Annotated in this window: 183 protein-coding genes, 1 tRNA gene and 2 pseudogenes (1 of these 186 cut by a window edge); 81 read left to right on the forward strand and 105 right to left on the reverse strand. The window is 68.8% G+C overall.

Annotated elements, in window-relative coordinates; translation table 11 throughout:
- From HJG44_RS24065 to HJG44_RS18530, 7 genes are all read right to left on the reverse strand, one after another.
- On the reverse strand, positions 1–115 hold the 5' portion of the coding sequence (locus HJG44_RS24065) for a methyl-accepting chemotaxis protein (protein WP_171219797.1). It extends 1,223 nt beyond the left edge of the window; the window shows 115 of its 1,338 coding nt (coding positions 1–115); it begins with the start codon at positions 113–115; its stop codon lies beyond the left edge, outside the window.
- A gap of 93 nt (positions 116–208) precedes the next feature.
- The gene (locus HJG44_RS18505; protein WP_171219798.1) at positions 209–1,222 is read right to left on the reverse strand and encodes an FAD:protein FMN transferase; all 1,014 of its coding nucleotides are present in this window, start codon (positions 1,220–1,222) and stop codon (positions 209–211) included.
- Complete coding sequence (locus HJG44_RS18510; protein WP_171219799.1) at positions 1,222–2,031, reverse strand: DUF4198 domain-containing protein; 810 nt, start codon at positions 2,029–2,031, stop codon at positions 1,222–1,224. Before HJG44_RS18510 ends, HJG44_RS18505 begins: the two co-directional genes overlap by 1 nt.
- 16 nt (positions 2,032–2,047) lie before the next feature.
- The gene (locus tag HJG44_RS18515) at positions 2,048–2,557 is read right to left on the reverse strand and encodes a DUF2271 domain-containing protein (RefSeq protein ID WP_171219800.1); all 510 of its coding nucleotides are present in this window, start codon (positions 2,555–2,557) and stop codon (positions 2,048–2,050) included.
- Between the two features lie 11 nt (positions 2,558–2,568).
- Entirely contained in the window at positions 2,569–3,195 is a 627-nt protein-coding gene (locus HJG44_RS18520; RefSeq protein ID WP_171219801.1) for a PepSY-associated TM helix domain-containing protein, read from the reverse strand.
- Between the two features lie 6 nt (positions 3,196–3,201).
- Entirely contained in the window at positions 3,202–3,885 is a 684-nt protein-coding gene (locus HJG44_RS18525; protein WP_171219802.1) for a Fe2+-dependent dioxygenase, read from the reverse strand.
- A gap of 57 nt (positions 3,886–3,942) precedes the next feature.
- The gene (locus tag HJG44_RS18530; RefSeq protein WP_171219803.1) at positions 3,943–6,174 is read right to left on the reverse strand and encodes a TonB-dependent receptor; all 2,232 of its coding nucleotides are present in this window, start codon (positions 6,172–6,174) and stop codon (positions 3,943–3,945) included.
- Positions 6,175–6,471: 297 nt separating this feature from the next.
- Between HJG44_RS18530 and HJG44_RS18535 the strand changes: the two genes are divergently transcribed.
- From HJG44_RS18535 to HJG44_RS18550, 4 genes are read left to right on the forward strand one after another with little or no spacing between them, the layout of a single operon-like run.
- Positions 6,472–7,395: a tetratricopeptide repeat protein gene (locus HJG44_RS18535; protein ID WP_171219804.1), complete on the forward strand. Its 924-nt coding sequence runs from the start codon at positions 6,472–6,474 to the stop codon at positions 7,393–7,395.
- Positions 7,396–7,421: 26 nt separating this feature from the next.
- Positions 7,422–8,501: a tonB-system energizer ExbB gene (exbB, locus tag HJG44_RS18540; RefSeq protein ID WP_171219805.1), complete on the forward strand. Its 1,080-nt coding sequence runs from the start codon at positions 7,422–7,424 to the stop codon at positions 8,499–8,501.
- 4 nt (positions 8,502–8,505) lie between these two features.
- Complete coding sequence (exbD, locus tag HJG44_RS18545; protein WP_171219806.1) at positions 8,506–8,952, forward strand: TonB system transport protein ExbD; 447 nt, start codon at positions 8,506–8,508, stop codon at positions 8,950–8,952.
- Positions 8,949–9,836: a TonB family protein gene (locus HJG44_RS18550; protein WP_171219807.1), complete on the forward strand. Its 888-nt coding sequence runs from the start codon at positions 8,949–8,951 to the stop codon at positions 9,834–9,836. Before exbD ends, HJG44_RS18550 begins: the two co-directional genes overlap by 4 nt.
- A gap of 21 nt (positions 9,837–9,857) precedes the next feature.
- Here HJG44_RS18550 and leuC read toward each other — a convergent pair whose 3' ends face one another.
- Entirely contained in the window at positions 9,858–11,273 is a 1,416-nt protein-coding gene (gene leuC / locus HJG44_RS18555; RefSeq protein ID WP_171219808.1) for a 3-isopropylmalate dehydratase large subunit, read from the reverse strand.
- A gap of 302 nt (positions 11,274–11,575) precedes the next feature.
- Entirely contained in the window at positions 11,576–11,980 is a 405-nt protein-coding gene (gene rplS, locus HJG44_RS18560) for a 50S ribosomal protein L19 (protein ID WP_171219809.1), read from the reverse strand.
- A gap of 264 nt (positions 11,981–12,244) precedes the next feature.
- On the opposite strand from rplS, the gene HJG44_RS18565 reads away from it, so the two are divergent.
- From HJG44_RS18565 to HJG44_RS18595, 7 genes are all read left to right on the forward strand, one after another.
- Positions 12,245–13,837: an ABC transporter substrate-binding protein gene (locus HJG44_RS18565; RefSeq protein ID WP_171219810.1), complete on the forward strand. Its 1,593-nt coding sequence runs from the start codon at positions 12,245–12,247 to the stop codon at positions 13,835–13,837.
- A 193-nt stretch (positions 13,838–14,030) separates the two neighbouring features.
- A complete protein-coding gene (locus HJG44_RS18570) occupies positions 14,031–15,008 on the forward strand; it encodes an ABC transporter permease (RefSeq protein WP_171219811.1) in 978 nt (325 codons plus the stop codon).
- Entirely contained in the window at positions 15,008–15,961 is a 954-nt protein-coding gene (locus tag HJG44_RS18575; RefSeq protein WP_171219812.1) for an ABC transporter permease, read from the forward strand. Before HJG44_RS18570 ends, HJG44_RS18575 begins: the two co-directional genes overlap by 1 nt.
- A gap of 47 nt (positions 15,962–16,008) precedes the next feature.
- Complete coding sequence (locus HJG44_RS18580) at positions 16,009–16,245, forward strand: hypothetical protein (protein WP_171219813.1); 237 nt, start codon at positions 16,009–16,011, stop codon at positions 16,243–16,245.
- A gap of 2 nt (positions 16,246–16,247) precedes the next feature.
- On the forward strand, positions 16,248–16,658 hold the full coding sequence (locus HJG44_RS18585; protein ID WP_246736349.1) for a PIN domain-containing protein: 411 nt from the start codon (positions 16,248–16,250) through the stop codon (positions 16,656–16,658).
- Positions 16,655–17,647, forward strand: a complete 993-nt coding sequence (locus HJG44_RS18590) for an oligopeptide/dipeptide ABC transporter ATP-binding protein (protein ID WP_171219814.1) — start codon at positions 16,655–16,657, stop codon at positions 17,645–17,647. The genes HJG44_RS18585 and HJG44_RS18590 overlap by 4 nt, the downstream gene beginning before the upstream one ends.
- On the forward strand, positions 17,644–18,681 hold the full coding sequence (locus HJG44_RS18595) for an ABC transporter ATP-binding protein (protein WP_171219815.1): 1,038 nt from the start codon (positions 17,644–17,646) through the stop codon (positions 18,679–18,681). Before HJG44_RS18590 ends, HJG44_RS18595 begins: the two co-directional genes overlap by 4 nt.
- A gap of 139 nt (positions 18,682–18,820) precedes the next feature.
- Here HJG44_RS18595 and HJG44_RS18600 read toward each other — a convergent pair.
- Positions 18,821–18,897 (reverse strand) — tRNA-Arg (locus HJG44_RS18600).
- A 54-nt stretch (positions 18,898–18,951) separates the two neighbouring features.
- Here HJG44_RS18600 and HJG44_RS18605 point away from each other — a divergent pair.
- Complete coding sequence (locus tag HJG44_RS18605; protein WP_171219816.1) at positions 18,952–19,746, forward strand: thermonuclease family protein; 795 nt, start codon at positions 18,952–18,954, stop codon at positions 19,744–19,746.
- Complete coding sequence (locus tag HJG44_RS18610) at positions 19,743–20,300, forward strand: GNAT family N-acetyltransferase (protein ID WP_171219817.1); 558 nt, start codon at positions 19,743–19,745, stop codon at positions 20,298–20,300. The genes HJG44_RS18605 and HJG44_RS18610 overlap by 4 nt, the downstream gene beginning before the upstream one ends.
- Positions 20,301–20,344: 44 nt before the next feature.
- Here HJG44_RS18610 and HJG44_RS18615 read toward each other — a convergent pair whose 3' ends face one another.
- A complete protein-coding gene (locus HJG44_RS18615; RefSeq protein ID WP_171219818.1) occupies positions 20,345–20,917 on the reverse strand; it encodes a CarD family transcriptional regulator in 573 nt (190 codons plus the stop codon).
- Positions 20,918–21,313: 396 nt separating this feature from the next.
- On the opposite strand from HJG44_RS18615, the gene HJG44_RS18620 reads away from it, so the two are divergent.
- The 3 genes from HJG44_RS18620 to HJG44_RS18630 all read left to right on the forward strand — a co-directional run bounded on the left by HJG44_RS18620 (position 21,314) and on the right by HJG44_RS18630 (position 24,363).
- Positions 21,314–22,540, forward strand: coding sequence for an acyl-CoA dehydrogenase (locus tag HJG44_RS18620; RefSeq protein ID WP_171219819.1), 1,227 nt, complete (start codon positions 21,314–21,316; stop codon positions 22,538–22,540).
- A 126-nt stretch (positions 22,541–22,666) separates the two neighbouring features.
- Positions 22,667–23,173, forward strand: a complete 507-nt coding sequence (locus tag HJG44_RS18625) for an endonuclease domain-containing protein (protein WP_171219997.1) — start codon at positions 22,667–22,669, stop codon at positions 23,171–23,173.
- A 2-nt stretch (positions 23,174–23,175) separates the two neighbouring features.
- Positions 23,176–24,363: a CaiB/BaiF CoA transferase family protein gene (locus HJG44_RS18630; protein WP_171219820.1), complete on the forward strand. Its 1,188-nt coding sequence runs from the start codon at positions 23,176–23,178 to the stop codon at positions 24,361–24,363.
- Between the two features lie 6 nt (positions 24,364–24,369).
- Here HJG44_RS18630 and HJG44_RS18635 read toward each other — a convergent pair whose 3' ends face one another.
- The 4 genes from HJG44_RS18635 to HJG44_RS18650 are packed head-to-tail and all read right to left on the reverse strand — an operon-like array spanning position 24,370 to position 26,717.
- The gene (locus tag HJG44_RS18635) at positions 24,370–24,573 is read right to left on the reverse strand and encodes a Trm112 family protein (RefSeq protein WP_171219821.1); all 204 of its coding nucleotides are present in this window, start codon (positions 24,571–24,573) and stop codon (positions 24,370–24,372) included.
- 9 nt (positions 24,574–24,582) lie between these two features.
- A complete protein-coding gene (locus HJG44_RS18640; RefSeq protein WP_171219822.1) occupies positions 24,583–25,245 on the reverse strand; it encodes an LON peptidase substrate-binding domain-containing protein in 663 nt (220 codons plus the stop codon).
- 17 nt (positions 25,246–25,262) lie between these two features.
- On the reverse strand, positions 25,263–26,156 hold the full coding sequence (trxA, locus tag HJG44_RS18645; RefSeq protein WP_171219823.1) for a thioredoxin: 894 nt from the start codon (positions 26,154–26,156) through the stop codon (positions 25,263–25,265).
- 15 nt (positions 26,157–26,171) lie between these two features.
- On the reverse strand, positions 26,172–26,717 hold the full coding sequence (locus HJG44_RS18650; protein ID WP_171219824.1) for a prolyl-tRNA synthetase associated domain-containing protein: 546 nt from the start codon (positions 26,715–26,717) through the stop codon (positions 26,172–26,174).
- A 125-nt stretch (positions 26,718–26,842) separates the two neighbouring features.
- Between HJG44_RS18650 and HJG44_RS18655 the strand changes: the two genes are divergently transcribed.
- Positions 26,843–27,217 carry a hypothetical protein gene (locus HJG44_RS18655; protein WP_171219825.1) on the forward strand — a complete coding sequence of 125 codons (375 nt, stop codon included), beginning with the start codon at positions 26,843–26,845 and terminating at the stop codon, positions 27,215–27,217.
- A 7-nt stretch (positions 27,218–27,224) separates the two neighbouring features.
- On the opposite strand, the gene HJG44_RS18660 is transcribed toward HJG44_RS18655, so the two are convergent.
- The 4 genes from HJG44_RS18660 to HJG44_RS18675 all read right to left on the reverse strand — a co-directional run bounded on the left by HJG44_RS18660 (position 27,225) and on the right by HJG44_RS18675 (position 30,142).
- A complete protein-coding gene (locus HJG44_RS18660; RefSeq protein ID WP_246736350.1) occupies positions 27,225–27,479 on the reverse strand; it encodes a hypothetical protein in 255 nt (84 codons plus the stop codon).
- Positions 27,480–27,804: 325 nt separating this feature from the next.
- Entirely contained in the window at positions 27,805–28,764 is a 960-nt protein-coding gene (locus tag HJG44_RS18665; RefSeq protein WP_171219826.1) for a Tim44 domain-containing protein, read from the reverse strand.
- A 109-nt stretch (positions 28,765–28,873) separates the two neighbouring features.
- Positions 28,874–29,143 (reverse strand): DUF3072 domain-containing protein, encoded by a 270-nt coding sequence (locus HJG44_RS23845; protein WP_171219827.1) that lies wholly within the window; start codon positions 29,141–29,143, stop codon positions 28,874–28,876.
- Between the two features lie 111 nt (positions 29,144–29,254).
- Entirely contained in the window at positions 29,255–30,142 is an 888-nt protein-coding gene (locus tag HJG44_RS18675; RefSeq protein WP_171219828.1) for a branched-chain amino acid aminotransferase, read from the reverse strand.
- Positions 30,143–30,249: 107 nt separating this feature from the next.
- Between HJG44_RS18675 and HJG44_RS18680 the strand changes: the two genes are divergently transcribed.
- Genes HJG44_RS18680 through HJG44_RS18690 form a run of 3 tightly spaced genes read left to right on the forward strand, consistent with a single transcriptional unit; the run spans position 30,250 to position 32,851 of the window.
- Positions 30,250–30,762, forward strand: coding sequence for a MarR family winged helix-turn-helix transcriptional regulator (locus HJG44_RS18680; RefSeq protein WP_171219829.1), 513 nt, complete (start codon positions 30,250–30,252; stop codon positions 30,760–30,762).
- Positions 30,759–31,472, forward strand: coding sequence for a response regulator (locus HJG44_RS18685; RefSeq protein ID WP_171219830.1), 714 nt, complete (start codon positions 30,759–30,761; stop codon positions 31,470–31,472). Before HJG44_RS18680 ends, HJG44_RS18685 begins: the two co-directional genes overlap by 4 nt.
- Positions 31,473–31,477: 5 nt before the next feature.
- Positions 31,478–32,851 (forward strand): ATP-binding protein, encoded by a 1,374-nt coding sequence (locus tag HJG44_RS18690; protein WP_171219831.1) that lies wholly within the window; start codon positions 31,478–31,480, stop codon positions 32,849–32,851.
- A 6-nt stretch (positions 32,852–32,857) separates the two neighbouring features.
- On the opposite strand, the gene HJG44_RS18695 is transcribed toward HJG44_RS18690, so the two are convergent.
- The 4 genes from HJG44_RS18695 to HJG44_RS18710 all read right to left on the reverse strand — a co-directional run bounded on the left by HJG44_RS18695 (position 32,858) and on the right by HJG44_RS18710 (position 35,472).
- The gene (locus HJG44_RS18695) at positions 32,858–33,214 is read right to left on the reverse strand and encodes a tRNA-binding protein (protein WP_171219832.1); all 357 of its coding nucleotides are present in this window, start codon (positions 33,212–33,214) and stop codon (positions 32,858–32,860) included.
- A 6-nt stretch (positions 33,215–33,220) separates the two neighbouring features.
- The gene (locus HJG44_RS18700) at positions 33,221–34,012 is read right to left on the reverse strand and encodes a TetR/AcrR family transcriptional regulator (protein WP_246736351.1); all 792 of its coding nucleotides are present in this window, start codon (positions 34,010–34,012) and stop codon (positions 33,221–33,223) included.
- A gap of 65 nt (positions 34,013–34,077) precedes the next feature.
- Positions 34,078–34,917: a pyrroline-5-carboxylate reductase gene (gene proC / locus HJG44_RS18705; RefSeq protein WP_171219833.1), complete on the reverse strand. Its 840-nt coding sequence runs from the start codon at positions 34,915–34,917 to the stop codon at positions 34,078–34,080.
- A gap of 54 nt (positions 34,918–34,971) precedes the next feature.
- A complete protein-coding gene (locus tag HJG44_RS18710; protein WP_171219834.1) occupies positions 34,972–35,472 on the reverse strand; it encodes a type III secretion system chaperone family protein in 501 nt (166 codons plus the stop codon).
- Between the two features lie 187 nt (positions 35,473–35,659).
- Here HJG44_RS18710 and HJG44_RS18715 point away from each other — a divergent pair, with 187 nt between their 5' ends.
- Complete coding sequence (locus tag HJG44_RS18715; protein WP_171219835.1) at positions 35,660–36,757, forward strand: DUF2336 domain-containing protein; 1,098 nt, start codon at positions 35,660–35,662, stop codon at positions 36,755–36,757.
- Here the strand turns inward: HJG44_RS18715 and trmB are convergent.
- The 15 genes from trmB to trpS all read right to left on the reverse strand — a co-directional run bounded on the left by trmB (position 36,738) and on the right by trpS (position 49,508).
- Complete coding sequence (gene trmB / locus HJG44_RS18720; RefSeq protein ID WP_171219836.1) at positions 36,738–37,433, reverse strand: tRNA (guanine(46)-N(7))-methyltransferase TrmB; 696 nt, start codon at positions 37,431–37,433, stop codon at positions 36,738–36,740. The two genes, HJG44_RS18715 and trmB, sit on opposite strands and share 20 nt — an antisense overlap.
- Positions 37,434–37,446: 13 nt before the next feature.
- Positions 37,447–38,643: a methionine adenosyltransferase gene (gene metK / locus HJG44_RS18725; RefSeq protein WP_171219837.1), complete on the reverse strand. Its 1,197-nt coding sequence runs from the start codon at positions 38,641–38,643 to the stop codon at positions 37,447–37,449.
- 154 nt (positions 38,644–38,797) lie between these two features.
- On the reverse strand, positions 38,798–39,208 hold the full coding sequence (locus tag HJG44_RS18730; RefSeq protein WP_171219999.1) for a helix-turn-helix domain-containing protein: 411 nt from the start codon (positions 39,206–39,208) through the stop codon (positions 38,798–38,800).
- A 58-nt stretch (positions 39,209–39,266) separates the two neighbouring features.
- Positions 39,267–40,856 carry an apolipoprotein N-acyltransferase gene (gene lnt / locus HJG44_RS18735; protein ID WP_171219838.1) on the reverse strand — a complete coding sequence of 530 codons (1,590 nt, stop codon included), beginning with the start codon at positions 40,854–40,856 and terminating at the stop codon, positions 39,267–39,269.
- A complete protein-coding gene (locus HJG44_RS18740; RefSeq protein ID WP_171219839.1) occupies positions 40,856–41,851 on the reverse strand; it encodes a hemolysin family protein in 996 nt (331 codons plus the stop codon). The genes lnt and HJG44_RS18740 overlap by 1 nt, the downstream gene beginning before the upstream one ends.
- Entirely contained in the window at positions 41,848–42,348 is a 501-nt protein-coding gene (ybeY, locus tag HJG44_RS18745; RefSeq protein ID WP_171219840.1) for an rRNA maturation RNase YbeY, read from the reverse strand. Before ybeY ends, HJG44_RS18740 begins: the two co-directional genes overlap by 4 nt.
- On the reverse strand, positions 42,345–43,370 hold the full coding sequence (locus tag HJG44_RS18750) for a PhoH family protein (protein ID WP_171220000.1): 1,026 nt from the start codon (positions 43,368–43,370) through the stop codon (positions 42,345–42,347). Before HJG44_RS18750 ends, ybeY begins: the two co-directional genes overlap by 4 nt.
- A gap of 77 nt (positions 43,371–43,447) precedes the next feature.
- Positions 43,448–44,824 (reverse strand): tRNA (N6-isopentenyl adenosine(37)-C2)-methylthiotransferase MiaB, encoded by a 1,377-nt coding sequence (gene miaB / locus HJG44_RS18755; RefSeq protein WP_171219841.1) that lies wholly within the window; start codon positions 44,822–44,824, stop codon positions 43,448–43,450.
- An 81-nt stretch (positions 44,825–44,905) separates the two neighbouring features.
- Positions 44,906–45,172, reverse strand: a complete 267-nt coding sequence (locus HJG44_RS18760) for a hypothetical protein (protein ID WP_171219842.1) — start codon at positions 45,170–45,172, stop codon at positions 44,906–44,908.
- A 23-nt stretch (positions 45,173–45,195) separates the two neighbouring features.
- Positions 45,196–46,035, reverse strand: a complete 840-nt coding sequence (gene olsA / locus HJG44_RS18765; RefSeq protein ID WP_171219843.1) for a lyso-ornithine lipid O-acyltransferase — start codon at positions 46,033–46,035, stop codon at positions 45,196–45,198.
- Entirely contained in the window at positions 46,032–46,547 is a 516-nt protein-coding gene (locus HJG44_RS24070) for a GNAT family N-acetyltransferase (RefSeq protein WP_171219844.1), read from the reverse strand. Before HJG44_RS24070 ends, olsA begins: the two co-directional genes overlap by 4 nt.
- Positions 46,544–47,227, reverse strand: coding sequence for a tRNA (adenosine(37)-N6)-threonylcarbamoyltransferase complex dimerization subunit type 1 TsaB (gene tsaB / locus HJG44_RS18775; RefSeq protein ID WP_171219845.1), 684 nt, complete (start codon positions 47,225–47,227; stop codon positions 46,544–46,546). Before tsaB ends, HJG44_RS24070 begins: the two co-directional genes overlap by 4 nt.
- Positions 47,228–47,236: 9 nt before the next feature.
- The gene (locus HJG44_RS18780) at positions 47,237–47,803 is read right to left on the reverse strand and encodes a NifU family protein (RefSeq protein ID WP_171219846.1); all 567 of its coding nucleotides are present in this window, start codon (positions 47,801–47,803) and stop codon (positions 47,237–47,239) included.
- A gap of 89 nt (positions 47,804–47,892) precedes the next feature.
- Complete coding sequence (locus HJG44_RS18785; protein WP_171219847.1) at positions 47,893–48,396, reverse strand: universal stress protein; 504 nt, start codon at positions 48,394–48,396, stop codon at positions 47,893–47,895.
- 74 nt (positions 48,397–48,470) lie between these two features.
- Positions 48,471–49,508, reverse strand: a complete 1,038-nt coding sequence (gene trpS / locus HJG44_RS18790) for a tryptophan--tRNA ligase (protein WP_171219848.1) — start codon at positions 49,506–49,508, stop codon at positions 48,471–48,473.
- Positions 49,509–49,654: 146 nt separating this feature from the next.
- On the opposite strand from trpS, the gene HJG44_RS18795 reads away from it, so the two are divergent.
- Positions 49,655–50,632: an MBL fold metallo-hydrolase gene (locus tag HJG44_RS18795; RefSeq protein WP_171219849.1), complete on the forward strand. Its 978-nt coding sequence runs from the start codon at positions 49,655–49,657 to the stop codon at positions 50,630–50,632.
- A gap of 6 nt (positions 50,633–50,638) precedes the next feature.
- On the opposite strand, the gene fabI is transcribed toward HJG44_RS18795, so the two are convergent.
- The 3 genes from fabI to fabA form a co-directional block, all read right to left on the reverse strand.
- Entirely contained in the window at positions 50,639–51,463 is an 825-nt protein-coding gene (gene fabI / locus HJG44_RS18800) for an enoyl-ACP reductase FabI (RefSeq protein ID WP_171219850.1), read from the reverse strand.
- Positions 51,464–51,528: 65 nt separating this feature from the next.
- Positions 51,529–52,752, reverse strand: a complete 1,224-nt coding sequence (fabB, locus tag HJG44_RS18805; RefSeq protein ID WP_171219851.1) for a beta-ketoacyl-ACP synthase I — start codon at positions 52,750–52,752, stop codon at positions 51,529–51,531.
- 69 nt (positions 52,753–52,821) lie between these two features.
- Positions 52,822–53,376, reverse strand: coding sequence for a 3-hydroxyacyl-[acyl-carrier-protein] dehydratase FabA (fabA, locus tag HJG44_RS18810; protein ID WP_171219852.1), 555 nt, complete (start codon positions 53,374–53,376; stop codon positions 52,822–52,824).
- A 151-nt stretch (positions 53,377–53,527) separates the two neighbouring features.
- Here fabA and irrA point away from each other — a divergent pair, with 151 nt between their 5' ends.
- The 8 genes from irrA (at position 53,528) to HJG44_RS18850 (ending at position 60,275) form a co-directional block, all read left to right on the forward strand.
- Positions 53,528–54,013 (forward strand): iron response transcriptional regulator IrrA, encoded by a 486-nt coding sequence (irrA, locus tag HJG44_RS18815; protein ID WP_171219853.1) that lies wholly within the window; start codon positions 53,528–53,530, stop codon positions 54,011–54,013.
- A 1,334-nt stretch (positions 54,014–55,347) separates the two neighbouring features.
- Positions 55,348–56,676, forward strand: coding sequence for a homoserine dehydrogenase (locus HJG44_RS18820; RefSeq protein ID WP_171219854.1), 1,329 nt, complete (start codon positions 55,348–55,350; stop codon positions 56,674–56,676).
- A gap of 22 nt (positions 56,677–56,698) precedes the next feature.
- Entirely contained in the window at positions 56,699–57,025 is a 327-nt protein-coding gene (locus tag HJG44_RS18825) for an antibiotic biosynthesis monooxygenase (protein WP_171219855.1), read from the forward strand.
- A gap of 23 nt (positions 57,026–57,048) precedes the next feature.
- Positions 57,049–58,047 carry a class II fructose-bisphosphatase gene (gene glpX / locus HJG44_RS18830; protein ID WP_171219856.1) on the forward strand — a complete coding sequence of 333 codons (999 nt, stop codon included), beginning with the start codon at positions 57,049–57,051 and terminating at the stop codon, positions 58,045–58,047.
- A 64-nt stretch (positions 58,048–58,111) separates the two neighbouring features.
- The gene (locus HJG44_RS18835; RefSeq protein WP_171219857.1) at positions 58,112–58,318 is read left to right on the forward strand and encodes a YegP family protein; all 207 of its coding nucleotides are present in this window, start codon (positions 58,112–58,114) and stop codon (positions 58,316–58,318) included.
- 13 nt (positions 58,319–58,331) lie between these two features.
- The gene (locus HJG44_RS18840; RefSeq protein WP_171219858.1) at positions 58,332–59,327 is read left to right on the forward strand and encodes a right-handed parallel beta-helix repeat-containing protein; all 996 of its coding nucleotides are present in this window, start codon (positions 58,332–58,334) and stop codon (positions 59,325–59,327) included.
- Positions 59,328–59,343: 16 nt separating this feature from the next.
- Complete coding sequence (locus HJG44_RS18845) at positions 59,344–59,826, forward strand: carboxymuconolactone decarboxylase family protein (protein WP_346767204.1); 483 nt, start codon at positions 59,344–59,346, stop codon at positions 59,824–59,826.
- Positions 59,826–60,275 carry a GNAT family N-acetyltransferase gene (locus HJG44_RS18850; RefSeq protein WP_171219860.1) on the forward strand — a complete coding sequence of 150 codons (450 nt, stop codon included), beginning with the start codon at positions 59,826–59,828 and terminating at the stop codon, positions 60,273–60,275. The genes HJG44_RS18845 and HJG44_RS18850 overlap by 1 nt, the downstream gene beginning before the upstream one ends.
- 3 nt (positions 60,276–60,278) lie before the next feature.
- On the opposite strand, the gene HJG44_RS18855 is transcribed toward HJG44_RS18850, so the two are convergent.
- On the reverse strand, positions 60,279–61,499 hold the full coding sequence (locus HJG44_RS18855; RefSeq protein WP_171220001.1) for an LL-diaminopimelate aminotransferase: 1,221 nt from the start codon (positions 61,497–61,499) through the stop codon (positions 60,279–60,281).
- 95 nt (positions 61,500–61,594) lie between these two features.
- Positions 61,595–61,915, reverse strand: a complete 321-nt coding sequence (locus HJG44_RS18860; RefSeq protein ID WP_171219861.1) for a hypothetical protein — start codon at positions 61,913–61,915, stop codon at positions 61,595–61,597.
- A gap of 131 nt (positions 61,916–62,046) precedes the next feature.
- Here HJG44_RS18860 and HJG44_RS18865 point away from each other — a divergent pair, with 131 nt between their 5' ends.
- Together HJG44_RS18865 and HJG44_RS18870 are read left to right on the forward strand one after the other, a co-directional pair.
- Complete coding sequence (locus tag HJG44_RS18865) at positions 62,047–63,855, forward strand: PHA/PHB synthase family protein (protein WP_430395077.1); 1,809 nt, start codon at positions 62,047–62,049, stop codon at positions 63,853–63,855.
- Between the two features lie 93 nt (positions 63,856–63,948).
- Complete coding sequence (locus HJG44_RS18870; protein ID WP_171219862.1) at positions 63,949–65,202, forward strand: MFS transporter; 1,254 nt, start codon at positions 63,949–63,951, stop codon at positions 65,200–65,202.
- A gap of 2 nt (positions 65,203–65,204) precedes the next feature.
- On the opposite strand, the gene HJG44_RS18875 is transcribed toward HJG44_RS18870, so the two are convergent.
- Complete coding sequence (locus tag HJG44_RS18875; protein ID WP_171219863.1) at positions 65,205–66,371, reverse strand: acetyl-CoA acetyltransferase; 1,167 nt, start codon at positions 66,369–66,371, stop codon at positions 65,205–65,207.
- 57 nt (positions 66,372–66,428) lie between these two features.
- Entirely contained in the window at positions 66,429–67,337 is a 909-nt protein-coding gene (locus HJG44_RS18880) for a DMT family transporter (protein ID WP_171219864.1), read from the reverse strand.
- A 170-nt stretch (positions 67,338–67,507) separates the two neighbouring features.
- Here HJG44_RS18880 and HJG44_RS18885 point away from each other — a divergent pair, with 170 nt between their 5' ends.
- Positions 67,508–69,043: a D-alanyl-D-alanine carboxypeptidase family protein gene (locus HJG44_RS18885; protein ID WP_171219865.1), complete on the forward strand. Its 1,536-nt coding sequence runs from the start codon at positions 67,508–67,510 to the stop codon at positions 69,041–69,043.
- Positions 69,044–69,083: 40 nt separating this feature from the next.
- On the forward strand, positions 69,084–70,238 hold the full coding sequence (locus HJG44_RS18890; protein WP_171219866.1) for a CobW family GTP-binding protein: 1,155 nt from the start codon (positions 69,084–69,086) through the stop codon (positions 70,236–70,238).
- Positions 70,239–70,260: 22 nt separating this feature from the next.
- Here HJG44_RS18890 and lpdA read toward each other — a convergent pair whose 3' ends face one another.
- From lpdA to mdh, 8 genes are all read right to left on the reverse strand, one after another.
- Positions 70,261–71,664 carry a dihydrolipoyl dehydrogenase gene (gene lpdA, locus HJG44_RS18895; RefSeq protein WP_171219867.1) on the reverse strand — a complete coding sequence of 468 codons (1,404 nt, stop codon included), beginning with the start codon at positions 71,662–71,664 and terminating at the stop codon, positions 70,261–70,263.
- A 17-nt stretch (positions 71,665–71,681) separates the two neighbouring features.
- On the reverse strand, positions 71,682–71,951 hold the full coding sequence (locus HJG44_RS18900) for a DUF2442 domain-containing protein (RefSeq protein WP_346767205.1): 270 nt from the start codon (positions 71,949–71,951) through the stop codon (positions 71,682–71,684).
- A 41-nt stretch (positions 71,952–71,992) separates the two neighbouring features.
- Positions 71,993–72,247: a DUF4160 domain-containing protein gene (locus HJG44_RS24475; protein WP_171219869.1), complete on the reverse strand. Its 255-nt coding sequence runs from the start codon at positions 72,245–72,247 to the stop codon at positions 71,993–71,995.
- A gap of 236 nt (positions 72,248–72,483) precedes the next feature.
- Positions 72,484–73,743, reverse strand: coding sequence for a 2-oxoglutarate dehydrogenase complex dihydrolipoyllysine-residue succinyltransferase (gene odhB, locus HJG44_RS18910; RefSeq protein WP_171219870.1), 1,260 nt, complete (start codon positions 73,741–73,743; stop codon positions 72,484–72,486).
- Positions 73,744–73,954: 211 nt separating this feature from the next.
- Positions 73,955–76,894 carry a 2-oxoglutarate dehydrogenase E1 component gene (locus HJG44_RS18915; RefSeq protein ID WP_171219871.1) on the reverse strand — a complete coding sequence of 980 codons (2,940 nt, stop codon included), beginning with the start codon at positions 76,892–76,894 and terminating at the stop codon, positions 73,955–73,957.
- Between the two features lie 168 nt (positions 76,895–77,062).
- Positions 77,063–77,947: a succinate--CoA ligase subunit alpha gene (gene sucD, locus HJG44_RS18920; RefSeq protein WP_171219872.1), complete on the reverse strand. Its 885-nt coding sequence runs from the start codon at positions 77,945–77,947 to the stop codon at positions 77,063–77,065.
- 11 nt (positions 77,948–77,958) lie between these two features.
- On the reverse strand, positions 77,959–79,158 hold the full coding sequence (sucC, locus tag HJG44_RS18925; protein ID WP_171219873.1) for an ADP-forming succinate--CoA ligase subunit beta: 1,200 nt from the start codon (positions 79,156–79,158) through the stop codon (positions 77,959–77,961).
- Between the two features lie 125 nt (positions 79,159–79,283).
- The gene (mdh, locus tag HJG44_RS18930) at positions 79,284–80,249 is read right to left on the reverse strand and encodes a malate dehydrogenase (RefSeq protein ID WP_171219874.1); all 966 of its coding nucleotides are present in this window, start codon (positions 80,247–80,249) and stop codon (positions 79,284–79,286) included.
- Positions 80,250–80,566: 317 nt separating this feature from the next.
- On the opposite strand from mdh, the gene HJG44_RS18935 reads away from it, so the two are divergent.
- Positions 80,567–80,836: a hypothetical protein gene (locus tag HJG44_RS18935; RefSeq protein ID WP_171219875.1), complete on the forward strand. Its 270-nt coding sequence runs from the start codon at positions 80,567–80,569 to the stop codon at positions 80,834–80,836.
- Positions 80,837–80,883: 47 nt separating this feature from the next.
- Here HJG44_RS18935 and zapE read toward each other — a convergent pair whose 3' ends face one another.
- Complete coding sequence (zapE, locus tag HJG44_RS18940) at positions 80,884–82,068, reverse strand: cell division protein ZapE (protein WP_171219876.1); 1,185 nt, start codon at positions 82,066–82,068, stop codon at positions 80,884–80,886.
- 181 nt (positions 82,069–82,249) lie between these two features.
- Here zapE and HJG44_RS18945 point away from each other — a divergent pair, with 181 nt between their 5' ends.
- On the forward strand, positions 82,250–82,516 hold the full coding sequence (locus HJG44_RS18945; protein ID WP_171219877.1) for a hypothetical protein: 267 nt from the start codon (positions 82,250–82,252) through the stop codon (positions 82,514–82,516).
- Positions 82,517–82,561: 45 nt separating this feature from the next.
- Here HJG44_RS18945 and HJG44_RS24290 read toward each other — a convergent pair whose 3' ends face one another.
- From HJG44_RS24290 to HJG44_RS18980, 7 genes are all read right to left on the reverse strand, one after another.
- Positions 82,562–82,903: an AprI/Inh family metalloprotease inhibitor gene (locus HJG44_RS24290; protein ID WP_346767206.1), complete on the reverse strand. Its 342-nt coding sequence runs from the start codon at positions 82,901–82,903 to the stop codon at positions 82,562–82,564.
- Positions 82,904–83,252: 349 nt separating this feature from the next.
- A complete protein-coding gene (locus HJG44_RS18955; RefSeq protein ID WP_171219879.1) occupies positions 83,253–84,035 on the reverse strand; it encodes a succinate dehydrogenase iron-sulfur subunit in 783 nt (260 codons plus the stop codon).
- A complete protein-coding gene (locus tag HJG44_RS18960; protein ID WP_171219880.1) occupies positions 84,035–84,334 on the reverse strand; it encodes a virulence factor in 300 nt (99 codons plus the stop codon). The genes HJG44_RS18955 and HJG44_RS18960 overlap by 1 nt, the downstream gene beginning before the upstream one ends.
- A gap of 57 nt (positions 84,335–84,391) precedes the next feature.
- A complete protein-coding gene (gene sdhA / locus HJG44_RS18965; RefSeq protein WP_171219881.1) occupies positions 84,392–86,239 on the reverse strand; it encodes a succinate dehydrogenase flavoprotein subunit in 1,848 nt (615 codons plus the stop codon).
- 120 nt (positions 86,240–86,359) lie between these two features.
- Positions 86,360–86,779, reverse strand: coding sequence for a succinate dehydrogenase, hydrophobic membrane anchor protein (sdhD, locus tag HJG44_RS18970; protein ID WP_171219882.1), 420 nt, complete (start codon positions 86,777–86,779; stop codon positions 86,360–86,362).
- Positions 86,780–86,790: 11 nt separating this feature from the next.
- A complete protein-coding gene (sdhC, locus tag HJG44_RS18975) occupies positions 86,791–87,201 on the reverse strand; it encodes a succinate dehydrogenase, cytochrome b556 subunit (protein WP_171219883.1) in 411 nt (136 codons plus the stop codon).
- Between the two features lie 133 nt (positions 87,202–87,334).
- Positions 87,335–88,615, reverse strand: a complete 1,281-nt coding sequence (locus HJG44_RS18980) for an SLC13 family permease (protein WP_171219884.1) — start codon at positions 88,613–88,615, stop codon at positions 87,335–87,337.
- 101 nt (positions 88,616–88,716) lie between these two features.
- On the opposite strand from HJG44_RS18980, the gene HJG44_RS18985 reads away from it, so the two are divergent.
- The 11 genes from HJG44_RS18985 to HJG44_RS19035 all read left to right on the forward strand — a co-directional run bounded on the left by HJG44_RS18985 (position 88,717) and on the right by HJG44_RS19035 (position 100,533).
- A complete protein-coding gene (locus tag HJG44_RS18985; RefSeq protein WP_171219885.1) occupies positions 88,717–89,616 on the forward strand; it encodes a LysR family transcriptional regulator in 900 nt (299 codons plus the stop codon).
- Positions 89,617–89,767: 151 nt separating this feature from the next.
- Complete coding sequence (locus HJG44_RS18990; protein ID WP_281411543.1) at positions 89,768–91,156, forward strand: pilus assembly protein TadG-related protein; 1,389 nt, start codon at positions 89,768–89,770, stop codon at positions 91,154–91,156.
- Positions 91,157–91,268: 112 nt separating this feature from the next.
- Positions 91,269–91,769 carry a PTS sugar transporter subunit IIA gene (locus HJG44_RS18995; RefSeq protein ID WP_210261219.1) on the forward strand — a complete coding sequence of 167 codons (501 nt, stop codon included), beginning with the start codon at positions 91,269–91,271 and terminating at the stop codon, positions 91,767–91,769.
- 123 nt (positions 91,770–91,892) lie between these two features.
- Positions 91,893–94,844 (forward strand): monovalent cation/H+ antiporter subunit A, encoded by a 2,952-nt coding sequence (locus HJG44_RS19000; RefSeq protein WP_171219887.1) that lies wholly within the window; start codon positions 91,893–91,895, stop codon positions 94,842–94,844.
- Complete coding sequence (locus HJG44_RS19005; RefSeq protein ID WP_171219888.1) at positions 94,844–95,188, forward strand: Na+/H+ antiporter subunit C; 345 nt, start codon at positions 94,844–94,846, stop codon at positions 95,186–95,188. The genes HJG44_RS19000 and HJG44_RS19005 overlap by 1 nt, the downstream gene beginning before the upstream one ends.
- Complete coding sequence (locus HJG44_RS19010; RefSeq protein WP_171219889.1) at positions 95,188–96,795, forward strand: monovalent cation/H+ antiporter subunit D; 1,608 nt, start codon at positions 95,188–95,190, stop codon at positions 96,793–96,795. Before HJG44_RS19005 ends, HJG44_RS19010 begins: the two co-directional genes overlap by 1 nt.
- Positions 96,792–97,280: a Na+/H+ antiporter subunit E gene (locus tag HJG44_RS19015; protein ID WP_171219890.1), complete on the forward strand. Its 489-nt coding sequence runs from the start codon at positions 96,792–96,794 to the stop codon at positions 97,278–97,280. Before HJG44_RS19010 ends, HJG44_RS19015 begins: the two co-directional genes overlap by 4 nt.
- Positions 97,277–97,558, forward strand: a complete 282-nt coding sequence (locus tag HJG44_RS19020; protein ID WP_171219891.1) for a K+/H+ antiporter subunit F — start codon at positions 97,277–97,279, stop codon at positions 97,556–97,558. Before HJG44_RS19015 ends, HJG44_RS19020 begins: the two co-directional genes overlap by 4 nt.
- Positions 97,555–97,980: a monovalent cation/H(+) antiporter subunit G gene (mnhG, locus tag HJG44_RS19025; protein ID WP_171219892.1), complete on the forward strand. Its 426-nt coding sequence runs from the start codon at positions 97,555–97,557 to the stop codon at positions 97,978–97,980. The genes HJG44_RS19020 and mnhG overlap by 4 nt, the downstream gene beginning before the upstream one ends.
- A 253-nt stretch (positions 97,981–98,233) precedes the next feature.
- On the forward strand, positions 98,234–99,334 hold the full coding sequence (gene mtnA / locus HJG44_RS19030; protein ID WP_171219893.1) for an S-methyl-5-thioribose-1-phosphate isomerase: 1,101 nt from the start codon (positions 98,234–98,236) through the stop codon (positions 99,332–99,334).
- Positions 99,331–100,533: an adenylate/guanylate cyclase domain-containing protein gene (locus HJG44_RS19035; protein WP_171219894.1), complete on the forward strand. Its 1,203-nt coding sequence runs from the start codon at positions 99,331–99,333 to the stop codon at positions 100,531–100,533. Before mtnA ends, HJG44_RS19035 begins: the two co-directional genes overlap by 4 nt.
- Here the strand turns inward: HJG44_RS19035 and HJG44_RS19040 are convergent.
- The 5 genes from HJG44_RS19040 to HJG44_RS19060 all read right to left on the reverse strand — a co-directional run bounded on the left by HJG44_RS19040 (position 100,429) and on the right by HJG44_RS19060 (position 105,251).
- Positions 100,429–101,571 carry a MaoC family dehydratase gene (locus HJG44_RS19040; protein ID WP_171219895.1) on the reverse strand — a complete coding sequence of 381 codons (1,143 nt, stop codon included), beginning with the start codon at positions 101,569–101,571 and terminating at the stop codon, positions 100,429–100,431. The genes HJG44_RS19035 and HJG44_RS19040 overlap by 105 nt on opposite strands.
- Before the next feature lie 11 nt (positions 101,572–101,582).
- Positions 101,583–102,680, reverse strand: a complete 1,098-nt coding sequence (gene ychF / locus HJG44_RS19045; RefSeq protein ID WP_171219896.1) for a redox-regulated ATPase YchF — start codon at positions 102,678–102,680, stop codon at positions 101,583–101,585.
- A 243-nt stretch (positions 102,681–102,923) separates the two neighbouring features.
- Positions 102,924–103,505 carry an aminoacyl-tRNA hydrolase gene (pth, locus tag HJG44_RS19050; RefSeq protein WP_171219897.1) on the reverse strand — a complete coding sequence of 194 codons (582 nt, stop codon included), beginning with the start codon at positions 103,503–103,505 and terminating at the stop codon, positions 102,924–102,926.
- A gap of 59 nt (positions 103,506–103,564) precedes the next feature.
- A complete protein-coding gene (locus HJG44_RS19055) occupies positions 103,565–104,179 on the reverse strand; it encodes a 50S ribosomal protein L25/general stress protein Ctc (protein WP_171219898.1) in 615 nt (204 codons plus the stop codon).
- A 217-nt stretch (positions 104,180–104,396) separates the two neighbouring features.
- Entirely contained in the window at positions 104,397–105,251 is an 855-nt protein-coding gene (locus tag HJG44_RS19060; RefSeq protein ID WP_171219899.1) for an outer membrane protein, read from the reverse strand.
- Positions 105,252–105,503: 252 nt separating this feature from the next.
- Here HJG44_RS19060 and HJG44_RS19065 point away from each other — a divergent pair, with 252 nt between their 5' ends.
- Together HJG44_RS19065 and HJG44_RS19070 are read left to right on the forward strand one after the other, a co-directional pair.
- Positions 105,504–105,644 carry a hypothetical protein gene (locus HJG44_RS19065; RefSeq protein ID WP_171219900.1) on the forward strand — a complete coding sequence of 47 codons (141 nt, stop codon included), beginning with the start codon at positions 105,504–105,506 and terminating at the stop codon, positions 105,642–105,644.
- Between the two features lie 48 nt (positions 105,645–105,692).
- Positions 105,693–106,157 (forward strand): YidH family protein, encoded by a 465-nt coding sequence (locus HJG44_RS19070; RefSeq protein WP_171219901.1) that lies wholly within the window; start codon positions 105,693–105,695, stop codon positions 106,155–106,157.
- Here the strand turns inward: HJG44_RS19070 and glmM are convergent, their stop codons facing one another.
- On the reverse strand, positions 106,158–107,495 hold the full coding sequence (glmM, locus tag HJG44_RS19075; RefSeq protein WP_171219902.1) for a phosphoglucosamine mutase: 1,338 nt from the start codon (positions 107,493–107,495) through the stop codon (positions 106,158–106,160).
- Between the two features lie 176 nt (positions 107,496–107,671).
- Here glmM and HJG44_RS19080 point away from each other — a divergent pair, with 176 nt between their 5' ends.
- Together HJG44_RS19080 and HJG44_RS19085 are read left to right on the forward strand one after the other, a co-directional pair.
- Positions 107,672–108,460: a 3-hydroxybutyrate dehydrogenase gene (locus HJG44_RS19080; protein WP_171220004.1), complete on the forward strand. Its 789-nt coding sequence runs from the start codon at positions 107,672–107,674 to the stop codon at positions 108,458–108,460.
- Positions 108,457–109,518, forward strand: coding sequence for a patatin-like phospholipase family protein (locus HJG44_RS19085; RefSeq protein ID WP_171219903.1), 1,062 nt, complete (start codon positions 108,457–108,459; stop codon positions 109,516–109,518). The genes HJG44_RS19080 and HJG44_RS19085 overlap by 4 nt, the downstream gene beginning before the upstream one ends.
- On the opposite strand, the gene HJG44_RS19090 is transcribed toward HJG44_RS19085, so the two are convergent.
- The gene (locus HJG44_RS19090; protein WP_171219904.1) at positions 109,509–109,727 is read right to left on the reverse strand and encodes a hypothetical protein; all 219 of its coding nucleotides are present in this window, start codon (positions 109,725–109,727) and stop codon (positions 109,509–109,511) included. The two genes, HJG44_RS19085 and HJG44_RS19090, sit on opposite strands and share 10 nt — an antisense overlap.
- Before the next feature lie 198 nt (positions 109,728–109,925).
- Here HJG44_RS19090 and HJG44_RS19095 point away from each other — a divergent pair, with 198 nt between their 5' ends.
- Positions 109,926–110,651 (forward strand): extensin family protein, encoded by a 726-nt coding sequence (locus tag HJG44_RS19095; RefSeq protein ID WP_171219905.1) that lies wholly within the window; start codon positions 109,926–109,928, stop codon positions 110,649–110,651.
- 185 nt (positions 110,652–110,836) lie between these two features.
- Here HJG44_RS19095 and HJG44_RS19100 read toward each other — a convergent pair whose 3' ends face one another.
- The 13 genes from HJG44_RS19100 to HJG44_RS19160 form a co-directional block, all read right to left on the reverse strand.
- On the reverse strand, positions 110,837–112,261 hold the full coding sequence (locus HJG44_RS19100) for an MFS transporter (RefSeq protein WP_171219906.1): 1,425 nt from the start codon (positions 112,259–112,261) through the stop codon (positions 110,837–110,839).
- Entirely contained in the window at positions 112,262–112,675 is a 414-nt protein-coding gene (locus tag HJG44_RS19105) for a type II toxin-antitoxin system VapC family toxin (RefSeq protein ID WP_171219907.1), read from the reverse strand. It lies immediately after the preceding gene.
- A 4-nt stretch (positions 112,676–112,679) separates the two neighbouring features.
- Positions 112,680–113,093, reverse strand: a complete 414-nt coding sequence (locus HJG44_RS19110; RefSeq protein ID WP_171219908.1) for a DUF7662 domain-containing protein — start codon at positions 113,091–113,093, stop codon at positions 112,680–112,682.
- 70 nt (positions 113,094–113,163) lie between these two features.
- Positions 113,164–113,976 (reverse strand): SDR family oxidoreductase, encoded by an 813-nt coding sequence (locus HJG44_RS19115; protein ID WP_171219909.1) that lies wholly within the window; start codon positions 113,974–113,976, stop codon positions 113,164–113,166.
- Between the two features lie 2 nt (positions 113,977–113,978).
- Complete coding sequence (glgB, locus tag HJG44_RS19120; protein WP_171219910.1) at positions 113,979–116,255, reverse strand: 1,4-alpha-glucan branching protein GlgB; 2,277 nt, start codon at positions 116,253–116,255, stop codon at positions 113,979–113,981.
- Entirely contained in the window at positions 116,255–119,506 is a 3,252-nt protein-coding gene (gene treS / locus HJG44_RS19125) for a maltose alpha-D-glucosyltransferase (RefSeq protein ID WP_171219911.1), read from the reverse strand. Before treS ends, glgB begins: the two co-directional genes overlap by 1 nt.
- Before the next feature lie 68 nt (positions 119,507–119,574).
- Positions 119,575–122,967 carry a maltotransferase domain-containing protein gene (locus HJG44_RS19130; protein ID WP_171220005.1) on the reverse strand — a complete coding sequence of 1,131 codons (3,393 nt, stop codon included), beginning with the start codon at positions 122,965–122,967 and terminating at the stop codon, positions 119,575–119,577.
- Positions 122,968–122,999: 32 nt separating this feature from the next.
- The gene (locus HJG44_RS19135; protein ID WP_171219912.1) at positions 123,000–127,868 is read right to left on the reverse strand and encodes a malto-oligosyltrehalose synthase; all 4,869 of its coding nucleotides are present in this window, start codon (positions 127,866–127,868) and stop codon (positions 123,000–123,002) included.
- Positions 127,858–129,684 (reverse strand): malto-oligosyltrehalose trehalohydrolase, encoded by a 1,827-nt coding sequence (gene treZ, locus HJG44_RS19140; RefSeq protein ID WP_171219913.1) that lies wholly within the window; start codon positions 129,682–129,684, stop codon positions 127,858–127,860. Before treZ ends, HJG44_RS19135 begins: the two co-directional genes overlap by 11 nt.
- A gap of 4 nt (positions 129,685–129,688) precedes the next feature.
- On the reverse strand, positions 129,689–131,791 hold the full coding sequence (glgX, locus tag HJG44_RS19145) for a glycogen debranching protein GlgX (protein ID WP_346767207.1): 2,103 nt from the start codon (positions 131,789–131,791) through the stop codon (positions 129,689–129,691).
- A 40-nt stretch (positions 131,792–131,831) separates the two neighbouring features.
- Complete coding sequence (locus tag HJG44_RS19150; RefSeq protein WP_246736353.1) at positions 131,832–133,424, reverse strand: alpha,alpha-trehalose-phosphate synthase (UDP-forming); 1,593 nt, start codon at positions 133,422–133,424, stop codon at positions 131,832–131,834.
- Between the two features lie 69 nt (positions 133,425–133,493).
- A complete protein-coding gene (otsB, locus tag HJG44_RS19155; RefSeq protein WP_171219914.1) occupies positions 133,494–134,258 on the reverse strand; it encodes a trehalose-phosphatase in 765 nt (254 codons plus the stop codon).
- Positions 134,259–134,268: 10 nt separating this feature from the next.
- A complete protein-coding gene (locus HJG44_RS19160; protein ID WP_171219915.1) occupies positions 134,269–134,613 on the reverse strand; it encodes a DUF2934 domain-containing protein in 345 nt (114 codons plus the stop codon).
- A 145-nt stretch (positions 134,614–134,758) separates the two neighbouring features.
- Between HJG44_RS19160 and HJG44_RS19165 the strand changes: the two genes are divergently transcribed.
- From HJG44_RS19165 to ptsN, 3 genes are read left to right on the forward strand one after another with little or no spacing between them, the layout of a single operon-like run.
- Entirely contained in the window at positions 134,759–135,574 is an 816-nt protein-coding gene (locus HJG44_RS19165) for a TrmH family RNA methyltransferase (RefSeq protein ID WP_171219916.1), read from the forward strand.
- 60 nt (positions 135,575–135,634) lie between these two features.
- Positions 135,635–136,255, forward strand: a complete 621-nt coding sequence (gene hpf / locus HJG44_RS19170) for a ribosome hibernation-promoting factor, HPF/YfiA family (RefSeq protein ID WP_171219917.1) — start codon at positions 135,635–135,637, stop codon at positions 136,253–136,255.
- Between the two features lie 40 nt (positions 136,256–136,295).
- Positions 136,296–136,760 carry a PTS IIA-like nitrogen regulatory protein PtsN gene (gene ptsN, locus HJG44_RS19175; protein ID WP_171219918.1) on the forward strand — a complete coding sequence of 155 codons (465 nt, stop codon included), beginning with the start codon at positions 136,296–136,298 and terminating at the stop codon, positions 136,758–136,760.
- Between the two features lie 10 nt (positions 136,761–136,770).
- Here ptsN and HJG44_RS19180 read toward each other — a convergent pair whose 3' ends face one another.
- A complete protein-coding gene (locus HJG44_RS19180) occupies positions 136,771–138,012 on the reverse strand; it encodes an MFS transporter (protein WP_171219919.1) in 1,242 nt (413 codons plus the stop codon).
- A gap of 163 nt (positions 138,013–138,175) precedes the next feature.
- Here HJG44_RS19180 and HJG44_RS19185 point away from each other — a divergent pair, with 163 nt between their 5' ends.
- From HJG44_RS19185 to HJG44_RS19210, 6 genes are all read left to right on the forward strand, one after another.
- Positions 138,176–139,258: a TRAP transporter substrate-binding protein gene (locus tag HJG44_RS19185; RefSeq protein WP_171219920.1), complete on the forward strand. Its 1,083-nt coding sequence runs from the start codon at positions 138,176–138,178 to the stop codon at positions 139,256–139,258.
- A 43-nt stretch (positions 139,259–139,301) separates the two neighbouring features.
- A complete protein-coding gene (locus HJG44_RS19190) occupies positions 139,302–140,081 on the forward strand; it encodes a phosphatase PAP2 family protein (protein WP_346767219.1) in 780 nt (259 codons plus the stop codon).
- Between the two features lie 80 nt (positions 140,082–140,161).
- A complete protein-coding gene (locus HJG44_RS19195; RefSeq protein WP_171219921.1) occupies positions 140,162–140,587 on the forward strand; it encodes an OsmC family protein in 426 nt (141 codons plus the stop codon).
- Positions 140,588–140,664: 77 nt separating this feature from the next.
- Positions 140,665–141,462 (forward strand): inositol monophosphatase family protein, encoded by a 798-nt coding sequence (locus HJG44_RS19200; protein ID WP_171219922.1) that lies wholly within the window; start codon positions 140,665–140,667, stop codon positions 141,460–141,462.
- Positions 141,463–141,508: 46 nt separating this feature from the next.
- On the forward strand, positions 141,509–142,420 hold the full coding sequence (locus tag HJG44_RS19205; protein ID WP_171219923.1) for a flagellar motor protein MotA: 912 nt from the start codon (positions 141,509–141,511) through the stop codon (positions 142,418–142,420).
- Positions 142,420–143,439 carry a peptidoglycan -binding protein gene (locus HJG44_RS19210; protein ID WP_171219924.1) on the forward strand — a complete coding sequence of 340 codons (1,020 nt, stop codon included), beginning with the start codon at positions 142,420–142,422 and terminating at the stop codon, positions 143,437–143,439. Before HJG44_RS19205 ends, HJG44_RS19210 begins: the two co-directional genes overlap by 1 nt.
- Before the next feature lie 3 nt (positions 143,440–143,442).
- Here the strand turns inward: HJG44_RS19210 and HJG44_RS19215 are convergent, their stop codons facing one another.
- Entirely contained in the window at positions 143,443–144,855 is a 1,413-nt protein-coding gene (locus HJG44_RS19215; protein ID WP_171219925.1) for a sodium:proton antiporter, read from the reverse strand.
- Between the two features lie 131 nt (positions 144,856–144,986).
- On the opposite strand from HJG44_RS19215, the gene HJG44_RS19220 reads away from it, so the two are divergent.
- The 10 genes from HJG44_RS19220 to HJG44_RS19265 all read left to right on the forward strand — a co-directional run bounded on the left by HJG44_RS19220 (position 144,987) and on the right by HJG44_RS19265 (position 153,879).
- Complete coding sequence (locus HJG44_RS19220) at positions 144,987–145,733, forward strand: SDR family NAD(P)-dependent oxidoreductase (protein ID WP_171219926.1); 747 nt, start codon at positions 144,987–144,989, stop codon at positions 145,731–145,733.
- A 5-nt stretch (positions 145,734–145,738) separates the two neighbouring features.
- Positions 145,739–146,011, forward strand: a complete 273-nt coding sequence (locus HJG44_RS19225; RefSeq protein WP_171219927.1) for a hypothetical protein — start codon at positions 145,739–145,741, stop codon at positions 146,009–146,011.
- Between the two features lie 78 nt (positions 146,012–146,089).
- The gene (locus tag HJG44_RS19230) at positions 146,090–147,091 is read left to right on the forward strand and encodes a BMP family protein (RefSeq protein ID WP_171219928.1); all 1,002 of its coding nucleotides are present in this window, start codon (positions 146,090–146,092) and stop codon (positions 147,089–147,091) included.
- A complete protein-coding gene (locus HJG44_RS19235) occupies positions 147,088–148,629 on the forward strand; it encodes an ATP-binding cassette domain-containing protein (protein WP_171219929.1) in 1,542 nt (513 codons plus the stop codon). The genes HJG44_RS19230 and HJG44_RS19235 overlap by 4 nt, the downstream gene beginning before the upstream one ends.
- Entirely contained in the window at positions 148,626–149,684 is a 1,059-nt protein-coding gene (locus HJG44_RS19240) for an ABC transporter permease (RefSeq protein ID WP_171219930.1), read from the forward strand. Before HJG44_RS19235 ends, HJG44_RS19240 begins: the two co-directional genes overlap by 4 nt.
- On the forward strand, positions 149,681–150,625 hold the full coding sequence (locus tag HJG44_RS19245; protein WP_171219931.1) for an ABC transporter permease subunit: 945 nt from the start codon (positions 149,681–149,683) through the stop codon (positions 150,623–150,625). Before HJG44_RS19240 ends, HJG44_RS19245 begins: the two co-directional genes overlap by 4 nt.
- 100 nt (positions 150,626–150,725) lie before the next feature.
- Positions 150,726–150,920, forward strand: coding sequence for a type II toxin-antitoxin system prevent-host-death family antitoxin (locus tag HJG44_RS19250; protein ID WP_346767208.1), 195 nt, complete (start codon positions 150,726–150,728; stop codon positions 150,918–150,920).
- Entirely contained in the window at positions 150,917–151,363 is a 447-nt protein-coding gene (locus HJG44_RS19255) for a PIN domain-containing protein (protein WP_171219932.1), read from the forward strand. The genes HJG44_RS19250 and HJG44_RS19255 overlap by 4 nt, the downstream gene beginning before the upstream one ends.
- Complete coding sequence (locus tag HJG44_RS19260; RefSeq protein WP_171219933.1) at positions 151,360–152,640, forward strand: amidohydrolase family protein; 1,281 nt, start codon at positions 151,360–151,362, stop codon at positions 152,638–152,640. Before HJG44_RS19255 ends, HJG44_RS19260 begins: the two co-directional genes overlap by 4 nt.
- A 228-nt stretch (positions 152,641–152,868) precedes the next feature.
- The gene (locus HJG44_RS19265; protein ID WP_171219934.1) at positions 152,869–153,879 is read left to right on the forward strand and encodes a hypothetical protein; all 1,011 of its coding nucleotides are present in this window, start codon (positions 152,869–152,871) and stop codon (positions 153,877–153,879) included.
- Positions 153,880–153,889: 10 nt separating this feature from the next.
- Here the strand turns inward: HJG44_RS19265 and HJG44_RS19270 are convergent, their stop codons facing one another.
- Together HJG44_RS19270 and HJG44_RS19275 are read right to left on the reverse strand one after the other, a co-directional pair.
- The gene (locus HJG44_RS19270; RefSeq protein WP_246736354.1) at positions 153,890–154,504 is read right to left on the reverse strand and encodes a cysteine hydrolase family protein; all 615 of its coding nucleotides are present in this window, start codon (positions 154,502–154,504) and stop codon (positions 153,890–153,892) included.
- Positions 154,505–154,535: 31 nt separating this feature from the next.
- Positions 154,536–156,584, reverse strand: coding sequence for an NAD(+) synthase (locus HJG44_RS19275; protein ID WP_171219936.1), 2,049 nt, complete (start codon positions 156,582–156,584; stop codon positions 154,536–154,538).
- 125 nt (positions 156,585–156,709) lie between these two features.
- Here HJG44_RS19275 and HJG44_RS19280 point away from each other — a divergent pair, with 125 nt between their 5' ends.
- From HJG44_RS19280 to HJG44_RS19290, 3 genes are read left to right on the forward strand one after another with little or no spacing between them, the layout of a single operon-like run.
- Positions 156,710–156,982: a BrnT family toxin gene (locus HJG44_RS19280; RefSeq protein ID WP_171219937.1), complete on the forward strand. Its 273-nt coding sequence runs from the start codon at positions 156,710–156,712 to the stop codon at positions 156,980–156,982.
- Positions 156,942–157,253, forward strand: coding sequence for a BrnA antitoxin family protein (locus HJG44_RS19285; protein ID WP_171219938.1), 312 nt, complete (start codon positions 156,942–156,944; stop codon positions 157,251–157,253). Before HJG44_RS19280 ends, HJG44_RS19285 begins: the two co-directional genes overlap by 41 nt.
- 1 nt (position 157,254) lies before the next feature.
- Positions 157,255–157,761, forward strand: coding sequence for a cupin domain-containing protein (locus tag HJG44_RS19290; protein ID WP_171219939.1), 507 nt, complete (start codon positions 157,255–157,257; stop codon positions 157,759–157,761).
- A 79-nt stretch (positions 157,762–157,840) separates the two neighbouring features.
- Here HJG44_RS19290 and HJG44_RS23855 read toward each other — a convergent pair.
- The 3 genes and pseudogenes from HJG44_RS23855 to HJG44_RS19300 form a co-directional block, all read right to left on the reverse strand.
- A pseudogene (locus HJG44_RS23855) lies at positions 157,841–158,062 on the reverse strand (IS3 family transposase); the annotation flags it as partial.
- 263 nt (positions 158,063–158,325) lie between these two features.
- The gene (locus HJG44_RS19295; RefSeq protein ID WP_171219940.1) at positions 158,326–159,897 is read right to left on the reverse strand and encodes a putative bifunctional diguanylate cyclase/phosphodiesterase; all 1,572 of its coding nucleotides are present in this window, start codon (positions 159,895–159,897) and stop codon (positions 158,326–158,328) included.
- A gap of 205 nt (positions 159,898–160,102) precedes the next feature.
- Entirely contained in the window at positions 160,103–161,296 is a 1,194-nt protein-coding gene (locus HJG44_RS19300; RefSeq protein WP_171219941.1) for an O-succinylhomoserine sulfhydrylase, read from the reverse strand.
- A gap of 231 nt (positions 161,297–161,527) precedes the next feature.
- Between HJG44_RS19300 and HJG44_RS19305 the strand changes: the two genes are divergently transcribed.
- Both HJG44_RS19305 and HJG44_RS19310 read left to right on the forward strand, forming a co-directional pair.
- Positions 161,528–161,749, forward strand: a complete 222-nt coding sequence (locus HJG44_RS19305) for a hypothetical protein (protein ID WP_171219942.1) — start codon at positions 161,528–161,530, stop codon at positions 161,747–161,749.
- A 125-nt stretch (positions 161,750–161,874) separates the two neighbouring features.
- On the forward strand, positions 161,875–162,561 hold the full coding sequence (locus tag HJG44_RS19310) for a glutathione S-transferase family protein (RefSeq protein ID WP_171219943.1): 687 nt from the start codon (positions 161,875–161,877) through the stop codon (positions 162,559–162,561).
- Positions 162,562–162,655: 94 nt separating this feature from the next.
- Here the strand turns inward: HJG44_RS19310 and HJG44_RS19315 are convergent.
- Together HJG44_RS19315 and HJG44_RS19320 are read right to left on the reverse strand one after the other, a co-directional pair.
- Positions 162,656–162,949: pseudogene (locus tag HJG44_RS19315) on the reverse strand (hypothetical protein); the annotation flags it as partial.
- A 73-nt stretch (positions 162,950–163,022) separates the two neighbouring features.
- Positions 163,023–163,439 carry an FKBP-type peptidyl-prolyl cis-trans isomerase gene (locus HJG44_RS19320; protein WP_171219944.1) on the reverse strand — a complete coding sequence of 139 codons (417 nt, stop codon included), beginning with the start codon at positions 163,437–163,439 and terminating at the stop codon, positions 163,023–163,025.
- Between the two features lie 161 nt (positions 163,440–163,600).
- On the opposite strand from HJG44_RS19320, the gene HJG44_RS19325 reads away from it, so the two are divergent.
- Positions 163,601–164,173: a histidine phosphatase family protein gene (locus HJG44_RS19325; protein ID WP_171219945.1), complete on the forward strand. Its 573-nt coding sequence runs from the start codon at positions 163,601–163,603 to the stop codon at positions 164,171–164,173.
- A 22-nt stretch (positions 164,174–164,195) separates the two neighbouring features.
- On the opposite strand, the gene polA is transcribed toward HJG44_RS19325, so the two are convergent.
- Positions 164,196–167,273 carry a DNA polymerase I gene (gene polA, locus HJG44_RS19330; protein ID WP_171219946.1) on the reverse strand — a complete coding sequence of 1,026 codons (3,078 nt, stop codon included), beginning with the start codon at positions 167,271–167,273 and terminating at the stop codon, positions 164,196–164,198.
- A gap of 144 nt (positions 167,274–167,417) precedes the next feature.
- Between polA and HJG44_RS19335 the strand changes: the two genes are divergently transcribed.
- The gene (locus HJG44_RS19335) at positions 167,418–167,555 is read left to right on the forward strand and encodes a hypothetical protein (RefSeq protein WP_171219947.1); all 138 of its coding nucleotides are present in this window, start codon (positions 167,418–167,420) and stop codon (positions 167,553–167,555) included.
- A gap of 138 nt (positions 167,556–167,693) precedes the next feature.
- Positions 167,694–167,894, forward strand: a complete 201-nt coding sequence (locus tag HJG44_RS19340) for a hypothetical protein (protein WP_171219948.1) — start codon at positions 167,694–167,696, stop codon at positions 167,892–167,894.
- Between the two features lie 8 nt (positions 167,895–167,902).
- On the opposite strand, the gene HJG44_RS19345 is transcribed toward HJG44_RS19340, so the two are convergent.
- The 8 genes from HJG44_RS19345 to HJG44_RS19380 form a co-directional block, all read right to left on the reverse strand.
- Positions 167,903–169,063 (reverse strand): amino acid ABC transporter permease, encoded by a 1,161-nt coding sequence (locus HJG44_RS19345; RefSeq protein ID WP_171219949.1) that lies wholly within the window; start codon positions 169,061–169,063, stop codon positions 167,903–167,905.
- Positions 169,060–170,220, reverse strand: a complete 1,161-nt coding sequence (locus HJG44_RS19350) for an amino acid ABC transporter permease (protein ID WP_171219950.1) — start codon at positions 170,218–170,220, stop codon at positions 169,060–169,062. The genes HJG44_RS19345 and HJG44_RS19350 overlap by 4 nt, the downstream gene beginning before the upstream one ends.
- A gap of 67 nt (positions 170,221–170,287) precedes the next feature.
- Positions 170,288–171,319, reverse strand: coding sequence for an amino acid ABC transporter substrate-binding protein (locus HJG44_RS19355; protein ID WP_171219951.1), 1,032 nt, complete (start codon positions 171,317–171,319; stop codon positions 170,288–170,290).
- Positions 171,320–171,445: 126 nt separating this feature from the next.
- Positions 171,446–171,913 (reverse strand): hypothetical protein, encoded by a 468-nt coding sequence (locus HJG44_RS19360; protein WP_171219952.1) that lies wholly within the window; start codon positions 171,911–171,913, stop codon positions 171,446–171,448.
- Between the two features lie 91 nt (positions 171,914–172,004).
- Complete coding sequence (locus HJG44_RS19365; protein ID WP_171219953.1) at positions 172,005–173,054, reverse strand: NAD-dependent epimerase/dehydratase family protein; 1,050 nt, start codon at positions 173,052–173,054, stop codon at positions 172,005–172,007.
- Positions 173,051–174,919 carry a thiamine pyrophosphate-binding protein gene (locus tag HJG44_RS19370; protein WP_171219954.1) on the reverse strand — a complete coding sequence of 623 codons (1,869 nt, stop codon included), beginning with the start codon at positions 174,917–174,919 and terminating at the stop codon, positions 173,051–173,053. Before HJG44_RS19370 ends, HJG44_RS19365 begins: the two co-directional genes overlap by 4 nt.
- A 26-nt stretch (positions 174,920–174,945) precedes the next feature.
- Positions 174,946–176,469, reverse strand: coding sequence for an N-acetylneuraminate synthase family protein (locus HJG44_RS19375; RefSeq protein WP_171219955.1), 1,524 nt, complete (start codon positions 176,467–176,469; stop codon positions 174,946–174,948).
- Between the two features lie 41 nt (positions 176,470–176,510).
- Positions 176,511–177,338 (reverse strand): class I SAM-dependent methyltransferase, encoded by an 828-nt coding sequence (locus HJG44_RS19380; protein ID WP_171219956.1) that lies wholly within the window; start codon positions 177,336–177,338, stop codon positions 176,511–176,513.
- 371 nt (positions 177,339–177,709) lie between these two features.
- On the opposite strand from HJG44_RS19380, the gene HJG44_RS19385 reads away from it, so the two are divergent.
- Complete coding sequence (locus HJG44_RS19385; protein ID WP_171219957.1) at positions 177,710–178,645, forward strand: glycosyltransferase; 936 nt, start codon at positions 177,710–177,712, stop codon at positions 178,643–178,645.
- A complete protein-coding gene (locus tag HJG44_RS19390) occupies positions 178,638–179,789 on the forward strand; it encodes an FkbM family methyltransferase (RefSeq protein ID WP_171219958.1) in 1,152 nt (383 codons plus the stop codon). The genes HJG44_RS19385 and HJG44_RS19390 overlap by 8 nt, the downstream gene beginning before the upstream one ends.
- A gap of 15 nt (positions 179,790–179,804) precedes the next feature.
- Here the strand turns inward: HJG44_RS19390 and HJG44_RS19395 are convergent, their stop codons facing one another.
- The 6 genes from HJG44_RS19395 to HJG44_RS19415 form a co-directional block, all read right to left on the reverse strand.
- Positions 179,805–181,340 (reverse strand): hypothetical protein, encoded by a 1,536-nt coding sequence (locus tag HJG44_RS19395; protein ID WP_171219959.1) that lies wholly within the window; start codon positions 181,338–181,340, stop codon positions 179,805–179,807.
- A complete protein-coding gene (locus HJG44_RS19400) occupies positions 181,337–181,753 on the reverse strand; it encodes a GtrA family protein (protein ID WP_171219960.1) in 417 nt (138 codons plus the stop codon). Before HJG44_RS19400 ends, HJG44_RS19395 begins: the two co-directional genes overlap by 4 nt.
- 3 nt (positions 181,754–181,756) lie before the next feature.
- Positions 181,757–183,088 (reverse strand): lipopolysaccharide biosynthesis protein RfbH, encoded by a 1,332-nt coding sequence (gene rfbH, locus HJG44_RS19405; RefSeq protein WP_171219961.1) that lies wholly within the window; start codon positions 183,086–183,088, stop codon positions 181,757–181,759.
- Positions 183,072–184,235: a CDP-glucose 4,6-dehydratase gene (rfbG, locus tag HJG44_RS23445; protein WP_346767209.1), complete on the reverse strand. Its 1,164-nt coding sequence runs from the start codon at positions 184,233–184,235 to the stop codon at positions 183,072–183,074. Before rfbG ends, rfbH begins: the two co-directional genes overlap by 17 nt.
- Positions 184,199–184,969 carry a glucose-1-phosphate cytidylyltransferase gene (gene rfbF / locus HJG44_RS23450; RefSeq protein WP_210261221.1) on the reverse strand — a complete coding sequence of 257 codons (771 nt, stop codon included), beginning with the start codon at positions 184,967–184,969 and terminating at the stop codon, positions 184,199–184,201. The genes rfbG and rfbF overlap by 37 nt, the downstream gene beginning before the upstream one ends.
- Before the next feature lie 129 nt (positions 184,970–185,098).
- Positions 185,099–186,301 (reverse strand): ABC transporter substrate-binding protein, encoded by a 1,203-nt coding sequence (locus HJG44_RS19415; RefSeq protein ID WP_171219962.1) that lies wholly within the window; start codon positions 186,299–186,301, stop codon positions 185,099–185,101.
- Positions 186,302–186,530 lie beyond the last annotated feature (229 nt).

A 186,530-nucleotide genomic window follows, 5' to 3' on the forward strand; every position in this document is an offset into this window, starting at 1 on the left:
TGGCGGCCAGCATCTCGGGGCCGGCGAGCCGCCAGACTTCCCGGAGGAGGGCCTGCGTCGCCTCATCCATCCCGTAATGGATGCGCCGGAGTTCGAACTGGTCGTGCAGCGCCAAGATGGACCCACAGGATCGCGATCCCGCGACAATCCTGCAGGATGTCTTTCCGCCCCCTTAACCACGGGCAGGTCCGGGGCCGGCGGACGGCCCTCAATCCGCAAGGCGCTCCAGGGCGGGCGTGCAGGTCTCGACGACGCGGTCGCGCTGGCGGTGGAGGATGCGGGCCGCGAGCCCTTCCCGGGCCGCGAGCGCCAGGCCCGCTTCGGGCCCGAGCACGGCCAGCGCCGTCGCCCAGCCGTCCGCCTCCATGCAGCTCCCGTGGACGACGCTGGCCGACAGCACGCCCGCGGCGCTCGGCGCGCCGGTCGCGGGGTCGAGCGTGTGCGACAGGCGGGTCCCGCCGACATCCCGAAAACGGCGGTACTCGCCCGAGGTCGCGACCGACAGGCCGTGCAGCGCAACGAGCGTCGTCGGTAGCCCCGCCGCGCCCGGAGGCGTTTCGAGCGCCACCCACCAGGGCGAGAGGTCGGGCTTCACGCCCTCCCCGCGCAGCTCTCCGCCGATCTCGACCAGGAAGCTCGCGAGCCCCAGCTGCCGGAGCTCCGCCGCGACGAGGTCGACCGCAAATCCCTTCGCGATGCCGGAGAGGTCGAGCGCGAGGCCGCCCGGCTGGAGCAGCCGCGACCCGTCGAGCCGGAGCCGCCGCCAGCCCGCCTCGTGCCGCGACTGCGCCAGCGCCTCGGGATCGGGAAGGCCGGGGCGGGGCCCGGGGGGGCCGAAACCCCAGAGACCGACGAGCGCGCCGAGCGTGGGATCGAAGGCGCCCTCCGAGACCTCCGCGATGCGCAGCGCCGTCCGGAGGACGAGCAGGAACTCCTCGGGCAGATCGTGCCAGGTACCGGGCGGGGCGGCGTTGTAGCGGGACAGGTCCGAGCCGGCCTCCCAGCCGCTCATCTGCGCGATCACCCGGTCGAGCGCGCGCTGGACGGTCCCCCGGATCAGGCCGTCGGACAGATCGGGCCGGCCGGCGAGCTTCACGGACCAGCCCGTGCCCATGGCGGCCCCGGCGAGGGTCCGGACCGGCCCGGGTGCCGGCCGCAGGAGCGGGCCGGCGACGGGCGGGACGAGGACGCGGCGCGCCGGAGCGGCCGCCCGGGCGGCCATTATTGCGGCATGACCTCGAGCGTCGCGGTGTAGGAGGCGCGCCGGCGGGCGTTCTTGATCGTCGCCTTGTCGTCCTGGACGGAGGCCGACAGCCAGTACATGCCGGCCTCGGGCCACTTGATGGTGAACTTGCCGTCCTTGTCCGTCTTCACCTTGAAGTCGTTGAGCTTGGACCGGTAGCGGTTGCCGCCCGGCACCACCTCGACCTCGACATCGGCCGCGGGCTGGCCGTCGAGCACGAGCGCGAACTTCGCCTCCTCGCCTGCCGCGAGGTTGTTCGGATGCGTCTCGGCGACGAGCTCCAGGCCCTTGCCGGTCGGCTTCAGGACGGTCTCGGTCGGCTTGCCCGAGGTGACGAAGATCTCCAGCCGGCCCTGCGCCTGCGAGAGGCGGATATCCGTCGCGGTCTCGGGAATCTCGGGCAGCTTCCCGCCCATGGCGCGGAAGCGCTTCTGCTCGCCGCCCAGCTTGTAGCTGCCGAAGACGGCGTCGTTGGTGACCGCCATCTTGTAGGTGCCGGGCTGGGTGAGATGGACGTCGAAGGTCGAGCGGTACTTGCCCGTCGAGACGTTCTCGGGCTTCGCGGGCGAGCCGTCCGGCGCCGTGATCGTCAGGTTGTCCAGGCGAAGCGGGACGTGCTCGAAATAGAAGAGGTCGTTCGACACAGCGGCATCGACCGTGACCCACTGGTCGCCGCCCGACAGCACGGTCGCGGAGGGCAGCATCCACATCCGGTGGGCCGCCGCAGGGGTGGCGAGGGCGGTCGCGGCCGCGAGGGCCAGGGCGGCGAGTTTCAGGGCGGAGCGCATCGGGTCCTCCTCGGGATCAGGGTTTCAGTTCGACGGCGATGGCGGCGAGCTCGGACTCGCCCTTCTGCTCGGCCTTGACCGGGGCCGCGGGGGGCCACTGGAACGGAACGCGGAGCAGCTCGCGCCCGCCCACCTCGCGCGCGGCCTCCACGACCAGCGTATACTCGCCCGGCGCGAGCTCCGCGACGGGCGCCCTGTCGCCCGCAAAGGCGATCTGGTGCCTGCCGGGCGGGCGGGTCGCGCCGCTGATCCCGTCGACCGGCATGGCGAGCTCGCGGCCGGAGCGGCGCCACCAGGTGCGCATGTCCTTGAGCCATTTCGCGCCCTCGCCGTTCTTCATCTCGAGGTCGTACCAGACGGCGAGATTGGTCACCTTCTGGCCCGCGCCTTCGAGCCACACGGCGACATAGGGCCGGTGGTACTCGGACACGTTCAGGCGCGGGATCTCGACCGAGACCAGGAGCTCGGCCGCCGCGAGCGGGGTGGCCGCGATTCCGCCGGCGGCGGCGTAGACGAGAAGGCGCATCGGTCAGCGTCTCAGTGCATGAAGAGGAGGATGAGCAGGACGGGGGCCAGGAGCCCGAGGCCGACGAGCGGCCAGGTGCTCGGCCGGTTGTGCGAATGGAGCTGCAGCAGCACGAGGCCGGTGATCGCGAAGACGAGGCAGGCGACCGCGAAGACGTCGATGAACCAGCGCCAGCCGGCGCCGGTGTTCCGGCCCTTGTGCAGGTCGTTCAGGAAGGAGATCCAGCCGCGATCGGTGCGCTCGTAGGTGACCTCGCCCGTGTCGCGCGCCACCGTCAGCCAGGCGTCGCCGCCGGCTCTCGGCAGCGAGACATAGGCCTCGCCCGCCGACCATTCGGCCTGCCGGCCGGAGAGGTCGAGGCCGAGCTCCCGGCCGAGCCAGGCCGCGATCTCGGGCGGGAGCGGGGCCTTGCCCTTCTGCGGCCCGGCCGAGAGTCCGCCCGCGAGGCTGTCCGGAAGCCGCGCCTCGCGCGTGGTCACATGCGGCTTCCCCTCGATCTCGGCCGCGTGGTTCAGCGTGATGCCGGTGACCGTGAAGAGCAGGAGGCCGATCAGGCAGATCGCCGACGAGACCCAGTGCCAGAGATGGAGCTGCTTGAGCCAGTAGGACCGGCGCTTCTTCTTGCTTGCGGTCGTCACGCAGGCTCACAGCTCGGCCCAGCGGCGCAGCAGGTTGTGGTAGCAATTGGTGAGCGCCACCACGGCCCGGCTGTCGTCGGGCAGGTTCCTGCGGGTCTCGATGATGGCGAGGTCGAGGTCATAGAGAAGGGTGCGCTTGCCGTCGTCCTTCACCATGGATTGCGTCCAGAAGAAGGAGGACCAGCGGGAGCCGCGCGTGATCGGCTCGACCCGGTGCAGGCTCGTGGTCGGGTAGACGACCATGTCGCCGGCCGGCAGCTTCACCGAATGGCTCCCGTAGGAATCCTCGATGACGAGCTCGCCCCCGTCGTAATCGGCGGGATCGGTCAGGAACAGCGTCGTCGATACGTCGGCCCGCATACGCATCCCCGCCCCGGGGATCGCCCGCACGGCCCCGTCCACATGCGCCCCGAACGACATGCCCTCGTCGTAGCGGTTGAACATCGGCGGCAGCACGCGGAGCGGCAGCGCGGCCGAGTTGAAGACCGGGTTGCGGCCAAGCGCCTTCAGGATGATGTCGCCGAGCGTCCGCGCCTCGGGCGAATTCTCCGGCACCTGGAGATTACGCTTGGCCCTGGCGGCGACCTCGCCGGCCGTGGCCTTCCCGTCGATCCAGGACGAGCTCTCGAGAATGCCGCGGCACTGCGCGACCTCCTCGGCGGTGAGCACATTGCGAACCTGAACAAGCACGGTGGTCTCACTCAAACGCGGGAGGCGGCCCGGGAAGGGCCGGGCCGCCTCCGATGATCAGAACCGGACGCCGAAGCTGCCCACGAAGGTCCGCCCGGAAGCCGGCGTCACACGGCCGTTGAAGGCGGCGCCGTAGTTCAGCTCGTCCGTGAGGTTGTAGCCGTTCAGCGCGATGCGGATGTTGTTGACCTCGTAGGAGATCAGGGAATCCACCGACAGCGAGGCCGGGACCCGCGTGACGTTGCCGCTGTCCGCGAAGTACTCCGACTGGTAGAATACCCCCCCGCCGACCAGGAGCTTGCCCGGAATGGCGAGGTGCGGCGCGATGTTGTAGGTCGTGAAGACCGAGAAGTTGTCGTCCGCCACATAGGGCGCGACGTTGCCGACATTCGTGCCCGTATTGGTGCGCACGACGCGGCCATCGAGCCGGGCATAGGCGAGCTGGACGTTCCATTCCTCCGTGATGTTGCCGGAGGCGCCGATCTCGACCCCGTGGACGCGACGGCTCTCGCCCGCATCGAGCGGGCCCGCCACCGCGACCCCGGTCACCGGGTCGACATCGAAGGAGCCGTCCTTGTTAACCCGGAAGATGGAGCCGAACAGGCCGAGCTTGCCGTCGAGCACGTTGATCTTGGCGCCGACCTCGTAGAGCTCGCTGCGCTCCGGCGGCAGGAAGGTCGAGGGCAACTCGATGCCGGTGGCGCTCGCCGCGTACTGGCCCGTGGGCGAAGTCGCCTGCGCATAGGTCATGTAGAAGGTCTGATCCTTGGTGGGCTCGAGGATCACGCTGACCTTGGGGCTGACGAACTCGTTGTTGTTGCTCGTCGTCGGGCCGAGCAGCCCCGCCGCGTTGCTGGTCCGGAGCGTGCTCGAGAAGCTGTCCCATCGGATGCCGCCCAGGATCGAGAGCTGGTCGACGATCCAGACGCGGTCCTGCGCGAACAGGCCGATATCCTCGCTGTCGGAGAGCCGGCGGCCGGCAGGATTGCGGATAAAGGTGCTCGCGTTGGCGAAGGCCGGCGTCCGGATGTTCTGCGGCAGGCGTCCGCCGACCGCGGTCAAGGATTGCCTTTCGCTGTCCTGGTAGAAGTAGTTGACGCCGAACACCGCCTCATGCCGGAACGGGCCGGTGGTGAACTTGGCCGTGCCGGCCGTGACGTTCTCGACGCCCCAGTCGTTCTGCAGGAAACTCATGCCGCCGCCGGCCCCGTAGCCGATCACGGGATTGCCGCCCGCCAGGAAGTTGGTGGCGCAGGCCGCGGTGCAGCCGGCGGGATTTGTCTGCGAGAAGTTGCGGTCGTAGAAGGCCAGGCGGGTGTCGCTCGTGACCGTCAGCCAGTCGTTGACCTGCCACTTCATCAGCGAGGTCAGGAGATCGGTACTCGACTTGTCGCGGTCGGTGGAGCGGACATAGGAGGTCTGCCGCGGCAGACCGAACTCGGTCGCCGGAATCGCATAGCGCCATCCCGGCGCCTGGATCGTCGGCACGCCCATGTCCGGCGTCCGGTCCGTGTACTGGTGGAAGTAGTTCAGGTGCCACTGCGTATCGGTGCCGAGCCCGAAGCCGAGCGAGGCCGCGATGCCCCAGCGGTCGGACTTCACGTTGTTGCGGTCGGCGATGTCCTGCTGGTTGACCATGCCGTTGAGGCGGATCGCCGTCGTGGCGTCGATCTGACGGTTCACGTCGAAGGTGCCGCGGCCGAGGAAGCCGGTGCCGAAGGAACCGTCGATGTTGATGACGTTGCCGAGGAACGAGCGCTTGGAGACCTGATTGATCGCCCCGCCGACGGTGCCGACGCCGAAGGCCTCCGAGGACGGCCCCTTCAGGACCTGCACGCTCTCGGTATTGAAGCTGTCGCGCTGGTAGACGCCGAAATCGCGCAGGCCGTCGACGAAGAGGTCGTTCTTGGCCTGGAAGCCGCGGACGCGGAACTGGTCGCCGTTGAGCCCCCCGTTGCCCTCGCCGACCGAGACCGTCACGCCCGGCACGTTCCGGAGCGCCTGCTCGAGCGTGGTGACGTTCTGCTGCTCCAGGATCTCGCGCGGCACGACGTTGATGGTCTGCGGCGTGTCCTGGACCGTGCCGGGCAGGCGCGAGGTGCCGATCGGCGTCAGGTTCGTGTTCGCAGGGGAGCCGCCGGCCGATTCAACGCTGATCTGCGGCAGCGTGGTCGGGCCCGCCTCCTGCGCCCAGGCGTCGGCCGGGAGGAACGTACCCAGTGTCGCGGCCAGGCTGGCGCCCAGCGCCGCATGTCCGCCATGATCGCGCAACGAAAACGACTCGTTCATTTGCTTCGCCCCAGAAACCTCCCTCGCTTCTATGATCATCATTCACATCACGCAAGGATTTTATCCTAGAACCGCAACAAACTGGAGCTTAATGCAGTTTGAAGCTGTTCCAAATCAAAGAAACTGCCAGTCGATCTCTTGTTTGTATCTTTTCTAATCTATAATCTTCCGGCAATTAGCCTTGACCTAGGGCGGCCATGCTCTAAAGGTCGGCGCCCGCTCCGTCCCGGCTGCGGCTTGCGCGCGGCGCAGACGGCCAACGCGCGGCACAGGGCACAAGAAGCGCATCGGAGTGTCATGTCGGCGGCGAGCCTGACCTCGGACGACATCGTTTCGGCATTCGAGCTGCGCCGTATGAGCGCAGCCGACTGGGCGGCGGTGATGCGCTCCGAGCCGCGCGACGTCGCGCGCTACATCCGCTCGGCGGCCGAGCACGGGTTCAAGGCGGCGCAGGTCGTCTGGGCGCAGATGCTGCTGGACGGCCGCGGCGTCGCGCAGGACCGTGCGGCCGCCTACCGCTGGTTCCATCGGGCCGCGGAGCTCGGAAGCGTCGACGGTATCAACATGGTCGGCCGCTGCCACGAGCTCGGCTGGGGCGTCCCCGTGGACCATGCGGAGGCGGCACGTTGGTTCCGCCGCGCCGCCGAGAAGGGCTCCGACTGGGGAGCCTACAATCTCGCCTGCATGCTGCTCTACGGCGATGGCGTCCCGCACGACCCTGCGGCTGCGCTCGCCTGGTTCCTGACGAGCGCCGAGCGCGGGAACGCCAAGGCGATGGGCTTCGTGGGGCGCTGCCACGAGGAGGGCTGGGGCACCAAGCCGGATCCCGACGCCGCGCTGGACTGGTACCGACGGGCGGCCGAGGCCGGCGATTGCTGGGCGCAGTACAACCTCGCGACCCACGCCATCGAGACGGGCCGGGTCGGGGAAGCGCTCGCCTGGCTCCGCCGCTCGCTCGAGACGGGGACGCCGAATTTTCTGCAGGAGGCGGGACGCGCGCTGTCCGGCCTCGACGATCCGGATCTGGCGGAGATCGGGCGCGCCGCCCTCGCACGCGCCGCTGTCGCCGGGGCCCCTGGCCAGCCCGGTCAGGACGCCGCGCGCGGCCCGCGCCGGTTTCTCCGCCGGCTCACGGGTACGGGCGTCGCCCGCGACACCGGACCCGCCGCTGCCCCACCCCTCGACCGCGACGCGAGCCGCCGCTCCCACGCCGCACAGTGACGATCACCCCTTCCCGAGCCGGCCCGATGAACTCCTTCCGATTCCTGCGCGTCCTCGCCGCCTCCGCGGCGCTGAGCCTCCCGGCGCTGGGCGCCTCGGCGCAGGACCAGAATCCCGCCGCGGTCCAGTCCGGCCCCGCGCCGGCCGCGCAATCCTCGGCCACGTCGAATCCAACACCTGCGATTGCCCCAGCGGTCCCGACCGGGGCTCCCGCAAGTCCCGCCGCAGCGCCGGCGCCCGCACCGGCGGCCCCCACCGCGCCGCCGGCGGCTCCGGCCGTGGCACCAGTCGGGCCGGGCGGCCCGGCTGCGGACGCGCAGCAGCCCGGAGGAGGAGCGGAGGCCGCCTCCCAGAGCCCCGCTGCCCCACCGGCAACGGCCCCGCAAGCCGCACGGGGTCCGGCCGCTCCCGCGACGCTGCCGCACAACCTGTCCCCCTGGGGCATGTTCATGGGCGCCGACATCGTCGTGAAGGCCGTCATGGTCGGCCTCGCCTTCGCGTCCGTCGTGACCTGGACCGTCTGGCTCGCCAAGAGCCTGGAGCTTCTCGCGGCGCGACGCACGGCGCGCCGACTGCTCGGCCGCATCGCCTCGGCCCGCTCGCTCGGCCAGGCGGCCGAGGCAGCCGGCAACTCGCGCTCGCCGATCGGCAGGATGCTCGCGGCAGCCCTGGAGGAGGCCGAGCTGTCGGCCGGACTGGACAAGGACGGCCTGAAGGAGCGTGTCGCCTCCCGGCTCGAGCGCATCGAGGCGGGCGCCGCCCGGCGCATGACGCGCGGCACCGGCCTCCTGGCCACCATCGGGTCCACAGCGCCCTTCGTCGGCCTGTTCGGCACCGTCTGGGGCATCATGAACTCCTTCATCGGCATCGCGAAGTCGCAGACCACGAACCTCGCCGTGGTGGCGCCCGGCATCGCCGAGGCGCTGCTCGCGACCGCGATCGGCCTCGTCGCGGCCATCCCGGCGGTCGTGATCTACAACCTCTTCTCACGCTGGATCTCCGGCTACCGGGCGCTCCTGTCGGATGCCTCGGCGGAGGTGATGCGGCATCTCAGCCGCGACCTCGACCGGGCGCGCCGGCCGCACCTGCGGGCCGCCGCGGAGTAGAGCCATGGGCGCGAAGCTTGGCGACAGCGGCGGCGACGATCTCGAGCTCAATCACGAGATCAACGTCACGCCCTTCATCGACGTGATCCTGGTGCTGCTGATCATCTTCATGGTGGCGGCGCCGCTCGCCACGGTGGACGTGCCGGTCGATCTTCCGACCTCGACGGCGCAGCCGCAGCCGCGGCCGGACAAGCCCGTCTTCCTGACCGTGAAATCCGACCTCTCGCTCGATCTCGGCGAGACGCCGGTTCCGCGCGAGGGCCTCACGGGCGCGCTCGAATCCGTCACGGGCGGGGACCGAGAGCAGCGCATCTTCCTGCGCGCCGACAAGGCGGTAAGCTACGGCGACCTGATGGAGGTGATGAACACCCTGCGCAACGCCGGCTTCCTGAAGGTCGCGCTGGTCGGGCTCGAGGGTGCGCCGGCCGCGAACGGAGCGCTGCCGAAGTGAGCGCCATCGCCCTGTCCGGGCCGGGAGATTTCGACGGCGGCGAGGTCTCGCGCTGGGCCGTGAGCTTCGCGGTCGTGCTGGGATTGCACGCGGCCGCGTTCACGGCGATCGTCGCCTACCGGAGCGCCACGATCGAGCCCGGCGAAGCCCTGCCCGCCGTGATGATCGACATGGCGCCGCCGCCCGCCGCCCCGACGCTCGCGCCGAGCGAGGCGCCCCCCCAGGAGGCCGTGCCCGAAGCGGCCATGCCGGAGCCCGTCCTCGACGCCCCGCCCGACGTCCCGGAGCCGGATGTCGCGCCGCCCGAACCCGTCCTCACGGCCGAGGTGCCGCCGCTGGAGCCGCTGCCGGAGGTGCCGCCGGTCGAGGAGCTCATTCCCCCGACCCCAATCGTGAGAGAGACGGCGGCCGTGGCGCTGCCGCCGCCCCCCAAGGCGGCGCCGAAGCCGAAGAAGGTGGTCGAGAAGAAGCCCGAGGCGAAGAAGCCGCCGAAGCCCGTCCAGGCCAGGCGGGCCGAGCAGCGGCAGGAGGCGCGGCGGCCGCCGCAGCAGCAATCGGGCGCGCAGACCACCGCCTCCATCGCGTCGAATTCGAGCGGCTCCTCGGCCGCGAGCCGCGCTTCCTGGCAGGGCGCGCTCGTCTCCCATCTCCGCCGGCATCTGCGGCCGCAGCCGGGGCAGACGGGCGCGGCCTCCGTGCGCTTCTCGGTCGATCGCGGCGGGCGCGTGCTCTCGACGAGCCTCGTCGGCAGCGCCGGCTCGCCGGCGCTGGACGCGGAGGCGATCGCCGTCTTCCGCCGCGCGCAGCCGCTCCCGGCCCCGCCCGCGGAGGTGCCGGGCGCGAGCTTCACCTTCACGGTCCCGATCCGGTTCACCGTGCGGTGAACCGGAAAGGCGGGCGATGCTCTAGCGGAAGGTCCGCACGTCGACGAAGCGGCCTGCGATCGCGGCGGCCGCGGCCATCGCGGGCGAGACGAGATGGGTGCGGCCCTTGTGGCCCTGTCGGCCCTCGAAATTGCGGTTAGATGTCGAGGCGCAGCGCTCTTCCGGCGCGAGCCGGTCGGCGTTCATGGCCAGGCACATGGAGCAGCCGGGCTCGCGCCACTCGAACCCCGCCGCCCTGAAGATGCGGTCGAGCCCCTCGGCCTCCGCCTGCATCTTCACCACGCCCGAACCCGGCACGATCCAGGCTTGCACGGAGGGATGCACCTTCAGGCCCTCCACCACCCGCGCTGCCTCGCGCAGATCCTCGATGCGGCTGTTCGTGCAGGAGCCGATGAACACGCGGTCGATCGCGATGTCGGTGACCTTCGTGCCGGGCTTCAGGCCCATATATTCGAGCGCCCGCTTCTTCGAGAGGCGGGTGTTCTCGTCCGCGATGAGATCGGGATCGGGGACGACGCCGCCGATCGCGACGACATCCTCCGGGCTCGTCCCCCAGGTGACGAGCGGCGGCAGGTTCGAGGCGTCGAGCCGGACCTCGCGGTCGAAATGCGCCCCCTCGTCGGAGGGGAGCGTCCGCCAGAAGCGCACCGCCTCGTCCCAGGCATGCCCCTTCGGGGCCTTCGGGCGGCCCTTGATATAGGCGAAGGTCGTCTCGTCCGGGGCCACCATGCCGGCCCGGGCGCCTCCCTCGATCGACATGTTGCAGAGGGTCATGCGGCCCTCCATCGAGAGGGCGCGGATCGCCTCGCCGGCATATTCGATCACGTGGCCGGTGCCGCCGGCGGTGCCGATCTCGCCGATGATGGCAAGCGCGATGTCCTTCGCCGTGACGCCGGGGGGCGCGCGGCCGTCGACCGTGACGCGCATGTTCTTCATCTTCTTCTGGATCAGCGTCTGGGTGGCGAGGACATGCTCGACCTCCGAGGTGCCGATGCCATGCGCCAGCGCCCCGAAGGCCCCGTGCGTCGAGGTGTGGCTGTCGCCGCAGACGATCGTCTGGCCCGGGAGGGTGAAGCCCTGTTCCGGCCCGATGACGTGGACGATGCCCTGCCGGACATCGAGCTCGTCGTAGTACTCGATGCCGAATTCCTTCACGTTCTCGGCGAGCGCCGCGATCTGCTGGGCGGATTCCGGATCGTCGATGCCTTTGTGCCGGTCGCCCGTCGTGACGTTGTGGTCGACGACCGCGAGCGTCTTCTCCGGCGCGTGGACGCGGCGGCCGGCGACGCGCAGGCCCTCGAAAGCCTGCGGCGAGGTCACCTCGTGGACCAGGTGGCGGTCGATATAGAGGAGGCAGGTCCCGTCCGGCTGGCGGTCGATGACGTGATCGTCCCAGATCTTGTCGTAGAGCGTGCGGGGGGCGGCGGTGGCGGACATGGCGTAACCTCGTGGCAGATGAGCGGCGCTTGCGGCACGCTCGGAAAGAGCACAGTCGCGCAGGACGCGCGGGTCAGACTGAGCGTCTAAGGTCCGCCAGGATCGCCGCCGTGAAGCGGCCGAAGAACCGCGACGGCAGGCGCGCGTGGTCGTGGAGCACCACGAGCCCCGGTGCGATGCGCGCGACCGTCCTTGAAGCCATTCCAGATATGTAGTGCGATCGCGGGCGCGCGGCAATGCCACGGCCGCCAACGAAAAAGCCGCCTCGCGGCGGCTTTGTCGGCCCTCTGGGGCAGCCCGTCCTATTCGGCCGCGGCCGGGGTCTCGCTCTTGGTGTGCTGGTCGCCCACGCGGCGATCCGCGCGCTCGGCGATGCGGGCCGACTTACCGCGCCGGTCGCGCAGGTAGTAGAGCTTGGCGCGGCGCACCTTGCCACGGCGCACGACCTTGATGGAATCGATCAGCGGCGAATGGACCGGGAAGACGCGCTCGACGCCCTCGCCATAGGAGATCTTGCGGACCGTGAAGGACTCATTCAGCCCGCCGCCGGAGCGCGCGATGCACACGCCCTCATAGGCCTGGACGCGGGTGCGGTCGCCCTCGCGGACCTTCACGTTAACGATGACGGTGTCGCCGGGCTCGAAATCGGGGATCGTCTTGCCCAGAGCCGCAATCTGCTCGCGCTCGAGCTCTTCGATGATGTTCATGGTCAAAACCTTCGCTGGACGGGAGACGAAGTCGCCCGCGGGATTTCAGCATTCCTGTTGTGAATTGGGCGCTGCCATACCGGAACTCCCACGCGCTGTCGAGACCCTGCTCGACTTGCCGAGACCGGCCTCCGTCTTCCGCCGTGCTTGCCGCGACCGCTTTGCCGCAGCGGCACGGGGCTGGACCGATTCCCCGGAGCCGTTCTAAGTTCTGGCCCCAGGCTTGCACCCTACGGTTGGCGAGAGCCTCGGAGACCCCATCGCATGAAGTTTCGCAGCGTAATCCTGGCGCTTGCTGCGGTCGGCGCCATGACGGCGGCCCTTCCCGCCTCGGCCGTGACCGTCCGCTACGCCAACCAGGGCGACCTCAAGGCGCTCGACCCCTATACGCTGAACGAGACGACCACCATCGCGCATCTCGGCCACGTCTATGAGGGGCTGACGAAGCGCGGCAAGGACCTCGCCATCCAGCCCGCCCTGGCGGAAAGCTGGGAAACCCCCGAGCCGACCCGCTGGCGCTTCCATCTGCGCAAGGGCGTGAAGTTCTCCGACGGCACCCCGTTCACGGCCGACGACGTCGTGTTCTCGGCCGAGCGCGTGCGCGCCCCGGGCTCCAACTTCGCGACGCGGCTGCCGCCGGACGCCAAGGTGATCAAGGTCGACGACCACACGGTCGACATCGTCACCGACAAGCCGAACCCGATCCTCCACTACCAGTTCGACGGCTGGTACATCATGTCGAAGGCCTGGGCGGAGAAGAACGGCGCGGTGGCGCCGACGCCCGCGGCCGCGACCACCCCGAGCTTCGCCTCGCTCAATGCGATGGGCACCGGGCCCTTCACGATCGAGAGTCACCAGCCCGGCGTCCGCACCGTCTTCAAGAAGAACCCCAATTACTGGGGCAAGATGGAGGGCAATGTCGACGAGATCATCTTCACGCCGATCGCCAACGACTCGACCCGCGTCTCGGCGCTGCTCTCCGGCGAGGTCGACATCATCGAGCCGGTGCCGCTGCAGGACATCAACCGCGTGAACGGCTCGCCGAACGCGCAGGTTCTCACCGGCCCCGAGACCCGGACCATCTTCCTCGGCATGGACCAGGCCCGCGACGAGCTGGTGAACTCGAACGTGAAGGGCAAGAACCCCTTCAAGGACGTCCGGGTGCGCGAGGCCTTCTACAAGGCGATCGACGTGGACGCCATCAAGTCGCGCGTGATGCGCAATCTGTCGACGCCCTCCGCCCTGATGATCGCGCCCGAGTATTTCAGGCTCGCGAAGGAGTTCACGCGGCCGAAGGCCGATCCGGAGCGCGCGAAGAAGCTCCTCGCCGAGGCCGGCTATCCGGACGGGTTCGAGGTCGGGATGAACTGCCCGTCCGACCGCTACGTCAATGACGGCGACATCTGCCGCGCCGTCATCGGCATGCTCGCCCGGGTGGGCGTGAAGGTGAACCCGATCATCGAGCCCAAGGCGCAGTATTTCGCCAAGGTGCTGAAGACGGGCGGGTTCAACACCTCCTTCTACCTGCTGGGCTGGACGCCGAGCACGGGCGACAGCCACAACGTGCTCTACGAGATCATGGGCTGCCGCGGCCGGAACGGCGCCTCGCGCGGCGACACCAATCTCGGCGGCTACTGCAACCCGAAGCTTGACGAACTGACCGACCAGATCCTGGTCGAGACCGACCAGGCCAAGCGCGACCAGCTGATCAAGCAGGCCTACGAGATCGGCAACGCCGATTACGCCTACATCCCGCTGCACCAGCAGTCGCTCGCCTGGGGCGTGTCGAAGAAGCTGAAGGTCGCCCAGCGCGGCGACAACCAGGTGCGCTTCGAATGGGTGGTGAAGGGCGAGTAGCTGCGCGTTCCGCCGCGGCACTCTTTTCACATCGAGACGCCCGATCGGCCGGAGAGCATTTTCGAGTGAAGTGGAAACCGGTTCACGTGAAGAAAATGCTCTCCTTCAAACGGCTAGAGCAAATTCCGAGCGGAAAGCCGGCACCCACTTTTCCTGGATCTGCTCTAGGCCGGCCGGGATCTGAGTTTCCTTGATGATCGCATTCCTGGTCCGGCGCGTGCTCCAGGCCGTCGGCGTCTTCCTGGCCGTCGGCGTGATCGCCTTCACGATGTTCCGGTTCGTGGGCGATCCCGTGAACCAGATCGTCTCCATCGACACGCCCTACGAGGAGCGGGTGAAGATCCGCGCCTCGCTCGGTCTCGACGACCCGATCCCGGTGCAGATCCTGCGCTATCTCGGGCGCGCCGCGACCGGCGATTTCGGCATCTCCTACCAGTTCCGCCAGCCGGTCTCGGCGCTCTTCGCCGAACGCCTCCCGGCGACGCTTGAACTCGCGTTCTGCGCCACGATCTTCGCCCTCGGGCTCGGGGTCGTGCTCGGCGTCGTGTCCGCCCTGAAGCGTGGGACTGCGCTCGCTGCGGCGCTCGAGACCGTCTCGCTGGTCGGGATCTCGCTGCCGACCTTTCTGATCGGCATCTTGCTGATCTACGTCTTCTCCGAGGGCCTACGCTGGCTCCCCTCATTCGGGCGCGGCGACGTCGTGAATGTCGGCGGCTGGACGACGGGCTTTCTCACCACCTCCGGCCTCCTTGCGCTGGTCCTGCCCTCGATCACGCTGGGGCTCTTCCAGATGACGCTGGTGATGCGGCTCGTCCGCGCCGAGATGCTGGAGGTGCTGCGCACCGACTACATCCGCTTCGCCCGTGCTCGCGGCCTCAAGACCCGCTCCATCCATTTCGGCCACGCGCTCAAGAACACGCTGATCCCGGTCATCACCATCGCGGGACTGCAGCTCGGGTCCGTGATCGCGTTCGCGATCATCACCGAGACGGTGTTCCAGTGGCCGGGGATGGGCTTTCTGTTTCTCCAGGCGGTGCAGAACGTCGACATCCCGATCATGGCGGCCTACCTCCTGCTTGTCGCCTTCATTTTCGTGACCATCAATCTCGTCGTCGACCTCCTCTACACGGTGGTCGATCCGCGCATCACGATCTCCGGGCGGCCCGCCTGATGGCCGCCTCCGCCACCTCCGCACCGGTCACCGCCGCAAAGCCGCCGGGCCTTTTCGCGCGCATCTTCGACGGCGACGTCTGGGCCTCGTTCCGCCGGTCCAAGCTGGCGATGGTCGCGGCCATCGCGACGCTGATCTTCTTTCTGGCCGCCCTCCTGGCCAATCTCGGTCCGCAGGATCCATTCGATCCGGCGCAGCTCGAGCTGATCAATAGCCGCATTCCGCCGCTCTGGACGGCGGATGGCCAGCCGCCCTTCCTCCTCGGGACGGACGATCAGGGCCGCGACATCCTCTCGGCGATCCTCCATGGACTGCGCATCTCGCTCATCGTCGGCGCGCTCGGCGTTCTGCTCTCCGCGACGATCGGCATCGCGCTCGGGCTCGTCGCCGGCTATGTCGGGGGCGCGGTCGATGCGCTCATCATGCGGGTGGCCGACGTCCAGCTCACCTTTCCGGCCATCCTCATCGCGCTTCTCGTCGACGGCGTCGCGAAGGCCGTCTCCGGCGGCCAGATGTCGACGCCCGCCATTCTGGGCGTTCTCGTCCTCTCGATCGGGCTCTCCTTCTGGGTCCAGTATGCCCGGACGGTGCGTTCCTCCGTGATGGTCGAGAAGAACCGCGACTACGTCCAGGCCGCGCGGCTGATCGGCCTCTCGTCGCCGGTGATCATGGTGCGGCACGTGCTGCCGAACACGATCGGGCCGGTCTTCGCCATCGCGACCATCAACTTTGCGCTCGCGATCATCACCGAGGCGACGCTCTCGTTCCTTGGCTCCGGCATGCCGGACACGCAACCCTCGCTCGGGACGCTGATCCGCATCGGCAACCGCTACCTCTTCTCCGGCGAGTGGTGGATCGCCGCATTCCCGGGCCTCACGCTGGCGCTGCTCGTGCTCGCCGTGAACCTGCTCGGCGACTGGCTGCGCGATGCGCTCAACCCGAAGCTGCGGTGAGCTGCCGCGTACTATATTCAGGCGTTGACGCAGCGACGGAGGAGGAGATGGGACGGGCTCTCGTGGTCAAATCCGACAAGAAGACCACTGTCGTCATGCCCGACGAGATCACTCTGCCGGAGGGTCAAGTCGACGTACGTGTCGTGGGTAACGACGTCGTACTCAGTCCAACGCCCGAGAAGCTCGACATCGACCGCTTTATTCAGCTGCTGCAGGAGCTTCCGGACGACATGTTCGAGGGGATCAAGGACGAGCGCCCGCCAGAGACGCGGGAGGAGTTCTGAGCTTGGCCGGGTTCATGCTCGATACGGATACGCTCATCCGCCTGCGACGGCGGCAACCTGCAGCACTGATGAAGCGCTTGGCCGGCCTGAACCGCGCGGACGCGGTGGTATCTGTGGTCAGCTATGGCGAACTGCGGGTTGGCGCCGAGAAGAGCAATCGGCGCGCCGACGCACTCGCGACACTGGAAACCTTGATGACTCTGGTCACCCTCGCGCCGGTACCGACAGTTGCGGCGATCGATTATGGCGAGATCCGCTCTCATCGCGAACGGCACGGCCAGCTGATCGGGCCAAACGACCTCTGGATCGCCGCGCATGCCCGCTCCGCCGGGTTGACCCTCGTTACCGACAACGAACGCGAATTCCGACGCGTGCCGGGCCTCGCCGTCGAGAACTGGGCGGCCGCAGCGTGACCCCTCCCCTCCTCCAGGTCCGCGACCTCACGGTCGAGTTCGCCACGCGCCGTGGCGTGCTGCGCGCGCTCGACCGGGTCTCCTTCGATATCGGCCGGGGCGAGGTGCTGGGCGTGGTGGGCGAATCCGGCGCCGGCAAGTCGGTGACCGGCTCGGCCGTGATCGGCCTGATCGACCGGCCGGGCCGGATCGCCGGGGGCGAGATCCTGCTCGACGGGCGCCGCATCGACAACCTGCCGCCGGAGGAGATGCGCAAGGTGCGCGGCAAGCGCATCGGCATGATCTTCCAGGACCCGCTGACCAGCCTGAACCCGCTCTACCGCATCGGCGACCAGCTCGTGGAGACGATCCGCACCCACACGGATCTCTCGGCAAGCGCGGCGCGCAGGCGCGCCATCGATCTGCTGGCCGAGGTCGGCATTCCCGCGCCCGAGAAGCGCATCGACGGCTACCCGCACCAGTTCTCGGGCGGCATGCGCCAGCGCGTCGTCATCGCTCTCGCGCTCTCGGCCGAGCCGGAGCTCATCATCGCCGACGAGCCGACGACGGCGCTCGACGTCTCCGTCCAGGCGCAGATCATCACGGTTCTGAAGCGGCTGTGCCGCGACCACGGCACCGCCGTGATGCTGGTCACCCACGACATGGGCGTGATCGCCGAGACCGCCGACCGCGTGGCGGTGATGTATGCCGGCCGGGTGATCGAGATCGGCAACGTGGCGGATGTGGTCCAGAATCCGCTCCACCCCTATGCTAAGGGTCTGATGGGCGCGATCCCGACCCTCACGGGCCAGGAGCGCCGGCTGGCGCAGATACCGGGCTCGATGCCCCGCCTTTCGGCCATCCCGCCGGGCTGCCCCTTCAATCCGCGCTGTCCGCACGCCTACGCGCCATGTCCGACCATACGGCCGGACCTCACGAACTACGACCGCCATCCGGTAGCCTGCCATCTCTATGATCCGGCCTATGCGCCGGAGGGAGTGGCCGCATGACCCCGCCGCTGGTCGAGGTCCGCCATCTCAGGCGGGTCTTCGACGTCTCGCCGCCGTTTCTCAACCGCCTGATCGAGCGCGCCCCGAAGCAGTTCCTGAAGGCGGTCGACGACGTCTCGTTCGATATCGCGCGCGGCGAGACCTTCGCGCTGGTCGGCGAATCCGGCTCGGGGAAATCGACGGTGGCCAGGATGGTGGTCGGCCTTCTGGAGCCCACGGCCGGCGAGGTCACCATCGACGGCGTGAAGATGACCGGACGCGCCCCGGCGGAGGATCGCAGGCGCGTCCGCCGGCGCATGCAGATGATCTTCCAGGACCCCTATGCCAGCCTCAATCCGCGCTGGCGGGTGGACAGGATCGTCGCCGAGCCGATCCGCGCCTTCGGGCTGATCCAGGGCGAGGCCGCGATCCGCGAGCGGGTCGGCGAGCTGCTCGGGCTGGTGGGCCTGCATCCCGACGACGGCGTCAAGTATCCGCACGAATTCTCTGGCGGGCAGCGCCAGCGCATCGCCATCGCGCGCGCGCTCGCGTCGGATGCCGAATTCATCGTCTGCGACGAGCCGACCTCCGCGCTGGACGTCTCGGTCCAGGCGCAGATCCTGAACCTGATGCGCGACCTGCAGGATCGGCTCGGGCTCACCTACCTGTTCATCTCGCACAACTTGGCGGTGGTCCGGCACATGGCGAGCCGGATCGGGGTCATGTATCTCGGCCGCGTGGTCGAGATCGGGGAGGGCCGCGGGCTGTTCACCGGGCCGAAGCATCCCTACACGCGCATGCTGCTCGACGCCGTGCCCGACCTCGCCCATATCGGGCGGCGGCGCGAGCCGGTGCGCGGCGAGATCCCGAACCCGATCAATCCGCCTTCTGGCTGCACCTTCAACCCGCGCTGTCCCTATGCGAACGACCGCTGCCGGGCCGAGATTCCGCCCTTCCTCGAGAGCGTCGCCTGCCACGGCTACCACGAGCGACGCATCCCGACCGGCCCCGTCGAGTTGCTCGTGCCCGACGGCATGGCGGCGCTGCCGGCCTGAGCCTGTCCTCGCCGGAAGAAGGGTCGGATGCGTGGGCCGAGCCCGCCCCCACGCGCAGAGCGTGCCGAAATTCTGCAATCCAACTGAGGCGGAACGGGACGGCGGCGAAGCCTTGCGGACCAGAGATTTGGAAGCGGCCTGGTGGTCCCGACAGGATTCGAACCTGTGACCTTCGGTTTAGGAAACCGCTGCTCTATCCTGCTGAGCTACGGGACCGCGCGGCGAGCGCTCTAGCATAGGATGCGGTTCCGACCAACGGCCCGGACCCGCATGAACGCTCGGCTTGCCGCCTCCCTGCTTCTCCTGTCGCTCGCGGCGGGCTCGGCGGAAGCAGAGGACCGTCCCGCCTTCACGTGCTCGGAGACGGTCTCGGCGCAGATCCTCGACAGGGTGAGCGACGGCGAGTTCCGCCTCGCGGGCGGCGGATCGGCGCGTCTCGCCGACATCCGGCTCGCGCCGGACGGCGAGGCCGCCCGCCGCGCGGCAGCCTGGCTCGGAACGCTCGGCGGCTCCCGGATTCAGATGCGCGAACTGGCGCCACCGGACCGCTGGGGACGCGCGGCCGCCCATCTGGCGCTCGCGGGCACGCCGCCGATCGATATCGGCGAGCTTCTCGTCTCCGAGGGGCTGGCGGTGGTCGATCCCGGCCAGCGCGACCTCCTCTGCCGCCGCGAGCTGCTGCGGGCGGAGGAGCGGGCGCGACGCAGCCGGATCGGCCTGTGGCGGGACGGGCCCTGGCCGATAGCCGCCTCCGCGCTCGACGACCTCGCCCGGGCCGCCGGCAGCTTCGTGGTGGTTGAAGGCCGGATCGCGTCGGTCGGCGAGCGGCGCGAGCGCACCTACCTGAATTTCGGCCGCGACTGGGCGCGCGATTTCAACGTGACGATCCCGCGGCGGAGCTGGGAGGCCCTCAAAGCCAAGGGGATCACGGCCGCCTCGCTCACCGGAGCGGTCGTGCGGGTGCGCGGACTTCTGGAGGTGCGGCGCGCGCCGACGCTGGACCTCGCCGTCCCGGACGTGCTGGAGATCATCTCAGCACGGACAGGACGATCGGGCGGAGGATGACGGGAGACGGCGCGCTCACCTTCAGGGCGGCAGGGCCGGCGGACTGGGAGGCCGTCGCCGGACTTCAGATCGCGAGCTGGCGCTCGGCCTACCGGGGCATGCTGCGGGACGATTATCTGGACGCAGGCATCCATGCAGAGCGCCGCACGCTGTGGCGGTCGCGCTTCACGGGCGAGCCGGGGCCGGACCAGGTGGTCGCCGTCGCCGAGGATGGAACCGGGCTGGTCGCGCTCGCCTGCATCCTGGCTGGCCACGACCCGATATGGGGCTCGCTCATCGACAACCTGCATGTCCGGCCGGACCGGAAGCGGACGGGTATCGGCCGGCTGGTGCTGGCAGACGCGGCGGCCCGCATCCCAGCGGTTCACGCGGGGACGCCGCTGCATCTCACGGTTCTGGACGCGAACCTGCCGGCCCGCGCGGCCTACGAGGCCTGGGGCGGCGAGTTCTGCGAATATCTCGACGCCGAATTGCCCGACGGGCAGAGCCTCCCGGTCCGGCGCTATCGCTGGGCCGATCCGGACGCTCTGATCCGAAGCCTTCTGCGCAGGTAAAAAAGCCCGGCGGAGCCGGGCTCTTTCGGGATCTGAGGGCTGCCTCAGGCCGCCTCGTCCTGCAGGTCCGGGCCTTCGGAATCGGCCGCCTTGGCGCGCTTGGGCGCCTTGGCAAGCGCCGCCTCGATGAGCTTGGCGGCCTCGGTCTCGGTGATCTTGTTCACATGCGTGAGCTCGCGCGTGACGCGGTCGAGCGCAGCCTCGTAGAGCTGCCGCTCGCTATAGGACTGCTCCGGCTGCGCCTCCGACCGATGGAGGTCGCGCACCACCTCGGCGACCGCGATGAGGTCGCCCGAATTGATCTTCGCCTCGTATTCCTGCGCGCGGCGCGACCACATGGTCCGCTTGATCCGGGCGCGGCCGGTCAGGACGTCGAGCGCCTTCTGCATCTCGGCCGGCTCGGCCAGCTTGCGCATGCCGACGCTGGCCGCCTTCGCGGTCGGGACGCGCAGCACCATCTTGTCCTTCTCGAACGACACGACGAAGAGCTCGAGCTTGAACCCGGCGATCTCCTGCTCCTCGATCGCCGTGATACGGCCGACGCCATGGGCCGGGTACACGACCGCTTCACCGGTCTTGAAGCCCTGACGCGTGGCGGTCTTCTTCGGGGTCGTCATGCGGGACAAGCCTCCTGTTGCGCCCGGTTCGGCGCCAGGCGATATGGTGATCCGCTCATGGAGCGAAGATGTCGGCGCGAAGACGGCTCAGCGATGTCTCCGCGCGTCAGGCACACAACATCCACCGTAAAGCTGGCCAAAGAAGTGCGGGCCGAAAAGCCGGCCAGTCCTCCGATGGATGCTGATCTGAGACACCGCCGACCTCACCGGCGGCACGTCTCCTGAATACCACAGTTCGGCCGAAAATCAAAGGGAATCGGCCACCGGCGGATGCGCGAGCCGCGCAACCCACAGCCGGGATCGGGGTCTCCTCGGCGGGTGCAAGCCGCCGCGCCTTCCGGTATGACGGCCGAGACGGGCCGCCCGGCGGCAGCACAGCACGACGAGGAGACGCAGATGAGCCAGGCTCTGAAGAACGACGCACCGGCGGCGGCGAAGAGCGCCTCGTCCGGCTTCCAGTGGGACGACCCCTTCCTGCTCGACGACCAACTCACCGACGACGAGCGCCTGATCCGCGACACCGCGCGGCAATTCGCGCAGGAGCGTCTCCTGCCCGGCATCGTGGAGGCATACCAGAACGAGGTCACCGACCGCTCGATCTTCAACGCCATGGGCGAGCTCGGCCTCCTCGGCGTGACCCTCCCGGAAGAGTATGGCTGCGCCGGCGCGAGCTACGTCGCCTACGGCCTCGTCGCGCGCGAGGTCGAGCGGGTGGATAGCGGCTACCGCTCGATGATGAGCGTCCAGTCCTCGCTCGTCATGTACCCGATCTACGCCTATGGCGACGAGAACCAGCGCAGGAAGTACCTGCCGAAGCTCGCCTCCGGCGAGTTCGTCGGCTGCTTCGGGCTGACGGAGCCGGATGCGGGCTCCGACCCAGCCGGCATGAAGACCCGCGCCGTCAAGACGGCGAACGGCTACAAGATCTCCGGCGCCAAGACCTGGATCTCGAACGCCCCGATCGCCGACGTGTTCGTGGTGTGGGCGAAGTCGGCCGCGCATGGCGACCAGATCCGCGGCTTCGTGCTCGAGAAGGGCATGAAAGGCCTGTCCGCCCCAAAGATCCAGGGCAAGCTCTCCCTTCGTGCATCCGTCACGGGCGAGATCGTGATGGACGAGGTCGAGGTCGGCGAGGAAGCGCTGCTGCCGAACGTCTCGGGCCTGAAAGGCCCGTTCGGCTGCCTCAACCGCGCCCGCTACGGCATCTCCTGGGGCGCGATGGGCGCGGCCGAGGATTGCTGGCACCGGGCGCGCCAGTACACGCTCGACCGCAAGCAGTTCGGCCGGCCACTGGCGCAGACCCAGCTCGTGCAGAAGAAGCTCGCCGACATGCAGACCGAGATCGCGCTCGGTCTGCAGGGCTCGCTGCGCGTCGGTCGCCTGTTCGACGAGGGCAGGATGGCGCCGGAGATGATCTCCATCGTGAAGCGCAACAACTGCGGCAAGGCGCTCGAAATCGCCCGCATCGCCCGCGACATGCATGGCGGCAACGGCATCATGGGCGAGTACCACGTGATGCGGCACGCCCAGAACCTCGAGACGGTGAACACCTACGAGGGCACGCATGACGTCCACGCGCTGATCCTCGGCCGCGCGCAGACGGGCCTGCAGGCGTTTTTCTGAGAGGAGGCTCCCTCCGTGGTCGGCTCGCGCCTTTCCCTCCCCGCAGGGGAGGGTGGTCGAGCGAAGCTCGACCGGGTGGGGCAGGCGGCAGCAAACGCAACGCTGCCCGATCCGCAGGATGCAGAGATGGTGGGCCGCCCGCCATCTCATCTTCCGCGCCACCTTGCTCGTGGCCTCCGCAGGCGCCTAACGCCGCATGAGGCGAAGCTCTGGGTGGCCTTGCGTGCCCTCCGTCCGGCCGGCTTTCACTTTCGCCGGCAGGTTCCAATTCGTGGCTTCGTCGTGGATTTCGCCTGCCTCAAGCGCCGTCTGGTCGTGGAAGTCGACGGATCGCAGCATGCCGACGACGCTCATACGGCAGCTGACCGCGACTGCGGTGCCGCTCTCTCGCGGGAAGGTTTCGTGGTCCAGCGCTTCTGGAATGACGAGGTGGCCCGCAATCTCCGTGCCGTGATGGACACCATCATGGCACGGCTGCAGGAGAACGGCCCCACCCGGCCGGGCTGCGCCCGGCCACCCTCCCCTGCGGGGAGGGAGAACCCGCGCTATTCCTTCCCGCCTTCGGCGACACCCTTCCCTGCAGGGGAGGGATCAGGCGTCGCGCTCCCCGCGCCAAACTCGAATCCAGCCTAGACATGACCTCTCCCAAACCCCTCACCGGCATCCGCGTGCTGGAGCTCGCCCGCATCCTGGCGGGTCCCTGGGCGGGGCAGCTTCTCGCCGATCTCGGGGCGGATGTGGTGAAGGTCGAGCGGCCGGGCGCGGGTGACGACACCCGTACCTGGGGCCCGCCCTGGGTGGATCGGCCCGACGGGAGCCATCTCGCGGCCGGCTATTTCAACGCCACCAACCGCGGCAAGCGCTCGATCGAGGTCGACCTGGAGAGCCCGGACGGCCAGACGACGATCCGCAAGCTCGCCGCCCACGCGGATGTGGTGATCGAGAATTTCAAGGTCGGCGGGCTGAAGAAATACGGGCTTGATTACGCGAGCCTCTCGGCCGTGAACCCGCGGCTGATCTATTGCTCGGTGACGGGTTTCGGGCAGGACGGGCCCTATGCGCACCGGCCGGGCTACGACTTCATGATCCAGGGGATGAGCGGGATCATGTCGCTGACGGGAGAGCCGGATGGCGAGCCGCTGAAGACCGCGGTCGCCTATGCGGACGTGTTTACCGGCCTCTACTCGTCAAACGCGATCCTGGCGGCGCTCCAGGGACGCACGCTGACCGGCCGCGGCTGCCATATCGACATGGCGCTCCTCGACACGCAGGTCGCGGTGATCGGCAACCAGGCGATGGTCTATCTCCTGACCGGCCGCCCGCCGCCGCGGACCGGCAACGCGCATACCTCCATCGTCCCCTACCAGGTGTTTCCCACCGCCGACGGCCACATCATCATCGCCTGCGGCAACGACAGCCAGTTCCGGAAGCTGTGCGGACTCCTCGGGACGGACTGGGCGGACGATCCGGCCTACGCGACCAATCCGGCCCGCGTCGCGAACCGTGAGGTGCTCGTGCCGCTTCTCGCGGACGTGACCCGCACCTGGACCAAGGCCGATCTGCTTGCCGGGTTCGAGCGCGTCGGCGTGCCGGCCGGGCCGATCAACACGCTGGACGAAGTCTTCGCCGACCCTCAGATCATCCATCGCGGCATGGTGCTGGACCTGCCCGAGCCGGAGGCGAGAGGCGGCAAGGTGCCCATGCTGCGCACCCCGATCGTCATCGACGGCGAGGCGCAGGTCGCCCCGACCGCCCCGCCGCGCCTCGGACAGCACAGCTCTGAGGTGCTCTCCGACCCCGCCTGGGGTTTTCGGGAGAGCTGAACGAGCTCAATCCGTCAGCGGGCGCGCTTCCTCCGGCAGCATGATGGGGATGCCGTCGCGGATCGGATAGGCGAGCCGCGCGCCACGGCTGATCAGCTCCTGCGCCTCGGCATCGTATTCGAGCCGGCACTTGGTTAGGGGACAGACCAGAAGCTCGAGCAGCCGCGGGTCGATGTGGGTCGGCTCGATCCCGCCTGTCTCCTCGGCCATGGGGGCATCCTATTGAAGGGTGGACTGCGTTGCGCCGCCGGTCTTGGCGAGCTCGATCTCGGTGAGCGCCACCAGCATCTCGGCCCGGCTCTTCAGGTCCGGCGCCTCCAGCAGCGCCTGCTTCTCGCGCCCCCCGAAGGGCGCCAGCATGGAGAGCGCGTTCACCAGCGCCTCGTTCGGCGCCTGCTCGACGCCGTCCCAGTCCATGCGCAGCCCCGTCCGTTCCGTGTAGGAGCGCAGAGCCGCGAGCACGGCCGCGCGGTCTACCGCTTCCTCCCCGACCCGCGGCCGGAAGTCGGAGGCGAAGCGGCCGAACGAGACGCGGCATTGCCGGAACGGCGCGAATCCGCCGACCTCCTCCACGATGTCGAACCGGGCGATGCCGGTGAGCGAGATGAGGTAGCGCCCATCGCCCGTCTCGGCGAATTGCACGATCCGGCCCACGCAGCCGACATCGTAGAGCTCGGGCGTCGCGCCCGCCTCTTCTGGATCACGCGGCTGCACCATGCCGATCAGCCGCGGTCCGGCAAGCGCGGCATCCACCATCGCCAGGTAGCGCGGCTCGAAGATGTTGAGCGGCATCTGCCCGCGCGGCAGCAGCAGCGCGCCGGCGAGCGGAAAGACCGGAATCGTGTCCGGCAGGTCCTGCGGGCCCTCGTAGATGACGTTCATGGAGCCCCCGAGACCGATCAGGAGAAGAGCAGCGACGACAGCTTACGCCGGCCAGACAACGTCGCCGGGTCCGTCGGACCCCAAGCTTCGAAGAACTGGACGAGCTGCTTGCGGGCCGCGTCGTCGTTCCAGCTCCGGTCGCGCTTGAAGATCGCAAGGAGCTGGTCCACCGCGGCGTCCCGCCGGTTGCGCGCGTTCAGCCCGAGGGCCAGCTCGAAACGCGCCTGATGGTCGTCCGGATTCGCGGCGATGCGCTGCTCCAGTTCGCCGAGATCTCCCAGCGAGGCCGCCTGCTCGGCCAGCTCGAGCGCCGCTCGCGCGGCCGCGACATCGGCGTGACCGGCCTTGTTCGCAGGAACCATGTCGAGGAAGCGGCGCGCGCCCTCGAAATCCTTCAAGTCGACGTGGAGCCGCGCCAGAGCCGCCATGGCGGTGACGTTCTCCGGATCCTCGGCCAGCACACCGGCATAGAGCTCCGCAGCCCCCGCGACGTCGCCCTCCTTGGCGCGCTCGGCGGCTTCGGCCAGAAGCTCGTCCGTGCCTGAGCCGCCCGCGCCGACCAGGCGCTCGATGAAAGCCTTTACCTGACTCTCGGGAAGCGCGCCCATGAACCCGTCGACCGGCTGGCCGCGATCGAAGGCGTAGACGGCCGGAATGGACTGGATGCCGAGCTGGCCCGCGATCTGGGGATGCTCGTCGATGTTCATCTTGACGAGCTTCACCTTGCCGCCAGCCGCCTTGACGGCCTTCTCGATGACGGGCGTGAGCTGCTTGCACGGCCCGCACCAGGGCGCCCAGAAATCGACGAGCACGGGCTGCTTCATCGATTCCGCGATCACGTCCTGGCGGAAAGCGGACGTGGTCGTGTCCTTGATGAGATTGTCCGCAGATTTCGGAGCTTCGGCGAGCATGGATGCCTCGGGACGTTATGCGTGAGAAGATGGGAGCGCCGCTCCGGCGGTGCAAACCTTGGCCGGGGCAGGAAGACGGCAGATCCGGGGCTCATGTCCGCAGGCGCGGAGAAAGGCGAGGAGCTCGGCGGGCGTCAGCCCCGTCGTCATGGTGTTGACGAGCGGATGAAAATTGACCCGTTCCGCACGGACGAGCGCCTCGTCGAGGATCACCGTCACGCGGTTCTCCCGGTCGTTGGCAGCCGCGAAGGGCGTCACGGAGCCCGGCTCGACGCCGAGGGTGTCGCGCAGGAGATCGGCGGACCCGAAAGAGAGCCGGCCGGAGGCGCCGATCGTCTCGTGCAGGCGTTTGAGGTCGATCTCGGTCTCGTGCTCAGCCACGACCAGGAACAGCCGCCCTTTCCGGTCCTTTAGGAACAGGTTCTTCGAATGCGCGCCTGGGATGGCCTGCTTCACAGACCGGGATTCAGCGACCCTGAACACGGCCTCGTGCTCGTGCGTCTCGGCCGCGATGCCGAGGTGGCGAAGCCGGTCGAGAAGCTCGCTCGGGGTCAGTTGCATGGGTCCGAGGATCGGGAGGGGCCAAGCTCGAGGACGCCCGGCGGACCGTTTACCGGCCGCCGAACGCGCACTCACGCCAGGACTTGCCCTACCCTATATAGAGAGCAGTTCTCAACGGGACCATTATGGCAGGAATCTCCGTCACGCTCGAAGGCGACAACATCCAGCTCGCATTCGAGAAGAACGACAACACGACGGCCGTCGTCATGGATGCCGGCACCGCGCAATCGCTCATCCTGGCTCTCGGGCAGATGCTCCTGCGCATCGATCCGGATGACGACGGCGATGCGTTCGGCGAAGACGACTTCCTCGAGCTCGACAGCCCGACGGTCGATGTCGGGACGGACGAGCGCGGCGAGCCGGTGGTGGCCCTGCAGTCCGGGCCGCTGCCGCCCTTCATCCTGCGGCTTTCCGACGAGGAGGCCCGCCATATCGCTAACTCGCTCCTCGAGATACTGAACTCGCCCCGGGACGTGCGCTCGTCCCAGGGCGATCACTGAGCGGCGCTCAGACCTGCATAGGGCTCGTCGGCTTGCCCGGCAGGTAGTCCGGCTCGGATCCCGGGCCGACGGGATCGCCGATCCCGGGATCGTTCACCGGATAGGGCGAGCGGGGCCCCGTCGGTCCGATATCCGGCATCTCGTCCGGCTCGGTCGGCGGCACCTCGGTCGGAATGTTGCCGCCGGGGATAGGCTCGTGCGCCGGATTGTGCGGCCGCGGCGCAGGGTGGCCCGTGGCCGGGACATGCGGAACGACCTGCATCGTCGTCCTCCTCTCGGGTTTGTCTTGTGAGGAGGCAACCGGGGGCCGGCGATGCGGTTCCGGAGGGCGGCCGGTCGTAGCCTTCCGGTGACGCCTTCCGCCGCCGAGCGTGCCACGATTTGAGGCAGATTCGACGCGGCGAAGCCCTTGCAACGTCAGGGAGGCTGACCTATCTTGTGCATCGCAACAGAGCGGCAGCGCCGCGATGTTGCTGCCCTCCTTGGGCGTTTCCTCCCTAGACTTGGGCCGCTCGAAAGAGCGGCCTTTTTCTTGTCCGCTGCAGGGGCAGGAAGACCGGCGCGGACGGCGCCGGTCGCGACGGATGTCAGGCCGTCTGCTGGATGGCGGATAGGAGCCACTTCCCGCCGTTGTCGCGGCGGAACGTCCACAGCTCGGTCGCCTCCTGCGGCACCCGCGGATCACCCGAGACGATGCGCCCGGTCTGGCGGTCCACCATCGTGTCGAGGAGCGAGAACCGCATCGCAACCGTCGCATACTCCGTCGTGCCCTCGCGCCATGCCTGCGCCAGGTCGCCCTGGAGGAGCTTCGGGTCGCGCAGGTCGTTGCGGAGGCCCTGCGAGCGATTCTCCTCAAGATCGGCGCCGAAATACCGGACCATCTCGGGTGTCGCCATGTAGGTCAGGGCCTGCATGTCCTCGCGGCTATAGGCCCCCTGGATGTCATGCAGCGCCCGCTCGAAGGCCTCGTAATCGGCCGGACCGATCTGCACGGGGGCGCCGGCAACTCGCGCGCTGCCTCCGCCCATGCCCACTCCACCCGGAACTGCGCCGCCGAGCGCCGAGCGCTGGTACGGCGCGCCCGCGCCGGCCATGGCCGGCTCGCTGCGCCGCCGGAAGAAGCGTAGCGCGAGCCAGACCAGGCCCGCGATCAGCGCCACCTGGAGCAGCAGCCCGAACAACGAGGCCAATCCGGAGAGGCCGCCGAAGAGACCGCCGCCGAACAGCATGCCGAGAAGGCCCGCCCCGAGGAGGCCGGCCATCAGGCCCGTCCCGAAACCGCCGAAACGGCCGGCCTGGCCTGCGGTGGCGGCGCCCGGCATGCCGGGGCGCTGCTGCGCGCCGAGGTTCGGCGTCTCGGTGCGCTGCATCGGCTGCGCCGTGCGGGGCGCCGTGGCCGTGGATGGCGGCGCGCTCCAGGTCTGGCCGCCGCGCGACCCCGAGCTCCTGCCGCCGCCGACCCGCGCTTCCGTGGCCGGCGCGGCGAGCGCGATCCCGAGCGCGGCCAGAGCCGCAACGCGGGCGATGAAAGAAAGCCCCTTGGTCATCCTGAAACCCTGCCGTGCGGACACGCCGCACGGACCAGATATGGTGTGAGTTCAGAGCTGACTCAAGCCTCCTGCATAGCTCGACCTCGAAATGCTGAACGGCAGTCCGTCAGCGACCCACCTCGTCCTTGAGCTGATCGATGCGCTTGGATGCCTCCGCCTTGTCGAGATCCGGCTCGTAGGCGTGAGGGTCATGCGCCTGTTCCGACAGGGTCTTCAGGTAGGAGGCCTGGGCGCCCGTCATCGGCTCGTGGCCGGTCACCCAGTCGTCCGGATCCTTGATGCGGTTGGAAGTACTACCCTCCACGGGCGCGGTCTTCGGGTTCTCGACCTCGGGCGGGTCGGGATGGCGGTCCGTCTTTCGGGAGGTCTGGCTCACGCGGGCTCTCCGTTCATGGATTGTTCTTGCCCAAGAACGCGCGGTAGCAACCCCCGTTCCCTTCTCATGATGAGGCCGCCCGGCGTCAGGACGGGCGGCCGCTTCTGCCGGTCAGGCGGCCGCCCTGGCGCGCGGCTGCACCTCCGCCGCGTAGTCCTCGACGAGGGTGCGGGAGATGTTGCCCGGCCGGAACGTGTAGGGCCCGATCTCGGAGACCGGCGTCACCTCGGCGCCCGTACCGCAGATGAAGCACTCGTTGAAGGTCGGAAGCTCGTCCGGCATGATCCGGCGCTCGACCACTTCCCAGCCGCGGCGCTGGGCGAGATCGATCACGGTCCGCCGCGTGATACCGTCCAGGAAGCAGTCGGCGATCGGGGTGTGGAGCGCGCCGTCCCGCGTGAAGAAGATGTTCGCGCCCGTGCATTCGGCCACACGGCCCTGCCAGTCGAGCATCATCGCGTCGGCATAGCCCTTCCGCTCGGCCGCGTGTTTGGAGATCGTGCAGATCATGTAGAGGCCCGCCGCCTTGGAGGCCGCGGGCGCCGTCTGCGGATCGGGCCGGCGGTACTCGGCGATGTCGAGGCGGATGCCCTTCATCTTCTCGTTGATGTCGAACATGCTGGGCCAGGGCCAGACCGCGATGGCGACATGCACCTTCGCGTGCTGGGCGGCCACCGCCATCATCTCCGAGCCGCGCCAGGCGACCGGGCGCACATAGACATCCGGGTTCCCGTTCTTCTCGACGACGAGCGCCTTGGCCGCGTCGAGTTCCTCGACGGAATACGGGATCTCGAAATCGAGGATCTGCGCCGAGCGGCGGAACCGCTCCGAATGCTCGCGCGACTTGAAGATCACGCCGCCATAGGCGCGCTCGCCCTCGAAGACGGAGGAGGCGTAGTGCAGGCCATGCGACAATACGTGGAGCTTGGCCTCCTTCCAGGGCACGAGCTGGCCGTTGAACCAGATCCAACCGTCGCGCTGATCGAAGGGCAAACTCATCCTCTCCTCCTCGGGAATACGCGTTCGCGCGTTCTTCTTAAGGCGAGTTGACGGCTAATCCTGCCCCTGGGATATGTCAACAAACCTGACGTATTCGAGGATATCTCTTGTCCGAGGCGGTCAGCGCACTGGCCCTTGCGGCCCGAACCGGCCAGGCGGGCGAGGAGCCGGCCTACGATCTGATCGAGCTCTTCTTCTTCGCCTATCGCGATTTCGTCAGCGATCCGGACCGGATCCTGGCCGAATACGGCTTCGGGCGCGCCCATCACCGCATCCTGCATTTCGTGGCGCGCCGGCCCGGCATGACCATCGCCGAGCTCCTGGACATCCTGAAGATCACCAAGCAGAGCCTCAACCGCGTGCTCAAGGAGCTCATCGACAAGGGCTATGTCGAGCAGCGGCCGGGCCAGTCGGACAGGCGGCAGCGCCTCCTGTGGCCGACGAACCAAGGCCGCGAGCTCGCGCTGAGGATGGCACGGCTGCAGACCCGGCGCATCGCCCGAGCCCTCGCCGGCGACGACGGCGAGGAGGCGATCAGGCGCTTCCTGATCGGCATGATCGACCCCGTCGAGCGCGCGAAGGTGCGAAACCGGCTCTCGGGCGCTAAACTGGGCGCATGAGCGCCCCGCGCACCGAGCCGCCGGACCACGCCCCGCATATCCTGGTCGTCGACGACGACCGACGCCTCAGGGACCTGCTGTCGCGCTTCCTGGGCGAGAACGGATATCGGGTGACGACGGCAGCGAGCGCGGCGGAAGCGCGCGCGAAGTCGGGCAGCGTCGTGTTCGACGCGATGGTGCTCGACGTGATGATGCCCGGCGAGACGGGCTTCGAGTTCCTCCGCCGAGTCCGGACCAGCTCGGCCATTCCCACCCTGATGCTCACGGCCCGTGCGGAAAGCCACGACCGCGTCCAGGGTCTGGAGATCGGAGCCGACGACTACCTCGCCAAGCCTTTCGACCCGCGGGAGCTTCTGCTCCGGCTCGGGAACATCCTGCGCCGGGCGGCCCCGATCGAGGAGCCGCAGCCGGCGGCACCGGACCTGGTCCGCTTCGGACCGTTCACGTTTCGGCTGGACCGGGGCGAGTTGCGCCGCGACGGCGAGCCGATCCGGATTACCGAACGCGAGCGCGAGATCCTGACGATCCTGGGCCACCGCCTCGGGGGGGAGGTGTCGCGCGACGAGCTGGCGGGAAGCAGCGGCGGCGCGAACGACCGCGCGGTGGACGTGCAGATGAACAGGTTGCGGCGCAAGATCGAGGTGGACCCCGCCAACCCCGTCTTCCTGCAGACGGTCCGCGGAGTCGGCTACCGGCTCGTGACGGACTGAAGGGCATGGCGGCCTCGGCCCTCCGCCAGCCTCGCGCCTTCGCCCGGGATGCCTCGCGGCGGCTGCTGCGGCCGCTCGCGGCGCGGCTGCCCAAGGGCCTCTACGCCCGCTCGCTCATCATCATCATCACGCCCTTCGTGCTGCTCCAGTCGGTCGTGGCCTATGTGTTCATGGAGCGGCATTGGCAGCTCGTCACGCAGCGCCTCTCGGCGGCGGTCACGGCGGACATCGCCGCGCTGATCGACGTCCACGAGACCTTTCCGCGCAAGGACACGGCGGACACGCTCTCCCGGATCGCGGCCGAGCGGCTGAACCTGAACGTCGAGATCCTGGAGGGCGTGGGCCTTCCCCCTCCCCTGCCGACGCCGTTCTTCTCGCTCCTCGACGAGGCGCTGTCCGACGAAATCCGGCGCCAGATCGGACGGCCATTCTGGATCGACACGGTCGGCCGCTCCTCGTTCATCGAGATCCGCGTGCTCCTGAAGGAGGGCACGGTGATGCGGGTCTTCGCCCGGCGCAGCGCCGCCTATGCGTCGAACTCGCATATCTTTCTCGTCTGGATGGTCGGAACCTCGCTGATCCTGCTCGGGGTCGCGATCCTGTTCCTGCGCAACCAGATCCGCCCCATCCAGAAGCTTGCGATGGCGGCCGAGGATTTCGGCCGAGGGCGCGAGATCGAGTTCCGCCCCCGCGGCGCGCGCGAGGTGCGCCAGGCCGGCCATGCCTTCCTGGAGATGAAGCGCCGGATCGAGCGGGCCATGGAGCAGCGCACGACGATGCTGAACGGCGTGAGCCACGACCTGCGCACGATCCTGACGCGGTTTCGCCTCTCCCTCGCCCTGCTCGATCAGACGCCGGAGGTGGAGGACCTTCGCCGCGACGTCGACGAGATGAGCCGGATGCTGGAGGGCTATCTCGCCTTCGCGCGCGGCGATTACGGCGAGCAGGCGGTCACGGCCGACCTGACCGCGCTCCTGAACGAGCTGAAGAGCGACGCGGAGCGCTCCGGCCACGAAACGAGCCTGGAGATCATCGGCGATCCCATGGTGACGCTGCGCGTGGACGCCTTCAAGCGGCTGCTCTTCAACCTCCTCTCCAATGCAGCGAGACACGGCGACCACATCGCCATCTCCGCCCAGCACGAGGGGCGCTGGCTGACCGTCCATGTGGACGACGACGGCCCGGGCATCCCGCCCCAGGCGCGGGAAGAGGTGTTCAAGCCCTTCGTCCGGCTCGACGAGGCGCGCAATCAGGACGAGAGCGGGTCGGGGCTCGGCCTTGCCATCGCCCGCGACATTGCCCGCTCCCATGGCGGCGAGGTGACGCTCGCCGATTCGCCCCTTGGCGGCCTGCGGGCCTCCGTGAGGATTCCCGCCTGAGCAATATCAGAACAGGCGGCCGCCGAGCGGAACCTCCTGGTCCGGCCCGATGAGAATGACGTCGCCATCGAGGCCGGGAACGCCGAGCGTGAGCACCTCGGACCGCATCGGGCCGATCTGGCGCGGCGGGAAGTTGACGACGCACAGAACCTGCCGCCCGACAAGGTCGTCGGGCCGGTAATGGCGCGTGATCTGGGCGGAGGACTTCTTCTCCCCGATCTCCGGACCGAGATCGATCAGGAGCTTGAGCGCGGGCTTGCGTGCCTCCGGGAAGGGCTCTGCCTTCACGATCCTCCCGACCCGGATGTCGACCTTGAGGAAATCGTCGAACCCGATCGGGCCGGGACGCTCGGTGCCAGCCATGCCCGATCAGATCGCGGCCGCGGGATCGCGGGCCTCCCCCTCGATCTCGCCGTCTCGCCGGTCGCGCTCGCCCCGGCGGCGCATCCGCCGACCGCCGTCGAACAGCGCCTGGCCGATCGCCCGCAGCGGCGCCGTGAGCCGGCGGACGTCGTCGGCGCGTTCGAGTAGGCGCTCTCCTCGCGTGAGTTCGCGGTCGAGCCGCGCCATGGTCCGCGCCTGCGCGACATCGTCGTCGTCGAACCACGTCTCCATGACGTTGGCGAGCGCGATCACGCTCCCCTGCAGCTTCACGAAGCCGAGCGGTCCTTCCGTCGGTACGCCGGCAGCCGCCAGCATGTAGCGCATCGAGTTCAGAGCCGAGCGGTTCAGCGCCGCCATCGAGAGCGGGTCCGAGCGCATCGCGTAGGCGATCCGGCGGAGCGCCCGCTTGTAGGGCGCCATGGCATCGAGGCGGCGCATGAAGACGTCGAAGACGCGCTCGCGCGCAGGCTCGCCCGCCAGGTCCTCGGTGGTCCCGTCGATGACCTTCTTGTCGATCATCCGGGTGAAGCCCTCCAGGATCGCGCCCTTCGACGGGAAGAGGTCGCGCATCTCGGACAGCGAAAGGCCGGCCTCCCGGGCGATGTCGACCAGCTCGATGTCATCCCAGGGCTGCTCGGCCGCGAGCCGCATCAGCGCCTCGACGACCTGCTCGCGCTTGTTCCCGCCCTGTGGCTGGACCGGTGGCGAGGCACTGGCGGCCGCTGCGGCGGTCGCGAAAGCGGAACCGGTGGCGTTGGGCTGCATCGGGTCGGACATGTCGATCTGCTCCCTCGCAATCGGCTCAGTGTACCAAAGCCGGTCTGCCTAGCTTAACCCGCGGGTCAGCCCGACAGCTCGGCCGCGCGGCGCTTGGCCGCTTCGACGGCCCGCCGCATGAGCGCGCCAAGCCCATCTTCCGCCATCAGTATGTCAAGGGCGGCCGCGGTGGTTCCGCCTGGAGAGGTGACGTTCCGGCGCAGCACGGCGGGATCGAGCCCCGAGCCGGCAAGTAGCTCGGCCGCGCCGATCACGGTTTGGCGCGCGAGCCGCTCGGCGACCTCGGGGTCGAGCCCGACCTCGCGCCCAGCCGAGGACAGGCATTCGACGAGGTGGAACACGTAAGCCGGACCGGAGCCCGACAGCGCCGTGACGGCATCGATGAGCTCTTCGCGCTCGATCCACTCGACCGTGCCTACGGCCGAGAGGAGGGCCTGAGTCAGCTCCCGCTGCCGCGGCGTGGCTGCCGGGCTGGCATAGGCGCCGGTCGCCCCGCTGCCGATCGAGGCCGGCAGATTCGGCATGGCGCGGACGATCGCACCCGCCTGCGGCAAGGCGCGCGACAGGTCCCCGACCGTCTTGCCCGCCAGGATGGAGATGACCAGCGTCTCGGGCCCGGCGAAGGGCGCGATATCGGGCGCGGCTTCGGCGAGCGCCTGGGGCTTGATGCCGAGCACCAGCACTTCGGGCGGCGCGAGGCCGGCCTTGTCCGGATTGAGCCGGAGCCCGGCGGTTCCCGCGAAGTCGAGCAGCGCCGGCGAAGGGTTCGGATCCAGGACCGTCACTCTGGCCGGGTCCAGACCCTTGGCCAGCCAGCCCTCGAGCATGGCCCCGCCCATCTTGCCCGCGCCGACGAGCAGGAGGGAATGGGGAAGATCGGCCTGGCGATCCGTTCCGGAGCTCATGCGCTCCGGTTCGCATCAAGCGCCGAGCGGATCAAGCAGGACTTGCGGCGAAGCTCAGGCTTCCCCTTCGGTTACGAAGAGCACGCCCTCGATCGCCTCCTTGGCGCTCTTGCCGGCCCAGAGCACGAACTGGAAGGCTTGGTAGTAGCGCTCGCAGGCGTCGACGGCGGCCTTCAGCAGGATCTCGCACTGACCGTGGGTCGGCTCGGCGCCGCCGGCGAGCAGCAGCGCGTGGCGGAACATCACCACGTTCTCGGAGGTCCAGAGATCGAAATGGCCGACCCAGAGCTGCTCGTTCGCCATGGAGATGAGCTGCAGCACCTCGCCGCGGCGCCGGTCTGGGACCTTCAGGTCGAACGCACAGGCGACGTGCAGCGCCTCCACGTTCTCGATCCAGGTATAGGCGACGTGATACTCGGCCCAGCGGCCCGAGACGGAGACGGACATCTCGTCCATCTCGGCGCGGTCGAAGCTCCACTCCTTGATCGAGGCCAGCCGCTCGACAACGTCGAGCGGATGTTCGGAGCGCGCAGGATCGTAAAGTAAATTAGGCATATGGTCCGAGTTCCGGGCGCATGACGGCCGAGATCATCGAGCCCGAAGCTCGCTTGGCGGCGCGAATCACCCTGGGACGACTATAGACCGGGCGAGTCCGGCGGTTCAAAGCGGGACCTCCATCGTCCACAGACCCGTTCCGAGAAGGCTAACGCGATGGTGAGGAACTCGCGGCTAACGTCTCGGGGTGACAGGCGCGGCGAACCTCATCGCGGACGTGGAAGGAACGATCGCGCAACGGTCGGGGCCCGCGCGCGAGCGCACGCTCGCGAAAATCACCGACCTTCTCGCGCGCGACGCCGACAGGCTCGACGGCGAGCAGATAGCGCTGTTCGACCATGTTCTCGGCTGCTTCACCCCCCAGGTGCCCGCAGCCGCAAGGGCCGACCTCGCCGAGCGTCTCGCCGACCTCGTCAACGCGCCGCCGAACGTGACACGCACGCTCGCCTTCGACGAGGACATCGTCGTCGCCCAGCCGATCCTGTCGCGCTCCTCGCAGCTCAGCGATCAGGATCTGGTCGAGATCGCCGTCACACGCGGCAGCCAGCACATGACGGCCATCTGCGAACGACGGCACGTCTCGGAACTCGTAACCGACATCCTCATCACTCATGGGGACGACAAGGTCTGGCGCGCGATTGCCGCGAATGCCGGCGCCCGCTTTTCGCCGCTCGGCAAGTCCGAGCTCCTCGACCGCTCGCGCGGAGACGAGGCCTTGCAGGACATCCTCGGATCCCGCGACGATCTCACGGACCAGGACATGCAGCGCCTCGTGGCCATCGCCCGGGAGGCGGCGAAGGCCCGGCTGGCGATAAGCCTCGAGCCCCCGAAGACGCGACCGGCCGCGCCGTGTCCGGCGCCGGCTCCCGCGGGGCTCGATTACGCCCGTGCGCAGAAGGCGCTTCGAGCCATGAGCGAGAAGCGCCCGGTCTCGGAGGCCGACATCGTGGCCTTCGCGCGCAAGGATCAGGCTGCGGAGGCGATCGCCGTCATTTCATTGCTCGCCGTTCTTCCGATCCCCACGGTCGAGCGCGTGTTCCGCGAGCGTGACGACGAGATGCTGCTCGTGATCGGCAAGGCGAACAACTGGTCGTGGAGAACCGTCCGGGCACTCGTCGGGATGCGCGATCCGCTCCTGCCGGAGCCTTCGGCACGCCCGCTCGAGCCCACTTTCGACGCCATCTCGGCGTCGGCGGCGCGGCGCGCGCTCCAGGCCCTCGCCCATGCGGATCACGGCGCGGGGCTCCGGGCCGTGCGGAACGCGCTCAGACCCGACGGAACGTGAGATAGCTGGAGATGCGCCCCTCGCGCCGGGCCTTCTCTTCGTAGCGGGTCCCAGGCCAGTCAGGCCATGGCAGGCGCCAATCCTGCGGCCGCTCGGCCGTCCAGACGAAGTCCGGCGAGCGGAAAACCCGTGCCAGCGCCCAGCCGGCATAATCATCGATGTCGGTCGCGAAGCGGAGCTCCGCGCCCGGCTTCATCACCCGGGCGAGAAGCGCCAGGTTCTCATCGGAGACGAAGCGCCGTTTGCGCTGCCGCCGCTTCGGCCACGGGTCCGGGTACAGGATATAGACCCGGTCGACCGAACAGGGGAGCAGGGCCGGAAGAAGCTGCGTCGCGTCCTCATCCCAGACGCGGATATTTGTAAGGCCCTCCGCAGCGACCACGCCGAGGAGCTTGGCGACGCCGTTCACGAACGGCTCGACCCCGATGAAGCCCACCTCGGGGTTACAGCGGGCCTGGTGCGCGAGGTGCTCGCCGCCGCCGAAGCCGCTCTCGAGCCATATCTCCGCGGGCTGGGCCGGGAAGAGCTCGCGCGGGTCGAGCGATCCGGGCTCCAACCCCACCGGGACCCGCAGCTGAGGCAGGAGCCGCGCGATCCGGTCCGCCTGGCCGGGGCGGAGCGCCTTCCCTTTCCGGCGCCCGAAGAAGGAGCCGGGCGCCTCCGGCCCGGCCGTCATCGCCTAGCCGGGATCAGGACAGCGCCGAGCGCAGTTCGGCCGCGAGGTCCGTGCGCTCCCAGGAGAACCCGCCCTCCTCGTCCGGCGAGCGGCCGAAATGACCGTAAGCCGAGGTGCGCGCGTAGATCGGCTTGTTCAGGTCGAGATGCGAGCGGATGCCGCGCGGCGAGAGATCCATGATCTCCATGAGCGTGTTCTCGAGCTTCGCCGGATCGACCTGCCCGCCGGTCAGGTCGGCATAGATCGACAGCGGCTTCGCCACCCCGATCGCGTAGGAAAGCTGGATGGTGCAGCGATCGGCAAGGCCCGCCTCGACGACGTTCTTTGCCAGATAGCGGGCGGCGTAAGCCGCAGAGCGGTCGACCTTGGTGGGATCCTTGCCCGAGAAGGCGCCCCCGCCATGCGGAGCCGCTCCCCCATAGGTGTCGACGATGATCTTGCGGCCCGTGAGCCCGCAATCGCCGTCGGGGCCGCCGATCACGAACTTGCCCGTCGGGTTCACGTGCCAGACGGTCTCCTTCGAGATCCACCCTTCCGGCAACGCGTTGCGGATGAACGGCTCGACGATCTCGCGCACGTCCTCTGAGGAGAGGTTCGGGTCGAGATGCTGGGTCGAGAGCACGATCTGCGTGACGCCGACCGGCTTTCCGCCCTCGTATTTCACCGTGACCTGGCTCTTCGCGTCCGGTCCGAGCGCGGCCGCGGGCCCCTGGCCGGACTTGCGGGCCGTCGAGAGATCCCGAAGGATCTTATGCGCGTAGAAGATCGGCGCCGGCATCAGCTCGGGAGTCTCGCGACAGGCATAGCCGAACATGATGCCCTGGTCGCCCGCGCCCTCGTCCTTGTTGCCGGCGGCATCCACGCCCTGGGCGATGTCGGCCGACTGGCCATGCAGCAGGACCTCGACTTGGGCATTCTCCCAGTGGAAGCCGTCCTGCTCGTAGCCGATATCCCTGATCGCCTTGCGGGTCAGGTCGGTGATCACCGCCTCGTCGACGCTGGCCGGGCCGCGGTACTCCCCCGCGATGACGACGCGATTCGTCGTGGCCAGGGTCTCGCAGGCGGCGCGGATGCCCCAGGGATCGAGACCTTCGGCAGCTCCTGCGCGGAAGAACGCGTCCACCACCTCGTCCGAGATGCGGTCGCAGACCTTGTCCGGATGGCCTTCCGAGACGGACTCGCTGGTGAAGAGATAATTGGCGCGTGTCACGCTTGTCGCCCCCGGGCGCATGTCGTTGGGAGCCAGACGGATATCGCCGGCTTAAGCCCGGGCTTCTCGCATTCCAGGCCGGGAACGGTCAAGCGAACGCGTTCTTTATGCCGAACACCGCGGCGTCTCGTCTGACACAAGAGATGACTGCGGCCTAATCCGCCTCTTCGCGGCCACGCTCCGCCAGGGCCTGTGCCAGTTCGACCAGACGGCGCCGCACTTTCCTGTCCTTGATCTCCCGATAGGCACGCAGGAGCTTCAGGCTGTCGGAGGTGAGGAGCTCGGCATCGTAGCCCGTCGCCCCGTCCTCGGCGAAACCCGAAGCCTGCGCCTCGGTCTTGCCGGCCTCGCCATACAGGAAGTCGATCGACACGCCCAGCACCTGCGCGATCTGCTGCAGCCGGCTCGCGCTGATGCGATTCGTGCCCTTTTCGTATTTCTGGACCTGCTGGAAGGTAAGACCGAGCGCATCGCCCAGTTTTTCTTGACTCATTCCAATGAGCATCCGGCGCATGCGGACCCGGCTGCCGACCTGCCTGTCAACGTCGTTCGGCGCTTTGACCATCCCCGACAGCACCCTTTACTCGCGGTTGCGCTCGCAGATCGGTCGCGCGTGGCCGCCTCTAGCGTGAGCGGCGGCGCGGGCCGGCGACGGCGACCAGGAACAACGTGAAACACAGTCCGAGAAGGACTGTGTTTCCGACATCGTCGAAAACCGTGACGTTTGCAACGCCCGGAAGCGCCGTATCGATGACGCCCTCGCGTCCGACCGGCAGCGAGGCAAGGATGCGGCCGTAGGGATCGACCACCGCCGAGATGCCGGTATTGGCCGCGCGGACCAAGGGGATACCCCGTTCGACCGCGCGGAGACGTGCCTGGGCGAAATGCTGCCGCGGGCCTGGCGTGTCGCCGAACCAGCCGTCGTTGGTGACGTTCAGGATGAGTCCCGGGCGGGGCCCTGGCGGCATGGTCTCGCCGGGGAAGATCGCCTCGTAGCAGACGCTGCCCGCGACGGGCGGCAGACCCGGAACCGCGAAGGCGGTATGACGCTCGCCCGCCGTGAAGCCGCCCGGGATGGCGACGAATTCGCGGATTCCGATCGCCCGCAGCGAGTGCTCCAGAAAGTCCGGCACGTATTCGCCAAAGGGGACCAGGTGGACCTTGTCGTAGCTTGCGAGGACCGCTCCCGTGTCGCCGACGGCCTGGATGGAATTGTAGTAGCGCGTTTCCTGCCCTTCCCCGGTGCTGCGCGCCGCGCCGGTGACGAGCACGCCCCCGCGCGGCAGGGAATCCGCGATCATGGCGAGCGCGGCGGGCTCGCGGTGGAGCAGGAACGGGAAGGCCGATTCAGGCCAGATGATGTGGGTGGCATCCGCAAGACCGGTCGTCTCGGGCGAGGTCGCGCGGTCGCTGAGTTCCAGATACCTGCGCAGGATCGCGGGCCCGTTGCCGGCGTGGAACTTGGCGTCCTGCGCCAGATTCGGCTGCACGATCCGAAGCTTCACGCCTGCGACCGGGGCGGGAGCCGGACCCGAGAGGCGCCAGGCGCCGTATCCTGCCATCGACGCCAGGGCCAGGGCGGCCGCGAGAACCGGAGCGAGGCGGCCGGCCCGGCCCTCGCCGGTCCCGAGCAGCGCCGGGGTCGACAGGAGGACCACCGCAATCGCAGTCAGGCCGTAGAGCCCGACGAGCGAGGCGCTCTGCATCAGCCAGAGGTTCTGGCCCAAAGCCATTCCGAGCGTGTTCCAGGGAAAGCCCGTGAAGGCGTGTCCGCGCAGCCATTCGGCGACCGTCACGCCGAACGCGAAGGCGAACAGACGCCAGCCCGTCGGCGACCAGAGAAGCCGGGCTATCCCGAAACCGACGGCGGGAAAAACCGCCAGCAGCGCCGGCAGGCCGAGCACGCCGAAGGGCATCAGCCAGGCGAAGACGTCGGCCTGGACCAGGAAGGCCGCCCCGATCCACCACAGGCCCGCGAGGAAGTAGCCGAAGCCCCACACCCACCCGATCGCGGCCGCGCGCCGGAGCGAGGCCCAGCGGCTCGCGGCTCCCGAGCCATCTATCAGCCACACGGCGATGGAGAGGGAGACGGCGAGCGCAGGCCACAAGCCGAAGGGCGGCATCGCGAGCGCGCCCAGCGCGCCGGCTGCGAACGCGATCCCGCCGCGGCCCCAGCCTTCCGCAAGGACCATCCGGTCGGCAATCGCCCGCATCAGCCGTGACTGCGGCGCAGGCCCGCCGTCCAGCGATCCGCCTCGATGTCATCCGGAGAAGCCGGACGGCGGATGCGGATTCGCTTCAGTCGCCGCGGATCCGCGTCCAGGACCTCGAAGGAGAAGCCGTCCGGACCCTCGATCACCTCGCCCCGCCTTGGGACGCGGCCGGCACGGGTGACCACCAGGCCGCCAAGCGTATGGACGTCGTCGACGTCGTCCGCGGCCGAGAGGTTCTGGCCTATCGCCTCCGAGACCTCGTCGAGCGTCGCGCGGGCATCCGCCACGATGTCGCCCCGCTCTTCCCGAACGATCATGTCGGTTGCGACGTCGTGCTCGTCCTCGATGTCGCCGACCACGGTCTCGAGCAGGTCCTCGATCGTGACGAGCCCGTCCGTCCCGCCATATTCGTCGATGACAAGCGCCATGTGGGTGCGGGAAGCCTGCATACGGGCGAGGAGGTCGAGCGCCGGCATGGAGCCCGGCACGAAGAGCACGTCCCGCTTCAGCTTCGCCTGGTCGATGGTGAGCGAGAGATCGACGCCGGCAAGGCTCGCGACCTTCGGCGGCTGGTCCGGCTCGCTCGGCTCCGTCGCGCCATGGGCGGCGATGAAATCAAGAAGGTCGCGGATGTGGACCATGCCGAGCGGCTCATCGAGGGACGAGCCGTAGACCGGCAAACGCGAATGGCCGGCTGCCCGGAAGAGGGCCATGAGCTCGCCGAGCGTCGCGCTGTAGGCCGCCGCCAGGATATCGGCGCGGGGCACCATGACATCGCTGACCCGCACCTTGTGGAAGGCGAGCGCATTCGTGAGCAGGATGCGCTCCTGCGGCGTGAGCTCGGCCTCTTCCGTCGCCTCGGCAAGGACCTCCTCCAGCTCCTCCCGGACGGATTCGCGCGGCCGGAGATTGAAGCGCTGCATCAGGCGCTCGAGCCAGCTCTCGCGCGGCTCGCTCTCGGGACTCCACCGCTCGTCCCTACGTTCGTCGCTCATCGTCTCGTCAGGTCTGCTCGGCCGGAGGGCTCGCGATAGGGATCCGGAATCCCGAGCGCCTCCAGCGCGAGCACCTCCGCGCGCTCCATGCGCTCGGCCTCCGGATCCGTCTCGTGGTCATGCCCGAGGAGGTGAAGAAGGCCGTGAACCACCAGATGGGCCATGTGATTCGGGAGGGGCTTGCCCTCCGCCTCCGCCTCGCGCGCCACGGTCTCGTAGGCGAGCGCGATGTCGCCAAGATGGCGGGGCTCCCCGGGAGGGGAGGCCATCTCGGCCGGAAAGGACAGCACATTGGTCGGCTTATCCTGCCCGCGCCATTGCCGGTTCAGCTCGCGGACGGAGGCATCGTCGGTGAGAAGCAGCGTCGCCTCGAGATCCTCGTCCTCCCCGAGACGTGCGGCCGCAAGCGCGGCCTGCGCGGCCCGGGTCGCGAGCCATTCCACTCCCGTGATCGCGGACCAGGCCTCCGCTTCGATCTCGACGTCGAGCGCGATCACCTGGTGCGCTCCTCGCGGGCTTGGCTTTGCGCGAAGGCAGCCTCGTAGGCGGCCACGATCCGCCGCACGAGGTCGTGCCGGACCACGTCGCCTTCCCTGAAGGTGACGCGCGCGATCCCCTCCACGCCCTCGAGGATGCGCACCGCGTCGATCAGGCCCGAGCGCTGGCCCGGCGGCAAATCGATCTGCGACGGGTCGCCGTTGATGATCATGCGCGAGCCCTCACCGAGGCGCGTCAGGAACATCTTCATCTGCATGGTGGTCGTGTTCTGCGCCTCGTCGAGTAGCACGACTGAATTCGTCAGCGTGCGCCCGCGCATGAAGGCGAGCGGGGCAATCTCGATGATGCCGGTCTGCAGCGCCCGCTCGACATGGCGCGTTTCCATGAAGTCGTAGAGCGCGTCGTAGATGGGCCTGAGATAGGGATCGACCTTGTCGCGCATGTCGCCCGGCAGAAAGCCAAGCCGCTCCCCGGCCTCGACGGCGGGACGCGAGAGCACGAGCTTGTCCGCCTTGCCGCTCTCCAGAAGCGAGACGGCGTAGCCCACGGCGAGCCAGGTCTTCCCCGTCCCGGCCGGCCCTTCCGCGAAGACGAGCTCGTTCTGGCGCAGTGCCCGCAGATAGGCGTCCTGCGCGGCGTTGCGGGCCCGCACGGGCCCGCGCTTGCGGGTGGCGATCTGCTCGAAGGCGGGATGACCGCCCGAGGCGCTGTCCACCGCGGGAAACAGGCTGCCCTGAAGCGCGCTCTCCTGGATCAGGCCGTCGACGTCGCCCAGCGTCAGCGCACCCTCCCGGCGGACCCGGTCGTAGAGGCGCTCCAGCACGACGCGGGCGCGGCCGGCGGAATCGGGCGGCCCTTTCACCACGACGCGGTTGCCGAGGGCGTTCAGCACAACCCCGAGCCGCCGCTCCATATGCGCCAGGTTCTGGTCGTAATGGCCGAAGACGAGCCCCGCGAGGCGGTTGTCGTCGAAGGTGAGCGCGATCTCCGCGTCCTCCGTCACGCCGGGGAACGGATCCATGGTCGGCTCGATGCGCTCCAAGCTCTCTCCCCTGCCCTGGTGCCGGAGGGCCGGCGCGGACTTCTCGACGGGCTGCCTCACGCGGCCGCAACCAGCGGGGCGCCCGTCCGGCCCGGGTCCACCGGTTCGGCGAAGAGGCTGTTGGTCGCCGTCCCGGTGATCCTGACGGCGACCATGTCGCCCGGCGCGGCCTCGCAGCCGTTCACCTGAACCTGCTGGAGATATGGGGTCTTGCCGGTCATCTGTCCCGGATGGCGGCCTGCCTTCTCGATCAGCACGTCCAGCACGCGCCCGATTGTGGCGCGGTTGAAGGCCTGCCGGTCCGCCTCGAGCTGCGCCTGGAGGCGGACCAGGCGCGCGTCCTTGACCTCGTCCGGAAGTTGGGCGGCGATCTCGGCCGCGGGGGTTCCCGGCCGCGGGCTGTACTTGAACGAGAACGAGGATGCGAAGCCGATCTCGGCTGCGAGCCGGACCGTCTCCTCGAACTCGGCCTCCGTCTCGCCCGGGAAGCCGACGATGAAGTCGGACGAGAGGGCGATGTCCGGCCGCGCCGCCCGGATGCGGTCGACCAGCCGCCGGTACTCGTCGGCGCCATGGCGACGGTTCATGGCCTTCAAGATGCGGTCGGAACCCGCCTGAACGGGAAGATGCAGGTACGGCATGAGCGCCGGGACCTCGGCATGCGCCGCGAGGAGATCCTCGGCCATGTCGCGGGGATGGCTCGTCGTGTAGCGGATGCGGCGGATGCCGGGCATCTCGGCGACGGCCCGGATCAGGCGGGCGAGCGACCAGGCGGCGCCGTCCGGCCCTTCGCCGTGATAGGCGTTCACGTTCTGCCCGATAAGCGTGATCTCGCGGATTCCGCCCTCGATCAGAGCGCGCGTCTCGTCGAGAATCGCCGCGACGGGCCGGGAGAGTTCCGCTCCGCGCGTATAGGGCACGACGCAGAAGGAGCAGAACTTGTCGCAGCCCTCCTGAACCGTCACGAAGGCGGAGATCCCGCGGCCACGGATCCGGGCCGCATCCGGCTTCGGCAGGAGGGCGAATTTCTCGACCTGGTCAAACTCGGCGTCGACGCCCTTCTGCCGCGCCTGCGCGTTCCGGATCAGGTCCGGCAGCCGGTGGTAGCTGCCGGGACCGACGACGGCGTCCACGACCGGCGCCCGCCGGATGATCTCGCGGCCTTCCGCCTGGGCGACGCAGCCGGCCACCACGATGGTCGTATCCTGCCCCGCCTCCGCCCGCTCGCGCTTCAGGGCGCGCAGGCGGCCGAGCTCGGAATAGACCTTCTCGGCCGCCTTCTCGCGGATGTGGCAGGTATTGAGGATGACGAGATCGGCGTCCTCGGCGGTCCCGGTCTCGGCATAGCCATGTTGGGCCACGACATCGGCCATGCGGCCCGAATCGTAGACGTTCATCTGGCAGCCGTAAGACTTGATGAAGGCCTTCTTCACTGGCGGGAGCGTTCCTGCAGCCTGGGGACAACGCTTAATAGGGCTTCCCGGCCGGCAAGAGAATAGCGTCCCGCGAACGCCCTAGCGGGGCCGGACGACCATGCCGATCAGAACGAGGCCGATTCCGACCGAGGTGAGACCAAGCGCGACCGGGGCCATGGCCCGTGCGGCCGGCGGGTAGAACACGAGAGCTACCGCCAGGAAGGCGAGCGCAGGCAGGATCAGCGCCATGCCTGACAGGACGAGTTCGACCGTCCACGAGGAGCGTCCGAGCTCCATCTTGCCATCCCGGTTTTCCGCCTGGCGGGGAAAGCCGTCGGGTCCCGTACCCGGCCGTAACTCGTTCATCCCGAATTCCTCCGGGATCAGCTCTAGGATGGTACGGTCTCGTCTTGAGTGCGCACGAGCACATTCGGCACGCGCCAGCTTCGGGCGGCCGCCGCCCTGAGCGCCTGCCGGACCTCGGCTTCGGCGAGCGCCGTCGCGCGCTTTCGGTCCGTTTCGCGACCGAACGGGATCGGTTTGCCCCAGGACACGACCACGTCCAGCGGACCGCCCCTGGCATAGGCGAGAAAATGCGGCGGCAACTCCATGTCGCCGTACCAGGCGATCTCCGGCATCTCGCGCCGCGTCACGGGCAGGCCGTTGCGCCTGAGATACGAGATGGCGAGCGGCTGCAGCCGAATCTCCTCGTGAGCGGATTCGGCGAGCGCCGCGCGCGCTGCCCCGACGAGGGAGGAGCGGAACGGCAGGAGCCGGTTGCCGTCGCCCGTCGTGCCCTCCGGGAAAAGCACGATGGCGTCTCCCCCGGCGAGGCGCTCGGCGACCTCGGCGTTCACCTCGGCAGTGGCGGCCTTGCGGGTGCGGTCGAGGAAGATGCAGCGCTGCAGACGAGCGCAGAAGCCGAAGACCGGCCAGTCCGCGATCTCCTGCTTGGCGATGAAGGAGAGCGGCAGCAGGCTCGCCATCACCGGGATGTCGAGCCAGGAAACGTGGTTGGCCAGAACGAGCGTCGGATGACCGTGCTCCGGCGGCGCGCCCTCGACCGTGACCCGGATGTCGAACAGCCGCAGGAAGAGCCGGTGAAAGTGGACAGGCAGGCGGTGCGCGATGCGCGCGCCGCGCCGCCCGGCCACGATCTGCACCGGTGCAAGCAGGGCGAACACAGCGGCCAGGATGCTGACCCGGGCCGCGATCCCGACGCGGGTCATGGGACGGAGCCGGCCTCCTCGGGGGCGAGCCGAAGGGTCATGGAGAGCGCGGAGGCGCGGGTGCCGTCCGGCCGCGCATAATAGCCGGGCCGGTGCCCGGTCTGCACGAAGCCAAGGCGGCGATAGAGCGCGAGGGCGGGGTCGTTCCCCTCCTCGACCTCGAGATGGACGTCCCGAACCCCCGCATGGGCGAGAGCCTGCAGGTGATGCAGCAGGAGTCGCCGGGCCTCGCCGCGGCCGCGCGCCCAGCGAGCAAGCGCCACGCTCAGGATCTCCGCCTCGTCGAGAGTCATGCGCGACAGGACGAAACCCGCCGGCTGCGGATCGCGGCCGAGGAACAGCCCGTCGATCCGGACGGAGCGGTCGAGCAGGAAGCCGTCGAACTCCTCCGCGGTCCAGGGCCTCGCGAAGGCGGCCGCGTGGATCTCGGCAAGCCGGAGCGCATGCCGGGGTCCGAGCGGCCCCACCCTGGCCGTCGAACGGGCGAGGCCGAAACGGTCGAGGAGGCTCACTGGTGCGGGAGGCGCGCCCCGTCCTGCGGTCGCGCGTCGGGCGGAGCCAGATAGAGGGGCTTCGGCAGGGCGTGCTCCGGACGGGCGACCGCGCCCAGCCGCGCCACCCAGGCGATCTCGGGCACCGGCGGCGCGTCGTGGACCCGGACGTCGAGCCCGACGGCCCAGGCCTCGGCGGCGATCGCGGAGGCCCCGGAGCCCACGAGGAGAACCCCGCTCGAGCCGAGGGAGCGCACGATCTCGCGCACCGTCAGGATGGAGGGCGGGATGATCGTTCGGCCGTTCGGCGCGATCGCCTGGGCGTAGACGCGCCCGCCGCGCGCATCGATCGCGGCGACGACGAGCCGCTGGCGCGGATAGGCGATGAGCGGCGCCATCAGGGCCGACAGGGTCGTCACCCCCACGACCGGGATCCCAGCCGCGAGCCCGACCGCGCGCGCGGCCGAGATGCCGATCCGCAGGCCCGTGAAGCTACCCGGCCCGACCGTGACCGCGACCTTGCTCAGGGACGCGAAGCGGCCCTCGACGCGCGAGATCACCCGGTCGAGCATCGGCAGGAGCGCCTCGGCATGGCCGCGCTCCATGGCGATCGTCTCGGAGGCGAGCGGCGCGACGGCGCCCCTGTCCAGGACACCCACCGCACATTGGCCGAGCGCCGTATCGATGGCGAGGATGCGCACCCCTGGGCGTCAGGCCTGGACCGCTTCGACCTCCCGCACCTCCGGGAGGAAATGGCGCAGCAGGTTCTGGATGCCATGCTTGAGCGTGGCCGTCGAAGATGGGCAGCCCGAGCAGGCGCCGCGCATGTTGAGATAGACGACGCCGTCCTTGAAGCCCCGGAAGGTGATGTCGCCGCCGTCGCCGGCCACCGCCGGACGGACGCGCGTCTCGATCAACTCCTTGATGTTCTCCACGGTCTCCGCATCGGCGGGATCGAAGAACTCCTCGTCGGAATTGCCCGAGATGACGGCACCCGCATGCACGACCGGAGCGCCGGAGACGAAGTGCTCCATGATGGCGCCCAGGATGGCGGGCTTGAGGTGCTGCCACTCGCCCTCGCGCTTGGTGACGCTGATGAAGTCGTGGCCGAGATAGACCCCGGACACCTCCGGCATCGCAAGCAACCGGGAGGCGAGGGGCGAGGCGGCCGCGGAAGCCTCGTCCTGAGCGTCGAAGGTGCCCTCCGGCATCACCACCCTGCCGGGCAGGAACTTCAGGGTCGCCGGGTTCGGCGTGGCTTCGGTCTGGATGAACATCGTCGCCTCGAATTCGCGCGTTGCCGCGGCTCTAGCACATCGCTTGCCGGGATGTGGATCGTCCGAGGCGGGGCCGCAATGCCGCGCGGTCATCCGGCCAGGGCGTCGATCGCCTCGTCCGCAAGGTCGCCCGGCACGATGACGATGGGAACCGGGAACGTTCCGGACATCCGCCCGGCGATGCTGGAGACGAGCGGTCCGGGGCCGGAACTGCCAACCCCGGAGGCGAGGACCAGGAACGAAATGTCCTGATCCTCCTCGATCAGGTGCAGGATGGACTCGTCCTTCTCGCCGACCCTGATCAGCCGCTCGGGCTCGAGCCCCGGCGAGGCGGCCGTCGCGAGCGACGCCGCCTCTTCCAGCCGCCCGGCGGCCTCCTCCTCCGCCTCGGCCCGCAGCGCCTCCCCCACCCCGAGCCACTCGAAATTGTCCGGAGGGTCGACGATGGCGAGCATCACGAGATTGGCGCCGGTCCGGGCGCAGCGGCGGGCCGCGAACCGGATGGCGCGGCTGCATTCGGGCGTATCGTCGACGATGACGAGGAACTTGGGCCGGTGGCCCGCCTCGAAGGACCGCCTGGTCGCGCCGATCATGCTTTGAGGTCAGCTCCGCCGCGGGGAGAGGATGCCGGAGCGCGTCGAAACCGGCAAGCTTGGCAGCTTCCGGCTCAGCTCCGGACGAAGCCGACGATGTCCTTGACCTCGGCCATCGTCCGGTCGGCGATAGCGCGGGCGCGCCCCGAGCCCTCATCGAGCACGGAATCGATATAGGCCGCATCCGCCTTCAGCCGCTTCATCTCCGCCCCGATCGGGCCGAGCTTCTCGACCGAGAGGTCGACGAGCGCGGCCTTGAAGGCGGAGAACTGGGCATTGCCGAAATCGCGGAGCACCTCCGCCTTCGTCCGGTCGGACAAGGCGGCGTAGATGCCGACGAGGTTCTCGGCCTCCGGCCGGCCCGCGAGCCCGGCCTCCTCGGAAGGAAGCGGCTCCGGATCGGTCTTCGCCTTGCGGATCTTCTGCGCGATCGCGTCGGCGTCGTCCGTCAGGTTGATGCGGGAGAAGTCGGACGGGTCCGACTTCGACATCTTCTTCGACCCGTCGCGCAGCGACATCACGCGCGCCGCGGGACCGCCGATCAGCGGCTCGGTGAGCGGGAAGAAGCCGTCCTCGTGGCCCCGCTCGGCGATCGGAGCCGCGAAGTCGTTGTTGAACTTCTGCGCGACGTCGCGCGTGAGTTCCAGATGCTGCTTCTGGTCCTCGCCGACCGGGACGTGCGTCGCGCGGTAGAGCAGAATGTCCGCCGCCATCAGGGTCGGGTAGGCGTAAAGTCCGAGCGAGGCGTTCTCGCGATCCTTGCCGGCCTTCTCCTTGAACTGCGTCATACGGTTCATCCAGCCGATCCGCGCGACGCAGTTGAAGATCCAGGCGAGCTCCGCATGGCCGGAGACCTGGCTCTGGTTGAAGATGATCTGCTTCTTCGGGTCAATGCCGGCCGCGATGAAGGCCGCCGTGACCTCCCGGATCTGGTTCTTGAGGTCGGGCTGGTAGAGCTCGGCCGTGATCGCATGCATGTCCACGACGCAATAGATGCAGTCGTACGTCTCCTGCAGCGCCACGAAGCGCCGGATCGCCCCGAGATAGTTGCCGAGATGCAGGTTTCCGGTCGGCTGCACGCCGGAAAAGACCAGTTCCTTGAAAGCCGACATCCCGAACCCGCTCCGCCGAGCCCTCGCCCGGAAGTGGCGCACTACGGAACGACCATCGTGATGGCAAGGGATCGGCGCGATCAGAACCCTCTAGCCCATTCCGGCATTGTCGCGGCATTCTCACCCGGTACCACCGGAGCTCTCGCATGCAGCCGACCCGTCGGGCCGCCCTCATCGGTGCCGCATTCCTAACCTCCAGCCGGGCCCTGGCCCAAGCCGGTGGCGCCGCGACACCGGCGCCGGCGGCCGAACCGCCGCCGCCGGCATTCCGACGCGTCCTGGTGGGCGATGTCGAGGTCACCTGCCTCTTCGATGGCGGCATGACGATCACCAACGACCGCATCCAGGGCTTCTTTCCGGACGGCAGGCCGGACGAGCTCGCGAGCCTCCGGGAGCGAGCCTTCGAGTCGCCCGACGGGCTCAAGCACCCGGTCGGCTGCTATCTCCTGCGCACCTCCCGCAACGTCGCACTGGTCGATTGCGGTGGTCACCCGGCCTTTCTGCCCACCGTCGGACGATCGCTCGATTCGCTACGGGCTGCGGGCGTGAGGCCGGAGGAGGTCGACACTGTCCTCCTGACGCATATCCATCCGGAGCACGCCCTCGGTCTCTCGTATGACGGCCAGACCCGGAACTTCCCGAACGCCGAGATCGTGGTCACCGATGTCGACCATCGATACTGGACCGACCCCGGCATGGAGAGCCGGGTCCCACAGGGACGGCGCTTCATCGACTTCGCCCGCCAGGCGATTGCGCCCTACCGCGACCGGATCCGGCTCATCGCAGCCGATCGCTCGGTCGAGGCGATCCCGGGCGTGTTCACGGACCCCGCGCCCGGCCATACGCCGGGGCACGTCTCCTACCGCTTTTCCTCCGCCGGACAGGAGATGCTGATCTGGGGCGACATCGCCCACCAGAACTACATCCAGCTCGCGAGGCCGCGCTGGCGGGTCGGTGTCGACTACGACCCGAGCCAGGGGGTCGAGAGCCGCCTCCGCACCCTCGACATGCTGGCCGGCTCCCGCGCCCTGGTCGGCGGCTGCCATACGCCGTGGCCGGGCTTCGGGCGCGTCGTGCGGGCGGGCGACGGCTACGAATGGGTGCCGCGGCCCTGGCAGATATGAGCTCGCTCAGACCTCCGTCGCGCCGGCCGCCTCCTGGGCCTTCAGCACGTCGGGCCGCGGCATGGAGATGATGTTGTAGCCCGAATCCACGTAATGGATCTCGCCTGTGACCCCGCCGGACAGGGGTGACAGGAGATAGAGCGCCGAGCCGCCGATCTCCTCGATCGTCACCGTCCGGCGCAGCGGCGCGTTGGCGCGCTGGAAATTGTACATGAAGCGGGCATCCGCCACGCCCGCGCCGGCGAGCGTCCTGACCGGGCCGGCCGAGATCGCGTTCACGCGAATGCCTTGCGGGCCGAAATCGCCCGCCAGATAGCGCACCGACGCCTCCAGCGCCGCCTTGGCGACGCCCATCACGTTGTAATTGGGCATGACCCGCATCGAGCCGCCATAGGTGAGCGTCACCATGGCGCCGCCGGCCTGCATGCGCTCGGCCGCCCGCTTCGCGATCTCCGTGAAGGAGAAGCAGGAGATCAGCAGCGTGCGGGAGAAATTCTCGCGGGTCGTGTCGGCGTAGCGGCCCTTCAGCTCGTTCTTGTCCGAGAAGGCGATGGCGTGGACCAGGAAGTCCAGGCTCCCGCCCCAGGCCTCGTCCAGGGCCGCGAAGACGGCGTCCACCGAGGCCAGGTCCTCCACGTCGCAGGGCAGCACGAGATCGGACCCGACCGACCTGGCGAGCGGCACCACGCGCTTGCCGAGAGCCTCGCCCTGGTAGGTGAAGGCGAGTTCGGCGCCGTGCTGCGCGAGCGTCTTGGCGATGCCCCACGCGATCGAGTGGTCGTTCGCGACCCCCATGACGAGGCCGCGTCGGCCGGAGAGCAGCTTGTCCATTCAGTCCCCGGCGGGCGTGGCGGGCAGGAGGGGCGCGGCAGGCGCAGGGTCGGCCTCGCGCATGATCACGCGTCGACGTGCTTCATGACGATCGTCGCATTGGTGCCGCCGAAGCCGAAGGAATTCGACATGACGCAGCCGAGCCGCGCGTCGTCGATGCGCTTGCGCACGATCGGCATGTCCGCGAAGGCCGGGTCGATCTCGTCGATATGGGCGCTCTCCGCGATGAAGCCGTTGTTCATCATGAGGAGCGAGTAGATCGCCTCCTGCACGCCCGTCGCGCCGAGGGAATGGCCCGTGAGGGACTTCGTGGCCGAGATCGGCGGGCACTTGTCGCCGCCGCCGAAGACCTCGCGGATCGCCTCGATCTCCTTCTCGTCGCCGACGGGCGTCGAGGTGGCGTGCGGATTGATGTAGTCGACCCGCGGCCCGACGCCCTGGAGCGCCATGCGCATGCAGCGCACCGCGCCCTCGCCGGACGGGGCCACCATGTCGTGCCCGTCCGAGGTCGCGCCGTAGCCCGCGATCTCGCCGTAGATCCGGGCGCCGCGGGCCCTGGCATGCTCGTATTCCTCCAGCACCAGGACGCCGGCCCCGCCCGCGATCACGAAGCCGTCGCGGTTCCGGTCATAGGCGCGGGAGGCGCGCTCGGGGCTGTCGTTGTACTTGGTCGACATCGCGCCCATGGCGTCGAAGAGGACGGAGAGCGTCCAGTCGAGCTCCTCGCAGCCGCCGGCGAAGATGATGTCCTGCTTGCCGAGCTGGATGGTCTCGTAGGCGTTGCCGATGCAGTGGTTCGAGGTCGCGCAGGCCGACGAGATGGAATAGTTCACGCCCTTGATCTTGAACCACGTCGCGAGCGTGGCGGAGGACGTGGAGGACATGGCCTTCGGAACCGCGAAGGGACCGATGCGCTTCGGCCCCTTCTGGCGGGCGATGTCCGCGGCTTCCACGACCGTGCGGGTCGATGGTCCGCCCGACCCCATGACGATGCCTGTGCGCTCGTTGGAGACGTCCCGCTCCTCGAGCCCGGCGTCGCGGATCGCCTGCTCCATGGCGACGTGGTTCCAGGCGGTGCCGCCGCCGTGGAAGCGCATCGCGCGCCGGTCCACCACCTCGTCCGCCTTCATGGTCGGGGCGCCGTGGACCTGGCAGCGGAAGCCGAGCTGCCCGTATTCCTCCGCCCGGGAGATGCCCGAGCGGGCCTCCCGCAGCGAGGCCAGGACTTCCTGCGTGTTGTTGCCGATGGACGAGACGATGCCCATCCCGGTGACGACGACGCGCCGCATTGCGCACTCCTCAGGCCCGACTCGGCCGGCCGCTCAGGTAAGGCTACGAGCCTCTCTTCTCAACCGCCGTCAGCCGCCGGCGGGCGCCACATCCGGCTTGAACAGGCCGACCCGCAGGTCCTTCGCCTCGTAGATGCGCCGGCCGTCGGCCTCCAGCCAGCCATCCGCGATGCCGAGAACGAGCTTGGACCTGAAGACGCGCTTCAGGTCCACCCCGTAGACCACCGTCTTGACGCTCGGCAGCACCTGGTCGGAGAACTTCACCTCGCCGACGCCGAGCGCCCGGCCGCGTCCGGGAAGCTCCAGCCAGCCCAGGAAGAACCCGACGAGCTGCCAGAGCGCGTCGAGGCCGAGGCAGCCCGGCATCACCGGATCGCCCTTGAAGTGGCAGGGAAAGAACCAGAGGTCGGGCCGCACGTCGAGCTCGGCACGCACGAAGCCCTTGCCGTTGGCGCCCCCGGTCTCCGTGATCTCCGGGATGCGGTCGAACATCAGCATCGGGGGCAGCGGAAGCTGGGCGTTTCCGGGCCCGAACAGCTCGCCCCGCCCGCAGGCCAGAAGCTCCTCGTAGCTGTAGCTCGACTGACCCGCCATCCCGTCCGCGCGCTCCCGAACCGGCGCCATCGGGGCGCCGTCGCGCGGGTGGTTAGCACATGGCCCGGTGGCATCAAAGGCGTCCGGGCGCTCCGACCCGGGGCTAAGAGCCCGCCAATGTTGCGATAACGGCCGGGCGCCTATATAGGTCGAGGCACCTGCCGATATCGTTCCGAGACCCATGATCGAGCTTCGCCCGAACGCGCCCCGCGACACCGCGGCTCAAGTCGCGGCCCACGAGACGCTGGCGCGGCGCGGCTGCCCGGTCTCGGACCTGAAGGACAAGCTGCGCAATGTCGGCCTGCGCCCGACGCGGCAGCGCATCTCGCTCGGCTGGCTCCTCTTCGCCAAGGGCGACCGGCACATCACGGCCGAGATGCTGTACGAGGAGGCGATGCGGGCGCGCGTGCCGGTGTCGCTGGCCACGGTCTACAACACGCTCCATCAGTTCACGGAAGCCGGCCTCCTCCGCCAGCTCGCCGTGGACGGCTCGAAATCCTATTTCGACACCAACACGACCGAGCATCACCATTTCTTCGTCGAGGGCGACGAGCAGCTGATCGACGTTCTGGCCGAGATCGCGGTCGGCGACCTGCCCGAGGCGCCCGACGGGATGGAGATCGCCCGGGTGGACGTCATCGTCCGCCTCCGCCGCAAGGGCCGCTGAGCGCCGCGGCGCCCCTCATCCGGGCACGCGCCGTCCTTCCCCGGCGCGGGGTCGGGCGGGGTCGGTCAGAACGGGCGACTTCAAAGAGCGGGTGAATTGGTCGAGGGGCGTGGGACGCCGAAACGCTCGATCAATTTTTAGAGGAGCCTTTCGGCGTCCCCGCGATGCCCGCCTGTCATCCCCGGCGGGCGCGGAGCGCCCGGGAAGGGGATCCAGACGACAAGCACCGCGTCCGGGTTTCCCCGGCACGGGCGGCGATTTTGGACCGGACCTGCCGCTCTTCCGCCCCCTCGCCCGTTGCCGGACGAGAGAACACTAGCCATGCTGCACTGGCGCCCGGGCCGTATTACCCGGAGGGCGGCGCTGGTCCGGCTCCCCGAGTGCGGGTTCGCGAAACCCGCCCGCAGGCGCCGCGTCAGCCGGCCTGGGCTCTCGCCCATTCCGGCCCAGTCAAGCTCTTCCGCTCTGTTGACGCCTCGCGAGAGCGCCCCTCGGCGAAGAGGACGAAGCCGGTCTAGACTATATTCCTAGAAATGTCAAGCCGCCTGTCATCCCCGGCGGCCCGCAGGGCCGGGAAGGGGATCCAGCACACCTCCCACACGGACAACGTCCCTGGATTCCCTTCCCCTCCGGCGGCTCCGCCGCCTCCGGCCGGGAATGACAGTGGCGCGTGTCATCCCCGGCGGCCCGAAGGGCCGGGAAGGGGATCCAGCACACCTCCCACACGGACAACGTCCCTGGATTCCCTTCCCCTCCGGCGGCTCCGCCGCCTCCGGCCGGGAATGACAGTGAGCTCCATCCTCGGCCTTGAGCCGCGGATCCGGACTGGATGGTCGGGGCAAGCCTGACCATGACGGGGCGGCATACTTGACCGCCGCGTTTCCTTCCCCCTCACCCGGCCCTGCTCCGCAGGGCCACCTTCTCCCGCAAGGGGAGAGGGTCACGCGCTCCACCGTCATCCCCGGCGGCCCGAAGGGCCGGGAAGGGGATCCAGACACCCTAGCCAAAGCGCGGCGCCCTTGGATTCCCTTCCCCTCCGGCGGCTCTGCCGCCTCCGGCCGGGAATGACAGTGAGCCTCGCGGTCCCCGCAGCCGGTTCGTCATCGCGGGTGCAGCGAAGCGATCCAGAACGTCGCGCGGCGATCGGGGGCTGGATTGCCGCGTCGCCTTCGGCTCCTCGCAATGACGGCGATGCCGTCGTCCCGGCGCGCCCGGGCATGGTACGGGCGAGGAGCGATGCGCCCGGCTCGCCGCCGGGCGGCCCTCGACACTCTTCCCGGCCGCGCTTAAAGACGGGCGCGCTTCATCGAAGCGCCATCCCGGAGGAGAACCGCATGCAAGCGCACCCGTTCAGGGTCGGCGTCGCCGGCCTCGGCACGGTCGGCGCCGCGGCCCTCAAGATCATCGCGCGTCAGGACAATGCGCTGACCGAGCGTGCCGGCCGCGCCATCCGGGTGACCGCCGTCTCGGCCCGCGACAGGAGCCGCGACCGGGGCCACGATCTGTCCCGCTACCGCTGGTTCGACGATCCGGTCGCGCTCGCGCGCTCCGACGAGGTCGATTGCGTGGTCGAGCTCATGGGCGGCGCGGACGGGCCGGCCAAGGCCGTGGTCGAGACGGCGATCGAGCACGGCAAGCACGTCGTGACCGCCAACAAGGCGCTGCTTGCCCGCCACGGGCTCGATCTCGCGCGCCGGGCCGAGGAGAGAGGCGTCGCGCTCGCCTTCGAGGCCTCCGCGGCCGGCGGGATCCCCGTGGTCAAGACGCTGCGCGAGGCGCTCGCCGGCAACCGGATCACCCGGATCTACGGAATCTTGAACGGCACCTGCAACTACATCCTGTCCCGGATGGAGAGCGACGGGCTCGACTTCGCGACCTGCCTCGCGGCGGCGCAGAAGCTCGGCTATGCCGAGGCCGATCCGACCTTCGACATCGGCGGCTTCGATACGGCCCACAAGCTGGCGCTCCTGACCTCGCTCGCCTTCGGGACGGAGATCGACGCCCAGTCGATCTACGTGGAGGGAATCGAGAAGATCACGCCGCTCGACCTGAAGATGGCGGACGAGCTCGGCTTCCGGATCAAGCTGCTCGGGGTCGCCGAGCGGAGCGAGGCCGGGATCGAGCAGCGCGTCCATCCGACCATGGTGCCGAAGAGCTCCGCGATCGCGCAGGTGATGGGCGTGACCAACGCGGTCACGATCGACGCCGATGCCGTGCGCGAGCTGACCCTGATCGGCCCGGGCGCGGGCGGCGACGCGACCGCCTCGGCGGTCGTCTCGGACATCGCCGATGTCGCTTCCGGCACCGTCTCGCCGCCCTTCGGCCGCCCGACGGCGCGGCTCGACAAGGCCGAGCGCGCCCCGATGCAGCGGCACGAGGGCGGCTACTACATCCGCCTCACGGTCCATGACCGGCTCGGCGTGGCGGCCGGCGTCGCGAGCCGCATGGCCGAGGCCCGGATCTCGATCGAATCGATCGTGCAGAAGCGGCCGGCCGGCAGCCTACCCCCCTCCGACAAGCATGGCCGCTCGGGCGATCCGGTGCCGCTCGTGCTCATCACCTATGCGGCGACCGAAGCCGCGATCCGGGAGGCGCTCGAGAAGATCGCCGGCGACGGCCTCGTCTCGGAGGAACCGCAGGTCATCCGGATCGAGCGGGAATGAGCCGCGCCGCCGGAGCGTCCCGATGATCCTGCGCATCTGGCGGGCGCGCAGCATCGGCGCGGGTGTCGAGCGTTACGGCCGGCATTTCCAGGACCGGGTCGTGCCGGACCTGCGGGGACGCCCCGGATTCCTCGGCGCGACCCTCTCGCGCCGCTCGGTCGGGGATGCGACCGAGCTGATGGTCGAGACCCGCTGGGCCTCCCTCGACGCCATCCGCGCCTTCGCGGGCGAGGCGGCCGAGGCGGCGGTCGTCGAGCCCGAGGCGCGCGAGGTTCTCATCGACTACGACGAGCGCGTGGCGCATTACGAGATCGTGACCGAGGCGGACGCCGCCCCTCGGGCCGAATAGAGCCGGAACGGATCCCGAGCACCATGGCAGACGCAAAGCCCGAAAAGAGCATCCTCATCGAGCGCATCCTGACGCTGGAGCTGGTCCGCGTCACGGAGCGGGCGGCGGTCGCGGCGGCGCGCCTGCGCGGCCGCGGCCAGGAGAAGGCGGCCGACCAGGCGGCGGTGGACGCGATGCGGCGCGAGCTGAACACGCTGCCGATCGACGGCACGGTCGTGATCGGCGAGGGCGAGCGCGACGAGGCCCCGATGCTCTTCATCGGCGAGCGCGTCGGCAACGGCACGGGCCCGAAGGTCGATATCGCGGTCGACCCGCTGGAGGGCACGACTCTCTGCGCCAAGGACATGCCGGGCTCCATCGCCGTGATGGCCATGGCCGAGGGCGGATCGCTGCTCGCCGCCCCCGACGTCTACATGAACAAGATCGCGATCGGGCCTGGCTACCCGAAGGGCACGGTCGACCTCGACCGCACGCCGGAAGAGAACATCCGCTCGCTCGCTAAGGCCAAGGGTGTCGAGCCGAAGGACATCACGGCGCTGATCCTGGACCGCCCGCGGCACGAGGAGCTGATCCGGCGCGTGCGTGCGCTCGGCTGCTCCATCCGGCTCATCACGGACGGCGACATCATGGGAGTGATCTTCACCTCCATGCCGAGACGGACGGGCGTCGACATCTATCTCGGCGTCGGGGCGGCGCCGGAAGGCGTGATCGCGGCGGGCGCGCTGCGCTGCATCGGCGGCCAGATGCAGGGCCGCCTCATCCTCGACACGGAGGAGAAGCGCGAGCGCGCGAAGAAGATGGGCGTGACCGACCCGGAGAAGAAGTACAATGTCGACGAGCTCGCGCGCGGCGACGTCGTGGTCGCGGCGACCGGCGTCACCGACGGCGCGCTGCTGAACGGCGTGAAGTTCGGCCCCGACATCATCGAGACGGACACGCTGGTCTACCGCTCCGCGACCGGGACGGTGCGGCGCATCCAGGCCGAGCACCGCAACCGGGCCAAGTTCCACCTGGAATCCTGACCGGCGGGGCGCCCGCGAACCCGCTTCGCCCTCCTTCGTTGATCCCGCGCACGGGAGAGGACGAATGCGCTTCGAGATCTACAAGGGTCATAACGGCGAATGGCGCTGGCGCCTTCGCGTCCAGAACGGAAACGTCATCGCGGATTCGGCCGAGGGCTACGAGCGCCGAAGCGATTGCGAGCGCGGCATCGAGCTGGTCAAGACCTCCGCGGCGGCTCCGGTCGTGGACATGTCGGCCAAGATCGCCGGCGGCCAGCACCGCGCCGGCTAGGACATCCTTCGCGATGCAGCGCGGCCTGCTGGCATTCCCGGCCGCGGCGCTGCTGCTCGTCTGCGCCGAGCCGGTGCGCGCCGCCGCGCCCGCCTGCGATGCGCGCACACGCGCCGCGCTGCTCGAGCCGGCGCTCGGCCCGGACGATGTCGCCAGGCTGACCTGCAGCCTGCGCCTCGGGCCGGACGAGGTCGTGACGAAGCGCCTCCTCCTGGAGGGCCGGGCGGCGAGCGGCGTGGAGATCGACTGCCGCGGCGGCCGCATCGGCCGGCCCGAGGCCGAACCGCCCTTCCCCAGGTTCACGGTCGAGATCCGCTCGCGCCCGCCCGAGGGCGGCCGGACGGAGTGGGACCGGCCGGAGGGCGTGGCGATCCGCAACTGCACGATCGCCGGCCCGATCCGCATCTGGGGGATGGCCATCAACGGCCAGGGCGAGGTGCTGAAGCTCTCCTCGCGAGCGTCCGGCCATACGGAGCGGGCCCAGGCTGCGGCGCCGACCGGGATCGCAATCGAGAGCTCGACCCTGCAGGCCTCCGGCGCGATCCCGCTCTATCTCGGGCCCGGCGTGACGGGAGTCTCCCTGACGAACTCGCGCGTCGTCGGCCGGTCCGCCTCGGTCGCCGTCTATCTCGATGCCGAAAGCGCGGGAAACACGATCGCGGGCAACAACTTCGACATCGAGACCGGGCGCGAGGCGATCGCGGTGGACGGCTCGGCCCGGAACCGCATCGCCGACAACCGCTTCCGCATCGCCTGGCGCGGCGGCATCTTCCTCTACCGCAATTGCGGCGAGGGCGGCACGATCCGCCACCAGACCCCGTCCTTCAACACGATCTCGGGCAACCGCTTCTCCTACGCCCTTCCGCTGCACCTGCCGGCGATCAGCGTCGGCTCGCGCGAGGGCTGGCGCCTCTATTGCGGCGAGGATGCGGGCTATCCCTTCGGCAGTTCGGCCGATAATGGGGACCACGCGACCGGCAACGTGGTCGAGAACAACGTCGTCGAGTAGCGCAGGAGGCACGCCCGTGTCGGAGTTCACGCCCCGCATCGACCGACGCAGCTTCCGTCGCCTCGCGGCACCCGTCGCCGACGCGCTGGCGGCGATCGACAGTGCGGCGGTCGCGGCCGGGCTCGAGGCCGACCTCCTGGAGCTCGTGAAGCTCCGCGCCTCGCAGATGAACGGCTGCGCGTTCTGCGTGCAGTACCACCTCAACGTGGCACGGGCGCAGCAGGTCGCGCGCGAGAAGCTGGACCTGCTCGTCGCCTGGCGCGAGGTCGACGTCTATACGGATCGCGAGCGCGCGGCGCTCGCCTGGACTGAGGTGCTGACGGAGGTCGAGCTCGGCGTCGCCGACGACGACTTCGACGAGGCGCGCGAGGTCTTCTCCGAGAACGAGCTCGCGCATCTCTCGGCCGCGATCGGCGCCATCAACGCCTGGAACCGGATCAGCGTCGGGTTCCGCTTCGCGCCCGAGCTGCCCGGCCCGCGCAAGCTGGAGACCGTCTGATGGCCGCCCTGGCCGTCCGCCCGCTCGGGCCGGCCGACCGAGCCGCCTGGGAGCCGCTCTGGGCCGGCTACCTGGCCTTCTACAAGACGAGCGTCCCGCCCGAGGTGACCGAGACGACCTGGTCGCGCCTGATGGATCCGGCCGAGCCGATGCACGCTTTCGGCTGCGTCGAAGGCGAGGCGCTCGTCGGCATCGTCCACTTCATCTTCCACCGCTCGACCTGGACGATCGGCGATTACTGCTACCTGCAGGACCTGTTCACGGCCGAGGCCGCCCGCGGCAGGGGCGCGGGCCGCAAGCTGATCGAGGCCGTCTGCGAGCGCGCGCGAGCCGAGGGCGCGAGCCGCGTCTACTGGCTCACGCACGAGACGAACGCGGCCGCGCGGGCGCTCTACGACACCCTGGCGGACCGGCCGGGCTTCATCCAGTACCGCCGCATCCTGGCCTAGCCCCTACCCCGCCCGTGCCATCGGCACGACGTTGTGCAGGGTGCGGTCGGCGGTGTCGAAGAACTTGCGGACGGAGCGCGCCGCCTGGCGGATGCGCTGCTCGTTCTCGACCAGCGCGATGCGGACGTAATCGTCCCCGTGCTCGCCGAAGCCGATGCCTGGCGCGACCGCGACATCCGCCTTCTCGACGAGCAGCTTGGAGAATTCGAGGCTGCCGAGCGGTCGGAACTTCTCCGGGATCGGCACCCAGGCGAACATGGACGCGGAGGGGGACGGGATCTCCCACCCGGCCTTGCCGAAGCTCTCCACCAGCACGTCGCGGCGCCGCCTGTAGATCGCCCGCATCTCGCGGATGCAGTCGTCGGGCCCGTTCAGCGCCGCGGTCGCCGCGACCTGGACCGGCGTGAAGGCGCCGTAATCGAGATAGGACTTCACCCGCGCGAGCGCCGCGAGCAGCCGCTCGTTCCCGACCGCGAAGCCGATGCGCCAGCCGGCCATCGAAAAGGTCTTCGACATGGAGGTGAACTCGACCGCGACGTCCATGGCCCCCGGCACCTGCAGCATGGAGGGCGGCGGCTCGCGGTCGTCGAAATAGACCTCCGCATAGGCGAGGTCGGAGAGGAGGAAGATGTCATGCTTCTTCGCGAAGGCGACGAGGTCGCGGTAGAAGTCGAGCGAGGCGACCTGCGCGGTCGGGTTGGACGGGTAGCAGGTGACGAGCGCGAGCGGCTTCGGGATCGAGTGCAGCACCGCGCGTTCGAGCGCCGGGAACACGGCGGGGCTCGGCTCGGCCGGCACGGAGCGGATGACGCCGCCCGCCATCAGGAAGCCGAAGGCGTGGATGGGATAGGACGGGTTCGGCACGAGCACCACGTCGCCCGGCGCCGTGATGGCCTGCGCCATGTTGGCGAAGCCCTCCTTCGAGCCGAGCGTCGCCACGACCTGCGTGTCGGGATTGAGCTTCACGCCGAAGCGGCGGGCATAGTAGCCGGCCTGGGCGCGGCGGAGCCCGGCGATGCCCTTGGAGGCGGAGTAGCGGTCGGTCCGCGGCTTGCCGGCCGTCTCGCAGAGCTTGGCGACGACATGCGGCGGCGCCGCAAGGTCGGGATTTCCCATCCCCAGGTCGACGATGTCCGCCCCGGCGGCCCGCGCCTTGGCCTTGAACCGGTTCACTTCCTCGAACACGTAGGGCGGCAGCCGCTTGATGCGGTGAAAATCGGTCATGTCGAGCGGATCCTCGGCTCGCCGGGCGAAGTCGCCGCGAACCACCTTGTCGTCTTCTAGCATCGCTCCCCTTCCCTGGGCAGCCCGGATGCCGCCTACTGCGAGCCGGCCGCCCGGCGCGCCGCTGCGGCCCTCGCGGCGTTCGCCCGGCTCAGCCGGTCCATCTGCGCTTCCGCATTCTCGACCTCGTCCTTCGTCTTGGCACGGTACCTGCGGGGCGGGGCGGACACGCCGACCGGGAGGTACTCGACCTGGGCGGGGCGGGTCCGGGCGACGAAGTCGGGGGCGGGTTTCGGCTCGCCGCCCGTCACGCCGGCGGCGACCGCCGCGTCGCGCACGGGGTTCGCGTCCCCGGCGCAGCCGCCGAGCGCGGCGCCGATGAGAAGGAGCAACGAGGCGGGAAGGATGGGACGCATGCGCGAAGTCTCGGACCTCCGGATCACGGCTGGCTGAGCGGCGTTGTCTGCGGGATCGAAGATTGCCGCCGGTTGAGTTAACATGGCGGAAACAATGCCTGCCGGACAAGCGGGGCGGGCCGGAGGAAGCGATGTCTGAGAGCGAAGGGCCACGCCTGCCCGAGCCCCAGCTGCCCGATTTCGGCGCGCTGTCGGAGAACATGACGCGCTTCGTCGAGCAGGCGAGCCGGGCGACCGCAGCCTATCTGAAGCCGGTGGAGGAGGGCGCGGCGAGGCCCGGGCTCGCGGACGGCGTCGGCGAGGTGGTCAAGACGCTGGGAGAGGTCGCCGAGAAGTGGATGGTGGACCCGCAGAAGGCCGTGGAGGCGCAGGCGCGGCTCGGCACCCAGTTCCTCGATCTCTGGTCGACCACGCTGAAGCGGATGCAGGGCGAGGAAGCGGCGCCCGTGATCGCGCCCGCCCCCCAGGACAAGCGCTTCCAGGATCCCGAATGGTCGAAGAACGCCGTCTTCGACTTCATCAAGCAGGCCTATCTCGTCACCTCGCAATGGGCCGAGGCGATGGTCGACGAGGCCGACGGGCTGGACGAGCATACCCGCGCCAAGGCGCGCTTCTACGTCAAGCAGCTCTCCTCGGCGCTCTCGCCCTCCAACTTCATCGCCACCAATCCCGAGCTCATCCGCGAGACCCTCAAGGAGAGCGGGGCGAACCTCGTGCGCGGCATGCAGATGCTGGCGGAGGATGTCGAGGCCGGCGGCGGCGAGCTGAAGCTGCGGCAATCCGACCCGACGAAGTTCAAGGTCGGCGTGAACCTCGCGGTCACGCCCGGCAAGGTGATCTACCGCAACGACCTGATCGAGCTCATCCAGTACGCGCCCACCACGGACACGGTGCTGCGGCGCCCGCTCCTGATCGTCCCGCCCTGGATCAACAAATACTACATCCTGGACCTGAACCCGGAGAAGAGCTTCATCCGGTGGGCGGTGGACCAGGGGCTCACGGTCTTCTGCATCTCCTGGGTCAATCCCGACGAGCGCCAGGCCGACAAGGGCTTCGGCGACTACATGCGGGAGGGGGTGTTCGCGGCTTTGGACGCCATCGAGCAGGCGACGGGCGAGCGGAACGTCACGGCGATCGGCTATTGCGTCGGCGGAACCCTGCTGGCCGTCGCGCTCGCCTATATGGCCGCGACCGGCGACAGGCGGATCGAGAGCGCGACCTTCTTCACCACGCAGATCGACTTCACCCATGCGGGCGACCTGAAGGTCTTCGTCGACGAAGGGCAGATCCAGGCCGTCGAGGCGATGATGAAGGCGCGCGGCTATCTCGAAGGCTCGCGAATGGCGACCGCCTTCAACATGCTGCGGCCGAACGACCTGATCTGGCCCTACGTGGTCAATGTCTACCTGAAGGGAAAGGCGCCCTTCCCCTTCGACCTGCTCTACTGGAACTCCGACTCGACCCGGATGCCGGCCGCGAACCACTCGTTCTACCTGCGCAACTGCTATCTCGAGAACAAGCTCGCCAAGGGCGAGATGATCATCGACAACGTCCGCCTCGACCTGAAGAAGGTGAAGATCCCGATCTTCAACCTGGCGACGCGCGAGGACCATATCGCGCCGGCGGTGTCGGTCTTCCTGGGCTCCAAGGCGTTCGGCGGCCCGGTCGAGTTCGTGGTCGCCGGCTCCGGCCACATCGCGGGGGTCGTGAACCCGCCGGCCAAGCCGAAATACGGCTACTGGACGGGCCCGATCGAAGGGAAGAAGGCCTATGAGGATTGGCTCGGCGCCGCCGAGAAGCACGAGGGCTCCTGGTGGCCCTACTGGTTCCAGTGGGTGGAGCGGCAGGCGCCCGAGCGCGTGCCCCCGCACCAGCCCGGGGAAGGCCATCTGCCGGCGCTCTGCGACGCCCCCGGCACCTATGTCCTCATGAAGGCCTGAGCCGACAGGGCGGGACAGGTCTGCCCGCAGCCGGGTCGCGCAGGCGCTCCGCCTCTGCTACCCCGTCCCGAACAAGACGGTTCGGGAGGAAGCATGGCGGGGTCTCAGGCGCCGGCGGCTGCGGTCGAGCGCGGGCCGGACGGGCGTGCCTCCTGGCTGCGCCTCCTCGTCGCCCTGACGCTCTCCACGCTCGGCGGGGTGGGGCTGTGGTCGGTCGTGGTGGCGCTGCCCGCCGTCCAGGCCGAGTTCGGCACGGCGCGCGGGGCCGCCTCCCTGCCCTACGTGCTGGCGATGATCGGCTTCGGCTTCGGCGCGATCGCGATGGGCCGGCTGGCGGACCGGGCCGGTATCGTCGTTCCGCTCGCGATCGGGTGGGTCCTCCTATGCGCCGGCTACCTGGCGGCCGGGCTCGCCCCGAACCTCCTCGCCTACGCGCTGGCTCATGCCCTGATCGGGGTCGGCTCGTCGGCGAGTTTCGCGCCCCTTCTTGCCGACATCTCCCTGTGGTTCGTGCGGCGCCGCGGCATCGCGGTCGCGATCTGCGCATCCGGCAACTACCTGGCCGGCGCGATCTGGCCGCCGCTCGTCCAGTTGGGCGTCGCGGAGTTCGGCTGGCGGCCGGCACATTTGGCCGTGGGGGCGATCTGCCTCGTCACGATGCCCGCGCTCATCCTGGCGCTCCGGCCGAAGCCCCGCTTCTCGGCCGCCGCGACGGCGGCCGCCCGGCCCGGCTTCGTGCCGACCCGGCTTCCCATCGGACCGGGAACCCTGCAGCTCCTTCTCATCGTGGCAGGCATCGCCTGCTGCGTGGCGATGGCGATGCCGCAGGTGCATATCGTGGCCTATTGCGGCGACCTCGGCTACGGACCCGCCCGCGGTGCCGAGATGCTGACCCTGATGCTCGGCTTCGGGATCGTGTCGCGGGTGGCCTCCGGCTTCGTGGCCGACCGGCTCGGCGGGCTTGCGACCCTGCTCGTGGGCTCGACGCTCCAGGCGCTGGCGCTTCTGCTCTATGCCTTCTTCGACGGGCTGGCGTCGCTCTACGTGATCTCGATCCTGTTCGGCCTCTTCCAGGGCGGGATCGTTCCGAGCTACGCGATCATCGTGCGGGAATACTTCCCGGCCAACGAAGCCGCGTCCCGGGTCGCGATCTGCATCACGGCCACGATCGTCGGAATGGCCCTCGGCGGCTGGCTGTCCGGCGTGATCTTCGACCTGACGGGATCGTATCACGCCGCCTTCCTGCACGGGCTCGCCTGGAACCTCCTCAATGTGGGGATCGCGGCCTATCTGCTGGCCAGCCGGAGCCGCCGCGAACCCTCCGCGACGGCGCCCGTTCCCGCCTGAGCCTACCGGACCCGCTCGAGGATCGAGACGTAGTTCGCGACCGCGGCGCCGCCCATGTTGAAGATCCCGGCGAGCTTCGCGTCCGGCACCTGGATGCCCTCGGCCTCGCCGCAGAGCTGCATGGCCGAAAGCGCGTGCATGGACACCCCCGTCGCGCCGATCGGGTGACCCTTGGCCTTCAGGCCGCCGGACGGGTTCACGGGCAGCCTGCCGTCCTTCTCGGTCCAGCCCTCCTTGACCGCCCGGGCGCCCTGCCCCTCCGGCGTCAGGCCCATCGCCTCGTATTCGATGAGCTCGGCGATGGTGAAGCAGTCATGCGTCTCGACGAAGGAGAGGTCGTCCAGCGCGATGCCGCCGGCGGCGAGCGCCCGCTTCCAGGCCTCCGCGCAGCCCTCGAACTTCAGGATGTCCCGCTTGGACATGGGGAGGAAGTCCTGCGCATGCGCCGTGGCCCGGAACGCCACCGCACGCCGCATCGACTCGGCCGTCTCCCCATCCGCGATGACGAGCGCCGCCGCCCCGTCGGAGACGAGCGAGCAGTCGGTCCGCTTCAGCGGGCCGGCCACGAAGGGATTCTTGTCCGACTCGGCCCGGCAGAACTCGAAGCCGAGATCCTTGCGCATCTGCGCATAGGGATTCTGGACGCCGTTGCGGTGGTTCTTCGCCGCGATCAGCGCAAGCGCGTCCGACTGGTCGCCGTGGCGCTGGAAATAGGAGGCCGCGATCTTCCCGAACACGCCGGCGAAGCCGGCCGGAGTGTCGCCGTCCTCGGCGAGGTAGGACGCGCGCAGGAGGTTCTTCCCGATCTCGGCCGGCGGGGTGCGGGTCATCTGCTCGACGCCGACCACGAGCACGACGCGGGCGCGCTTCGCCTCGATCGTCTTCAGCGCCTGGTGAACCGCGGCCGAGCCGGTCGCGCAGGCGTTCTCCACGCGGGTCGCCGGCTTGAAGCGGAACGCGTCCGAGGCCTGGAAGACGAGCGAGGCGGTGAAATCCTGCGGGGAGAAGCCGGCGTTGAAATGGCCGAGGAAGACCTCGTCCACATCCTCGGGGCCGATCCCGGCATGGTCGAGCGCCTCGTTCGTCACGCGGACGACCAGGCTTTCGACCGTCTCGGCATCGTGCTTCCCGAACGGGGTATGGGCCCAACCGACGATCGCGGGCTGCATGGTCTCTCCTCCGGCTAGTTAGGCGCATATGCGCCCATTCGGGCTTCCGTTCAAGCGTCAATGGGCGGTCAGCAGGATCCCTAGCACGCCGAGCACGATGAGCCCCATCCCGGCGAACTCCCGCGGGGTCGCGCTCTGGGCGAAGACGCGCCGCGACACCGCCTGCGCCATGAGCACCTCGACGAGCGCGAGGGTGCGGACATTGGCCGCCGCGGTCAGGGCGAAGCCGATGAACCAGAACTGCGACGCCGCGGCACCGACGAAGCCCGCCCCGACCGACGAGCGCCACTCGCGCAAGCTGCCGAGAAGCGCGGGCCGATCGAACAGGAGGAGCCAGAGAGCCAGAATCGCGGTCTGGAGGAAGAGGCTCCAGGCCAGGGCCGTCGTGGCGCGGAGGAAGGCCGAACCGGATTCGAGGTTCAGGATCGCGCCCCGAAAGCCGACGGCCGAGAGGGCGAAGAGCGCGCCGGCCGCGACGCCGAGCGCGACGGGCAGGATGCCGCCCGTCCTGATGTCGCCCGCGGTGCGGGGCGACCAGGTGACCAGGATGACGCCCGCGGTGGCGAGCACGATCGCCGCGATGGCGACGGGCGGGAGCCGGTCGCCGAGAAAGACGAGACCGAAGACCGCGATCTGGACCGCCTCCGTCTTGATGAGCGCCGTCACCACCGAGAACGAGCGCTGCCGCATCGCGGCGAGCATCAGGCCGGTCGCCAGGATCTGCGCGAGGGCGCCGAGCAGGATGAAGGCCGCGAAGCCGGGCCCGGGACGGGGCAGGGGCTCGCCCGTGAAGCCCAGCATGAGGAGGAGGAAGAGGAGCGAGAAGGGGAAGCCGTAGAGGAAACGGACCTGCGTCGCGCCGACCGTGCCGATCTTCTCGGTCAGCCGGCGCTGCATCGTGTTGCGGGCGACCTGGCCGGCCGAGGCGATCAGGGTCGCCGGAACCCAGAGGAGGGACATGTCCATGCGGGGGAGCCCGAGGGTTGCGTACAGGCGCTACGATGCCTTGCTGTCGCCACCTATGCGGCCATAAGGTTCGCGTTCCAAGCGAACCCGCCCCGCCCGCCCGGGCCGGGCACCCATCGGACAGACGCCCTTCAAAAATGCCGGGCCAGACCCCGCACGGAGACAACCGTATGGCGCGCCGAGCCGTCCTCCTCCTCGCCGCAGCGCTCGCCCTGTTCGGCGCGAGCGCGGCCGAGGCGGGCACTCCCGCCCTGGTCGTGGACGCTGCCTCGGGCAGGGTCCTCTATGCCGACCGGGCGACCGATCCCTGGTACCCGGCCTCGGTGACCAAGCTGATGACGGCCTATGTCGCACTCGATCTCGTGCGCCAGGGCAAATTCTCGATGAACTCGCTCCTCACGATGTCGCCCGAGGCGACGAGGGAGCCGCCCTCCAAGATGGGCTTCAAGCCGGGAACGCAGCTCACGCTGGAGAACGCGCTCAGGATCATCATGGTGAAGTCGGCCAACGACGTCTCGATGATGATCGGCGAGAACCTCGCCGGCTCGGTCGAGAACTATGCCGCCCTCATGAACGAGGCCTCCCGCCGGCTCGGCATGCGCGAGAGCCGCTGGTACAACCAGAACGGCCTCCCGGACGAGCGGCAGCAGACCTCGGCGCGCGACATGGCGATCCTGGCCCGCGCGCTGATCCACGAATTCCCGGAGCACGAGGACCTGTTCCGGATCGGCGCGCTCAAGCTCGGACGCAAGATCATCCGCAACCACAACGGCATGCTCGGCCGCTATCCCGGCGCCGACGGGATGAAGACCGGCTTCATCTGCATGGGCGGCTTCAACATCGTGGCCACCGCGACCCAGAACGGGCGCCGCCTGATCGCGGTCGTGATGGGCTATCCGTCCGCGCGCGAGCGCGACCTGCGCGCCGCGGATCTCTTCGATCACGGCTTCGCGTCCTCGGGCTGGGCGATGCAGACGGTCGATCAGCTTCCGCCCTCGCCTCTGATGTCCCCGCCGAACATGCGGTCCGTGATCTGCGGTCCGAACAAGCGCCAGCCGCAGGAGGATGACGAGACCGCCGTCGTCGCGGCGGCCCCGGGCGGCAATGCCGACAACCCGATCGCCTCGCTGTTCTCGCCGAGCACCTTCTCTGTCGCCTCCGCGGGTGCGGCGAGGTCCCTGGGCGGGCGCACCTCGCTCGGCCCGCGCGTCGAGTTCGAGCCCGTGCCGATCTGGCTCGGCGCCACGCCGGGCACCGTCGCGGACGAGGACGGAAAGACCAAGGCCAAGCCCGTCGCGATCGCCGCAAAGCCCGTGCAGTCGAAGCGTGTGCGCGGCCGCAACCTCGAGCCGGTCGCGGCCGCCGCCTCGCTGACGCCGCCGGTCGCCGGAACCAATCCGGGCGAAGGCGCCGCGGTCACCACCCTCCGCAGCGGCCCGAGTCCGGCATCCCGCTCGGCGCTCTCGGGCAACCTGCAGGCCAAGCCCGCAGCGGACGCGAAGCCGAAGCTCGGGGCGGTCGGGGCCGGGGCGAAGGCCAAGCCCGGCCACGGCCAGATCAGGGCCAAGCCGGCCCTGCCGGCCGCCGCGCTCGACGGCGTCGAGCTCAGGAGGGACGCGAAGGCCAAGCCTCGGCCGGTGGCGAAGCCCGCCCGCCGGCCGGAAACGGCCGCGAGCGCATCGGAGAAGCGGGCTGCCGCGCAATAGCGCGATGGCCTGACGCGGCCGGCCGTCCTAGATAGGGGGCATGCAGCCCGAAGCGCGCCCGGCCCCCATCCCGCTCACGGTGCTCACCGGCTATCTCGGGGCCGGCAAGACCACCCTGCTCAACCGCCTGCTCCGCGACCCGGCGCTCGCGGACACGGTGGTGATCGTCAACGAGTTCGGGGAGGTCGGGCTCGACCACCTGCTCGTGGAGAAGGTGGAGGACGGGCTGGTCCTCCTCTCCGCCGGATGCCTATGCTGCACCGTCCGCGGCGACCTCGTCCAGACGCTCGAGGACCTCCTGCGCAAGCGCGACAACGGCCGCATCGCCCCGTTCCGCCGCGTGGTCATCGAGACGACGGGCCTCGCCGATCCGGCACCCGTGCTCGGGGCGGTGCTCTACCACCCCTATCTGTCGCGGCGCTACGCGCTTGGCGCCGTGGTGACGGTCGTGGATGCGCTGCTCGGAGACGGCACGCTCGCCGCGCGGCCCGAGGCGCTCCGCCAGGCCGCGGTGGCGGACCGGATCGTGCTGACGAAGACGGACCTGGTCCAGGATCGGGCACAGCTCGACGGCTTGCGGGCGCGGCTGCGCGCCCTGAACCCCGCGGCCGAGATCGTGACCGCGGTTCACGGCGAGGCGGATGCCCGGACGGTGATCGGCGACGGCGTCTTCGACCCGGAAGGGAAGATCGCCGACGTCCGCAGCTGGCTGCGAGCGGAAGAGGTCGAGGCCGGACGTCCCGGCAACCACCATCATCACCATCACGGACACGGTCACCACCACCACGACCACCATGGCGACGCGAGCCGGCACGACGAGCATATCCGCTCCTTCGTGCTCACGGCCGAGAAGCCGGTCGGGCAGAGCGCCCTCGACATGTTCCTCGACCTCGTCCGGTCGAGCTTCGGGCCGCGCATCCTGCGGCTGAAGGGGCTGGTGGACGTCGCCGAGAGCCCCGGCAAGCCCATCCTCATCCAGGGCGTTCAGCACGTCCTGCACGTGGCCGGCCTGCTGCCCGCCTGGCCGGACGGGGACCGGCGCACCCGCCTCGTCCTGATCGTGGACGACGTGCCGGAGCACGCCATCCGGCGCCTGTGGGACGCCTTCACCGGACAGCCTGCTGTCGACGCGCCCGACGCGGCCGCCATCGCCGACAACCCGCTCGCGCCGGCGACGATGCGGCGGATCGGCTGAAGCTGCCCGCCCGCCGCAGCCCTCACATATGGATCGGGCGCTTGTCGACCGCGAGCGCCGCTTCCTTCACGGCCTCGTTCAGGGTCGGGTGGGCGTGGCAGGTCCGGGCGATGTCTTCCGACGAGGCGCCGAACTCCATCGCGACCGCAGCCTCCGCGATCATGGTCCCGGCATCCGCCCCGAGGATATGAACCCCGAGCACGCGATCCGTTCCGGCATCCGCCAGGATCTTCACGAATCCGTCGGTGGTGCGGTTCACCTTGGCGCGGCCATTGGCCGTGAAGGGAAACTTGCCGACATTGTAGCCGATGCCGGCCGCCTTCAGCTCGGCCTCGGTCTTGCCCACGGAAGCGATCTCCGGGAAGGTGTAGACCACGCTCGGGATCACGTCGTAGTTCACGTGGCCCGCCTTGCCGGCGATGATCTCGGCAACCGCCATGCCCTCGTCCTCGGCCTTGTGGGCGAGCATCGGGCCCGCGATGACGTCCCCGATCGCGTAGATGCCGGTGACGTTGGTCGAGAAATGGGCGTCGACCTCGACCCGGCCCTTCGGGTCGGTCCGGACGCCTGCATGCTCCAGTCCGAGACCTTCGGTGTAGGGTACACGGCCAGTCGCGACGAGGACGATGTCCGCGTCCAGCACCTCGGGCGTGCCCTCGCCCTGCGCCGGCTCGACCGTGACCTTCGCGCCGCCGCCGGAGGTCTCGACCTTCGTCACCTTGGAGGCGAGCCTGAAGGCGAAGCCCTGCTTGCCGAGGATGCGCTGGAACTGCTTGGCGACCTCGTCGTCCATGCCGGGCAGGATGCGGTCGAGGAACTCGACGACGGTCACCTCGGCGCCGAGCCGGCGCCAGACCGAGCCGAGCTCGAGCCCGATCACGCCCGCGCCCACCACGACCAGCCGCTTCGGCACGCTCGCGAGCTCGAGCGCCCCCGTTGACGACACGACGACCTTCTCGTCGATCTCGATCCCGCGCAGCGGCGCCACCTCGGAACCCGTCGCGATGACGATGTTCTTGGTCTCGATGAGCTGGTTCGAGCCGTCCTCGGCCGTGATCTCGACCTGGCCCGGCGCCTTGATGCAGCCCCGGCCGTGGAAGGTGTCGATCTTGTTCTTCTTCAGGAGGAACTCGACGCCCTTCACGTTCCCGGAGACGCCCTCGTCCTTGAAGGCCATCATCTTCGCAAGGTCGAGCTTCGGGGCCGGGACCTCGATCCCGAGATCGGAGAAATGGTCGCGCGCCTCCGCGAAGAGCTCGGAGGCATGCAGCAGCGCCTTCGACGGGATGCAGCCGACATTCAGGCAGGTGCCGCCATGCGTCGCCCGCTTCTCCACCACGGCGGTCTTGAGGCCGAGCTGCGCCGCCCGGATGGCGCACACATACCCGCCGGGGCCGGTGCCGATGACGACGAGATCGTAGGACATCACTTTCCTTGTTCAGCTCATTCGGCCGCGGTGCGCCGAGCCTTGTAGCGCGCGGCTAGTTCCTCAACGAGATCGGTCTCGATCTTTATGCGCGCCGCATCCGGACAGAAGTCGATCTCCTCCCCGAGCACGTCGAGGTTCCAGCCGAATGTGTGGCCATGCGACCCCACAGAGACGGTTCTGAAGAAGGTTTCGTTCTTCAGAGGAGCATAAATTGGCCCTTGAGCAATGGCTTCCGACAGATCGTATTCCCCACTGAGCCCGTCATCGAAGGTGATGCGTAGCACGGGATATCGAACAACCTCGACGGCAGCGATCCGATGCGGCCTCATTCCGAAAACCCTCCCGGATTCCGCTTGGCCCTGATCTCCGCCCACATATAGGCGACCTGCTCACGATTGGCAGCCAACCACTCCTGCACGGCCCTCGTCTTTGCCCGCGGCAGCGAGCCATGCAGGACCTCCCCCGTGGCGATCGAGACCTGTGCCTCCGACCCAGCGAAGACGGCGTGGAGATGAGGGGGCAAATGGTCGTTAAGATGGATCATAATCCGAACGCCGTCGATGACCGCAATCGTCGGCATCAGGCTACCAGAACCTCAGAGATCAGGTGCCAAGCGTCACGACGAGGCGCTTCAAGTCTCGCCACCCCTGGATGCGAGTTGAGGACGTCCCGGCACGGTTCAGCGCCAAGATGTCGTACCCGGGCTGATTGGCTTGTGCACGACAGGCCTGAATGCCGCCAATCAGGAGACGACCGATCACCAGGTGCTCCGCGCCTGCCGCCTCAAGCGCTGTCTCCAGTCGAGCCAAGGGCCGATCAGAGATCGAGGACGAGCCGCGCCGGATCCTCCAGGGCCTCCTTGATGCGCACCAGGAAGGTCACGGCCTCCTTCCCGTCGACGATCCGGTGGTCGTAGGACAGGGCGAGATACATCATCGGCCGGGCCACGATCTGGCCGCCGCGGATGACGGGCCGCTCCTCGATCCGATGCATGCCGAGGATGCCGGATTGCGGGGCGTTCAGGATCGGGGTCGACATGAGCGAGCCGTAAATCCCGCCATTGGTGATCGTGAAGGTGCCGCCCTGCATCTCCTCGATCTTGAGCTGGCCATCGCGCGCCTTCTTGCCGAATCCCGCAATGGCCTTCTCGATCTCGGCAATCGAGAGCTGGTCGGCATCGCGCACCACGGGCACGACGAGGCCCTTGTCCGTCCCGACCGCGATGCCGATGTGGTAGTAGTTCTTGTAGATGATGTCCTGGCCGTCGATCTCGGCATTGACGGCCGGCAATTCCTTCAGAGCCTGCACGACGGCCTTGGTGAAGAAGCCCATGAAGCCGAGCTTCACACCGTGCTTCTTCTCGAACACGTCCTTGTATTGCGAGCGGAGCTTCATCACGGCGCCCATGTCGACGTCGTTGAACGTCGTGAGCATCGCCGCGATGTTCTGGGCGTCCTTCAGCCGGCGCGCGATGGTCTGGCGGAGCTTGGTCATGCGGACGCGCTCCTCGCGGGAGGCATCGTCCGGCGCGGAGGGGGCCCGGAGCTGTACGGGCGCGGGCGCTTGCGCCGCGACCCCGACCGGTCCGCCCTGGAGCGCCGCCAGCATGTCGCCCTTCGTCACCCGGCCGTCCTTGCCGGTGACGGCGACATTCGCCGGATCGAGCCCGGTCTCGGCCGCGATGCGGCCGACGGCCGGGCCGTTCGGCGAGGAGACGGGGGATTTCGCGGGCTGCTGGGCCGGGGCGGAGGCTGGCTTGGGCGCATCCTGCTTCGGCGCCCCCGCCGGCGTCCTGGCCTCCGCGGGCTTTGCGGCCGGTGCGGCGCCCGCGGCTGCCCCGCCCTCGACGATGGAGCCCAGGACCGCGCCCGGCCCCACGGTCTCGCCGTCCTTGGCGACGATGTCGCCGAGCGTGCCGGAGGCCGGCGCGTTCACCTCGAGCGTGACCTTGTCCGTCTCGAGTTCGACCAGGGGCTCATCCGCCTTCACGGGATCGCCTGGCTTCTTGAACCAGCGGCCGATCGTGGCCTCGGTCACGGACTCGCCCAGCGTCGGGACTGTGATGTCGGTTGGCATGTCGTTGCGCCGGAAGCGGCGTCCTTCTCGAGGCGGCCGCGGAGCGGCCGGGTTGGATTGCCCGCAGGACGGACCTGCGTCGGATGGTCGGCCCCGTATCTAGTGCGGGAGCGGCCCGCCGTCACGCGGCTTTCGCATCCGGGCGGAGCAGCCATTCGGGTGAGGAAGAAGTAAGGCGGACGCGCGGTGCGCCCGCCCCGCCCCGCCGGGCTCAGCCCGCGATGGCGTCCTCCAGGAACGCCCGCAATTGCTCCTGGTGCTTGGACATGAGGCCCGTCGCGGTGGCCGCGGAGGGGGCCCGACCGGCATAGCGCGGACGGCTCACCTTCGACTTCGCCTGGGCGAGCACCCATTCGAGATAGGGCTCGATGAAGGTCCAGGACCCCATGTTCTTGGGCTCCTCCTGGCACCAGACGACGTCCGCATTCGGGAAGCGCGAGATCTCGGCCGCCAGCGCTTTCAGCGGCACCGGGTAGAGCTGCTCGACCCGGAGAAGATAGACGTCCTCGACGCCCCGCTTCTCGAGCTCCTCCAGCAGGTCGAAATAGACCTTCCCGGTGCAGATGATCACGCGGCGGATCTTCTCGTCCGCAACGCGGGTCCCGTCGTCCCAGAGGACCCGGTGGAAGCTCGACCCCGTCGCGAGCTCGTCCAGGCGCGACACGCAGCGCTTGTGCCGCAGCAGAGACTTCGGCGTCATCAGGATAAGCGGCTTGCGGAATTCGCGCTTCAGCTGCCGGCGGAGGATGTGGAAGTAGTTCGCCGGCGTGGAGCAATAGGCGACCTGCATGTTGTCCTCGGCGCACATCTGCAGGTAGCGCTCCAGGCGTGCCGAGGAATGCTCCGGCCCCTGCCCCTCGTAGCCGTGCGGCAGGAGCATCACCAGGCCGGACATGCGCAGCCACTTGCGCTCGCCGGACGAGATGAACTGGTCGACCACGACCTGCGCCCCGTTGGCGAAGTCGCCGAACTGCGCCTCCCAGAGGACGAGCGCGTTCGGCTCCGCAAGCGAGTAGCCGTATTCGAAGCCGAGCACCGCCTCCTCCGAGAGCATCGAATTGATGACCTCGTAGCGCGACTGCCCGGTGCGGAGATGGTTGAGCGGCGTGTAGCGGTCCTCGTTCTCCTGATCGATCAGCACCGAATGGCGCTGGGAGAAGGTCCCGCGCTCCACGTCCTGCCCCGAGAGGCGCACCGGATGCCCCTCGACCAGAAGGGAGCCGAAGGCCAGCGCCTCCGCGGTCGCCCAGTCGATCCCCTCGCCCGTCTCGATCATCCTGCGGCGGTTCTCGAGGAAGCGGCCGATGGTGCGGTGGAGGTTGAAGCCCTTCGGCACCTCGCAGAGCTTCGCGCCGATCTCGCGCAGGGTGGCGGCATCGACCGCGGTCTCCCCGCGGCGCGGGTCGTCGTCATGCTCCCGGACCGCCTTGAGGCCTGCCCAGCGGCCGTCGAGCCAGTCGGCCTTGTTGGGCCTGTAGCCCTGGGCGGACTCGAACTCCGCGTCGAGCCTGGCCCGGAAGGAGGCCCGCATGCCCTCGACATCGGCTTCCGAGACGGTGCCCTCGGCCACGAGCTTCTTGGCGTAGATGTCGAGCGTCGTGGGATGCGACCGGATCATCCGGTACATCTTGGGCTGCGTGAAGGCCGGCTCGTCGCCCTCGTTGTGGCCGAAGCGCCGGTAGCAGAACATGTCGATGACGACCGGCTTGTGGAATTTCTGCCGGTACTCGGTCGCGACCTTCGCGGCGAAGACCACGGCCTCCGGGTCGTCGCCGTTCACGTGGAAGATCGGCGCCTCGACCATCTTGGCGACGTCGGACGGATAGGGGGAGGAGCGCGAGAAGCGCGGGTTCGTCGTGAAGCCGATCTGGTTGTTGATGATGAAGTGGATGGAGCCGCCGGTCCGGTGGCCCTTCAGGCCCGAGAGCCCGAGGCACTCCGCGACGACGCCCTGGCCCGCGAAGGCCGCGTCGCCATGGATCAGGAGCGGGATCACGGAGGTGCGGCTCTCCGGAGCGTCGTTGTGCTGGTCCTGCTTGGCCCGCACCTTGCCCAGCACGACCGGGTCGACGATCTCGAGATGGGAGGGATTGGCCGTCAGCGAGAGGTGGACGTTGTTGCCGTCGAAGCTCCGGTCGGAAGAGGCGCCCAGATGGTACTTCACGTCGCCCGAGCCCTCGACCTCCTCGGGAGCGTAGGATCCGCCCTTGAACTCGTGGAAGATCGCCCGGAAGGGCTTCGACATGACGTTGGAGAGGACGTTGAGGCGGCCGCGATGGGCCATGCCGATGACGATCTCCTTGGCGCCGAGCGCGCCGCCGCGCTTAATGATCTGCTCGAGGGCCGGGATCATGGCCTCGGAGCCGTCGAGCCCGAAGCGCTTGGTGCCGGTATATTTGAGGTCGAGGAACTTCTCGAAGCCTTCCGCCTCCACGAGCTTGTTCAGGATCGCGCGCTTGCCCTCGGCCGTGAAGCTGATCTCCTTGTGCGGGCCTTCGATGCGCTCCTGGATCCAGGCCTTCTCGGCCGGGTCGGAGATGTGCATGAACTCGACGCCGAGCGTCTGGCAGTAGGTCCGCTCGAGGATCGCGACGATCTCGCGGATGGTGCCGAATTCGAGCCCGAGCACGTTGTCCAGGAAGATCGGGCGGTCCCAGTCCGCTTCCGTGAAGCCGTAATGCGACGGATGCAGCTCCTCCTCCGGCCCGCGCCGCTCGAGATGGAGCGGGTCGAGGTCGGCCTTGAGGTGCCCGCGCATGCGATAGGCGCGGATCATCATGATGGCCCGGACGGAGTCGCGGGCCGCCTGGAAGACCTCTTCCGACGAGAGCGCCTTGCCCTTGGCCTCGGACCTGGTCCGGATCTTCTCGCCGACGGCGCTCTCCATCTGCGCCCAGTTGCCGTCGAGGGCGGAGACGAGCTCGCCGTTCATCGGCACGGGCCAGTTCGGCTTCTGCCAGGAGGCGCCCCGCGCGTTCTTCTCGACGAGGGCGGCGTCCTCGTTCATGCCCGAGAACAGGGCGGCCCATTCCGGATCGACCGAGCCCGGATCCTTCTCGTAGCGGGCGTAGAGCTCGTCGATATAGGCGGCGTTGCCGCCGTAGAGGAAGGCGGTCTGGAGGAGCTTCTGGTTGATTTCCTGACGAGACATGCTTTCACGCGTCCTGGCGGCCTCGGGGTCGGCCGCCGCTGGCGGGACTCACGCTCGGCGCACAGGCGTGCGGCCCGACGAGATCCCGTGGAGAGATTCCGGTCCGGACCGAGCCTTTAGCAGCACTATCTGAACCCGGCCATAATATCGGGCCGGAAAGCCGGAATTTCAGCCCCTTAGGACCTCCACCAGGGTTTTTCCGAGGCGTGCGGGCGACGGAGAGACGCGGATTCCGGCCGCCTCCATCGCCTCGATCTTGCTTTCGGCGCCCCCCTTGCCGCCCGAGATGATGGCGCCGGCATGGCCCATGCGGCGGCCGGGAGGGGCGGTGCGGCCGGCGATGAACCCGACTATCGGCTTCTTGCGGCCGCGCTTCGCCTCGTCCTTGATGAACTGCGCCGCGTCCTCCTCGGCCGAGCCGCCGATCTCGCCGATCATGACGATCGACTCCGTCTTGGGATCCGCCAGGAACATCTCCAGCATGTCGATGAACTCGGTGCCTTTCACCGGGTCGCCGCCGATGCCGACCGCCGTCGTCTGGCCGAGACCCTCGTTCGAGGTCTGGAACACGGCCTCGTAGGTGAGCGTGCCCGAGCGCGACACGATGCCGACATTGCCCGGCTTGAAGATGTTGGCCGGCATGATGCCGATCTTCGACTGGCCGGCCGTCACGATGCCCGGGCAGTTCGGCCCGATGAGGCGCGATTTCGAGCCGGAGAGCGAGCGCTTCACCTTGACCATGTCGAGGACCGGGATGCCCTCCGTGATGCAGACGATGAGCGGGATCTCGGCGTCGATGGCCTCGCAGATCGCGTCGGCGGCGCCCGGCGGCGGCACATAGACCACCGAGGCGTCGGCGCCGGTCTTCTCGCGCGCCTCCTTGACCGTGTCGAAGACCGGCAGGCCGAGATGGGTCGAGCCGCCCTTGCCCGGGCTCGTGCCGCCCACGACCTTCGTGCCGTAGGCGATCGCCTGCTCGGTGTGGAAGGTGCCGTTCTTGCCGGTGAAGCCCTGCGTGATGACGCGGGTGTTGGAGTCGATCAGGATGGACATCTGCTTTCCCCTCAGGCCGCCTTCTTGACCGCGCCGACGATCTTCTGCGCCGCGTCGTCGAGGTCGTCGGCCGGGATCACGTTCAGCCCGGACTCGCGGATGATCTGCTTGCCGAGCTCGACGTTCGTGCCCTCGAGCCGGACCACGAGCGGCACCTGGAGCCCGACCGCCTTCACGGCCGCGATCACGCCCTTGGCGATCACGTCGCATTTCATGATGCCGCCGAAGATGTTGACCAGGATGCCCTTCACCTGGGGATCGGCCGTGATGATCTTGAAGGCCGCCGTGACCTTCTCCTCGGTCGCGCCGCCGCCGACATCGAGGAAGTTCGCCGGCTCCTCGCCGTAGAGCTTGATGATGTCGAGCGTGGCCATCGCGAGGCCCGCGCCGTTGACCATGCAGCCGATCGTGCCGTCGAGCGCGATATAGGCGAGGTCGTATTTGGAGGCCTCGATCTCCTTCTCGTCCTCCTCGGTCAGGTCGCGGAGCTCGACGATGTCCCTGTGCCGGTAGAGCGCGTTCGAATCGAAGGATATCTTGGCGTCGAGCACCCGGAGGTGGCCGTCCTTCGTCACGATCAGCGGGTTGATCTCCAGCATCGACATGTCCTTGGCCAGGAACGCCGTGTAGAGCCTGGAGATGACGTCCGTCGCCTCCTTGGCGAGGTCGCCCGTGAGGCCGAGCGCCTTGGCCACGACGCGGCCGTGATGCGGCATGACCCCCGTCGCCGGATCGACCGCGAAGGTCAGGATCTTCTCCGGCGCATCGTGCGCGACCTGCTCGATATCCATGCCGCCCTCGGTCGATATGACGAAGGCGACGCGGCCCGTCTCACGGTCGACGAGGAGCGACAGGTAGAACTCGGAGGCGATATCCGAGCCCTCCTCGATATAGAGGCGGTTGACCTGCTTGCCGGCCGGGCCCGTCTGGAGCGTCACGAGGGTGTTGCCGAGCATCTGCCGGGCGAATTCCTTCACCTCCTCGACGGACTTCGCGAGCCGCACGCCGCCCTTCTCGCCGGCCGCCGCCTCCTTGAACTTGCCCTTGCCGCGTCCGCCGGCATGGATCTGGCTCTTCACGACCCAGAGCGGGCCGCCCAGCTCGCGCGCGGCGGCCTCGGCCTCGTCCGGGGAGAAGATCGCCCGCCCCTTGGAGACGGGGAGCCCGAACTCCTTCAGGACCGCCTTGCCCTGGTACTCGTGAATGTTCATCCGCCCTGCCCTCGCCTCAACCTATCCCGAAAGTCAGCCTCGGTTGGCATTATGTATACCAACGCTTGAAGCCGGCGTAAGTAGCTTGGCCGCAGACCGGCATGCGGCCGCGATATCCGCCCCCGTCAGGCCGCGAGCGACCCGTTGATGCCCTTGCAGGCTTCGACGAGACCCTGGACCGAGGCGACGGACTTGGCGAACATCTCGCGCTCCTCCTTCGACATCTCGACCTCGAGGATCCGCTCCATGCCGCCCTCGCCGATCACGACCGGCACGCCGATGAACAGGCCGCGGATGTCGTACTCGCCGTTCAGATAGGCCGCGCAGGGCAGGACGCGCTTCTGGTCCTTCAGGTAGCTCTCCGCCATCGCGATGGCGGAGGCCGCCGGGGCGTAGAAGGCGGAGCCGGTCTTCAGCAGGTTCACGATCTCGCCCCCGCCCTTGCGGGTGCGCTCGACCATGGCAGCGATGCGCTCGTGCGTCGTCCAACCCATCTTGACGAGGTCGGGCAGCGGGATCCCGGCCACGGTCGAGTAGCGCACGAGCGGGACCATGTCGTCGCCATGCCCGCCGAGCACGAAGGCGGTGACATCCTTGACAGAGACCTTGAACTCGTCGGCCAGGAAGTGGCGGAAACGGGCGGAATCCAGCACCCCCGCCATGCCGACGATCTTGTGCGTGGGCAGCCCCGAGAACTTCTGCAGCGCCCAGACCATCGCGTCGAGCGGATTGGTGATGCAGATCACGAAGGCGTTCGGGGCATATTGCTTGATGCCGTTGCCGACGGCTTCCATGACCTTGAGATTGATGCCGAGGAGGTCGTCGCGGCTCATCCCGGGCTTCCGCGGCACGCCGGCCGTGACGATGACGACGTCCGCCCCCTCGATCGCCGCGTAGTCGTTCGCGCCGACATATCGGGCATCGAAGCCGTCGACGGGCGCCGATTCCGCGATGTCCAGACCCTTGCCCTGCGGAATGCCTTCCGCGATGTCGAACAGGACGACATCGCCGAGCTCCTTCAGGCCGACGAGATGGGCGAGCGTGCCGCCGATCTGTCCGGCGCCGATGAGCGCGATCTTCTTACGAGCCATGACGGATTCCTTGGAAGGGGAGCGCGGAGCCGGAGCCCCGGCAGCGGCGCCTCTGTGACTCAGAACCACCGGGTCATCAAGCAAGGAGTGTGGGCGACGGGCGCGGCCCGGTTTCAGACGGTGCGCTCCGGACGACAGCCGGGCGTGCGGTGGATAGAACTCATCTCCGGCCCGAACACGGATCCGGGAGCAACTCAGGATGTATAGATGAAGTAACGGCCAAGCTTGATTTGTCCGGGAACGATTCGAGAGGGCGGAAATTGTCTGCAGCGACGGGCTTCCCGTTCCGGTCTCGACCCTTATCTTCGGAGCAGAGCATGAAACTCAAGATTCTGGCCGCCGCCGTCCTGCTGACCGGCCCGGCCCTGGCGCAGACCACGACCTATCCGCCGGCCACGGCGCCGAACGCCACCGCACCGACCGTCGTCAATCCCGGCGGACCGGGTGCCGTGAATTCCGGCCCCGGCGCCACCGGCAGCGTCCGGACCGAAGGCACCGGTGCCGGCACCATCTCCAACAATCCGGCGGGAGCCGGCAACGCGTCCCAGCCCGCGAAGGCCAGCTCCGTCCCGGCCGGCCAGAACTAGGATCCGTCAGGTTCATCGGCCGCGGCGCACCCCTGCGCCGCGGCCTTCTACGTTTCCACGAGACCCGTCGTGTCGCCCGAGACGGCGTGGCCGCGGCCGCGCGGCAGGGCGAGGTAGTCGCGCGAGCGCATCTCGTGCAGGCGCGAGACGGTGCGGGCGAACTCGAAGGCCTCGGTGCCCTGGTCCGCGCGGTAGAGTTCGTCGGGCTCCGCCTCCGCGGAGGCGAAGAGCTTGACGTGCCTCTCGTAGAGCACGTCGATCAGCGTGATGAAGCGCTTGGCCTCGTTGCGCCGCTCGGGGCCGAGGCGCGGGATGCCGTCGATCACCACCGAGTGGTAGGCCCGCGCGACCGCGATGTAATCCGAGGCCCCGAGCGGCCTGCTGCACAGATCAGCGAAGCTGAAGCGCGCGACGCCCATGGCCTGGGCGGGCACTTCGACCGCGCGGCCCTGCACCGTCAGCGTCGCGGGCTTCGGCCGGACGCCGCCCGTCAGCCGGGCGAAGAGCCTGTCCAGCTCCGATCGCGCCGCCGCATCCGCGGGCGTGAAGTAGGTCGGTGTCTCGCCGATCTTCTCCATCCGGAAATCCGTCCTCGCGGCGAGATGGCGGACCTCCATGCGGTCCTCGATCAGCGCGATGAAGGGCAGGAAGAGCGCGCGGTTCAGTCCGCCCTTGTAGAGATCGTCCGGGGGCACGTTCGAGGTCGCGACCACGACGATGCCAGCCTCGAACATCGCCCTGAACAGGCGCGACAGGATCATGGCATCCGCGATGTCGGTCACCGCGAACTCGTCGAAGCAGAGTACCCACGCCTCCTTGGCGAGGGCCGCCGCGACGGGCTTGATGGGATCGTCGCCCTCGACCTCGCCGCGCTTCAGCTTCTGGCGCCAGTCGTGGATTCGCGCATGCACCTCCGCCATATAGGCGTGGAAGTGGGTGCGCCGCTTCCCCGGCACGGTCAGGCTCTCGTAGAAGAGGTCCATGAGCATCGTCTTGCCGCGGCCGACGCTGCCCCAGAGGTAGAGGCCGCGCGGCAGGGGCTCGGCCTTCTGGCCGAACAGCCATCCGAGGGAGCTGGACTTCCGCGCGAGCCGACGGCTGTTGAGGGTCGCGCTGAGCCGATCGAGCAACCGCACGATCTCCCGCTGTGCGGGATCGCTCTCGATCGTGCCCGATTTTGCCAGGGCGTCGTAGCGGGACGCGACTGCGCCCGGGGCCAAAGGATGTGTCATCTCGCTGCCCGAGCCGATTAGCTCCGGCTCCGCTGCAACGCAAACGGGCGACGGACGCGAGCCTCCCGGCGGACCAGCAAGCGCTGCGTGCGGCAGCGCACATGCAGCGAACGCAGGCCACCCTATCTCACCGCCATCAGTCCGGCGCTGGATGCATGAGGTGCCGGCCAGGGAGACGAAGATGCGTAAGACGATGATCGCGCTCGGGACGGCGCTCCTGCTCGCGCCCGCGGCTGCCTCCGCGCAGAGCGCGGCCGAGAATTTCAGCTACCGGGAGCCTTCCGGCATGTTCGGCGAAGGTCATGCCAAGTGGCAGCTCTACAAGTTCATGCACGAGGACCGCGAGCGGCGCGAGCACCTGCAGCCTGGATTGGCCACCGGCTCCGTCGGCCCGGCCAGCCCCGCCGTGCCGCCGAGGAGCGAGCGCGGCTTCCGGCGCACCCGCTGATCCTCCCGCCCGGCATCGGTCCCGTTTCGGGGCCGACGTCGGGCCTCAGCGCGTCAGCGTGAGCGGCGCGCCTGATTTCGCGAGCACGCCGGAGAGCTCGCCGGCCCCGCCCCGCAGCCGCGCGGCCACCGAGCCGCCCGGCTGATACAGATAGACCTCGCCCTCGCGGTAGTCCCAGGCGGTGATGCGGCCGAGATCCCGGTTCTGGCACCCGGCCGAGGACGCCTTGTAGAGGTCGAGCGACGGCGAGCTCGACAGGCTGATGCGGCAGGTCGAACCGGCCGCGTCCCGTGCCGTATAGGTACCGACGAGGCCGGACCGGGTCGCGCCGGGAGAGGCCGGGGCCGGAGAGGTGCGGGTGCCGGGTTCGGCGGGCACCGCCGGCATGCTCGGCACATCCGCCACGACCGTGCCCGAACCCGAAGCGCCTGCGCCTGGCGGCGGCGCGAGCGGCTCGGAGATGACCGAGCCCGACGGCACGGCCTCGACGGGCGGTGGCTCGTTGGCCTGGACTGGCGGGGACGACGGCCGCGCAGCCGCGCTGCGAGGGCCCGCGCCGCCGAACCGCTCCGACGCGCAGCCCGCGAGACTTGCCCCAGCCGCCAAGAGGAGGACAAAGCGCCCTAGCCGACCGATCATTCTGTGCCGCCCATCTGGCCCGTCCTCGAATCCGTCGGGTCGGAGCCGCGCCGTGAATAGCGGATTTCGCGGATGACGACAGCCGTCGTGCGAGCGGCTAGACCGCGCGGGCGATCATCATCTTCTTGATCTCGGCGATGGCCTTGGCCGGGTTGAGACCCTTCGGGCAGGTATTGGCGCAGTTCATGATGGTATGGCAGCGGTAGAGCCGGAACGGATCGTGCAGGTTGTCCAGCCGCTCGCCCGTCGCCTCGTCGCGCGAATCGGCGAGCCAGCGATAGGATTGCAGCAGCGCGGCCGGGCCGAGGAAGCGATCGCCGTTCCACCAGTAGCTCGGGCAGGAGGTCGTGCAGCAGGCGCACAGGATGCACTCGTAGAGGCCGTCGAGCTTGGAGCGCTCCTCGGGGGTTTGCCGCCACTCGGTCTCGGGCGCCGGCGTCTCGGTGTGCAGCCAGGGCTCGATCGAGGCGTGCTGCGCGAAGAAGCTCGTGAGATCCGGGACGAGGTCCTTGATCACCGGCATGTGCGGCAGCGGATAGATCTTGATCACGTCCGCCTTGCAATCGTCGATGCCGAGCGTGCAGGCGAGCGTGTTCTCGCCCATGATGTTCATGGCGCAGGAGCCGCAGATGCCCTCGCGGCAGGAGCGGCGGAGAGTCAGCGTCGGATCGACCTTGTTCTTGATCCAGAGCAGCGCGTCGAGGACCATCGGCCCGCAATCGTCGCGGTCGACATAATAGGTGTCGATGCGCGGGTTCTGCCCGTCATCCGGATTCCAGCGGTAGATGCGGAACTCCTGGACGCGCTTGGCGCCGTCCGGGCGAGGCCATTTCCTGCCCTCCGTGTATTTGGAGTTCTTGGGAAGCGTGAACTGGGCCATTAATCCTCGTCCTCGTCGTCGAGGGCAGAAAGGAGATCGTTGTTCTCCTCAATTCTCAGCATCCGGATATCTCGGACAGCCGGTTTGAACCAAGGATAACGCTTCGCGAGGCGCTGGACGACGCGCACGCAACGAACGGCATCAACCGTGTCATCGCCAAAATAGGCGCTGCCCTGCTTCCACTCGAACCCGCGCGAAGTGAGGTAATTCCTCACATCGGCGTAAGCGTTATTCCACGACGAGTTCGGATAGAGCTGCTTCAGCGTCTCTGTGTCGAGATCGAAAACGATCGCGTACACGCGCCCCCCTGTCCGGCTGTTGTGTCCGATAGATGGTCTGGAAGCCATAGCCACGGACTAATACACCCTCGCCTTGGGCTCGATATACGAGATGTCGTTGGACATCGTGTAGGTGTGCACCGGGCGGTAGTCGATCTTCACCTCGTGCGTCGTCTCGTCGACCCAGGCCAGGGTGTGCTTCATCCAGTTCTGGTCGTCGCGGTCCGGGAAGTCCTCGCGGGCATGGGCGCCGCGCGATTCCTTGCGGTTGGCGGCGGATTCCATCGTCACGACGGCCTGCAGGATGAGGTTCTCGAATTCGAGCGTCTCGATCAGGTCCGTGTTCCAGACGAGCGAGCGGTCCGTGACGCGGATGTCGGCGGCGCCGCGCCAGACGTCGTGGATGAGACCCCTGCCCTCCTCCAGCACCTCGCCGGTGCGGAAGACGGCGCAGTTGTTCTGCATGGTGCGCTGCATCCTGTCCCGGAGCACCGCCGTCGGCGTGCCGCCGCTGGCGTGGCGCGCCCGATCGAGGCGGGCGAGCGCCTTGTCGGCGGAGTCCTTCGGCAGGTCGGGATGCTTGCCGTTCGCCTCGACGATCTCGGCGCAGCGCAGCCCCGCCGCACGGCCGAACACGACGAGGTCGATCAGCGAGTTCGAGCCGAGCCGGTTCGCGCCGTGCACGGAGACGCAGGCCGCCTCGCCGATCGCCATCAGGCCGGGCACGATGTGGTCGGGGTTGTTGCCCTGAAGCGTGACGACCTCGCCGTGATAATTCGTCTGCACCCCGCCCATGTTGTAGTGGACGGTCGGGATGACCGGGATCGGCTCCTTGGTGACGTCGACCCCAGCGAAGATCTTGGCGCTCTCCGAGATGCCGGGCAGGCGCTCGTGCAGGATCTTCGGGTCGAGATGATCGAGATGCAGGTAGATGTGGTCCTTGTTCTTGCCGACGCCGCGGCCCGCCCTGATCTCCATCGTCATGGAGCGCGAGACGACGTCGCGCGAGGCCAGGTCCTTCGCGGACGGGGCGTAGCGCTCCATGAAGCGCTCGCCCTCCGAATTCGTGAGATAGCCGCCCTCGCCGCGGGAGCCCTCGGTGATCAGGCAGCCCGAGCCGTAGATGCCGGTCGGGTGGAACTGCACGAATTCCATGTCCTCGAGCGGCAGGCCGGCGCGCAGCACCATGGCATTGCCGTCGCCCGTGCAGGTATGGGCGGAGGTCGCCGAGAAATAGGCGCGCCCGTAGCCGCCCGTCGCCAGGATCGTCATCGAGGCCCGGAAGCGGTGGATCTCGCCGGTCGCCATGTTCAGGGCGACGACGCCGCGGCAGCGGCCTTCCTCGTCCATGATCAGGTCGATGGCGAAATATTCGATGAAGAAGTTCGTCTGGCTGCGGACGGCCTGGCCGTACAGCGTGTGCAGGATGGCGTGGCCGGTCCGGTCGGCCGCCGCGCAGGTGCGCTGTGCGATGCCCTTGCCGAACTCGGTCGTCATGCCGCCGAAGGGCCGCTGGTAGATCTTGCCTTCTTCCGTCCGGGAGAACGGCACGCCCCAATGCTCGAGCTCGTAGACGGCCGCGGGCGCGTTGCGGACGAGGTACTCGATCGCGTCCTGGTCGCCGAGCCAGTCCGACCCCTTCACGGTGTCGTACATGTGCCAGCGCCAATCGTCCGGACCCATGTTGCCGAGCGAGGCCGAGATGCCGCCCTGCGCCGCGACCGTATGCGAGCGCGTCGGGAACACCTTCGTAATGCAGGCGGTGCGCAGGCCGGCCTGGGAGCAGCCGACCGTCGCGCGCAGTCCCGCGCCGCCCGCGCCTACCACCACCACGTCGAATGTGTGGTCGATGATCGGGTAGGCGTCGCCGTTGATCTTCGGGGCGGCGGCCCCGTTGCCGTTCGTGGCTGAGCCGTTGGTGGCCATCTCAGTGCTCCTTCGTCATTGCGAGGAGGCGAAGCCGACGAAGCAATCCATCCGAAGCGCCGGCGCCTCTGGATTGCTTCGCTTCGCTCGCAATGACGGCATGGGTCTCAGGTCGGTCGTTTAGGGCAGCGGGACGCGGCCGAAGCTGATCTTCAGGATGGAGAACAGGCAGGCCGCGGCGATCACCGCCGCGAAGAAGTTGTTCGCGATCACCGAGACGATCTTCCAGCCACGGTCGTGAACGTAATCCTCGATGATGATCTGCATGCCGAGGCGCATGTGGTTCGTCACCGAGACGACGCAGAGGACGAGGAGCAGCGCGACGAAGGGATTGGAGACGATCCGGATCACCTCCGGATAGGGCTGCCCGGCAAGGTTCGCCACGATGATCACGAAGGCCACGATCAGCGGGATGTTGGATATCGCGGTGACGCGATGCAGCCACCAATGCTCGACCCCGTGGTGGGCGGCACCCAGCCCTTTCACCCGCGAGAGCGGGGTGCGCATGTCGACGCGCGTATCGGCCCTGTTGTCTGCCATATGTCTCGTCCTCAGCGCGTCAGAAGCGCCACGACCCAGATCAGGACCGTGAGCGTCACCGAGCCGATCAGGGTGAACCGCGCCATCTGCATGCGCGTGCCCGGCTCCATGCCGTGGCCGAAATCCCAGACGAGGTGGCGCACCCCGCCGAGCAGGTGATGCATCAGCGCCCAGGTATAGCCGAACATGACCAGCAGCCCGATCGGCGTGCCGAAGAACCACGACACCCGGTCGTAGGCCGCGGGCCCCGAGGCCATCGCAAGCAGCCAGACCGCGACGAGGACGGTGCCGATATAGAGGGCGCTGCCCGTCGCGCGGTGGAAGATCGACATCGCCATCGTCCAGGTCCAGCGGTAGATCTGGAGATGCGGCGAGAGCGGCCTCGGCACATCGCGCGCAGCCTGGGCTTTCGCGTCGGCCATCAGGGACTCCGGAACTTAGAGTGAGAACGGGTCGAGTTTGGAAGCGTTCCTAACGGAGCCCCGGAGGTGCTGCAACGCGGCAAGTGCCTGGTCGACCACATGCCAGTTATGCTGCCGGGTGCTGCGCCGCAGCTCATGGCAGGGCTCCGATCACCCGCCACCAGCCATAGGCGAGCGGGGCCACGAGGACGAGCGAGGTCGCCCCGAAGGCGAGCGTCAGACGGGCCGCCTGGGCCATCGGCACGCCGCCCAGCTCCGAGGCGACGACGATAGGCGGCGCCTGGTAGGGGAGAAAGACGGTCGAGAAGCCGACTACCTGGATCATCAGCACCGTCAGGAGGGGAAGCTCGGTCGCGCCCGCAAGGTCGCCGGCGAGGGCCGTATAGAGCGCCGGTGCTCCGTTCGCCGTGACCGCCAGCGTCAGCGCGGTCGAGATGCCGACGAGCGCCGCGAAGTTCTGCGCGACCGCGCCCGGCGCAAGCGGCGCGACGGACAGGAGCGCGCGGCCGATCACGCCGGCAAGCCCCGATTCGGTGACCACTGCGATCAGCCCGATCACACCCGCAATATAGAAGCAGATGCGCAGGTTCACTTGGCTGAAGGCTTCCGCCGGCAGCACGCCGATGCGCGGCAGGATGCAGACGACCGCGGCCGCAAGACCGATCCAGGCCGGCTGGATGCCATGCAGGCTGTCGGTCACCCACAGGAGCAGGGTCGCCGCGAGCACGAGTGCCAGCCGCCGCTCCTCCGCCGACCAGGGCCGGGAGCTCCCATCGCCCGCATGGCGCGTCACGCGGTCCGGAAAGAGCCGGCAGATCAGACCGACGAGCAGCGCGCCCTTCACGAGCGCCAGGACCGGAGCATGCAGGACGAGGTAGGGCAGGTATCGCAGCACGACGCCGTGCAGCGTCTCGGCCGCGCCCGCCATCACGAGGTTCGGCACGTTCGCGGGCAGGATCGCGGCGGAGAGGATGGGGGTCGCGACGCCCACAGCGAGGACCGCCCCCGACCGGCCGGGACTGCCGGGGGCGAGCCCGAGCTCGTCGGAGAGCGCCAGCACGATCGGGACGAGAAGGGCGACGCGGCCGAGGTTGGACGGCATCACGAAGGCGAGCGCGAAGGCGAGCGCCACGAGGCCGCCGATGAAGATCGGGTAGGATCCGGAGAGCGGCCGCGCGAGACCGCGCGCCATCCTCGCGCCGAGGCCGGTCCGGGTCATCGCGGCCCCGACCACGAGGCCGGAGAGCACGAGCCAGAAGGCGGAGGAGGCGAAGCCGGAAAAGATTGTCGCGGGCGGCGCGAGCTTCGCGAGCGTCGCGGCCGCAAAGAAGCCGAGCGTCGCCACGATCTCCGGCACCAGCGCGCTCGCCCAGAGGAAGAGCGTGGCGGCCGCGATCACGCCCGCGACCATCATTGAAACAATTCTACCTTCGTCATGCACGAAGCCATTGAACCGCTTCTGGCAGGCGTGCAATCCTGAATCACCGAAAATAGCCTTCGCGAACGGCGAAGCCCATGTTTCATTTCGACCTGAAGGACCTGAACCTGTTCCGCCACGTGGTGGAGGCCGGCTCGATCACGGCAGGGGCGGAGCGCGCGCATCTCGCGCTCGCCGCGGCCTCGGCCCGGATCCGCGCCATGGAGGGGCATCTCGGGGCGGCCCTCCTCCTGCGCGGCCGCAGCGGCGTCACGCCGACGGCGGCAGGCCGCATCCTGCTCCAGCACGCCCGCACCATGCTGACCCAGGCTGAGCGTATGCGCGAGGATCTGGGCGCCTTCGCGGGCGGCAGCGCGGGCGAGATCCGGCTCCTGTCGAACACCAACGCGATCCTCGAATTCCTCCCCGACGCGCTCGGCGCCTTCCTGTCCGCCCATCCGCGCATCTCGGTGGTGCTGGAGGAGCGGCTTTCGGACGAGATCGTCGGGCTCGTGGCCGAGGGGGTCGCGGATATCGGGATCGTGGCCGGGACGGTGCAGACGGGCGCCCTCGAGACCTTTCCGTTCCGATCCGATCGCTTCGTGGTCGTGACCGGCCCCTCGCATCCCCTCGCGGAGCGGGACGGCGTCGACTTCGCCGAGGTGCTCGATCACGACCTCGTCGGCCTCGACCGGTCCAGCGCCCTGCAGCGCTTCCTGTCCGCCAAGGCGGCCGCGCTCGGCCGCACGATCCGGCTGCGAGTCCAGCTCAGGAGCTTCGACGGCGTCTGCCGGCTCGTGGAGGCGGGCGTCGGCCTCGGCATCATCCCGGAGACGACCGCCCGACGCGCCCAGAAATCCGCCGCGATCCGCATCGTGGCGCTCGCGGATCCCTGGGCCGCGCGCGACCTCACGATCTGCCTGCGCGGCTACGCCTCGCTGTCGCCCTCGACGAAGATGCTGGTCGACCATCTCCGGGCACCGGACGGCAGCAGGTGACCGGAGAGGCACGGCGGTCCGGACGAAGCGCCGGATACTTGCGTCGGTCCAGGCTCCATCATTCCGCATACCGCTTCTTAGATGTTTGCTGAAAGGCTCGGGCCGCAATCGTGAGCGGATCTGGTCCTTGTTCGAGCAGCTTCGTGCGTCCTTGACACGCTTCGGCGATCAAAGCGGCGGCGTTCTCCTCCTTGTCGGACTGGGCGCCCCCATGATGTTCGGCTTCGTCGGCGTGGCCGTCGACTATGCGACCTGGACGAACCAGGCGGCCAAGCTGCAGCAGGCGGCGGACGGCGCCGCCTTGGCGGCCACGCGGGAGCTGCAGCTCGGAAAGCCCGACGACGCACGGCTCCACGCGATCGTGTCGGGCTATGTCGAGAGCAAGATCCACCGCGGGCGCGGGGACGGACCGGTCTCGGTCGTGACCAAGCGGCTCGGTGCGCAGCCGACCGGCACCAGCCCCTCGGCGGGCGCCGCATCGGCGAGGCGCGGCGTGCAGGTGACGCTGAGCCAGCGCAAGAACGCGATCATGAGCCGGCTCGTCACGCCCGCTCTCACCGACATCGTCGTCGACAGCGTCGCTCTCGTCAGCAACGGAACGCAAATCTGCGTCATCGGCCTGGACGAGAGCGCGGCCGACACGATCAGGCTTGCCGACCGGGCGAAGCTCGCAGCGCCGAACTGCTCCGTCTATGCGAACTCGGTCAACCCGGTGGCGGTCAGGTCGGAAAACAACGCGCAGCTGACCTCGAAGCTCACCTGCTCGGCGGGCGGATACCGGCAGTCGAGTTCGTTGAACTTCCAGCCCTCCGCGCCGATGACGGACTGCCCGAAGGTACCCGACCCGCTCGTGGAGCGTCCGCCGCCGCCGGTCGGGTCCTGCCTGTTCACGTCTCTGCTGCGCCTGGAAAGACTGACCAGGACGCTTCTGCCGGGGACCTATTGCGGCGGCCTCGTCATCGACAAGGGCGCCCAGGTGACTATGCTGCCGGGAATCTACGTCATCAAGGACGGGCCTCTCATCGTCGGGCCGGGCGGCTTGGCCAGGGGCGGCGGTGACGACGACGACGATGATGATGATGATGACGACGAGGGAGGTGGCGGAGCCGCCAACAAGGGCTTTCTCCGCGGCAACAACGTCGGAATCTACTTCACGGGGACCGTGAAGCCGGAAGCCGACGGAAAGACCCGCGTGCTCAAGTTCATGAAGGATTCGGTGGTCGAGCTCACCGCTCCCAGGGACGGACCGATGGCCGGCCTGCTGATCCACGAGGACCGCAACGCCCCGCCGGACCGCCGCTTCGAGGTCTTGTCGGACATGGCGCGCCGGCTCGTCGGAACGATCTACATCCCGAAGGGGATTTTCAGCATCAGCGCGAACCAGTCCGTCGCCGACCAGTCGGAATACACCGCCATCGTGACCAAGCGCCTCGAACTCCTGCAGGGACCCAACCTCGTCCTGAACACGCGCTACGGCGATACCGACGTGCCGGTCCCGGAGGGTATCGGCCCGAACGGAGCGGTCCGGCTGGAGAGGTAAGCCCCGAGGGCCAAAGCGCGGCGGCGCTTCGACCGGCGCGTCACGCGCACCGGCCCCGGAGAGCGCCGAACGCAGCGGACCGCGAGCTAGCCTGCGGAGGTACAAGGACGCTATGATGCCGGCCGTGATGTACGATTTCTCGTCCTCGGACATTCGTCTCGGAGTCGAGGCGCAGAACAAGCACGATCTCCTGGACCTGCTGGCGGGGGAGGCGGCAAGCCGCCTCCAGCTGCCGGAGAGCGAGATCCTGGACGCCTTGGCGACGCGGGAGGAGCTCGGCTCCACCGCGCTCGGGAAGGGGGTGGCCCTTCCGCACGCGCAGCTTCAGGAGGCGGAGCGGCCGGTCGTTCTCTTCGCTCGCCTGCGGCGCGCGATCGAGTTCGACGCGCGCGACGGCGAGCCGGTCGATCTGGTCGTCCTGTTCCTCTGGCCCAAGACCGCGACCAAGGCCCTGCTCGGCACCATGGCGGAAATGTGCCGCGTCCTGCGCGAGCCGACCCTTCTCCGCAAGCTGCGCCGAGCCGAGCGACCGGACGAGATCGCCAAGCTGCTCAACGAGCAGCTCGCGGCCACCGCTCTCCGGCATGAGCCGGATGAGGATTTCCCGGTCTGACCCTGTTCGGGGCTGCGCGGGCGCACCAGGCTCTCGGCAGTATTCTCGAAGGGGTATCGCGGAACGGGGCACTCCGCTTAGACAGGAGCTGTCGCCCGCGCCGAACCCGATCCGCAGGAGGTTATGTCCGCTTCGCTTCTCCTTCTCCTGGTCCTGCCGTTTGCCGGCGCGATCGCTGCCGGGCTCCTGCCAACCTATGCCCGCAACGCGGCCTCCTGGCTCGCCGGAGCCGTCGCGCTCGGCTGCCTGGCCGTGGTCTGGGGAACGTTCCCGACGGTGCTGTCCGGCAGCACGGTCCGATACGAGGCGGAGTGGATGCCCTCGGTCGGGCTCAGCTTCGTTCTCCGGATGGACGGCCTGGCGTGGCTCTTCAGCGGGCTTGTCACGGGCATCGGCGCGCTCGTGGTGCTCTATGCCCGCTACTACATGTCCGACGAGGACCCGGTCCCACGCTTCTTCGCGTTCCTCCTGGCCTTCATGGGCTCGATGACCGGGGTGGTGATCTCGGGGAACCTGATCCAGATCGCGTTCTTCTGGGAGCTGACCAGCCTCTTCTCGTTCCTGCTCATCGGCTATTGGCATCAGTCCGCCGCAGCCCGGGACGGCGCACGCATCGCGCTGACGGTTACCGCGACGGGAGGGCTGGCGCTCTTCGCTGGCATTCTCGTTCTCGGGCACATCGCCGGCAGCTACGACCTTGATGCCGTCCTGGCCGCCGGCGAGCGGATCCGCTCGCACCCGCTTCACCTCCCGGCGCTGATCCTGATCCTGCTCGGCGCTCTGACCAAGAGCGCCCAGTTCCCGTTCCATTTCTGGCTGCCGCACGCCATGGCGGCTCCGACCCCGGTCTCCGCCTACCTCCATTCCGCGACGCTGGTGAAGGCCGGCGTCTTCCTGCTCGCCCGGCTCTGGCCGGTTTTCGCGGGGACCGACGGGTGGTTCTGGATCGTGGGCACGGCGGGGCTCGTGACCCTGGTGCTCGGCGCCTATATCGCGATCTTCCAGCACGACCTGAAGGGGCTTCTGGCCTATTCGACGATCAGCCATCTCGGCCTGATCACGCTGCTCCTCGGGCTCGGCACCGAGCTCGGGCTGGTCGCCGCCGTGTTCCACATGATGAATCACGCGACCTTCAAGGCCTCGCTCTTCATGGCGGCCGGCATCGTCGATCACGAGACGGGGACGCGCGACATCCGCAGGCTGTCCGGGCTGAGCCGTTCGATGCCCTTCACGTCGCGCCTGGCGATGGTCGCGGCGGCCGCGATGGCGGGCGTTCCGCTCCTCAACGGCTTCCTGTCGAAGGAGATGTTCTTCGCCGAGGCGCTCTCCGCGCCGGCTCCCGTTCCCCTGCTCCTCGATGTCCTGCCGCTCGTCGCCGTCATTGCGAGCGCGTTCAGCGTGACCTACTCGCTGCGCTTCATCCATGGAGCGTTCTTCGGGCCCGACCCCGTCGACCTGCCGCGCCAGCCGCACGAGCCTCCGGCCTGGATGCGCTTCCCGGTCGAGATCCTCGTCCTGACCTGCGTCCTGGTGGGGGTCGTTCCCGGCGCGACGGTCGGACCCTTTCTCCACACGGCGGTGCAATCGGTCCTGGGCGCGGCCACGCCCGAGTACAGCCTCGCGGTCTGGCACGGTTTCAACCTGCCGCTCCTCATGAGCGGGATCGCGCTGGTGGGCGGCATCCTGCTCTACATGGCCCTTCAGCCTCATCTCTGGAAAGGCATAGACGGACCGCCGCTCCTGCGCGCCTTCGAGGGCCGCCGGATGTTCGAGCGCACGATGGTGTTCCTGTCCTGGCGCCTCGCACGCTCGGCGGAGCGGGTATTCGGAACGCGCCGTCTGCAGCCGCAGCTGCGGCTCATCCTGTGCGTGACGCTGCTCGCCGGGGTCTCGGCCGTGCTCCTGCGCGGGGCCGGCCCGGGGAACCTGACCCCGTCGCATGTGGATCCGGTTCTGGCCTGCGCCTGGGCGGTGGGCGGCGCCTGCGCGCTCGGGGCGGCCTGGAAGGCCAAGTATCACCGGCTCGCTGCGCTCCTGCTGGTCGGCGGGGCCGGGCTTGTCACCTGCCTCACCTTCATCTGGTTCTCCGCCCCGGACCTCGCGCTGACCCAGCTCCTGGTCGAGGTGGTGACCACCGTTCTCCTTCTTCTCGGGCTGCGCTGGCTGCCGAAGCGCTTCCAGCTTCCGGGCCGGGCCGGGCCGGAGGTGATACCTCGGACGCGGCGCCTCGCCGATCTGAGCATCGCGGTCGCGGCGGGCCTCGGGATGGCCGCGCTCGCTTTCGGCGTAATGACGCGAATGCCTCCGGACCTGCTGGCGCGGCACTTCATCGAGCGGGCTTACACGGAGGGCGGCGGGACGAACGTCGTCAACGTGATCCTCGTCGATTTCCGCGGCTTCGACACGCTCGGAGAAATCACGGTCCTCGCTGCCGTCGCGCTGACCGTCTACGCGCTCCTCCGGCGCTTCCGCCCGGCGGCCGACAGCGTCGACGTGCCGGAGCAACAGACCGCCCAGAGCGCATATGATCGGGAGCGGCCGGATCGGCAGGAAGGCGACACCGTCGCCGACTGGCTGCTCGTACCCTCGGTGATCGCGCGGCTGCTGTTCCCCATCATCGCGCTTGTGGCGCTCTACCTGCTGGTCCGCGGGCACGACCTGCCGGGCGGCGGCTTCGCGGCGGGCCTCACCGCCTCGATCGGGCTGCTCCTCCAGTACATGACGAGCGGGACGCAGATCACCGAAGCGCGCGTCCAGGTCCATCCGCTGCGCTGGATGGGGCTCGGCCTGCTGCTGGGGGCCGGGACGGGCCTCGGCGCCTGGCTCGTCGCGCGCCCCTTCATGACTACGTATTTCGGCTATGCCGAACTGCCGCTGGTCGGGAAGGTCCCCGTCGCGAGCGCGCTTCTCTTCGACATCGGCGTGTTCATGCTCGTCGTCGGTGCGACGGTGCTGATGCTCATCGCGCTGGCCCACCAATCGCTGCGCGGCCACCGGGCGGCGCCGCGCCGTCCACAGATGCGGGAACCCGATCTGGCCGAGGCACCGGCCGTCGGACGCGCGAGGGAGGATTGATGGAGGCGATCGTCTCAATTGCGATCGGCATCCTGACCGGTTCGGGCGTGTGGCTCCTGCTCAGGCCGCGGACGTTCCAGGTCATCATCGGGCTGTCGCTGCTGTCCTATGCCGTGAACCTCTTCATCTTCTCCACGGGCGGCCTGCGCATCGGGGCCCCGCCCATCCTCCAGCGAGGAGAGGCGGGAACTCTGGCTCAGTATGCCGACCCGCTTCCGCAGGCGCTCGTCCTCACGGCGATCGTGATCAGCTTCGCGACGACGGCGCTCTTTCTGGTCCTCCTCCTTGCGGCACGAGGCCTGACGGGGACGGACCATGTCGACGGGCGGGAGCCCGAGCGGTGATGTCCTGGAGCGACCACCTGACGATCGCGCCGATCGTCATTCCGCTTCTCGCCGGCATCCTGGCGATCCTCCTCGGCGAGCGGCGCCGGGCGCTGGTCACTGCGATCGGGCTCGCCTCCGTCCTGGCGCTCGTCGTCCTCAGCATCGGGCTCGTCCGCATCGCGGGCGGCGACGAGGCGGGGGTCGTGCGCGTCTATCGGCTCGGCAACTGGCCCGCCCTGTTCGCGATCGTCCTGGTGCTCGACCGCCTCTCGGCCCTGATGGTGCTGCTCACGAGCCTTCTCGGGCTCGCCGCCCTGGTCTTCTCGCTCGCCCGCTGGCACCGGGCGGGGGCGCATTTCCACCCGCTGTTCCAGTTCCAGCTGATGGGGATCAACGGCGCCTTCCTGACCGGCGACCTCTTCAACCTCTTCGTCTTCTTCGAGGTGATGCTGGCTGCCTCCTACGGGCTCGCCCTGCATGGCTCGGGCACGGCCCGCATCAGGGCCGGCCTGCACTACATCGTCGTGAATCTCACCGCGTCGCTGCTGTTCCTCATCGGGGTCAGCATGATCTACGGGGTGAGCGGCACGCTCAACATGGCCGACCTCGCCGTCCGCGTCCCGGCGGTGGCGGCCGAGGACCGCGCGCTGGTCGAGACCGGCGCGGCGATCCTCGGCATCGCCTTTCTGGTGAAGGCGGCCATGTGGCCCATGGGCTTCTGGCTGCCCGCGACCTACTCGGCCGCGAGCCCGCCGGCCGCGGCGATCCTGTCCATCCTAAGCAAGGTCGGGATCTACGCGATCCTGCGCCTCTGGCTCATGCTGTTCGGGGACGGCGCCGGCGCCTCCGCCGGGTTTGGCGGCACCTGGCTGTTCGCGGGCGGGCTCCTCACCATCGCGTTCGGCTCCATCGCGGTGCTCGCGACGCAGACCATGGCCCGCCTCGCCGGGGCGGTCGTGCTCGTCTCGTCCGGGACCCTGCTCGCCGCCATCGGAGCCGGCCAGGTCGCGGTCACGGGTGGCGCGCTGTTCTATATGGCGAGCGCGGTGCCGGCGATCGCGGCCTTCTTCCTCCTCATCGAGCTGGTCGAACGTGGGCGGGAGGCCGGCGCGGACGTGCTCGCGGTGACCCGTGAGGCATTCGGCACCGGGGAGGACGAGGATGCCGAGGAGGAGGTCGGGGTCGCCATCCCGGCTACCGCGGCGATCCTGGGCATCAGCTTCATCGGCTGCGCGCTTGTGATCGCCGGCCTGCCGCCGCTGTCCGGCTTCCTGGCCAAATTGGCGATCCTGATGCCGCTCGTCTCCGGAGCCGGCGGGATCGCGGTCGGGACATGGTCGCTCTTGGCGGCGCTCGTCCTGTCGGGGCTCGCCACCGTCATCGCCATGACTCGCGTGGGCATCGACGCATTCTGGGCGGCGCCGGCCGCCTCCATCCCGCGGGTGCGCATCGTCGAAATCGGCCCGGTGCTGCTCCTGCTTGCCGGCTGCGCGGCGCTCACGGTACGGCCTGCCCCCGTGATGGCCTACATGGACGCGACGGCCCGCGCCCTGCATTCGCCCCAGGCCTATGTCCGGACCATCTTCCCCGATGCGCGCCTGCCGACGCCCGGAGCCGCCCGGTGAGAAGACCGTTCTCATACCCGCTCATCCTGGCCGGCCTCTTCGGGACCTGGCTGATCCTGAACGAGAGCGCCGCGCCGGGAACCATCATCCTGGGGGCAGCGGCCGCCGTGCTGGCAGGCTCGGCACTCGCGGCCCTGCCGCCGCCGCGGACGAAGCTCCGGCGGATCGGCGTCGCGCTCAGCCTGATGCGGGACGTGTTCGTCGAGATCGTACGCTCCAACAACGCCGTCGCGCAGATCATCCTGGCTCCCGGCGCGGGTGAACGGTCCTCGGGCTTCGTCCGGATCCCGCTCGACACGCGCAACCCCGCGGCGCTGACCGCGCTGGCCTGCATCGTGACGGCCACGCCCGGAACGATCTGGGTCGAGTACGATTCCGCCGAGAGCACGATGCTCCTGCACGTCCTCGATCTGGTGGACGAGGAGGAATGGGTCAGGATCATCAAGGACCGGTACGAGACGCGCTTGATGGAGATCTTCTCATGACGGCCGCCATTCTCGACTGGGCCGTCTTCGCGGCGCAGATACTTCTCACGGCGGCAATGGCCTGCGCGGCGTTCCGCATCCTGCGTGGGCCGCGCGCACAGGACCGCGTGCTGGGCATGGACACGCTCTACGTCAATGCCACGATGCTGATCCTGACCTTCGGCATCCGGACCGGCAGCCAGTTCTACTTCGAGGCCGCGCTCATCATCGCGATGCTCGGCTTCGTCTCCACGGCGGCATCGGCGAAGTTCCTCATGCGGGGCGAGGTCATCGAGTGAACCACGCGGCCGCCCTTCCCGTCTGGGCCCAGCTCGCCGTCGCGTTCCTGTTGGTCGCCGGGGCCGGCCTCGCTCTGATCGGGTCCCTCGGCCTGCTCAGGCTGCGTACCTTCTACCAGCGGGTACACGCGCCGACTCTGGGCACGACGATGGGCATCATGCTCGTGCTCGCCTCCTCGATGATCTTCTTCACGGTGCTGGAGAGCCGCCTCGTGATGCACGAGGTGCTGATCGGCTTCTTCATGGTCGTGACGACGCCGATCACCCTGATGCTCCTGACCCGGGCGGCGCTGTACCGGGATCGCTCCGAACAGAGCGAGGAGGTGCCTCCCGCGGCTCCGAGCTACACCCCGGCGAGCGAAGGCTCTGGCGCTCAGGGTACCGCTTCCGGCCCGGCTGCGCCCTCGGGGCCGTCAGGGTAGCTCGGTGGATACCGGGAGAGTTCCTGGGGCTGCGGACACCGGGACGAGATCGGCCGATCCGATGCGGCGAAAGCCCGGGGCAGCCTTGCATCGCGCCCCCTTCGGGCGGCCGCTCGGGAAGCCGGGTTTTCGGAAGGCGGGTCTGGTAATCTACCGGATCGGGCCGGAACGTGCCGCGTCGGACCCGTCTTTCATGGCGGCCGTGACGTTGGTGCGATCACGCGCAGCTGCGAGGCAAGGTCGGGGAAGCGAATTGAACATCGACGGCCGCCCCACACGGACGATCTGGCTCGCCGATGACGGCGCGACCGTCGAGGTCATCGACCAGACCCGCCTGCCGCACCGGGTCTCGACCAAGCGGCTGGCGAGCCTGGCGGATGCGGCTGACGCGATCCGGACCATGGTGGTGCGCGGCGCGCCGCTGATCGGGGTCACCGCGGCCTATGGGCTTGCGCTCGCGATGCGCGAGGACGCCTCCGACGAGGGCATCTCGCGGGCGGTCGAGACGCTCGCTGCAACCCGTCCTACGGCCGTCAACCTGCGCTGGGCGCTGGACCGCATGGCGGCCGCCCTGACGCGTCCGGAGGTGAACGACCGCGTCGCGGCCGCTTACCGGCTCGCGGCCGAGATGGCGGACGAGGACGTCGCGACCTGCCGGGCGATCGGGGAGCATGGCGCGACGCTGATCCGGGACGCGCATGACCGGACCGGCCGCACCGTCAACGTGCTGACCCACTGCAATGCCGGCTGGCTCGCGGCGGTCGATTGGGGCACGGCGCTGGCGCCGGTCTATGTCGCGCACGATGCCGGCGTGCCGGTCCATGTCTGGGTCGACGAGACGCGGCCCCGCAACCAGGGCGCCGCGCTCACGGCCTTCGAGCTCGGCCAGCACGGCGTGCCGCACACGATCCTGGCCGACAATGCCGGCGGGCACATCATGCAGCACGGCCGGGTCGATCTCTGCATCGTCGGCTCGGACCGGACCACCGCGTCGGGCGACGTCGCGAACAAGATCGGCACCTATCTCAAGGCGCTCGCCGCCCGCGACAACGGCGTGCCGTTCTACGCCGCCCTCCCCGCCTCCACGATCGACTGGAGGCTCGACGACGGGGTCGCGGAGATACCGATCGAGGAGCGCGGCCCGCGCGAGGTGACCCACATGACGGGCCGGACCGAGACCGGCGATATCGTCACGGTCGAGATCGCCTCGCCCGGCTCGCCGGCCGCGAACCCGGCCTTCGACGTCACCCCGGCACGGCTCGTCACCGGCATCATCACCGAGCGGGGCATCGCTGCCGCAAGCCGCGAGGGACTTGCGAGCCTGTTTCCGGAACATGCGCCGAGGCCGCGATGAGCCATGCCGGCCCCGGCCCGGGGCTCGAGGCCGCGCTCCCGGCCATAAGGGACTGGATCATCCTCGAAGGCCTCGAGGGCACGAGCCTCGCCGCCCTGCTCGAAGGCTTCGCGAGGCGTGTGGTCGCGGCCGGACTGCACCTCTCGCGGGCATATCTCGCCTCGCCCGCCGTCCATCCCGAGATCCGGGCCGTCAACCTGACCTGGCGGCCGGCGACGGGCGTCATCCGCGAGGGGGTGGGGCACGAACGCTTTCCGAACGCCTTCGACACGAGCCCGATCGCGTTCATGCTGGCGAACAACATCGTCCGGCATCGCTGGCGGCTCGACAGCGCCGCCGGCCGGCAAGGCTACGCGCTGCTGGACGAGCTGCACGCCGAAGGCGATGTCGACTACGCGGCGCATATCGTGAAGTTCGGCGGCAGCGCCACGACGGCGATGCAGGGCGTCGCACTCACGGTCTCGACCGATCGGGCCGAAGGCTTCGCCCGGGAAGAGCTTGCCTTCCTGAACGCGCTCGTCCCGCCGCTCGCGCTCGCCGTGTACCGGGTCGCATTGTTCGACATGATGACGGCCATCCTCGACGCCTATATCGGCCACAACGCCGGGCGGCGCATCCTGGGCGGCGAGATCCGGCGCGGGCACGGCCACCGGCTCCCGGCCGCGATCCTGATCGCGGACCTGCGCGGCTTTACGGCCGCATCCGAGGGCGGCGGCGAGGAGCTGATCGCCAGGCTGGGAGAGCATCTCGGCGCCGTTGCCGAGCCGATCGAGGCCGCGGGGGGCGAGGTGCTTAAGTTCCTCGGCGACGGGCTGCTTGCCGGCTTCCCGATCGATGGCGAGCTCGGTCCAGGGGCGGCCTGCGCGGCCGCGATATCGGCCGCGATCGAGGCGATCTCCCGAAACGACGGGGTGAACGCCCGCCATGCCGCAGGGCCGGCGCTTCCGCTGGACATCGCCCTCCACCTGGGCGAGGTCTTCTACGGGAATGTCGGCGGCGGGGGCCGGCTCGATTTCACCGTCATCGGCCCGGCCGTGAACGAGGCAAGCCGGATCGAGGCCCTGTGCGGGATCCTCGACCGCTCGCTTCTCATGTCAGCCGATTTCGCCCGATCCTGCGGGCGGCCGACTGTCAGCCTCGGCCACCATCGGCTCCGCGGCGTGAGCGAGCCGCGCGAGATCTTCGCCCTGGCGGGCTGATCCGGCCGTCTCGGCCGGCACGTTGCGGCCGATGAATCCGCTCCCGTCGAAGGCGAAGACCTTCTCGCCCTCCTGGTTCCAGCCGGTGTTGTGGCTGAACGAGATGCCCCAGCCCGGGCGTGACGAGGAAATCCGCTTGCCGACGAGCGTCGTCGCGAACCGGATCGTGTCGCCGGCATAGACCGGCTTCAGCCAGCGCAGGTTCTTGAAGCCCGGCGACGGCCCGAAACGCGGCGGCTCACGACCGGCCGAATGGGCTTCCTCCAGGGCGGCCTGCCTGGCCTTCACCAGAAGCCGCATCCAGATCGCGGCGGTATGCCACCCCGATGCGGCGAGCCGGCCGAAATGGCTCTTCCTCGCCTCCTCCTCGCTCAGGTGGAACGGCTGCGGGTCGAACTGGCCCGCGAAGGCGACGATCTCCTCAGGCTCGAAGGTGTGCTCGCCAAGAAAGTCGGTTGCACCAATTTCCAGCGCGTCGAAGCCCCGCGCCATCTGCGACCCGCCATGCGACGGGGGCCGGAGCGCATCGAACACCTCCGCCGGCTTCTCCGGCCGCGCATCGTCATTCCGGCCTCGGGCCATGGGCTCCCCGGGGCTCCGGCGCTCGAACATGATGGGATTGGTCTGAGACATGACGACCTCGCCCGCGCCGTTCAGCGTCTCGAACCGGAACTGGACGACTCCCATCGCCGGGCGACTGCGCGAGGTCTTCGCCTCGAGGATCGTCTGCCGGACCGAGAGCAGGTCGCCGGGTAGAACCGGCCGCAGCCACTGCACCTCGTCGATCCCGGGGCTGCCCATGCTGGCTGCGCGAAGGAGCCACGCATCGCAGAGCATGCGCATCTGCATGGCGATGGTATGCCAGCCGGACGCGATCAGACGGCCGACGAAGGTGTCACGCGCGCTGTCCTCGCCGAGATGGAACGGCTGTGCGTCATAGGCGCGGGCGAAGGCGATGATCTCCCCGGCGGAAACGCTCTTGCCGCCGAAGGTGGTCACCGTGCCGGGAACCAGGTCCTCGAAATAGATCTCCGGCATGCCGCCCCCGCTCAGGTGTTGAAGCGGAAATGCAGCACGTCGCCGTCGGCGACAACGTATTCCTTGCCCTCAAGCCTCAGCTTGCCGGCGTCGCGCGCGCCCGCCTCGCCCTTGAGTGCGACGTAGTCGGGATAGGCGATGGTCTCCGCCCGGATGAAGCCCTTCTCGAAATCGGTGTGGATCACGCCGGCGGCTTGCGGCGCCCGCGTGCCCTTCGTGATCGTCCAGGCGCGCGCCTCCTTGGGGCCGACCGTGAAATAGGTAAGCAGGCCGAGCAGCTCGTAGCCGGCCCGGATGACGCGGTTCAGGCCGGGCTCGTCCAGGCCGACCGCCTCCAGATACTCCTTCTGCTCCTCCGGGGGCAGGACGGCGATCTCGCTCTCGATCTTGGCGGAGACCACCACGGCCTTGGCGCCTTCCTCCTTCGCCCGCTCGAAGACGCGGGCCGAAAAGGCGTTTCCGTCATGCGCGGAAGCTTCCTCGACGTTGCAGACGTAGAGAACGGGCTTGGAGCTGAGGAGGCCGAGGGAGGAGAAGAGCTTCTCCTCCTCGGGTCTGCGCTCCACGAGGCGCGCCGGCCTCCCCTCGCGCAGGAGAACCAGGGCGCGGTTGACGAGGTCGAGCGTCTCCTTCGCCTCCTTGTCGCCGCCGCGCGCCCTCTTCTCGAGGCTGATCACCCGACGCTCGAGGCTCTCCAGGTCCGCGAGCATGAGCTCGGTCTCGATCGTCTCGATATCGGCGATCGGATCGATCGCGCCCTCGACATGGGTGACGTCCGGATCCTCGAAGCAGCGCACCACATGGGCGATCGCGTCGCATTCGCGGATATTGGCCAGGAACTGGTTGCCGAGCCCCTCGCCCTTGGACGCGCCGCGCACGAGCCCGGCAATGTCCACGAAGGTCAGGCGGGTCGGAATGATCTCCTTCGAGCCCGCGATGGCCGCGAGCGTGTCGAGCCGCGGATCCGGGACCGCGACGTCGCCGACATTCGGCTCGATGGTGCAGAACGGATAATTCGCCGCCTGCGCGGCGGCGGTCTGCGTCAGCGCATTGAACAGCGTCGACTTGCCGACATTCGGCAGGCCGACGATGCCGCATTTGAAACCCATGGTCAGCTCAATGATGGGGCAGCACGTCCGACGGCGCCGCGTTGAAAGGATCTATGAGGGTCACGCCGCCGAAGCGAGCGCCGCTCGACATGCCTCGGGCAGGAAGCAGCGACGGCCACCCATTTCGGCCGGCCACAAGGAGGTAATCGGACCAGTCGAACCGGAAACGCGCGCGGGATCCGCCAAGCGACCTCGTGTCTCCCTGGAGTTAATGGCGCGTGCAGCGGCGAGCAAGGTTGATGCTCAGGCCTGCGCGCCGGACTCGGTCGCCAGATGGACCTTGTTCTGGAAGCTCGCATCGTCGCCCTTGGCGAGAAGTGCGGCATTCTCCGCGCAGGCGCGGACCACGTCCTCGACCCAGCCCCGCTCGGCCTTCGGGAAGTCGCTGAGCACGTAGCCGTGCACGAGGTCCTTGTGACCCGGATGGCCGATGCCCAGCCGGACGCGTTTGTAGTCGTTGCCGCAGAGCGCCGTGATGGACCGCAGGCCGTTATGGCCGGCATTGCCGCCGCCCACCTTCACGCGCACCTTGCCCGGAGCGAGGTCCAGCTCGTCATGGAAGACGACGAGATCGGAGAGGCCGAGCTTGAAGAAGCGCAGAGCCTCCGCCACGGAGCGGCCGGACTCGTTCATGTAGGTCTCGGGCTTCAGCAGCAGGACCTTCTCGCCGCCGAGCACCGCGTCCGCGGCCTGGCCCTGGAAGCGCCGTCGCCATGGCTGGGCCGCGTGGACGCGCGCCATCTCGTCCACGACCATGAAGCCGATATTGTGCCGGTTGCCCGCGTAGCAGGGGCCTGGATTGCCGAGCCCGACGAAGAGGCGCATCCCGCTCTCCCCGACCAGCTAGACAGAGAAGGATCGGGTGCCCGCGCGGGGCGCCCGGATCAGCTCGCCGCCGGAGCCGCTTCGGTCGCTTCCGGAGCCTCTTCCTTGAAGCCTGCCGGAACCGCGATCGTGGCGAGCGTGAAGTCGCGCTCGATCACGGGACGCGCACCGGCCGGCAGCGTGACGGCGGAGATGTGGAGCGAATCGTTGATGTCGAGCCCCTCGAGGCTCGCCTCGATCGCGTCCGGGATCTGGTCGCTCGGGACGATCAGCTCGACCGTATGACGCACGACGTTGAGCGTGCCGCCGCGCTTCAGGCCCCGGCAGTTCTCCTGGCCCACGAAATGGACCGGAACTTCAACCGTTATCGTCTGCCCTTCCGCCAGCCGCATGAAGTCGACATGGAGAGGAAGGTCCTTCACGGGGTCGAGCTGGTAGTCGCGCGGAATGACGCGGGTACGGTTGCCGCCCACGTCGAGCTCGAAGATCGTCGTCAGGAAGTGGCCCGCGAAGATCAGCTGGCGCATCTCGTTGCCGTCGAGCGCGATCGAGACCGCATCGGCGCCGCCGCCATAGATCACAGCCGGCACACGGCCCTGGCGCCGCTCCGCCCGGGCGCCGCCCTTGCCCGAACGCTCACGGGCAACGGCCTTCAGCTCTCTCACCGCACTCATCGCTTCTCTCCGAAACGTCGAAGGCCGCCATCACAAGGCGGCCTCTCCTCAGCGGGATCCGAACCGGCCGGATTCGCCGCGAGCGCAAGCGGGGCTATTCAAGGCCCCGACGCAGAGCCGCCATATAGCGGCAGGGTTTCGGGAGCGCAACCGCAAAGGATCCCGAAAATGCAGACGGCGCGGGCCGGAGCCCGCGCCGCTCAGCGTGCGAACCCGCTCAGTACTTGCGGATGAGGGGGGGATGCTCGTAGGCCGGGGCGTCCGCGAAGAGATAGCGGAAGCCGACCTTGAAGTCGTGCGAATCGATGTCGTGGAACCGGGTCGGCGGCGTGGTGGTCCCGTCGTAGCCGACGATGATCCCGGAACGGGCGTCGCCCAGATTCAGGTAGCGATAGGCGAACTCGATCGAGAAGTTCGGGGACACCGCATAGGCCACGCCGGCATGGACGGCCCAGGCGAAGTTGGTCTCGGCATGGTCGCGTGCCGTTGCCAGCCCGAGCCCGACCGGCGCGCCGGGCGGAACGGTGGGGACGAAGCTGACGCCGACATCCCGATAGTCGTGCAGCGTGTTGTGCGCGAAGCCGACGCCGGCGCCGATGAACGGCGTGAAGCCGTACCAGGTACCGAGATCGAAGTAGACGTTGGCGAGCCCGACCCATTCGGACTTGCTGGTGGTCGTCTGGTTCGTGCCGAAGAAGATGCCGGGCGTCGAGACGCTGTCGTAGCCGTGATAGTTCGAGCGGCCGCGATACTCTCCGGTCACGTCGAAGCGCAGCCAGTCGTTGAACTTGTAGCCGACGCCCACGCCCCCGAACGGGGCGGCGTCGAAGCCCTTCTGGGTGGTGGTGAGCGTCGTTCCGGGGGCGATCACCGGATTGGAGATCCGGTCGACGCTCTGGTTGCTGAAGCCGATATCGCCGCGCAGGTACCAGCCGCCCGCGAAGGGCGCAGGAGCCTCGAACGGCTCGGGCATCGGAGGAGGCGGAAGAAGATCGGCCGCTTGCGCCGTCATGGATGACGCCGCAACCGCCAGAAATCCCGCCACGGAGGCGTAGAGTTTCAAGCTGCCCATGACAGGGTCCCTTCGTTCTTGGCGGCCATTGGAGGGACCGCGCGAGGTGAACGGGGCCAACTTGTCAGGGACGAGTTAAAGCCGACTTAACCTTAAAAGTTTGCCTTGCTGCTTCGTTACCGGCCGTGCGTGCGGGGAAAATCTTCGATCGCGCGTACCCGCCGCCTAGGATCGAACGCTGTCTCGCGACGGCCAAGTTCAAACAGGCGTCATCCCGCTCGGCTTACCTACCCGGACGTGGGTGAGGTTCCGATGTCCATAGAACCGAACGATGCTCCGCTGCGCCCGGACGAGATGCCGGAAGGCGGATCGAGGCTGAGCCGGCTGATGATCGTGTCTGCGGTCGTCACCGGAACCTTCCTGGTCTACATGGTGATAAGCGCGGTGATCTGACACGGAGCGCCCGAACCACCGCGCTCCCGGCACGTTGCAAGACCACGCTTGCGCCGACGGCATGAGTCCGGATCCGCACGACACGGTCGAAGACAGTGCCGGCAGACGGAGCAGGCTGCGCAGCAGACCGAAGCTGCGGCTCGGCAGACGAAGGACAGCGCCGACAGGCGGACAGAACTGGCGGCGGACCGGACCGTCTTCGCCGCGGAGCGCACCTATGCGGCCTGGGTCAGGACCGGACTTGCGGCCCTTGCGAGCGGCATCGGCGCCAAGAAAGTGCTGGGCGGCGTCGTTCCCGAGCCGGTGATCCTCGCCACCGGATCCGTCCTCGTCCTGTTCAGCGCGTTCTGCTTCGTGGCCGGCGTATGGCGGCAGCTCTTCACCGGCGCGCCGCCGCCCAACCCCGACGTCAGCCGCCTGCCGCCCGCGATCCTGGTCGCCGTAAACGGCTTCCTGGCGCTGGTCGCGCTCGCGGCGCCGCTCGGCGTCTGGTTCGGCCGTACCGGAGGCTGATCAAGCCGCCCGGGAGAGCGCGTCCACGACCTCGTCCACGACCTCCGTCACGAGGGCGCGATCGTCTCCCTCCCCCATGACGCGGATGACCGGCTCGGTCCCCGACGGGCGGATCACGAGGCGGCCCGTTCCCCCGAGCCGCTGCTTGGCCGCCTCGATGACGGTGGTGACGGCCTCGCTCTTGAGCGGCTGGCCGCCCTTCGTCCGAACGTTCTTGAGGATCTGCGGCAGCGGCTCGAAGCAGTGGCAGACCTCGGATACGGGCTTGTCCAGCCGCGTGACCACGGAGAGGAGCTGAAGCGCCGCGATCAGGCCGTCGCCCGTCGTCATGTAGTCCGACAGGATGATGTGGCCCGACTGCTCGCCGCCCAGGTTGTAGCCGTGCTCGCGCATCTGCTCGAGGACGTAGCGGTCGCCGACGGCCGTCCGGACGAGGCTGAGCCCGAGCCCTTCCAGATAGCGCTCGAGGCCCAGGTTGGACATGATCGTCGCCACGACGCCGGGCTTCGCGAGCCGGCCGTCCTCGCGCCAGCTCTTGGCGATCACGGCCATGAGCTGGTCACCGTCGACGATCTGTCCCTTCTCGTCGATGACGAGCACGCGGTCGGCATCGCCGTCGAGTGCGATCCCGACATCCGCCCTGAGCTCCCGCACCTTCCGGACCAGCGCGTCCGGGGCGGTCGAGCCGACATCCCGGTTGATGTTGAAGCCGTCCGGCTCGACCCCGATGGCGATGACCTCCGCGCCGAGCTCCCAGAGGGTCTCCGGCGCGACCTTGTAGGCTGCGCCGTTGGCGCAATCGACCACCACCCTCAGGCCCTCCAGATCGAGCTGGCGCGGGAGCGTGCGCTTGGCGAACTCGATATAGCGCGCATGCACGCCCTCGATGCGCTTGGCGCGTCCGAGCCGGTCCGATTTCGCCAGGCGGGCGGAGAGGTTGGAATCCATCAGGGCCTCGATCTCGCTCTCCACCTCGTCGGAGAGCTTGAAGCCGTCCGGCCCGAAGATCTTGATGCCGTTGTCCTCGTAGGGATTGTGCGACGCGGAGATCATCACGCCGAGATCGCAGCGCATCGACCGGGTGAGCATCGCGACCGCGGGCGTCGGCATGGGGCCGAGCAGGAGCACGTCGATGCCGACGGAGGTGAATCCGGCCTGGAGGGCCGATTCGATCATGTAGCCGGACAGACGCGTGTCCTTGCCGATCACGACGCGGTGCCGGTAGTCGCCGCGCCGGAACATCAGCCCGGCCGCCTGCCCGACCTTGAGGGCCAGCTCGGGCGTGATCACGCCGTTCGCGCGCCCCCGCACGCCGTCGGTCCCGAAATACTTGCGCAAGATCCGCTCCCCCGTCGGAAAGCCCCTCGCCCGCCGGAATGGCGACAATCGGGCAGCCTCGCCGAGGCTAGCCGGGAGGGATTGAGGGATCGTGAGTCCGAGTAGAAGGAGCGGCGCCCCCGCAGGTGACATCCGGCCGAGCGATGCATAGGTGTGCGGCGCACAATGAGGAGGTGATCATGGCGCTCAAGGGCAAGTCGGCCGTCATCACGGGCTCGACGAGCGGAATCGGGCTCGCCTATGCGCGCGCCTTCGCCAGAGAGGGAGCCGACGTTCTCCTCAACGGCTTCGGCGAGGCTGATGCGATCGAGAGGGAGCGGTCGGGGATCGAGCGGGATTTCGGCGTGAAGGCCGTGTACTCGCCCGCTGACATGACGCGGCCGGCCGAGATCGAGGCCATGATCCGGCAGGCGGAGGCGGAGCTCGGCGGGGTCGACATCCTGGTCAACAATGCCGGGATCCAGCACGTCTCCCCGATCGAGGAATTCCCCATCGAGAAGTGGGACCAGATCATCGCGATCAACCTCTCCTCGGCCTTCCACACGATCCGGGCGGCGGTGCCGGGCATGAAGCGGCGCGGCTGGGGCCGCATCATCCAGACGGCCTCCGCCCATTCCCTCGTCGCGTCTCCCTTCAAGTCGGCCTATGTCAGCGCGAAGCACGCGATCGCGGGGCTGACGAAGACGGTCGCGCTGGAGCTCGCGACCCACAAGATCACCGTGAACTGCATCTCGCCGGGCTATGTCTGGACGCCGCTCGTCGAGAAGCAGATCCCGGACACCATGAAGGCGCGCGCGATGACCAAGGAGCAGGTCATCAACGACGTGATCCTGAGCGCCCAGCCCACCAAGCAGTTCGTCACCGCCGAGCAGGTCGCGGCGCTCGCGGTGTTCCTCTGCTCGGAGGAGGCGGCGCAGATCACGGGCGCCAACCTCTCCATCGACGGCGGCTGGACGGCGGCATGACGGGCCGGCCCGGGCCGTCCGGCCCCATCCTCGGCCTTGCCGGACCGCGGGCCGAGAAGACGGTCTCCCTCGCGCTGCAGGGCGGCGGCGCCCACGGCGCCTTCACCTGGGGCGTGCTCGACCGGCTGATCGAGGACGGGCGCCTCGCCTTCGAGGCCATCACGGGTGCGTCCGCCGGCTCGATGAACGCCGTCGTCATGGCCGACGGCTGGCAGGATGGCGGGCCGGACGGAGCCCGCACGAAGCTCGAGACCTTCTGGCGCAAGGTCAGCCTCGACGGCAACCTGGAGGATCCGCAGCGGCGGATCTTCGACCGGGTGATCGCCTTCTGGTCGATTGCCGGCGGCGTCCAGAACCCCTGGCTCAACCTCTGGAACGGCGCGATCTCGCCCTACCTGGCCAATCCGCTCGACATCAATCCGCTCCGCAAGGTGCTCGAGGAACTGGTCGATTTCGAGCGCCTGAGATCGGCCGAGGTGAAGCTCTTCGTGGCCGCGACCTCGGTCTGGACCGGCAAGATCCGGGTCTTCGAAACCCCGGAGCTCGCGGCCGACCACGTCATGGCGTCGGCCTGCCTGCCCACCCTCTTCCGGGCGGTCGAGATCGACGGCGAGCCGTTCTGGGACGGGGGCTATTCCGGAAATCCGCCGCTCTTCCCCATCTTTTACGCCGCCCATTGCGACGACCTGCTCCTGGTCCAGATCAACCCGATCGAGCGCCGCCAGACGCCTCAGACCGCGGCCGAGATCCAGAACCGGCTGACGGAGATCAACTTCAATGCGGGGCTGCTGCGCGAGCTTCGCGTGATCGACTTCGTCACCCGGCTGATCGACGAGGGCAAGCTCTCCCAGAACGAGTACAAGCGGGTGCTGATGCACCGTATCGACGGAGACGGCTTCCTCGACTGGTTCGCGGCGTCGAGCCGGCTGAATCCGGACTGGGACATGTTCCTGCGCCTGCGCGATCTCGGCCGGGAGGCGGCGTCCGGCTGGCTGGAGCGGGGCTATGAATCAATCGGGCGCGAAAGCACGCTCGACCTGAGGGCGGCCTACTCCTGAGCCTCGCGCCGGCGATAGCCGAGGTGGACCGGGCCCTCGCTCAGGCGCCAGAGGTCCGGATGATCCGGGTCCGAGCGGAGCGTTACGGTAAGCTCGTGCTCCCGGACCACGCAGGCATGGCACGCATAGCCGTAATGCTCCCGGTCATCCCGGGTCATGGGCAGCGAGCAGGTCAGGCAGAGGAGACGGCGGGTCCGGGGCTTCGGCATGGCGGCACCCTAACCGGGCCTCCCGACCGGAGAAGGATCCCCCGGAGATGTCCCCAGCCGATCGGGCGCGGCAGACGGCCGCGCGTGATACAAGGCGCGATGGCGACGCAACCGGCGGTCTCTAAACGGCGACGCGGAGCAGATGCGAAGCGAAGGCCCGCGCGCTTCGGATGGCTGCATGCCACATTCGCGCTCACGATGCTCACCGGCATCGCCCCGGCGCGTGCCGCACCGCTTCCGCCGGACCGTCCCGCCGAGTTCGGCCGCGGCGGCGCGACGCCCCCATCCCCGCCCTCGCCTCCGGTGCCCGGCCGCCCCGCCCCGCCCGCCCCTACGGTCACGCCGGCCCCCATCCCGGCCGATCCCGGCTGCCTCGACGCGCTCCGGGCAGGCGGCGGGATTGCGGAGCCCGCGCCACAGCCGGACGGGAGCGATCCGGCCTGCCAGGTGGAGCTGCCGGTCAGGCTGAGCGGCGTCGTTCCCGCCAGCGGCGGCGAGCCCGTCTCCCTCCCGGACGGGCCTGTCCTCGCCTGCGGCTTCGCCCGGCCGCTCGCCGAGTGGATTTCCCGGGTCGCGGCCCCGCTGCTCGGGACGGCGCGGGGGCGCCGGCTCAAGGCCGTGCGGACGGGTCCGGGCTTTCAGTGCCGGCCGCGCAACCGCCAGGCGGGAGAGAAGCCCAGCGCGCATGGACGCGGGCTCGCCATCGACATCGCCGCCTTCGCCTTTGCCGAAGGCCCTGATCTCCCGGTCGCGCCGGCAGGCCAGAGCCGGACCGATGCGGAGGCGCTCGCCACGATCCGGCAGGCCGCTTGCGGCTGGTTCACGACGATCCTCGGGCCGGGCTCCGACCCCTTCCACGCCGACCACCTGCATCTCGACACGCAGCTTCACGGATCGAGCGACCGCTACCGGATCTGCCAGTAAGCCCGCATTTTCCGCTGCCGCTGCTCACAATGTGCGCAGGCACACACGACGGGCGCTTGAAGCAATGTGCGCCGCAGCATAGATTTCACCTACGCAATGCAGCGCCTGTGCGCGGCATTGCTGCCCTCCTTGGGCGTTTCCTCCCTAGACTTGGGCCGCGCTCGACGCGGCCCTTTTTCTTTGCGTCATCTTCGGGCGAGCGAGAGCGGCGCTGCGACATCCTCCAGCGCGCGGCGCTCGGCTGCAACGCCCCAGCGCCATTGCACCAGCGCGGCGAACGCCATCAGGGCCGAGCCGAAGAGATAGCCGCCGAAGACGGCATCCCGCGACCCCGTTTCGACGAGCGCGCCGAAGATGACCGGCCCGAGCGCGCCGCCGAGGCCGGTCCCGAGCGCATAGAAGGCGGCGATCGCAAGGGCCCTGATCTCGAGCGGGAAGGTCTCGCCCACCGTCAGATAGGCCGAGCTCGCCGCGGCCGAGGCGAAGAAGAACACGGCCATCCAGGCGAGCGTCTGCCCCGTCGCCGTGAGCATGCCCTGCTGGAACATCCAGCCCGTCACGGCGAGCAGCAATCCCGAGATCAGGTAGGTGCCCGCGATCATCGGGCGGCGGCCGACCGTGTCGAACAGGTGCCCCAGGACGACCGGACCCAGGAAGTTGCCGGCCGCGAAGGGCAGGATGTAGAGCCCGACCTTGTCGGCAGCGATGCCGTAGAAGTCGGTCAGCACCAGTGCATAGGTGAAGAATACCGCGTTGTAGAAGAAGGCCTGCGCGCTCATCAGGGTGAGGCCCACGAGCGCCCGCAGCCGGTGCAGGTGGAAGAGGGTGTGGAACACCTCGCGCAGAGGCGTGTGCGTGCGCGCATGGAGGGCGACCTTGGGGCCCGCATGCGGGGCGAGCCCCTCGGGCGCATGCGTCTCGATATGGCGCACGATGGCCTCTCCTTCGGCCGCACGGCCGTGGGTGACGAGCCAGCGCGGGCTCTCCGGGATGAAGGTGCGCAGGAGGAGGATCGCGAGGCCGAGCAGGGCGCCGATCCCGAAGCAGATCCGCCAGCCGAGATCGGGTGCGAAATGGGTCGGATCGAGCAGCACGATCGAGCCCAGCGCGCCGAGCGCCGCTCCGACCCAGAACGACCCGTTCACGATCAGGTCCGTGCGCCCCCGGTACTTGGCGGGGATGAATTCCTGGATGGTGGAATTGATGGCCGTGTACTCGCCGCCGATCCCCGCCCCCGTCAGGAAGCGGAACAGGCAGAAGCTCCAGAGATTCCAGGAGAAGGCGGTCAGGCCCGTCGCCGCCAGATAGACCGCGAGCGTGATGAAGAAGAGCTTCTTGCGGCCGAGCCGGTCCGTGAGCCACCCGAAGAACAGCGCGCCGAGGACCGCGCCGACCAGATAGGCCGTGCCGGCGATGCCGATATCGGTGTTGCTGAAGCGGAGGGTCGGGCTTTCCTTCAGGGCCCCCGACACCGCGCCAGCCAGCGTCACCTCCAGGCCGTCCAGCACCCAGGTGATGCCGAGCGCGACGATGATGAGCGTGTGGAAGCGGTTCCAGGAAAGCCGGTCGAGCCGCGCGGGGATATCGGTTTCGACCAGCCTAGTGTTCATTCAACATGCCTGCACGCGGACGTGGCCTTCTAGACCATAGGCGAGCAGCAAACGGTCCCGGGTCACCAGGGTTGCATTGAACTCACGCGCTGCCGCCGCGATGATCCTATCCGCGGGATCGTTGGGCGGCCTGCCGGGAAGAACGTGCGAGGCGACGAGAACTCGGGGCTCCAGAGGGGCGACCCGGATCCCGGGCGCCGCAATCAGCCGCTCGAACCAGGTCTGAGGCGGGATATCCAACCGCGGCCGGCCACGGGAGACGAGCAAGGCGACCTCCCAGGCCGTGATGGGTGACACAAGAACCGGCCCGCCCCGATCGACCGTAGCCTCGATTAGGCCAGCGGCCTCCGCCCGCAATCCCGCACCGGCCGCAAGCCAGATCGCCGCGCAGGTGTCGAGCAGAACCGGCGGCATGCGATCAAAGCGTCTTCCTGTCCGCGATCCTTGCCCAATCCGGGTCCGCAGGCTCTGTCAGATCGACACCTTCGACAAGGTGCGTCACCCCTTCCAAACACCCGAAGAGGGGGTGCCGACCCGCGCCGGCAGCCTCAGCGGGAGAACCTGCCGGGAACGCATGAGTCTCTGCCTCGGTGGCGCGCCGGAACAGGAGACGGCGTTCCTCGATATCCACGAGATCGGGAGTAAAGCCGGCTGCGCTCCAGCCCTGGGCGATCTCATTGAATGAGGGACCGTGCCGCCACCAACTCCGCTCGGTCGAAGCCTGCACCGGCAGTTTCTCGCCGATCACACGCTCGAGATCGGCGAAGGACATCACGATCTCGGACGCGTGCTGTGCCGCAAGGAACTCAGCAAGGCGCGTGTACTTGCCCATCTCTTCGGCTCGGCATCCCCTGCCAGGATCGGGAGGCGCCGCCGGAGTGTCAAGGACCATGGCCGGGTCTTCAGCCACCCCCGCGGAACTCCGGATAGAGCGCCATGCCGCCGTCGACGAAGAGGCTGGCCCCCGTGACGTAGTCCGAGTGGTCGGAGGCGAGCCAGACGGCGGCGTTGGCGATGTCCTCCACCTCGCCGATCCGGCCGTAGGGGATCAGGCGGAGCAGGTCTGCCAGCGCCTCCGGCGTCTCCCAGGCCTTCCTGTTGATCGGCGTCCTGATCGCGCCGGGGGCGATGGAATTGATGCGGATCTTCTTCTCCGCATATTCCTGGGCGAGGCTCTGCATCATCAGCATCACGCCGCCCTTGGAGGCCGCGTAGTTCACGTGCCCGGCCCACATGATCCTCTCGTGGACGGAAGACATGCAGACGATCTTGCCCGTCGCCTTGCTGATCTCCGGCTGCGGCCCCCGCCGGAGGAACTCTCGGATCGCGGCCCGGCAGCAGAGAAACTGCCCGGTGAGGTTCACGTCGATGACCTTGCGCCAGTCGTCGAGGGACATTTCGTGCGAGGGCGCATCCCGCTGCAGCCCCGCATTGGCGACCAGGATGTGCAGGGTGCCGAAGCGCTCCCGGGTCCGGCGAAAAAGCTCCTCGACTTCCGCTTCGTCCGACACGTCGGCACGGAGGATGAGCGCCTCCGACCCGGCCCGGCGGACGGCCTCGGCCGTCGCCTCGGCCCCTTCCTCTTCGCCGCGGTAGTTCACGACGACCTTCGCGCCAGCCTCGGCGAGCCCGATCGCGACCGCCTGGCCGATCCCGGACGACGCCCCTGTCACGACGGCGACCTGGCCGGACAGGTCGAGGATCGGCCGTCCCATGCTCAGGCCGCGCGCTCCAGGATCAGCGTCGCGAGCGGCGGCAGCGTGAGGCTCAGGCAATAGGCGTGGCCATGAGCCTCGCATGCTTCCGCCCTGACGCCCCCCTGATTGCCCACGTTGGAGCCGCCGTAGATTGCGGCGTCGGTGTTCACGGCCTCACGGTAGAAGCCCGGATGGGGCACGCCGATCCGGTAGCCCTCGCGGGCGACGGGCGTGAAGTTCGAGACGACCACCGCGACCTTCTCCGGATCCTGCCCGCGGCGGAGCCAGGCGATGACGGAGTTCTCCGCGTCGTCCGCGACGAGCCACTGGAAGCCGCCGGCCTCCGTATCCCGCTCGTGCAGGGCCGGGATGGTCCGGAAGGCGCGGTTGAGGTCGCCGATCAGGTTCTTCACGCCGCGATGATAGCCGTCCTCGAGCAGGTGCCAGTCGAGCGAGGTGTCGTGGTTCCACTCGCGCTCCTGCCCGAACTCGCTCCCCATGAAGAGCAGCTTCTTGCCCGGATGGCCCCACATGAAGCCGTAATAGGCCCGCAGATTCGCGAATTTCTGCCAGCGGTCGCCCGGCATCTTGCCGAGGATCGAGCCTTTGCCGTGCACCACCTCGTCGTGCGAGAGCGGCAGCACGAAGTTCTCGGAGAAGGCGTAGAGCAGGCCGAAGGTCAGGTTGTGGTGGTGGTAGCGCCGGTGCACCGGCTCCTTCGACATGAACAGGAGCGTGTCGTGCATCCAGCCCATGTTCCACTTGAAGCCGAAGCCGAGCCCGCCCGTATAGGTGGGATGCGACACGCCCGGCCATGAGGTGGATTCCTCGGCGATCGTCATGCAGCCCGGATCGGCCGAATAGACCGTCTCGTTCATCCGCCGCAGGAAATCGATCGCGTCCAGGTTCTCGTTGCCGCCGTACTTGTTGGGCACCCATTCGCCGTGCTTGCGCGAATAGTCGAGGTAGAGCATCGACGCGACCGCATCGACCCGCAGGCCGTCGAGGTGGTAGCGCTCGAGCCAGAACCGGGCATTGGCCACCAGGAAGGCCTGCACCTCCTGACGGCCGTAATTGTAGATGTAGGTCCCCCAGTCCTGGTGGTAGCCCTGGCGCGGGTCGGCATGCTCGTAGAGATGCGTGCCGTCGAACAGCCCGAGCCCGTGCGCGTCGTTCGGGAAATGTCCCGGCACCCAGTCGAGGATGATGCCGATCCCGGCCGCGTGCGCGGCCTCCACGAAGGCGACGAAATCCTCCGGCGTGCCGAAACGGCTCGTCGGCGCGAAGAGGGAGACCGGCTGGTAGCCCCAGGAGCCGTCGAACGGGAACTCGGTGATCGGCAGGAGCTCGATATGCGTGAAGCCGAGCTCCTTCACGTAGGGGATCAGCCGCTCGGCCAGCTCCCGGTAGGTCAGGAAGCGGTTTCCCTCCTCCGGCACCCGGGCCCAGGAGCCGAGATGGCACTCGTAGATGCTGATCGGCTTGTGTCGGGGATCGCCCTGGCGCCGCGAGGCCATCCAGTCCGCGTCGCGCCATTCGAAATCCGGCAGTCGCGCCAAGCGCGAGGCCGTGGCGGGCGGCTGCTCGGCCATGAAGGCCACCGGGTCAGCCTTCTCCAGCCGCGAGCCATCGGCGCCGAGGATCTCGAACTTGTAGCGCTCGCCGCCTCCGAGATCCGGGATGAAGAGCTCCCAGACGCCGGCATCATGGCGCAGGCGCATCGGGTGGCGGCGGCCGTCCCACGAGTTGAAGTCGCCCACCACGCTGACCCGGCGGGCATTCGGCGCCCAGACCGCGAAGTGGTAGCCCGGCTGGTCGCCGATCCGGGTCGGATGCGCGCCGAGGAGCCGCGGGACGCACTCCGTGCCGACATCGCGGATGCGCCACATGTCCTCGAAGCCGGGAGTGGGGCCGTAGCTATAGGGGTCGCGTGCCTCCTGCACGGCACCCGGCCACTGGATGCGGAGCTTGTACCAGGGCCGCTCGCGCATCTTGAGCCGGGCGACGAAGAAGCCTGCCGGATCGATCCGGGTCATCGGGACGGGCTCCGGCCGGCCGTCCACCAGGACGGCGACCTCCTGCGCGCCGGGCAGCATGGCGCGGATCTCGTAGCCGTCCCGCACCGGATGGGGCCCGAGCACCGCGAAGGGATTGCCGTGACGCGCCTCGATGATCGCCGCGAGATCGCCCGGGGCGATCCCGAACCCCGCCACCGAGCCCCGCCCGGCGGATGCGGGCCCGGTTCCTGCCGGACCCGCCCCGTTCTCCACGCCGTCTCGCGCCTGCATCTCGGCCATCACGCCGCTCCCTGATCCAGGATGGACAGAACGCCCCGCACGGGCGTCTCGATCCAGTCCGGCCGGTTGTTCGCCTCGTAATTGATCTCGTAGAGCGCCTTCGACAGCAGATAGAGGCGCAGCAGGCGCTTGCGCGACGCCTCGTCCGCGACCCAGACCGCGCTGTCGCCCGCCGCCCGCTCATAGGCCGCCAGATACTCGGTCTCGGTGAGGCGCAGCCATTCGGCCGCGACCTCGGCGATGCGCGAGCTGGCCTCCGGCAGCCGCGCCGCGACGTCGCGCGCAGCCGTGTCCGCCGCATAGGCGAAGGACCGCAGCATGCCGGCCACGTCGCGCAGCGGCGAGGATTTCTGCCGCCGCTCGTCGGCGGGCCGCGCCGGCTCGCCTTCGAAATCGACGATCATCACGTCGTTCTGGACGATGAGCACCTGCCCGAGATGGTAGTCGCCGTGGATGCGGGTCTTTACCGCGCCCTCGGGCTCGACGGCCAGTTCGCGTATGAGGTCGAGGCATTCCTGCTCGCGGGCCCTGAGCGCGGCGACCGCCTCGCCCGACACGGAGCCGCGGGCGAGCGCCGCAAAGGCCCGCTCGGCCTGGGAACGCGCATCCTGGGCCGCGACATCGATATCGGAACGCCGCATCGGCTCGACCGCGAAGGCCGGATCCTCGGTCGGGGTGGCGAGCGCGAGGTGCAGTTCGCCCGTCCTGCGCCCGAGGATCTCGGCATAGCGCAGGTAGGGCGCGAAAATCTCCGCCAGGGGATGCTCGTCGTCCAGGGGCGCGAGCGCCAGGGTGTCGAGCTCGCGGGTGAGCGATTCGAGCGTCATCCGCCAGGCGTCGCCCTGGTTGCGCACGAAGCTCTGCAGGATGCAGAGCGCGGTGGTCTCGCCGTCGGGACCGACATGCTCGACGGAGCCGAGCGTCGGCGGCGTGTTCGCGAAATGCGCGACATCGGTGAGGAAGCGCCCCACTTCCAGCTCGGGATGGATGCCAGGCTGGAGGCGGCGGTAGATCTTCAGCACCATCGCCTCACCGAGCTGGATGGAGGTATTGGACTGCTCGGCCGAGAGCCGCTTCACCTCGCCCGGCGCGATGTCGACACCCTCGGGCATGCGGGAGGTCGCCGAGAAGCGGATCCGCGCGCCCGAGCTCGTCTCGATCTCGTCGCCGCGCCGCATCGCCTCCACGGTCGCGATCGCGAATTCGGGCGAGGACCCCGCCCCATAGGCGAGCCCGACATGCCGGCCGCGCCGGACGCGCGCCACGGCATAGGGCAGGAGCGATTCGTCGTCGGTCCGCTCGTCGACCGCGACGGGGAAGAAGTAGGTCTGCTTCTCTCCGCCACGGAGATGGACCGCGAAGCGCGGCAGGATGAACTCCTCGCGCCCCGCGCGCCCGTTCATCAGCGCGTAGTCGAGCACCTCCGTCCGCTCGATCCGCTGGCCCTTCGCCGCGAACCAGCGCTGGGTGCCGATCATCCGCGGGATGATCGTCCGTTCGATCGCCTCCCGCTCCCGGCCTTGCAGCAGCGAGCTCAGTCCTTCGGTCAGGACGAGGGTGAACAGTTCCGGCTGCGTGGTCGGCCCGTAGCGCGTCTCCTGCCCGGCGGCTGCGGCCTGGAGCTGGAACCAGTAGAAGCCGTAGGCCGGGAGCGTGAGGAGATAGGGCAGCTCGCCGATGCGGGGGAAATCCGTCCCGCCCGTCATCTCGACCGGCGTCGCGCCGTTGAACTCGGACAGGTCGAGCTCGACCGCCTGCGGCGCGCGCGAGACGTTCACCACGCAGAGGATGCGCTCGTCGTCGTGTTCTCGGAGATAGGCGAGGACCTTGCGGTTGGCCGGGTAGAGGAAGCGGAGCGCGCCGCGGCCGAAGGCCTTCGTGGCGCGGCGGATCGCGATCATCCGGCGCGTCCAGTTGTAGAGGCTCGCTGGCGCGCGCGACTGCGCTTCCACGTTCACCGCATCGAAGCCGTAGATCGGGTCCTGGATCGTCGGAAGGTACAATCGGGCCGGATCGCAGCGCGAGAACCCGCCGTTGCGGTCCGGCGACCATTGCATGGGGGTGCGGACGCCGTCCCGGTCGCCGAGATAGATGTTGTCGCCCATCCCGATCTCGTCGCCGTAATACATGACGGGCGTGCCCGGCATCGAGAACAGGAGCGAGTTCAGCAGCTCGATCTTCCTGCGGTCGTTCTCCAGAAGCGGCGCGAGGCGGCGCCGGATGCCGAGATTGATGCGGGCGCGCCGGTCGGCGGCGTAGAAGGTCCAGAGGTAGTCGCGCTCCTTGTCGGTCACCATCTCGAGCGTGAGCTCGTCATGGTTGCGCAGGAAGATCGCCCATTGGCAGCCTTCCGGTATCTCCGGCGTCTGCCGCATGATGTCGGTGATCGGGTGCCGGTCCTCCTGCGCGACCGCCATGTACATGCGCGGCATCAGGGGGAAGTGGAACGAGACGTGGCATTCGTCACCGTTCCCGAAATAGGGCGCGGTCTCCTCCGGCCACTGGTTCGCCTCGGCGAGCAGCATCCGATCGGGATAGCGCTCGTCGAGCGCGCGCCGGATCGCCTTGATGACGGCGTGCGTCTCGGGAAGGTTCTCGCAATTGGTGCCTTCCCGCTCGACCAGATAGGGGATCGCGTCGAGCCTCAGTCCGTCGACCCCCATGTCGAGCCAGTAGCGCATCACGTCGAGCACGGCTTCGAGCACGGCCGGGTTGTCGAAGTTGAGATCCGGCTGGTGCGAGTAGAAGCGGTGCCAGAAATACTGCTTGGCGACCGGATCCCAGGTCCAGTTCGAGGGCTCGGTATCGAGGAAGATGATGCGCGTCCCGGCGTATTTCTGGTCGGTGTCCGACCAGACGTAGAAGTTCCGCTCCGGCGAGCCCGGAGGCGCGCGGCGTGCCGCCTGGAACCATGGATGCTGGTCCGAGGTGTGATTGATGACGAGCTCGGTGATGACCCGGATGCCGCGGGCATGCGCCTCCTGCACGAATTCCTGGAAGTCCTCCATCGTGCCGTAGGACGGGTTGATCCCCCGGTAGTCCTGGATGTCGTAGCCGTCGTCCCGCAGCGGCGAGGGATAGAACGGCATCAGCCAGATCGCCGTGACCCCGAGATCGCGGATGTAGTCGAGCTTGGCGGTCACTCCCCGGAAGTCGCCGATCCCGTCGTCGTTGGAGTCGAAGAAGGACTTGACGTGCACCTGATAGATCAGGGCGTCGCGGTACCATTGCGTGTCGGAGCGGTCGATCATGTCGTTTCAGGCGCGTGGGGAATGGTGAATGGCGAGTCGAGGCGTGTGCGGCATCCATCCGCCATTCGCTACTCCCCGCTCGTCCGGGACGGCGGGACGAGGCGCCAGATCACGACCGGATTCTGGAGCGGGTCGAGGGCGATCCGGTGCGTCTTGCCGTGCAGCCGGAACGTGCCGCCCTTGAGAAGATCCTCCACCGCGATCGAACCGTGGTCGGGGATGCCGAACTCCCAGAGCGGTGCCTCGTAGGTGCATTCCTGCCGGTTCTTCGGGTCGAGGTTGACGATGACCATCACGGCATTGTCCTTCGCCGGCGTCATCTTGAGGTAGGCGAGCACGTTGTCGTTCCAGGCGTTCAGGAAGGTGATGTTCCGGAAATCCCAGAGCGCCGGGTTGCTGCGCCTGATCTGGTTCAGCTTGGTGATGTGGGCACGGATGTTGCCGGGCCGGTCGAAATCCCAGGCCCTGATCTCGTATTTCTCGGAGTTGAGATATTCCTCCTTGCCCGGGATCGGCGTGCCCTCGGCGAGCTCGAAGCCGTTATAGATGCCATAGACGGAGGAGAGCGTCGCCGCGAGCGTCCCGCGGATCACGAAGCCGGGCGGTCCGCTCGTCTGCAGCGGGATCGGGTTGATATCGGGCGTGTTGGCGAAGAAGTTCGGCCGGTAGTATTCGACCATGTCGGTCGTGGCCAGCTCGGTCATGTACTCGATGAGCTCGGCCTTGGTGTTCCGCCAGGTGAAATACGTATAGCTCTGCTGGAAGCCGATCTTGGCCAGCGCCTTCATCATCTTCGGGCGCGTGAAGGCCTCCGCCAGGAAGATGGCGTCTGGATAGGCCGCATTCACCTCGGCGATGAGCCACTTCCAGAAGGGGAGCGGCTTCGTGTGCGGATTGTCGACCCGGAAGATGCGCACCTTCTCCCGGCACCAGAACAGCACCACGTCGCGCAGGGCGTACCAGAGGGAGGGCAGCGACGCGCCATAGAAATGGACGTTGTAGATGTCTTCGTATTTCTTGGGCGGGTTCTCCGCATATTTCATCGTCCCGTCGGGACGATACTCGAACCATTCCGGATGCTGCTTGATCCAGGGATGGTCCGGCGAGCACTGGACGGCGAAGTCGAGCGCGATCTCGAGGCCGTGGGCATGCGCGGCCTCGACCATGCGGCGGAAGGCATGGATGTCGCCGAGATCCGGGTGGATGGCGTCGTGCCCCCCGGCCTCGGATCCGATCGCATAGACCGAGCCGACATCGCCGGGCTCCGCCTTGAGCGAGTTGTTCTTGCCCTTCCGGTTCTTGAACCCGATCGGGTGGATGGGCGGGAAATACAGGACGTCGAAACCCATCTCCTTCACGTAGGGGAGATGGCGGATGACGTCGTCGAACGTCCCGTGCCGGTTCGGATCGTGGCTCATCGAGCGCGGGAAGAGCTCGTACCAGGCCGAGAACCGCGCCGCGAGCCGGTCCGCGATAACGGTGAGCTCGCGGTCGTAGCGCGACAGGTTCACCCGCTCGGCATGGCGGGCGATCAGCGCGGCGTTATGCTCGTCGAGCAGGATCGCGAGCCGGGAAGCGGGGTCGCCGTTTGCGGCGGCGAGCCGGTCGATGATGGCCCACATGGCCGGCCCGTCCGGCCCGCCATCGGCGTTGCGCGCGGCCGTCTCGGCGATCTCCACGCCCTCGATCGTCTCGAGCGTGACGTCCACGCCGGCCTTACGCTTGGCCTGGATCTCGTGCAGCCAGGACGCGAAGGGATCGCGCCAGCCCTCGACCGTGAACATGTAGCGCGTGTTGCGGTCGATCGCGAAGGAGCCGGCCCAGCGGTCGTTGTCCACGAAGCGCATGGGAGCGCGGCGCCATTCGGACTCGTCGGCCGGCCGATAGAGGATCTCCGCCGCGATCTTGTCGTGCCCGTCCGAGAAGATGTCCGCCCAGACCTCCACTGCCTCGCCCACCACGCGCTTCACGGGCGTGCGGCCCCCGTCGAGTTCCGGCCAGACCGTCTCGATGATGACGCGGCCCTCGCCCTTCGGCGCGTGGCCGGGCGCGGCCGCGGGCCGCGCGACCCGCTCCGCGACCAGGATCCGCACCTCGCGCGGCCCGAGCAGCAGAGGGCGGCAGGGATCGACGACGGCCGGCACGGCGTCGGGCGTGCGGTCGACGAAGGGGCCAAGCACACCGCCCGTGCGGGCGAGCACGGTCCCGGTATCGACGCTGACGATGGCCGGCCCGGGATTGGCGAGGATCAGGACCGCCTCGTCCGCGGCGAGCACGTGGCCCGCATCGATGCGCAGGAGGGCCAGATAGGGAGCGTCGGCCGCCGAGAGCTTGTATTCCGCACCTTCGAGATTGGCCGCCGGGATCTCCGCCTTGAGCCGGTTGATGGCGGCGATCCGGTCCGAGATGTCGATCGAGGTCTCGCGCTCGCGGTGCTCGGGCACGGTCTCGACGACATGCACCTTGCGGCGGGCGCCCACCTCGTAGCCGATCGGCATGAGGACGCCTGCCGAGAAGAAGGCCGCGAGCGCGTAGCGCATGACGAGTTCGCGCTCGATCTCGTCCTGGCTGGCCTCCTCGGGAATCGCGGCCGCGACCCGGTCGGTGTCGTGGTTCTCGGGAAAGGCGATGGTCGGGGCGAGGAGACGCGTCTTCCCCTGCGCCTCCATGGCCCAGGGCTTCCGGAAGTCCCACCAGGCAAAGGAGTTGAACAGGTAGTCGAACCCGGCCTTGGCGGTCGCGACCGCCTCGTCGAAGGTGCAGCCGAGCGTCTCGGCCGCGAACAGGCAGCCGGGATCGCGGGCCTTGGCGTTGCGGATGAGCGGCGTCCAGACCTCCGGCGGCACCTTGTAGGCGGCGTCGCAGCGGAAGCCCGCGATGCCGAGCTCCTGCATGCGGGCGATGTAGGCGTCCCAGTAGCCGAGGAGGAACTCGCGCGAAGCCGGAGTGGCATAGTCGAGCTCCGCCAGATCGCCCCAGACGGTGCGCTTGGTCGGATCGTCCGGATCGACCGCATAGGGGCTCTCGAGCTCGCCCCACATGTTGCGGACGAACACTTCCGGGTGCTCGTCGGCGAGCACCGCGTCCTTCGACAGGTGGTTGATGACGAGGTCGGCCATCACGTTCAGGCCGTGCCTGCGCGCCTCGTCCACGAAGGAGCGGATCTGGTCGTCGTCGCTCCCCCCGCCCTCGTCCCGGAACCGCGCGTCGAGCTTCGTGACGTCCTTGATCGCGTAGAGGCTGCCGGAAAAGCCCGCCTGGTGAAACGGGTTCACATAGACCCAGTCGAAATTCATCGCCGCGATGCGCGGCAGTTCCGCCTTCCAGGCCGAAACGGTCCCGACCAGAAGCGGGAAAAGATTGTAGATGCGGGGCCCAGGCTTCACCTGCCGGGCCCGCTCCGCCGCGGCCTGCGGCCCGACGGGGGTCGCGTGATGATCCGTTGTGGCGGCGTCCAGCATGGGCCCCTTGCCCTTGCCCTCGATGCGTGCGCTCATTCGGCCCTCCTCAGGACCGAAACGGGCAGCGCGGCGAAAAGCTCCCGCGCGGCGACACCGTCCTGGCCGGCATGGATCTCGCGATCGTCGAGGATGCTCCGCCAGCGCCCGACGGGCACGGGAGCGGTCAGATCCCCCCAGGCTTCGCCGAGCGGCAGCCCATCTCCATCGGGAAGCCGGCTCGCCCCGCGCGGCACGACCGCGATCAGTTCCTCCGTCCCGCTCCGCCGGCGGAAGGCTACGATCCGCGCGCCCGTATCCGACGTCCCGAGCGGCTCGTATGATCCGTCGGCATAGAGATCGGGGCGGGCGGCGCGATCGTTGAGAAGCCGCGCGAGCACGTGCTGCTTGACGCGGCCGTCCTGCCAGGAGCGTGCGAGCTCGGCCGGCGGAGCCTCCGCGTCGAGCGCGCGGGCGCGGCTCGCGTAATCGACCGGCCGGCGGTTGTCGGGATCGACGAGGGAGAAGTCCCAGAAGCCGCAGCCCTGGTAGGTGTCGGGCACGCCAGGCAGCGTGCATTTGAGCACCGTGCGGGCGAGCCCGTTGACCGCACCCGCCCGCGCGAGGCGGGCCGCGAGCGGGCGGAAGCGGGACAGGAAGGCCGAACCCGGCGCAAGGCAGGCGTCGACGAGCCTCCTGGCCGCGCTCTCGTAGGCCTCGTTCGGGTCCACCCAGCTCGAATGGCGCTTCGCCTCGCGCAAGGCCTTCTCGACATAGCCGTGGAAGCGCGTGCGGAAACGCTCCAGCTCGTCCGCGCCGTCCGCTTGGAGGATCTCAAGCGGCAGCGCGCCGAGCAGGGCCTGGAGCAGCATGTAATGGTCGTTCGGATCGGGTGCGACGGCGCCCTCGACTCGGCCGAGATGCGGGGCGGCGACCTCCTGCCAAGCCGCGAGCGCCTCGCGCCAAGCTTCCGGCATCTCCGAGAGCGCGTTGAGCCGGGCGCGCGCATCCTCGCCGCGCTTGGTGTCGTGCGTGGCGGTCGCGATCATGGCGTTGGGCCAGGACCGCGCCCGCTCCTCATTCGCCTTGTGGAAGGCGGCGAGCGGCACGCCGAAATGGCCGGGATCGCCGCCGACCTCGTTGAGCGAGATCAGCCGCGCATAGCGATAGAAGAGGGTGTCCTCCAGGCTCTTCGCCATGACCGGGCCGGTGAGCTGCTGGAAGCGCCGGCGGAAGCGGGCGACATGGTCGGGCGCGGGGCGGCCGGGCCCTTCGGTCTCGACCCGGCCGAGCAGCGCGGAGGCCGCGAAATCGTGGACGGAGCGGTCCGGCAGGGCGCTGCGGCGCTTCGCGGCCGCGACGGTGGATTCGATGAGCTCGACGTCCTCCGGCGAAGGCTCCTCGGTGATGTAGCTGCGATAGACCGGGAAACGGGCGATGATCTCGATCAGCGCGACCCGGATGGCGTAGACCGTGTAGTCGCGCGTGCGCCGGTCGCCGTCGGCGATGCGCTTCAGGTCCGAGACGAGCACCTCGAGCTCGCTCGCGAAGCTCGACACCAGGATTTCGATCTTGGCGGCGCGGAGCTGCTCCTCGTAGGAGCCCTCCAGGCCCGTGAAGTCGCGGTAGATCCGCTCGAACTCCCCGGCCGCGGCCGTATCGACGAAGATGCCGTCGATGAGGTTCAGGACATCGTAGCCGGTCGTGCCGGCGATCGGCCAGGGCCGCAGCGGCTCGCCCGGCTCCAGGATCTTCTCCACCACGATATAGAAGCCCGGCCCGAGCGCGCTCTGCAGCTTCTGGACGTAGCCCTCCGGATCGGCGAGCCCATCGATGTGGTCGATGCGCAGGCCGTGGACCCGGCCCTCGCGTACGAGCCGGAAGACGAGCGCATGCGCCGCCTCGAAGATCTCGGGAAGCTCCACCCGGATGCCGCCGAGCCCGTTGATGTCGAAGAAGCGGCGGTAGTTGATGTCGCTCGCCGCGACGCGCCAATGCGCGGGCCGGTAGGCCTGCATCTCCAGGATGCGGTGGAGCGTTCCGAAACTCTCGGGCAGGCCGGGGACGCCGTTCACGACCGCGATCGCCCGTTCCAGGGCGGCGCGCAGCGCGTCCGAGCTCGTGACGGCGGCGGCGAGGCGGCGCTTCAGGAGCTCCGCCTCCTCGGGAAAGGCGGCCCGCCGCTCCGGCGAGGTCTCCTCCACCATGGTCCGCAGCCGGTCGGAAACGGCGATCACCTCCGCATGGCCCTCCAGCTCGTCGAGTACCGCAAGCGCGCGGTCGAGGACGAGCGGATAGGAGAGCGGCGTGATCGGCAGCCGGTGCTCGTGGTGCCAGACGCTGAAGGACCCCTCGGCCTCGTCGAAGGCGAGTCTGAGGTCGCCGTTCTCCAGCGCGTCGCCGTAGCGCTCGCCGAGTACCGGAATGATCAGCTTGCCGTTGGCGCCGAGCCGCTCCCAGTCGATGTCGAAGGCGCGGGCATGGGGCGAGAGCTGGCCCCATTCGAGGGTGGAAAGCCACCAGGGATTGTCCGCGCCGCCGACGCCGAGATGGTTCGGCACGACGTCGAGGATCAGGCAGAGCCCGTGCTCCTTCAGGGCGTCGGAGAGGCGGCGGAACCCCTCCTCCCCGCCCAGCTCCGGATTGATCGCGGAGGGGTCGACGATGTCGTAGCCATGCGTCGAGCCCGGCCGCGCCTTGGCGATCGGCGAGGAATAGACATGGCTGATGCCGAGCTTCTTCAGGTAGGGCAGCGCCTCGATCGCGTGGTCGAAGGTGAAGTCCTTGTGGAACTGGAAGCGGTAGGTCGCGCGCGGCGGCGGCGAGGAGAGCGGGCTCGTGGTCGCCCGCGTGCCCCGGCCCTCGGCCGAGACGGCGGCCGCGATCTTGGCCAGCGGCCCGCCCGGCGCGCCGATGGTCGCGATGTCGAGGTCGAGCTTGCGCCGCCAGTTCGGGTGGCCTTCCGTCGTGCCGGGCATGTTGGGCTGGCTGCGCGAGCCGAGCACGTCCTCGTACTGGATGGCGTTCAGGGCCGAGGGCGTGCGCGCCAGATAGCGCATCACGGCTTCCGTCGGCGGTTCGTCCGGCGGCTCGGGCGAGGGCAGGAGCCGTTCTGCGTGCAGCGCCTGGGCGAGCTTCTCGCGCTCGACCACCCGCTCCCGGCGCTCCTTCTCGGCACGTTCCGGATCGTAGATCCCGAGGCTCTGGCGAAGGTCGGTGTCGAGGCCGCGCCACCAGCCCACGAAGGTGGGCAGGTCGTGGGTCGTGACGACGGTCAGCGCGTCCGCCGGGTATTCGGCCGGCGGCTTGAAGCCGCCATCCCCGCTCCGCTCGAAGGAGAGGACGCGATAGCTGAGGATGCCGGACCGCATGATCGCGTCCGAGAAGCCCTCCGGACCCGTGCCGAGATCCTCCGCGATGACGAGCGACTTCTGGCGGTGGCTCTCCAGCCGCAGCACGGCGAGCATTGCCTCGAAGGGGTAGCTGACATAGGCGCCGGCCGCGCCGCTCTCGCCGACGGGAATCAGGTAGAGCCGCTCGAGCTGGAACGCATGATCGATCCGGATCGCGCCGGCATGCCGCATATTGGCCTGGACGAGATCCCGGAAGGCCGCCAGCCCCTGTTCCTCCAGCACGAGGGGGTCGAGCGGCGGGAGGCCCCAATCCTGCCCCTGCGGCGCGAGCAGGTCGGGCGGTGCGCCGATGGACAGCGTGTTTCCGAACCGCTCCGGATGCGACCAGATCTCCGATCCGCCGCGGTCGGAGCCGACCGCCAGGTCGCGGTAGAGGCCGAGCGACATGCCCGCCCGCTTCGCCGCCTGCGAGGCGGCCGCGAGCTGGCGGTCGGCGAGGTATTGCAGCCAGGCATGGTACTCGACGCGGTCGTGCTTCTCGGCTGCGAAGCGCCGGACGGCCTCCGAGCCGTTCCGCCGGTACTCCTCCGGCCAGTCGCCGAGCCACCACCGGCCTTCGGCCCGGAAATGCTCGTGCAGGGCCTCGAAGGTGGCGTGAGACAGGAGCTTCTCGCCATGCTCGCGGCGGAAAGCGGCAAAGCCGTCCTCGTCCGCCCTGCCGCGCTCCTGCCAGAGCGCCTCCAGCACCGGCGAGAGCTCGGTCCATATCCCGGCATGGTCGACGAGCGCCGCATCGCGCAGGGCCGCGATCCGGGCGGCACGGCCCTCCTCCTCGAGCATCCCGGCCGCCCGGCTCCCCGCGAAGCCCGGCACGGCTTTGGGGTCGATATGGATCGTCTCCAGGAACAGCCTGGAGGACGGGGAATAGGGCGAGATCTTGGTGCGGTCCGCCGAGAAGAGCGCGTGGACCGGGCTGAGGCCGAGGAAGGACGCGCCGAGCGGACCCGCGCCAGAGGCCGCTTCCCCGATATCGGCATAGCTGCCGATCCCGAGGTTCGAGCCGGAGCGGAAGGAATAGACCTGCGCCGCGAGGCCCCAGGCCCGTCCGCCGCGACGCATCCAGCCCGGCTGCCAGCAGCGCTCCGGCGCGACGATCAGCGTCGAGCGCGCTCGCTCCCCGCCCGCCTCGACATCGAGTTCGTAGTAGCCCTCGGGCAGGACCGGCAGGTGCAGCATGCGCCCCTGCGCGGACCGTCCCTCGCGGACATGTCCCGCCTCGTCTGTCAGGCGCCAGGAGACCCGCTCGCCGGCATTCGGCCGCAGCCGGATGTCGGCCGGCCGGCGCGGCGCGAGGGTCACGAGCTTCGGGACGATCGCGTTCCGGAACGCCTCGATCCGCGCGAGGCTGTCCTGCGCCTCCCGGTCCGTGCCGGCCGGAAAGCCCAGATGGCCGAGGATGCCTCGCCGGCGCTCCGGTTCGATCTCGACTGGCTGTCCGTGGGCGTCGGTATAGCGGCTCGGAATGCCGACCAGCTCCGAAAGCCGGCCGATCAGGCTGTCCTCACCGCTCATCCGCAGCTCCGGTCATGAAGAACCCGGCCCAGGCCGGGAGAAGCGGGCCGGGTCCGGTCGTGTCGAGGCCGGGGCTCGCCCAGATCAAACGACCGGAATACCCGCCCGGGAGTTCCATCGCCTCGGACCCGAGATTCGCGACGAAACGCAGCGTGCCGCCGTCGAACCGCCAGGTGACATCGATCGAGCGCGGGGTCGGCATCCGGCCCTCGGCCCCCCTATACCGGGTCTTCGTCAGCGGGATGACGTGCTCGCGCCTGAGCGCGATGAGCCGGCGCGTGTCGGCGAGCACGGAGGCATGCGGCTCCCGCTCCGCCTCGCTCCAGTCGAGGGTGGAGCGCTGGAAGGTCGCCTCGGCCGTCGGGTCCGGGATGGTCTCGGCCGCGGCGGGATCGCTGAAGGCGGCGAAATGCTGGAACTCGCGCCTGCGCCCCTCGCGCACGGCGCGCGACAGATCCTCGTCCGGCGCGAAATCGACGAAGAACTGATACGGCGCGGAAGCCGACCATTCCTCCCCCATGAACAGCATCGGGATCTGGGGGGAGAGAAGCAGGCCCGCCCGCGCCAGCGCCAGCCGGTTCGGGTCCGCAAGGGCGGACAGGCGGTCGCCGAAGGCCCGATTCCCGATCTGGTCGTGGTTCTGGAGGAAGGCCACGAAGGCCGAGGGCGGAAGATGACCCGAGGGCTCGCCGCGCAGCTTGCCGCCGGCATGCCGGGAGGGATCGCCCTGGTAGCCGAAACCTTCCGTCAGGCAGCGCAGGAGGCGCTCGACCGGCTTGTCCGAGAAGTCCTGGTAATAGGCCTCGCTCTCGCCGGTCAGCAGGACGTGCCAGCAATGGTGGACGTCATCGTTCCACTGCGCCGTGTGCAGGAGAGGCCTGCCGGCCTCGTCCCGCTCCAGCCAGCGCGCCTGGTTCTTCTCGTTCTCCAGCACCAGGTGGACATGCCTGCCGGGCGAGGCTGCGCGCGCCCGCTCGGCGATCTCGGCGAGGATGTTGTGCTCGCTGTCGTCGAGGATCGCGTGAACCGCGTCGAAGCGAAGGCCGTCGACGTTGAACTCTTCGATCCAGTAGAGCGCGTTGTGAATGAAGAAGTCGCGGACGGGGCGACCTTCCCGGCCGTCGAAGTTCAGGCCGGGCCCCCAGGGGGTCTGATGGCGCTCGGTGAAGAACTGCTCGGCATACTGGCCGAGATAGTTCCCGGCGGGACCGAAGTGGTTATAGACCACGTCGATCAGCACCATGATCCCGAGGGAATGCGCGCGATCGATGAAGCGCTTCAGGTCCTCCGGGCGGCCGTAGATCGAATCCGGCGCATAGGGCAGCACGCCGTCATAGCCCCAGTTGCGGCTCCCGGCGAAGTCGGCGAGCGGCAGCAGCTCGACGGCCGTGACGCCCAGATCGGCGAGCGCGGGCAGCCGCTCGGCGAAGGCCGCATAGGTCCCCTCCGGCGTCGCGGTGCCGACATGGGCCTCATAGATGACCGCCTCTTCCCAGGGCCGGCCGGCCCAGCCCCGATCCTGCCAGTCGTAGGAGCGCGGATCGACGACCTCGCTGAGCCCCGATACGTCGTCCGGCTGAAAGCGCGAGGCCGGATCCGGAACGACGGTGTCGCCGTCGATGCGGAAGCCGTAGCGGCTGCCGTCGCGCGCCTCAGGCAGGACGAGCCGCCGCCAGCCACCGCCCGCATCGGGCATGTCGTGCTCGGCCCCGTCCACAACGAGCGCAACGCTCCCCGCGCTCGGGGCCCAGAGCGCGAACCGCACTCCGCGATCCATGACCTCGGCCCCGAACGGCATGGCATGCCGTCGCCGCATGTCCCTATCCTGTCTGCTTGATGCCCCTGAAGAGTATCACGGAACGGGGCTCGACAATGAAGGTTCCGCCGGCCTGACACGTCCGTTCGGGAGCGTCCGGACGGCCCGTGGGAATGCCCGTATCGAGGAGGGGCGCCCAGCCGGCGGCGCCCAGTCCGGGCACCGCGAACCGGATCGCGGCGTCACCCGAATTGAGGAGCGCGAACAGCATCCGGCCATCCGGCGCATCGCTTCCCAGCACCATCCCGAGCGCCCTGCGATGCTCGTCCTGCCACTCGCCGGCCGCGATCTCGCCGCCGTCCGGCTTGAGCCAATGGACGTCCTTGAGCCCGGTTCCGGGATCGGGGATCCCGTACAGGAACCCGGTGCGCCGGAGCGCCGCGTGGGAGCGGCGGATGTCGGCCAGATAGGCAACGAAGTCGGGGAGGGCCGGATCCTCCTCCGCGCCGCGCTCCCAGTCCAGCCAGGCAGTCGGGTTATCCTGGCAATAGGCGTTGTTGTTGCCGCCCTGGCTGCGCGAGAGCTCGTCCCCCATGAGCAGCATCGGCACGCCCTGGGCCAGCATCGCGGTCGCGAGCAGGTTCCGCTTCTGCCGGGCGCGGAGCGCGCGGACGGCCGGATCGTCGGTCGGGCCCTCCACGCCGCAATTCCAGGAATGGTTGTGGCCGTGGCCGTCCCGGTTCTCCTCCCCGTTCGCCCAGTTGTGGCGCCGTTCGTAGGCGACGAGATCGGCGAGCGTGTAGCCGTCATGCGAGGCCACGTAGTTCACGCTCGCGCAGGGGCCGCGCCCGCTCGGCTCGAAGATCTCGCGCGATCCGGCGATGGCCCGCACGAGGCCCGGGACCTGCCCCTCCTCGCCGCGCCAGAAGCGCCGGACAGGATCCCGGAACAGGTCGTTCCACTCTCCCCAGCCGGGAGGAAACCCGCCCAGCCGATAGCCGCCCTCGCCGATATCCCAGGGCTCCGCGATCAGCTTGACGCGGCCGAGCACCGGGTCGGCCGCGAGCTGGGCGAAGAACGGGCACTCGGGATCGAAGTCGTAGGGATTGCGGGCGAGCGTCGAGGCCAGATCGAACCGGAACCCGTCGACGTGGTATTCCTCGACCCAGAGCCGGAGCGAGTCGAGCACATGGCGGACGACCGCCGGCCGGCTCAGATCCAGGGAGTTGCCGCAGCCGGTGCAGTTGAAGGTGCGGCGCGGATCGCCGGGCGCGGGCTTGTAGTAGACCGCGTTGTCGATGCCCCGGAAGGAGAGGGTCGGACCCGTCTCCTCCAGCTCCGCCGTGTGATTGTAGACGACGTCGAGGATCACCTCGATCCCGGCGCGGTGCAGGACGCGGACCGCCTCCTTGAGGCCGGGCAATCCGGCCGGACCGAGATAGCGCGCCTCGGGCGCGAAGAAGCCGAGGGAGGAGTAGCCCCAGTAGTTCGTCAGCCCCCGCTGCACCAGAAAGCGGTCATCCGCGAAGGCGTGGATCGGCAGGAGTTCGATCGCCGTGACCCCGAGCCGCTGCAGATGCGCGACGATCGCCGGATGGCCGAGCGCCTCATAGGTGCCCCGCAGCTCGGGCGGGATGCCCGGGTGCAGCCGCGTCAGGCCTCTCACATGGGCTTCGTAGATCAGGGTCTCGGACCAGGGCCGGCGCGGCGGCGCATCGCCCCGCCAGTCGAAGGCTGGATCGACCACGACGCAGCGCGGCATGAAGGGCGCGCTGTCGCTCTCGCTGAAGCTGAGATCCGCCTCCTCCGCGTCCGGCAGGAACCCGTAGGTGGCGTCGTCCCACCGGATCGCGCCGCTCAGTAGGCGGGCATGCGGGTCGAGCAGGAGCTTGTTGGGATTGAAGCGGTGGCCGGCGAGCGGCTCGTACGGGCCGTGCACCCGGTAGCCGTAGAGCTGGCCGGGGCCGACGCCTTCCAGCCTGGCATGCCAGGTGTCCCCCGTCCGCTCGAGCGGAACCCGCGCGCGCTCCGCCGGCGCGTCCTCGTCGAACAGGCAGAGCTCGACCGCCTCGGCATGAGCGGAGAAGAGCGCGAACTCGACGCCCGTGCCGGTCCAGTTCGCTCCAAGGGCGGCTGGAACGGCCCCGGCGGGCACGGGGCCGGTCACGGGAGGGAGCCCGGCCGGACCCCTCGCGCAGGCGATCCGGTCAGGCGGTCGCGCCGGCCATGCCGCGCGCGTGCTCGGACGGTGAGCCGTCCCCTCGCGCCAGAGTGTCCAGGAAGCTGCGCCACCAGTCGTTCACCGTATGCGTCTCGAGGTGCCGCATCATGGCGCTCCAGCGCTCGCGTCGCTCGGCGAGAGACATCGCGAAGGCCCGTGCGATTCCCGAGGCGGTCCCCGCCGCATCGTAGGGATTGACGATGACCGCTCCGTCAAGCTCGAACGCGGCGCCCGCATAGCGCGAGAGCACGAGCACGCCCGGGTTATCCGGCGATTGCGAGGCGACGTATTCCTTGGCGACGAGGTTCATGCCGTCCCGCAGGGGCGTGACCAGCCCGACCTGCGCGGACCGGTAGAGCCCCGTGAGGGTCACGTGCGGGATATTCTGGTTGAGATAGCGGATGGGCGTCCAGTCCACGGTGCCGTAGGCGCCGTTCGCCTCGCCCACGCGGCCGGCCACCTCCTGCTGGATCTGCTTGTATTCCGGGACGTCCGAGCGCGATTTCGGCGTGACCTGGAGGTAGGTCACCCGGCCGCGCTCCTCGGGATGGGCGTCGAGATAGGCGCAGAACGACTTGATGCGCTCGTCGATCCCCTTCGAGTAGTCCAGCCGGTCGACACCGATCATGAGCTTCTGCTGGCCGAGGGTCGAGACGAACCGCTTCACGGCCGGCAGATTCTCGGCCTTGGCCGCGGCTTGCCGGAAGGCATCCGTGTCGATGCCGATCGGGAAGGCGCCGACCTGGACGCGCCGGCCCTGCGCTTCATACCATCCCACCCCGAGGTGCTTCGCGAGGCCCTCCTCGGCGAGGCAGCGTCCGAAATTCTCCGCGTCCCGCGGGGTCTGGAAGCCGATCACGTCATAGGCGGTGAGATCGGCGAGGAGCCGCCGGTATTCCGGCAGCGCGCTCGCGATCTCCGGGCAGGGCCAGGGGATGTGCAGGAAGAAGCCGAGGCGTCCGCCGAAGCCGCGGGCGCGCAGCTCCGATCCCATCGGGATCATGTGATAGTCGTGCACCCAGACGAGATCGCCCGGCTCGAGCAGCCGCACGAGCTTTCGCGCGAGGAAGCCGTTCACCCGGAAATAGGCCGCGGTGTCCCGCTCGGAGAAATGCGCGAGGTCGAGCCGGTAGTGGCAGACCGGCCAGAGCGCCCGGTTCGAGAAGCCGAGATAGTATTCCTCGACGTCCCGCTTGGTCAGGTCCGTGACCGCGAAGTTGATGCGACCGACCTGATGCTCGTCCAGCGCGTCGGCATCGATCGCCGGACGCGCGTCGCCCGACCAGCCGAACCAGACGCCGCCATGCTCCTTGAGCGCAGCTTCCAGGGCCACCGCGAGGCCGCCGGCACCGCCGGCGCCACGCCGGCCCGGCACGGGCACCCGGTTCGAGACGACGACGAGCCTGCTCTCCCTAGAGCGGCCCCGTCGCCGCGGCAGTTCGGAGGGGCTCTCGGTGGAAGAGTCCGCCTGGCCTGCCGGCCTCAGGACCGCCGACGTGAACTCCGTCCGCCCCTTCATCTCCGGACGACTTCCCCCCGCCTCGGTCTGCCCGACCTGGATGCCGTATGATTTTATCATCGTTGACGCCGACCCGAACCCCTCGTTCCAAGAACCCGCTCGGCTGGGAATGGGTTCCCGGTGGGGGTATCAGGCCGGCTGCAGGTCTTCCCACGAGAGCCGGCCCGCGAGCCAGCCGGACATGGCCTCCCGGAGCTCCGCAGGGGTTGCCAGCCGATAGCGGGCGAGCGTCTCTCCCGGCCCGATCTTCACGGTGACGCCGCCCATCCGGTTCACCGCGTCGAAGCCGTGCTCGTCCGTCCTGTCGTCGCCGATGAAGACGGGGCGGCGCCCGCCGTAAGGCGCCATCTGCATCAGGGCCCGGATGCCCTCGCCCTTGCCGGCCTGGGCGGGAACGATTTCCCGGACGGCCTTGCCCTCCTGGATCTTGTAGGCAGGGCCCAGCTCGGCCGCGAGCGCGTCGATCGCCGCCCTGGCCTCCGCCTCGGCTTCGGGCGCCATGCGCCAATGGACCGCGACGCCGATCCTCTTGTCCTCAACGATCAGGCCCGGATGGGGCGAAAGCCTCGCCCGCAGCTCGGCGATGCGCGGCCGCAGGTCGGCAAGGCCCTCCGGAAAGGCCACCTGCCCCCCGACCCGGCGCTCCAGCCCGTGCATGCCGCAGGCGTCGAGCCCAAGGCCGGGCAGGAAGTGGTCGATCCCAGCGATCGATCGCCCGGTGACGATCGCGAGCGCGCCACCGAGGCGGTCGCGGAGCGCGGCGAGCAGCAGGGGCAGTTCGGGCGCCACCACGACCGAGTCCGGCGTAGGTGCGATCTCGACAAGGGTCCCGTCGAAATCGAGGAAGAGCGCGAAGCCGGGGCCCCTCTCGCCCTCGGCCTGGGCTGAATCCATCGTGTCCCGGTCAGGCCTTCTTCTTCGCCTTCGAGCCCCCGGCCGCCGTCTTCGCGGAGGCCTTCGGCGCAGGCTCTTCCTTCTTCGTGGAGGCGGCGGTCTTGGCGCTCTTCGGCGCCGGCTTCTTCGCCGCGTCCTCGCCGGACGGTGCCGTCGCGCCCTTCGCCTTCGATTTCGGGGCGGAATCGGCCGTCTTGCCTGCCTTGCCGCGCTTTGCGCCCGAATCCTTGCTCTCGGCGTCGATTTCGGCGCAGGCCTGCGCCCAATGCTCGTCCGCCTTCCCTTCCGGCCGCCCGCTCTCTTCCCACAGCTTGTGAGCGCGCTCCCGAACCCTGCGGTCTCTCTCAGACTCCATGGTGCACCCCGTTCGGCCGCCGCGCGACCACATCAGCCCGGCAGCAAGTGACAGGCGATTCGCCGTTAGTCTTCAAGCGCAGCCGCGTCATGCCGCCCGCGCGCGAAAGTACGGTCCCGGACGGCAGAACGGATGAAGTGTCGGAATGATCCGTATCGACGATGCCGAAGATGCTCGGATCGCGCATTACCGGGCGGTGCGCGACCGGGACCTCGCCGGGCGCGGCGGCCGCTTCGTGGCCGAGGGCGAGGTGGTGATAATGGCGCTGCTGAGCGGGCGCTCGCGGTTCCGTCCGGAATCGCTGCTGCTCTCCGAGACGCGCGCCGAGGCGCTCGCGCCGGTGCTGAGCCAGCTCCCGCGCGACCTTCCGGTCTTTGTGGCCGGCCAGCGCGTGATGGACGCGATCGTCGGTTTTCACATTCACCGGGGTGCGCTCGCCATCGGGCGCCGGGGCGAGACGGCCGATCCCACTTCGCTCCTGTCCGGGCTCCCGCAGCCGGCCCTCGTGCTCGGGCTCGTCGGGCTGTCGAACCACGACAATGTCGGAGGCGCCTTCCGCAATGCGGCAGCCTTCGGGGCGGATGCGGTGCTGCTCGACCGCTCGTCCTGCGACCCGCTCTACCGGAAGGCGGTCCGTGTCTCGGTCGGGGCGTCGCTCCTCGTCCCGTTCGCCTGGACGGAAACGGCCGACGACATGGTCCGGGCGCTGGAAGATTCCGGCTTCGCGGTCGTCGCGCTGAGCCCGCAGGGGTCGGAACTCCTGGATCGGGAGACCTGGCCGGAGCGAACGGCTCTCCTGGTCGGAGCCGAAGGACCCGGGCTTCCGCCCGCGTTGATCGACAGGCTGCGCTCGGTCCGGATCAGCATGGCGCCGGGCTTCGATTCGCTCAACGTCGCCACTGCGGCCGGCATCGCCCTCCACGCCGTCTGGACATCGCGCCGACGCCATTGCGCCGATTGACGGCCGCGACGGGCGGACCCACCTTGAGGGCGGCGTTTCAGGAGGCGCCAGGGAGGCGACATGGCGGCGATCAGGGTGTCCGGAAAGAACCTCGATATCGGCGAGGCACTGCGCTCCCAGGTGGAATCGCGTCTCGGAGCCGCGATCGGGAAGTATTTCGATGGGGCGGGCTCCGGGCATGTGATCGTTTCCCGCGACGGGGCGGGCTTCCGGACCGACTGCATGGTGAAGCTCGGCTCGGGCGCGATGCTCGAATCGTCGGGCGTGGCGCCGGATGCCTACGCCAGTTTCGATCAGTCGGCTTTGCGGATCGAGAAGCGGCTCCGGCGCTACAAGCGCCGAATCAAGAGCCGAATCGGCGAGGGCATGGCCGAGCCTCCGCCGGCCGAGGCCGAAAGCGCCTACGCGATCATCGAGGCTCCCGTGGAGGAGCAGCTCGAAGGCGACGAGGGCGAGTTCCATCCGGTGGTGATCGCCGAGACCACGCGGCGTCTTGACCGCCTCTCGGTCGGAGATGCGGTGATCGAGCTCGATCTGACCGGAGCCCCCGTTCTCGTGTTCCGGCACGCTGGCAATGGCCGGGTGAACGTCGTATATCGCCGCAACGACGGCACGATCGGCTGGATCGACCCGCCGCTCGACGATGCAGACGACACTGGCCGAAAGCTTGCTTCGCGGTAGGCGGCCCGGCCTCGCCAGTCCCATTCGAGTCCTGAAACAAATGCCTTTGCTCGACTTTCTGAGCCCCGAGGCGGTCGCGCCTTCCCTGAAGGTCAACTCCAAGAAGCAAGCGCTCCAGGATCTCGCGACGCAGGCGTCCCGGCTGCTCGGCCGGGACGAGCGCGAGATCTTCGACACGCTTCTGCAGCGCGAGCGGCTCGGCTCGACGGGCATCGGCGAGGGTATCGCGATCCCTCACGGCAAGCTGCCCAGGCTCGGCAGCCTGTTCGGGCTCTTCGCCCGCCTCGAGAAGCCGATCGATTTCGAAGCGCTCGACGGCGAGCCGGTCGACATGCTCTTCCTGCTGCTGGCTCCCGAAGGCGCCGGCGCCGACCATCTCAAGGCGCTGGCCCGTGTCGCCCGCGTGCTGCGCGAGCCCGGGATCCATGACCGGATCCGGGCCGCGCGCGACGCCAGCGCGCTCTACGCCGTGCTGACCCAGGAACCGACGCCGCACGCTGCCTAGGAAGTTCGGCTTAGGCCGTCGGCTGCGGCAGGGGCGCCATGCTCCGGGTCCCGACGGGCGGGCGGACATTCATCAGCATCTGGGCGAAGCCGGCGATGAGTCCGATCAGCACGGCCGCCTTCCAGGCCGCATCGTAGCTGCCGAGCGTATCGTAGATGAGGCCGCCGCCCCAGGCGCCCAGGAAGGAGCCGACCTGGTGGCTGAAGAAGGCGATGCCGACGAGCGTCGTCATGAACCGGATGCCGAAGAGCTCGACGACGAGCCCGTTCACGAGGGGCACCACTCCCAGCCAGAGCGCGCCCATCGCCGCCCCGAACACGATCGTCGTCGCCGGGGTCGGCGGAACCAGGAAATAGGCCGCGACGACGAGCGAGCGCAGCACATAGACGCCCCCCAGGAGGTACTGCTTCGGATAGCGCCCGCCCAGCCAACCGAAGAGATAGGAGCCGAGCACGTTGAAGAACCCGATCGCCGCAAGCGCGGCCGCTCCCACCGAGGGGTCCATGCCGCAATCGGCCAGATAGGTCGGCAGGTGCGTGGTGATGAAGACGAGCTGAAGCCCGCAGACGAAGAACGCGAGGGCCATCACCACGTAGCCCGAATGCCCGAAGGCCGAGCGGAGCACCTCGGCGAGGGACTGATCGAGGTGATGGCTCGGCGCGGCCTCCATCCGGTCGACCTGTCCGGCCCCGAGCGCGGCCGGGATCATGACGCAGACCAGGCCCAGGAACCCGATCAGCGCGACCTGCCAGCCCGCGGTCGAGATCAGCGTCTGGGCCATGGGGGAGGCGAGCACCAGCCCGAGGGAACCGAGGGCGGAGACCATGCCCATGGTGACGCTGCGCCGGGCCGGCGTGACCGCACGCGAGGCGACGCTCATGGCGACGCTGGAGGCCGTGCAGGAGAGTGCGAGGCCGATGCAGATTCCCGAACCCAGGACGAGGTGCAGCGCGGAGCTGGCGGTGATCATCAGGCCGAGCCCGGCGGCATAGATCACGACCCCGGCGAGGGTCACCCATCGGAACCCGTACCGGTCGGCCATCACCCCGACGAAGGGCTGGGTGATGCCCCAGACGATGTTCTGGATCGCCATCGCGAGCGAGAAATCGGCCGTGGTCACGCCGATGTCGCGCACCATGTGCGGCTGGAACAGGCCGAAGCTCTGCCGCATGCCCATGGCGAGGCTCAGCATGATCGCGGCCCCGCCCAGGATGGACCAGCGCTGGACGGAATTGAGGCTCGCCGGGGTCATGCTTCCTCCGATTTGCTCTCCTTATGCCACAAAATGCCTCGCACCGGCTTGCGCGCGCAGGGCTGCCGCACCTTGCGCGGCGCGCAGAGCTGGGCCGGATTTACGCGGGCCGTGGCGGCGGGCTAAGTGACCGGTAGAGAGAGGAACGGAGGGAGCGCACGAGATGGACCGGCGAGCTTTGTTGAAGGGCGGCAGCGTCGCCGCGGGAGCGGCGGCGCTCGCGACTCCGGCGATCGCGCAGAGCCAGCCGGAGGTGCGCTGGCGCATGGCGTCGAGCTATCCCAAGAGCCTCGACACGCTCTTCGGAGCGGGCGCCCAGATCGCCAAGCGCGTCGCGGCGGCGACGGACAACAAGTTCCAGATCCAGGTCTTCGCCGCCGGCGAGATCGTCGGCGGCCTGCAGGTCCTGGACGCGGTCCAGAACGGAACCGTGGAGTGCGGCTACACGCTGTCCAGCTTCTATATCGGCAAGGACCCGACCTTCATGTTCGAGGCCTCCGTGCCGCTCGGCATGAACACCCGCCATCACAATGCCTGGATGATCCATGCCGGCGGGCTTCAACTCGTCCGCGAGTTCCTGGCCGACTACAACATCGTCAACTTCCCGGCGGGGAATACCGGCGCGCAGATGGGCGGCTGGTTCCGCAAGGAGATCAACTCGGTCGACGACCTGAAGGGCCTCAAGTTCCGCATCGCCGGGATGGGCGGGCAGATCCTGTCGCGGCTCGGGGCCGTGCCGCAGGTCCTGGCGGGCGGCGACATCTACCCCGCGCTCGAGCGCGGAACGCTCGACGCGGTGGAATGGGCCGGTCCCTACGACGACGAGAAGCTCGGCTTCGTGAAGGTCGCCAAGTACTACTACTATCCGGGTTTCTGGGAGGGCACGGCCCAGACATCGCTCTATGCGAACAAGGACAAGCTTGCCGCGTTGCCGGAGGCCTACAGGAACGTCCTGGAGGCTGCCTGCGCGGAGGCGAACCTCTGGTGCCTGTCGAAATACGACGCCGAGAACCCGGACGCCCTGCGCCGCGTGATCAGCCAGGGCGCGCAGCTGCGCGCGTTCCCGCGCGACGTGCTGGAGGCCGGCCACAAGCACGCCTTCCAGCTCTACGGCGAGATCGCGGCTCAGAACCCGAAGTTCAAGAAGATCTACGAGCACTGGTCGGCCTTCCGCGAGAAGGAGCTCACCTGGTTCCGGATCGGCGAGTTCCCGTTCGACTACTTCGTCTATTCGCAGCGCGGCTGAGCCAGACTGCGATGGACTTCCTGAGGCGAGCGGCCGGGTGAGCGTGCTCCGGCCAGTGGAGCACAGGCGGGTCGTCCAGCTCTACCGTCACCTGACGCTCCGCCTCGGCCTGACCGAGGCGGGACCCCTCCTGACCCTGGCCCTGGTCGGCCTGTTCGGCTGGGGCTTCGTCAGCCTTGCGGGCGAAGTGATCGAGGGCGAGACGCTCGCCTTCGACCGGACTCTGCTTCTCTCGCTGCGCAATCCCGCCAATCTGGCGGACCCGATCGGCCCGACCTGGCTGGAGGAGAGCGCACGCGACTTCACCGGCCTCGGAGGGCACGCGATCCTCGGCTTCGTGACGCTCTCGACGCTCGGCTATCTCCTGATGACGCGCCGCCGCGGCGCGGCGATCCTCGTGGTCGCGGCCGTGGTCGGCGGGATGGTCGCGAGCGCGCTGCTGAAGATGGGATTCGAGCGGCCCCGGCCCGATCTCGTCCCGCACGAGGTCCGGGTCTACACGGCGAGCTTCCCGTCGGGCCACGCGATGCTGTCGGCCGTGACCTATCTGACGCTCGGCGCCTTGCTCGCCCGGGTGCATAAGCCGCGGCGGGTGAAGCTGTTCTTCCTGCTGCTCGCGATCGTCCTCACGGTCCTGATCGGCGCGTCCCGCGTCTATCTGGGCGTGCATTGGCCGTCGGACGTCCTCGCCGGCTGGTGCGTGGGCGCGGCCTGGGCAGGAATGTGCTGGTACGCCGCGCTGGTCCTGCAGCGCCGAGGCCAGGTCGAGACCGAGGCGCCGCCGCCTCCCCCGGACCACGGGACGAGCGCGACGCGCCCCTGAGCCGAAATTGCGCTTCGCGCCTGTCGACAAACGCTCCGGAACGGCCCAAGTGGACGGGTTCCGCAAGCCAGGAGGGTGCGATGTCGGTCAGGAAGGCGCGAGCTGTATGGCAGGGCACGGGCAAGGACGGCACCGGCCAGCTCACGAGCGACTCGGGCGTGCTCAGCTCCACGCCCTACTCCTTCAAGACCCGGTTCGAGAATGAGAAGGGCACCAATCCCGAGGAGCTGATCGCGGCCGCGCATGCGGGCTGCTTCACCATGGCCCTCGCGTTCCAGCTCCAGGGCGCCGGCTTCACGCCGACCGAGCTCGCGACGGAAGCCGCCGTCACGCTCGAGAAGGACGGGCCGGGCTTCAAGATCGCGAAATCGGCGCTGACGCTCCGGGCGCAGGTGCCCGGGATCGACCGCACGAGGTTCGACGAGCTGGCCAAGGCGGCGAAGGAAGGCTGCCCCGTCTCCAAGCTCTTCAACGCCGAGATCACGCTCGACGCGACCCTCGGCTGACGGGCGCCGTCCCCCTCGGGGCCTCCGGTCGCCCGCTCTCGGCGGCCTCGCGCCGCTCCCTGCATTCTGGACCTTCGATGATCCGATCTCCCCTGATGACCGTCATGACCGACGCCGTGATGAAGGCGGCGCGGTCCCTCAAGCGCGATTTCGGCGAGGTCGAGAACCTTCAGGTCTCGCGCAAGGGGCCGGGCAACTTCGTCTCCGCGGCGGACCATCGGGCGGAGGAGATCCTGCGCGGCGCGCTCGAGAAGGCGCGCCCCGGCTACGGCCTCGTGCTGGAGGAGACGGGCGTCGTCGAGGGCACCGACGCGACCCACCGCTGGCACGTCGATCCGCTCGACGGGACGACGAACTTCCTGCACGGGATCCCGCATTTCTGCATCTCGGTCGGGCTCGAGCGCGAAGGGCAGATGGTGGCCGGCGTCATCTACGATCCGATCAAGGACGAGATGTTCGTCGCCGAGCGCGGCAAGGGCGCCTATCTCAACAATCGCCGCCTGCGCGTGGCGGCCCGCCGCGACATGGCCGATTCGGTCGTCTATTGCGGCCTGCCGCATCTCGGGCGGCCGGCGCATCCGCGCTTCCTGCACGAGATGGCGGCCGTGATGGCTGTGTCCGGCGGGCTGCGCCGGATGGGATCGGCGGCGCTCGACATGGCCTATGTGGCGGCCGGGCGCGCCGATCTCTACTGGGAACGCGACCTCCAGACCTGGGACATCGCGGCCGGGCTCGTGATCGTGCGGGAGGCGGGCGGCTTCGTCACCGATTGCGAGGGCGGTCTGAACCCGATGTCGACGCTCTCGGTATGTTGCGGCAACGAAGTCCTGCATCGCGAGCTGCTCGGACTTCTGAAAAAGCCTTTGGCTCGCTAAGCTCCGGCCGGCCCGCTCGGCGGGGCCGCCGCACCATGAGCTGACGATGCTGCACCCGACACCGCTCCAGCACGAGGCGCGCCCGCTCTCCTCGCCCCGCATCTACCTGGTGCGGATGGCCGTGTTCCTGATCCTGGTGGGCTTTCTCGGCCTTATCCTGTTCGAGCCGCTGAAGAAGGCGTTCTTCGGCAATCCCGGGCTCAACGCGCTGATCGGCGGCATCCTGCTCGTCGGGATCGTACTGGCGGGGCGGCAGGTCATCCGGCTCTTCCGCGAGATCCGCTGGGTGAACCATGTCAGCGGCGCCGACGGGCGCACGCTGGCGCGCCCGCCCGTGCTGCTCGCCCCGATGGCGGCCCTGATCGGCGATCCGACCAGCCGCGCCTCGCTTTCCATCGCGACCGCGCGCTCGCTCCTCGACTCGATCTCGGCGCGGCTCGACGAGAGCCGGGAGCTCGTCCGCTACCTCGCGGGGCTGCTCGTCTTCCTCGGCCTGCTGGGCACCTTCTGGGGCCTGATCGAGACCGTGAATTCGGTCGGCCGTATCATCGGCTCGCTCCGGACCGGCTCGGATGCGGCGGTTCTCTTCGACGAGCTGAAGACGAGCCTCTCCGCACCGCTCGCCGGGATGGGCATCTCCTTCTCGGCCTCGCTCTTCGGCCTCGCCGGCTCGCTCATCCTCGGCTTCCTCGATCTCCAGGCCGGCCAGGCGCAGAGCCGGTTCTACACCGAGCTGGAGGACTGGCTCGCGACCACCACGGCGACGAGCGAGGCCGCCCTGTCAGACCCGGCCGTCGCGACGCAGGCGATGGCCAATCTGGCGGAGGGGATCGAAGGCCTCGTGCAGAGCATGCGCGCGGAGCAGAAGCTCCTGCGCGAGTGGATGGAGGCGCAGGCCGCGCGCGACCGCGACCTTCGCGCCGCACTCGAGCGGCTCGTGCGCGAGCGGGCCCACTGATGCCGGTCGCCGCGGGGCGCGCCTCGCGCCGAGGTTCGCTGAACTACTGGCCCGGCTTCGTCGACGCGCTCACGACGCTGCTCCTCTCCATCATCTTCCTTCTGTCCATCTTCATGCTCGGGCAGTTCTTCCTGGCCCGGGAGATCTCCGGGCGCGACACGGTGCTCGACCGGCTCAACCGGCAGATCGCGGAGCTCACCGATCTTCTCGCGCTCGAGCGCTCGGGCAGGCGCGATCTCGAGACCCAGGTGACCGGCCTGCAATCGACCCTGCAGGCGAGCCTTGCCGAACGCGGGCGGCTCCAGGCGATGATCGATGCCGGCACATCGGCGGAGGCGCGCGCGGGCGCAGCGAGCGCGGCTTTGGACGCCGAGAAGGCGCTCACCGCGCGCGCCATGTCGACCGTCGACCTCCTGAACCAGCAGATCGCGGCCATGCGCCGGCAGCTCGCCGCGCTGGAAGAGGCGCTCGCCGCCTCGGAGAACCGCGACCGGGAATCCCAGGCCCGCATCGCCGATCTCGGCAGCCGGCTCAACGTCGCGCTCGCCCAGCGGGTCCAGGAGCTCGCGCGCTACCGCTCCGACTTCTTCGGCCGGTTGCGCCAGATCCTCGGCCAGCGGCCGGACGTTCGCATCGTCGGCGACCGTTTCGTGTTCCAGTCCGAGGTGCTGTTCGCGGCCGGCCAGGCGACGCTCAAGCCGGAGGCAGCCCCCGAGCTCGACCGGATCGCCTCCGTCATCCTCGACCTCTCCAGGGAGATACCGCCCGACATCCCGTGGGTGCTGCGCGTCGACGGCCACACGGATGCGCGCCCGATCGCTTCGGCGCAGTTCCCGTCGAACTGGGCGCTCTCGGCGGCCCGTGCCATCTCGGTCGTGCAGGCGCTCGCGGCGCGAGGAATTCCGCCGCAGCGGCTCGTTGCGGCCGGTTTCGGCGAGTTCCAGCCGCTCGATCTCGGCACGACGGACGAAGCCTATAGCCGCAACCGCCGCATCGAGCTGAAGCTCACCGAGCGGTGATCGTCACCAGAAGAACACGAAGGTCACCAGAACGAACAGCGGCAGCAGGATCCCACCGGACCAGAGCATGTAGCCGAAGAAACTCGGCATCCTGACCCCGCCTCCCCGGGCGATGGCATAGACCATGAAGTTCGGGGCGTTCCCGATATAGCTGTTCGCCCCCATGAACACGGCCCCGGTCGAGATGGCCGCCAGCGTCCCGGCGAGCGGGCCCATGAGCCGGACGGGATCGCCGCCTGCGAGCTCGAAGAAGACGAGATAGGTCGGGGCATTGTCCAGGAACGACGAGAGCAGGCCCGTGAGCCAGAAATAGGCGGCCTCGTTCGGCGATCCGTCGGCACGCGAGACGAGCGACAGGAGCGGCGCGAAGGCGCCGTCGCGCCCCGCCCCGAGCGCAGCCGCGACGGGCACGAGGCATACGAAGATGCCGGCGAAGATCTTCGCGACCTCGATGATCGGGCGCCAGTTGAAGTCGTTCGCCGCGCGGTTCCTCCGGCTCGTCAGCAGGAGCGATAGCCCGGCGAGCACGACCATCGCTCCGTCCCTGACGAGATTCTGCAGCTGCAGCTCGACCGACAGCACGCGCAGCGCAACGCCCGGCTTCCAGACGCCGCTGAGGATGATGACGCCGACCAGCGCGGCCAGAAGCAGCAGATTCACGCCGCCCCGGATGCGGAACTTGTCGTCGTCGGCCGTGGGGTCCGGCTGGACCACGCCCTCGCGCCGATACCAGTAGCGGTCCACCGCATAGAAGATCGCCAGGAGGATCCCGGCCGTGAACAGGGTCTCGGCCGCGAGCGCGCGGGTGGTCCAGAAGAAGTCGACCCCGCGCAGGAAGCCGAGGAACAGCGGCGGATCGCCGAGCGGCGTCAGCGCGCCGCCGATGTTGGAGACGAGGAAGATGAAGAAGACGACCACGTGCACGTTGTGCCGCCGGTTGTCGTTCGCCCGGAGCAGCGGCCGGATCAGGACCATGGAGGCGCCGGTCGTGCCGACGAAGCTCGCCAGCACGGTCCCGAAGGCGAGAAGCCCGGTATTGAGCCGGGGCGAGCCGTGCAGGTTGCCGACGACGACCAGCCCCCCTGCGATCGTATAGAGGGCGAACAGAAGCAGGATGAACGGCAGGTATTCGGTCAGGAGGACATGCGCGACCACGTCGAGCGTCGGCATGAAGCCTCGCGTGAGGGCGAGCGGAGCGAGGACGAGCAGCGCCCAGAAGGCCGAGAGCGCGCCCATGTGGCGGTCCCAGAACCGGTGCGCGAGCTGGGGCAGGATCGCGATCGAGAGCAGGATGCCGGCGAAGGGCACGGCCCAGACGAGGCCCAGCGTCCGGCCGTCTATCGCCTCCGCGGCCTCCGCCGGCCCGGCCGACAAGGCGGCAGCCGCAACCGCCGCCGCCCAAAGCTTCGCCCCCATGCGCCGACCCCTCGCTCGCTCGTCCCGCCGTGGCGCTTAGGGCCCATCCGGCGCTCGTTCAACACGGCTTTCGGCGGGCTCGCGCTTCCCGGCCGGGCTCGCTACGGTCGCACAAAGCCGAGGGAGGATGCATGAACCAGATCGACCTCAACGGTCATGTCGCCGTGGTGACCGGAGGAGCCCAGGGCATCGGGCAGGCCATCGTGGAGCGCTTCGCCGCGAGCGGCGCCACCGTCGAGATCTGGGATCTCGACTTCGACCTGGCCCAGGAGACGGCGGAAGGGACGGGCGGCAAGGTGATCGCCCGGGCCGTGGACGTGACGGACCCCGAGAACGTGATGGAGGCGGCGCGGGCGGCCGAGGCGGCGCACGGTCCGATCGACATCCTGGTGACTTCGGCCGGGATCGCGGGACCCAACGTCAAGACCTGGGAATACCCGCTCGCCGAGTGGTCGCGCATCTTCCGGATCAACGTCGACGGCACCTTCCATTGCTGCCGGGCCGTCGTGCCCTCGATGCTGGCGCAGGGCTACGGGCGCATCGTGACGATCGCGTCCGTGGCCGGAAAGGAGGGCAATCCCAACGCTTCGGCCTATTCGGCCTCCAAGGCGGCCGTGATCGCCCTGACGAAGTCGCTCGGCAAGGAGCTGGCGGCGCACGACATCGCCGTGAACTGCATCACGCCCGCGGCCGCCCGCACCCGCATCTTCGACCAGATGACGCAGGAGCATATCGACTTCATGCTGTCCAAGATCCCGCGCGGGCGCTTCGTCGAGACGCGCGAGATCGCCGGCATGGTCGCCTGGCTCGCCTCGGCCGAGAACTCCTTCACCACGGGCGCGGTCTTCGACCTCTCGGGCGGCCGGGCGACATACTGACGCCCATGACGAGCCGGACGGGACGGATCTTCATCGCGGGCTTGTGGGCCGTCGGCCTCGTCACCGGGATCGTGCTGGCGCGGGCGCCGGATGCCATCCCGCTGCCGACTCCCGCGATCCTCGTGCCGCTTGCGGTCGGGCTTCTCGCCGACCTCGCCATGCGGCCGGCGGCCGAGAGCGGACGCATCCAGCCGCTCACGATGAACGAGCGCGCGATCGGGGTGATCGGCGGCGCCCTCATCGCCATTGCGGCAGGCGCGTTCGATCCGGGCGGCTGAGGGGGGGCTGCTCGGCCCGTTGCCTGAGCATGGTTCCTGCATGACACTGGCCCGGAACCGACCAAGGGGCACCGCGACATGAGCAGCAAGAACCTCCTCCACCGCAGGGCTGTTCTGCAGGGCACCGCCGCCATCGGAGCGCTGTCCATCTTCGGCGGCGCCTTCGCCCAGGGCGCGGGCAGGCAGATCAAGGTCGCGGCGATCTACACCGTGCCGGTCGAGCAGCAATGGGTGTCGCGCATCCACAAGGCGCTGAACGGCGCCCGGGACCGCGGCGAGGTCAGCTACAAGTTCTCGGAGAACGTCGCCAACAACGACTACGAGCGCGTCATGCGCCAATACGCCGAGGAAGGTTCCGACCTCGTCGTGGGCGAGATCTTCGGCGTCGAGCGGCAGGCGCGGCGCGTGGCCGCGGCCTACCCGAAAGTGGCCTTCCTGATGGGCTCCTCCTTCGGCCCGTCCAAGCCGAACCTCGCCGTCTTCGACAACTTCATCCAGGAGCCCTCGTATCTGACCGGGATGGTGGCCGGTAAGACCACGAAGTCGAACCTGATCGGCATGGTCGGCGGCTATGCCATCCCCGAGGTGAACCGCCTCATGCACGCCTTCATGGACGGGGCGCGCTCGGTGAACCCGAACGTCAAGTTCCTCGTGACCTTCATCAACTCCTGGTACGACCCGCCGAAAGCCAAGGAAGCCGCCTTCGCCATGATCGATAAGGGCGCCGACATCCTCTACGCTGAGCGTTTCGGCGTCTCCGATGCCGCCAAGGAGAAAGGCGTCAAGGTGATCGGCAACGTGATCGACACCTCGTCCCAGTATCCGGGCACGGTGCTCGCCAGCGCGCTATGGCACATGGAGCCCACGATCGAGCGCGCCGTGACGGCCGTGAAGGAGGGCCGCTTCGAGGCCGCCGATTACGGCCAGTTCAGCCACATGCAGTATGGCGGCGCGAGCCTTGCCGTGGACGAGAAGCTCGTCCCCGCCGACGTCGTGAGGCTCGTCCGCGAGAAGGAAAAGGAGATCACGGACGGGCTGTTCCGGGTGAACGTGAACGACGCGGAGCCGAAGGCGGGGTGAGCCTGCCTGCCCTCCGCATCCGCGGCGTCACGAAGCGCTTCGGCCCGCTCGTGGCGAACGAGGCCGTCGATCTCGACCTAGCGCGCGGGGAGATCCTGGCGCTGCTCGGCGAGAACGGCGCCGGCAAGACGACGCTGATGAACATCCTGTTCGGCCACTACGTGGCGGACGAGGGCACAATCGAGGTCGCGGACGAGGCCGGCGCGCTCCGGCCGCTTCCGGCCGGCTCGCCCGGTGCGGCGCTCGCGGCCGGGATCGGCATGGTCCACCAGCATTTCGCCCTGGCCGAAAGCCTGTCCGTCATCGAGAACGTCGTGCTCGGGACGCGCCCCCTCCTCGCGCCCGGCCTCGGCCTGAGAGCGGCCCGCCGCCGGCTCGATACGCTCATGCGGGATAGCGGTCTCCGGGTGGATCCGAACAGACGCGTCGGCGCGCTCGGGGTCGGCGAGAAGCAGCGGGTCGAGATCCTGAAGGTGCTCCATCGCGGGGCGCGGATTCTGGTGCTCGACGAGCCGACCGCCGTGCTTGCGCCGCAGGAGGCGGAGCAGCTGTTCGGCATCCTGCGGCGGCTGCGCGGGCAGGGGCTGTCGGTCATCTTCATCTCGCACAAGCTCGGCGAGGTGGCGGCGCTCGCCGATCGCGTCGCCGTGCTCCGGGCCGGCCGGAAGGTCGCGGACCAGCCCGTCGCGGGTGCGGACAAGACGGCGCTCGCAGCCCTGATGGTGGGGCGCGAGGTGGTTCCGAGCCGCCGCGTCCCGCAGGCCCCCGGCCCGGCGCTTCTCGTCCTCGACCGGGTCAGCGTGCCGGGCGAGCGCGGCCGGCCCGGCCTGGTCGAGGCATCGCTGACGATCCATGGGGGCGAGATCCTGGGCATAGCCGGGGTGTCCGGCAACGGGCAGGCGGAGCTCGCCGGCCTCCTCGCCGGCATGAAGACGTCGTCCGTCGGGACGGTCCGCCTGGCCGGGCAGGCGATCCCGCCCGGGCCGGCCGGCGCGGTCGCGTCCGGCATCGGCAGGATCCCGGAGGATCGCCACCGCGACGGCGCCGTGGGCAGCCTCGGTGTGGCCGAGAACCTCGCGCTCGAGACGCTGTCCTCCCCCGACGTGCAGCGCTGGGGCTTCCTGCGCTTCGGCCGGATGCGCGAGACGGCGTCCCGTGCCATTTCGGCCTACGACATACGCTGTCCCGGGCCGGAGGCGCCGGTCCGGCTCCTCTCGGGCGGGAACATGCAGAAGGTGATCCTCGCCCGTGCCTTCGAGAGCCATCCCCGCCTCGTTCTCGCGGACCAGCCGACGCGCGGGCTCGACGTGGGAGCGGCCGGCGAGGTGCACCGCCGCCTCCTGGAGGCGCGCAACCGCGGGGCCGGGATCCTGCTGATATCGGAGGACCTCGACGAGCTCCTCGCCATTTCCGACCGCATCGCCGTCATGGCCGGGGGACGCCTCTCCGAGCCGCAAGCGGTGGAGAACGTCACGCTCGCCGAGCTCGGCCTCAAGATGGCTGCGTCCGGGACCGGGCAGGATCGCGCGGCGGCATGATCCGCTTCGAGCCGCGGACCGGGATCTCGCCAGCCCGGTCCATGGGATTGCGCCTGCTGGCCGTGGCGGCTGCCCTGGCGCTCGCGGCCATTCCGCTCGGCGTGGCCGGCGCGCCGATCCTCCCGGCCTATGCTGCCATGCTCCAGGGCGCGGCCGGCTCCGTCTTCGCCCTCACCGAGACGCTCGCGCGCGCGACGCCACTGATCTTCACGGGGCTTTCCGCCGCGATCGCCTTCCGGGCCCGCCTGTACAACATCGGGGCGGAAGGCCAGCTCTATCTCGGGGCGCTGGCCGCGGTCGCGGTCGGGTCCGGCGCCGTTGCGGGCCCGCCCGCGCTGCTCGTTCCGCTCGTGCTCCTCGCGGCCGCGGCTGCGGGGGCCGCGCTCATGCTCGGTCCGACCTTCCTGAAGGGGCGCTTCGGCGTGGACGAGGTCGTCACGACCCTCCTCCTGAATTTCGTCGTGCTCCTCTTCATCCAGATGATGCTGGAAGGGCCGTTCAAGGACCCGATGGGCGGCGGCTGGCCGCAATCGGAGCCGATCCTCCCCGAGGCCGCACTCCCGCCCCTGGTCGAGCGCATGCGCCTCCATGCCGGTCTGCCCATCGGGATCGTCCTGTGCCTGCTCGCGCATGTCCTGATCTCCCGGACGGTGCTCGGCCTGCGGATCCGGGCCGTGGGCGAGAACCCGGCCGCCTCCGCCTATGCAGGCATCCCGGTGCTGCGCACGCTCCTGACCGTCGGGGCCGTGTCCGGCGCCCTTGCGGGCCTCGCAGGCGCCTCCGAGGTCGCGGGCCTGAAGGGAAACCTGACGGCCGACCTGTCGCGCGGCTTCGGCTATGCCGGAATCGTGGTGGCGATGATCGCCGGTCTCCAGCCGCTCGCGGTTGTTCCGGCCGCGCTCCTTGTCGCGGGAGTCTTCGTCGGCGCCGACACGATGAGCCGCAGCCATGGGGTGTCGAGCTACATCGCGGATCTGATCGTCGCCCTCGCGCTCCTCTGCGTGCTGGTGGCGGGCCTCTTCGTCCGTTTCAAGGTCAGGTGGGAGCGGGCGTGAGCGCCATCCTCGATATTCTCGCCTCCGCGAGCTTCTGGGCGGCGGCGCTCCGAATCGCCACCCCGCTGATGTTCGGCGTTCTCGGCGCGCTGATCTGCGAGCGCTCCGGCGTGCTCAATCTCGGCATCGAGGGCATCTTCACGGCCGGCGCGATGGCAGGTTGGCTCGCCGTCCATCTCGGAGCGGATCTCTGGACGGGCGTGCTGGCCGCAGCCCTCACCGGCGCCGTGTTCGGGCTGCTGCTCGCGCTGCTGACGGTCCCGCTCGGGCTCTCGCAACACGTGGCAGGGATCGGAGTGACGCTGCTCGCCACGAGCCTCGCCTATTTCACGTACCGCGTCGTGCTGCCGACAGCGTCCACGCCGCCGCGCATAGAGCCCTTCGGACCGGTGCGGCTTCCGGTGCTGTCCGACCTGCCCTTCCTCGGCCCGGCCTTGTTCAGCCAGACGCCGCTGACCTTCCTGGCGCTCACCCTGTTCGGGCTCGTGGCCTTCGTACTCTACCGCACTCCGCTCGGGCTCGCGATCCGGGCTGCCGGCGAGAACCCGGCCGCGGTCGAAGCGCAGGGGCTCGACGTTCACCTCGTCCGCATCGGCGCCGTCGTTACAGGCTCGGCCGTCATGGCGCTGGGCGGCGCCTTCCTGACGATGTCCGCCTTCAACGCCTTCTTCTTCGAGATGACGGGCGGCCGCGGCTGGATCTGCATCGCGCTCACCGTCTTCGCCTCGTGGCGCCCGGGCAAGGCGCTGCTCGGCGCCATTCTCTTCGGCGCCTTCGACGCATTCCAGCTCCGGCTCCAGCACGAGGTGGCGGGCGCCGTCCCGAGCCAGGTCTTCCTGATGCTGCCCTATCTCCTCTCGATAGCGGCGCTCTGCCTGGTGGCCCGCCGTGCCGACTACCCCAAGGCGCTCATGATTCCCTATGTGAAGGGGCAACGGTGAGGCTTGCTTCGCTTACACTCCGGCGCAACATGACCATTGTAGTAACGGAGGCAGCAATGCGAGGATCCAGCTCAGGGAAGCAAAGGCGACGCTCTCTTCCGTGATCGACGAGGCGAAGCGCGGAGAGCCTTCGATCATCACACGCCACGGCAAGCCCGAAGCGGTCGTGGTCGGCTTTGAAGAGTGGGAACGCATGGGTCGGCTCCAATCCTTTGGGAAGTTCCTGATGTCCGCACCCTTCGAGGAGGGAGACATCCCCGAGCGCGATCGAACCTGGCGTGACGTGGATCTGTGACGGACTACCTGCTCGATACCGACATCGTTTCGGCCAGTTCGCCTACGAAGGCGGCCTACGAACGTCACTTCGTCGGCTGGGTCGAGGAGCGCTCGGTGAGACTTTATCTGTCTGCGGTGACGATAGCGGAGATCACGACGGGAACAGCCAAGCTGAAAAGAGAGCACCCTGGGCGACGGGCTAAAGCTCTCGCCGAATGGCTGGAATCCGTAGTCGTGACCTATGGCAATCGAGTCTTGCCGGTGGATGTCGAGATTGCACTCGGGGCCGGGAAACGCGTGGATCTATTACGGAGTCGCGGCCATCAGCCTGGGCTGCCGGATGCCGCCATCGCAGCCACTGCAATCCGGCACGGTCTGACCGTGGTGACCCGAAACACTCGTCATTTCCGCGTCTTCGACGTTCCGCTTCTGGATCCGTTCGACGAAGCCTTTCGCACATGACTCTCGACCTCCTCGTCCGCAACGCCGTCCTGCCCGACGGCCGCACAGGCCAGGACATCGCCGTCCGGGGCGGGCGCATCGCGGAGATGCGGCCAGGCATCGAAGCGGAGGCGACGCGGGTGATCGACGCCGCCGGGCATCTCGTCTCGCCGCCCTTCGTCGACATCCATTTCCACATGGACGCGACGCTCTCGCTCGGGCTGCCGCGGCTCAACCAGTCCGGGACGCTCCTCGAAGGCATCGCGCTCTGGGGCGAGCTGAAGCCGCTCCTCACGCACGAGGCGATCGTCGAGCGCGCCCTGCACTATTGCGACATGGCCGTCGCACAGGGCCTGCTTGCGATCCGCTCTCACGTCGACGTCTGCGACGACCGGCTTCTCGCGGTCGATGCGCTGCTCGACGTCAAGAGGCGCGTTCAGCCCTATCTCGACCTGCAGCTCGTGGCCTTCCCGCAGGACGGCTATTACCGCTCGCCCGGCGCGGTCGAGAACCTGAAGCGGGCACTCGACAAGGGTGTCGAGGTCGTCGGCGGCATCCCGCATTTCGAGCGGACAATGGCCGACGGGGCGGCGTCGGTCCGCGCCCTCTGCGAGCTCGCGGCGGAGCGGGGCCTGCGGGTCGACATGCATTGCGACGAGACGGACGATCCGCTCTCGCGCCATATCGAGACCCTGGCCTACGAGACCCAGCGGCTCGGGCTCCGCGGCCGGGTGGCCGGCTCGCACCTGACCTCCATGCACTCGATGGACAACTACTACGTCTCGAAGCTCCTGCCCCTGATGGCGGAGGCGGGGGTCGCCGCGATCGCGAACCCGCTCATCAACATCGTCATCCAGGGTCGGCACGACACCTATCCGAAGCGGCGCGGCATGACCCGCATTCCGGAGATGCGCGCGCAGGGCATCCTCTGCGCCCTCGGGCACGATTGCGTGATGGATCCCTGGTACTCGCTGGGCTCCGGGGACATGCTGGAGGTGGCGCATATGGCCGTGCATGTCGGCCATATGACCAGCCGCGAGGCCATGGGCTTCTGCTTCGACGCGGTGACCAAAAACCCGGCTTCCATCATGGGCCTGGACGGCTACGGGCTCGCGCCCGGCTGCAACGCCGACTTCGTGCTGCTCCAGGCCCGCGATCCCATCGACGCGATCCGGCTCAAGGCGACGCGGCTGGCCGTCGTCCGGCGCGGACGCGTGATCGCCGAGACTCCGGCCCGGATCCCCGCGCTGGCGCTCGAGGGCAGGCCCGCCACCCTCGACGTCACCCTCGCAAGCTAAGTCACGTTCCCGCCCGCCAGGAGTCCTGGCCGCCCGCAGCACGCGGACGAGCCGCGCCGCATCACGCCGCAAAGCCAGCGCTCCGGGGCCGTCCCCGATTCCACGCCGGTGAAAACCGGCGCCGTCCCCGGTGTTCCGCCGGTCGCGACGGCACCGCCCGTTTGCGGAGTAAGGGTTTCGTAAAGAGGCGTGGTTAGCCTTTCCTGAAGTGCAGTTGCGGAAAGCGCCATGATTCCAGCGACCTGGTTCCGAAAAGCCAAGACGCCCGAGGCCATTCCGGCGAGGGACAACACGACGGCAGCGGCCCCCGTGCCGGCCGCCGCGGCCGCGGCCGCGCTGCATGAGGAGATCGCGAAGGCCGAAGCCGTCGCGGCCCCAGAGAAGGAGACCGCCGCGGCCGGCGCGACGCTCCGGGCCTCGCGCCTCGTCGAGGCGGGGCGTAGGAGCTCGACGGATCTGCGGTCCCGCCTGAGCTCTCTGTTCGCCCAGGCCGAGCCCTGGGCCCGGCCCGCGGGCGCCGCCGCCGCGATCATGGTCGCGGGTGCGCTCGGCTATGCTGGCGGCTACGCCTCGGCCGGCAGGGCGCCGGCGGACGATCCGGTCCTCGCCCGCTGGACCGAGGCCGCGGCCGGCATCCGGGAGAACCGCGAGGACGTCGCGCGGCTCGCCTCCGAGATGAAGTCCGTCCGCACCGCGCTCGACGGCATCAGGAGCGAGCGCCGCGGGGGCGACCTCTCCGCCCGGCAGGCCCAGCTCTCGGACAAGGTCGAGCGCTCCGCCGCGGATACGGCCGCGAAGCTCGCCAAGCTCGCCGAGCAGGTGGACCGCATCGAGAAGACGCAGCGCGATCCGGCCCGCGTCGGCGCGCTGGTGGAGCGCCTCGACCGGATCGAGAAGCAGATGCAGACCGCCGCGGCGGCTCAGGCGCCCGCCCCGAAGCCCGTCGCTGCGGCACCGCAGCCTTCGGGCGACGTCACCCAAACCGGAAGCCTGCCGCCGGTGGATGCTCGGCCGCCCGCGCGTCCGGTCGAGACCGTCGATCCCCGCAGGCTCCAGGCGGAGGGCTACACGGTCCGCGACGTCGAGGACGGCTTCGCGCTCGTCGAGAGCCGGAACGGCCGCTTCTTCGAGGTGGCACCCGGGATGAGCCTGCCCGGACTGGGCCGTGTCGAGTCGATCGAGCGGCGCGGCCGGCAATGGGTGGTGGTGACCCCGAAGGGCTTCGTCGCCGAGCGGTGACCTGTCGCGCTCACGACCAGTTCGCGACGATGGTCGAGGCGGACGCGACCTCGACCTGCTGCCCGTAGCGGCGCCGGTAGAGCGTGATCGAGGCGTCGTGCGCCGTGTCGGAGGACGAGCAGAGGCAGTCCTTGCCGACGATCACGCGGTAGCCCCGGTCCACCGCCCCGAGCACGGCAGCGAGCACGCAGACATCGGTCTCGCCGCCGGTGACGACGAGGGTGTCCGTCCCCCGGCGCTCGAGCTCCTGCGTGAGCGCCGGCTCGAACCAGGGCGAGTAGACCTTCTTGTCGATCACCTTCGCGGGCGGCACGAAGCGCGCGAGCTCGGGCACGAGCTCGATCATGTCCGGAGGGAGACGCTCGAGCGTCAGATCGGCCCATTTCTCGTAATAGTGCTTCCAGGTGCCCCTGCCTTCGCCCGGCCGTGCGGCCGGGATGAAGCGCGTGAAGACGGTTCTGTCGGGATGGGCCTCCACCACCCGCACCACCTCAGGCAGCACCCGCTCCATCCAGGGCGTGTGCCACGGCGTGTCCCGCGCGAAGATGTTCTGCATGTCGACGCAGAGATGGACGGCGTTCTCGGGAATCGGCCCGCGCGTCAGTTCCTCGTCGGTCTTGGCCAAGCGTCGCTCCCCGGTCCGGCCCTGACAATGCTCAGGCGCGGGGAACGTTGCGCTCCAGCTCCGCCAGCCAGACGGCGGCGTTGCCGTCGGACGGCGCCCGCCAGTCGCCGCGCGGCGAGAGCGAGCCGCCATGGGAGACCTTCGGGCCGTTCGGAAGGGCCGAGCGCTTGAACTGCGCGAAGGCGAAGAAGCGGCGCAGGAACACCTCGAGCCAGCGCCGGATCGTTTCGAGGTCGTAGGCGCGCCGTCGCTCGGCGGGGAAGCCGGGCGGCCAGTCGCCCCTGGCCGCATCACCCCAGGCGTGGAGCGCCAGGAACGCGATCTTGGACGGCCGGAAGCCGTAGCGGAGCGTGTAGAAGAGGTTGAAGTCCTGCAGCTCGTAGGGCCCGACCTTCGCCTCCGTCGATTGCGGCGTCTCGCCGGCTTCGACGGGCACGAGCTCGGGCGAGATCTCGGTGTCGAGGATCGCGAGCAGGGTCTTGTTGATGCCCGCTCCGGATTCGAACTGGCCCGAGGAGACCACCCACCGGATCAGGTGCTGGATCAGCGTCTTCGGCACCCCGGCATTGACGTTGTAGTGCGACATCTGGTCTCCGACGCCGTAGGTGCACCAGCCGAGCGCGAGCTCCGACAGGTCGCCCGTCCCGACCACGATCGCACCCTGCTGATTGGCCAGCCGGAACAGGAAGTCGGTCCGCAGCCCCGCCTGCACGTTCTCGAAGGTCACGTCGTAGACGGGCTCGCCGCGCCCGAACGGATGGCCGAGATCAGACAGCATCTGACGTGCGGCCGGTTTGATGTCGAGCTCGTGCCATGTCACGCCGAGCGCTTCCATGAGCGCGATCGCGTTCGCCTTGGTCTCGCCGGAGGTCGCAAATCCCGGCATCGTGTAGCCGAGGATGTCGGTGCGCGGCCAGCCGAGCCGGTCGAAGGCCTTGGCGGCCACGATCAGGGCATGGGTCGAATCGAGCCCGCCCGAGACGCCGATCACCACCCGCTTCGTCCCGATCGCGGAGAGACGCTGCGCGAGGCCGGCGACCTGGATGTTGTAGCCCTCGTAGCAGTCCTGGGCGAGGCGCACCGGATCGTCCGGCACGAAGGGGAAGCGATCGACCCGGCGCTCGAGCCCGACATCGTCGAGCGGGGGGTCGAGCCGGAACGGGACCGAGCGATAGGCCAGCCGCCCGCCCTGGGCCCGCCGGTTGTCGTCGAAGGTCCCCATGAAGTTCCGCTCCTGGCGGAGGAGGTCGAGATCGACATCCGCCACCGTGATCTGATCGGCGGTCGCGAAGCGCTCCCCCTCGGCCAGCAGCACCGCATTCTCGTAGATCGAGGTCTGGCCGTCCCAGGAGAGGTCCGTGGTCGATTCCCCCGCCCCGCCGGCGGCATAGACATAGGCGCAGAGGCAGCGGGCCGAGGTGGATTGGCAGTACAGCGCGCGGCTCGAGGCCCGGCCGATGGTGATCGGGCTGCCCGAGAGGTTCGCCAGCACGGTGGCGCCGGCGAGCGCGGCCTCGGCGCCGGGCTGGAGCGGAATCCACATGTCCTCGCAGATCTCCACTCCGAGGGTCAGGCCGGGCAGGTCGGCCGCCGGGAAGATCAGGTCCGTGCCGAAGGGCGCCTCGATCGCTCCGATCCGGATCGTCTCGCCCCGTATGCCTTCGCCGGACGCGAAGTGGCGCGCCTCGTAGAACTCGCGATAGGTCGGCAGATAGGTCTTCGGGACGACTCCGAGCAGCCGCCCGCGGTGGATGACGAGCGCGGCGTTGTAGATCCGCGCGCCGAACCGGAGCGGCGCGCCGACCACCAGCACCGGCAGGAGCCCGGCCGAGGCCTCCACGAGAACCGCGACCGCCTCCTCGACCGCGTCGAGGAGCACGTCCTGCATCAGGAGGTCCTCGATCGAATAGCCGGAGAGGAAGAGCTCCGGATAGACCGCGACCGCCACCGCCCGGTCGTGACAGCGCCGCGCGACGTCCAGCACCGCCGCCGCATTCCGCTCCGGATCGGCCAGATGGCATCGCGGCACCACGGCCGCGACGCGTGCGAAGCCTCGGGCGTAGATCGAGCGGAAGGTCATGCGCGTCCCGGCATTCTGCGGCCCTGCACCCGGCCGGGCTCAAGGTCCCGCCTCTATACTACTCTCCCGCCGATCCGGATCCCTCCTGTGCCGGCCAGCTTGTTTTCCGTAGCTACGGGAATTACATGGCGATCACGTTCGATCCGGCCAAGCGGGACTGGACCATGGCCAACCGCGGCCTCAACTTCGAGGACGCGCCGATCGTATTCGGCGGGCCGCGATACGACCAAGTCGATGCCCGGCGCGACTACGGAGAGACACGGGTCATCACCGTCGGCTTTCTCGCGGGCAGAATGGTGATCGTGGGCTGGACGCCTCGCGGCGACAACCAGCACATCTTTTCGATGAGGAAGGCCAATGCCCGAGAACAGAGACGCTACGAAAAGCTCCTCGCCTGAGATCAAGTCGGACCTGGCCAAGGTCGACGCCTACGTCCTCACGCAGGCCGATTACGACGAGATTCCCGAGCTCACGGACGAGTGGTTCGAGGCCGCCGACTTCAAGATCGGCGACAAGCTGATCCGGCGGGGGCGGCCGAAAAGCGACAAACCCAAGAAGCAGGTGACGCTGCGGCTCGATGCCGACCTGCTGGACGGCTTGCGCGCCACCGGCCCGGGCTGGCAGACCCGGATCAACGAGGTCCTGCGGGACTGGCTGGAGAAGCGCTGAGATGGGCGACCACCACCATCACGACCACGACCGTTCGCACCACCACGGCGAGCCGCGCTGGAAGCATGACGGCGTGCGCGTCATCAAGGGCGACCAGCTCGATCCGAACACGGCCCAGACGCCGGGCATGTTCCGGCAGGCCGCGATCAATGCCGCCCGCGTCGGGGCGCAGAAGATCTGGGCCGGCACCGTCGCGATCCAGCCGAACGCCAAGACCGGGGTGCATCACCACGGCGAGCTCGAGAGCGTGATCTACGTGGTGCGCGGCCATGCCCGCATGCGCTGGGGCGACCGGCTCGAATACGTAGCGGAGGCGGGCCCGGGCGACTTCATCTTCGTGCCGCCCTTCGTGCCGCACCAGGAGATCAACGCCTCCACGGACGAGCCGCTCGAATGCGTGCTGGTGCGCTCCGACAACGAGGCGGTGGTGGTGAACATCACCGATGTCGAGCCGGTCGAGAAGCCGGAGGAGGTCTACTGGGTCGACCCGATCCACAAGCATCCGTAAGGATGAAGCCCGCCGGCCGCTTGTTAACCGTTTGGAGTTGGAATTGACCCGTTTTCGTGGACAGTGACGGGCTTGGGTCTTAGCTCTCGGATGTCATCTTCATCTCGTAGGCAATCGGGGAGAGATAGCCCAGGGCCGAGAGCCGTCGACCCGGGTTGTACCAGCCCCCATATAGCTGAAGAGCGCCATCCGGGCTTCCGCCTGGGAGGGCGAAGCGGCGGCGGGCGAGGAGTTCGCATTCGAGGGTGGCAAAGAAGCTCTCGCACATGGCGCTGTCGTAAGCGTCGGCGACCGATCCCATACAGGAAGCCAGCAAGTGTCGGCACGAAGGTGATGTCTGCCACCCAGAGCCGGTTTGCCACCCAGAGCCGGTTCGGGGCGTCGGCCGTAAAGTTGCGGTCGAGCCAGACGTAATAGCCGACCCTCGTCGCCGCGCCCGCCACCATCCCGATCGGCCTGGGCACCCAGTTCCAGATCGCCTGCCCCGATGGCTCAAACTCGCGACAGCTCTTCCGGCGCGCGGCCCGACCGCACCAAGTCGATTAGATGTACGGTACCGTACATCTAGGCGGCCGCGCGCCGGCTGGGCTGCTTTGTCGGCGCGGTGTTCTCGATGAGCTTCGCGGCGCCGCTCGCGGGAACGGGCGGGCCGAACAGAAAGCCCTGCCCATAGGTGCAGCCGCGCGCCGCCAGCCATTCCGAGTTGGTCGTGCTCTCGATCCCTTCCGCCGTGGTCAGGATGCCGAGGCTCTGTCCGAGCCCGATGATGGCGCTGATGATCTTGGCGCTCTCCTGGTTCTCGAGCGACTGCACGAAGGAGCGGTCGATCTTGATCTTGTCGAACTTCAGCTCGCGCAGGTGATAGAGGCTGGAATAGCCGGTGCCAAAATCGTCGAGCGCGATCGAGACGCCGGCGCTCTGCAGCACTCCGAGCGTGGCGCGTGCGACCTCGATGTCGTTGGTCAGCGCCGATTCGGTGATCTCGATTTCCAGCCTGCGCGCGTCAAAGCCGGTCTCGCGGAGGATGGACAGGATGCGCGCGGCGAGCAGCCTGTCCTTGAACTGGTACGGCGAGATGTTGATGGACAGGCCGAGATCGCCCGGCCAGGACCGCGCGTCGGCGCAGGCTTGGCGCAGGAGGCCGTAGCAGAGCTCGGTGATCATCCCGCTGTCCTCGGCCAGCGGGATGAAAATATCGGGCGAGATGATGCCGCGCTGCGGATGGTACCAGCGCGCCAGGACCTCGAAACCGAGAAGCTTGTGGCTGGGGAGCGCGACGAGCGGCTGGTAATGCGGCCTGATCTCGCCCGACTGGATCGCGTGCCGGAGCGCGATCTCGAGGGTGACGCGCTCCTTCAGCTCCTCGTCCATCTTCTGCTCGAAGAACCGGAAGGTGCCCCGGCCCTCGCGCTTGCCCCGGTACATGGCTATGTCGGCGGCGCGAAGCAGCGCCTCCGCGTCCTGTCCGTCCGTCGGGAAGAGCGCGATGCCGACCGTCGCGCCGATATCGATCTTGGCGTGCTCCCAGAGGATGGGGTCGGAGAGCCGCGTGATGATCTGCTGCGCGAGCCGGATCAGGTCGGCGCTGTTCGCGTCGTTCGGGAGGAAGACGGAGAACTCGTCCCCCCCGAGCCGGGCGGCGATCGCGTCTTTGGGCAGCAGCTCGTTCAGCCGCTCGGCGACCTCGCAGAGGACGGCATCCCCGGCCGGATGGCCGTAGACGTCGTTCACCGGCTTGAAGCGGTCGAGGTCGATCAGGAAGGCTGCCGAGGGCGTGCGCAGCGGGTTGGCGGCCGTTGCGGCCTCGATCGTCTCGATCAGCATGCGGCGGTTGGGGAGCGCGGTCAGCGCGTCGCGCCGGGCGATCGACATCGCGTTCTCCTCGGCGATCTCGCGCGCCCGCATCTCCCGCCTGAGCCGCACCGACTTCAACGCAGAGGCGGCCGCGAACGCGAAGCTCATAAGGAAACCGAGAAAGACGACGCTGGACAGCCCGTTCTGCAGTACGGCGAGCTGCATCGCGGTGAAGATTCCAAGCGTTTCGCCGATGAGCCAGAGACAGGAAGCGATCGCGAGCAGGCAGGCAAGCTCGTACATTTCCCCCTTGTTGAGGGACGTCTGCTTCGCCTCTTCCATGAACGGAGCTCCGTCAGCCGAAGTCCGACCATGCACGACGAAGCCTTGTGTGAATGTGAATCCGCGCGCCGATATTTTTGCCATCGTTAACCCGCGCCGTCTGGCGGATTCCTCCCGAACAGGCTCTCCGCTGCGAAATCGGGAGAAGAACTTGCGGACGACCCGGAGATCGCCAGGCAGCCGGCCCCGACGCGGGAGCGACTTCTCAGACCTGATCCAGGGCGGCGCGGAAATCAGCGACCAGGTCGTCCGGGTGTTCGAGCCCGACCGAGATCCGCACCAGCCCGTCACTTATGCCCATGGCGACCCGCGTCTCGGGCTTCAGGCGCTGATGGGTGGACGTACCAGGGTGCGTGACGAGGGTCTTGGCATCGCCCAGATTGTTCGAGATCCGGGCGATGCGGAGCGCGTTCATGAAGCGGAAGGCACCGGCCTTGCCGCCCGCAACCTCCAGAGCGATCAGGGTCGAGCCGCCCCGCATCTGTCGCCGCACGATGTCGGCCTGGGGATGGTCCGGCCGGCCCGGATACGTGGCCCGCAGCGCGTTGCGGTGGCCGGACAGCGCGTCTGCCAGCAGGCCTGCCGACCGGGTCTGGCGCTCGACCCGGAGCGACAGCGTCTCGAGCGACTTCAGCATGACCCAGGCATTGAAGGGCGACATGGCCGGCCCCGTCTGCCGGAGGAAGTTGTGGATGTGGCTTGCGATGAACTCGGCCGATGCGAGGACCACGCCGCCCAGACATCGGCCCTGGCCGTCCACATGCTTGGTCGTGGAGTAGACGACGCAGTCCGCGCCGAGTTCGAGCGGCTTTTGCCAGAGCGGGGTCGAGAAGACGTTGTCGACCACGAGGGTGGCGCCGGCTCCGTGCGCGATCTCGGCGACGGCCGCGATGTCGATGATCTCGAGCGTGGGGTTGGCCGGGCTCTCCAGGAAAAACGTGCGGGTCTCGGGGCGCACGGCCGCGCGCCACTGGTCGAGATCGGTCCCGTCCACGAGCGTGGAGGCGACCCCGAAGCGGGGAAGAAGCTCCTCGATGATGTAGAGGCAGGATCCGAAGAGCGCCTTGGAGGCGACGACGTGATCGCCGGCCTTGAGCTGCCCGACCAGGGAGGCGGTCACGGCGGCCATCCCGCTCGCGGTCGCGCGCGCGGCTTCGGCTCCTTCCAGCGCTGCCATCCGGGCCTCGAACATCGCGACCGTCGGGTTCGAGAAGCGTGCGTAGAGGAAGCCGGGCTCGTCTCCCGAGAAGCGCCGCTCGCATTCCTCCGCGGAGGCGTAGACGTGGCCCTGCGTCAGAAAGAGCGCCTCGGAGGTCTCGTTGAATTCCGACCGGAGCGTCCCGGCATGGACTAGGAGCGTGTCAGGGTGCCAACCGCCGGCACGATCTGGATGCGACATGAGGACGTTCTCGTTCGGGCCAGCTTTGCCCCGCGCCGCTGTCTCCACGCAAGCAGCGCGGTGCAGCACCTGATAAGCGCATGCCCGGCGGGCATGCATCCGGTTAATAACTCACCGCGTCATGCGTACAACGCATGGTGAGCTTGCGTCAGACCCTCTTACGTGCGCTGCACCACGATTTATGTTGCAATGCAACAGAAGGAAACGCCCGCGGCTTAACGGAGATTTGTCATGCCCGCGGTATCTGCACAGCTCAACGACTTCATCATGCCGTCCGCCCCCCGCGCGGCTGCCAAGCCGGGCCCCTCGCGGCCCTGGTTCGCCCGTCTGGCCAATGCGCTGGTCGAAGCCCGCGCCCGTCAAGCAGAACGCGAGGTGGCGCGCTACATCGAGCAGCATGGCGGCCGCTTCACGGACGACCTCGAGCGCCAGATCGAGCGCTACTTCGTCTGACACCAATTCGGCGAACGCCCCGGCGCTCGAACGCACGGAAATCCGATCAGCCCGGCGGTTGCGCCGGGCCTCCGCTTCGATCAAATCGCCGCGCCCCGAGGCTTGGCCTCCGAGCGGAGCCGGCGATGATAAAGTTCTACTTCAACACCTCCCCGAACCCCATGAAGGTCGCGCTCTGTCTGGAAGAGATGGCGCTACCCTATGAACCTGTCGTGATCGACACCCGCAAAGGTGACCAGTTCGCCCCCGGCTTCGCGGCGCTCAACCCGAATGCCAAGGTGCCCGTGATCGTGGATGGCGACGTGACGGTGTTCGATTCGAACGCGATCCTCCTCTACCTGAGCGAGAAGACCGGGCTGTTCGGCCCGGGGCTGGGTGCCAAGGAGCGCAGCGAGTTCCTGTCCTGGCTCATGTTCGTGGCAACGGGGGTCGGGCCGTTCTCCGGCCAGGCTGTCCATTTCAAGCATTTCGCGCCCGAGCAGGTGCCCTACGCGAACACGCGCTACCAGTATGAGGCAGATCGGCACTACACGGTCGCCGATCGCCGGCTGGCCGACCGGCCCTATCTGGCGGGCGGCTCCTATACGGTGGCCGACATGGCGCTCTGGGGCTGGGCCCGCATGGTGCCCTTCATCCTGGGCGACGAGGCCTGGGCGAGATACCCGAACCTGAAGCGGCTCTTCGACGAGATCTCATCGCGGCCCGCGGCCAAGCGCGCGGAGGAGTTCCGGGCGAAGCACGCCTCGGCCTTCAAGGCCGAGATGGACGACGAGGCGCGCGCGGTGATGTTCAAGCATCTGAAGTCCGCCTGACCCTCACCGGGACCGCTTCGCGCGAGCGCCGGGCCGGGTCGCGATCGGCCGGGCCCGGACGGCTAGGGCCCGGACGGCTAGGGCCCGGTCCGAACCGCCCCCTGAACCTGCGCCAGTGCCGCTCCGACCATCTGGCGCTTCGTTCAAGATGCGGCTTCAGGCCGGGCACGTCCTCGGCCAGGAGGGCGAGCCCGAGGGGGAGCATCCAGATCCCGAGAACCGGCAGGATGGAGAAGATTCCGCCCAGCACCAGCAGGATGCCCGCCCCGAACCGCACGAGGTGCCGGGAGGGCTTCCGCAGCCAAGCCACGGCCGATCCGATCCGGGGCGGTAGCCGCCCCAGGAGCGCTTCGATCCGCGCGTCCCAGGCGATTGCGAGCTCGTCCATCCTATCCAGTCCACCTGCCGGCGACGGCGCCGGACAGGGGACCAGATGGGCGGCTCGATACCGGAATGGAAGGTCAGCGTGCCCCGAGGAGTTCGACGTCGAAGATGAGCGTCGCGCCGGGCGGGATCACGCCGCCCGCGCCTCTCGCTCCGTAGCCCAGCTCCGCCGGTATGATGAGCGTGCGCCGGCCGCCCACCTTCATGGTCGCGACGCCTTCGTCCCAGCCGCGGATCACCCGGCCCTGGCCGAGCGGAAACGAGAAGGGCTGGCCGCGGTCGCGGGAGGAATCGAACTTCCGGCCCGGCTTGCCGCCCTCGTCCAGCCAGCCCGTGTAGTGGACGCTGACCGACTGGCCGTTCTTGGGGGCCGGGCCGGTGCCGACCACCTCATCCCGGTACTTGAGGCCGGAGGGAGTCGTAACCGTCTCGGCAGAGGATGCGGCGGTGGTCATGGCGAGGAGGGCTCCAAGAACGGGAAGAACGCGCGGCATACGTGGCTCCGGATTTCGTCCTCGCCCTAGCACGCGAAGGTGGCGTGGAGGAAATGCGGCGATCCTCCGCGCCGCGATCACGAAAGCGAGGGGCCCGGCGCAGCAGGGCTGGCGGCGGCGGCGCCGCACGCCATCTGAGGGTTCCCGCAGGAGGCTCTCGGATGCTTCATCGGCGTGCGCTGCTCGGCGGTCTCGGGGTAGTCTGGTTGGGCACCGCCCAGGGCAGAAGCCAGCCGAAGGCGCCGGCGCTCGGCCTGCTTCGGGAGGGCGGGTGCGTGATGCTCGTCCGGCATGCGCGCGCCCCGGGGACCGGAGACCCTCCGGGATTCCGGATCGGTGATTGCGCTACGCAGCGCAATCTCTCCGCGGAAGGGCGCGAGCAGGCGGCAGCGCTGGGCCGGAGCCTGCGTGAGGCCGGCATACGGATCGAAGCCGTCCGCTCGAGCCGCTGGTGCCGTGCGCTCGACACGGCCCGCCTCGCCTTCCCGGACATCCCGGTCGAGCCCGACCCGGCACTGGACAGCTTCTTCGGCGACGGATCGAGCCGGGACCGGCAGACGGAGGCCGCGCGGGCGCTCGTGGCCGGCTGGCGCGGCCGCTCGGGCGTACTCGCGCTCGTCACCCATCAGGTCAACGTCACGGCCCTGACGCGCCTGTTTCCGGCCGAGGGCGAGATCGTCGCGCTCCGTCCGACGGTCGCCGGATTCGACACCCTGGGCCAGATCCGCCTCTGAGCGGGGCGTCCTGGTCCGCAGCTCAGTGCGCCGCGTCCCAGTTGCTGCCCGCTCGGGCCTCGACGGCGAGCGGCACCTTCAGCTGCACGGCCGGCAGGGGCGCCTCTTCCATGATGCGCGTCACCACCGGGAGGGTCGCATCGACCTCCTCCTCCGGCACCTCGAAGACGAGTTCGTCATGCACCTGGAGGAGCATCTTGGCCGAGAGCTTCGCATCCCGGAGGGCGGCGTCCATGCGGATCATGGCGCGGCGGATGATGTCCGCCGCCGAGCCCTGGATGGGCGCGTTGATCGCCTGCCGTTCGACCGCGGCCCGGATGGAGGCGTTGCCGGCCGAGATGTCGGGATAGTGGCAGGCGCGGCCGAACAGGGTCGTGACGTAGCCTTGCTCCCTGACGGCGCGCTTCGTCTTGTCCATGTAATCCCGGATGCCGGGGAAGCGCTCGAAATAGGTCCGGATGTACTGCCCGGCCTCCTCCCGCGGAATGCCGAGCTGGTTCGCCAGGCCGAAGGCGGAGATGCCGTAGACGATGCCGAAATTGATCGCCTTCGCGCGCCGACGCACCTCCGGCGGCATTCCCTCGACCGGGACGCCGAACATCTCCGAGGCGGTCGTGGCGTGGATGTCGATGCCGTCGGCGAACGCCTTCTTGAGCTGGGGGATGTCGGCGATGTCGGCCAGAAGCCGAAGCTCGATCTGGGAATAGTCTGCCGAGATCAGCTTGTGGCCGGGCTCCGGCACGAAGGCCGTGCGGATCTTGCGGCCCTCCTCGGTCCGGATCGGGATGTTCTGCAGGTTGGGATCGGCTGAGGAGAGCCGGCCCGTCGTGGTCGCGGCGAGCGCGTACGAGGTATGCACGCGGCCGGTCTCCGGATTCACGTAGGTCGGCAGCGCATCGGTGTAGCTCTTCAGCTTCGTCAGCTGGCGCCATTCGAGGATCTTGCGCGGGAGCGGATGATCGGATGTCTCCGCGAGATCCTCCAGCAGGCGGGCGCCCGTGGACCATTGGCCGGTGGCCGTCTTGCGCGCGCCCGGCAGGCCGAACTTCCCGAAGAGGATGTCCGCAAGCTGCTTCGGCGAGCCGATCGTGAAGCGCTCGCCCGCGATGTCGTAGACCTCGTCCTCGACCCGGGCGATGGTCTGCGCGAAGTCGCCCGACATGCGCGAGAGTATGTTGCGGTCGATGCGGATGCCGCGCTCCTCCATGCGGGCGAGCGTCGCGATCATCGGCCGCTCGAGCGTCTCGTAGACCGTGGTCTTGCGCTCGGGCGCGAGACGCGGCTTCAGCACTCGCCAGAGGCGGAGCGCGAGGTCCGGACCCTCGGCCGCGTATTCGCGCGCCTGGTCCGGGTCGATTGCCTCGAAGGCGACCGCCTTCTTGCCCTTGCCGGTCAGGTCCTCGAGCGAGAAGCAGCTGTGCTGGAGGTAGACGCGGGCGAGCTGCTCCAGCGAGTGCCCGGAGAGGTTCGGCTTGCCCACGTCGAGCGCGTAGGAGAGCAGCATCGTGTCGTCGAGCGAGCGCATCTCGATCCCGTGCCGCTTCAGCACGAGCCAGTCGTGCTTGACGTTCTGACCGATCTTGAGGACCGCCGGATCCTCCAGAAGAGGCTTCAGACGGAACAGCGCGTCGTCGAACGGGATCTGGCCGGCCACGAGCCCGTTCTCGAACAGGCTCTCGCCACCGTCCTGGCCGCCGGCACGGTGGCGGAGCGGGAGATAGGCCGACATGCCCGGCTCGAGCCCGAGCGAGATGCCGACGATCTCCGATCGCATGGGGTCTGGCGTCGAGGTTTCGACATCGATCGCCAGAAGGCCCGTTTCGCCTGCCGCCGCGATCCAGCGATCCAGTTCCTCGGCCGTGCGCAGGGTCAGGAACTTCGTCCGGTCGCACGGGGAGGCCGCCGCCTCGGCGCGGCGGGCCGCGACCAAGGCCTCAGGGGTCATGAGGCCGTTGGGGGCGGCCGCGCCCCCTCTCCCCGGCAGGGACGGGGCTGAAACGAGGGCAGGCGGGCCGTCGGCGGACGATGCACCCTCGCCCTGGTCAGCTTCCCCCTGCAGGGAGGGAACGTCTCCCTCGCTTTCGTGGAACCACCGGCCGCTCGTCGGGTCCCACGGCCGGGACAGATCCGGGTCCGGATCGACCTGCGCTGGATCCACGTCGTAGAGTTCGGCGATCCTCTTGGTGATCGTGCTGAAGTGCAGCGCCTTGGTGAAGGCGAGGAGGCGCTTTGCGTCGAGTTCGCCGAGCCGGGTCGCCCCGATCGGTACGGAAACCGGCGTCGAGCAGTCCAGCGTCACGAGCCGCTTGGAGATCCGGGCCTTCTCGGCATTCTCGATGAGCGCCTCGCGCCGTTTCGGCTGCCTGATCTCGCCGACCCGGTCGAGCAGGTTCTCGAGGCTGCCATACTCGCAGATGAGCTGCGCGGCGGTCTTGATTCCGATCCCGGGCACGCCCGGCACGTTGTCGGTCGGATCCCCGATGAGCGCCTGCACGTCCGGCACCTGCTCGGGCGGTACCCCGAATTTCTCGATCACGCCCTCGCGATCGAGCCGCCGCTCGGGGCGGTAGCCCGGCTTTCCCGGGATGCCGCTCTCGAAATCGTAGAAGGTCACGCCCGGCCGCACGACCTGCATCAGGTCCTTGTCGGAGGACACGATGAGGACTTCGGCCCCCGCCGCGGAGGCCTGGCAGGCATAGGTCGCGATGATGTCGTCCGCCTCGTAGCGATCCTGCTCGATCGGGATCAGGCCGAGCGCTCTCACGGCGTCGCGCATCAGCTTGAACTGCGGCACGAGGTCGGAGGGCGGATCAGGCCGGTGAGCCTTGTAGTCGGCGAATATCTCCTTCCGGAACGATTGCTCCGTCTTGTCGAAGACGATCGCGAGATGTGTCGGCCTGATGCCGCAGGCGCCGTCGCGGATGAACTGGATCAGCTTCGTGGTGAACAGACGGACCGCTCCCGTCGGCAGGCCGTCGCCGGGCCGGGTGTTGTATTTCCGGTCCTGGTTCATGGACTGGAAATAGGCGCGGAACACGAAGGAGGAGCCGTCGACCAGAAAGACCTGGTCGCCGGGGCCGACGGAAGGGGAGGCGCTCATGCCTCCGAGATAGCGCCTCCGGGGCCGGCCCGCCATCGGCGGCGGCGAGAACAGGCGGACGCGCCGTGTGCGCCGGCGCACCGTGAAGCGTCGCCGCGCCGTGGATTGTCCCTCCAACGACAACAGGGTCGCAGGAGAGGCGCGATGTTCCGGATGGTCAGGCTTGCAGGCGTGAGCGCGGTTCTGGCGGCCGCTTTCGTGCTGGCCACGACGGAGTACCCGGTAGGATCACGAGCCGACCTCCTTCCGCGCCTCACCATCGTGTTCGAAGAGGCCCCATGACTGTGAGCGGCGCGATCGCGTCCCGCCCTGACACGTCGAGCGACATCGTCCTGAAATGATCCGTGAACGAAAAGCGCTCGTCGGAGTTGTCTCGACAGTCGTGTCGCGTTCTCCATCTCGACCGCCAGGAGGCCTGCGATGCCCGTTCTTAACGCCGAAGCGCTGAACGCCGACCCGCAAGGGCTCGAGTTCCTGCGCGACGTGCTCGGCACGCGAGCGGAGACGTCCTCGCCCGAACGCCGCTTCCCGCTCGAGGCCTGGACCCCGAAGGTGTCTATGGCCGAGACAGTCGTGCCGTCCCCCGAGATAGAGCCTCGGTTGATCGAAGCCGCTCTCTGAGCCGGGGCTCAATGTGAGATGCGGGCCGCTTTGAGCTCGATGCGTCTGCTCCAGCGCGACAAGCCGAAACAGGCCAGCCAATAGATAAAACCTGCGAAGGCATAGGCTTCCCAGGTCTTGCCGACCCAGGCCGGATCCGCGAGCGCCGCCTGGGCGATCCCCAGCAGATCGAAAATCGAGACGATCAGCACGAGCGAGGTGTTCTTCACGAGCGCGATGAACTCGTTCGTGAGAGCGGGCAGGGAGATGCGGAGCGCCTGCGGCAGCACGATCAGCCCCGTCGTGCGCCAGTATCCGAGTCCCAGCGCGGAAGCCGCTTCCGCCTGGCCGGGCGGGATGGCCTGCAGCCCGCCGCGCACCGCCTCCGCCATATAGGCCGCGATGCAGAGGCCGAGCCCTATGACGGCGCGGGCGAGGCGGTCGATCCCGGCGCCGTTCGGCAGGATCAGCGGAAGGAGAAGCGAGGCGAGGAAGATCACCGCGATGATCGGCACGCCGCGCCAGAACTCGATGAACACCGTCGAGATCAGCCGGATGACCGGGAGGCGGGAGGCGCGGCCGAGCGCGAGCAGGATCCCGAGCGGGACCGCGATGATGGCCGCGTAGATCGACAGGAAGGCGGTCAGCATGAGCCCGCCCCATTCCCGGGTCTCGACGATCCGTAGCCCGAGGCCGCCATAGAGGAGCCAGGTCCCGAGCGGGGGCAGGACGACGAGCGCGAGCAGCGCGGCGAGGCGGCGGCGCGGCAGCCCGGGCCAGGCGATAAGCCCCGAGGCCACCAGGAGGATCACGCCCGCCAGATCGACGCGCCAGCGCTCGCCCGCCGGATAGAAGCCGTACATGAACTGGCCGAACCGAGCCCGGATGAAGACCCAGCAGGCTCCCGTGCCCGTGCAGTCGTTCCGTGTCGTCCCAGTGAAGGTGGCGTCGAGGATCGTCCAGCGCAGGAGCGGGACCGCGGCCCAGGCAAGGAGGGCCGCGCAGACGAGCGTGATCGCCGCGTCCGAAGGCGTGCCGAAGAGGCGTTTCGCAAGCGCGTGGGGCTGACGGAGGCGCCGGGCCAGCCCGCCGTCGCGGGCATCGGGCAGGATCGTGAGCCGCCCGTCGGAAGCGATCTCCGCCGTTGCGCCGCCGATCGGAACGAGGCCCTGGCTCAGCTCGCGGCTCATCGCGTCACCAGCGCGATGCGGGCATTGTACCAGTTCATGAAGGCCGAGACGGCGAGGCTGATGGCGAGGTACAGTGCAAGCGTAATGGCGATGATCTCGATGGCCTGGCCGGTATTGTTCAGCGCCGAACCCATGAAGAGGCTGACGACGTCCGGATAGGCGATCGCGGCCCCGAAGGACGAGTTCTTGACGACGTTCAGGTACTGGCTGGTCATCGGCGGGACCATGACGCGCAGCGCCTGCGGGATGGTGACGAGGCGAAGCGTCTGGCTCGGCGAGAGGCCGACGGCCTTCGCGGCCTCGATCTGCCCCTTGGGCACGGCCAGGATGCCGGCCCGGACGATCTCGGCGATGAAGGCCGCCGTGTAGGTCGTGAGCGCGGCGAACAGCGCCACGAATTCCGGCACGAGGACGAACCCGCCGCGGTAGTTGAAGCCGCGCAGTGCGGGCACGTCCCAGGCCGTGGCGAGCGCCGCGTGGATGAAGGCGAGCGCCGGAATCCCGAGCACCAGGAGGAGGCCGCTCCGCCAGACCGGGAAGGCCTTCCCGGTCCTCTCCTGCCGCCGCCTCGCCCAGGCGACGACCGCGAGCTGGAGCGCTATCCCGGCCGCGAGCGCGAGGAGGGCGTGGCCGAAGGGAGCCGCCTCGTTCGGCAGCGGAATGGTGAGCCCGCGATTGTTGAGGAAGGCGATCCCGAACAGGCCGATCGAGGCGCGCGGCGCGGGCAGGGACGCGACGACGCCAAAATACCAGATCAGCACGAAGAAGAGCAGGGGGATGTTCCGGGCGAACTCGACATAGGCGCCGGCGATCCCGGAGAGCAGCGGGTTCCGGGACAGCCTGGCGACGCCGATCGCGAAGCCGAGCGCCGTCGCCGCCGCGATCGAGACCGCCGAGATCAGGAGCGTGTTGACGATCCCGGCCCAGAGCAGGCCGAGATTGGACGAGGCCGACGTGTAGCCGGTGAGCTGGAACTGGACGTCGATGCCGGCCTGCCGCCACAGGAAGTCGAAGCCGGACGCGATACCGGCCTTGAGCATGTTCTCCGAGGCGTTGCGGACGAAATAGACGAGCAGCGCCAGGAGGCCGATCGCGACGGCGGCCTGCGCGAGGACGTCCCGGACCTTGCGGTCGCGAAGGGTGGCGGCAAGGGTCATGGCTGGCGCGCCAGCCCACCCTTCCCTCCAGGGACGGGTGGGCGCGAGTCCGCCATCTCCGGCGGGTCTACTGGAACGGCGGCGTGAAGAGCAGACCGCCCTTGGTCCAGAGCTCGTTCTTGCCGCGGGCGAGCTTCAGCGGCGAGCCCATGCCGACGGTGCGCTCGTAGCTCTCGCCGTAATTCCCCACCTGCTTGATAGCGTTGTACATCCAGTCGTTGGAGAGCCCCATCATGGCCCCGAAGCCGCCCTCCACCCCGAGCAGGCGGCGCACCTCGGCGTTCTGCGACTTGGCCTTCATTTCGTCGACGTTCTTGGACGTCACGCCGAGCGCCTCGGCCGCGATCATGCCGTTCAGGACCCAGCGCACCACGAGCTGGTAGCGCTCGTCGCCCCAGCGCGTGGTCGGCCCCTGCGGGTCGTTCGAGATCGTCTCGGTCATGACGATGTTGTTGTCCGGGTCCTTCAGCTTGATGCGCTGGCCGGCCAGCGCGCCGATGCCGGCCGTGTAGGCGTCGCAGCGTCCGGAATCGTAGGCCGCGATGGCGTCGTCGTTCTTCTGGAAGTTGATGATCGAGATCTTGATCCCGTTCTCCTTCGCCCAGTCGGCCGCGTTCTTCTCCTCCGTCGAGCCCGCCGCCACGCAGACGGAGGCGCCGTCGAGATCCTTCGGCACGGTCGCGGTGCCCTTCCGCACCACGAAGGTCTGGCCTTCGTAGAAATTGATGCCCTGGAAATTCACGCCGAGCGTCGCGTTGCGGCTGAACGTGATGGTCGTGTTCCGCGACAGGAGATCGACCTGCCCCGATTGCAGCACCGGCCAGCGCTGCTGCACCGAGGTCGGCGTGAACTTCACCTTCGTGGCGTCGCCGAGGATGGCGGCCGCGAGCGCGCGGCAATAGTCGACGTCGATGCCGGACCACTCGCCCCTGTCGTTGGCGAAGGAGAAGCCGGGAAGCCCGAGATGCACGCCGCATTCGAGATGGCCGCGGGCCTTGATCGCGTCGAGCGTCGGCGAGGGCGCGAGCTGCTGCGCGCCGGCTGAGGTGGCGGCCAGCGCAAGGGCGGCCGCCGCGAGCGGAAGGCGGATGGATGGCATGACGAGCGAAGCACTCCGAGGGGCGCGGGACGCCGCGCGCTAGCACGTTCGGGCAAGCCTCGTGCCGCGTCAACTTGGCTGCAGCTGAAGAGCAACCGCGTCCAACGGCCCGCCGGATCGAACCGGTCAGCGGCGGCCGCGGCCCTGCGCCTTCACGGCGTTCTCCACCTTGTCGAGCTTGTCCTCGATCTTGTCGAGCTTCGCCAGGATCTGCTGGAGGATGTCCGGCACAACCCGGCCATACTCGACGGATTCGCGGCTCGCCTTCGCGGTGGCTCGCGCCGCATCCAAAAGCTCGCGCATCTCGCCCGGGCTCATCCCTCCGGTGCCGGCCTGGGCCGGCGGCGCCGGCGGCACGACGGCGGGAGGCGCGACCGGCGCGCGCGTCCCGGGCGATGCATCGCCCGGGGTCGATCCGGCCCCGATGGCCGGAGCCGTCTCCGTCGGCTTGGTCGGGCTCGTCACGGCCTCCGTCGCGGCCGCGCCCGGATTGGGCCCCGGCGTCGCGGGCGTCGGCAGATTAGGGGAGGGCGTCTGCGCCCATCCGGGTGCCACGAGAGAGACCAGGACCACCCCAACGAATGCCGCCCGCATAGCCGTTCCCCTGATTCGCGGCCGGAAGCGTCGGGGAAGAGCAGGCCGGGGGCAAGGTGGAAGCCATCCTGTTCCGGCCATGCGCCAGCCGTCACGCCTCGCCGCGGGCGTATCTGGCCGTTCGACGGATGGCCTCGTCGAGCGGCGTCCAGCTGTCGAGGGCGAGTTCCGTACGCGCTCGTTCGATGGACGGCACGTAGCGGTTCCGAGTTGCTGCCGGATCGGGCTCACCGCGGATCACGATCTCGCCGCTGCCGGGTATGACCGAGCCGACCAGGCGAGCCAGCTCCGCTATGCGGATCTCGCGGTCCGATCCGACATTGTAGGCCCGTCCCGGACGGCCTTTCGCAAGGAGCGTCGGAAGCCAGGCGGCAAGATCGCCAGCGTAGAGGTAGGAGCGGACAGGGGTGCCGTCACCCCCGACGGATATCTCCTTTCCGGCCAGGGCATCCCGGATGAAGTTGCCGATTGCGAAATGCCCGTCGAGCGGCAGGCCTGGGCCGACAAACGCGAAGGCGCGAGCGATGACCGTCTCGATGCCGGTTCGATCCGCGGCGAGGGCGCATAGATGTTCGGCGAGCCGCTTAGCCTGTCCGTATGACGATCGGGGATCGAGCGGATCTGGCGCGCCCGAATATTCTTCCGCAAGGGCGGCCATCCCGGGAGGCTGGGGGCCGTAGACGGCGCCTGAACTCACATAGAGAAGACGGCGGGCTTCGCAGCGGGCCGCAAGCTCCAGGACCCGCCGGGTTCCGTCGACGACGGAGCCGATCAGGTCGGCGGGATCCCTGCCCGCGGCGGCGCTCGTGTCGGTCGCTGCGTGGATGATGTGGCTGAATTTCCTGGACGGGAAGGAGAAGGAGCGGACATCGCCGGCAACGAGGCGCAGGAAACCGAGGCTCGCCAGGTGCGGGTGAGCTTCGGCGAAGGCCTCCGGCCGGCGGGACAGCAGCGTGACCTGGAGGCGTAACCCCAAGCGCATCCGCGCGTGATCGAGGACGGCCAGGAGCCAGCGGCCGAAGAACCCTGTCCCTCCGGTCAGGAACAGGGACGATCCGTCGAGGTCCCGCAAAGCCCCGGAGGCATGCCCGACGGCTTCCTCGAGATCGCCGATGCAGAAACCCGCAGCGCCGGCATTCATGCCGGCTCGTGCCGCCGCCGCGGCATCAGATGCTCGGGTATGTTCTCCGAGGCCGGGTCCAGCGGGACGATCATGTTGGAGCGAAACTCGTCGCGCGGCAGCAGCGGCGACATGTCCTCCAGTGGCATCGACAGCATCGACCCGTCGGCCTGCGGCAGGGCTGCCGATTTCGGGAAGAGGGCCTCGTCGGGGATGACCTGGACGTCCACCAGCAGCGGGCCGGCGTGACACAGCGCCTGCCGGATGCCGCCGCGCAGATCGGCGCAATCCTCGATCCGGAATGCGTCCCAGCCGAATGTCCGGGCGAGCGCGACCAGGTCCGGGATGTCGAGTCCGGAACCCGGGCCGCTGCCGACATAGCGCCCGTCGAAGTAGTTGCGTTGCGTGTTGCGGATGGACGCGTAGCCGTTGTTGTTGATCACGAACATCCGGAGCGGCAGGCGAAGGCTCGCGATCGTCTGCATCTCCTGCAGGTTCATCATCAGCGAGCCGTCGCTCTCCAGGCCGATGAAGGGGCGCCGGTCGGACGCCATGTAGGCGCCGATCATGGCCGGCAGGCCGTAGCCCATCGCCCCCAGTCCCGAGGTCAGGAACACGCGCTGCCCTGCCTTGTTCTGGAACCCTGTATAGAAGAACTCGATGCCGAGCCCGGAGCTGCCGGTCACGATCAGGCTGTTCTCAGGCAGCTCCTCGGACAGGATCTGTGTCAGGTGGAAATGGCCGATGGGTCCCTGCTCGGGGAACGGCAGGCCGTCGTTGATGGGGTAGCGCCGCTTCCAGTCCTCGCAGCGGGCGAGCCAGCCCGACCGATCCCGGCGGGGAAGATCCGCAGCTCGCGCGAGCAGAGCGGAAACGAAGTCACGCGCATCCGCCTGGATTCTCAGCGCGATGCCGGCATTGCCGCCGAACTTGTCGAGCTCGGCCCGATCGACGTCGACCACGATCTTCTGCGCATGGCGCCCGAATTTCGCCGGGCTGTAGGCCGTCACGACGTTGTCGAGCCGGGCCCCGATGGCGAGGATCAGGTCCGCATTCTGGACTGCGAAATTCGGCGCCCGCAGGGCCACCGTGCCGGGCTTTCCGACGCTCAAGGGATGCGCAGCCGGGATCAGGTCCATGGCGTTCCAGGTGGTCACGACCGGAATCTGCAGGGCTTCGTAGAGAGACCGGAAACCGGATGCCGCCTCGGCCAGGCGGATGCCGTGGCCGGCAAGGATGAGCGGCCGTTCGGATCGCCCGATCAGCTCGATCACCCGGTCGAGCTGATCCGTGAGGCCCTGCTCCGCAGCGCCGGTCGGCGCAGGCACGAAGCCCGGGAGCTCTTCGACCTCGATCCGTGCGTTCTGCACATCCAACGGAATGTCGAGCCAGACCGGGCCGCGGCGGCCGGTCGTCGCGAGGTGCACGGCTTCTTCGAGGTGGCGGCGTATCTCCGTCGGCTCCATCACGCGCGCGGCGTATTTGGTGATGGGCCGCACCATGGAAACGATGTCCACCTCCTGCGGGCCCATCTGCCGGACGCCGCTCGTCCCCATGAGGTCGGCGCGTTTCACCTGGCCCGAGATGATGAGCAGCGGCACGGATTCGATCCACGCGCCCGCGCATCCCGTGATCGCGTTCGTGGCTCCGGGGCCGGTCGTCACCAGCGCGCAGCCCAGGCGTCCGTTGACGCGGGAATAGGCCTCGGCCGCGATCGCGGAGGCCTGTTCGTGGTGGTTGGACACGTAGCTCAGGTCCGGGCACCTGCCGAACGCGTCGACGAGATACATCGCGCCGCCGCCCGGCACGAGGAACACGCAGCCGACGCCCTGGCCCGCCACGAAGCTTGCGACGTAGTCGGCCAAGCGTTGGGTTGTGAGCGCCATCCGGACGGTCTCCGTGAGGTTTCGGGTCAGGAGACCCAGTAGCGCAGAAAGGTCTTGCGGTTCGGCGTACGTGCGATCGCCGGATCGGTGTAGAAAGAATCGTCAACGAAATGCGTCGAGGAGATCTCCTCGAACACGGCCCCGGTGTCGCTCTCGAAAGCGTGGCGTGTGCCCGGCGCGATCGTCACGACGGTTCCCGGCTGGCAGACCCGTATCTCTCCGTCGAGCTCGAGCTTGAGGTCCCCGTGGAGGACGTGGAAGGTCTCCTCCTTGCGCTCGTGGTACTGCTCAGGATGGCGCTGGCCCGGCAGGACCACGATCAGCTTCTTGCAGTAATTGCGATTCACCACCGTCACCATGGTGATGCCGAACCTGTCGAATTGGTCGAGCCCGTAATGGTGCGAGATCTCGAGCTCGGCCTCTCCGGGCACCACCCCGCGGCTCTCCGCTAGCAACGCCTTGACCCGCGTCACGACGTCCAGGACCTTGTCCCTTACGTTCTCGTATCGGGTGTCGGTCGAGAGCACCGGGGCAGAGGCCGGAATGTCCCGCGTCGCGGTGAAGAGTGCGTATTTCGACCAGTCGTTCGCCGTGATCTGCCCAGGCTGGCATGGAATGGCGAAGAACACGTCCTCGGTCCTGACCGGCTCCCCTCTCCTGATCGGGCGCCGGGCGAAGACGCCGCGGCGCAGGTCCTTGAGGGCGTCGAGCTCTGCCTTGGTCGGCTCCACGCGGATGTCGCTGAGGCCCGCGACGGCGAAGGCCTTTGCGGCGGCGTCGAGCCATGCGCGGGCTTGGGCGGGATTCGCCGAATAGGCGTTCAGCGGGTAGGCGTCCGTAGCGATCCCGACATGCTTCTCGAAAATGCATGCGCCCTTCGCGACCGCCATGGCGACGGGCAGCGTCTCGTCCGGGCTCTCATGCGTGGAATAGCCGATGCGTAGATGCGGGTAGCGCGCCTTCAGAACGTCGATTTGGTTGAGCTGGAGCGCATCCGCGGGCGTCGGGTATTGCGCAACGCAGGTCATCAGCGCGAAGTCCTTGTCGCGATGGCGCATGAACGCGACGACATTGTCGATGTCGGATATCTCGATGCCGGCCGTGGATCCGATGATCGGCAGGTCGGTGGTCGCGATCCTCTCCAGCAGCGGCCAGTCGGTGAAGGAGCAGCTTGCGATTTTCAGGATGTCGAAACCGTCCTCCACGACCCGGTCGACCGAAGCTTCGTCGAAGGGCGTGCACATCGCGATCAGGCCCTTCGACTTGATCGCCTCGACGAGCCGGCGCGTCTGGTCCCGGGTCAGGCGCGTCTCGGTGAACCGCTTGATGTACTTGATGTCCGTGCGACCCTGGAAATCCGGATGGATGAAGGTGTCGAGCTCCCGGAACTGCAGCTTGATCGCGAAGGCGAAGTCGTAATCCTCGGCGACTGCGGCGAATTCCTCCACAATGCGCAGGCCGTGGCCGACATCGCCCATATGATTGTTGGCCATCTCGAAGATGAACAGGGGCCCCGGACGGCCCGTATCGGGGCGTGCTGTCGGCTTCATGCGCATCTCGCGGGCTGACGGGTCGGGCGATGCGGCCGGCATCACGGTCGGGGCGTCGGGGTGGAGGGTTGGTGGTCGGCTCTGCGCTTCGCCACGACGGAGAAGACATGGCTGTCCTTCCCGCCTGCCGAGACCTGGTGGGAGACCCTGGTGATCTGCTCGAGGCCCGCCCTCGCCAGCATGGCATCGATGGCGGGTTCCGTGAAGAAGTTGACGTGCTCGTGCCAGTGGCGCTTCGCTCGGATCCGGTCTGCCTCGCACGGTACGAGACGCACCACATCCTCGTGCGGAACCTCGATGTAGAGCACGGTCTCGGGTCCCATGACGGAGACGATCTCCTCAAGGGCATCGCCCGGGGCAGGGACATGCTCCAGGACGTTGGACGACACGACGAGATCGTATTCCGCGCTCAGAATGCCTTCGCGGTCCACGATCTCTGCGCCGTCGACTGGCGGCTTGTTGGAAATGTCGTAGACGTGGTGGAGGCTTGCCCGGCCCCGGAACGGCGTGTTGATCCCGGTGTCGCCGCCCCAGTCCAGCACGCGCGGCGTGGAGCTGAGATAGGGCGCGAGAAGCTCTTCCACCGTTTCGATATAGCGGGACCCCTCGTTGAGGATCGCGTTGCGCCATTCGTAGCCGGGCTCGAACCGACCGCGGGTCGCGGCGTAATCGTCGCCGCGGTAATCCGCGTACAGGGCGCTCATCTCCTCCGGATCGAACCGCATGTCCAGGAAGAGGAGACCGCAGGAGGTGCAGGCGAGCGTGTTGCACATCGCCTGTGTGCGGCCGAGCGGAAGATCGCGCATGTTCCAGTCGGGTGTGATCTCGACGCTTTCCCAGCCGAAGACACGATACGCCAGGAAAGGCATCAGCACCGCGGGCGAGCGTTGCAGGGCGCCGCCACCGCAGCAAACGCAGGACCTGGCGATCTTCATCCGATAACCTTCGGCCAAGCGGCCCGGCTGTTGTCGAGCGCTGGACGCATCCCTGGTGCTCACGCGAGAGGCCGCGCCGAGCCACGCGGATCGGACCAGCGGTCGCGCCCGAGGCTAGGTCGCCAGGGTTAACGAAACGTGATTTCCGCCCCTCCGGAGGGCGGACGGTGGGGCATTGAGGATGCGTCAACTACCCGCCCCCTAAGCTCCCCTCGGACCCAACTCGAGACGAGCCGCGCGGCTTCGGCGCCGCCCGGAGCGGGTCGGACAAGGCTCGGCGGGCGCCGCGCCGATCGGAGCGCGCCGTGAGAAGGCTGAGCATCGTTACGCCCTGCTTCAACGAGGAAGGGGGCATCGCGGCCTGCCATGCAGCCGTGCGCGAGGTGATGGCGAGAGAGCTGCCGGGCTACGATTACGAGCACATCTTCATCGACAACGCCTCGACCGATCGCACCGTGGCGCTTCTGCGGGAGATCGCCGCGTCGGATCCGCGCGTGAAGGTAATCGTCAACGCCCGGAACTTCGGGCCGGCGCGCTCACCCTACCACGCGATGCTGCAGGCGTCCGGGGACGCCGTCATCCCGGTCCTCGCGGACCTGCAGACCCCGCCCGAGATCATCCCCGAGATGGTCGCGGCCTGGGAGCGCGGCAGCAAGGTCGTCGTCGCGGTTCGACGCGGCACCGCGGAGGCAGGCTTCACGAAATGGGCCCGGGATCGCTTCTACCGCCTGATGCGCGCTCTCTCGAAGATCGAGCAGATCCCTAACTTCATCGGGTACGGGCTGTACGACCGCGTCTTCATGGAGGCGCTGCGCGGCCTCAACGAGCCCGACCCCTATTTCCGCGGCCTCGTGGCCGAGATCGGGTTCGAGCGGGCCACCATCGAATATGATCAGCCTCCGCGCCGGCACGGACGCTCGAGCTACAGATTCTTCGACTATGTCGACTACGCCTTCCTCGGGCTGTTCAGCTATTCACGCGCACCGCTCCGGCTGATGACGCTGGCCGGAATCTGCGTGGCGAGCCTGAGCTTCCTGATCGGGCTCGTCTACCTGATCGCCAAGCTTCTGTTCTGGTACAGCATCCCGGCCGGCACGGCGCCGATCCTCATCGCCGTGTTCTTCCTGGGGGCCGTGCAGATCCTCGCGATCGGGGTCGTCGGCGAATATGTCGGGCTCCTCCTCACCTACAGCCGCAGGTTCCCGCTCGTCATCGAGAAGGAGCGGATCAACTATGACTGACCTCGGGCTTCCGGCCGGCCTCGAGGGAAGCACCGATCTTCGCGGCATTCTGGAATCGAGCTGCCCTCCCCCGCTTCGCGAGCCGCCGCGCGGGCGCTGGATCTACGGCGCGGGAGGTTTCGGTCGGCAGCTCGCCCGCGAGCTGGTCCGGCTCAACCTCCCTGTTCTCGGCTTCATCGACCGGAAGGGCCGGGAGAGCGCCGACGTGGACGGGATGCTCTGCCGCCATCCCGACGATCTCCCGGACGGCGATGCCCGGGGCACGCATCTCGTGTACGGGATCCTCAACCATGCGGTCGCACCGCATGAGATCCTCAGCTGGGCAGAGAGCCGCCCGTTCGACCAACTCGTGTTCCCGACGAGTTTCTACGAGATCGAGGGCTTCGCGCTCGACAGCTACTGGCTCGGTCCGCCGCGCGAGACCCTTGCTCATCTGAGCGATCTCATGACCTTCTACGATCGTCTCGCAGACGAGGAGAGCCGCACCACCTTCCTTCAACTCCTTCAGTACCGTCTCTCGTCGGATCCCCGGCGGCATCCCGCGGTTCGCGAGAAGGAGGTCTATGTCGAGAGATTCCTTCCGATCTTCGACGAGCCGATCATCTTCGTCGACGCCGGCGCCTTCACGGGAGACAGCCTGGAGGCTTTACTCGATGCCGGCGTGAAAATTGCGGAATGGCTGGCCTTCGAGCCTGATCCGGAGAATCTGCGTGGCCTTCGCCGGACGGCGAAGAGACGCGCGGACGCGCTTGCGCGCTACACCCTCGTACCGGCCGGGCTGGCGGACACGAACGGGCGGCTTTTATTCGCGTCGTCTGGAAGCATGTCCTCGCGCCTGGCCGGCCCGGACGACACCGGTAACACGCTCCAGGTCGAGGTGCTTCGCTTCGATGATGCCTTCAGGCGCTCGGGGCGGATCTATGTGAAGATGGACATCGAGGGAGCGGAGCGGGAGGCGCTGCGGGGAATGCGCAACCTCCTGGCGCAACAACGGCCGATCCTCGCGATCAGCGCCTATCATCGCACCGCCGATCTCTGGGAGATCCCGAAGCTGGTCTGCGACCTGTACCCCCAGCCGAGACTCCGGCTGCGGCAGCACGGCCATCACGGCTTCGAGAGTGTCCTGTACGTCTCGCCGGGCTGAGAAGCGTCCCGCTCCTCAGAGCGCCCGATCAGGGCGTCGGAGATCCGGCCAGCACTGGATCTCGCGCGGCGGTGGAAGGCGCTTCGCGGGTGGGGCCATGAGCCAGCCGGGCATCTGCTCGACACGGGCCATGTAGTTCGCGGGCGCGCCGACATCCCCGAGATTGCGGGAGGCCTCGACCAGGCTGCAGTCGCTGATGGCGAAGCGGGGAACGATCAGCGCGCGGCTGATCTCCACGATGGCAGGGGTGGTTCCGAGCAGCGCGACGGCGATACCCACAAAGGCGTCGGAGGCGCGGTCGCGGATGGCGTCGATCAGGACGGCGCCGAAGACGAAGCCTATTACGAGGAGCGCCGGGATCGAAGCCCGCATCACGAGGTCGTTGTTCGGCCCGAAGCTGAAGAGGGGCAGCACGACCAGAAGCGCCACCGAGCCGGCGAAGAGGCCCCTCAGAGCCGGCTCGATCCGATGCCGGTGGAGCAGCACGAAGATCGCGGGCGCAAGCTGGAGCACGATGAAGATGAAGTACCGCCCGGTGAACTCCCCGTCCGCGACCGGGGAGCCGTGATCGATGGTACCGGCCGCCGCCGCCACATAGGCGGCCGCCGGCAGGAAGCCGCAGGAAACGGCCGCCCCGATCCAGGTCCGGGCCGAGCCCACCACCTCGCGGAAGCGTGTCGCCGCGACCCACAGCAATGCGGGCGCAGCCGGCAGAATCGCGAGGGGGGACCACAGGACGAGAGTCGCCACGGTGAGGCCCACCGTCGCGACATCGACCTGGCGCCGCGCAAGGAGGATCAGCAGCGTGCCAAGCCACCAGCCGGGCAGGGCATGGTTCGGGACCCAGAAGAACTGCGTGATGCTGGACGAGTACTGGAACATACCGTTCCACTCGTCGAGCGGGCGGGCATAGAAGAAGATGAAGGACGGGTCCCCCAGGGTCATCGCTTGGCTCGGCCGCCACAGGATCCCGAGACCGCCGAAGCCGACCAGGATCGCGAGCTGGAGCGGGGAGCGGGCGCTTCCGAGCAGCAGATAGAAGATCGCGCCGAGAAGGAGCGCGTTCTGCGCCAGCATCGCGGCATGCGCAGCGGAGAGGCCCGCCAGCCGGCCGGCGAGGGCGGGGACGAGATACATGCCGAGCGGGGCCCGCAGGTGGTAGCTGACGCCGGAGATGTCGTAGCCGAGCGGGAAGCCGTGCCGCGACAGGTCGGCCAGGACGGCATCCCGGATGAGCCAGTCGGGATTGGCATAGACGAGGTGGAGCGCGCCCCCGAGGACGAGGATCAGGACGGCCAGGGCAAGGCAGCCCGCGAGCTCCGTGGGCCGGAACTGGCGGTCCAGCGGACCGCTCTGGCTCGGCGCGCGGAGCAGCAGAGCGACGGCAGCGACGCTGGCTGCGGCCAGGACGGCGCCGGGGACCGGCTGCAGCCCCGCCGCGAGGACCAGGTTCGGCAGGCAGAAGAGCACCGAGACGCCGCCCAGGACCCAGCGATCGGTCACCCTTCTGGAGGCCGGGCGCACGGCATCCGCGGACAGAGCGGCGCTCACCGTGCGCTCCCGAAGGCGAAACGGCTGTTAAGCCCGTAGGAGATGAGCACCGCCACGGGCAGCAGAAGGAGCCCGCCGATCTGCGGCCGGATGCCGGCGCCTTCCAAAGCTGCGAGGCCTAGCGCGTTGAACAAGAAGACCAGCGCGTAGGTCAGCAGGAAGCGCCAGAGAAACCTGATGCGCAGGTTCCGGAAGACGTAGAGGCCCTGCGAGACGAAGTTGAACAGGATCGCGACGATCGTGGATGCAACGAGCGCCGAGAAGGTCGTCGGGCAGAGCGCCAGCGCCACCAGGAAGGCGGCATAGCCGAAGCCCGTGTTGACGAGCCCGGCGAGGACGAAGCGGACGAATTGCGGGCTGGGACCGCGAGCGAGCATCCGTCCGAGCCCGCCCGAGCCCGACGCGGCCGGCATGGCTTATCCCGCAAGCCGGCGCGGCGCGCGGACGAGCGCGCCGACCGTGTCGAGGACGTGGCCGATCTCGTCGCTGCCCAGCCCGGGATAGACCCCGATCCACAGCGTCCGGTCCACCACGATGTCCGCGTTCGCGAGGGAGCCGGAGACCCGATAGCTCCGGCCCTTCATATAGGGCTGTCGTACGAGGTTGCCGCCGAACAGGAGCCGGGTCCCGATCCCGTGCCGGTTGAGGTGGATGGCGAGCTCATCGCGCGTGAAGGGAGCGCCGGGCCGCAGCGTCAGCGGGAAGCCGAACCAGGAGGGCTCCGTCCCGGGCGTCGCCTCGGGGAGGACGAAGATGTCGGCATGCTCGGCGAAGCCGGCGCGCAGCCGCTCGAAGTTCCTGCGCCTGGCCGCGATGAACTCGTCGAGGTGGTCGAGCTGCGCCAGCCCGACGGCGGCCTGCATGTCGGTGATCTTCAGGTTGTAGCCGAGATGCGAGTAGATGTATTTGTGGTCGTAGCCCTTCGGCAGATCGCCGAGCTGCCAGCCGAACCGCTTGTTGCAGGTATTGTCGCAGCCGGGATCGCAATAGCAGTCGCGACCCCAGTCCCGGAACGACTCCATGATCTTCTGGAGGTGGTTGCCGTTGGTGAAGACGGCGCCGCCCTCGCCCATGGTGATGTGGTGCGCGGGGTAGAAGCTGAGCGTGCCGACATCCCCGAAGGTCCCGACATGCCGCCCGCCGACCGTGGCACCGAGGGCGTCGCAGCAATCCTCGATCAGAAAGAGGCCGTACCGGTCGCAGATCTCCCGGATGGCGAGGACGTCGAAGGGGTTGCCCAGCGTATGCGCCACCATGATGGCCCGCGTCCGCGGCGAGACGGCAGCCTCGATCGCGGCCACGTCGATGTTGTAGGTCGGCAGGTGGACGTCCACGAAGACCGGCACCATGCCGGCCTGGAGCACGGGGTTCACGGTGGTCGGGAACCCGGTCGCGCAGGTGATCACCTCGTCGCCCGGCCGGAGCTGGCGCGCCTTGAGCCGCGGCGAGGTCAGGGCCGAGAAGGCGACGAGGTTGGCCGAGGAGCCGGAATTGACCGTCATGGCGTGCCGCACGCCGAGGCGTTCGGCGAGCCGCTTCTCGAAGGCGGAATTGAAGCGGCCCGTGGTGAGCCAGAAGTCGAGCGCCGACTCGACCAGCATCTGCATGTCTGGCGCGCCGTAGACCCGTCCGGAGACGGGGACGGACGGGCGGAGCGGGTCGAAGCGCGGGCGCTTGTGCGCGACCGCATGGTACTTCGCCACGAGTTCCAGGATTTCGGCGCGGAGCGCTTCAGGATCGTGCGGCACGGCGCCCCCCTGCCCGCATGGTGGCGGGCCGCGCCTCCCGGAACGGCGGAACGAGCCGCACGCACTGGCCGAGATAGCGGTCGGCCTGCTCGCGCGTGAACGCGGCCATGTCGCGGCGCTCCGCGAAGGCGCGGTACCACTCGGCCGTCCAGAGCACGGCCTCCCCGAAGGGAAGGAGCGGATGCCAGCCGAGCTCCTCGCGGGCGCGGGTCGTGTCGAGCCGCAGGAGCCTCGTCTCCTTCGGCTGCGGGCTCCGGTCGTGGCGCCAGGCCGCCTTGCCGCCCCAGCCGGCCGCGAGGTGCCCGAGCAGGGCCGCGACATCGTGCTCGCCCTCGGGACCCGGGCCGAAATTGTAGGCGTCGCTGACCGGTGCGCCGGACAAGGCCCGCTCCGCCAGCAGCAGGTAGCCGCGCAGCGGCTCCAGCACGTGCTGCCACGGCCGCACGGCATCCGGGTTGCGGACACCGAGGACGTCGCCAGACGCGAAGGCCCGGAACGCGTCGGGGATGATCCGGTCGACCGCGAAGTCGCCGCCGCCGATCACGTTCCCGGCCCGCACGGTCACGACCCTCGTGCCCGCCTCGGCCAGGAAGCTCTCGCGGAAGCTCGCCGAGACGAGCTCGGCGCAGGCCTTGCTGGCCGAATAGGGATCGGCGCCGCCGAGCCGGTCGCCTTCCGCGTATCCCGTCTCGGCTTCGCGGTTCTCGTAGCACTTGTCCGTCGTGACCACGACGACCAGCCGGACGCTCTGCACCCGGCGCACGCAGTCGAGCAGGTTCGCGGTCCCGAGGACGTTCGTCCGGAAGGTGTCCGGCGGGTCGGCATATCCTCGCCGGACCAGCGACTGCGCCGCGAGGTGGAACACGATCTCGGGCTCGGCCGCACCGAGCGCGGCGTCGAGTGCGGCGAGGTCGCAGATGTCGCCGCGCCCGTCCGAGAGGGCGTCCCGCACACCGAGGAGATCGAAGGCGCTGGGCGTCGTCGGCGGGTCGAGCGCATAGCCCGTGACGGCCGCGTTCAGCCGGTCGAGCATCAGGGCGAGCCAGGCGCCCTTGAAGCCGGTATGCCCGGTGAGGAAGACGCGGCGGCCGAGCCAGAAGTCGGACGAGATCACCACGTCTTCCACCTCGCCCGGCCCGAGGCCCACTCGTCCTCGAGGAAGAGCTTGTCCCGCAGCGTGTCCATGGGGTGCCAGAAGCCCTCGTGGATGAAGGCCTGCAGCTCCCCGTTCTCGGCGAGCCAGTTCATCGGCTCGCGCTCCCAGGAGGTCTCGTCTCCCTCGATCAGGTCGATCACCTTGGGTGAGAGGAGGAAGAAGCCGCCGCTGATCCAGCCCGTCTCCGCCTCGGGCTTCTCCCGGAAGGAGAAGACCTGGCTGCCTTCGAGCGCGATCTCGCCGAAGCGCCGCGGCGGCCGGACCGTGGTGACGGTCGCGAGCTTTCCATGCGCCTTGTGGAAGGCCATCTGAGCCGCGAGGTCGACGTTCCCGACGCCGTCGCCATAGGTCATGGCCATCACGTCGTCCTCGGCGACGAAGTCGCGGATGCGCTTGATGCGGCCGCCGGTCATCGTCTTCTCGCCCGTGTCGACGAGCGTGACGCGCCAGGGCTCGGCGCTCTGGCGATGCACCTCCATCGTGTTGGCCGCCATGTCGAAGGTGACGTCGGACAGATGGAGGAAGTAGTTCGCGAAGAACTCCTTGATGTAGTAGCCCTTGTAGCCCAGGCACAGCACGAAGTCGTTGAAGCCGTGCGACGAATAGATCTTCATGATGTGCCAGAGGATCGGCCGCCCGCCGATCTCGACCATGGGCTTGGGTCGAACCGAGGTCTCCTCGACGAGGCGCGTTCCGACCCCGCCGGTCAGAATGACCACCTTCATGCGGCCTCATCCCGAGACGGCCAGGGCCGCCGGCAAATCGACGGGCCGCCCGCCCGCCACCGCATCGGTACAGTCGGATTGGTTAACGAAGCGTAGGGAGGCCCGGCGGTCCGACCCGCCCGGGAGCCGTCACTTCCGCAGCAGCGGGCACTCCGATTCGCTCTCCGGCCGGTAGGCGTCGTCCGCCTTCACGGTGCGGACGATCTCCAGGTAGTCCCAGGGCTCCTTCGCCTCCGCCGGCGCCTTCACCCGGGCGAGATACATGTCGCGCATCACGCGCCCGTCGGCGCGAAGACGGGCGCTCTTGATGAAGGCATCCTCGATCGGCAGCTCGCGCATCTTGGCCATGACGGCCTTCGCCTCGTCCGTGCCCGCCGCCTTCACGGCCTTCAGGTAGTGCAGCACCGCCCCGTAGGCGCCGACCTGGTTCATGGTCGGCATGAAGCCCATCTTCTCGAAGAACCTCTTCGACCAGGCGCGCGTCCCCTCGTTCATGTTCCAGTACGAGGCGGTCGTGAGATAGGTCCCCTGCGCGTTCGCGAGCCCGACGGCGTGGATGTCGGTCTCGTACATGAGGAGGCCGGCGAGCTTCTGGCCGCCCTTCACGAGGCCGAACTCGCCCGCCTGCTTCAGGCCGTTCTGCGTATCCGCGCCGGCATTGGCGAAGACCACGACATCCGCCTTGGCGGCTTGCGCCTGCAGGACGAAAGACGAGAAGTCCGACGTGCCGGTCGGGTGCTTGATGCCGCCCTTTATCTCCCCGCCCGCCTCCCGGATGAACCGGGCCGCATCGGCTTCCAGCCCGTGCCCGAAGGCATAGTCGGCCGTCACGAAGTACCAGCTCTTCGCGCCCTCGGCGGCAAGCGCCTGGGTCGTGACCTTGGCGAGCGAGTAGGTGTCGTAGGTGAAGTGGACCGTGTTGGGGCTGCAGAGCTTGTCCGTCAGGGCGCTCGCGCCCGGCGCCGAGAGGAGCGCGACGCGGTTCTTGTCGCGGGCGAGATTGTGGACCGCGATGGCGATCGCGGAGTTCGTCACGTCGGCGATGGCGTCGACCTTGCCCTCGTCGAACCAGGCCCGGGCGATCTGCGCCCCGATATCGGTCTTCATCTGGTGATCGGCGATGACGAGCTCGACCTTCTTGCCGAGCACCTGGCCGCCCATCTCCTCGATCGCCATGCGGGCGCCCTCGGCCGAGCCCGGACCGGCATTGTCCTTGCCCCAGCTCGACATGTCGGACAGCACGCCGATGCGGACCACATCGTCCGATAGCTGGGCCTGCGCGGTCCCGATGGAGACCGCAAGCAGCATTGCGGCGACAAGATATGTCCTCATGAGCGTCCTCCGGCATTTTGCCGGTTCGTTACCGGAAGCGTGGCCGCGAGGCGACTCGTCGTTCGTCCGCCCACGCGCCGTCCTTCCCCGGCGCGGGGTCGGTCATGACGGGCGACTTCAAAGAGCGGGTGAATTGGTCGAGGGGCGTGGGACGCCGAAACGCTCGATCAATTTTATAGAGGAGCCTTTCGGCGTCCCCGCGATCCGGAACCCTCTCCGCGTCATGGCC

This window comes from Enterovirga aerilata, assembly GCF_013044135.1.
Classification (GTDB): domain Bacteria; phylum Pseudomonadota; class Alphaproteobacteria; order Rhizobiales; family Beijerinckiaceae; genus Enterovirga; species Enterovirga aerilata.

Coding starts and splice junctions, on each gene's coding strand:
- HJG44_RS18505 (WP_171219798.1), bottom strand. CDS start 1,222: ATGGCCGCCCGGGCGGCCGCTCCGGCGCGCCGCGTCCTCGTCCCGCCC.
- HJG44_RS18510 (WP_171219799.1), bottom strand. CDS start 2,031: ATGCGCTCCGCCCTGAAACTCGCCGCCCTGGCCCTCGCGGCCGCGACC.
- HJG44_RS18515 (WP_171219800.1), bottom strand. CDS start 2,557: ATGCGCCTTCTCGTCTACGCCGCCGCCGGCGGAATCGCGGCCACCCCG.
- HJG44_RS18530 (WP_171219803.1), bottom strand. CDS start 6,174: ATGAACGAGTCGTTTTCGTTGCGCGATCATGGCGGACATGCGGCGCTG.
- HJG44_RS18535 (WP_171219804.1), top strand. CDS start 6,472: ATGTCGGCGGCGAGCCTGACCTCGGACGACATCGTTTCGGCATTCGAG.
- exbB (WP_171219805.1), top strand. CDS start 7,422: ATGAACTCCTTCCGATTCCTGCGCGTCCTCGCCGCCTCCGCGGCGCTG.
- exbD (WP_171219806.1), top strand. CDS start 8,506: ATGGGCGCGAAGCTTGGCGACAGCGGCGGCGACGATCTCGAGCTCAAT.
- leuC (WP_171219808.1), bottom strand. CDS start 11,273: ATGTCCGCCACCGCCGCCCCCCGCACGCTCTACGACAAGATCTGGGAC.
- rplS (WP_171219809.1), bottom strand. CDS start 11,980: ATGAACATCATCGAAGAGCTCGAGCGCGAGCAGATTGCGGCTCTGGGC.
- HJG44_RS18565 (WP_171219810.1), top strand. CDS start 12,245: ATGAAGTTTCGCAGCGTAATCCTGGCGCTTGCTGCGGTCGGCGCCATG.
- HJG44_RS18570 (WP_171219811.1), top strand. CDS start 14,031: ATGATCGCATTCCTGGTCCGGCGCGTGCTCCAGGCCGTCGGCGTCTTC.
- HJG44_RS18575 (WP_171219812.1), top strand. CDS start 15,008: ATGGCCGCCTCCGCCACCTCCGCACCGGTCACCGCCGCAAAGCCGCCG.
- HJG44_RS18580 (WP_171219813.1), top strand. CDS start 16,009: ATGGGACGGGCTCTCGTGGTCAAATCCGACAAGAAGACCACTGTCGTC.
- HJG44_RS18595 (WP_171219815.1), top strand. CDS start 17,644: ATGACCCCGCCGCTGGTCGAGGTCCGCCATCTCAGGCGGGTCTTCGAC.
- HJG44_RS18605 (WP_171219816.1), top strand. CDS start 18,952: ATGAACGCTCGGCTTGCCGCCTCCCTGCTTCTCCTGTCGCTCGCGGCG.
- HJG44_RS18610 (WP_171219817.1), top strand. CDS start 19,743: ATGACGGGAGACGGCGCGCTCACCTTCAGGGCGGCAGGGCCGGCGGAC.
- HJG44_RS18615 (WP_171219818.1), bottom strand. CDS start 20,917: ATGACGACCCCGAAGAAGACCGCCACGCGTCAGGGCTTCAAGACCGGT.
- HJG44_RS18620 (WP_171219819.1), top strand. CDS start 21,314: ATGAGCCAGGCTCTGAAGAACGACGCACCGGCGGCGGCGAAGAGCGCC.
- HJG44_RS18625 (WP_171219997.1), top strand. CDS start 22,667: ATGGTGGGCCGCCCGCCATCTCATCTTCCGCGCCACCTTGCTCGTGGC.
- HJG44_RS18630 (WP_171219820.1), top strand. CDS start 23,176: ATGACCTCTCCCAAACCCCTCACCGGCATCCGCGTGCTGGAGCTCGCC.
- HJG44_RS18635 (WP_171219821.1), bottom strand. CDS start 24,573: ATGGCCGAGGAGACAGGCGGGATCGAGCCGACCCACATCGACCCGCGG.
- HJG44_RS18640 (WP_171219822.1), bottom strand. CDS start 25,245: ATGAACGTCATCTACGAGGGCCCGCAGGACCTGCCGGACACGATTCCG.
- trxA (WP_171219823.1), bottom strand. CDS start 26,156: ATGCTCGCCGAAGCTCCGAAATCTGCGGACAATCTCATCAAGGACACG.
- HJG44_RS18650 (WP_171219824.1), bottom strand. CDS start 26,717: ATGCAACTGACCCCGAGCGAGCTTCTCGACCGGCTTCGCCACCTCGGC.
- HJG44_RS18655 (WP_171219825.1), top strand. CDS start 26,843: ATGGCAGGAATCTCCGTCACGCTCGAAGGCGACAACATCCAGCTCGCA.
- HJG44_RS18660 (WP_246736350.1), bottom strand. CDS start 27,479: ATGCAGGTCGTTCCGCATGTCCCGGCCACGGGCCACCCTGCGCCGCGG.
- HJG44_RS18665 (WP_171219826.1), bottom strand. CDS start 28,764: ATGACCAAGGGGCTTTCTTTCATCGCCCGCGTTGCGGCTCTGGCCGCG.
- HJG44_RS18675 (WP_171219828.1), bottom strand. CDS start 30,142: ATGAGTTTGCCCTTCGATCAGCGCGACGGTTGGATCTGGTTCAACGGC.
- HJG44_RS18685 (WP_171219830.1), top strand. CDS start 30,759: ATGAGCGCCCCGCGCACCGAGCCGCCGGACCACGCCCCGCATATCCTG.
- HJG44_RS18690 (WP_171219831.1), top strand. CDS start 31,478: ATGGCGGCCTCGGCCCTCCGCCAGCCTCGCGCCTTCGCCCGGGATGCC.
- HJG44_RS18695 (WP_171219832.1), bottom strand. CDS start 33,214: ATGGCTGGCACCGAGCGTCCCGGCCCGATCGGGTTCGACGATTTCCTC.
- HJG44_RS18700 (WP_246736351.1), bottom strand. CDS start 34,012: ATGTCCGACCCGATGCAGCCCAACGCCACCGGTTCCGCTTTCGCGACC.
- proC (WP_171219833.1), bottom strand. CDS start 34,917: ATGAGCTCCGGAACGGATCGCCAGGCCGATCTTCCCCATTCCCTCCTG.
- HJG44_RS18710 (WP_171219834.1), bottom strand. CDS start 35,472: ATGCCTAATTTACTTTACGATCCTGCGCGCTCCGAACATCCGCTCGAC.
- trmB (WP_171219836.1), bottom strand. CDS start 37,433: ATGACGGCCGGGCCGGAGGCGCCCGGCTCCTTCTTCGGGCGCCGGAAA.
- HJG44_RS18730 (WP_171219999.1), bottom strand. CDS start 39,208: ATGGTCAAAGCGCCGAACGACGTTGACAGGCAGGTCGGCAGCCGGGTC.
- lnt (WP_171219838.1), bottom strand. CDS start 40,856: ATGCGGGCGATTGCCGACCGGATGGTCCTTGCGGAAGGCTGGGGCCGC.
- HJG44_RS18740 (WP_171219839.1), bottom strand. CDS start 41,851: ATGAGCGACGAACGTAGGGACGAGCGGTGGAGTCCCGAGAGCGAGCCG.
- HJG44_RS18750 (WP_171220000.1), bottom strand. CDS start 43,370: ATGGATCCGTTCCCCGGCGTGACGGAGGACGCGGAGATCGCGCTCACC.
- HJG44_RS18760 (WP_171219842.1), bottom strand. CDS start 45,172: ATGAACGAGTTACGGCCGGGTACGGGACCCGACGGCTTTCCCCGCCAG.
- olsA (WP_171219843.1), bottom strand. CDS start 46,035: ATGACCCGCGTCGGGATCGCGGCCCGGGTCAGCATCCTGGCCGCTGTG.
- HJG44_RS18780 (WP_171219846.1), bottom strand. CDS start 47,803: ATGTTCATCCAGACCGAAGCCACGCCGAACCCGGCGACCCTGAAGTTC.
- HJG44_RS18785 (WP_171219847.1), bottom strand. CDS start 48,396: ATGATCGGCGCGACCAGGCGGTCCTTCGAGGCGGGCCACCGGCCCAAG.
- trpS (WP_171219848.1), bottom strand. CDS start 49,508: ATGTCGGCTTTCAAGGAACTGGTCTTTTCCGGCGTGCAGCCGACCGGA.
- HJG44_RS18795 (WP_171219849.1), top strand. CDS start 49,655: ATGCAGCCGACCCGTCGGGCCGCCCTCATCGGTGCCGCATTCCTAACC.
- fabI (WP_171219850.1), bottom strand. CDS start 51,463: ATGGACAAGCTGCTCTCCGGCCGACGCGGCCTCGTCATGGGGGTCGCG.
- fabB (WP_171219851.1), bottom strand. CDS start 52,752: ATGCGGCGCGTCGTCGTCACCGGGATGGGCATCGTCTCGTCCATCGGC.
- fabA (WP_171219852.1), bottom strand. CDS start 53,376: ATGGCGCCGGTTCGGGAGCGCGCGGACGGGATGGCGGGTCAGTCGAGC.
- irrA (WP_171219853.1), top strand. CDS start 53,528: ATGATCGAGCTTCGCCCGAACGCGCCCCGCGACACCGCGGCTCAAGTC.
- HJG44_RS18820 (WP_171219854.1), top strand. CDS start 55,348: ATGCAAGCGCACCCGTTCAGGGTCGGCGTCGCCGGCCTCGGCACGGTC.
- HJG44_RS18825 (WP_171219855.1), top strand. CDS start 56,699: ATGATCCTGCGCATCTGGCGGGCGCGCAGCATCGGCGCGGGTGTCGAG.
- glpX (WP_171219856.1), top strand. CDS start 57,049: ATGGCAGACGCAAAGCCCGAAAAGAGCATCCTCATCGAGCGCATCCTG.
- HJG44_RS18835 (WP_171219857.1), top strand. CDS start 58,112: ATGCGCTTCGAGATCTACAAGGGTCATAACGGCGAATGGCGCTGGCGC.
- HJG44_RS18840 (WP_171219858.1), top strand. CDS start 58,332: ATGCAGCGCGGCCTGCTGGCATTCCCGGCCGCGGCGCTGCTGCTCGTC.
- HJG44_RS18850 (WP_171219860.1), top strand. CDS start 59,826: ATGGCCGCCCTGGCCGTCCGCCCGCTCGGGCCGGCCGACCGAGCCGCC.
- HJG44_RS18855 (WP_171220001.1), bottom strand. CDS start 61,499: ATGACCGATTTTCACCGCATCAAGCGGCTGCCGCCCTACGTGTTCGAG.
- HJG44_RS18860 (WP_171219861.1), bottom strand. CDS start 61,915: ATGCGTCCCATCCTTCCCGCCTCGTTGCTCCTTCTCATCGGCGCCGCG.
- HJG44_RS18865 (WP_430395077.1), top strand. CDS start 62,047: ATGTCTGAGAGCGAAGGGCCACGCCTGCCCGAGCCCCAGCTGCCCGAT.
- HJG44_RS18870 (WP_171219862.1), top strand. CDS start 63,949: ATGGCGGGGTCTCAGGCGCCGGCGGCTGCGGTCGAGCGCGGGCCGGAC.
- HJG44_RS18875 (WP_171219863.1), bottom strand. CDS start 66,371: ATGCAGCCCGCGATCGTCGGTTGGGCCCATACCCCGTTCGGGAAGCAC.
- HJG44_RS18880 (WP_171219864.1), bottom strand. CDS start 67,337: ATGGACATGTCCCTCCTCTGGGTTCCGGCGACCCTGATCGCCTCGGCC.
- HJG44_RS18885 (WP_171219865.1), top strand. CDS start 67,508: ATGGCGCGCCGAGCCGTCCTCCTCCTCGCCGCAGCGCTCGCCCTGTTC.
- HJG44_RS18890 (WP_171219866.1), top strand. CDS start 69,084: ATGCAGCCCGAAGCGCGCCCGGCCCCCATCCCGCTCACGGTGCTCACC.
- lpdA (WP_171219867.1), bottom strand. CDS start 71,664: ATGTCCTACGATCTCGTCGTCATCGGCACCGGCCCCGGCGGGTATGTG.
- HJG44_RS24475 (WP_171219869.1), bottom strand. CDS start 72,247: ATGCCGACGATTGCGGTCATCGACGGCGTTCGGATTATGATCCATCTT.
- odhB (WP_171219870.1), bottom strand. CDS start 73,743: ATGCCAACCGACATCACAGTCCCGACGCTGGGCGAGTCCGTGACCGAG.
- HJG44_RS18915 (WP_171219871.1), bottom strand. CDS start 76,894: ATGTCTCGTCAGGAAATCAACCAGAAGCTCCTCCAGACCGCCTTCCTC.
- sucD (WP_171219872.1), bottom strand. CDS start 77,947: ATGTCCATCCTGATCGACTCCAACACCCGCGTCATCACGCAGGGCTTC.
- sucC (WP_171219873.1), bottom strand. CDS start 79,158: ATGAACATTCACGAGTACCAGGGCAAGGCGGTCCTGAAGGAGTTCGGG.
- mdh (WP_171219874.1), bottom strand. CDS start 80,249: ATGGCTCGTAAGAAGATCGCGCTCATCGGCGCCGGACAGATCGGCGGC.
- HJG44_RS18935 (WP_171219875.1), top strand. CDS start 80,567: ATGAAACTCAAGATTCTGGCCGCCGCCGTCCTGCTGACCGGCCCGGCC.
- zapE (WP_171219876.1), bottom strand. CDS start 82,068: ATGACACATCCTTTGGCCCCGGGCGCAGTCGCGTCCCGCTACGACGCC.
- HJG44_RS18945 (WP_171219877.1), top strand. CDS start 82,250: ATGCGTAAGACGATGATCGCGCTCGGGACGGCGCTCCTGCTCGCGCCC.
- HJG44_RS24290 (WP_346767206.1), bottom strand. CDS start 82,903: ATGCCGGCGGTGCCCGCCGAACCCGGCACCCGCACCTCTCCGGCCCCG.
- HJG44_RS18955 (WP_171219879.1), bottom strand. CDS start 84,035: ATGGCCCAGTTCACGCTTCCCAAGAACTCCAAATACACGGAGGGCAGG.
- sdhA (WP_171219881.1), bottom strand. CDS start 86,239: ATGGCCACCAACGGCTCAGCCACGAACGGCAACGGGGCCGCCGCCCCG.
- sdhD (WP_171219882.1), bottom strand. CDS start 86,779: ATGGCAGACAACAGGGCCGATACGCGCGTCGACATGCGCACCCCGCTC.
- sdhC (WP_171219883.1), bottom strand. CDS start 87,201: ATGGCCGACGCGAAAGCCCAGGCTGCGCGCGATGTGCCGAGGCCGCTC.
- HJG44_RS18980 (WP_171219884.1), bottom strand. CDS start 88,615: ATGATGGTCGCGGGCGTGATCGCGGCCGCCACGCTCTTCCTCTGGGCG.
- HJG44_RS18985 (WP_171219885.1), top strand. CDS start 88,717: ATGTTTCATTTCGACCTGAAGGACCTGAACCTGTTCCGCCACGTGGTG.
- HJG44_RS18995 (WP_210261219.1), top strand. CDS start 91,269: ATGATGCCGGCCGTGATGTACGATTTCTCGTCCTCGGACATTCGTCTC.
- HJG44_RS19000 (WP_171219887.1), top strand. CDS start 91,893: ATGTCCGCTTCGCTTCTCCTTCTCCTGGTCCTGCCGTTTGCCGGCGCG.
- HJG44_RS19005 (WP_171219888.1), top strand. CDS start 94,844: ATGGAGGCGATCGTCTCAATTGCGATCGGCATCCTGACCGGTTCGGGC.
- HJG44_RS19010 (WP_171219889.1), top strand. CDS start 95,188: ATGTCCTGGAGCGACCACCTGACGATCGCGCCGATCGTCATTCCGCTT.
- HJG44_RS19020 (WP_171219891.1), top strand. CDS start 97,277: ATGACGGCCGCCATTCTCGACTGGGCCGTCTTCGCGGCGCAGATACTT.
- HJG44_RS19035 (WP_171219894.1), top strand. CDS start 99,331: ATGAGCCATGCCGGCCCCGGCCCGGGGCTCGAGGCCGCGCTCCCGGCC.
- HJG44_RS19040 (WP_171219895.1), bottom strand. CDS start 101,571: ATGCCGGAGATCTATTTCGAGGACCTGGTTCCCGGCACGGTGACCACC.
- ychF (WP_171219896.1), bottom strand. CDS start 102,680: ATGGGTTTCAAATGCGGCATCGTCGGCCTGCCGAATGTCGGCAAGTCG.
- pth (WP_171219897.1), bottom strand. CDS start 103,505: ATGCGCCTCTTCGTCGGGCTCGGCAATCCAGGCCCCTGCTACGCGGGC.
- HJG44_RS19055 (WP_171219898.1), bottom strand. CDS start 104,179: ATGAGTGCGGTGAGAGAGCTGAAGGCCGTTGCCCGTGAGCGTTCGGGC.
- HJG44_RS19060 (WP_171219899.1), bottom strand. CDS start 105,251: ATGGGCAGCTTGAAACTCTACGCCTCCGTGGCGGGATTTCTGGCGGTT.
- HJG44_RS19065 (WP_171219900.1), top strand. CDS start 105,504: ATGTCCATAGAACCGAACGATGCTCCGCTGCGCCCGGACGAGATGCCG.
- HJG44_RS19085 (WP_171219903.1), top strand. CDS start 108,457: ATGACGGGCCGGCCCGGGCCGTCCGGCCCCATCCTCGGCCTTGCCGGA.
- HJG44_RS19090 (WP_171219904.1), bottom strand. CDS start 109,727: ATGCCGAAGCCCCGGACCCGCCGTCTCCTCTGCCTGACCTGCTCGCTG.
- HJG44_RS19095 (WP_171219905.1), top strand. CDS start 109,926: ATGCTCACCGGCATCGCCCCGGCGCGTGCCGCACCGCTTCCGCCGGAC.
- HJG44_RS19100 (WP_171219906.1), bottom strand. CDS start 112,261: ATGAACACTAGGCTGGTCGAAACCGATATCCCCGCGCGGCTCGACCGG.
- HJG44_RS19105 (WP_171219907.1), bottom strand. CDS start 112,675: ATGCCGCCGGTTCTGCTCGACACCTGCGCGGCGATCTGGCTTGCGGCC.
- HJG44_RS19110 (WP_171219908.1), bottom strand. CDS start 113,093: ATGGGCAAGTACACGCGCCTTGCTGAGTTCCTTGCGGCACAGCACGCG.
- HJG44_RS19115 (WP_171219909.1), bottom strand. CDS start 113,976: ATGGGACGGCCGATCCTCGACCTGTCCGGCCAGGTCGCCGTCGTGACA.
- glgB (WP_171219910.1), bottom strand. CDS start 116,255: ATGGCCGAGATGCAGGCGCGAGACGGCGTGGAGAACGGGGCGGGTCCG.
- treS (WP_171219911.1), bottom strand. CDS start 119,506: ATGATCGACCGCTCCGACACGCAATGGTACCGCGACGCCCTGATCTAT.
- HJG44_RS19130 (WP_171220005.1), bottom strand. CDS start 122,967: ATGCTGGACGCCGCCACAACGGATCATCACGCGACCCCCGTCGGGCCG.
- HJG44_RS19135 (WP_171219912.1), bottom strand. CDS start 127,868: ATGAGCGGTGAGGACAGCCTGATCGGCCGGCTTTCGGAGCTGGTCGGC.
- treZ (WP_171219913.1), bottom strand. CDS start 129,684: ATGCGGCGACGGCATGCCATGCCGTTCGGGGCCGAGGTCATGGATCGC.
- HJG44_RS19150 (WP_246736353.1), bottom strand. CDS start 133,424: ATGATAAAATCATACGGCATCCAGGTCGGGCAGACCGAGGCGGGGGGA.
- otsB (WP_171219914.1), bottom strand. CDS start 134,258: ATGGATTCAGCCCAGGCCGAGGGCGAGAGGGGCCCCGGCTTCGCGCTC.
- HJG44_RS19160 (WP_171219915.1), bottom strand. CDS start 134,613: ATGGAGTCTGAGAGAGACCGCAGGGTTCGGGAGCGCGCTCACAAGCTG.
- HJG44_RS19165 (WP_171219916.1), top strand. CDS start 134,759: ATGATCCGTATCGACGATGCCGAAGATGCTCGGATCGCGCATTACCGG.
- hpf (WP_171219917.1), top strand. CDS start 135,635: ATGGCGGCGATCAGGGTGTCCGGAAAGAACCTCGATATCGGCGAGGCA.
- ptsN (WP_171219918.1), top strand. CDS start 136,296: ATGCCTTTGCTCGACTTTCTGAGCCCCGAGGCGGTCGCGCCTTCCCTG.
- HJG44_RS19180 (WP_171219919.1), bottom strand. CDS start 138,012: ATGACCCCGGCGAGCCTCAATTCCGTCCAGCGCTGGTCCATCCTGGGC.
- HJG44_RS19185 (WP_171219920.1), top strand. CDS start 138,176: ATGGACCGGCGAGCTTTGTTGAAGGGCGGCAGCGTCGCCGCGGGAGCG.
- HJG44_RS19195 (WP_171219921.1), top strand. CDS start 140,162: ATGTCGGTCAGGAAGGCGCGAGCTGTATGGCAGGGCACGGGCAAGGAC.
- HJG44_RS19200 (WP_171219922.1), top strand. CDS start 140,665: ATGATCCGATCTCCCCTGATGACCGTCATGACCGACGCCGTGATGAAG.
- HJG44_RS19205 (WP_171219923.1), top strand. CDS start 141,509: ATGCTGCACCCGACACCGCTCCAGCACGAGGCGCGCCCGCTCTCCTCG.
- HJG44_RS19210 (WP_171219924.1), top strand. CDS start 142,420: ATGCCGGTCGCCGCGGGGCGCGCCTCGCGCCGAGGTTCGCTGAACTAC.
- HJG44_RS19215 (WP_171219925.1), bottom strand. CDS start 144,855: ATGGGGGCGAAGCTTTGGGCGGCGGCGGTTGCGGCTGCCGCCTTGTCG.
- HJG44_RS19220 (WP_171219926.1), top strand. CDS start 144,987: ATGAACCAGATCGACCTCAACGGTCATGTCGCCGTGGTGACCGGAGGA.
- HJG44_RS19225 (WP_171219927.1), top strand. CDS start 145,739: ATGACGAGCCGGACGGGACGGATCTTCATCGCGGGCTTGTGGGCCGTC.
- HJG44_RS19230 (WP_171219928.1), top strand. CDS start 146,090: ATGAGCAGCAAGAACCTCCTCCACCGCAGGGCTGTTCTGCAGGGCACC.
- HJG44_RS19240 (WP_171219930.1), top strand. CDS start 148,626: ATGATCCGCTTCGAGCCGCGGACCGGGATCTCGCCAGCCCGGTCCATG.
- HJG44_RS19260 (WP_171219933.1), top strand. CDS start 151,360: ATGACTCTCGACCTCCTCGTCCGCAACGCCGTCCTGCCCGACGGCCGC.
- HJG44_RS19265 (WP_171219934.1), top strand. CDS start 152,869: ATGATTCCAGCGACCTGGTTCCGAAAAGCCAAGACGCCCGAGGCCATT.
- HJG44_RS19275 (WP_171219936.1), bottom strand. CDS start 156,584: ATGACCTTCCGCTCGATCTACGCCCGAGGCTTCGCACGCGTCGCGGCC.
- HJG44_RS19280 (WP_171219937.1), top strand. CDS start 156,710: ATGGCGATCACGTTCGATCCGGCCAAGCGGGACTGGACCATGGCCAAC.
- HJG44_RS19285 (WP_171219938.1), top strand. CDS start 156,942: ATGCCCGAGAACAGAGACGCTACGAAAAGCTCCTCGCCTGAGATCAAG.
- HJG44_RS19290 (WP_171219939.1), top strand. CDS start 157,255: ATGGGCGACCACCACCATCACGACCACGACCGTTCGCACCACCACGGC.
- HJG44_RS19295 (WP_171219940.1), bottom strand. CDS start 159,897: ATGGAAGAGGCGAAGCAGACGTCCCTCAACAAGGGGGAAATGTACGAG.
- HJG44_RS19300 (WP_171219941.1), bottom strand. CDS start 161,296: ATGTCGCATCCAGATCGTGCCGGCGGTTGGCACCCTGACACGCTCCTA.
- HJG44_RS19305 (WP_171219942.1), top strand. CDS start 161,528: ATGCCCGCGGTATCTGCACAGCTCAACGACTTCATCATGCCGTCCGCC.
- HJG44_RS19310 (WP_171219943.1), top strand. CDS start 161,875: ATGATAAAGTTCTACTTCAACACCTCCCCGAACCCCATGAAGGTCGCG.
- HJG44_RS19320 (WP_171219944.1), bottom strand. CDS start 163,439: ATGCCGCGCGTTCTTCCCGTTCTTGGAGCCCTCCTCGCCATGACCACC.
- HJG44_RS19325 (WP_171219945.1), top strand. CDS start 163,601: ATGCTTCATCGGCGTGCGCTGCTCGGCGGTCTCGGGGTAGTCTGGTTG.
- polA (WP_171219946.1), bottom strand. CDS start 167,273: ATGAGCGCCTCCCCTTCCGTCGGCCCCGGCGACCAGGTCTTTCTGGTC.
- HJG44_RS19335 (WP_171219947.1), top strand. CDS start 167,418: ATGTTCCGGATGGTCAGGCTTGCAGGCGTGAGCGCGGTTCTGGCGGCC.
- HJG44_RS19340 (WP_171219948.1), top strand. CDS start 167,694: ATGCCCGTTCTTAACGCCGAAGCGCTGAACGCCGACCCGCAAGGGCTC.
- HJG44_RS19345 (WP_171219949.1), bottom strand. CDS start 169,063: ATGAGCCGCGAGCTGAGCCAGGGCCTCGTTCCGATCGGCGGCGCAACG.
- HJG44_RS19350 (WP_171219950.1), bottom strand. CDS start 170,220: ATGACCCTTGCCGCCACCCTTCGCGACCGCAAGGTCCGGGACGTCCTC.
- HJG44_RS19355 (WP_171219951.1), bottom strand. CDS start 171,319: ATGCCATCCATCCGCCTTCCGCTCGCGGCGGCCGCCCTTGCGCTGGCC.
- HJG44_RS19360 (WP_171219952.1), bottom strand. CDS start 171,913: ATGCGGGCGGCATTCGTTGGGGTGGTCCTGGTCTCTCTCGTGGCACCC.
- HJG44_RS19365 (WP_171219953.1), bottom strand. CDS start 173,054: ATGAATGCCGGCGCTGCGGGTTTCTGCATCGGCGATCTCGAGGAAGCC.
- HJG44_RS19370 (WP_171219954.1), bottom strand. CDS start 174,919: ATGGCGCTCACAACCCAACGCTTGGCCGACTACGTCGCAAGCTTCGTG.
- HJG44_RS19375 (WP_171219955.1), bottom strand. CDS start 176,469: ATGAAGCCGACAGCACGCCCCGATACGGGCCGTCCGGGGCCCCTGTTC.
- HJG44_RS19380 (WP_171219956.1), bottom strand. CDS start 177,338: ATGCCTTTCCTGGCGTATCGTGTCTTCGGCTGGGAAAGCGTCGAGATC.
- HJG44_RS19390 (WP_171219958.1), top strand. CDS start 178,638: ATGACTGACCTCGGGCTTCCGGCCGGCCTCGAGGGAAGCACCGATCTT.
- HJG44_RS19400 (WP_171219960.1), bottom strand. CDS start 181,753: ATGCCGGCCGCGTCGGGCTCGGGCGGGCTCGGACGGATGCTCGCTCGC.
- rfbF (WP_210261221.1), bottom strand. CDS start 184,969: ATGAAGGTGGTCATTCTGACCGGCGGGGTCGGAACGCGCCTCGTCGAG.
- HJG44_RS19415 (WP_171219962.1), bottom strand. CDS start 186,301: ATGAGGACATATCTTGTCGCCGCAATGCTGCTTGCGGTCTCCATCGGG.